Annotated in this window: 209 protein-coding genes, 1 tRNA gene, 1 other RNA gene, 1 pseudogene and 1 riboswitch (1 of these 213 cut by a window edge); of the genes and pseudogenes, 109 read left to right on the top strand and 103 right to left on the bottom strand. The window is 34.3% G+C overall.

Annotation, left to right across the window (positions count from 1 at the left end; all coding sequences use genetic code 11):
- Positions 1-237 carry the 3' portion of a DinB family protein gene (locus PI23P_RS11590; protein WP_004571060.1) on the top strand. It extends 273 nt beyond the left edge of the window, so 237 of the gene's 510 nt are visible here — the last part of the coding sequence; its start codon lies off the left edge, out of view; it ends in the stop codon at positions 235-237.
- Positions 238-305: 68 nt separating this feature from the next.
- On the opposite strand, the gene PI23P_RS11585 is transcribed toward PI23P_RS11590, so the two are convergent.
- Both PI23P_RS11585 and fumC read right to left on the bottom strand, forming a co-directional pair.
- Complete coding sequence (locus tag PI23P_RS11585; protein ID WP_004571059.1) at positions 306-779, bottom strand: nucleoside deaminase; 474 nt, start codon at positions 777-779, stop codon at positions 306-308.
- A 71-nt stretch (positions 780-850) separates the two neighbouring features.
- Positions 851-2,248 carry a class II fumarate hydratase gene (fumC, locus tag PI23P_RS11580; RefSeq protein ID WP_004571058.1) on the bottom strand — a complete coding sequence of 466 codons (1,398 nt, stop codon included), beginning with the start codon at positions 2,246-2,248 and terminating at the stop codon, positions 851-853.
- Between the two features lie 243 nt (positions 2,249-2,491).
- On the opposite strand from fumC, the gene PI23P_RS12700 reads away from it, so the two are divergent.
- On the top strand, positions 2,492-2,665 hold the full coding sequence (locus PI23P_RS12700) for a hypothetical protein (protein ID WP_004571057.1): 174 nt from the start codon (positions 2,492-2,494) through the stop codon (positions 2,663-2,665).
- Between the two features lie 181 nt (positions 2,666-2,846).
- Here PI23P_RS12700 and PI23P_RS11570 read toward each other — a convergent pair whose 3' ends face one another.
- The 3 genes from PI23P_RS11570 to prfB all read right to left on the bottom strand — a co-directional run bounded on the left by PI23P_RS11570 (position 2,847) and on the right by prfB (position 6,882).
- Positions 2,847-5,309: a TonB-dependent receptor gene (locus PI23P_RS11570; protein WP_238300028.1), complete on the bottom strand. Its 2,463-nt coding sequence runs from the start codon at positions 5,307-5,309 to the stop codon at positions 2,847-2,849.
- Positions 5,310-5,400: 91 nt separating this feature from the next.
- Positions 5,401-5,742, bottom strand: coding sequence for an arsenate reductase (glutaredoxin) (gene arsC / locus PI23P_RS11565; RefSeq protein WP_004571055.1), 342 nt, complete (start codon positions 5,740-5,742; stop codon positions 5,401-5,403).
- A 42-nt stretch (positions 5,743-5,784) separates the two neighbouring features.
- Positions 5,785-6,882, bottom strand: a complete 1,098-nt coding sequence (prfB, locus tag PI23P_RS11560) for a peptide chain release factor 2 (RefSeq protein ID WP_004571052.1) — start codon at positions 6,880-6,882, stop codon at positions 5,785-5,787.
- Positions 6,883-6,968: 86 nt separating this feature from the next.
- On the opposite strand from prfB, the gene PI23P_RS11555 reads away from it, so the two are divergent.
- The gene (locus PI23P_RS11555) at positions 6,969-9,404 is read left to right on the top strand and encodes a zinc-dependent metalloprotease (RefSeq protein ID WP_004571051.1); all 2,436 of its coding nucleotides are present in this window, start codon (positions 6,969-6,971) and stop codon (positions 9,402-9,404) included.
- A gap of 85 nt (positions 9,405-9,489) precedes the next feature.
- Positions 9,490-10,515, top strand: coding sequence for a threonine aldolase family protein (locus PI23P_RS11550; protein ID WP_004571050.1), 1,026 nt, complete (start codon positions 9,490-9,492; stop codon positions 10,513-10,515).
- Between the two features lie 114 nt (positions 10,516-10,629).
- On the opposite strand, the gene PI23P_RS11545 is transcribed toward PI23P_RS11550, so the two are convergent.
- Together PI23P_RS11545 and PI23P_RS11540 are read right to left on the bottom strand one after the other, a co-directional pair.
- The gene (locus tag PI23P_RS11545; protein WP_004571049.1) at positions 10,630-11,244 is read right to left on the bottom strand and encodes a DUF8845 family protein; all 615 of its coding nucleotides are present in this window, start codon (positions 11,242-11,244) and stop codon (positions 10,630-10,632) included.
- 1 nt (position 11,245) lies between these two features.
- Complete coding sequence (locus PI23P_RS11540; RefSeq protein WP_004571048.1) at positions 11,246-11,740, bottom strand: RNA polymerase sigma factor; 495 nt, start codon at positions 11,738-11,740, stop codon at positions 11,246-11,248.
- A 118-nt stretch (positions 11,741-11,858) separates the two neighbouring features.
- Between PI23P_RS11540 and PI23P_RS11535 the strand changes: the two genes are divergently transcribed.
- The 3 genes from PI23P_RS11535 to PI23P_RS11525 all read left to right on the top strand — a co-directional run bounded on the left by PI23P_RS11535 (position 11,859) and on the right by PI23P_RS11525 (position 15,126).
- Positions 11,859-12,752 carry a MerR family transcriptional regulator gene (locus PI23P_RS11535; protein ID WP_238300027.1) on the top strand — a complete coding sequence of 298 codons (894 nt, stop codon included), beginning with the start codon at positions 11,859-11,861 and terminating at the stop codon, positions 12,750-12,752.
- A gap of 62 nt (positions 12,753-12,814) precedes the next feature.
- Complete coding sequence (gene crtID, locus PI23P_RS11530) at positions 12,815-14,281, top strand: bifunctional phytoene desaturase/3,4-desaturase (RefSeq protein WP_004571046.1); 1,467 nt, start codon at positions 12,815-12,817, stop codon at positions 14,279-14,281.
- A gap of 2 nt (positions 14,282-14,283) precedes the next feature.
- Positions 14,284-15,126, top strand: a complete 843-nt coding sequence (locus PI23P_RS11525; RefSeq protein WP_004571045.1) for a phytoene/squalene synthase family protein — start codon at positions 14,284-14,286, stop codon at positions 15,124-15,126.
- A gap of 40 nt (positions 15,127-15,166) precedes the next feature.
- Here the strand turns inward: PI23P_RS11525 and argH are convergent, their stop codons facing one another.
- From argH to PI23P_RS11475, 10 genes are all read right to left on the bottom strand, one after another.
- Positions 15,167-16,441: an argininosuccinate lyase gene (gene argH / locus PI23P_RS11520; RefSeq protein ID WP_004571044.1), complete on the bottom strand. Its 1,275-nt coding sequence runs from the start codon at positions 16,439-16,441 to the stop codon at positions 15,167-15,169.
- Positions 16,442-16,535: 94 nt separating this feature from the next.
- On the bottom strand, positions 16,536-17,609 hold the full coding sequence (locus PI23P_RS11515; protein ID WP_004571043.1) for a M20 family metallo-hydrolase: 1,074 nt from the start codon (positions 17,607-17,609) through the stop codon (positions 16,536-16,538).
- 1 nt (position 17,610) lies between these two features.
- Positions 17,611-18,387 carry an acetylglutamate kinase gene (argB, locus tag PI23P_RS11510; protein WP_004571042.1) on the bottom strand — a complete coding sequence of 259 codons (777 nt, stop codon included), beginning with the start codon at positions 18,385-18,387 and terminating at the stop codon, positions 17,611-17,613.
- Between the two features lie 83 nt (positions 18,388-18,470).
- Positions 18,471-19,409 carry a Rossmann-fold NAD(P)-binding domain-containing protein gene (locus PI23P_RS11505; RefSeq protein ID WP_004571041.1) on the bottom strand — a complete coding sequence of 313 codons (939 nt, stop codon included), beginning with the start codon at positions 19,407-19,409 and terminating at the stop codon, positions 18,471-18,473.
- Between the two features lie 6 nt (positions 19,410-19,415).
- A complete protein-coding gene (gene proB / locus PI23P_RS12695; protein ID WP_026288488.1) occupies positions 19,416-20,180 on the bottom strand; it encodes a glutamate 5-kinase in 765 nt (254 codons plus the stop codon).
- 551 nt (positions 20,181-20,731) lie between these two features.
- On the bottom strand, positions 20,732-21,862 hold the full coding sequence (locus tag PI23P_RS11495; protein WP_004571039.1) for an aspartate aminotransferase family protein: 1,131 nt from the start codon (positions 21,860-21,862) through the stop codon (positions 20,732-20,734).
- A 3-nt stretch (positions 21,863-21,865) separates the two neighbouring features.
- Positions 21,866-22,657, bottom strand: coding sequence for a pyrroline-5-carboxylate reductase (proC, locus tag PI23P_RS11490; RefSeq protein ID WP_004571038.1), 792 nt, complete (start codon positions 22,655-22,657; stop codon positions 21,866-21,868).
- A gap of 14 nt (positions 22,658-22,671) precedes the next feature.
- Positions 22,672-23,649, bottom strand: a complete 978-nt coding sequence (gene argC / locus PI23P_RS11485) for an N-acetyl-gamma-glutamyl-phosphate reductase (RefSeq protein WP_004571037.1) — start codon at positions 23,647-23,649, stop codon at positions 22,672-22,674.
- A complete protein-coding gene (locus tag PI23P_RS11480; protein WP_004571036.1) occupies positions 23,646-24,827 on the bottom strand; it encodes an argininosuccinate synthase in 1,182 nt (393 codons plus the stop codon). Before PI23P_RS11480 ends, argC begins: the two co-directional genes overlap by 4 nt.
- Positions 24,824-25,441, bottom strand: a complete 618-nt coding sequence (locus PI23P_RS11475; protein WP_004571035.1) for a GNAT family N-acetyltransferase — start codon at positions 25,439-25,441, stop codon at positions 24,824-24,826. The genes PI23P_RS11480 and PI23P_RS11475 overlap by 4 nt, the downstream gene beginning before the upstream one ends.
- 588 nt (positions 25,442-26,029) lie before the next feature.
- Here PI23P_RS11475 and PI23P_RS11470 point away from each other — a divergent pair.
- The 9 genes from PI23P_RS11470 (at position 26,030) to PI23P_RS11430 (ending at position 31,667) form a co-directional block, all read left to right on the top strand.
- Positions 26,030-26,443 carry a hypothetical protein gene (locus PI23P_RS11470; RefSeq protein ID WP_238300026.1) on the top strand — a complete coding sequence of 138 codons (414 nt, stop codon included), beginning with the start codon at positions 26,030-26,032 and terminating at the stop codon, positions 26,441-26,443.
- Positions 26,444-26,461: 18 nt separating this feature from the next.
- Positions 26,462-27,814 (top strand): 2TM domain-containing protein, encoded by a 1,353-nt coding sequence (locus tag PI23P_RS11465; RefSeq protein WP_004571032.1) that lies wholly within the window; start codon positions 26,462-26,464, stop codon positions 27,812-27,814.
- A 1-nt stretch (position 27,815) separates the two neighbouring features.
- Positions 27,816-28,106 carry a 2TM domain-containing protein gene (locus tag PI23P_RS11460; RefSeq protein WP_004571030.1) on the top strand — a complete coding sequence of 97 codons (291 nt, stop codon included), beginning with the start codon at positions 27,816-27,818 and terminating at the stop codon, positions 28,104-28,106.
- A gap of 7 nt (positions 28,107-28,113) precedes the next feature.
- A complete protein-coding gene (locus PI23P_RS11455; protein ID WP_004571028.1) occupies positions 28,114-28,440 on the top strand; it encodes a 2TM domain-containing protein in 327 nt (108 codons plus the stop codon).
- A gap of 15 nt (positions 28,441-28,455) precedes the next feature.
- Positions 28,456-28,755, top strand: coding sequence for a 2TM domain-containing protein (locus PI23P_RS12460; RefSeq protein ID WP_155811772.1), 300 nt, complete (start codon positions 28,456-28,458; stop codon positions 28,753-28,755).
- 11 nt (positions 28,756-28,766) lie between these two features.
- Positions 28,767-29,090, top strand: a complete 324-nt coding sequence (locus PI23P_RS11445) for a 2TM domain-containing protein (protein ID WP_081439194.1) — start codon at positions 28,767-28,769, stop codon at positions 29,088-29,090.
- Positions 29,091-29,406: 316 nt separating this feature from the next.
- Entirely contained in the window at positions 29,407-30,162 is a 756-nt protein-coding gene (locus tag PI23P_RS11440) for a LytR/AlgR family response regulator transcription factor (RefSeq protein ID WP_004571025.1), read from the top strand.
- Between the two features lie 485 nt (positions 30,163-30,647).
- Positions 30,648-31,214, top strand: a complete 567-nt coding sequence (locus PI23P_RS11435; protein WP_004571024.1) for a hypothetical protein — start codon at positions 30,648-30,650, stop codon at positions 31,212-31,214.
- A gap of 87 nt (positions 31,215-31,301) precedes the next feature.
- Entirely contained in the window at positions 31,302-31,667 is a 366-nt protein-coding gene (locus PI23P_RS11430; protein ID WP_004571023.1) for a cupin domain-containing protein, read from the top strand.
- Here PI23P_RS11430 and PI23P_RS11425 read toward each other — a convergent pair.
- The 4 genes from PI23P_RS11425 to msrB all read right to left on the bottom strand — a co-directional run bounded on the left by PI23P_RS11425 (position 31,664) and on the right by msrB (position 36,202).
- Positions 31,664-32,365: a YwaF family protein gene (locus PI23P_RS11425; protein ID WP_004571022.1), complete on the bottom strand. Its 702-nt coding sequence runs from the start codon at positions 32,363-32,365 to the stop codon at positions 31,664-31,666. The two genes, PI23P_RS11430 and PI23P_RS11425, sit on opposite strands and share 4 nt — an antisense overlap.
- Before the next feature lie 131 nt (positions 32,366-32,496).
- Positions 32,497-33,372 carry a bifunctional 5,10-methylenetetrahydrofolate dehydrogenase/5,10-methenyltetrahydrofolate cyclohydrolase gene (locus PI23P_RS11420; RefSeq protein ID WP_004571021.1) on the bottom strand — a complete coding sequence of 292 codons (876 nt, stop codon included), beginning with the start codon at positions 33,370-33,372 and terminating at the stop codon, positions 32,497-32,499.
- 73 nt (positions 33,373-33,445) lie between these two features.
- Complete coding sequence (gene ffh, locus PI23P_RS11415) at positions 33,446-34,774, bottom strand: signal recognition particle protein (protein ID WP_004571020.1); 1,329 nt, start codon at positions 34,772-34,774, stop codon at positions 33,446-33,448.
- A gap of 948 nt (positions 34,775-35,722) precedes the next feature.
- A complete protein-coding gene (msrB, locus tag PI23P_RS11405; protein ID WP_004571018.1) occupies positions 35,723-36,202 on the bottom strand; it encodes a peptide-methionine (R)-S-oxide reductase MsrB in 480 nt (159 codons plus the stop codon).
- A gap of 197 nt (positions 36,203-36,399) precedes the next feature.
- Here msrB and PI23P_RS11400 point away from each other — a divergent pair, with 197 nt between their 5' ends.
- The 4 genes from PI23P_RS11400 (at position 36,400) to PI23P_RS11390 (ending at position 40,265) form a co-directional block, all read left to right on the top strand.
- Positions 36,400-37,206 carry a M48 family metallopeptidase gene (locus tag PI23P_RS11400; RefSeq protein WP_004571017.1) on the top strand — a complete coding sequence of 269 codons (807 nt, stop codon included), beginning with the start codon at positions 36,400-36,402 and terminating at the stop codon, positions 37,204-37,206.
- A 417-nt stretch (positions 37,207-37,623) separates the two neighbouring features.
- A complete protein-coding gene (locus tag PI23P_RS12920; protein WP_081439193.1) occupies positions 37,624-37,863 on the top strand; it encodes a leucine-rich repeat protein in 240 nt (79 codons plus the stop codon).
- A gap of 132 nt (positions 37,864-37,995) precedes the next feature.
- Positions 37,996-38,304 carry a T9SS type A sorting domain-containing protein gene (locus tag PI23P_RS11395; RefSeq protein ID WP_004571015.1) on the top strand — a complete coding sequence of 103 codons (309 nt, stop codon included), beginning with the start codon at positions 37,996-37,998 and terminating at the stop codon, positions 38,302-38,304.
- A gap of 584 nt (positions 38,305-38,888) precedes the next feature.
- Positions 38,889-40,265 carry an MFS transporter gene (locus PI23P_RS11390; RefSeq protein ID WP_004571014.1) on the top strand — a complete coding sequence of 459 codons (1,377 nt, stop codon included), beginning with the start codon at positions 38,889-38,891 and terminating at the stop codon, positions 40,263-40,265.
- On the opposite strand, the gene PI23P_RS11385 is transcribed toward PI23P_RS11390, so the two are convergent.
- From PI23P_RS11385 to purB, 6 genes are all read right to left on the bottom strand, one after another.
- Positions 40,262-41,026, bottom strand: a complete 765-nt coding sequence (locus PI23P_RS11385) for a CDP-alcohol phosphatidyltransferase family protein (protein ID WP_004571013.1) — start codon at positions 41,024-41,026, stop codon at positions 40,262-40,264. The genes PI23P_RS11390 and PI23P_RS11385 overlap by 4 nt on opposite strands.
- 271 nt (positions 41,027-41,297) lie before the next feature.
- On the bottom strand, positions 41,298-41,861 hold the full coding sequence (locus PI23P_RS11380; RefSeq protein WP_004571011.1) for a hypothetical protein: 564 nt from the start codon (positions 41,859-41,861) through the stop codon (positions 41,298-41,300).
- Between the two features lie 17 nt (positions 41,862-41,878).
- On the bottom strand, positions 41,879-44,281 hold the full coding sequence (locus PI23P_RS11375) for a TonB-dependent receptor (RefSeq protein WP_004571010.1): 2,403 nt from the start codon (positions 44,279-44,281) through the stop codon (positions 41,879-41,881).
- Between the two features lie 35 nt (positions 44,282-44,316).
- Positions 44,317-44,562, bottom strand: a complete 246-nt coding sequence (locus PI23P_RS12565; RefSeq protein WP_155811771.1) for a hypothetical protein — start codon at positions 44,560-44,562, stop codon at positions 44,317-44,319.
- Positions 44,563-44,913: 351 nt separating this feature from the next.
- A complete protein-coding gene (locus tag PI23P_RS11370; RefSeq protein WP_238300025.1) occupies positions 44,914-45,369 on the bottom strand; it encodes a hypothetical protein in 456 nt (151 codons plus the stop codon).
- Positions 45,370-45,394: 25 nt separating this feature from the next.
- Complete coding sequence (gene purB / locus PI23P_RS11365) at positions 45,395-46,738, bottom strand: adenylosuccinate lyase (RefSeq protein ID WP_004571008.1); 1,344 nt, start codon at positions 46,736-46,738, stop codon at positions 45,395-45,397.
- A gap of 175 nt (positions 46,739-46,913) precedes the next feature.
- Here purB and PI23P_RS11360 point away from each other — a divergent pair, with 175 nt between their 5' ends.
- The 5 genes and pseudogenes from PI23P_RS11360 (at position 46,914) to PI23P_RS11340 (ending at position 52,467) form a co-directional block, all read left to right on the top strand.
- Positions 46,914-47,624, top strand: a complete 711-nt coding sequence (locus tag PI23P_RS11360; RefSeq protein WP_004571007.1) for a toxin-antitoxin system YwqK family antitoxin — start codon at positions 46,914-46,916, stop codon at positions 47,622-47,624.
- Positions 47,625-48,338: 714 nt separating this feature from the next.
- Positions 48,339-49,525 (top strand): annotated as a pseudogene (gene mnmA, locus PI23P_RS11355) (tRNA 2-thiouridine(34) synthase MnmA).
- 69 nt (positions 49,526-49,594) lie between these two features.
- Positions 49,595-51,217 (top strand): S8 family serine peptidase, encoded by a 1,623-nt coding sequence (locus PI23P_RS11350; protein ID WP_004571004.1) that lies wholly within the window; start codon positions 49,595-49,597, stop codon positions 51,215-51,217.
- Positions 51,218-52,159, top strand: coding sequence for an NAD(P)H-dependent flavin oxidoreductase (locus tag PI23P_RS11345; RefSeq protein ID WP_004571003.1), 942 nt, complete (start codon positions 51,218-51,220; stop codon positions 52,157-52,159).
- A gap of 116 nt (positions 52,160-52,275) precedes the next feature.
- Positions 52,276-52,467, top strand: a complete 192-nt coding sequence (locus PI23P_RS11340; protein WP_004571002.1) for a cold-shock protein — start codon at positions 52,276-52,278, stop codon at positions 52,465-52,467.
- A gap of 254 nt (positions 52,468-52,721) precedes the next feature.
- Here the strand turns inward: PI23P_RS11340 and PI23P_RS11335 are convergent, their stop codons facing one another.
- The 9 genes from PI23P_RS11335 to PI23P_RS11295 form a co-directional block, all read right to left on the bottom strand.
- Positions 52,722-53,624 (bottom strand): lytic transglycosylase domain-containing protein, encoded by a 903-nt coding sequence (locus tag PI23P_RS11335; RefSeq protein ID WP_004571001.1) that lies wholly within the window; start codon positions 53,622-53,624, stop codon positions 52,722-52,724.
- A 40-nt stretch (positions 53,625-53,664) separates the two neighbouring features.
- Positions 53,665-54,324, bottom strand: a complete 660-nt coding sequence (locus tag PI23P_RS11330) for a lipase family protein (protein WP_004571000.1) — start codon at positions 54,322-54,324, stop codon at positions 53,665-53,667.
- A gap of 59 nt (positions 54,325-54,383) precedes the next feature.
- Positions 54,384-55,394, bottom strand: a complete 1,011-nt coding sequence (locus PI23P_RS11325) for an endonuclease/exonuclease/phosphatase family protein (protein WP_004570999.1) — start codon at positions 55,392-55,394, stop codon at positions 54,384-54,386.
- On the bottom strand, positions 55,395-56,249 hold the full coding sequence (locus tag PI23P_RS11320) for a rhomboid family intramembrane serine protease (protein WP_004570998.1): 855 nt from the start codon (positions 56,247-56,249) through the stop codon (positions 55,395-55,397). It lies immediately after the preceding gene.
- On the bottom strand, positions 56,246-56,980 hold the full coding sequence (locus tag PI23P_RS11315; RefSeq protein WP_004570997.1) for a rhomboid family intramembrane serine protease: 735 nt from the start codon (positions 56,978-56,980) through the stop codon (positions 56,246-56,248). The genes PI23P_RS11320 and PI23P_RS11315 overlap by 4 nt, the downstream gene beginning before the upstream one ends.
- A 2-nt stretch (positions 56,981-56,982) precedes the next feature.
- Complete coding sequence (gene mutL, locus PI23P_RS11310; RefSeq protein WP_004570996.1) at positions 56,983-58,797, bottom strand: DNA mismatch repair endonuclease MutL; 1,815 nt, start codon at positions 58,795-58,797, stop codon at positions 56,983-56,985.
- The gene (locus tag PI23P_RS11305; protein ID WP_004570995.1) at positions 58,797-59,072 is read right to left on the bottom strand and encodes a hypothetical protein; all 276 of its coding nucleotides are present in this window, start codon (positions 59,070-59,072) and stop codon (positions 58,797-58,799) included. The genes mutL and PI23P_RS11305 overlap by 1 nt, the downstream gene beginning before the upstream one ends.
- Positions 59,073-59,282: 210 nt before the next feature.
- On the bottom strand, positions 59,283-59,789 hold the full coding sequence (ribH, locus tag PI23P_RS11300) for a 6,7-dimethyl-8-ribityllumazine synthase (RefSeq protein WP_004570994.1): 507 nt from the start codon (positions 59,787-59,789) through the stop codon (positions 59,283-59,285).
- A gap of 72 nt (positions 59,790-59,861) precedes the next feature.
- Positions 59,862-60,629, bottom strand: a complete 768-nt coding sequence (locus PI23P_RS11295; RefSeq protein ID WP_004570993.1) for a tetratricopeptide repeat protein — start codon at positions 60,627-60,629, stop codon at positions 59,862-59,864.
- 113 nt (positions 60,630-60,742) lie between these two features.
- Between PI23P_RS11295 and recF the strand changes: the two genes are divergently transcribed.
- Positions 60,743-61,822 carry a DNA replication/repair protein RecF gene (gene recF / locus PI23P_RS11290; protein ID WP_004570992.1) on the top strand — a complete coding sequence of 360 codons (1,080 nt, stop codon included), beginning with the start codon at positions 60,743-60,745 and terminating at the stop codon, positions 61,820-61,822.
- Positions 61,823-61,856: 34 nt separating this feature from the next.
- Complete coding sequence (locus PI23P_RS11285; RefSeq protein ID WP_004570991.1) at positions 61,857-62,153, top strand: DciA family protein; 297 nt, start codon at positions 61,857-61,859, stop codon at positions 62,151-62,153.
- A 309-nt stretch (positions 62,154-62,462) separates the two neighbouring features.
- On the opposite strand, the gene PI23P_RS11280 is transcribed toward PI23P_RS11285, so the two are convergent.
- The 3 genes from PI23P_RS11280 to PI23P_RS11265 all read right to left on the bottom strand — a co-directional run bounded on the left by PI23P_RS11280 (position 62,463) and on the right by PI23P_RS11265 (position 63,960).
- Positions 62,463-62,882, bottom strand: a complete 420-nt coding sequence (locus tag PI23P_RS11280; RefSeq protein ID WP_004570990.1) for a nucleoside-diphosphate kinase — start codon at positions 62,880-62,882, stop codon at positions 62,463-62,465.
- Between the two features lie 305 nt (positions 62,883-63,187).
- Positions 63,188-63,643, bottom strand: coding sequence for a metallophosphoesterase family protein (locus PI23P_RS11270; RefSeq protein ID WP_004570988.1), 456 nt, complete (start codon positions 63,641-63,643; stop codon positions 63,188-63,190).
- Positions 63,644-63,672: 29 nt separating this feature from the next.
- On the bottom strand, positions 63,673-63,960 hold the full coding sequence (locus tag PI23P_RS11265) for a hypothetical protein (protein WP_004570987.1): 288 nt from the start codon (positions 63,958-63,960) through the stop codon (positions 63,673-63,675).
- Between the two features lie 80 nt (positions 63,961-64,040).
- Between PI23P_RS11265 and PI23P_RS11260 the strand changes: the two genes are divergently transcribed.
- The 7 genes from PI23P_RS11260 (at position 64,041) to PI23P_RS11230 (ending at position 71,884) form a co-directional block, all read left to right on the top strand.
- Entirely contained in the window at positions 64,041-65,069 is a 1,029-nt protein-coding gene (locus PI23P_RS11260; protein WP_004570986.1) for a DHH family phosphoesterase, read from the top strand.
- Complete coding sequence (gldI, locus tag PI23P_RS11255; RefSeq protein ID WP_004570985.1) at positions 65,059-65,595, top strand: gliding motility-associated peptidyl-prolyl isomerase GldI; 537 nt, start codon at positions 65,059-65,061, stop codon at positions 65,593-65,595. The genes PI23P_RS11260 and gldI overlap by 11 nt, the downstream gene beginning before the upstream one ends.
- A 10-nt stretch (positions 65,596-65,605) precedes the next feature.
- Positions 65,606-66,334 (top strand): BamJ family beta-barrel-assembly machinery protein, encoded by a 729-nt coding sequence (gene bamJ / locus PI23P_RS11250; RefSeq protein ID WP_004570984.1) that lies wholly within the window; start codon positions 65,606-65,608, stop codon positions 66,332-66,334.
- 3 nt (positions 66,335-66,337) lie between these two features.
- Entirely contained in the window at positions 66,338-67,504 is a 1,167-nt protein-coding gene (locus PI23P_RS11245; RefSeq protein ID WP_004570983.1) for a peptidylprolyl isomerase, read from the top strand.
- A gap of 1 nt (position 67,505) precedes the next feature.
- Positions 67,506-68,063 carry a phosphatase PAP2 family protein gene (locus PI23P_RS11240; protein WP_004570982.1) on the top strand — a complete coding sequence of 186 codons (558 nt, stop codon included), beginning with the start codon at positions 67,506-67,508 and terminating at the stop codon, positions 68,061-68,063.
- Between the two features lie 296 nt (positions 68,064-68,359).
- A complete protein-coding gene (gene pheT / locus PI23P_RS11235) occupies positions 68,360-70,786 on the top strand; it encodes a phenylalanine--tRNA ligase subunit beta (RefSeq protein WP_004570981.1) in 2,427 nt (808 codons plus the stop codon).
- 66 nt (positions 70,787-70,852) lie between these two features.
- On the top strand, positions 70,853-71,884 hold the full coding sequence (locus PI23P_RS11230; RefSeq protein WP_004570980.1) for a quinone-dependent dihydroorotate dehydrogenase: 1,032 nt from the start codon (positions 70,853-70,855) through the stop codon (positions 71,882-71,884).
- A 70-nt stretch (positions 71,885-71,954) separates the two neighbouring features.
- On the opposite strand, the gene PI23P_RS11225 is transcribed toward PI23P_RS11230, so the two are convergent.
- The 3 genes from PI23P_RS11225 to PI23P_RS11215 form a co-directional block, all read right to left on the bottom strand.
- A complete protein-coding gene (locus tag PI23P_RS11225; protein ID WP_004570979.1) occupies positions 71,955-72,596 on the bottom strand; it encodes a carotenoid biosynthesis protein in 642 nt (213 codons plus the stop codon).
- The gene (gene crtD / locus PI23P_RS11220; RefSeq protein ID WP_004570978.1) at positions 72,593-74,053 is read right to left on the bottom strand and encodes a 1-hydroxycarotenoid 3,4-desaturase CrtD; all 1,461 of its coding nucleotides are present in this window, start codon (positions 74,051-74,053) and stop codon (positions 72,593-72,595) included. The genes PI23P_RS11225 and crtD overlap by 4 nt, the downstream gene beginning before the upstream one ends.
- A 155-nt stretch (positions 74,054-74,208) precedes the next feature.
- Positions 74,209-74,664, bottom strand: a complete 456-nt coding sequence (locus PI23P_RS11215; RefSeq protein WP_004570977.1) for a sterol desaturase family protein — start codon at positions 74,662-74,664, stop codon at positions 74,209-74,211.
- Between the two features lie 398 nt (positions 74,665-75,062).
- On the opposite strand from PI23P_RS11215, the gene PI23P_RS11210 reads away from it, so the two are divergent.
- Positions 75,063-75,677, top strand: coding sequence for a LysE family translocator (locus PI23P_RS11210; RefSeq protein ID WP_004570976.1), 615 nt, complete (start codon positions 75,063-75,065; stop codon positions 75,675-75,677).
- 83 nt (positions 75,678-75,760) lie between these two features.
- Here PI23P_RS11210 and PI23P_RS11205 read toward each other — a convergent pair whose 3' ends face one another.
- Both PI23P_RS11205 and PI23P_RS11200 read right to left on the bottom strand, forming a co-directional pair.
- The gene (locus tag PI23P_RS11205; RefSeq protein WP_004570975.1) at positions 75,761-77,590 is read right to left on the bottom strand and encodes a DEAD/DEAH box helicase; all 1,830 of its coding nucleotides are present in this window, start codon (positions 77,588-77,590) and stop codon (positions 75,761-75,763) included.
- A gap of 139 nt (positions 77,591-77,729) precedes the next feature.
- Complete coding sequence (locus tag PI23P_RS11200; RefSeq protein ID WP_004570974.1) at positions 77,730-79,127, bottom strand: hypothetical protein; 1,398 nt, start codon at positions 79,125-79,127, stop codon at positions 77,730-77,732.
- Positions 79,128-79,322: 195 nt separating this feature from the next.
- On the opposite strand from PI23P_RS11200, the gene PI23P_RS11195 reads away from it, so the two are divergent.
- Positions 79,323-80,942 (top strand): ABC-F family ATP-binding cassette domain-containing protein, encoded by a 1,620-nt coding sequence (locus tag PI23P_RS11195; protein WP_004570973.1) that lies wholly within the window; start codon positions 79,323-79,325, stop codon positions 80,940-80,942.
- Between the two features lie 103 nt (positions 80,943-81,045).
- On the opposite strand, the gene PI23P_RS11190 is transcribed toward PI23P_RS11195, so the two are convergent.
- Positions 81,046-81,984, bottom strand: coding sequence for a hydrogen peroxide-inducible genes activator (locus PI23P_RS11190; RefSeq protein WP_026288490.1), 939 nt, complete (start codon positions 81,982-81,984; stop codon positions 81,046-81,048).
- 100 nt (positions 81,985-82,084) lie between these two features.
- On the opposite strand from PI23P_RS11190, the gene PI23P_RS11185 reads away from it, so the two are divergent.
- A complete protein-coding gene (locus tag PI23P_RS11185; RefSeq protein WP_004570971.1) occupies positions 82,085-82,558 on the top strand; it encodes a Dps family protein in 474 nt (157 codons plus the stop codon).
- 73 nt (positions 82,559-82,631) lie between these two features.
- On the opposite strand, the gene PI23P_RS11180 is transcribed toward PI23P_RS11185, so the two are convergent.
- The 4 genes from PI23P_RS11180 to PI23P_RS11165 all read right to left on the bottom strand — a co-directional run bounded on the left by PI23P_RS11180 (position 82,632) and on the right by PI23P_RS11165 (position 85,341).
- Entirely contained in the window at positions 82,632-82,868 is a 237-nt protein-coding gene (locus tag PI23P_RS11180; RefSeq protein WP_004570970.1) for an acyloxyacyl hydrolase, read from the bottom strand.
- A gap of 77 nt (positions 82,869-82,945) precedes the next feature.
- Positions 82,946-83,203 carry a hypothetical protein gene (locus PI23P_RS11175; protein WP_004570969.1) on the bottom strand — a complete coding sequence of 86 codons (258 nt, stop codon included), beginning with the start codon at positions 83,201-83,203 and terminating at the stop codon, positions 82,946-82,948.
- A gap of 86 nt (positions 83,204-83,289) precedes the next feature.
- Positions 83,290-84,177 (bottom strand): 3-hydroxybutyryl-CoA dehydrogenase, encoded by an 888-nt coding sequence (locus tag PI23P_RS11170; protein WP_004570968.1) that lies wholly within the window; start codon positions 84,175-84,177, stop codon positions 83,290-83,292.
- Between the two features lie 204 nt (positions 84,178-84,381).
- A complete protein-coding gene (locus tag PI23P_RS11165; RefSeq protein WP_004570967.1) occupies positions 84,382-85,341 on the bottom strand; it encodes a Gfo/Idh/MocA family protein in 960 nt (319 codons plus the stop codon).
- Positions 85,342-85,577: 236 nt separating this feature from the next.
- On the opposite strand from PI23P_RS11165, the gene PI23P_RS11160 reads away from it, so the two are divergent.
- Entirely contained in the window at positions 85,578-86,219 is a 642-nt protein-coding gene (locus PI23P_RS11160) for a protein-L-isoaspartate(D-aspartate) O-methyltransferase (RefSeq protein WP_004570966.1), read from the top strand.
- 368 nt (positions 86,220-86,587) lie between these two features.
- On the opposite strand, the gene PI23P_RS11155 is transcribed toward PI23P_RS11160, so the two are convergent.
- Together PI23P_RS11155 and PI23P_RS11150 are read right to left on the bottom strand one after the other, a co-directional pair.
- Entirely contained in the window at positions 86,588-87,112 is a 525-nt protein-coding gene (locus PI23P_RS11155; RefSeq protein ID WP_004570964.1) for a KdsC family phosphatase, read from the bottom strand.
- Between the two features lie 41 nt (positions 87,113-87,153).
- Positions 87,154-87,852 (bottom strand): Rossmann-like and DUF2520 domain-containing protein, encoded by a 699-nt coding sequence (locus tag PI23P_RS11150; RefSeq protein WP_004570963.1) that lies wholly within the window; start codon positions 87,850-87,852, stop codon positions 87,154-87,156.
- A gap of 21 nt (positions 87,853-87,873) precedes the next feature.
- On the opposite strand from PI23P_RS11150, the gene PI23P_RS11145 reads away from it, so the two are divergent.
- The 3 genes from PI23P_RS11145 (at position 87,874) to PI23P_RS11135 (ending at position 90,003) form a co-directional block, all read left to right on the top strand.
- A complete protein-coding gene (locus PI23P_RS11145) occupies positions 87,874-89,082 on the top strand; it encodes a trans-sulfuration enzyme family protein (protein ID WP_004570962.1) in 1,209 nt (402 codons plus the stop codon).
- Positions 89,083-89,156: 74 nt separating this feature from the next.
- A complete protein-coding gene (gene bshB1 / locus PI23P_RS11140; protein WP_018942509.1) occupies positions 89,157-89,873 on the top strand; it encodes a bacillithiol biosynthesis deacetylase BshB1 in 717 nt (238 codons plus the stop codon).
- A gap of 54 nt (positions 89,874-89,927) precedes the next feature.
- Positions 89,928-90,003, top strand: a tRNA-His gene (locus PI23P_RS11135).
- 89 nt (positions 90,004-90,092) lie between these two features.
- Here the strand turns inward: PI23P_RS11135 and uvrA are convergent.
- Complete coding sequence (uvrA, locus tag PI23P_RS11130) at positions 90,093-92,882, bottom strand: excinuclease ABC subunit UvrA (RefSeq protein ID WP_004570960.1); 2,790 nt, start codon at positions 92,880-92,882, stop codon at positions 90,093-90,095.
- Between the two features lie 212 nt (positions 92,883-93,094).
- Between uvrA and PI23P_RS11125 the strand changes: the two genes are divergently transcribed.
- Positions 93,095-93,682 carry an RNA polymerase sigma factor gene (locus PI23P_RS11125; protein ID WP_004570959.1) on the top strand — a complete coding sequence of 196 codons (588 nt, stop codon included), beginning with the start codon at positions 93,095-93,097 and terminating at the stop codon, positions 93,680-93,682.
- 288 nt (positions 93,683-93,970) lie between these two features.
- Here PI23P_RS11125 and PI23P_RS11120 read toward each other — a convergent pair whose 3' ends face one another.
- On the bottom strand, positions 93,971-94,624 hold the full coding sequence (locus PI23P_RS11120; RefSeq protein ID WP_004570958.1) for an endonuclease III domain-containing protein: 654 nt from the start codon (positions 94,622-94,624) through the stop codon (positions 93,971-93,973).
- 103 nt (positions 94,625-94,727) lie between these two features.
- On the opposite strand from PI23P_RS11120, the gene bcp reads away from it, so the two are divergent.
- Positions 94,728-95,180 (top strand): thioredoxin-dependent thiol peroxidase, encoded by a 453-nt coding sequence (gene bcp, locus PI23P_RS11115; RefSeq protein ID WP_004570957.1) that lies wholly within the window; start codon positions 94,728-94,730, stop codon positions 95,178-95,180.
- Between the two features lie 74 nt (positions 95,181-95,254).
- On the opposite strand, the gene PI23P_RS11110 is transcribed toward bcp, so the two are convergent.
- The gene (locus tag PI23P_RS11110; RefSeq protein WP_004570956.1) at positions 95,255-97,702 is read right to left on the bottom strand and encodes a TonB-dependent receptor; all 2,448 of its coding nucleotides are present in this window, start codon (positions 97,700-97,702) and stop codon (positions 95,255-95,257) included.
- A 65-nt stretch (positions 97,703-97,767) separates the two neighbouring features.
- The gene (locus PI23P_RS11105; RefSeq protein WP_004570955.1) at positions 97,768-99,462 is read right to left on the bottom strand and encodes a M23 family metallopeptidase; all 1,695 of its coding nucleotides are present in this window, start codon (positions 99,460-99,462) and stop codon (positions 97,768-97,770) included.
- A gap of 145 nt (positions 99,463-99,607) precedes the next feature.
- Between PI23P_RS11105 and PI23P_RS11100 the strand changes: the two genes are divergently transcribed.
- The 4 genes from PI23P_RS11100 to rny all read left to right on the top strand — a co-directional run bounded on the left by PI23P_RS11100 (position 99,608) and on the right by rny (position 101,990).
- On the top strand, positions 99,608-99,892 hold the full coding sequence (locus PI23P_RS11100) for a coiled-coil domain-containing protein (RefSeq protein WP_004570954.1): 285 nt from the start codon (positions 99,608-99,610) through the stop codon (positions 99,890-99,892).
- A gap of 13 nt (positions 99,893-99,905) precedes the next feature.
- Positions 99,906-100,196 carry a cell division protein ZapA gene (locus PI23P_RS11095; RefSeq protein ID WP_004570953.1) on the top strand — a complete coding sequence of 97 codons (291 nt, stop codon included), beginning with the start codon at positions 99,906-99,908 and terminating at the stop codon, positions 100,194-100,196.
- 54 nt (positions 100,197-100,250) lie between these two features.
- A non-coding RNA gene (gene ssrS / locus PI23P_RS12450) (6S RNA) lies at positions 100,251-100,377 on the top strand.
- A 47-nt stretch (positions 100,378-100,424) separates the two neighbouring features.
- Positions 100,425-101,990, top strand: a complete 1,566-nt coding sequence (gene rny / locus PI23P_RS11090; protein WP_004570952.1) for a ribonuclease Y — start codon at positions 100,425-100,427, stop codon at positions 101,988-101,990.
- Positions 101,991-102,070: 80 nt separating this feature from the next.
- Here rny and xerD read toward each other — a convergent pair whose 3' ends face one another.
- Positions 102,071-102,967, bottom strand: a complete 897-nt coding sequence (xerD, locus tag PI23P_RS11085) for a site-specific tyrosine recombinase XerD (RefSeq protein WP_004570951.1) — start codon at positions 102,965-102,967, stop codon at positions 102,071-102,073.
- 567 nt (positions 102,968-103,534) lie between these two features.
- Between xerD and aroQ the strand changes: the two genes are divergently transcribed.
- A complete protein-coding gene (gene aroQ / locus PI23P_RS11080; RefSeq protein ID WP_004570950.1) occupies positions 103,535-103,954 on the top strand; it encodes a type II 3-dehydroquinate dehydratase in 420 nt (139 codons plus the stop codon).
- Between the two features lie 21 nt (positions 103,955-103,975).
- Here aroQ and PI23P_RS11075 read toward each other — a convergent pair whose 3' ends face one another.
- From PI23P_RS11075 to PI23P_RS11060, 4 genes are all read right to left on the bottom strand, one after another.
- Positions 103,976-104,434 carry a GNAT family N-acetyltransferase gene (locus PI23P_RS11075; protein WP_004570949.1) on the bottom strand — a complete coding sequence of 153 codons (459 nt, stop codon included), beginning with the start codon at positions 104,432-104,434 and terminating at the stop codon, positions 103,976-103,978.
- 20 nt (positions 104,435-104,454) lie between these two features.
- Positions 104,455-105,675 (bottom strand): lipoprotein N-acyltransferase Lnb domain-containing protein, encoded by a 1,221-nt coding sequence (locus tag PI23P_RS11070; protein WP_004570948.1) that lies wholly within the window; start codon positions 105,673-105,675, stop codon positions 104,455-104,457.
- A 5-nt stretch (positions 105,676-105,680) separates the two neighbouring features.
- Positions 105,681-106,751 carry a putative type IX sorting system protein PorV2 gene (locus tag PI23P_RS11065; RefSeq protein WP_496559455.1) on the bottom strand — a complete coding sequence of 357 codons (1,071 nt, stop codon included), beginning with the start codon at positions 106,749-106,751 and terminating at the stop codon, positions 105,681-105,683.
- Between the two features lie 79 nt (positions 106,752-106,830).
- Positions 106,831-107,805, bottom strand: coding sequence for a YheT family hydrolase (locus PI23P_RS11060; protein ID WP_004570946.1), 975 nt, complete (start codon positions 107,803-107,805; stop codon positions 106,831-106,833).
- A gap of 106 nt (positions 107,806-107,911) precedes the next feature.
- Here PI23P_RS11060 and PI23P_RS11055 point away from each other — a divergent pair, with 106 nt between their 5' ends.
- Both PI23P_RS11055 and PI23P_RS11050 read left to right on the top strand, forming a co-directional pair.
- Positions 107,912-108,637 carry a CDP-alcohol phosphatidyltransferase family protein gene (locus PI23P_RS11055; protein WP_004570945.1) on the top strand — a complete coding sequence of 242 codons (726 nt, stop codon included), beginning with the start codon at positions 107,912-107,914 and terminating at the stop codon, positions 108,635-108,637.
- 5 nt (positions 108,638-108,642) lie between these two features.
- Positions 108,643-109,842 (top strand): GAF domain-containing sensor histidine kinase, encoded by a 1,200-nt coding sequence (locus PI23P_RS11050; RefSeq protein ID WP_004570944.1) that lies wholly within the window; start codon positions 108,643-108,645, stop codon positions 109,840-109,842.
- On the opposite strand, the gene lptB is transcribed toward PI23P_RS11050, so the two are convergent.
- The 4 genes from lptB to PI23P_RS11030 all read right to left on the bottom strand — a co-directional run bounded on the left by lptB (position 109,839) and on the right by PI23P_RS11030 (position 112,817).
- On the bottom strand, positions 109,839-110,576 hold the full coding sequence (lptB, locus tag PI23P_RS11045) for an LPS export ABC transporter ATP-binding protein (protein ID WP_004570943.1): 738 nt from the start codon (positions 110,574-110,576) through the stop codon (positions 109,839-109,841). The genes PI23P_RS11050 and lptB overlap by 4 nt on opposite strands.
- A gap of 120 nt (positions 110,577-110,696) precedes the next feature.
- Positions 110,697-111,047, bottom strand: a complete 351-nt coding sequence (locus PI23P_RS11040) for a carboxymuconolactone decarboxylase family protein (RefSeq protein ID WP_004570942.1) — start codon at positions 111,045-111,047, stop codon at positions 110,697-110,699.
- A complete protein-coding gene (gene tatC / locus PI23P_RS11035) occupies positions 111,022-111,849 on the bottom strand; it encodes a twin-arginine translocase subunit TatC (protein ID WP_004570941.1) in 828 nt (275 codons plus the stop codon). Before tatC ends, PI23P_RS11040 begins: the two co-directional genes overlap by 26 nt.
- A complete protein-coding gene (locus tag PI23P_RS11030; protein ID WP_004570940.1) occupies positions 111,849-112,817 on the bottom strand; it encodes a KpsF/GutQ family sugar-phosphate isomerase in 969 nt (322 codons plus the stop codon). The genes tatC and PI23P_RS11030 overlap by 1 nt, the downstream gene beginning before the upstream one ends.
- Positions 112,818-112,954: 137 nt before the next feature.
- Here PI23P_RS11030 and PI23P_RS11025 point away from each other — a divergent pair, with 137 nt between their 5' ends.
- The gene (locus PI23P_RS11025) at positions 112,955-115,138 is read left to right on the top strand and encodes an ATP-dependent DNA helicase RecQ (RefSeq protein ID WP_004570939.1); all 2,184 of its coding nucleotides are present in this window, start codon (positions 112,955-112,957) and stop codon (positions 115,136-115,138) included.
- A 181-nt stretch (positions 115,139-115,319) separates the two neighbouring features.
- Here the strand turns inward: PI23P_RS11025 and PI23P_RS11020 are convergent, their stop codons facing one another.
- Both PI23P_RS11020 and PI23P_RS11015 read right to left on the bottom strand, forming a co-directional pair.
- Entirely contained in the window at positions 115,320-115,997 is a 678-nt protein-coding gene (locus PI23P_RS11020; protein ID WP_004570938.1) for a ZIP family metal transporter, read from the bottom strand.
- Entirely contained in the window at positions 115,994-116,719 is a 726-nt protein-coding gene (locus PI23P_RS11015) for a class I SAM-dependent DNA methyltransferase (RefSeq protein WP_004570937.1), read from the bottom strand. The genes PI23P_RS11020 and PI23P_RS11015 overlap by 4 nt, the downstream gene beginning before the upstream one ends.
- A 223-nt stretch (positions 116,720-116,942) precedes the next feature.
- On the opposite strand from PI23P_RS11015, the gene PI23P_RS11010 reads away from it, so the two are divergent.
- The 16 genes from PI23P_RS11010 to PI23P_RS10935 all read left to right on the top strand — a co-directional run bounded on the left by PI23P_RS11010 (position 116,943) and on the right by PI23P_RS10935 (position 138,619).
- Complete coding sequence (locus tag PI23P_RS11010) at positions 116,943-118,160, top strand: THUMP domain-containing class I SAM-dependent RNA methyltransferase (protein ID WP_004570936.1); 1,218 nt, start codon at positions 116,943-116,945, stop codon at positions 118,158-118,160.
- Between the two features lie 376 nt (positions 118,161-118,536).
- Entirely contained in the window at positions 118,537-120,981 is a 2,445-nt protein-coding gene (gene priA, locus PI23P_RS11005; RefSeq protein WP_026288493.1) for a replication restart helicase PriA, read from the top strand.
- A 122-nt stretch (positions 120,982-121,103) separates the two neighbouring features.
- Positions 121,104-121,661 (top strand): RNA polymerase sigma factor, encoded by a 558-nt coding sequence (locus PI23P_RS11000; RefSeq protein ID WP_004570934.1) that lies wholly within the window; start codon positions 121,104-121,106, stop codon positions 121,659-121,661.
- On the top strand, positions 121,648-122,487 hold the full coding sequence (locus PI23P_RS10995; protein WP_004570933.1) for a hypothetical protein: 840 nt from the start codon (positions 121,648-121,650) through the stop codon (positions 122,485-122,487). Before PI23P_RS11000 ends, PI23P_RS10995 begins: the two co-directional genes overlap by 14 nt.
- 31 nt (positions 122,488-122,518) lie before the next feature.
- Positions 122,519-123,634 carry a hypothetical protein gene (locus PI23P_RS10990; RefSeq protein WP_004570932.1) on the top strand — a complete coding sequence of 372 codons (1,116 nt, stop codon included), beginning with the start codon at positions 122,519-122,521 and terminating at the stop codon, positions 123,632-123,634.
- 588 nt (positions 123,635-124,222) lie between these two features.
- A complete protein-coding gene (gene ald / locus PI23P_RS10985; protein ID WP_004570931.1) occupies positions 124,223-125,308 on the top strand; it encodes an alanine dehydrogenase in 1,086 nt (361 codons plus the stop codon).
- A 107-nt stretch (positions 125,309-125,415) separates the two neighbouring features.
- Positions 125,416-125,757: a 30S ribosomal protein S6 gene (gene rpsF, locus PI23P_RS10980; RefSeq protein WP_004570930.1), complete on the top strand. Its 342-nt coding sequence runs from the start codon at positions 125,416-125,418 to the stop codon at positions 125,755-125,757.
- Between the two features lie 3 nt (positions 125,758-125,760).
- A complete protein-coding gene (gene rpsR / locus PI23P_RS10975) occupies positions 125,761-126,057 on the top strand; it encodes a 30S ribosomal protein S18 (RefSeq protein WP_004570929.1) in 297 nt (98 codons plus the stop codon).
- A gap of 13 nt (positions 126,058-126,070) precedes the next feature.
- A complete protein-coding gene (rplI, locus tag PI23P_RS10970) occupies positions 126,071-126,517 on the top strand; it encodes a 50S ribosomal protein L9 (protein WP_004570928.1) in 447 nt (148 codons plus the stop codon).
- Positions 126,518-126,629: 112 nt separating this feature from the next.
- On the top strand, positions 126,630-129,746 hold the full coding sequence (locus tag PI23P_RS10965; RefSeq protein ID WP_004570927.1) for a TonB-dependent receptor: 3,117 nt from the start codon (positions 126,630-126,632) through the stop codon (positions 129,744-129,746).
- 61 nt (positions 129,747-129,807) lie between these two features.
- Positions 129,808-130,275 carry a DUF6495 family protein gene (locus PI23P_RS10960; RefSeq protein ID WP_004570926.1) on the top strand — a complete coding sequence of 156 codons (468 nt, stop codon included), beginning with the start codon at positions 129,808-129,810 and terminating at the stop codon, positions 130,273-130,275.
- Between the two features lie 133 nt (positions 130,276-130,408).
- The gene (locus tag PI23P_RS10955) at positions 130,409-130,819 is read left to right on the top strand and encodes a response regulator (RefSeq protein ID WP_004570925.1); all 411 of its coding nucleotides are present in this window, start codon (positions 130,409-130,411) and stop codon (positions 130,817-130,819) included.
- Positions 130,820-131,140: 321 nt separating this feature from the next.
- A complete protein-coding gene (locus PI23P_RS10950) occupies positions 131,141-134,047 on the top strand; it encodes a PAS domain S-box protein (RefSeq protein WP_004570924.1) in 2,907 nt (968 codons plus the stop codon).
- 111 nt (positions 134,048-134,158) lie between these two features.
- Positions 134,159-134,476, top strand: a complete 318-nt coding sequence (locus tag PI23P_RS10945) for a hypothetical protein (protein ID WP_004570923.1) — start codon at positions 134,159-134,161, stop codon at positions 134,474-134,476.
- Between the two features lie 5 nt (positions 134,477-134,481).
- On the top strand, positions 134,482-135,189 hold the full coding sequence (locus PI23P_RS10940) for a LytR/AlgR family response regulator transcription factor (RefSeq protein WP_004570922.1): 708 nt from the start codon (positions 134,482-134,484) through the stop codon (positions 135,187-135,189).
- Between the two features lie 109 nt (positions 135,190-135,298).
- The gene (locus tag PI23P_RS10935) at positions 135,299-138,619 is read left to right on the top strand and encodes an ice-binding family protein (RefSeq protein WP_004570921.1); all 3,321 of its coding nucleotides are present in this window, start codon (positions 135,299-135,301) and stop codon (positions 138,617-138,619) included.
- A 4-nt stretch (positions 138,620-138,623) separates the two neighbouring features.
- On the opposite strand, the gene PI23P_RS10930 is transcribed toward PI23P_RS10935, so the two are convergent.
- Positions 138,624-140,687, bottom strand: coding sequence for a tetratricopeptide repeat protein (locus PI23P_RS10930; RefSeq protein WP_004570920.1), 2,064 nt, complete (start codon positions 140,685-140,687; stop codon positions 138,624-138,626).
- Between the two features lie 154 nt (positions 140,688-140,841).
- Between PI23P_RS10930 and PI23P_RS10925 the strand changes: the two genes are divergently transcribed.
- From PI23P_RS10925 to PI23P_RS10915, 3 genes are all read left to right on the top strand, one after another.
- Positions 140,842-141,120, top strand: coding sequence for an STAS domain-containing protein (locus PI23P_RS10925; RefSeq protein WP_004570919.1), 279 nt, complete (start codon positions 140,842-140,844; stop codon positions 141,118-141,120).
- 186 nt (positions 141,121-141,306) lie between these two features.
- Positions 141,307-142,551 carry an oligosaccharide flippase family protein gene (locus tag PI23P_RS10920; RefSeq protein ID WP_004570918.1) on the top strand — a complete coding sequence of 415 codons (1,245 nt, stop codon included), beginning with the start codon at positions 141,307-141,309 and terminating at the stop codon, positions 142,549-142,551.
- A 155-nt stretch (positions 142,552-142,706) separates the two neighbouring features.
- Entirely contained in the window at positions 142,707-143,918 is a 1,212-nt protein-coding gene (locus tag PI23P_RS10915; RefSeq protein ID WP_004570917.1) for a glycosyltransferase, read from the top strand.
- On the opposite strand, the gene PI23P_RS10910 is transcribed toward PI23P_RS10915, so the two are convergent.
- From PI23P_RS10910 to PI23P_RS10900, 3 genes are all read right to left on the bottom strand, one after another.
- Entirely contained in the window at positions 143,915-145,432 is a 1,518-nt protein-coding gene (locus PI23P_RS10910; RefSeq protein WP_004570916.1) for a cellulase family glycosylhydrolase, read from the bottom strand. The genes PI23P_RS10915 and PI23P_RS10910 overlap by 4 nt on opposite strands.
- Positions 145,426-146,571: a hypothetical protein gene (locus PI23P_RS10905; RefSeq protein WP_238300024.1), complete on the bottom strand. Its 1,146-nt coding sequence runs from the start codon at positions 146,569-146,571 to the stop codon at positions 145,426-145,428. The genes PI23P_RS10910 and PI23P_RS10905 overlap by 7 nt, the downstream gene beginning before the upstream one ends.
- Before the next feature lie 71 nt (positions 146,572-146,642).
- Positions 146,643-149,732: a putative glycosyltransferase family protein gene (locus tag PI23P_RS10900; RefSeq protein WP_004570914.1), complete on the bottom strand. Its 3,090-nt coding sequence runs from the start codon at positions 149,730-149,732 to the stop codon at positions 146,643-146,645.
- A 180-nt stretch (positions 149,733-149,912) separates the two neighbouring features.
- Here PI23P_RS10900 and PI23P_RS10895 point away from each other — a divergent pair, with 180 nt between their 5' ends.
- Together PI23P_RS10895 and PI23P_RS10890 are read left to right on the top strand one after the other, a co-directional pair.
- Entirely contained in the window at positions 149,913-151,139 is a 1,227-nt protein-coding gene (locus tag PI23P_RS10895; protein ID WP_004570913.1) for a response regulator, read from the top strand.
- Positions 151,136-151,564 carry a glycosyltransferase gene (locus tag PI23P_RS10890; RefSeq protein WP_004570912.1) on the top strand — a complete coding sequence of 143 codons (429 nt, stop codon included), beginning with the start codon at positions 151,136-151,138 and terminating at the stop codon, positions 151,562-151,564. The genes PI23P_RS10895 and PI23P_RS10890 overlap by 4 nt, the downstream gene beginning before the upstream one ends.
- Here the strand turns inward: PI23P_RS10890 and PI23P_RS10885 are convergent.
- On the bottom strand, positions 151,549-152,232 hold the full coding sequence (locus tag PI23P_RS10885; protein ID WP_004570911.1) for an SIR2 family NAD-dependent protein deacylase: 684 nt from the start codon (positions 152,230-152,232) through the stop codon (positions 151,549-151,551). The genes PI23P_RS10890 and PI23P_RS10885 overlap by 16 nt on opposite strands.
- A 69-nt stretch (positions 152,233-152,301) precedes the next feature.
- Between PI23P_RS10885 and PI23P_RS10880 the strand changes: the two genes are divergently transcribed.
- On the top strand, positions 152,302-152,979 hold the full coding sequence (locus tag PI23P_RS10880; protein ID WP_004570910.1) for a TrmH family RNA methyltransferase: 678 nt from the start codon (positions 152,302-152,304) through the stop codon (positions 152,977-152,979).
- Positions 152,980-153,034: 55 nt separating this feature from the next.
- Here the strand turns inward: PI23P_RS10880 and PI23P_RS10875 are convergent, their stop codons facing one another.
- From PI23P_RS10875 to porX, 4 genes are all read right to left on the bottom strand, one after another.
- Positions 153,035-153,403, bottom strand: coding sequence for a DUF4258 domain-containing protein (locus PI23P_RS10875; protein WP_004570909.1), 369 nt, complete (start codon positions 153,401-153,403; stop codon positions 153,035-153,037).
- A gap of 103 nt (positions 153,404-153,506) precedes the next feature.
- Positions 153,507-154,703 (bottom strand): alanine dehydrogenase, encoded by a 1,197-nt coding sequence (locus tag PI23P_RS10870; protein WP_004570908.1) that lies wholly within the window; start codon positions 154,701-154,703, stop codon positions 153,507-153,509.
- Positions 154,704-154,711: 8 nt separating this feature from the next.
- Positions 154,712-155,119, bottom strand: coding sequence for a tRNA (adenosine(37)-N6)-threonylcarbamoyltransferase complex ATPase subunit type 1 TsaE (gene tsaE, locus PI23P_RS10865; RefSeq protein ID WP_004570907.1), 408 nt, complete (start codon positions 155,117-155,119; stop codon positions 154,712-154,714).
- Between the two features lie 113 nt (positions 155,120-155,232).
- A complete protein-coding gene (porX, locus tag PI23P_RS10860) occupies positions 155,233-156,777 on the bottom strand; it encodes a T9SS response regulator signal transducer PorX (protein ID WP_004570906.1) in 1,545 nt (514 codons plus the stop codon).
- Positions 156,778-156,960: 183 nt separating this feature from the next.
- On the opposite strand from porX, the gene PI23P_RS10855 reads away from it, so the two are divergent.
- The 10 genes from PI23P_RS10855 (at position 156,961) to PI23P_RS10810 (ending at position 168,706) form a co-directional block, all read left to right on the top strand.
- Complete coding sequence (locus PI23P_RS10855) at positions 156,961-158,184, top strand: HD domain-containing protein (protein ID WP_026288494.1); 1,224 nt, start codon at positions 156,961-156,963, stop codon at positions 158,182-158,184.
- 45 nt (positions 158,185-158,229) lie between these two features.
- On the top strand, positions 158,230-159,270 hold the full coding sequence (gene lpxD, locus PI23P_RS10850; protein ID WP_004570903.1) for a UDP-3-O-(3-hydroxymyristoyl)glucosamine N-acyltransferase: 1,041 nt from the start codon (positions 158,230-158,232) through the stop codon (positions 159,268-159,270).
- The gene (locus PI23P_RS10845; protein ID WP_004570902.1) at positions 159,263-160,654 is read left to right on the top strand and encodes a bifunctional UDP-3-O-[3-hydroxymyristoyl] N-acetylglucosamine deacetylase/3-hydroxyacyl-ACP dehydratase; all 1,392 of its coding nucleotides are present in this window, start codon (positions 159,263-159,265) and stop codon (positions 160,652-160,654) included. The genes lpxD and PI23P_RS10845 overlap by 8 nt, the downstream gene beginning before the upstream one ends.
- A 3-nt stretch (positions 160,655-160,657) precedes the next feature.
- Positions 160,658-161,443 carry an acyl-ACP--UDP-N-acetylglucosamine O-acyltransferase gene (lpxA, locus tag PI23P_RS10840; RefSeq protein WP_004570901.1) on the top strand — a complete coding sequence of 262 codons (786 nt, stop codon included), beginning with the start codon at positions 160,658-160,660 and terminating at the stop codon, positions 161,441-161,443.
- A gap of 64 nt (positions 161,444-161,507) precedes the next feature.
- The gene (gene efp / locus PI23P_RS10835; RefSeq protein WP_004570900.1) at positions 161,508-162,074 is read left to right on the top strand and encodes an elongation factor P; all 567 of its coding nucleotides are present in this window, start codon (positions 161,508-161,510) and stop codon (positions 162,072-162,074) included.
- 60 nt (positions 162,075-162,134) lie between these two features.
- Positions 162,135-163,061 carry a UDP-3-O-(3-hydroxymyristoyl)glucosamine N-acyltransferase gene (locus PI23P_RS10830; RefSeq protein WP_004570899.1) on the top strand — a complete coding sequence of 309 codons (927 nt, stop codon included), beginning with the start codon at positions 162,135-162,137 and terminating at the stop codon, positions 163,059-163,061.
- A gap of 61 nt (positions 163,062-163,122) precedes the next feature.
- Entirely contained in the window at positions 163,123-164,001 is an 879-nt protein-coding gene (sucD, locus tag PI23P_RS10825) for a succinate--CoA ligase subunit alpha (protein WP_004570898.1), read from the top strand.
- A 137-nt stretch (positions 164,002-164,138) separates the two neighbouring features.
- Positions 164,139-164,885: a 3-oxoacyl-[acyl-carrier-protein] reductase gene (gene fabG / locus PI23P_RS10820; RefSeq protein ID WP_004570897.1), complete on the top strand. Its 747-nt coding sequence runs from the start codon at positions 164,139-164,141 to the stop codon at positions 164,883-164,885.
- Between the two features lie 257 nt (positions 164,886-165,142).
- On the top strand, positions 165,143-167,035 hold the full coding sequence (locus PI23P_RS10815; protein WP_004570896.1) for a hypothetical protein: 1,893 nt from the start codon (positions 165,143-165,145) through the stop codon (positions 167,033-167,035).
- A gap of 837 nt (positions 167,036-167,872) precedes the next feature.
- Positions 167,873-168,706, top strand: a complete 834-nt coding sequence (locus PI23P_RS10810) for a prohibitin family protein (protein WP_026288495.1) — start codon at positions 167,873-167,875, stop codon at positions 168,704-168,706.
- Positions 168,707-168,998: 292 nt separating this feature from the next.
- Here the strand turns inward: PI23P_RS10810 and PI23P_RS10805 are convergent, their stop codons facing one another.
- Positions 168,999-169,802: a carboxypeptidase-like regulatory domain-containing protein gene (locus PI23P_RS10805; protein WP_004570894.1), complete on the bottom strand. Its 804-nt coding sequence runs from the start codon at positions 169,800-169,802 to the stop codon at positions 168,999-169,001.
- A gap of 242 nt (positions 169,803-170,044) precedes the next feature.
- On the bottom strand, positions 170,045-171,589 hold the full coding sequence (locus PI23P_RS10800) for a sodium/proline symporter (RefSeq protein WP_004570893.1): 1,545 nt from the start codon (positions 171,587-171,589) through the stop codon (positions 170,045-170,047).
- A 253-nt stretch (positions 171,590-171,842) separates the two neighbouring features.
- Between PI23P_RS10800 and PI23P_RS10795 the strand changes: the two genes are divergently transcribed.
- The 3 genes from PI23P_RS10795 (at position 171,843) to PI23P_RS10785 (ending at position 174,284) form a co-directional block, all read left to right on the top strand.
- A complete protein-coding gene (locus PI23P_RS10795) occupies positions 171,843-172,376 on the top strand; it encodes a cysteine dioxygenase (protein WP_004570892.1) in 534 nt (177 codons plus the stop codon).
- A gap of 32 nt (positions 172,377-172,408) precedes the next feature.
- Positions 172,409-173,806, top strand: a complete 1,398-nt coding sequence (locus tag PI23P_RS10790; RefSeq protein ID WP_004570891.1) for a pyridoxal phosphate-dependent decarboxylase family protein — start codon at positions 172,409-172,411, stop codon at positions 173,804-173,806.
- Between the two features lie 100 nt (positions 173,807-173,906).
- Positions 173,907-174,284 carry a hypothetical protein gene (locus PI23P_RS10785; RefSeq protein WP_004570890.1) on the top strand — a complete coding sequence of 126 codons (378 nt, stop codon included), beginning with the start codon at positions 173,907-173,909 and terminating at the stop codon, positions 174,282-174,284.
- Between the two features lie 260 nt (positions 174,285-174,544).
- Here the strand turns inward: PI23P_RS10785 and PI23P_RS10780 are convergent, their stop codons facing one another.
- Positions 174,545-175,201 (bottom strand): HAD family hydrolase, encoded by a 657-nt coding sequence (locus tag PI23P_RS10780; protein WP_004570889.1) that lies wholly within the window; start codon positions 175,199-175,201, stop codon positions 174,545-174,547.
- Positions 175,202-175,618, bottom strand: a complete 417-nt coding sequence (locus PI23P_RS10775) for a thiol-disulfide oxidoreductase DCC family protein (RefSeq protein ID WP_004570888.1) — start codon at positions 175,616-175,618, stop codon at positions 175,202-175,204.
- A 181-nt stretch (positions 175,619-175,799) separates the two neighbouring features.
- Here PI23P_RS10775 and PI23P_RS10770 point away from each other — a divergent pair, with 181 nt between their 5' ends.
- Genes PI23P_RS10770 through PI23P_RS10755 form a run of 4 tightly spaced genes read left to right on the top strand, consistent with a single transcriptional unit; the run spans position 175,800 to position 180,103 of the window.
- Positions 175,800-176,492 (top strand): ABC transporter ATP-binding protein, encoded by a 693-nt coding sequence (locus tag PI23P_RS10770; protein ID WP_018942513.1) that lies wholly within the window; start codon positions 175,800-175,802, stop codon positions 176,490-176,492.
- Between the two features lie 2 nt (positions 176,493-176,494).
- Positions 176,495-177,727, top strand: a complete 1,233-nt coding sequence (locus PI23P_RS10765) for an ABC transporter permease (RefSeq protein WP_004570886.1) — start codon at positions 176,495-176,497, stop codon at positions 177,725-177,727.
- Positions 177,728-177,729: 2 nt separating this feature from the next.
- Complete coding sequence (locus PI23P_RS10760) at positions 177,730-178,974, top strand: ABC transporter permease (RefSeq protein WP_004570885.1); 1,245 nt, start codon at positions 177,730-177,732, stop codon at positions 178,972-178,974.
- 19 nt (positions 178,975-178,993) lie between these two features.
- Positions 178,994-180,103, top strand: coding sequence for an efflux RND transporter periplasmic adaptor subunit (locus tag PI23P_RS10755; RefSeq protein ID WP_004570884.1), 1,110 nt, complete (start codon positions 178,994-178,996; stop codon positions 180,101-180,103).
- A gap of 78 nt (positions 180,104-180,181) precedes the next feature.
- On the opposite strand, the gene PI23P_RS10750 is transcribed toward PI23P_RS10755, so the two are convergent.
- Entirely contained in the window at positions 180,182-180,997 is an 816-nt protein-coding gene (locus tag PI23P_RS10750) for a DUF1853 family protein (protein WP_004570883.1), read from the bottom strand.
- Positions 180,998-181,120: 123 nt separating this feature from the next.
- On the opposite strand from PI23P_RS10750, the gene PI23P_RS10745 reads away from it, so the two are divergent.
- Positions 181,121-181,795 carry a DUF2461 domain-containing protein gene (locus tag PI23P_RS10745; protein WP_004570882.1) on the top strand — a complete coding sequence of 225 codons (675 nt, stop codon included), beginning with the start codon at positions 181,121-181,123 and terminating at the stop codon, positions 181,793-181,795.
- Positions 181,796-181,853: 58 nt separating this feature from the next.
- Here the strand turns inward: PI23P_RS10745 and PI23P_RS10740 are convergent, their stop codons facing one another.
- A complete protein-coding gene (locus PI23P_RS10740; protein WP_004570881.1) occupies positions 181,854-183,191 on the bottom strand; it encodes an MATE family efflux transporter in 1,338 nt (445 codons plus the stop codon).
- 105 nt (positions 183,192-183,296) lie between these two features.
- Here PI23P_RS10740 and PI23P_RS10735 point away from each other — a divergent pair, with 105 nt between their 5' ends.
- From PI23P_RS10735 to PI23P_RS10725, 3 genes are read left to right on the top strand one after another with little or no spacing between them, the layout of a single operon-like run.
- Entirely contained in the window at positions 183,297-183,692 is a 396-nt protein-coding gene (locus PI23P_RS10735; RefSeq protein ID WP_004570880.1) for an acyl-CoA thioesterase, read from the top strand.
- A 30-nt stretch (positions 183,693-183,722) separates the two neighbouring features.
- Complete coding sequence (locus tag PI23P_RS10730; RefSeq protein ID WP_004570879.1) at positions 183,723-184,844, top strand: DEAD/DEAH box helicase; 1,122 nt, start codon at positions 183,723-183,725, stop codon at positions 184,842-184,844.
- 1 nt (position 184,845) lies between these two features.
- Positions 184,846-185,472 (top strand): trimeric intracellular cation channel family protein, encoded by a 627-nt coding sequence (locus tag PI23P_RS10725; protein ID WP_004570878.1) that lies wholly within the window; start codon positions 184,846-184,848, stop codon positions 185,470-185,472.
- A 52-nt stretch (positions 185,473-185,524) separates the two neighbouring features.
- Here PI23P_RS10725 and PI23P_RS10720 read toward each other — a convergent pair whose 3' ends face one another.
- Positions 185,525-188,767 (bottom strand): S41 family peptidase, encoded by a 3,243-nt coding sequence (locus tag PI23P_RS10720; RefSeq protein WP_004570877.1) that lies wholly within the window; start codon positions 188,765-188,767, stop codon positions 185,525-185,527.
- A gap of 65 nt (positions 188,768-188,832) precedes the next feature.
- On the opposite strand from PI23P_RS10720, the gene PI23P_RS10715 reads away from it, so the two are divergent.
- Positions 188,833-189,084: a MaoC/PaaZ C-terminal domain-containing protein gene (locus PI23P_RS10715; protein ID WP_004570876.1), complete on the top strand. Its 252-nt coding sequence runs from the start codon at positions 188,833-188,835 to the stop codon at positions 189,082-189,084.
- Positions 189,085-189,093: 9 nt separating this feature from the next.
- Complete coding sequence (locus tag PI23P_RS10710) at positions 189,094-189,297, top strand: hotdog family protein (RefSeq protein WP_004570875.1); 204 nt, start codon at positions 189,094-189,096, stop codon at positions 189,295-189,297.
- Positions 189,298-189,640: 343 nt separating this feature from the next.
- On the opposite strand, the gene PI23P_RS10705 is transcribed toward PI23P_RS10710, so the two are convergent.
- The 5 genes from PI23P_RS10705 to PI23P_RS10685 form a co-directional block, all read right to left on the bottom strand.
- Positions 189,641-193,048 carry an amidohydrolase family protein gene (locus PI23P_RS10705; RefSeq protein ID WP_004570874.1) on the bottom strand — a complete coding sequence of 1,136 codons (3,408 nt, stop codon included), beginning with the start codon at positions 193,046-193,048 and terminating at the stop codon, positions 189,641-189,643.
- A 575-nt stretch (positions 193,049-193,623) separates the two neighbouring features.
- A complete protein-coding gene (locus PI23P_RS10700; protein WP_004570872.1) occupies positions 193,624-194,958 on the bottom strand; it encodes a TolC family protein in 1,335 nt (444 codons plus the stop codon).
- Between the two features lie 59 nt (positions 194,959-195,017).
- A complete protein-coding gene (locus PI23P_RS10695) occupies positions 195,018-196,385 on the bottom strand; it encodes an HlyD family secretion protein (RefSeq protein WP_004570871.1) in 1,368 nt (455 codons plus the stop codon).
- Between the two features lie 2 nt (positions 196,386-196,387).
- Positions 196,388-198,055: a peptidase domain-containing ABC transporter gene (locus tag PI23P_RS10690; RefSeq protein ID WP_004570870.1), complete on the bottom strand. Its 1,668-nt coding sequence runs from the start codon at positions 198,053-198,055 to the stop codon at positions 196,388-196,390.
- Positions 198,056-198,057: 2 nt separating this feature from the next.
- On the bottom strand, positions 198,058-198,729 hold the full coding sequence (locus tag PI23P_RS10685; RefSeq protein ID WP_018942515.1) for a TetR/AcrR family transcriptional regulator: 672 nt from the start codon (positions 198,727-198,729) through the stop codon (positions 198,058-198,060).
- A 250-nt stretch (positions 198,730-198,979) separates the two neighbouring features.
- Between PI23P_RS10685 and PI23P_RS10680 the strand changes: the two genes are divergently transcribed.
- Positions 198,980-199,432, top strand: coding sequence for a cold-shock protein (locus tag PI23P_RS10680; RefSeq protein WP_004570868.1), 453 nt, complete (start codon positions 198,980-198,982; stop codon positions 199,430-199,432).
- A gap of 149 nt (positions 199,433-199,581) precedes the next feature.
- Positions 199,582-202,104: a TonB-dependent receptor gene (locus PI23P_RS10675; RefSeq protein ID WP_004570867.1), complete on the top strand. Its 2,523-nt coding sequence runs from the start codon at positions 199,582-199,584 to the stop codon at positions 202,102-202,104.
- 131 nt (positions 202,105-202,235) lie between these two features.
- Here PI23P_RS10675 and aroB read toward each other — a convergent pair whose 3' ends face one another.
- On the bottom strand, positions 202,236-203,294 hold the full coding sequence (gene aroB / locus PI23P_RS10670; RefSeq protein ID WP_004570866.1) for a 3-dehydroquinate synthase: 1,059 nt from the start codon (positions 203,292-203,294) through the stop codon (positions 202,236-202,238).
- A gap of 89 nt (positions 203,295-203,383) precedes the next feature.
- Between aroB and PI23P_RS10665 the strand changes: the two genes are divergently transcribed.
- From PI23P_RS10665 to typA, 11 genes are all read left to right on the top strand, one after another.
- A complete protein-coding gene (locus PI23P_RS10665; protein ID WP_004570865.1) occupies positions 203,384-204,544 on the top strand; it encodes a proline dehydrogenase family protein in 1,161 nt (386 codons plus the stop codon).
- Positions 204,544-204,828, top strand: coding sequence for an LETM1 domain-containing protein (locus PI23P_RS10660; RefSeq protein ID WP_004570864.1), 285 nt, complete (start codon positions 204,544-204,546; stop codon positions 204,826-204,828). Before PI23P_RS10665 ends, PI23P_RS10660 begins: the two co-directional genes overlap by 1 nt.
- A 47-nt stretch (positions 204,829-204,875) precedes the next feature.
- A riboswitch (TPP riboswitch) is annotated at positions 204,876-204,970 on the top strand.
- 49 nt (positions 204,971-205,019) lie between these two features.
- Positions 205,020-205,223: a sulfur carrier protein ThiS gene (gene thiS / locus PI23P_RS10655; RefSeq protein ID WP_004570863.1), complete on the top strand. Its 204-nt coding sequence runs from the start codon at positions 205,020-205,022 to the stop codon at positions 205,221-205,223.
- 49 nt (positions 205,224-205,272) lie between these two features.
- Positions 205,273-207,132 (top strand): phosphomethylpyrimidine synthase ThiC, encoded by a 1,860-nt coding sequence (gene thiC / locus PI23P_RS10650; RefSeq protein ID WP_004570862.1) that lies wholly within the window; start codon positions 205,273-205,275, stop codon positions 207,130-207,132.
- A gap of 150 nt (positions 207,133-207,282) precedes the next feature.
- Entirely contained in the window at positions 207,283-207,924 is a 642-nt protein-coding gene (locus tag PI23P_RS10645; RefSeq protein ID WP_004570861.1) for a thiamine phosphate synthase, read from the top strand.
- 12 nt (positions 207,925-207,936) lie between these two features.
- Entirely contained in the window at positions 207,937-208,686 is a 750-nt protein-coding gene (locus PI23P_RS10640) for a hydroxymethylpyrimidine/phosphomethylpyrimidine kinase (RefSeq protein ID WP_004570860.1), read from the top strand.
- 7 nt (positions 208,687-208,693) lie between these two features.
- Positions 208,694-209,347: a thiamine phosphate synthase gene (gene thiE, locus PI23P_RS10635; protein ID WP_004570859.1), complete on the top strand. Its 654-nt coding sequence runs from the start codon at positions 208,694-208,696 to the stop codon at positions 209,345-209,347.
- A 9-nt stretch (positions 209,348-209,356) separates the two neighbouring features.
- Positions 209,357-210,127, top strand: coding sequence for a thiazole synthase (locus tag PI23P_RS10630; protein WP_004570858.1), 771 nt, complete (start codon positions 209,357-209,359; stop codon positions 210,125-210,127).
- Positions 210,128-210,130: 3 nt separating this feature from the next.
- Positions 210,131-211,255, top strand: coding sequence for a 2-iminoacetate synthase ThiH (gene thiH, locus PI23P_RS10625; RefSeq protein ID WP_004570857.1), 1,125 nt, complete (start codon positions 210,131-210,133; stop codon positions 211,253-211,255).
- On the top strand, positions 211,252-212,307 hold the full coding sequence (gene moeB, locus PI23P_RS10620; protein ID WP_004570856.1) for a molybdopterin-synthase adenylyltransferase MoeB: 1,056 nt from the start codon (positions 211,252-211,254) through the stop codon (positions 212,305-212,307). Before thiH ends, moeB begins: the two co-directional genes overlap by 4 nt.
- Positions 212,308-212,505: 198 nt before the next feature.
- Entirely contained in the window at positions 212,506-214,278 is a 1,773-nt protein-coding gene (typA, locus tag PI23P_RS10615) for a translational GTPase TypA (RefSeq protein ID WP_004570855.1), read from the top strand.
- A 798-nt stretch (positions 214,279-215,076) separates the two neighbouring features.
- Here typA and PI23P_RS10610 read toward each other — a convergent pair.
- The 15 genes from PI23P_RS10610 to PI23P_RS10550 form a co-directional block, all read right to left on the bottom strand.
- Complete coding sequence (locus tag PI23P_RS10610; protein ID WP_004570854.1) at positions 215,077-216,240, bottom strand: GmrSD restriction endonuclease domain-containing protein; 1,164 nt, start codon at positions 216,238-216,240, stop codon at positions 215,077-215,079.
- Positions 216,237-217,298 carry an adenine-specific methyltransferase EcoRI family protein gene (locus PI23P_RS10605; protein WP_004570853.1) on the bottom strand — a complete coding sequence of 354 codons (1,062 nt, stop codon included), beginning with the start codon at positions 217,296-217,298 and terminating at the stop codon, positions 216,237-216,239. The genes PI23P_RS10610 and PI23P_RS10605 overlap by 4 nt, the downstream gene beginning before the upstream one ends.
- Positions 217,299-217,614: 316 nt before the next feature.
- Positions 217,615-218,208 (bottom strand): hypothetical protein, encoded by a 594-nt coding sequence (locus PI23P_RS10600; RefSeq protein WP_004570852.1) that lies wholly within the window; start codon positions 218,206-218,208, stop codon positions 217,615-217,617.
- Positions 218,209-218,366: 158 nt separating this feature from the next.
- Entirely contained in the window at positions 218,367-218,933 is a 567-nt protein-coding gene (locus PI23P_RS10595; protein WP_004570851.1) for a hypothetical protein, read from the bottom strand.
- A 536-nt stretch (positions 218,934-219,469) separates the two neighbouring features.
- A complete protein-coding gene (locus PI23P_RS12555; protein ID WP_155811769.1) occupies positions 219,470-219,658 on the bottom strand; it encodes a hypothetical protein in 189 nt (62 codons plus the stop codon).
- A 242-nt stretch (positions 219,659-219,900) separates the two neighbouring features.
- The gene (locus PI23P_RS10590) at positions 219,901-220,125 is read right to left on the bottom strand and encodes a helix-turn-helix transcriptional regulator (protein WP_004570849.1); all 225 of its coding nucleotides are present in this window, start codon (positions 220,123-220,125) and stop codon (positions 219,901-219,903) included.
- Positions 220,122-220,571, bottom strand: a complete 450-nt coding sequence (locus PI23P_RS10585) for a hypothetical protein (protein WP_004570848.1) — start codon at positions 220,569-220,571, stop codon at positions 220,122-220,124. The genes PI23P_RS10590 and PI23P_RS10585 overlap by 4 nt, the downstream gene beginning before the upstream one ends.
- Before the next feature lie 320 nt (positions 220,572-220,891).
- Positions 220,892-221,926, bottom strand: coding sequence for a GIY-YIG nuclease family protein (locus PI23P_RS10580; protein WP_004570847.1), 1,035 nt, complete (start codon positions 221,924-221,926; stop codon positions 220,892-220,894).
- 177 nt (positions 221,927-222,103) lie between these two features.
- Positions 222,104-222,799, bottom strand: coding sequence for a hypothetical protein (locus PI23P_RS10575; RefSeq protein ID WP_004570846.1), 696 nt, complete (start codon positions 222,797-222,799; stop codon positions 222,104-222,106).
- A gap of 907 nt (positions 222,800-223,706) precedes the next feature.
- Entirely contained in the window at positions 223,707-224,294 is a 588-nt protein-coding gene (locus tag PI23P_RS10565) for a hypothetical protein (protein WP_238300023.1), read from the bottom strand.
- Between the two features lie 715 nt (positions 224,295-225,009).
- Positions 225,010-225,222: a hypothetical protein gene (locus PI23P_RS12550; protein WP_155811768.1), complete on the bottom strand. Its 213-nt coding sequence runs from the start codon at positions 225,220-225,222 to the stop codon at positions 225,010-225,012.
- Between the two features lie 1,070 nt (positions 225,223-226,292).
- Positions 226,293-226,445 (bottom strand): hypothetical protein, encoded by a 153-nt coding sequence (locus PI23P_RS12545; RefSeq protein WP_004570842.1) that lies wholly within the window; start codon positions 226,443-226,445, stop codon positions 226,293-226,295.
- 701 nt (positions 226,446-227,146) lie between these two features.
- Entirely contained in the window at positions 227,147-228,649 is a 1,503-nt protein-coding gene (locus tag PI23P_RS10560) for an aldehyde dehydrogenase family protein (protein ID WP_004570841.1), read from the bottom strand.
- Between the two features lie 211 nt (positions 228,650-228,860).
- Positions 228,861-229,694, bottom strand: coding sequence for a helix-turn-helix domain-containing protein (locus tag PI23P_RS10555; RefSeq protein WP_004570840.1), 834 nt, complete (start codon positions 229,692-229,694; stop codon positions 228,861-228,863).
- A 197-nt stretch (positions 229,695-229,891) separates the two neighbouring features.
- On the bottom strand, positions 229,892-230,563 hold the full coding sequence (locus PI23P_RS10550) for a haloacid dehalogenase type II (RefSeq protein WP_004570839.1): 672 nt from the start codon (positions 230,561-230,563) through the stop codon (positions 229,892-229,894).
- Between the last annotated feature and the right edge of the window lie 123 nt (positions 230,564-230,686).

Below are 230,686 nucleotides of genomic sequence, written 5' to 3'. Positions count from 1 at the left end.
GATCAAGATCTTTTTGTGGAGAACGATACTGCCAACGATCGCGATTATTATGAATTATTAGAGGAGATGACGATACTTCGAAAATCTACAATTCAACTGTATCGAAGTTTTTCTGAAGCGGCATTGTTAAGAGCAGGAATGGCATCCAACAATGCTATTTCTGTGCGGGCTTTGGGGTACTTGTTTTCAGGGCATCAATTACACCATTTAAATATTATAACAGCACGTTATTTATGAACAGTAAGGAATATTCTTGAATTTTAAAAGGTAAAAAACCGGAGTGACAACTTCGGTTTTTTACCTTTTTAGTAGGCCGTTTTATCTTGTTTTTCGGTCCATTTTTGAAAGGGCTCTAGTGCAATTTCTCTCCCTACCTGTTCAAAAGGAATACTCCTTTTTTCGTAAGGTAAAGGAATCTCTTTGTAAATAAAAGCATCGTCAAAACCAATATTGGCAGCGTCTTGCTGATTACTTCCGTAATAGACTTTGTCGGGTCTTGCCCAATAAATAGCACCTAAACACATTGGACAGGGTTCACAGGAAGTATAAATAATACAGCCATCCAATTGAAAAGAACCAATATTTTTGCAGGCATCTCTAATCGCAGTGACTTCTGCATGCGCGGTAGGGTCATTGGTTGATGTTACTTTGTTATTTCCACTACCAATTATAGCTCCATCTTTTACAATGATGCATCCAAATGGGCCTCCTTCATTATTATTCATTCCCTTTAAAGCTGCTTTCACAGCTGCACTCATAAACTCTTCGTGTTGCTTCATATTCACGTTATTTTAGTGAAAAAAGAACTGCAAAAGCATGCCGTTCTTTAAAAGTTGTATTTACTATAATTTTATTTTAATCCGCCAATCATTTCTTCTGGCTTTACCCATTCGTCGTATTGCGCTTCAGTAACATATCCTAAACGAACCGCTTCTACTTTTAGTGTTGTACCGTTTTCATGCGCTGTGTTTGCAATTTCAGCAGCTTTATAGTAGCCTATTTTAGTATTCAAAGCCGTTACAAGCATAAGTGAATTATTTAATAATTCGGTAATTCTTTTATGATTCGGTTCAATACCAGCAACACAGTTTACATCGAAAGAAACACAGGCATCTCCGATCAACTGCGCAGATTGTAACACATTCGCGGCCATCATTGGTTTAAAAACATTCAATTCATAATGCCCTTGGGTTCCTCCTACGGTAACGGCAACGTCATTCCCCATAACTTGTGCACAAACCATGGTAATTGCTTCTGCTTGTGTAGGGTTTACTTTTCCTGGCATAATCGAAGAACCTGGTTCATTGGCAGGGATCATGATTTCACCGATTCCAGATCTTGGTCCAGAAGCCATCATTCTGATATCATTTGCTATTTTATTTAAAGAAACCGCTACTTGCTTTAAAGCACCGTGGGTTTCTACAAAAGCGTCATGTGCGGCCAAAGCTTCAAACTTGTTTTCCGCTGTAATAAAGGGCAGCCCTGTAAAATCAGCAATATATTTAGCTACTAATACATCATATCCTGCAGGCGTATTTAATCCAGTGCCGACAGCAGTACCTCCTAAAGCTAACTGAGCTAGGTGTTCTAAGGTATTGTTTAATGCTTTTAGACCAAAGTTTAATTGCGCTACATATCCAGAAAACTCTTGCCCGAGGGTGAGTGGTGTTGCATCCATTAAATGTGTGCGTCCAATTTTTACAATAGTTGCAAAGGCGATTGATTTTGCTTTTAACGTATCTCTTAGCTGTGTAATTCCAGGAATGGTGTTTTCAACAATCTTTTTATAGGCGGCAATATGCATACCAGTTGGAAAGGTGTCATTTGAGGATTGTGATTTGTTGACATCGTCATTAGGTTGAATTGTTTTCTCTCCTTCTCCAATAACTTTTCCCGCAATTTCGTGCGCTCTGTTGGCAATTACTTCGTTCACATTCATGTTTGATTGTGTGCCTGAGCCCGTTTGCCAAATAACCAACGGAAATTGATCGTCTAATCTACCTTCTAAAATTTCATCGCAAACTTGCGCTATTAAATCTCTTTTTTCTAGTGATAAAACTCCTAATTCTGCATTCGTAAAGGCAGCAGCTTTTTTCAAGTAAGCAAATCCATAAACAATTTCTAAAGGCATAGAACCTGCAGCTCCAATTTTAAAGTTGTTGCGCGAGCGTTCCGTTTGTGCACCCCAATACTTATCTGCAGGGACTTCTACATTCCCCATCGTGTCTTTCTCAATTCTATACTTCATGTGGTTCTTTTTTTAAACGGTCTCTTTTAATTTTGTATCCAAATTTCTTTAAGGGATAAAAATCTAAAAACGTCCTTTTGATATAAAAATAATATGCTCACTAACAAGGCAAATTTACAAAAAAAACTAAGTAAAAAGAGTTTGAACAAAACCGATTAAATTCTTTCGGAAAATTTTGAATTAAGCAAGTAAAATTTGAAAATATGTCTTATTTTTGTTCCAATAATTATTAAAATATTTATTATGTTAGATTTTTCTCAATTTTCAGGATTGGTTTTATTCATGTTTGTATTTACTGCAGGTTTTTGGTTGTTGATTTTTCTATTAACATTTGTAGTTCCTTATTGGATTGGCGGTACTGTTTGGGAGAGCTTAAAATTAAAGAAGGAAGCAAAAAACGCTGCTGAAGAAAAGTAGTTTTTTTAAAAATATACTCAAAAAAACCGTTCAATAATTTGAACGGTTTTTTTTGTTATAATGATGAAAGATTACAGTATGCAAATATCCATTGCAAAGATAGGCTCGCTTCTAAATAAAAACTCTCTTGTTTTTTGCTCTGCAAATTTCAAAAGTGTTTTCGTACATTATTTCAATTTAGTTAAAGGCCTTCACCGTCGCCGTTGGCAGATGCGCTACTTATGTTTGTCTTCTTTTTTTGATTGAAACGGTATACCAAACTTAAATTAATTTGAGGTTCTCTCCATTGAAATTCAAAGGACTGATCTAAGAATCCAGGAAGCAAAGTGGATCTTCGGCTAATACTGCTATTAAAAAGATCACTCATATTTAAACTTAAGGAGGCTCTTTCGTTAAAAAGATCTTTACTAGCGGCGATACTCATGCGAAAAACACTTCTACTTTTGGTTTGTGCATTTTGACTCGGTCCTCTGTAGTTCATGTTTATTTGCAAATCTGTTTTTCCTGGCAACGTAATTTTTTGGTTTAATCGTATGAAGAAGGCGGTATTGTTAAAATCAAAATTTTGGTTAACATTTGTTGCATTACTTGTATAGTCTCCGGTGCTAGTTATATTAAAAATATTAAAGTCACTATTAATGTTCCAGCTTCTAAAAGGTTTGTAATTCAGTGTGAACTCAAAACCAAACCTTTCCTCTGTAGAGAGGTTGATAGGAAATTTTTTGGTGATCGGATCTCCGTTGTCTGTTAACATTCCTGTATTTTCTTGAATCCATTCCCAGTTGTTGTTGCTAATATTATAATACAACGAGGTGCTTAATGTAAATTTATTCCAACGTTTTAGGTATCCAATATCTAAAGCATCCGTAATTACTGGGTTTAATGATACGTTACCACTGTACAAATTAGATTCACTTGAGCGGCTAGGAAATGGGTTTAAACTGCGTCCTCGAGGTCTTCTAATTCGTCTATTATATCCCAAAGTAATATTTTCTCCATCTTTAAATTCATAGCCAAGATTAGCAGTAGGAAAGAAGTTGCCGTACTTTCTTTTATCTTCCGTTGTTGCGGTTTGCTGTGCAATCTCAATGGAAGTAAATTCATACCGTATTCCTGCCAAAAGAGATATTTTATTAAATTTTTGGCCGTATTGAAAGTAGGCAGCATTTACAAATTCGTTGTAATTAAAAGAATTATTAAGACCTGTGTCTGGAATTAAGGGACCCTCATTTTCAAAATCCTTGCGTTCAGCAAGATAAAAACTATTGAAAATATCTCTGTAATTTCCTCTGAATCCTGCTTCATATTGAATGCTTTCTCCAACGGGATGTACATAATCTATTTGAAGTAATGCCTGGGTTTCGTCTTGATCATTCTTTACTTGTTCTAAGTCATTCAATATTTTTGAAGGCGTATCAATTTCTGTAATTGTATTTAAAGCGCGCTCTATTTCTGCAGAATATTGGGTGTTTATAGATAGTTTTCTTCCAGTTCCATCAAAATTATTTAGATAATCTAAGGTATATTGAACGCGTTGTTCATCTTCACTTTTTGCTTCCGTTCTTTTTGTTCGCTCATTTGTGTTTCCCAGTGCATCAAATCTTTGTATCTTATTTGTGTTTAAGTCATTGTCTTTTCCACCATTTAAAACAATGTTTCCTACAATACTTGTATTTGCTGTAAGGAAATATGTGGCGCCAAAACTTGTAAATAAAGACCGTCCTTGTCTTCCAAATCTCCGCTCTTCAAGCACTCTTGCATTTTGGGCGTTTGTAGACAGATACTTAGAGTCACTATACGCATTTCCAGGGTTTGTGTTGTAGCGAAAACCAGTATTGGTAAACAAGTTCAATTTTTCAGTGCGCCAATTTGCATTAAAAGCTGTTCCTGTTTTTAATGGATTTCCAAGATCTAATTGTAAAGAGCCGTTAAAACCAACTAATTTATTTTTTCTTAAAATAATATTTAAAATACCAGCAGTGCCCTCGGCATCATATCTTGCCGATGGAGAAGTAATGACTTCTACTTTTTCAATCGCTTCTGCCGGAATTTGTCGAAGTGCTTCTGCACCATTCATTCCTACGAGTGCGCTGGGTCTTCCGTCTATTAATATGGTTACATTTTCATTTCCCCTAAGACTCACGGTTCCTTCAACATCAACTTGCACAGAGGGCACATTTCCAAGAACATCACTTGCATTTCCACCTCTAATTGATAAGTCTTTCCCGATATTAAATATTTTTTTATCCAAGCGAATATTTACGGTTGTTTTTTCTGCAACAATAACAATTTCATTTAAACTGTTTGAATCCTCATAGAGCGAAATCGTTCCAAAATCCTTACTTGAATTGACACTCTCAGCAGGGAATACTATAGATTTAAATGAAATATATTTAATACTTATTTCATATGTAGCATTCGGTGTTGCTATTTTAAAATTCCCGCGCAGATCTGTAAGACCTCCTGACAGTGCTTCGGTTTCGGTATTCTTTAATACAACAGTAGCAAATTCTAGTGGTTGTTTTGTTTTTCCATCAATCACCGTTCCGTTGATGAAAACTTCGTTTTCATTCGTTTTTTGTTGCGAAAAAAGGATGGATATCGAAAAGATGCAAAGAAGTAGAAAACTTTTTTTTAGGAACAAATTATGCTTTTAATGGTTCGGCAGCAAAGTTGACGCTTCATATTAGCACTTTCAGTTAAAAAAAAGTTAAACAAATGAAAGTAAGGTGGTTTTAAATAATACTGTTGATTTTTTCTGGAGGTCTGCCAATTACTGCATGTTGATGATTGATCACAATTGGGCGTTCAATTAATTTAGGGTATGCAATCATTGTTTTGATAACTTCTGTATCTGACATGTCTTTACCTTTAAATTCCTCTTTCCAGATTTTTTCTGTTTTTCGCACCAATTGTATGGGTTTGATATTCAATAGCGCAATGATTTCAGTGAGTGTTTCTTCTGAAGGAGCGGTTTCTAAATATTTTATAATTTCGAATTTTTTTTCTGAATTTTCTAAAATAGCCAAACCTTCTCTAGATTTTTTGCAACGAGAGTTGTGGTATATTTTAATCATTTTTTTAAAAGTTTAAAAGCTTTGTTTTTTTGTTTCAAATTATCAGGAATCTTTTTTTTGTCCATTCTTCATTAAATAGGATTTTAAAAAAGGATTGATGTTTCCATCCATCACGGCATCAACATTTCCTGTTTCGTAGGCAGTTCTTACATCTTTTACTAATTTATAAGGATGCATTACATAGTTTCGAATTTGACTTCCCCATTCGTTTTTAAGTTTTCCTGCCTCGATGTCAGCGCGTGTTGCCTGTTGTTTCTTTAGCTCAATTTCATATAATTGCGACTTTAGCATTTTCATGGCAGTGGCTCTATTGTCATGCTGAGATCGAGAATTAGAACATTGGATTTGTATTCCTGTGGGTTTGTGTGTCAATTGTACTTTGGTCTCCACCTTATTTACATTTTGACCTCCAGCGCCGCTAGATCTCGCAGTGACAATTTCTATGTCTGCTGGATTTACTGCAATTTCTATAGAGTCGTCGGCTACAGGGAAGACGTAAACAGATCCAAATGTAGTGTGTCGCTTTCCGTTAGAATCAAAGGGCGAAATTCGTACCAATCGGTGCACTCCATTTTCTCCTTTTAGCCATCCAAAGGCGAAATCACCTTCAATTTCTATAGTAATGGTTTTTATTCCGGCAACATCTCCTGCTTGGTAGTTCAGGGTTTTTAATTTAAAACCTTGTTTTTCTGCCCACATACTGTACATACGAGATAACATTTCTACCCAATCGCAACTTTCTGTTCCGCCAGCACCAGCTGTTATTTGTATTGTGGCAGCCAGAGAATCTCCTTCTTCAGAGAGCATATTTCTAAACTCAATATCTTCTAAAAATGAACTTACTTTTTCAAACTGTTCGTCCATTTCTGTTTCTGCAACGTCTCCTTCTTTATAGAATTCGTACAACACAATTACATCGTCATTTAAAGTGATAGCGTGCTGATAGTCGGTTACCCATTTCTTTTTGAAACGCAATTCTTTTATCGCAACTTCTGCCTCTTTAGGGTGGTCCCAAAAGCCAGGGTTGGTTGTTTTTTCTTCCTCATTAGCGATTTCTATGAGTTTTTTATCGATCTCTAAATAAGATTTCAATTTCTCAATTCTATCCGCAATATCTTTAAGTTGGTCTAGTGTAATCATAGGTTGAACAAAACTAAATGAATTTTTAAGATTTCTTGTTTTAAAACTGCTGCTTATTTTATAGATTTATAAAAATTAAATGACAGATGAAAAAACTACTTTTATTTCTATTTATTATTTCCATTACTTCTAGCGGATTTTCTCAATTTTTTAAAGAAAAACAGGGAAATAAATTACAAAAAGGCATTACAAAATACGAAGGATATTTTACTTTTTATTATGATGAAGGTACTGATAAAATATTTCTTCAGGTAGCTGATCTAGAAACTGAATTTCTATACACGCATGCGCTGTCAGAAGGAATCGGTTCGAATGATATCGGATTGGATAGAGGGCAGTTAGGGGGTGGAGTTGTTGTTTATTTTAAAAAAGCGGGGAATAAATTATTGCTGCTACAGCCCAATCAAAAGTATAGAGCAATTACAGACAATACAGCAGAAAAAAAATCAGTAAAAGAGGCGTTTTCAAAATCTGTTTTGCATGGTTTTGTAATAAAAGAAGAGAAAAATGGTCTTTTTTTAATAGATGCTAGCGATTTCTTTCTGCGAGATGCGCACGGAGTTGCAAAAGCTTTGGCGGATAACAAACAAGGAAATTATAGCTTAGACATCAGTAAATCAGCTTTTAATTTAGAAAGAACAAAAGCATTTCCTAAAAATGTAGCCTTTGATGTGCTGCTCACTTTTAAAGGAACTCCAAAAGGATACCAAATCAGAAGTGTTACACCAGATGCGAGTTTGGTAAGTGTCTACCAGCAACACGCTTTTGTAGAGTTGCCAGATAATAATTACAAGCCAAGAACTTTTGATCCTCGGGCTGGAGGCTATCCAATGACGTATTTAAATTACGCATCTCCTGTAAACGAGTCTATTACAAAACGTTTTATTTATAGACATCGCTTGGAAAAGAAGGACCCCAAAGCGTTAATTTCTGAGGCAATCACTCCAATTATTTATTATGTAGACCCTGGTACACCAGAACCGATCCGTTCCGCTTTATTAGAAGGCGGAAGTTGGTGGAATCAGGCTTTTGAGGCAATTGGTTACAAGGATGCTTTTCAAATGAAGATGTTACCTGTAGGGGCAGATCCTTTAGATATTCGATATAATATGGTGCAATGGGTGCACAGATCTACAAGAGGTTGGAGCTATGGGGGGAGTATTTCTGATCCAAGAACAGGTGAAATAATTAAAGGACATGTAAGTTTAGGAAGTTTAAGGATTCGACAAGATTTTTTAATTGTGCAAGCCTTACAAGCTGCTTATAAGGAGCATACTGCAGACGATGCTGCAGCCTTGCAAGTGGCAATTGCTAGAATTAGACAATTATCGGCACATGAAATTGGCCATACCTTAGGTTTTGCGCATAATTTTGCAGCCAGTACAAATGGGAATGCTTCTGTGATGGATTATCCACATATGAAATTGCGGCTAAAAGAAGGAGTTCTCGATTTCTCTGAAGCATACGAAACTAAGATAGGTGCTTGGGACAAAGTAGCAGTCGCTTATTTTTATCAAGACTTTGAAGGTGATACTAAAAATCAGTTGCGAATAATTTTAGAGAATGCTTTTGAAAGTGGATTGAAGTATTTGTCAGATAAAGACGCAAGAGGACCTGGAAGTGCAAGTGCTTCTGCGCATTTGTGGGATAATGGAGGCAATATTCATGATGAGTTGTACAACGTTTTAAAAATAAGAAAAACAGCCATAGAAAAATTTTCTAGCGATAATATTAAAACAGATCAGCCGTATAGTGTGCTGGAAGATGTGTTTGTTCCTTTGTATTTTTTCCATAGATTTCAAACAGAAGCAACAGTAAAGTTAATTGGGGGCTTAGTATACGGTTATGCTGTAAAAGGGGGCAATCAAACGATTGTGAAAAGAGTTTCTGGCGTTTCGGAAAGAATTGCTTTACAAGCAGTTTTAAAAACCATTGCTGTTGATGAAATTGCAATTCCGAAAGAAAAATTGAATTTATTTCCGCCAAGAGCAATAGGCTACGGAAGAACTAGAGAGTCTTTTAAAAGCAATTTAGGAGTTGAGTTTGACGCTTTTGGAGCAGTAGAAACAGCCAGTGAGATGACCTTAAATTTGTTGTTAAATCCTGAAAGGGCTTCTCGACTAATTGCACATAAGAGCATTGACAAAAGTCAACTAGGTTTGGAAGAGTTAATTGATGAACTGGTTTCTAAAACGTTTCAAAAAATATATGAAGATACATACTATCAAGAATTACAAGGTGTTGTAAATAGAAATATTTTAGTGCAATTGTTTTATTTGGCAGCCGCTAAAAATCAATACAAACAGGTAAATGCTATCGTTTTTTATAAGTTAGATGAGATCAAAACAATCTTACAAAATAAAAAGCTTGAGGGAGTTCAGAAAATATATAATTTAGCGATGGTAAAAATGATTGATGCTTTTTTGAAAGAGCCAAAGTCATTTGAGAAACCAGCCACGTTAAAAATTCCAGATGGTTCTCCAATTGGAAGTGAATCTTTCTTTAATTTTAGTGAAAATTAAATACATATTTGCAAATTTCTTAAGGGTTTTTCTTAGTTAGACAGTCAAAAAAGAAGAATCAAACCCATATTAATAAAATAAACAGATGATTATAGATTTAATATCAGATACAGTAACAAGGCCATCAAAAGGAATGCTAGCTGCAATGATGCAAGCTAAAGTGGGTGACGATGTTTTTAAAATGGATCCTACAGTAAACGAGTTGCAAGAAAAAGCGGCCACTATGTTTGGAATGGAAGCGGCATTATTTTTTCCTTCTGGAACGATGGCAAATCAAACAGCGATAAAATTACATACACAACCGGGAGACAAGTTAATTTGTGATAAGTACGCACATGTTTACAATTATGAGGGAGGAGGAGCCGCGTTTAATTCTGGGGTGACTTGTAAGCTAATTGACGGCAATAGAGGGATGTTTACAGCGAAACAATTGGAGGAAGCCGTGGCAGGAAGAGCAGATATTCATGTTCCTTATTCAAGTTTAGTTTGTGTGGAGAATACAACAAACAAAGGTGGAGGTGCTTGCTGGGACTTCACAGAGTTAGAAAAGTTACAAAAAATAGCTCAAAATAATAATTTAGCTTTTCATTTAGATGGCGCTCGTTTATTCAATGCGTTGGTTGCTAAAAACGAGACTCCACAGCAATACGGTCAGTTATTCGACACGATTTCAATTTGTCTTTCTAAAGGTTTAGGAGCACCTATTGGATCGATATTATTAGGAACTGAGGAGCATATAGCAAAAGCGCTAAGAGTTCGCAAGTTACTCGGGGGAGCAATGAGACAAGGAGGGTTTTTAGCTGCTGCAGGGATATATGCACTAAACAATCATGTTGTAAGGCTTTCTGAAGACCATAAAAGAGCACAAGAGATTGGTAAGGTTTTGGCTTCGGTCTCTTACGTTACAAAGCTAGAAGTCATAGAAACAAATATTGTTATTTTTTACGTGGATGAAAAGATTGGAGCCACAAACTTTATTGAAAAAATGAAATGCAAGAACATACTTTTAACACCTATGGGAGAAGGTCGGATTAGAATTGTTACCCATTTGGATTATACCAGCGAAATGCACGAGATTTTGTTGCAGGAATTAATGAATTTTAAGCACTAACACTTGTGAATTTCTTTTTTAGAGCACAAGATAGAAAGGCTTAAAATGTAATTATATCCATAACACTCCTTGTATGCTCAGAGAATATTAAAAGCGTTTTATTTTAAATAAAACTTAAGACTCTTTTTCTAATTTAGCGAGTGCTTTGTAATTGTAATTTAATTTTCTAAGTAGTATTCCATATAATAGCTGATAGAATAGCCATAATACTCCTAAAATTATAAGGGTGAGCACAAAGATTAAAAGTAAAATTAGTACAATTTGTTTCGCTTCCAAATCGTTAAAGTGAGTCTTTAAATACGCTGCAGTTACCAAAACGATGACGAATGCCATGTAACTAAAATTAAACAAAACGTAATTGCGAACTGTTTTTCGTGTTTTAATTATTTTTTTCATCAATTGTCTTGAGGAATCTGTGGTTGAGATTCTTTTGTAATTGAGGTAGAACAGCACTAAAAAGTAAAATAAAACTCCATATGCCACAATTGTGGAATATAAAATTGTCTTTTCTAAGCCCATTTCTTTGTAAACGTCGTAGGAAGTTTCTGTATCGATAAAAAAGGATAATGAGTTTAAAACAACGAACTCCAAAATTCCAATAATAAAAATCCACTTTACAATGGAGCTTGATTTTGAATGCGCTAATTTATAGATCTCCAAAGCTGAAAATTGATAGGTTTCCTCTGGTTGGTTTCCCCACGCTTTTTTATAATTGTCTAACGAATACATATTATGGGTTTAAAATATTTTTTAATTTTTCTTTAGCTCTGGTCATTTTTACTCTCGCATTTACATTAGAAATACCAAGTGTTTCTGATATTTCGGTGTATGGTTTGTCTTCCAAGTATAAAAAAATGAGCGCCTTGTCAATATCGTTCAATTGGTGTACTGCCTTATAGAGCGCTTTTAATTGCACTTCTTCTGTGTCATCGTATTCAACCGTTTTGATTTTGTAAGCAACATCGTCGAAATCTTGCGTCTTTAATTGACGCGTAGATTTCCGATATAAGGAAATTGCAGTGTTTAAAGCAACGCGGTACATCCAAGTGCTAAATTTAGAGTCTCCCCTGAATTTCGGGTAGTTTTTCCAAACTTGTATGGTTATTTCCTGAAACAAATCGTTGTGGGCATCTCTATTCGAAGTGTAAATTCTACAAATTTTATGCGCTATGTTTTGATTTGTTTCGAAGTCTACTAAAAATTTATCTTCTAAATCTTTTTGCAATTTGGTGGTTCTAAGATTACCTATAAGTCAAGCAAATGTATGAAATGTTACAATTTTTATAAAAAAATTTTTATTGAACTAAAAACATTTATCTTTGATTAACTTAAAACTTATAGGTTTGAACAATATTAAGCAAGACTTTACGATCAAAGACCTTGAAAATATATCGGGAATTAAATCTCATACAATTCGCATTTGGGAGAAGAGATACAACCTCTTAGAGCCAAAGAGGACAGAAACAAATATTAGATATTATTCGCATCAAAATTTACAGAAACTGTTAAATGTTGTTTTGTTAAGTAATAACAATTACAAAATATCTAAAATCGCTAAAATGTCTGACGAAGATATTTTGATACATTCTAGAGAAGTTGCCAATTTAACTGCAATTAACGACGAGGCAATTATTGCTTTAAAATTAGCAATGTTGCAATTCGATAAAACAATTTTTAATGCTACCTATCATAAATTACTAATTAAAAAAACCTTTCGAGAAGTTTTTAAAGAAGTTTTTATTCCCTTTCTAAATCACGTCGGTCTTTTGTGGCAAACAGGTACGCTTTTACCAGTTCACGAACACTTTGTCTCAAATTTAATCGCGCAGAAAATTCATATTAATACAGAGAGTCTTCAGTACGGAATAAAAAAATCTAAAAAAGTATACGTATTATTTTTGCCAGAAAATGAAATTCATGAATTGGGTTTGCTATATTTAAATTACGAACTTATTTTAAGAGGGAATCAGACCATTTATTTAGGTCAAAATTTACCATTAGACAATCTAGATCATTTTTTTAAAAGCGAGAAAAAAATATGTTTTGTAACTTCTTTGACTATTCAACCTTACGACGATAAGATAGAAGCATATTTTAAGCAATTTGAAAATGGTTTAAAAAACACGAATCACCAATTGATTGCTGTTGGTAGAAAAACAGAACTCATGAAAGACAAAGATCTCAATTTTGACGTTTCATTTTATGCCTCAATGCTCGATGTTTTAAAAGTCTTATAATTTTGTAACTGCAGAGTTAAATGTTTAATTTTGCGGTATCTTTGTTAAACAAAAAATAAATAATGAAAAAAGAAATTCATATAATTGGATCAGGGTTTTCGGCATTGTCTTCGGCTTGCTATATGGCAAAAGAAGGGTACAATGTTACTGTTTTCGAGAAAAATGATACTTTAGGAGGAAGAGCAAGACAATATAAGAAGGATGGATTTACTTTTGACTTAGGTCCCTCCTGGTATTGGATGCCTGATGTTTTTGAACGTTTTTTTGCTGACTTTGGTAAAAAACCTTCAGACTATTATATTTTAGACAAATTGAGTCCGGGATATGAGGTTTATTTTGGAGAAAATTCTTCCTTAAAAGTTTCTGACAATCTGGAAGACATTTATGCGATGTTTGAGAAAGAAGAAAAAGGCAGTGCGAAGCATTTGAAAACTTTTCTAGACTCAGCGAAAGCAAATTATGAAACTGCGATTTTAGACTTGGTATACAAACCGGGTATTTCGCCATTAGAGCTGGTTACAACAACCACTGTTGCGAGAGTGACCCAGTTTTTTTCTACAGTTAGAAAACAGGTGAGAAAAAATATTAAAAGTCCAAAATTAATCAAAATTTTAGAATTTCCAGTTTTGTTTTTGGGTGCGAAACCAGACAACACTCCAGCTTTTTATAATTTTATAAATTATGCAGATTTTGGATTGGGTACTTGGCATCCAAGAGGAGGTATGTACAAAGTTATTGAAGGTATGGTTTCTTTAGCTACTTCTCTAGGGGTCCGTTTTGAAGTAAACGCCAATGTAGAAAAGATTATAACCGACGCTCAAAACAAAGTTTCTGGTCTATTGGTGAATGGTAAAACCATTGAAACAAGTCTTGTTTTAAGTGGTGCGGATTATCATCACACAGAAACCTTATTAGAAGAGGGTTTAAGACAATATTCAGAAAAATATTGGGATAAGAAAACATTTGCGCCATCTTCTTTGCTGTTTTATGTTGGTTTTGATAAGAAAATTAAAAATGCAAGCCATCACACCTTATTTTTTGATACAGACTTTGACTTGCACGCAGCAGAAATTTATGACGATCCTAAATGGCCAACGGATCCACTGTTTTATGCCAATTTTACCTCAATGACCGATGTAACCTCGGCTCCTGAAGGGAAAGAAGCAGGTTTCTTTTTAATGCCTTTAGCACCAGGGATAGAAGATACAGAAGAGCTAAGAGAGTCATATTTTAATAAAATAATGGATCGATTTGAACAGTTAACAGGTCAAGAAGTGAAAAATAATGTTATCTTTAAAAGATCTTTTTGTGTGAAAGATTTTAAAGAAGAATACAATTCTTACAAAGGCAATGCTTACGGTATGGCAAACATATTGCTGCAAACTGCTTTTTTAAGACCAAAAATAAAAAGTGGCAAAGTGCATAATTTATATTTTACAGGTCAATTAACGGTTCCTGGTCCAGGAGTTCCACCAGCTTTAATTTCCGGTAAAATTGCATCAGAATTAATAAAAAAAAATAGTCTCTAAGTATGAAAGAATTGTTTGATACTGTTTCTAACGACTGTAGTAAATTGGTAACTGAAAAATACAGTACCTCTTTTTCAATGGCCGTAAATACCTTGTCGCCGAAAATCAGGACAGACATTTATAATATTTATGGCTTTGTTCGCTTTGCAGACGAAATTGTAGACACCTTTCACGAGTATGATAAGGAGCTTTTAATGACACATTTTGAGCGTGATTATTACATGGGAAAAGAAATGGGTATAAGTTTAAATCCGATTTTAAATTCCTTTCAGCAGACAGTAAATAAGTACAATATTCCTGACGAAATGGTGCAAGCTTTCTTAAAAAGTATGAAAGCAGATTTACATAAAACCGTTTATGAAACAAAGGAAGAATACGATGCTTATATTTATGGCTCTGCAGATGTTGTTGGATTGATGTGTTTGAAGGTTTTTGTAAATGGTGATGATGTGCAATTTGACTTATTAAAAGATGCTGCTATGCGCTTAGGGTCTGCTTTTCAAAAAGTAAACTTTCTTAGAGATTTAAAGGACGATTACGAAGTTTTAAACCGTTCTTATTTTCCCAACATTGATCTTGGTAAATTAAACACTGCTTCCAAACAATTGATTATTGATGAAATTAAAGCGGATTTTGATTTTGCTTTTACCAATGGTATTTTAAAGTTACCAGCAGAGGCAAAGTTTGGAGTGTATATGGCATATCGATATTACAGAAGGTTGTTGATGAAATTGGACAGTGTTCCTTCAGAGAAAATTATGGATACTCGCATACGGATTTCGGATCCAATGAAGTTAAATTTATTAGCTAGGAGTTACGTCAAGTACAAATTAAAAATGATATGAAAAAAAGCAGTTATTAAACAATAGCTGCTTTTTTTTTACACTACCTAGGATATTTTTCTCTTATTTTATCTAGAGATAAATTATGAATACTTCCTATATGTGTGTGTTGTTTTCCCAAATCAGGAGTGTATTTTCCAGCTTGCACTTGAGCGCCAATTTTTTGATATGCTTCTCGAAATGACATCCCATTTGTAACTAAATTATTAATACTATCTACAGTAAATAAATACTGATATTTTTCGTCATTTAAATCAATGTCTTTTACAATAACTTGTTGAATGGCATAATTAAAGATGTCTAAAATTTCTTTCACATCTTCAAAAGCGTTGATGATATTTTCTTTTAACAATTGAAAATCTCTGTGATAACCTGTCGGTAAATTATTGGTAATGAGTAGCATTTCTGTTTGTAATGCTTGAATTTTATTGCATTTTCCACGAATCAATTCAAAGACATCCGGATTTTTTTTGTGCGGCATAATACTACTCCCTGTTGTCAGTTCGTCAGGAAAAGAAATGAAATTAAAGTTCTGACTCATATATAAGCAAACATCCATAGCAAAGCGTGCCATTGTGTTGCACAACCCACCTAATGCAGCAGCAATAGAGCGTTCACTTTTACCTCTGCTTAATTGCGCTGCAACTACATTGTATTTTAGGGTAGCAAAGTTCAATTCTTTGGTTGTTAATTCCCTGTCAATAGGAAAGGAACTTCCATATCCAGCCGCAGAGCCAAGAGGGTTTTGATCTACAACTTTAGAAACTGCACGCAGCATATACACATCATCTATCAGCAATTCTGCATAGGCAGAAAACCACAGTCCAAAAGAAGATGGCATGGCTACTTGTAAATGCGTATATCCAGGTAATAAGCTTTTTTTATGCGTTTCTGCAAGATCTAAAAGTGTTTCAAATAGCGTGTGTATTTTAGTATCTATTGTGCTTAGATTTTCTTTGTAGTATAAATGGAGTGCTACCAAAACTTGGTCGTTTCTTGAACGTGCTGTGTGGATTTTCTTTCCTACTTCTCCTAATTTGTTGGTCAGTTCCCATTCAATTTTTGAATGTACATCTTCAAAGGAGGCTTCAATAATAAAAGTGCTATGTTCAATATCGTCTGCCAATTCACGAAGTCCTTTCTGCAATTTTTTTAACTCATTATTTGTAATAATTCCAATGGATTCAAGCATGATTGCGTGTGCTATAGATGCCTGCACGTCGTATTTTGCGATGTGCATATCAATTTCTCTGTCGTTGCCAACGGTAAAGTTTTCTATTTGCTTGTCTATTGAAAATCCTTTGTCCCAAAGTTTCATATGTGTACCTTTTTATTTTTGAAATTTATAGTCTATATCTGCTACTTTTTTAAAAGCAGTTCTAAAGTGCCAATACTTTTAAACAATTCCTTGTTTATTTCTGAGTAATTACGCGGTTTAATAAAGCGATGTAAAGTCGAATGCCTTCTTCAATCTCTTGAAGATAAATAAACTCGTTAGCAGAATGAGAGCGCGTGCTATCTCCAGGTCCTAGTTTCAAGGATTGACAACTTAAGACTGCTTGGTCCGAGAGGGTTGGAGAACCATAGGTGTCTCTTCCAATTGCAATACCTGCTTTTACCAATTCATGATCGATAGCGATGGCAGAAGAGTTTAAACGCAAGCTTCTTGGCGTAATCTTTGAGCAGGGGGATTCTTTTTGTAAAATCGCTGTAATTTCTTCATTTGAGTAGGCGTCATTTACGCGAACATCTATTACTAAATCAACATGTGCAGGAACAACATTGTGCTGAGATCCTGCAGAGATTTGCGTTACTGTCATTTTCACCGCACCTAAAGCATCTGATTTTTTTTCGAATTTAAAATCTTTAAACCATTGTAAAACTTCAATACTGTTGTAAATAGCATTGTGTTCATTTGTGTGTGCAGCATGACTTGGAGTTCCAGCAACAACAGCATCAAAGACAACCAAGCCTTTTTCTGCAACTGCCAACTGCATTAAAGTCGGTTCTCCTACGATCGCTACATCTATGTGTGGAAGTATTGGAAGCATGCTATTCAATCCATTTTTACCACTATTTTCTTCTTCAGCAGAGGCCACGATTACAAGGTTATAGCAAAGGTTTTCTGCAGGGTAAAAATTTGTAAAAGCGGCAAGTAGTGAGACTAAACATCCACCAGCATCATTGCTTCCTAAACCATATAATTTTCCGTCTTCAACACTAGCTTTAAAAGGATTTTTGGTGTAGGCAGAATTTGGTTTTACAGTATCGTGATGAGAGTTTAACAGCAGTGTTGGCTTGCTTTCGTCAAAATATTTATTCACTGCCCAAATGTTATTCTTTGTGCTTTTGAAGGGAATATCATGTTGTAGAAACCACTCGGAAATAAGTAAGGCTGTATTTTCTTCTTCTTGTGAAAATGAAGGCGTTTCAATTAATTTTGTTAAAAGAGAAATTGCGTTTTCTGTGAGCTTTTCGACATTCATATTATAAGGTAATTGTTGTGAAATTATCGTTTTCTTTTGTGAGCATTTCTGTATTTCCTATGTGTACTTTGGCAACGCCATTTTTCAAGGCATCAAAACAGTTTTCTAATTTTGGTAGCATTCCGTCAGCAATAATACCGGCTTTTAATAATCCTTGATAGCGGGTGGTATTGAGGTGCTGTATTACGGATGTTTTGTCATTGAAATTTCTTAAAACACCATTCAATTCAAAACAATAATAAAGTACTGTTGCGTAACTTTTGCTCATCGAAATGGAAATCTGACTGGCAATTGTATCTGCATTTGTATTTAAAAGTTGCCCATTTCCGTCATGCGTGATGGCGCAGAAAACTGGTGTAAAACTGGCTTGAATTAACGCATCAATTGCGTTGGAACTAACTTCTTTTACATCTCCCACAAAGCCGAAATCGATTGGGGTTATCGGTCTTTTTTTAGCGCGTATACTGTTTGCATCTGCACCCGATAATCCGATAGCATTAATTTTTAAAGCTTGCAGTTTTGCAACGATATTCTTATTAACCAGTCCTCCGTATACCATGGTGATAACCTCTAAGCTTTGAGCATCTGTGAGACGTCTACCAGAAATTATTTTGGGTGCTAAGCCTAATTTTACTGCAAATTCTGTAGCGCGTTTTCCGCCTCCGTGTACTAAGATTTTTTTTCCTTCTATCGAAGAAAATAATTGAAGAAAAGTATGCAAAGCAATTTCATTTTCAATTATATTTCCTCCAATTTTTACGATTGATAATTTTTCCATTTAATGTGTATTTAGTTCTGCAAGGAAGAATATTAAAGAATTTTTTTCAGGAATATGAAAAGTATTTCTCCTCTAGCGCTACCCTATAAATTCTCTAAAATCTTTTTTAAAACCAATTGAGCAGCGTACGTTCTATTATTGGCTTGTTCGATAACCAGCGAAGCGTTGCTATCTAATACAGCATCCTCTGCCACTAAATTTCTTCTTACAGGAAGGCAGTGCATGAATTTAGCATTTCCTAATTTTTCTTTCGTGAGCATCCAAGCAGTATCTGTATTTAATATTTTTCCATAATCCTCATAAGAACTCCAGTTTTTGGCATAAACAAAATCTGCATTTTTTAAAGCAACTATTTGATCGTGTTCAATGGTTGTCTCTTTTGTAATCGCACTATTTAAATTGTATCCCTTAGGATTGGTAATTATAAATTCAACATCCATCTTCTGCATGGCTTGTACAAAACTATTGGCAACGGCATGGGGCAATGCGTTCACATGTGGTGCCCAACTTAATACAACTTTTGGTCTTTTTTTCTTTGTATTTTCAGAAATAGTAATGGCATCTGTGAAGCCTTGTAAAGGGTGCTCTGTCGCGCTTTCCATACTTATTACGGGTACTGAAGCATATTTCATGAAAGCTTTTAAAACGTGCTCTGCTTCGTCTTGCTCTTTGTCTTTTAAAGACGGAAAAGCTCTTACGGCGATCATATCGCAATACTGAGAAACCACGGCTGCAGCTTCCTTAATATGCTCTGCTGTGCTTCCATTCATTATTGAACCATCTTCAAATTCAATTCCCCAGGCATCACCAGAAACATTCATAACAATAGGATCCATTCCCAAGTTTAAAGCTGCTTTTTGCGTGCTTAAGCGCGTGCGCAAACTGGTGTTAAAAAATAACAGTCCCAAAGTTTTTTTTGTACCTAAGGCACAATGTTTTAAAGGATTTTCTTTGAGCTCTTTAGCTTCTTCAATCCATGAGGTCAAATTGTCAATGTCGTTTATAGAAGTATACTTTTTCATTGTTATCTATTTTATTTTTGTAAACGAAACTTTGTTTCCAAAGGCATTCGTAATAAAATTATCTTCCAATCCGTTTACAATCCGTGTTTCTATCTGTGCCTTTTGGCTTAAAGTAGCCGCTTCAATTTTAGAGTGCATTCCACCACTTCCATGAGAAGATTTAGAATTTACAACCTCATTTTTCAAAGTGTCCAAATTAATCACTCCAAAAATAGTTTTAGGATGTTTATTTTGCAGGGATTCTTTGGTGTAAATTCCATAGGTATTGGTGGCTATTATTAAGAGATCTACCTCTAATAAAACAGCGGTGAATGCAGCTAGTTTTTCATTATCTCCAAATTGAATCTCATCGGTAGCAACCGTCTCATTTTTATTGATAATTGGAATGTATTTGTCGTGCACCAATACATTAATGGTATTTACAATATTTGTTTTACTTTGGAGTTTTTCAAAATCTGAATAGGAGAGCAAACACTGCGTACTTAACAGGCCATATTCTCTAAATATTTCTTGATAAATTCGGATCAAGTGTGGTTGTCCAATAGAGGCTAAGGCTGGCCTCACAAAAACTCTTGATTGCTTACTTTCTAATTTTACAAATTGTTTTGCCACTGCGATCGCGCCGGAACTTACAATAATAAATTCACAGGTATCTTTGAGTTTTGCGATTTGATTGGCCATATCTTCAATTTTTCCTCGAGAGATATTATCGGTTTCCTTTGTCAATGTATGAGAACCTATCTTTATTAAAATGCGTTTCTTTTCCTGCATATTATCGCATTTGACCATTTCCGTGAAGATACAGGGTAAATAAGTTACCCAATTTAAGGCAGCATCGTTTTGTTTTAAAGCGGTATGCCACAAGTCAACAATTTTAAGATTTGATTTTAAAGATTCTTTTCCTCCTTTTAAAAGGATTTTATTTCTAGATTTAAAAGCAATTCCTGCGGCTTCTTGCGTTATATCAGATCGCGATTCGTAAATGATTAAAACGCTTCCAAAAGAAGCGGTTTTCTTGTCTACTTGAAGACCATTGTCATGCTTAAAACTAAAACATTCCACGCAAATAAGATCCTCTTGAGCAGCTAAATGTTTTGCAGCGAAGATCATCTCGTCTACTTTATAATGAGCTACTTTGAGACGCTCCAACATCGAAATGTCTGCTCCCGTATAGCGCGCCATATCCTCTTTGTTACTTTTAATAATGGCAGCTCTTTCTTTGTTAAGAGGATCCGCCATGCTTCGCAAAACATTATTTCTAGTTGATATGGATAACAAGGTATTCATGATTTTTTCTCTAATGAGTTGTTGATTGTAACTGTTTAGTTGTCAAGGGCAGCAACCAATGCGTCAAAAAACTGATGGATGTGTTCTTTGTCAATATTTAATGGTGGTAAAATTCGCAGGACTTTTTTATTCGAAGCACCTCCTGTAAAAATATGGTGCTCGTAAATTAATTTTTTTCTTAAGTTGGCAACTTCAAAGTCAAATTCCAAACCAAGCATCAGTCCTCGGCCTTTTGTCTTTTTTATTTGTGGGATTGTGTTTGCAATTTTGATAAAGTATGCAGACATCTCATTCACATTTTCTATAAGATGGTCGTCTTCGATTACAGTTAACACGGACAACCCTGCAACACAAGCGAGGTGGTTTCCACCAAAAGTAGTTCCTAGCATTCCGAACTTCGCCTCAATTGAGGGATGGATTAATATTCCACCAATTGGAAATCCATTTCCCATTCCTTTTGCAATTGAGATAATGTCTGGAGTGAGTTTGTAATATTGAAAGGCAAAGAATTTTCCTGACCGTCCGTAACCAGATTGTACTTCATCTGCAATAAACAAGGTGTTGTTGGCTTTGCAAAGAAGATCCAATTGTTCAAAAAAGGCAGCATTTGCTTGGTCCAATCCGCCGACACCTTGAATAAACTCTACAATGACAGCACAGACATCTCCTTTTTCAAGTTCTCGTTGTACACTTTTAATGTCATTTAATTCTAAAATAGTTACTTCTTGTTGTGCGTTGATAGGAGCAATTATGGCCGCATTATCAGTCACTGCTACTGCAGCAGAAGTTCTGCCATGAAATCCGTTTTTGAATGCGATTACTCTCGATTTATTCGTTTTGAAAGAGGCAAGTTTTAATGCATTTTCATTTGCTTCGGCGCCAGAATTGCACAAAAAGAGCGCATAGTCTTTACAGCCAGAAAGGGACTCAATTTTAGCAGCCAACTCCTCCTGTAAGGGATTTTGAACTGCATTAGAATAGAATCCTAATTTTGCAACTTGATTGGTAATTGCTTCCACGTATTTGGGGTGTGAGTGTCCGATAGAAATTACGGCATGACCTCCATACAAATCTAAATATTCGGTGTTATTTTTGTCATACACATAGATTCCTTTTGCGGAAACAGGGGTGACTTCGTACAGGGGATAAACGTTAAATACAGACATGGTTTAGTTTTTTATTTGGTTAATTTTATCAAAAGATTTTTTAATTCCCTTGATTAGTGAGGAACTTAAACCTTGGTGTTCCATTTCATTCAGACCTTCAATTGTGCAACCTCCAGGTGTGGTAACACGGTCTATTTCTACTTCAGGATGGTTTCCAGATTCTTTTAAAAGACTGGCAGCACCAAAACAAGTTTGCATAGCTAATTCGTGCGCTTCGTGTGCTTCAAAGCCCAATTGAATCGCTCCTTGTGTGGTTGCTCTAATCAAACGCATCCAAAAAGCAATTCCACTCGCACAAATAACGGTGGCTGCTTGTAATTGTTCTTCAGGAATTTCTAAGGTGTTTCCCAAACTATTAAATATAGTTTTTGCCAATGTAACCTTTTCTTTTCCACTTGTATTTGCAGAGATGCAGGTCATCGATTGTCCAACGGCCGACGCAGTATTTGGCATTGCTCGAATAATAGTGATATTAGGTCCAACAATAGCTTCTATTTTAGCAATAGAAAAACCGGTAATTACAGAGATTAAAATATGCCTATCAAATAGCAGTGGTTGTATGTTGGTTAAGATATGCTCTAAGTGTTTTGGCTGCACAGCAAAAATTAAAATATCAGCATTTTTAACGGCTTCTTGATTATTTGAAGTCAAAATAACTTCTTTGAAATTGGTAAAACTTTGAAGTGTGTTTGTATTTCTTTTTGTCAAATACAAAGTCTGAACCACTTCATTTTTTAATAGTCCTTTCGCGATAGATTGTCCTAAACTTCCCGCTCCAATAATTGCTATTTTCATATGAGTTGTTGGTTTTAAAAATAATTGGCTTTTAAATTTAATCCTAAACACTCCTCAAGTCCGTACATTAAATTCATATTTTGAAGTGCCTGTCCAGAAGCTCCTTTTAAAAGATTATCGAGGGTACTTGTAATTAGTAATTTATTGCCGTGTTTCGCCAAGTGGAGTATGCATTTATTAGTGTTTACTACCTGTTTCATATGTATATCATTTGTTGAAACAAAGGTAAAAGCAGCGTCTTTGTAGTATTCTTGGTATATCTTGATCGCTGCTTCAAGACTATCCTCAAACTTTGTGTAGCTCGTAGCAAAGATGCCTCGAGAAAAATTTCCTCTGTTTGGCAAAAAGTTTATTTCTGCATTAAAATTAGGTTGCAACTGCTGCACTGTTTGATGTATTTCACCTAAATGTTGATGGTCAAAAGCTTTGTAGTGTGTATAGTTATTATCTCTCCATGTAAAATGTGTAGTAGTAGAGAAGGAGGTTCCGGCTCCAGTTGCTCCAGTCACCGCATTTATATGCACGTCACTATGCAAAAGTCCGTTTGCAGCTAAAGGTAAAATTGCCAACTGTAAGGCCGTTGCAAAACAACCAGGGTTTGCAATGTAATTGGCTTCTTTTATCTTTTCTTTTTGCAATTCAGGCAAACCATATACAAACGCTTTCTCTCCGAAATTTTTATCGGTAGCCAATCTAAAATCATTGCTTAAATCAATAATTTTTGTACTGTCAGAAAAGGAATGCTTCTGAAGAAAAGCGGTTGAATTTCCGTGACCTAAGCATAAAAAGAGGACATCGACATCTGCATTAATTTCTTGAGTAAAATTCATTTCAGTGCTACCAATTAAATCTTGATGTATTTGGTATATTTTATTACCAGCATTCGAGGTGCTGTATACAAAATTTATGCTTGTTTCTGGATGATGTAGCAACAACCGTATCAATTCTCCTGCGGTATATCCAGCGCCGCCAATAATGCCTACTGTGATCATATTTTTGAGTTTACTTGTTGATATATTTTGTTCTGATTTCCTAGGATTTTTATAAAACCTTTGGCATCGGTTGCGGTCCATGCTCTGTTTTCCTCTCCATAGGTGCTAAAACTGCTAGACATTAAGTCATGTTCAGAAATAATTCCATCCAAAGAAAAGTGATATGGCTTTAAGCGCACCACAACATTTCCGGAGACCATCTTTTGTGAGCTTTGCAGGAACACCTCTGTGTCTCTCATTACAGGGTCTAAATACTGGCCCTCGTGTAAATGCATTCCATAGAAACTTGATAAATATTCTTTGTGTTGCAATTGCCATTTTGTCAAAGTATGTTTCTCTAGTAAATGGTGTGCTTTTATAGTGATTAGTGCTGCAGCAGCCTCAAAACCAACTCTCCCCTTTGTTCCAACAATAGTGTCGCCAACATGGATGTCTCTTCCAATTGCATAGCCTGCAGCAATCTCATTTAATTTTTCAATATTAAGTTCAGGCAAATTTTCTATGCCGTTGAAAGCAACAAATTCTCCATTTTTAAAAGTAAGTGTTACTTTTTCTTCTCCCTCTTTTTTTAATTGAGAAGGGTAGGCCTCGTTTGGCAAAGGTTTTTCTGATTTTAAAGTTTCCACCCCGCCAACACTTGTTCCCCAAAGTCCTTTATTTACCGAATATTTGGATTTTTCCCAAGACATATTAATACCTTCCGATTTTAAATAGTCAATTTCCTCTTTTCTGGTTAATTGCTGGTCTCTAATAGGAGTAATAATTGTAATGTTTGGAGCTAAGGTTTGAAAAATCATATCAAATCGTACCTGATCATTTCCTGCACCTGTGCTGCCATGTGCAATATATGCTGCCCCAATACTTTTGGCATATTCTACAATTTCGATAGCTTGTATGATTCTTTCAGCACTGACAGAAAGCGGATAGCTATTGTTTTTTAATACATTTCCAAAAATTAAATACTTCACCACTTTTTGATAGAAGGTAGCTACGGCGTCAATATTCTTATAATTAGTAACGCCCATTTTGTAAGCGTTACTTTCAATATGTTTGATCTCATCCTCAGAAAAACCACCAGTGTTTACACTTACTGCATGGACTTCATATTCTTTTGATAAACTTACGGCACAGTAAGAGGTATCTAAACCTCCGCTGTATGCAATTACTAATTTTTTCATATTTTACTCTTTTTAAGAAATAAGTTTTCTTTGATGTTTTTTAGTTTCCGAAAGACGCTTTCTTTGACTTCTTTAGAAGCGGACTTGTTATTGTTTTTTGGATCAAATAGCATTCCCGTACACATGCACATTTTTCTTTCCGTCCTGGTTAAAATATCATAGTTTTTGCATGTTTGACAGCCATCCCAAAAACTTGGGTCATTTGTAAGTTCAGAGAATGTAACGGGTTTGTATCCTAAATTACTATTCAATTTCATAACTGCTAAACCGGTTGTGATACTGAAAATTTTAGCATCGGGAAACTTTGTTCTCGAGTGCTTAAAGATGACTTCTTTGATTTTTTTTGCAAGTCCGATGTTTCTGTAATCAGGGCGTACAATCAATCCTGAATTGGCAACAAATTTTCCATGTCCCCAAGCCTCTATATAACAGAATCCAGCGAATTCATCTCCGTCTAGTGCAATGACTGCATTTCCGTTTTCTAGCTTGGTTAAAATATATTCGGGTTTCCGTTTTGCAATTCCGGTTCCTCGAATTTGTGCAGCCTCTTCTATTGTTTTACAGATAATATCTGCATAAACATTGTGTGATTTATTTGCAATTACAATTTCCATTGCATTGAATTTTTTGATAATACTAATTATTGTTTGGTTTTTTTGAAGGTAGAATTGGACACACCTGAATTCTGTTATAGCTAAGACCTCAAAGGGCGCATATTAAAACGGAGGCCGTTTAAGCTATTTTGTGAAGTAGTTTGACGATGGAAGTATGATTTGTTTGAAAGTATCATGTTGAAAAAATAAAGAATTGAATACAATAATAGGCTTGAATGGTTGCTAATCGAATTGTTAGCTACGGCGATTGCGCAAGCGCAAACTGGGCTTATTAATTGTGTTCAAAATATTTATTCTTGAGGTAAACATGTGGCTAAAATATATCTTTTTTAAAAAGTAGCACTAAAAGTGTGCTGCTTTTTTTTTAGTTTTATCAAATTTCAATAAAATGGTACTTTAAGTTATAAATTAATGAAAATAAAGGCTTTGTATTCTTTTTTTGATAAATTTTCGCAGGTTTTTTAAAAGCGATTATTATTGATTTTGAAAACGATTCATCTCTAGAAAACGCCAGTCCAGTATTTTTTATTTTTAAACTCAAAAGCTTCAATGCATCTTTACAAGGTAACAGTACAACTGAAAAAGTATATGAAAATTTTACTAGTATTTTTGACAGTAGTAACCTTAGGTCTCTTAAATTCAGTGACAAATCAAAATTTTTCAATTACTGCAGCCATGGAGCGGATAGTTTCCGATTTAGGGGAAGTAGAATTTAGAATTTCTTTGCCAAATTATGACAGCCCTGCAAGTTTGCATATAATAGAAGCTCAAAGAACTGGAAGAGAATGTATGGTCTCTTTTAAAGACATAAAAGCTGTTGCTTATAACGGTGCGGGTTGCAGTGAACAAAAAAACCTTGGTAAAACTATTGTTGGTGAAAAGAATATACTTGCGAGTGTTTTCTTAAGCGCACCTAAAAATAAGTTTTTCGCACGATTAAATTACAGGAATGCAAATTTTGTGGTTGTTGACAAAAATGTATCTTTAAAAATTAAATTGTAAAAAAGAAAAAGAATACACATGAATTTACAGAAGGACATACCAGAAAAAACCTTTTTGAATGGCGTTATAATTAGTCTTAAGATTACCTTCATCGTTGCTTTGTTTTTTATTTTAATCAACCAGAAATTTACATTGGTAAGAATTGGTAATACGATCCTTATCTCCGCTATGTATTCTTTTGGATTAGGTTTTGCACAAGCACTTCTCAATGATTATTTAAGTAAAAGATGGGACTGGATTACACATACAAATAAAAGAATATGGGTGGGTATAATAGGAACTGTTATGTATACAGTGCCTGCTGTTTTATTTATAAATTACATAAATTTTGTCCTAATTTCAGGGACGAATCCAGATCGATTTTTACGTGGAAACTATATATGGGTGCACGTATTTTATGTTATTCTTTCTTTTGGAGTTTCTGCTTTTTTACATGCAAGGAGTTTTATGTTGCAGTGGAAAAATTCTGTAAAACAAGAATCTACCAAACAAGAGATTGTGGCAAAAACAGAAACAGCTAGATTTGAATCTTTAAAAAATCAATTAGATCCACATTTTTTATTCAATAGTTTAAATGTATTAACTAGTTTAATTGGAGAAAATCCCCATCAGGCAGAAAAGTTTACGACAAAACTATCTAAAGTATATCGCTATGTATTAGAGCAAAGAAATAAAGACTTAGTGCCTATTGCAGAAGAATTGAATTTTGCAAAAGTGTACATGCAATTATTAGAAATGCGGTTTGAAGATGCTGTAAAGTTTAATATTCCAGATATTATAAGCGATATGGAATTAAAAATCGTGCCACTTTCCCTGCAGCTTTTGCTTGAAAATGCAGTAAAACACAATGTAGTTTCTTCATACAGACCTTTAACGATTAGTATTTATGAAGAACATCATTATTTAATTATAGAAAATAACGTCAATTTTAAAGAGGCTATCGGAAAAAGCACTAAAGTTGGTTTGCAAAATATAGCAGATAGATATGGGTTAATAACAGAGAAAGAGGTTAAAATAGAAAATAATAATAAAACTTTTAAAGTGTGTTTGCCACTTTTGCATAAAATGAGTAATGCGATGTATTCAGAGGATTTAGAAAATAGTAACTACATAAAAGCATTAGAAAGAGTAGAGAAATTAAAAGAGTTTTATCAAAACTTAGCGTCTTATTGTATTGTAATTCCGTTTTTAATTTTCATAAATTTAAGATTCTCTCCAGGATTTTATTGGTTTTGGTTTGTAATATTTGGATGGGGAATGGGGGTCGCTTTTCACTTCTTATCAGTAAATAATTACAATATTTTTTTAGGAAAAAATTGGGAAGATAGAAAGATAAAGGAGCTGATGAAAGAGGAAAATAAACAAAAATAAAATGGAAATAGTATTGACAGAAGAGCAAAGGTATATTCAGGCAAAAAAACGCATGGAAAGAATAAAGGGATTTTACAAACACTTAACGGTATATTGCTTTGTGGTCTCAATACTTATTTTTATAAATCTTAAATTTGAACCTCATTTTCATTGGTTTTGGTTTTCTCCAATTGGTTGGGGAATCGGACTATTTATTCATTGGTTAAACATTTTTAGTTTTAATTATTTGTCTATCGGTAAAAATTGGGAAGACAGAAAAATTAAAGAAATAATGAACGCAAATAAAAATTAGAAATAAAATGGAAAGAGAATTCAGAGAAAATCAAAAGTACATCCAAGCAAAAAAGCAAGTGGATAAAATAAAAGGATTTTATATACACTTTGCGGTGTATGCTGCAGTAAATGTTTTTCTTTCTGGAATTATTATTTTTGGATTGACAAATAATAGCGATAATGAATATAATTTTGTTCAAGCAATGAGTCATTTTGGAGTCTACTCTACTTGGTTGTTTTGGGGAATAGGATTGTTTTTCCATTGGCTGGGAGTTTTTGGTTCTAATGTCTTCTTTGGTAAAAATTGGGAGAAAAAGCAGATAGAGAAATACATGAATAGTACAAAACGGTAAGCATGAAACTGGACAATCATTTGCAGGAACAAAAATACATTCGAGCAAAAAAAAAGAGTAGAAGATGTAAAGGAATATTATTGGCATTTAGCAATATATATCTTGGTAAATCTATTTTTAAGTGGCGCTCAATTCGTGGATGGAATTACTGAAAACAAATCATTTATTGATATATTTTCTGATTTTGGTATGTATGCAGTTTGGATCATTTGGGGAATCGGTTTGGTATTTCACACATGGAGTGTTTTTGGATTTATTTTTCTTTTTGAAAAAGACTGGGAAGCGCGTAAAATACGTAAATACATGAACGATTAAAGAGAACCTTTATGGAGGTTAAAAGTAAAAATAGGGAGCTCAAACAAGCAAGAAAAATAGTGAGAAGAATGCGAGGTTTTTTCAATCATCTTCAAATATTTATAATAATAATGCTTTTTGTTTTATTGTTTTCTAATACTTTTATTGATTTTTTTGAAAGTTATATTGAAAATGAAAATTCCTTAGAAAAGGTAAAAGCAAATATTTGGATAAATGTACTGTTGTGGTTGATCGCATTAGTGATGCATGGCCTTTTTGTTTTTAAGTTTAAAATGAATGTTATAGACGATTGGGAAGAAAATAAAGTAGCTGAATTTATGAATGGAAAGGAGTAAAATGATGGTACTGTGCGTGGAATTAGTAAAGTGCTTAATAGCAAAGAAAGGTCTGTATAAAATCAAAAAGGGTTATTAATTTTTGTAGACTTATTTTAAGGTTAATTTTTTGTGAATTGCGAATAAAATGCAATGATATTTAAGTAGTAAATATATGTTAAGACGCCTCGAAAAGTGTGATCGGTATTATTTTTTTGTGTTGTTGCTTGTTTTTAACCTGTCCTGTATAACATCAGTTGTTACGATAAACGTAATTCATAAAAGTAGAGAAAAGACAAAGATTTAAGATTTAATGAATAAAAAGAATTAAACCCATATGATTGTACTTATCATAGAAGACGAAAAACCGGCAGCAAGAAGGCTTAGCAGAATGTTGTTAGCATTAGGATTAGAGGCTAAGACAATGCTACATTCCGTAGAAGAATCTTTGAATTGGTTGCAAAATAATGAGCATCCTGATTTAATATTTTTAGACATTCAGCTTTCGGACGGTTTGTCTTTTGAGATTTTTGAAGAAATTGAAGTAAAATCAGCTATTATTTTTACCACGGCTTATGACGAATATGCCTTGAAAGCTTTCAAATTAAATAGTATCGACTATCTATTAAAACCCTTAGATGAAGATGAATTGAAGTTTGCGGTGACTACCTTTCAAGAAAGACAGCAAAAACAAGTCAATGGGCAAATAGATTTAGACACAATTCGTAATTTATTAATAAACCCTATTGATAGAAAGTTTAAGAAAAGACTTACCGTTAAAGTGGGACAGCACATAAAAATTATAAACACAGATGAAGTAGCTTGTTTTTACAGCGAAAATAAAGCCACGTATATACAGACCTCGGCAAACAGAAATTATACATTAGACAATTCTTTAGAGTATTGGCAAGAAGAACTAGATCCTGAAAAATTTTTTAGAGTAAACCGCACTTTTATTATTCATTTGAATGCTATTAAAGATATTATATGCTACGCCAATTCTCGGTTCAAATTAATTTTGCATTCGAGTGTAGAAACTGAAATTATTGTAAGCAGAGAGCGTGTAAAAGATTTTAAAAACTGGATTGCTTAAAAGGTAAATTTTTTTGGGTCTTTTATTCATAAATAGAGTTGTTAAGATTGTTTCAATCGCTATTTAAAACACGAATAAAAATGAAATTCGCAATTGCATAAAATTAAGCTGCTTAAAATTACAGCGTACCTGTCTTTTGAACCGCATGTGTAAAAAAGGGGGAAGTGTATGCTTCCTTGAAGGTTAATAATAAACTGCGCATGCATTGCTTTTAAATGGGCGCTGCTTAAGATGTCTTGTTTTATAGCAATAGCGAATATTTTGTGAAATGTGAAAAGCGGAATGCTCTAGTGTATTGTATGAAATTTGCTGGTTAGTTGTATTTATTAAAATAATAAATTCTTGAGAATTACGCACGTTTGAATATTATTTTGAACAAAATCTATAAAGTAGTTCTGAACTCCTAAAGTTTGAGTATTTTTATCAAAATTTGCTAGAGTAAAGGATTCAAATAAACACATTGTAACAACATTAAAAAGTTAGAAATGATCAAAAAAAAGACGCTTTCCGTTTTAATATTAGCCACTGTACTCTTAATGTCAAGTTGTGGAGATGGAGGCAAGTTCAATATTAAAAAAGGCAGAGTTGGCCATTTAACAACAACAACAACCATTCAAGAATTGGCTACAATTTTTGAAAAAGATTCTATTGTTAAAAATTTAAGTGAGGGTGCATTAGGAGATAACTACTTTCAAGACGACGACGAATATCTTATCTATGAAAAAGGAGGAAAGCACATTTTAACGATCATACCAAGAGAACAATTGGACTCTACTTCTACAATTAAGAGTATAGAGGTACACGATATTAGATATGCTACAGAAACAGGGATCAATAAGAATTCTAGCTTTTCTGAGGTGAATGCTAATAATAATATCAATAGAGTTGAATCTACATTCTTCACAGCAACCTTGTTTATAGATGATTTAAATGCGACAATTGCCATTGATAAAGAAGAGCTTGGTTTAAAAGACTTTACGACTCAGAAAGTAACATTGGAGCAAATTCCAGATTTAGCAAAGATGAAAGCTTTTATCGTTTGGTTCAATTAAAAGGGTTTGATCTTTTGTTTTAGGAAGCTAATAAATTGTTTGGATACCTGCAAAGTGTATTATGAATCTCAGACATAAATACAAAAAATGAAAAAATATACCATTCAGAAAACCCCTTTTGTGGTACCTACATCAGATGGTAAAATAATTGAAGAGCATTTTGGTAAAGTTACAGATGATGGAGCAAAAATTAGTATTGCACATATGGTGGCGCCACCAAAATGGAGTGAACCTTTTCAGACCCCAGAGTTTGAGGAATACACGTATGTTATAAAAGGAAAGAAACAGTTTATTATTGCAGGAGAGATCGTAGTTTTAAAAGCAGGAGAATCTATTAAGATTGAAAAAAACACAAGGGTTCAATATTCAAATCCTTTCGACGAGCCTTGTGATTATATTTCAATATGCACGCCTGCATTTTCTTTCGAATTGGTGCACAGAGAAGCGCATTAATTCTTTTCCTTACAAAGGTAAAAAGGTAGATAAATCAGCAAGAAATAAGGGATTACAAGAATTTCTACAGCAATAACATACTGTGGCCAATCTCCAAAAAAGTCTAATGCAGTTGCCGAACTTGGTTTTCTATTGGTATAAAAGTAGTTAGAACCAAGACAGTAGTTAAGAATAAACATTAGAATCATATAGATTTGCATTCCAATAAATGCCTTCCCAACACTTTTAAGGGCAGGTCTCATTTCATAGATAAAGGTGGCAAACAGCATAAAAATCACAAGACCAGCGTGCACAAACCAATATCTGAAAAAAGCGAAATTTAAATAATTATATTCGTCAGGTGTAATTAATGATTGTAATGTTCCTGCAATTATTAAGAAAAAAAAGACTTCATAGAATACAAACTTTTTAGTGACAGATAAAATAGGAATTACAAGTGCAAGAAAGCTACACAGGTGCAAAGGCAGGTCTTCTTTAAAATTAAAGTTTTCTTTGTATATGTTTAAAGTGGTTCCCAAAAGAACGGTTAAAGTAATGGAGAATGCTAAAATATTTCCAATGATATCTTGTCTGCGCTTATTTTGATTCTTGGAGAACAAAATAAGCAGAATGCCAAAGCATACACAGCAGATAACAACCCACAAGTGTTGCATTGAAAAAGGACTAAAGTCACTGTTTTCTTTTAAGAAAAAATCCATGAACATATGCATATAGATTAGAAAGAGTACAAAGCACGCAGAGATTCTTTCAAGCGTTTGTTCCTATTTCAGTTCGCACAATATATTCAATTTATTGGTAATAGTTCTCAGAGCTTACTTGTTTCTAAGAATTAATTTTTTCTTTTGCAAGCGAGTAAAGTGTTTTTTAATAACATGGCAATAGTCATGGGACCAACACCGCCGGGAACAGGTGTGATAAATTCAGCCTTTTTAGCAACTTCTGCGAAGGCGACATCACCCACCAATCTAAAGCCACTTTTTTTAGAGGAATCTGCTAAGCGGGTAATTCCAACATCAATGACAGTAACATTGTCTTTGACCATGTCTGCTTTTAAAAACTCAGGAATTCCAATAGCTGCTATAATAATATCTGCTTGTAACGTGAGCTCTTTTAGGTTTTTTGTTCTACTGTGACACATGGTCACCGTTGCATTTCCTACCTTCCTTTTTTGCGAGAGTAAGATACTCATGGGACTACCAACAATGTGACTTCTGCCGAGCACCACCACATGTTTTCCTGAAGTTTCCACTTTATACCTTTCCAATAATTCTAAAATTCCAAACGGTGTCGCAGAAATAAAAGTAGGGAGGTTTAACGCCATTTTGCCAACGTTGGTAGGATGAAATCCATCTACATCTTTATTTGGATCGACTGCCATTAATACCTTTTGTTTATCAATATGACTTGGTAATGGAAGTTGCACAATAAATCCGTCAATAGCGTGGTCGACATTTAAAATTGCAATTTCGTTGAGGAGTTCGCATTCTGAAATATCTTCTGGTAAACGGATCAATGTGGATTCAAAACCAACCCGCTCACATGCCTTTACCTTTGCATTTACATAGGTAATACTCGCGCCGTTACTTCCTACTATAACAGCCGCTAAGTGTGGTGTTTTTCCACCCTTATCTTTTAATTGTTTAACCTCTAAAGCAATTTCTTCTTTAATGTCTGCTGCTGTTCTTTTTCCGTCTAGTAAAATCATAATTTTTTTAGTATTGCGCGTGTTTTTGACTGTTTGGTGAAAAAAGAATTAGTGCGCTCTTTTCTTTGAAAATTTATTTCATTCCTTGCATCATCTGCATCATTTTTTTTCCACCACCGCCTTGCATCATTTTCATCATTTTACTCATTTGATTGAACTGCTTCATCAATTGATTTATTTCCTGAATTGAAGTTCCAGATCCCTGTGCAATTCTTTTTTTTCTACTCGCATTGATGCTTGTGGGTGTGCTTCTTTCAGAAGGAGTCATCGAGTGAATTATTGCCTCGATTCCTTTAAAAGCGTCATCGTCAATGTCTACATCTTTCATTGCTTTGCCAGCTCCAGGAATCATGCCCATAAGGTCTTTCATACTTCCCATTTTTTTAATTTGCTGAATCTGCGTTAAAAAGTCATCAAAACCAAATTGATTTTTCGCGATTTTCTTTTGTAATTTTCGCGCCTCTTCTTCATCGTATTGATCTTGTGCTCTCTCTACAAGAGAAATAACATCCCCCATTCCTAGAATTCGGTCCGCCATTCGATCTGGGTGGAAGACATCAAGTGCATCCATTTTTTCACCAGTACCAATAAATTTAATAGGTTTATTGACAACTGATTTAATAGATAAAGCAGCGCCACCTCGCGTATCTCCGTCTAATTTTGTCAGTACAACACCATCAAAATTCAAAATATCATTAAAGGCTTTAGCGGTGTTCACGGCATCTTGCCCGGTCATTGCATCTACCACAAATAAAGTTTCTTGTGGCTGTATTGTTTTATGAATTTCAGAAATTTCTTTCATCATTTCTTCATCCACGGCCAAACGACCTGCAGTATCTATAATCACTACATTTTTACCGTTAGCTTTTGCGTATTTAACGGCGTTTTTTGAAATCTCTACAGGATTATTATTATCAACTTCCGCGTATACTTCTACGCCAATTTGCGCACCAACAACTTGTAATTGGTTAATCGCTGCCGGTCTGTAAACATCACAACCAACGAGCAAAACTTCTTTTGATTTTTTAGTTTTTAAAAAGTTGGCTAATTTTCCAGAAAATGTAGTTTTTCCAGATCCTTGTAGGCCAGACATTAAGATAATAGTAGGCGAACCAGCTAGATTAACGCCCACAGTTTCACCCCCCATTAACACCGTAAGTTCGTCTTTAACTAACTTAATCATTAATTGGCCTGGATTTAATGTGGTTAATACATCTTGTCCTAAGGCTTGAGTTTGAACTTTTTTAGTAAATTCTTTAGCGATTTTAAAGTTAACATCCGCGTCTAGTAGTGCTCTCCTAACTTCTTTTAAAGTTTCGGCTACGTTTACTTCTGTAATTTTACCGTGCCCTTTTAGGGTGTGTAAGGCTTTATCTAATTTATCGCTTAAATTATTGAACATAATTTGTTTCTTTTTTTGGAATCACAAATATAAGAATTAGAGCCGATTGGTTTCATGAATACGCATAGTTTTTTCTATGGGTAATTGGTATTCTTTTTTGTCAAAATGATTCGACCTGCTTCTGGGATCCCATAAAATAAAAAGTTGTGATTGTTGGAGTACGGTTGCAAGTTTAACTGCTAAAATTAATAGTAGCTGTAAAAACACCTGAGGAAAGATAAACGTGTTTTTGGATATAAATTATTGATTATTCAAAAGTGTGTTCATTTAAAACTTTCTTTATCAGCAGTAAAGAATATGATTAAATTTTCATTAAAAATGTCCTCATTTGAATTAGATCCAAATAAAGCACCACCTAGTAAGCCAGAATTGGGAGCAGTTCCTTCAATAAAACTGATATTAAGACGAAAACCGAAACTATCCAGATTTGTGTCAAAAGAGGTGAGTGTAGCATTAATAATGCCTAAGTTTTCTCCATTTTTGCTCGTATATCTATTTTCAACTACTGCGTATCATCTCAAATTTTATGGTTACTTAGAGTTTTATCCTAGCTAGCCAAACATCTTTTTCTAGAGCAATAGTGATTGGAATTGTAGATATTAAAGATCTTAACAATATTTAAAAACCCTTGTTGGACAGTTATTCTTTTAATATTTTGTGTGCCAATGCTACTCGATTGTCCAATACTTTATTGAATTTATAGGTTTTTACCTAAAATGTCTATATGAGCAGTTGCACTGCCTAAAGAAGTGATTGTAGCTTTTGATAATTTTTGAGAATGGATTTGCGTGAAAGCAAAGAGTCAGAGTAAATTAAATAATGTCTTTCCCAAATCTTTCATTTTTTTTGTTATGCCTTTTTTTGTTTCAAAAGTTACCTATTTTTTACCTTGCGGTAAAAAATGAAAAAAGTTGGGAATGTAAATGTATTCTTTTTTTTTAGTTGCAATTATTTCTTTGCAATGAACTTTAGAGCTACTCCATTAATGCAATGGCGTTTACCTGTAGTATTTTTTGGACCATCATCAAAAGAGTGTCCTAAGTGACTACCACAAGTGTTGCATTTTAATTCTGTTCTCGCATATCCTATTTTATAATCCGTATCCAAAAGAACGTTCTCTTTAATAGAGCGATCAAAAGAAGGCCACCCCGTTCCAGAATCAAATTTATCTTTAGAAGCATATAAGGGGGTTTTACAGGCGGCACAAACAAAGGTGCCAACTTTTTTGTTTTTATCCAATGGACTGGAAAAAGGTCTTTCTGTACCCGCTTCACGTAGCACCGAATATTGCGCAGGGGTAAGTTCTTTTTTCCATTGTGACGCTGTTTTTGTAATTTTATAGTTTTTATTGTCTTCAGAACTATCTTGTGCTTTGCCCGCACAGCTTGCTAAAAAAACGAGAATTAAAAAAGAAACTATTTTGTTCATTGGTATGATAGATTTGGAGCGTAATTTTAAATCAAGAATTTAAATTAATTAATACTCAAAGATAACCATCATTTATTAAAAAGAAAACGGAATCCTAAAATTTAATACTTTTTATCATTAAATCGAAATATCGGTATTACTTTGGATACTATTTAAAGAGATTTAGTTTAAATTTGAATCAGTAAATAAAAATAAAAATGAAAAATATAGGGATCCTAGTTGTCGGTTTTTATCTGTTGTTAAGTTGTAGTAAAGTTCCAATAACCGGAAGAACACGTATAAATTTAGTGCCTGACTCTCAAGTATTACCAGCAAGTTTCGCGCAATACAAAGGGTTTTTAGTTGAAAATAAAGTATCCAACGACAGTGCAATGACAAAGCAAATTAAAACGATCGGAGCAAATATTTCAAAAGCTGTTGACCGATTTATGCGCGCAAATAAAATGGTGTCAGAAGCAAATTCATATCAATGGGAGTTTAATTTAATTGAAGATGAAACGTTGAATGCTTGGTGCATGCCTGGGGGTAAAGTTGTTTTTTATACGGGTATTATGCCAATTTGTGCCAACGAAAACGGTATTGCTGCAGTGATGGGGCACGAGGTTGCACATGCATTTGCAAAACATGGGCAAGAACGAATGACGACTTCTTATGGACAGCAAGCTGGACAACTGCTGGTGGTGCTTGGAACATCAAATGAAAGTGTCGAAGCACAAAAAATATGGAATACAGCATATGGCGTGAGCGCTGGCTTGGGGGGTTTAAAATTTAGTAGAGTTCACGAGCAAGAAGCAGACCGGTTAGGATTGATTTTTATGATTATGGCAGGATATGACGGTATTGAGGCTGCAGCTGTTTGGGTTCGAATGAGTGAAAAATCAAAAGGGAACTCTCAACCAGAAATATTAAGCACACATCCTTCAAATGCATCTAGAATTGAAGATTTAAGAAGCTATTTGTCAATAGCAAACCAATTTGCGGCAAAATTCAACCAAGCACAGTAAGCTCTCTTAGAAAAGTAACGAGAATATTTTTTGATTTTGTATGTTTTTTTAAATTATTTTTTTTATTGAGGAATGTTGTAGTTTTTAGCATTTTTCAAGGTGTTGATAAAAGATAAAAGGGGTGAAGGAATTGAGAACAAAAAGAAACATATTTTGCACTAAAATCATTAGAAGTGAAGCCTGTTTTTTTGACTAGCTGAATGGTAATCTTAGGAAGTTGATACACGCTATCTTTCCAATTAATAATATAATTGTGAAAAAACTTTTTTTTGGTATTTATCTTTTTTTTATTCAAGCATACAAGCCTAAGGTTAAATCTAAAATTTTACTTTTAATAGCACCTATGTTAATGTTACGAATGAAACAAATTGGTATGTAGAAGTTGGTACTAATAATTCTTTTGCTGGTGTTGCAAATATTCCGAATGCAGTTACTTATAATTCTATAGCATATTCGGTAAGTTCTATTGGTGAGAGGGCATTTACTGATTGTACCAGTCTAATCAGTGTTACAATTCTAGATACGGTAACTTCTATTGGTGTGATGGCATTTCGTGATTGTTCAGGTTTAACGAACGTTATAATTGGAAATTCGGCAACCACTATTGGTAAGGGTGCAGTTGTTTATTGTACAAGTTCATTTGTGTTACATTTTTAGATTCGGTAAATTTTATTGGTGAGAGTGCTTTTTATTATTGCACGTTTAACAAGTGTAACTTCATTAAATCCTGCATCTCTAGCAGGGGATAATTAAAATGCTTTTGCTGCTAGATATATTGGCACTTTATATGTGTCTGAAGGCAGTGAAGAAGCTTATGGTGCTGCGGATGTTTGGAAGGGTTTTAATGTTGCAGTATTAGATATTGAGCAATTACAAGAAGATGCAGAGCTGGTATATCCCAATCCTGTTGAAGCTATTTTGCACATTCAATTACAACCAAATGATGTGCTTTCCTCTGTAATTTTACACAATATATTAGGGAAGAAAATTCGAGAGAGCACTTCAAACACACGAGATCGGTCTATTTTGTCAGACGGTGTATATTTTGCAAGGATACTTTCAAAGATTGGGCACTTAACTAAAAAAATAATAAAGTAATAAAAATATTTTTTAATTCTATTATTAAAACAACTACAATTTTGTAGTGGTTTTTTTAGATTAAATTTTGCTGTTATCGTTCTAGTACAACTAATTTAAAGCCATGTGCAATTGGTTGTTATTGGGGTACTTATGGAGACTTAAAAACAGATAAAAAATGTAAAATAGCATTGTTTTAAAAATTGTTATTGCATTACTTAATACAAATAAGTTATGGAATTGTAATTTGAGTTGTCATCCTTCATTTTGCATTATACATCCACTTTTGCCGGGCTATCTTGCTATTGGTAATTGTTTAGAAGATAGCGATACCCCTTGAAATGCTTTTAGAATTGAAAATCTAAGAAGTTATTTGCCAAAAGCAAACCAACTTGCCCCATCATTTAATTTAGCACAGCAGGTCTTCTTAAAAAAAGTAATAAAAACTTTTACTATATTGTGTGCCGATCAAAGTATTTATTTAAGGTTTGGTTTGAAATATATTAAATAATAAGTTTAATATTATAGGTTTATGCGTCCTTACTGTATCATTAGAATATGAAACAAAAAGTTGAAAATTAGTCTTAAAGGTTAAAAAAAGTTGGATGTTAAAAATCGGAGATAAAAAGTTAATAGGCGCTTGGGCATTTTATGATTGGGCAAATTCAGTCTACTCTTTAGTTATTAGTACAGCAGTTTTCCCACTATTTTATAGTGCGATTACTAAAGGTGAGACGGTTTATTTTTTGGGTATGAAATGGGAATATGCCGATACTTTATATAGTTATGCGTTGTCGTTTTCTTTTTTAATTGTCGCTTTCATCTCGCCAATATTATCTGCAATTGCAGATTATACGGGGAATAAACTAAAATTTATGAAGTTTTTCTGCTGGTTGGGAGGACTTTCTGTAATGACCATGTATTTTTTTGAAGACTTACATACGGTTTGGATCGGAATTATTTGCACCATTCTGGCCAGTATTGGATTTTGGGCCAGTATTGTTTTCTACAATTCTTATCTACCCGAAGTTGCGCGTCCAGAAGAACAAGACGCTACCAGTGCAAAAGGTTTTATATATGGCTATATAGGGTCTATTATTCTGTTGTTATGTTGTTTAGCTATGATTTTAGTTCCAGGGATATTTGGTTTTGATTTGCATATTTCTAAAACAATTCTTGCGAATGGGAGTGAAGCTGCAATTGAAACAGCATTGGAAAGCGCTAAAAATGAAGCCTCTTTAAAAGCGATGCGCGTTTCTTTTATATTGGTGGGCTTATGGTGGATTGGCTTTGCACAAGTTACTTTTAAGAAATTACCGAATAAAATGCACAATCGAAAACCTGCAAAAGACTTTATTTGGAAAGGATTCAAAGAGTTGCAAAAAGTATGGTTTGAATTAAAACAATACCCTACATTAAAAAACTTTTTACTTGCGTTCTTTTTGTTAAGTGTTGGTGTACAAACGATTATTTTACTGGCGACTATTTTTGGATCTTCTGAATTGGGTTTAGGAACTATTAATTTAATTATCACGGTATTATTAATTCAATTTGTAGCCATTTTAGGAGCTTATGTTTTTTCTAAAATATCAAAAAAATACGGGAATTTCAAAGCTTTGAAAATTACTTTGGTTATTTGGATTCTTGTTTGTTTGGCCGCTTTTATGTTAGAAAAAGAAATGACATATGTAGAAAACTATTTCTATGCTTTAGGAGCTCTTTTAGGATTGGTTTTAGGAGCAATACAATCTTTGACGCGCTCTACCTATTCTAAATTACTACCCAAGACAGAAGACAATACAACCTACTTTAGTTTTTATGATGTTACCGAGAAAATTGCAATTGTTTTAGGGACTTTTGTTTTTGGATTTCTAATTTATTTAACAGATTCTATGCAGTGGAGTGTACTTTCTTTAGGATTGTTCTTTGTGGCTGCTTTGTGCGTGCTAAATAAATTAAAAAGCACCAAACATGTACATTAATAAAATGCTCTTCGAATAAAAATAAACACAAAAATAAAGGCAGAGTACCCAATAAAAAAAGGAATGATTAATTCTTTTAAGTTTAGCACTAAGAACACACTTATGATAAGAAGCTGAAAACCCAAACCAAAAGTAGAAATTAGGGTCATTAGCCAATTTGGAAAGGGGTTTCCTTCTGGTGCTTTTTTGTCTAAGGCATAAATTATTTCGTCAAAAATACCATACAAAGATTTATATATAAAGAATAAGAGAGTCACATGTTTTTGTTTCTCTCCAGGCAAGGCAGTAGGTGTTTTGTCTTCGAAAACTCTGCTTGTAGTGTCTCCTGCAAAGCGGTTTCTAAGAATTACATAATAATAATTGTACAAAGTTCCTTGCAATTGAATTCCGAAAAAGGCTAAAAAAGTGAAAACAAAGTTGGTATTTGTTAAGTGGCCTATGGTGCATATGATTATGAAGTTTAAAATAATATCTGAAACCGAGTCTAGAAACCTCCCAGTATAAGAAGGTGTTTCTTTTACCCTTGCCAGTTCTCCATCTGCGGCATCTAAAATTGACTTTAAAATTAAAAAGAAAGCGGCGGCGTAGTAATAACCTTTAAAAATACAATACACTCCAATTAATCCTGAGATTACAAATGATATGGTAACATCTATTGGGGTGTACTTTGTTGTTTTTAATATGTTGGCAATGCCCCTTGCGATGGGCCTGCCATAATCGGATAAGTCGATAAATTGATGTTTCTTTGGTAATTTAGACATGTATGCTTTGAGTGATGAGCATTTTATTGCTTCTGAGAAGAGATAAAATAGCATAATTTAACTGGTGTTAAAAGTAAAAAAAGCATTGGAATAAAGAAATGCTTTTTTTAATTATTTTCTCTATTCTACGCGTAGATATTCATTTTTAAGTGCTAAAAAAAGGTAAAAAAAAACAGCAAAAGTCTTTTTTGTTAAAGGGTCTTTTGCTGTAATTTTTTAAAAAAATAAACACATAGCTTGAGCGGTACAATGCGTTACAAATAGCCTTTATTTAATCAATTGTAAGGTTAAAAGTTACTTGTACATCTGTTGCGCCATCGGCATTTGTGATATCACCAGCCTTTACATTTTCGCCGCCTTTGTTCGGTTCATGTTTTAATGTAATGGTGAAATTACCCGTTGCAGCTGCTCCTGTTAACAAGTCAAATTGAACGCCAATAGGGTTTCCGTTGGCATCTTGATCTTTATATGTAGCGGTTGCAATATTATTGGTAAAGGAGTAAAAGAATTGGTGATCTTCGTCTTCCTCTAAAATTTCTAAGGTAATGTCCTCTGCAGGAGCTTCCGTTTCATTTAAAATTTCTAAGGTTGCAGAATAGTTTGTGTTTGAGTCTAAAGAGCCAGACACGCTCAAATTCGCTTTATTAGGACCATCACCATCTAAGTCTACACTTTTTAAAATAATGGTATTTCCACCATTTTGAGGAATTAAGGTAGCACGAACGGTGGTAATTAGTTCCTCTTCGTTGATTACAACGGGATCGTCGTCATTAGAACATGCTAAAAAAATTGACGATATACTTGCTAAAATTACTATAGTTTTATTGAATTTCATTTTTTGTTTTTTTATTATTAGTATTTAAATTTTAATTGTAAAACATAATTTCTTCCAAGATCATCTGCGAAATATCTTAGCCTATTGAGGTAGTCCCTATACTTGCTGTTTAGAATGTTTGTAATTGTGAAACCCACGGTGATCTCTGAATTTTCTGATAATTTAAAACTGGTATCAGTATTAAATTTTAAGAGATGATAGGAATTTGGTGTACTGCTTACATCGACTAAAACAGTATTGTTAGTGGTCGGAATAAAAACATCAAAATTATTATTTGGAAATAAATTTTGTGCAAAAACAAAATTACTTTCTAATGTAGCATTAAAGTGATGCCATTTTTTATTTTGATACCGAATACTATTGACGGTGTTCGCAGCAGGAATGTCAATTAAGTGGCGATCATTCACAAGGTCTCTTCCTCTAATAAAGGATGTTTTATTATTAAAATCAATTTTATTTGTGAGCTGTTGTTGCCAATTAATATCTACTCCAAACAAACTTGCGTTCGTCTTTTTATACCCCCAAACAGGAAATGCTCCGCGAATTGTTTGCTCTGTTCCTTCGGGCTCGATATACATAAAGTTATGAATCAGATTATAAAAGAGGTCTATAAGTACAGACGTCTTTTCATTTTCAAAATAATAACTACTGGATATTCGATGAGACAATTCTTGTTGCATTCTTAAATCACCTAATTCAATTCTGGCTGCAGAATGATGCAGTCCGTCACTAAATAATTCAGAAGGATTTGGAGCTCGAGAAGACAACGCATAGTTGAAAAGCACCGAATTTTTTTCATTTAATTGATGTGAAATGCCTGCTGAGGCAGAAAAATTATGGTATTTAAAGGTAGGATTTACCAACCACTGTGTTTTAAAATCACCAATAATTAAATGATTAAAATCGATGTCGTAATTCCGTTCATTCCAGCGACTCTTAAAGTAGAATTTTTTTGCATTGATATAATTAAAATCATATCGCAAGCCAAGATCTAAATTGGTCTTGTCATTTAATACAAAGTTACCAATGGTGAAAAGTCCTAAATCATACGCATAGTAGTCTGGAATAAGTCTTCTTACGCCCGTATTCGGATTTGCAAAATTATCTTGATACGCTGCTTTCAGACCTACCTTGTAGGTCTGGTTTGATTTTGAATCAAATTCAAAGCTTGTTTTTAGAGTATGTGAGTTTAAATTTAAATCAATGGATGGTTTTTCTTTATCAGCACCCACGCGAATATCATACTCGTATCTTTGATTGTTTTGAAAATCGTATTGCAGCACTAATTTTCCAGTGTTCCGGTATCGTTTGTAAAAATCAATCTTTACTAATTGATGTGTTACTTCTTGTTTTGGAGCATCAATATCATAAGAAAAAGGCGCAACAATTAAAGGCTCGTTTGAATTTATAGCATGGACCAAATCTTCAACATTTCCGATATGAGAAGACTTTAAAATGCCGATATTATTTTTAACGTAGGTATAATATACATTAAAACCAGTTTCAAACTTTTTCAATCCACTTCTTAAAGAGAATGCTTGCGAATTTAACCCTGTATTTGACAAAACGTATGCCGGACTTTCAAAGTCCCCATATTTTTTAAAAGTTGTTTTGGCATTTACGTACCAACCTGCTTTGGTCGCTTTAGAGAGTGCCGTATGAAAACTAAAACCGCTGCCATTGGTTTGTCCTGTTAAAATACTTTTACCATAAAGTGTGTCTTTTACGAGCACTCTGTCTGGGGACACAACAATGACACCTCCGATCGCATCGCCTCCATATTCTAAGGCGTTTGCGCCTTTTATAACTGATATTTTCTCTGCTGTATTAATGTCAATATTGGGCGCGTGCTCAATACCCCATTCTTGGTCTTGTAAACGCACGCCGTTGGTCATCAAAATAATTCTACTACTATGCAAACCGTTAATCATCGGTTTTACAATAGTATTTCCTGTATTTATTGCAGAAACTCCTGCAATATTTTTCAATATATCTCCCAAAGATGAATTGCTATACGCATCGATAAGCTCCTTTTTTAAGACCGAAGACTGTAAGGTTTTTGTCTTTAATTTGGAGGTCGCGACAATGCGTACTTCTTTGAGTTCTTCCGTATGATGCTCTAAATAAAATTCTTGAAAAAAGCTGTTGTCTAGAGTGATAAAAACCTCTTTAGTTTCGCAAGAAATATGAGAGATTCGTACTTCAATTTTTCCAGGACATAAATCGGATATTTCAAAGTGTCCTCGAGCGTCAGACGTGGCATATTTATTTAAACTCTTAATAAATATGCTAGCTCCAAATATGGGAGTTCCGTCGTGATAATCAGTGACAATACCTTTAAAATTATAAGTGCACTGTTGTGCGGAACTAATAAAAGTTGCCGAACAAAAGAAGACACATAAAAAGATTTTTTGAATCATTTTAATGCTTTAATATTAATATTAATAAAAATTAATTATAAATACATAGCAGGTGGACCCCGAAGTAGGTAAGATAAAGGGTGTTCTTTTAAGAAAAAATTATAAGGAGTATCAATATGTACCGTTTTCTGATTGGGTACTGCTGACTGATAGGTATTGCTAAAAGTATAAGGAGGATTTACTTTGTAAAAGTGAAAATCACACTCCGTATGTTTTTCATGTAAATGCGTGATGTTCTCAGCGTAACATACGGGATGTTCATGGCTTTCGAGAGCGTGCATAATTTGCACAGTCGCTGGTGCGAAAAATGCAATTAGAAAAAGAAATGCGATATGTTTTTTAAATAGTGTAATGTTTTCTCTTTTTTTTTAAAACGCCTTCTAAGTTTTGAGCAATTTACAATTATCCTTGGAAATACAATAGATATTCTTGATTACATGTTAAAGTAAGAAGAGATGAGTTTATTTACATTTTAGAAATGCCTATATCGCGTTCATTTTCAGAAACATGTAGCACTTTATTTAATACAAAAAGTATAAAATAATACTGTTAGAAACATTTCTTCTGATGTGCGTGCCTTTTGATAAGACAAACATTTAGCAGGATGGGCGATCTGTATGGATTTTTCTACCCTATTCTACTTTTGTAAGTGTGCCTTCTGTCAAATATTTGCTAAAACCAATTTTTACTGAAAAGTCATAAGAATCATCTGTTATTTTTGTGATCTGAACATATAAAATATCTTCGTCTAATTTCTTTTTAGGAGACTTCATTTTTAAAGAATAAAAGAAGTTATTATCCCAATGGATGTATAAGGTGTCGATATGTTTAATTCTTTTTTCTCCCATGACACTGTCATTAGAAATGCTAATAATTTTATCATATTCTTCAATCTGTAAACTATCAATTCGAGTAATTATTGTTTTACTGTAACCGTTGCCTGCAGGAATTTCAAAGACCCCTTTTCTAAAGCGCTCAGGATTTCCTTTTTCTGATGAACAAGAGGTGAAATTGAATAAAGAGCAACATAACATCAGTGTTATCAAGATCACTTCACTTTTTTTTGAGATAAATTTAATAAAAATCATTCGGATACTTTTTTTTTCTGTCATGTTATATTCCTGTGTAATTTGCTGGCGTAATCGCCTTTAACTCTTGCTTAATGTCTTCTGATATTTCTAAAGTATCAATAAAGTCTGCAATAGAATTTTTGTTTATTTTCGCATTGGTTCTTGTCAGTCCTTTTAAGGCTTCATAAGGATTTGGATAGGCTTCTCTTCGCAAAATAGTTTGTATTGCTTCTGCAACAACTGCCCAGTTATTCTCTAAATCTTCTGCGAACTTCTCTTTGTTTAGCAGTAATTTATTTAACCCTTTTATAGTGGATGTAAAAGCGATAATGGTATGTCCAAAAGGAACTCCTATATTTCGTAAGACCGTACTGTCAGTTAAATCGCGTTGCAGTCGAGAGATCGGAAGTTTTGCGGATAGGTGTTCGAAAATTGCGTTTGCAATTCCTAAGTTTCCTTCAGAATTTTCAAAATCGATCGGATTCACTTTGTGCGGCATTGCTGAAGAGCCTACTTCTCCTGCTTTAATCTTTTGTTTAAAGTACTCCATAGATACATACGTCCAGAAGTCTCTATTTAAATCTATAATGATATTATTGATTCTTTTCAGATTGTCAAACAAGGCGGCCATGTGGTCATAATGCTCTATTTGCGTTGTTGGAAAAGAGTGGTGTAGGCCTAATTTTTCTGTAACAAAATTTCCTCCAAAAGTCTTCCAATCTATGGTGGGATACGCTACTTTATGTGCATTGAAATTGCCCGTTGCACCTCCAAACTTCGCTGCATTTGGGATGTCTTCTAAAAGTACAAACTGTGCTTTTAAACGCACTACGAAAACGTTAATTTCTTTACCTAATCGGGTAGGAGAAGCAGGCTGACCGTGCGTTCTGGCCAACATTGGAATCGCCTCCCATTCTGTAGCTAAATCTTGTAACTTCGTTAGAAGCTCTAGATAATGGGGAATATATACGGCATCTATTGCTTCTTTTATTGAAAGTGGAATGGCCGTATTGTTAATGTCTTGAGATGTCAATCCAAAATGAATAAATTCTTTATACTTTTGAAGCCCGAGTCTATCAAATTGTTCTTTGATAAAATACTCAACTGCTTTTACATCGTGGTTTGTAATGCTTTCAATATCCTTTATTTTTTGGGCATCCTCAGTCGAGAAATTAAGGTAGATATTTCGCAGTTCTAGAAACAAGTTCGCATCAAAATCTGCAAGTTGAACTAAGGGTAATTCGCACAATCCAATGAAATACTCAATTTCAATTCGTACTCGGTATTTTATGAGTGCTTCTTCGGAAAAATAATTTGTTAATTTTTCAATTTTTCCTCGGTACCTTCCATCAATAGGAGAGATTGCATTTAATTTTGTTAAGTTCATTTTAGTGGTCTAGTGAACAGCAAAAATAAGAATTAAAAGACATTTATTAAGGTCTTTATCCATCTTTTTATGGTTTGTTTTATTGGATAATTCATTATTTCCTTAACGGTTTAGAGGTGTATGAAATTGTACTTAAGAGTTGAGATCGTATCTATTTGTTTACATTTACAGCCATATGATCAAATTTAAAAAAGCCTTTTTTGTCATTATTTTTTTATTTTGTGTCTGCCGAACTCAAACAGTTGTTGGACAAAAAATAAATAGGTTTAATAAGAATCACGAGCGAACTGGAATTTGGAAAAAATACTATCCCAATAAACGAATACGGTATCTGGGGCAATTTAAAAAGGGAAAAGAAATAGGAGTGTTTAAGTTTTATGATGCAAGCTCCTCCGAGGTTCCTGTTATTATCAAAACTTATTACAACAATTCAGATGCTGTCTTTGCTCAATTCTTTACAGTGGAAGGTACCATTAAAACAGAAGGGTTTCTGGAAGATAAAAACAGAGTTGGTGTGTGGAAATATTTCAATCGCAATGGTAAAATAATGTCTACAGAAAACTATGAAAATGGCGTGCTTCACGGTGATCAGTTTGTCTACTATCCAAATGGACAGACTACAGCAGTTTCAAAATATAAAAACGGTCGTTTAGAGGGCGTTTCTAGTAAATATTCTAGCAAGGGTATCTTGATCGAAGAGATCACTTATGCACATGACATTCCGAATGGTGAGGCAAAATATTACGAGCTTAATGGGAACTTAAAAGAAACAGGGTCTTATAAAGATGGAAAAAGAATTGGTACATGGTATTTCTATTTAGATGGAAAATTAGCGCCAGAGCAAAATAAAAACAAACGCACAAATCAGGGGTTTAAAAATAACTAAATTTAGTATTCAAAATATGCGGTTGCTTTGAATTGTTGTGATCGCTTGCATGTTCTTTATGCAATTTTTAGCATGGGTTCATCATTTTCTTTCTTTGGCATTCGTTGCAATATTTAGAGCGCGTTAGAGGAACCTATATTAGCACTATTATTGCAGGGTAATAATACAATTGGTTGGTAAGTTTCCCATAGAATATTTACATGTTAGTTCATTAGTTGTTTCAGACTGTAAACAAATTGAGATAACACAATCTTTGAAGGAGCATTCGCAGAAGTGAAATTTTCCACGCATACAGCAGAAAAAAAAGCAACATTTTATGGCGATTTTAGCATTTGCTGCTTTACACGCATTTTGTAATGCTTGCTGTACGTGTTGGTTTCATAGGGTTTTCTTTAAAAAAAAACTGAACTATTTGTTGGTATTTGCAGTCGATATTATTCTATTTTAAAAGTCCTTGTTGGTCTGTTTTCAACTTTTTTAGCGTTCAAATATGCTAATAATACAAGTCGCTGGTTGCTTGTTCTTTTTAGTATGCGGTAAGATTTAGTTTTTATGCTTTTTTAAACAACGTTCCTTATTTTACTGAAGATTAAATTTTTAACAAGTTAAAAGAAAAGTTGGGTATTTCTTCCTTCGCATTTAATCTGTTTTAAAAGCAGGTAGCAACGCAAACAAAAATCTAATTTGTATCTTTGTAGCCTATAAAAAAGACATATGAAACGAGTGATTGTTGGTCTATCGGGTGGTGTAGATTCTAGTGTTACGGCATACTTATTAAAAAAACAAGGATATGAAGTTATTGGGCTTTTCATGAAAAATTGGCATGATGATTCTGTAACCATTTCGAATGATTGTCCTTGGTTAGAGGATAGTAATGATGCAATGTTAGTGGCAGAGAAACTGGGAATTCCTTTTCAAGTGGTGGATTTGAGTAAAGATTACAAAGAACGTATTGTGGACTATATGTTTTCTGAATACCGAAAAGGAAGAACGCCCAACCCTGATGTGCTTTGTAATAGAGAAATAAAGTTTGATGTTTTTATGGACATTGCTTTAAAATTAGGCGCAGACTATGTAGCCACAGGGCACTACTGCAGAAAGGAAGAAGAAGTTATTGAGGGTGCTTCCGTTTACAAGCTGCTAGCAGGGAAAGATGTAAACAAAGATCAGTCTTATTTTTTATGCCAGCTTTCTCAAGATCAATTAGCAAAGCGCTGTTTCCAATCGGAGAATTAACAAAGCCAGAAGTTAGAGCTATCGCGAAGCAAGCTGATTTAATTACAGCAGAAAAGAAAGATTCCCAAGGTTTGTGTTTTATCGGCAAGGTGCGTCTTCCAGAGTTCTTGCAACAAAAATTACAGCCGAAAGAAGGCGAAATCATTAAGATTCCTTCTGATTTTTCACAATATAAGAGACACGTTCCAGAGTTTGAGAACAAAGAATGTGAACTTGAGTACTTTGCAACAAAGTTTGCATATGCTGCGGAAGATGGGAAGGTAGTTGGCAAGCACCAAGGGGCTCATTATTTTACAAAAGGACAGCGAAAAGGCTTAGATGTAGGTGGTACAAAAGAGGCTTTGTACGTGATAGAAACAGATGTCAACACAAATATTATTTATACGGGTGAAGGTAAAAATCACCAAGGCTTGTATCGAAATGTGTTATTTGTTTCAAACAAAGAAATACACTGGATTCGCAAAGATTTAATTTTAGCCATTGGTGAAAATTTGCGTGTTGAGGCTAGAATTAGATACCGCCAAACTCTAGAAAAAGCAGTATTGTATAAAGTTGAAAAAGGCATGTATGTCGAATTTGAAAATAAACAGTCTGCAATCCAAGAGGGACAGTTTGTCGCTTGGTATCAAAATGAGGAACTGCTAGGTTCTGGGGTTATTTCGTAAAAAAAAAGTGCTGTTTAAAAAAGTAGTAGCTTCGTCATGCGTATTTCATTTAATATAAAATGAACCCCCATGAAAAATTTATTACTCGCAGTCGCTTTTTTAATCTCGTTACAAATTTTTAGACAAGAAGACGCTTGGGTCTACCTTAGAAACAAACCCAATTCTAAAACGTATTTAGCAGCCCCTTTAAGCATGCTCTCAAGACGTGCTTTAGAAAGAAGGACACGTCAGAATATTTTGTTAGATTTGAAGGATGTTCCTTTAGACGCTGCTTACTACAATCAGATAAATGCTGCAACTGGAATTACAGTTTTGTCAAAATCAAAATGGTTGAATGCAATACATGTGCAAGGAACGCAAGGAGATATTAATAATTTAAAATCAAACTTTTTATTTGTAAGCCAAGTGGAATTTGCAAACACTCTTTTAAATCTAAAGGGCAAAAAATCTGAGCGTTCTTTTCAAAAAAAAAAGAATAAGTTTACAGCAATGAAGTCGAACTATCTTTATGGTACTTCTCAGACCCAAGTAACAATGTTAAATGCTGATTTTTTACATCGAAAAGGATTTACAGGAGCCGGAATGCTTATTGCAGTGATAGACGGTGGTTTTCCAAATGTAGACAAACTATTGGCGCTTCAAAGACTACGTGACAATAATCAAATTTTAGGAGGCTATGATTTCGTAAATAAGAGTGTTGATTTTTATACTGGAAGTAATCACGGGACAAATGTGTTATCAGACATTGCTGGTTTTGTAGAGGGTGTTTTTGTAGGCACTGCTCCTGATGCGTCTTTTTATTTATTTATATCAGAAGATGTGAACAATGAAGCTCCTTTAGAGGAAAGTTTATGGGTAGAAGCAGCAGAACGTGCAGATAGTTTAGGAGTGGATATAATTAATACTTCTTTGGGGTATACCACTTTTGACAATGACAATTACAGCCATTCGTATGCAGATATGGATGGTAGTACAACTTTTATTTCCCGGGGTGCAGAAATAGGAGCTTCTCGTGGCATGCTACTTGTAAATGCTGCTGGAAATTCAGGAAGTACTTCCTGGAAATATATGGGGGCCCCTGCGGATGCCGCTGGTGTTTTTACTGTGGGTGCTGTAAACGCTGTAGAAAATATCGCCTCTTTTAGTTCTTTTGGCCCCACTGCAGATAATCGCACAAAGCCAGATGTGTTAGCCCACGGTGAAAATATTTTTGTAATTGATCATTTAACAGGGCTGCCGAAGCCTTCGAATGGCACTTCTTTTTCGTCTCCAGTTATGAGTGGGGTAGTAGCTTGCTTTTGGCAAGCGTTCCCCAACTTAACAAATACGGAGGTGAGACAGCGAATTCGAGAAGCTGCAGATAGATATAACAGCCCAGACGAACAATATGGTTATGGAGTTCCAGATTTTAAGAAGGCATATGAAACTGTTTTAAATCTTGATAAAGAAAATTTAATACAAACAATAACAATATTTCCCAATCCAGTAACTCGTTTATTTACAATTAAATATAGCAGTACAAACATGCTTGAATTGAATCTCAAAATCTATAATTTATCTGGAAGTAAGGTTTTTGAGAAAAAAAATTTAAAAAGGAGCACAGTGGATATTTCAGGGCTAGATGCTGGAGTGTATATGCTTAAAGTGTCCCATGGATGTTCACAGAAAATTATTAAAATCGTTAAAAATTAAATGCAACAGAACATTACGAAATTATTCAATATTCAATATCCTGTTATTCAAGGTGGAATGATTTGGGTTTCAGGTTATAAGTTGGCTGCGGCAGTTTCAAATGCGGGTGGCTTAGGTTTGATTGGTGCAGGTTCTATGTATCCAGAAGTCTTAAGAAGCCATATTCAAAAATGCAAAAAGACTACAGAAAAGCCTTTTGGTGTTAACGTGCCACTATTGTATCCAGACATCGAAAAAATTATGGAAATCATTATCGAAGAGGGAGTAAAAGTTGTTTTTACTTCTGCGGGAAATCCAAAAACTTGGACTTCACTTCTTAAGAAAAATGGAATCACTGTTGTGCATGTTGTGAGCTCTGTGAAATTTGCGCTAAAAGCAGAACTCGCAGGAGTAGATGCTGTTGTTTGTGAAGGTTTTGAGGCAGGAGGTCACAATGGGAGAGAAGAAACAACGACTTTTACGCTAATACCCATGGTAAAGGAGCAAGTTAAAATTCCTGTGATTGCTGCGGGTGGTATTGCTACAGGCAGAGGTATGCTTGCGGCGATGGTTTTAGGAGCAGATGGAGTTCAAATAGGAAGTAGGTTTGCAGCAACAGAGGAGTCTTCGGCCCATCAACATTTTAAAAATAGTATTGTCGAAGTTAAAGATGGTGATACACACCTTACTTTAAAGGAATTAGCGCCAGTGCGCTTGATTAAGAATAAGTTTTATAACGAGTTACAAGCGTTATATCACTTAAAACCCTCAAAAGAGGAGTTGCGGGAATTTTTAGGAAGAGCGAGAGCAAAAAGAGGCATGTTTGAAGGAGATTTAGAGGGCGGTGAGCTAGAAATTGGTCAAATTGCTGGTTTAATTCATGAGATTAAGCCTGCTAAAATCGTTTTAAAGGAGATTTTAGAAGAGTTTAACCTTGTTAAGTCTCTCATTTACAAGTATTAATTTTTTTTTTAGAGATATCAATATATATTTTAGGAATATTACTCTTTTGGAAGTACCTTTGCACCTCAATAAATGTTCTCTGTAATTAAACAGAAAATATATTTAATTTTATTATAATGAATAAAGGTACCGTAAAATTTTTCAATGAATCTAAAGGATTCGGATTTATCACTGAAGAAGGAAACAATGAAGAGCATTTTGTGCACGTGTCAGGATTAGTAGACGAAATTCGTGAAAACGATGAGGTTGAATTTGACTTACAAGATGGAAGAAAAGGATTAAACGCAGTAAACGTAAGAGTTATATAATTATATATTATTACTATTTAATTTTTTATCTAAAAGCCTATCAATTATTTGATAGGCTTTTTTAGTGCCCTAAACGTAATTTTATGGGTAGATGTGTGCGTTTTTAACTGTGTTTTTCTCGTCGTGTAATAATATTAGAAAAAGGCAAGTGTTCAATGACAAGCGAGATAAGAGTATAAATGTTCTCTACTACTAGAGTGTTTTTTAGAAAAAGAGTGCTGCAGTATACGTAGCTGAGAATAATTGAATGTCGCTTATTTAAGAGGTATTTTAATTTCGTATAATTTCCTGCTAGCATTGTTTAATTTATTTTCGCGCAACCAAGGATTGTGAATTTTAAATACTTTGTAGTTAATTCCAAATTTCTCTGCAAATAAGGTGATGTTAGAAATTACGGTATCTACTGCCACAGTTCTTGTTTCTTCAATACTGTACAAATCGTTCTTATCAAATACAAAACCGTATTTTCTAGGATTTGATAGAATTTCTTTTAACGCCAATATTCTAAAAACATACCGTTCTGTTTCATTTGGCAATTTTGCATCATAATAGTTATCTACGTGCTGTGCTTCTAACCTACGTGCGATTCCGTAATTCCCAGCATTATATGCCGCAGCAGCTAATGTCCAGGACCCTAAGCGTTCCTTTGATTTTTTTAAATAGGCTGCAGCGACCGCTGTAGATTTTTCAATGTTGTAACGTTCGTCTACATTGTCGTTTATTTCAAGGCCATATTCTTTTCCTGTAGTTTCCATGAAATGCCACATACCAGCGGCTCCTGCGGAAGAGGTTTCGTCTGTAAACCCGCTTTCTGCTAAGGCAAGAAATTTAAAGTCATCTGGTAAATCGTGTTTTTTTAATAATGGTTCTAAAAGAGGAAAATATTTATGTGCTCTTTTTAGAAGCAAGATTCCGTTAGATTGCCAATAAGTATTTACTAAAAGCTCTCTTTCCATTCTTTCTTTAACATCATTAATTTCGACAGGAACTCGTTCGCCAGCTAAATTTAGATTGTCAGGAAGCTTTATTGATTTTATTTTATACGAGGGATGTGTCTGTATTTCAGGTTCTAAGTCTGATTTGTGAATGGCATTATAAAAGAGTATTGGTATGATACCAATACAGCTAAAAAAAAGAATGGATTTTAAATACTTCATAGCAAAATTTATAGTACTAAAGTATGAAAATAGCGGAGGATTAACAAGTTAAAATAGTATCAATAATTTCAGATATTATTTTTGCTTTTGTTAAAATTATAGCGTGTGTTCCTCCTTTAATTTCGATTGAATTCGGAATATTTTGAATCGGGAAAATGGGATCTTTAGTTCCGTGGATATGGACAATATTTTCAATTTGTTGTAATTGTTCCCAATGGAGCATTACAAATAAAGACCACTTTAAGTATTCCTTGTTTCTTACCGAAAGGTATTTTTGATAGAGCTGTGCTTTTTTACTTAAAGTTTCTCCCACAAAATATTTGGCATAATCTTCAAAGTTTTCTATTATTTTTAATGGAAATATTTTGTAGATTTTGGTGTGTTTTGCAACTCTATATTTAAGTGGCAATTCTGCATGACTTTTGATGCTAGAAATAATTATGATTTTTCTTGGGTGCACGAACTTTGCGATTTCTTGCACCAAAACGCCTCCAAAAGAGACACCAATTAGAACAGGTTTTTTTGCTTTTATGAAAGCACTCAAACGAAAGGCATAGTCTGAAATGTGTTCCTGAGGATGCAAAGGTTGAATCCAACGCAAGTAATGCAAAGTATATTTTTCCGGAGCCAATTTTAGATTCTCAAATATTTCTGGACCTGCAGCTAATCCAGGCATAAAATAGATCGGTATTTTTTCCATTTTTTTAAAACTATTTTAAAAAATAAAATTCATTTTTGGTTTTTGGGATTGAACATAGTTTACCAATTTATGTTTGCGCGTATTGGGAAATGGTCAGAATATATTTCAGTGAAGGTTTTAAATTGATTTATAATTGCAGCTTCATCGGTTAGAATAAAATCAATTCTTAATGGAAACCAATAATTGTAGGATTTTCCAAATCCTTCTCCAGCGACAATAAATGCATCTTTTTTGTTTTTAGAAATTTCATGATACATCCAGGAATAGGCCGTGTTATTAAAGTCGCCACAAATAATTTTTTTCCCCTTCCATTGTTTTTCGTGATTTAAAAAAAGTGCTGTTTGGCTTGCCTGTCTCTTAAAAGCCTGCGCAACTCTGCCTATTAACTTTTCTGAATTTTCTTCCCCAAAATTTTCTTCATTTGGTTTAATTTTCAAGGATTCAAAATGCGCATTATAAATTCGAATCGTATCTTTTTCTTTTAGGATATCCGCAAATATAATATTGTTACCAGTACTTTTTAAATCCAAAGAACCGGAATTTATAATTTTATATTTAGAGTAAATTGCCATGCCATATTTACTGCGCTTTGACCTTAATTTTATATAGCGATAGGGATAGGGAAGTTTATTTTTTTTTAATTGATAATATTCTTGAAGCACCAATATATCGAGCGCTTGGTCAGCAATGAATTCAAAGCCATTTTTGGTATTCTCTACTTTTTTTTTGTTGTTGAAGAAGTCAAATGTTTTGACGTTAAAACTCATTACTTTTAAATCCGAGTTTAAAGCCGATGCGTTCTCAGAGATTTTATACAATGGACTTGCAAAGAACCATCCAAAGATTAAAACAAGAAAAGACAGAAGAAACTGTTTCTTTAGCTTGATTATCCAATAGATTGTAAAAGCAACATTGACAAATAGCAAGGCGGGTACAAAAAGACTTAATATGGTAAATTCAGGGATGCTTTGCGGTGAGACATAAGGCAATAGAAAAGACAAGAGTAGCATGGTAGCAATGAGAGAATTGACCAAAAAGAACACGCGGTCTAAAAACTTTAAATTCTTCATCTATTTTTTACCTTGTTTAAATAAAAACTCTTTTTCGTTTTTTGTAAGCGTATCGTAGCCTGATTTACTTATTTTATCTAAGATCATGTCCACTTTTTCTTGGTGTAGCCCTTTTGATTTTGGGGTCTTTTCTTTTTTATTTGTCGCTTTGTGTACTGTTTTTAGCGTATTTTTTTTGGAATTAAAAAATGCCGAAAATACGTCGAAGAGCTTTATTTTTTTTGCACTCACCTGATTTACATATAGAAATCCAAATAAGCTTCCTCCTAAATGAGAAAAACTACCTCCAGCGTTTGGACCTACAAGGCCAATAATATCTAAAGCCAACCAAATTAACGCCAAGTGCCAAAGCTTTACAAAACCTAAAAATCTAATTTTCAACTCATAATTTGGCATGTAGGTTGATATGCCTATGAAAATGGCAGAAATCCCTGCAGAGGCTCCAACTAAAGTGCTATTTCTTCCTTCGAATAAAGGAAAGTAGCTTTGACTTAAAATAAATAAAACACCTCCAAATAAAGTACCAAAAAGGTAAAAATTTAAGGTTTGCTTTTGAGTGAAATATTGAGTGAAAAGATTGCCAACAAAATACAAGGTTATCATGTTGAAAATTAAATGAATAAAGTTTGCATGTAAGAAGCCATAAGAAAGTATAGACCACGGTTTTCCTACAAATTCATTGAAATTATCATCTAATGCAAACCATTGAACTAAAAAGTTTTGTTCCTGCTGATACAGGCTTTGGTACAAAGTAACTAGCAATGTACATGCAAAAATAGCCACGTTGATATAAATCAATTTTTCTATGATGCTTCCTGTTTTATACTTGTATTTTATTTTTTGGATAAAAGTCATTCGTAGCTTTTAAATTCATTTTTTTTCCAGTAATAGGCAATTATAAATCCAATTAGAGCACCACCGATATGGGCAAAGTGTGCAATATTCCCTACCGAGTATTTAGTAACACCAAAGAACAAGTCACCTAAAATCATGATCGGAATAAAGTATTTTGCCGCGATTGGGATCGGTAGAAAAATCAATGCTAGTTTTGCATCCTTATAGAACAGACCAAAGGCAGCCAAGACGCCATATACGGCTCCTGAGGCACCCACAGCAGGAGTGTGGTAAAGCATATAGATTTTGTCAAAGTCCGCTTGGGTTATCGCATCTTTTAAGTTATACCCGGCAGAGCTTCCTTTTTCTAGTATGGCAATGATTTCCGAATTGTTTAAACCGGCATTGATAAAAAGATCGTAAATTCCAGTGAATTGATAATAGTTTACCAGCGTATAAATTAAGCCTGCGCCAAGACCTGCAGAGAAATAAAAGAACAAGAATTTTTTCTTTCCCCACATTTGTTCTAAAGGTGAGCCAAATGCCCAAAGACCATACATGTTAAAAAGAATATGAGAGAAACTCCCGTGCATGAACATGTGTGTAATGTATTGCCAGATTCCGAAATTACCATTTTTTGGAAAATGCAAAGCTAAAATATTGGTAACATCCAATTGTAAAAGTTGTGGTGCTATGAATAGCAGCACATTAATTATGATAAGATGTTTTATACCATCAGTAATTTTGTTCATATTTAACTGTTGAATAGATGATCGATTTGTTGCAGTGTGAGTGTCTTAAAGCTTGCCTTTCCAAAGGGAGAAATAGTAGGTTCCTTGCATGAAAACAAGTCGTTTACCAAGCTTTCCTGTTCTTTTTCAGACAATCTAGTACCTGTTTTGATCGCCAATGTTTTTGCAAACGATTTTGCCATTACATCAAAATGTGAAAAACTTGTATCTGGTACCTCTAGATCCATGTCATTTAACAATTCTTCTAAAATAATAGAAATTTTACTTTCTGTTACTGAAATAGGAATGCCTTTTATAGTAACACTGTCTTTTGTAAACTCATCAAAAGAGAACCCAGCATTTTCTAATTCTGTTTTTATAGTGTATATCATTTCTATCTCTGCGGATGAAAATGATATTTGTACTGGAAATAGTAGTTGTTGACTGTTGGCTTCTTTTATTGTAATACTTTCTAAAAATTGTTCATATAAGATTCTCTGGTGCGCTAAGGATTGATTGATTAACACCACTCCAGATTTTATCAAACTCATGACATATTTGCGTTGAATTTGAAATGTTTTTTGTGTTTTTTCTTCTTCTAAGTGTTCAAATAAACTTGCGTTTTGTCCAGCATCAGAGGCGTCTACAGCGGTGTATAGCGATTCCCAACTTTGGGTTTCTTTCTCTCTTTTAAAGGGGAAGTTTATTTCTTTTTGGAATTCTTCTTTGAACGGATTAAAATCGGGGTCTACAAAAACTTTAGGAAGCGCTGTTCCTTTAGAGTTGGGTTGGAAGTTGTAGGGTGTATCCAATCCCGCATCTCTATTAAAGTCTAAAACGGGTGCCACGTTATATTGCCCTAAGCTGTGTTTTACAGTGGCTCTTAAAATAGCATACAATACTTTTTCGTTGTCAAATTTAATTTCCGTTTTTGTAGGGTGTATGTTGATGTCTATTGAATTCGCTGGCACGGTTAGATATAAGAAGTAAGAAGGATGCGCTCCGGATTCTAACAAACCGTCAAATGCACTCACCACTGCGTGGTTTAGGTAGGAACTCTTAATAAACCGATTGTTTACGAAAAAAAATTGTTCTCCTCTTTTTCTTTTTGAAAATTCTGGTTTCGCAATAAATCCTTGGATTGCTACAAGGTCTGTTTTTTCATTTATTGGAACTAATTTTTCATTCATTTTAATACCAAATACGGCAACAATGCGCTGTCGTAAGTTGCCTTCTTTGAGGTGGTATATTTCATTGTTGTTGTGGTGCAATAAAAATGAAATATCAGGATGCGCCAGTGCAACCCGTTGAAATTCGTCAATGATATGTCGGGTTTCTACCGTGTCTGATTTTAAAAAGTTTCTTCTTGCTGGAATGTTATAGAACAAGTTTTTTACCGCAAAGCTTGTACCTTTGCCGGTAGAAATAAAATCCTGAGAAATTACCTTACTTCCTTCAATTTTAATACCTGTTCCCAGTTCGTCATCTGATCGTTTTGTTTTTAATTCAACATGGGAAATGGCTGCTATAGATGCCAGAGCCTCCCCGCGAAAACCTTTCGTATTTAAATTAAATAGATCTTCTGCTTTTTGAATTTTTGAGGTCGCGTGTCGCTCAAAACTCATGCGTGCGTCTGTGGCACTCATACCCTTGCCATCATCAATTACCTGAATGAGGGTTTTACCAGCGTCTTTAAGCAGTAATTTTATATTTGTAGCCCCAGCATCAATGGCGTTTTCTATTAATTCTTTTACAACAGATGCAGGACGTTGTACCACTTCTCCTGCAGCAATTTGGTTTGCTACATGATCCGGTAAAAGTTGAATGATATCAGACATTACTTATTTATAAAAATGGATAGATCGAAATCTATGATGTAAAGACAGATGAATACTAAAATACTTATGATAATCAAAAGTGATTTGTTTGTTTTTTTATCTGAATCTTTAAGGTCTTTTAAGGCATCTCCAAACTTTCCTTTAATTCCTTTGTTTTTTCCGGCTGTAGTTCTAAACTGGTCTAACTTGTGTTCTATTTTAAAGGGACTTCCTTCACCTTTGTAAAAACGGGGTTGGTAATCAAATTTTTTGTTTGTACGTTTTAAAAATCCCATAAATAATGGATTAAAAATTAAGAGTAAATCTATTTTTATCTGCTTGATAAAAACGAAACAAATTTAAAGTATTTAAAGGAATTTTACTAAAAATGATGTTTAAAGTATTCCCAAAGTACAAAAGACTTAAAAATTACGATTTTATCAGTAACGGCTATACCTTATGGGGTGCGTGCAAAATATTAAATAGTGAGGATGTAAAATGTTGTTTTAAAAACCAATACTTTCACTTTTGCGCGCTATATTTTTCAATGCTGCCATTTTTACTGCCGCAACGGCACACTCAATTCCTTTGTTGCCCAAAGTTCCTCCGGATCGGTCTAATGATTGCTGTTTGGTGTTATCTGTTAAAACACAAAATATAACCGGAACATCATGTTTCACATTCAAGTCGATAATACCCTGAGTTACCCCTTCACAAACAAAATCGAAATGCTTTGTTTCTCCCTGAATAACATTTCCAATAGCAATAATGGCATCTACTTTTTGTGATTGAATCATTCTTTTACATCCGTAAACGAGTTCGAAACTTCCAGGAACATCCCAAGAAATAATATTTTCCTTTAGCGCTCCGCAAGCGATTAAAGTTTCTATTGCTCCTTTTTCAAGGTTTCTAGTAACGTCTGGATTCCATTCAGAAACAACAATCCCAAATCGAAAAGTTTTCGCATTTGGGATTGTTTTCTTATCGTAATAGGATAAATTTGTTGTTGCCATTTAATTTAGTATTGGTTTTTAATTTTCAATACATAGTGCGCGATTGCAAACTATATTTGTTTTTATTGAAACTTATTTTTTAGCGTATAAAGCGGCATTTATGAATTTCTCAACATCTTTGGCTTCCGTTGATGTTGGATAGTTTTCTTTAATTTTAGTAAATAAAGTAGCGGCTTTGTCAAATTCCTCTAACTGCATAGCAGTCATTCCGGCTTTGTATAAAAACAAAGGAGCTGTAAAGTCATTATTTTTCTTCTTTGCTGCTTTTTCATAATATTCTAGCGCTTGCTCTGCCTGATTGATATCAGCAAAGGCATCACCAACAGCACCTAAAGCTACAGGACCGAGCATTTCGTCTTCAGAATCAAAATTTTCTAAATATTCAATAGCCTTGTCATATTGCTTCATTTCTAAATAAGAAACACCGGCATAGTAGTTTGCTAGATTTCCTGCACTTGTTCCACTATAGCTTGCTGCGATGTCTAGAAAACCATAATTCCCGTCTGCACCCTCAAGACCTAGCATCAATAAAGAGTCTATTCCGACACCTGCTTTTGAGGCTTGATCATAAAACTTTCTAGGGAAAGCGAGTTCATTTGCAGCTTCTAATTCATTCGGTTGTGATACGTATTTAGTATATCCTAAAAAACATAAAAAGAGTACAACAATTCCTACTAAGGCAGAAAATAAAGGTTTGCTATTTGTTTCAATCCATTTCTCAGATTTTGTAGCAGTTTCCTCTAAAGTGTTTAAAACACCAGCAGTTTCGAATTGAGATTCGTCAACTTCTTGTTGTTCTTTTTTACCTTCCGCTTTGTATTTTTTCTTGTATGTTGCCATGTTTTCTTAAAATTTGTGGAAACAAAAATAGTTTTTTTTATTGGATTTGAAAAGGAGATAATTTGCAAAATTTTCAATAATTTGCAATTCGTTTTAAACACTACTAGTCAAATATGTATTTAAAGAAAATATCTTTATTAAATTTCAAGAATTTAGAAGCACAATCATTTGATTTTCAGCAAAAAATAAATTGTTTTGTTGGGAATAATGGTGTGGGAAAAACTAATATTTTAGACGCAATTTATTATCTTTCTTTTGCTAAAAGCTATTTTAATTCTGTTGCAATTCAAAATATTAGACACGGTGCGTCTTTTTTTATGGTAGAAGGTGACTATGTTATTGATCACAGAAATGAAAAAATTGTTTGCAGTTTAAAAAAAGGTCAAAAGAAAGTTTTGAAGCGAAATGGTAAGAGCTATGAAAAGTTTTCAGAGCACATAGGTCAATTGCCGTTGGTGATAATATCACCTGCCGATAGAGATTTAGTTACTGAAGGTAGTGATACGCGCAGGAAATTTATAGATGGTGTGATTTCGCAACAAAATAAAAACTATTTATTAGATTTATTGGCTTACAATAAGGTGTTAACGCAGCGAAATGCGCTTTTAAAGTACTTTGCAGCAAATAGAACTTTTGATGCTCTAAATCTAAGCGTGTATGATGCGCAGCTTTCTGAGTATGGCACCAGAATTTATGAGGTAAGAAAGGCATTTCTTGAAAAGTTTATTCCTATATTTAATGAAAAGTATCAGGTAATATCTAACGATAAAGAGCGTGTTGATCTCGTTTATAAAAGCCAGTTAAATGATTTTTCAATGAACAGTTTATTGCAAAAATCGCTAGAGAAGGATAAAATTTTACAGTACACAACAGCAGGCACACATAAAGACGATTTAAGTTTTGAAATAGGAGACTACCCCATTAAAAAGTTTGGTTCTCAAGGACAACAGAAATCATACTTAATCGCGTTAAAGTTCGCTCAATTTGAGTTTATCAAACAACAGTCGAATGTAGTACCAATTTTATTGCTTGATGATATTTTTGATAAGTTGGATGAAAGTCGTGTTTTACAAATTATTAACTTAGTCAATAATGACGAATTTGGGCAAATTTTCATCACTGATACGCATTCAGAGAGAACAGAAAATATTGTAAAACAAAGCAATAAGCCGTACAAGATTTTTAAGTTATAAGCAGTATTTTTAAGAAAAAGACAAAATAGAAAACATGTCAAAAAGAGAAAACGATTCCATTTCTATAGAAGATTTAATGCAACTTTTTATCAAAGAAAATAATTTGACAAAAGGCATGCAGAAAATTAAGATTGAAGAAACTTGGAGCAAAATGATGGGGCCGGGTGTTGCAACGCACACAAGCGCAGTTAAACTCCAAAATAAGACGCTGCTTATTCATTTAACTTCCTCTGTTTTGCGAGAGGAACTTAGTTATGGTAAAGAGAAAATTATTAAAATGATGAATGAGGAAATAGGAGAGGAAATTATAACGAAACTGATGTTGGTTTAACGAATAGTAAGAGTTCGTGTTATTTAGAAATCAATTTAGATTATTTTCTTAGGTTTTTTTATTGCATTTGAAATAGCACCATCCTGAGAGTTTCAGCGTCAAAATAAAAGGCTACATATTTTGATAACACACACGCATACACACACGACAACAGCGCAAGTTTTTTGTGTCTATTCCTATTGGAGATTTTTTTTGTTTACAACGGAAGTATTTTTTGTGGCTGTTGATACCTGATCTTGTAGGGTGCGCAAAAAAAAATTCGCAACATGTGTGTTGCGAATTTATAGCGTTTTAAAATAATTTTAACTCTTAAAATTGTTCTCTACCTGAGAAGTGAAAGTTTCCTTCAATTTGAGCATTTTCATCAGAATCAGAACCGTGTACTGCATTTTCTCCCATTGAGGTTGCATATAATTTTCTGATAGTTCCTTCGGCAGCATCTGCTGGATTTGTGGCACCTATTAGCGTTCTAAAATCGTCTACTGCATTGTCTTTTTCTAAGATGGCAGCAACTACTGGTCCCCGTGTCATAAATTCAACCAATTCACCAAAAAATGGTCGCTCATTGTGCACAGCATAAAAAGCTTCTGCATTTGCTTTCGTCATTTGGGTTTTTTTAAGGGCTACAATTCTAAATCCTGCAGCGTTAATTTTGTCTAAAATTGCACCCGTATGACCGTTTTCCACAGCGTCTGGTTTTAGCATTGTAAATGTTCTATTTGTTGCCATTTTATTTTTAATTTTTTGCAAAAGTACGCTTTTAAATATAAATATGGTGCTAGAGGGTAAACTTGAAATAATTCTTGCAATAACTTATTCTCTTTTCCCCGCATTTGCATGGAAATTTTATGTGCTTTAAAATTAAATTTTAAAAGTCTAAAACCAATTTCTGAAATTACATTTTGTACACGCAACTTGTTTTTTTTTGAAGTAAAATCGGTGTAGGCATGTGTAAGTCCATTCGAGGTAAAATCAATTAATGGAAAAGAGAGGTCGGTTATTTTTATCTTTGAAAATTCAGAAATATGACGTTCCTAGAGAGTAAGACCACACCTTTGGCTTTGCTTTTTAATGATTGCTTTAAGCTTGTCTATTTCATGGGGGAAATTGCCCCAAGTTTCAAATCCGTGTTCTGCTGATAAAACTTGGATACTACTCACAATAATATTAAAATCGGCATCCGTATTATTCAGCTCGTTGGTCAATCCTTTCCACTGTGCCTCTGCTAAAATTGCACCTTTTCCATATCTGTTTGGTGTATGTTTTTTATTCAATTTTGTGCTTTTTGTGAGTGCTGTTTTAAAATAGCGCGTGTCTAATACAGGTACTTTAACACGTCCTTTTTTTGTTTTAAAAATTTCAGAATGATAGACTCCTTTGTGGGATCTTCTTGAGTGGTCTTCTGGGGCTTCAAAAAAATCTAAAAAAATTTTTTGTGCCTCTGTTTTTTTTACAAAAATTTGCACCAGCATCGTTGATTCCATAGTCATGGTCATCCCATGTAGCTATTACAGGTATGCTATTTGTTAACTCTAAATTTCCCTTTTGTTTTTAAAGTTTCATAATCCATTCTTAATTTGTCCATTTCATCGGTATTGGAGTATGCATTGTCTCCTCCCCAAATCCAAAAGTCTGGCTTGTTCTTTTTGATTTCTTTCCAAAGAATGTTTTCCATGTTTTGACGATTGCAAGAACCAAAAGCAATGGTGAAATCTAGTGGTTTTTTCGTGTGTTTGGCTTTTGGTGCAGCGCAGGAAATAAAAAGGATAAGCACGAGGCTGTAGCTTATTTTTAAGAGCATTTTCATTGCTAAATTATTTGTGTTTTATCCAAATGTAAAGCAGATTATATTTTGAACAATATTAATAAATTGTATATTTACCACTTATGATTTTAAAAGGAATTGAAGAATTAAAGGGCTTTCTTGGGACTGCAAGAAAGATCGTTATTGTTGGGCATAGGAATCCAGACGGAGATGCCATGGGGGCAACTTTAGGTCTCAAACATTATTTAGATAAGAAAGGACATCAGGCAACGGTAGTGGTTCCAAATGAATATCCAGATTTCTTGCACTGGCTTCCCGGCTCAGAAACCACGCAGCGTTTTGATTGGCAAAATGCACAGTCTCATAAAGCGATTGATGCCTCGGATATTATTTTTTTATTAGACTTTAATGCACTGCACAGAGTAGGTCCAGACATGCAAAAGAATTTGGAGAAATATCCGAATGATTTCGTGATGATAGACCATCACCAGCAGCCAGATGACGTAAAATATATGTATTCAGATATTTCTATCTGTTCTACTTGTCAAATGGTATATCAGTTTATTGAGATAAATCACGATTTAAATTTAATAGATGCTGCAATCGCGACTTGTCTTTACACAGGAATCATGACAGACACAGGCTCTTTTAGATTTAGATCCACTACAAGCACCACACATAGAATAATTGCAGACCTAATAGATAAAGGTGCACAGAATGACATCATTCATAACAAGGTGTACGACGCAAATTCTTATGGAAGACTTTTGCTGTTAGGACAAGCATTGAGTAATCTGGAAATATTACCTGAGCATAAAACAGCTTTTATTACGTTGACAGAGGCAGAGAAAAATAAGTTTGATTTTCAAAAAGGAGATACAGAAGGAGTGGTGAATTATGCACTTTCATTAAAAGGAATTATTTTCGCTGCCATTTTTATTGAAGATGCAGAGCAAAAAATAATCAAAATATCTTTCAGGTCAAAAGGAAGTTTTTCTGTAAATCAATTCTCTAGAAATCATTTTGGAGGTGGTGGTCATGACAATGCAGCAGGAGGGAAGTTCGATGGGGTTATGGAAGCTACTATAAAATACTTCATGAGTCTTTTGCCGAGGTATACACATGAGTTAAATACCTCTTATGATGCATAAGATTGTTGTCTTTTTGTTGCTTTTCATCTTACTAAGCTGTGCAAATTCTCAGCCTCGAAGACCTATAAACCCAAAACCGTCTACAACGAGTTTTCAAAAGAGTGTTGAAGCGTCCAAGCGGTTGATAGAATTTGAGGAAAGTGAAATTCTTCGTTTCATTTCTCGCGATACAATCTTAAATTATAAAACATCGGCAAATGGATTTTGGTATGCATACAATACGAAAATAGACGGACAAACAACAACGCCAAAAACAGGAGATCTTGTTGAATTTTATTACGATATTAGAAATTTAAAGAATTCTGTGATTTATGCGAAAGAAGAATTAGGTATTCGAACATACAAAATAGATCAAGAAGATTTTATTTCTGGAATTCAGAAAGGAATTAAATTGATGAAAGTCGGAGAAACAATTACATTTGTAATTCCGTCTTACAACGCCTTTGGTGTTTTTGGAGATGGAAATAAAATTGAAATGAACACAACCATTATAAGTACCGTAACATTATTAAATAATAAAAATTAAATTAAGCCAAATGAAGATCGTAAAAAATTTAGCAGTATTAGCAGTGTCAGTAACCTTGTTTTCTTGTGGAAATCAAGTGAAAGAAGTAAAATCGTTAAAAACGGAATTAGATTCTGTAAGTTATGCTGTTGGATTGAGCATGTCCAGTCAGTTAAAATCTAATTTCAGTGAAGTAAATAAATCACTTTTAAATCAGGGAATTAGAAATGGACTGGATTCTACTAATTTATTAATTGAAACAAAAGACATTCAAAATGTTTTGAGTGCATACTTTCAAAAGAAGCAACAAGCTCAAATGAAAGAGCAGCAAGCCAAAGCAGCTGAATTAGCGGAAACAAATTTTGCAGAGAACAAAAAGATTGGCGAAGATTTTTTAATAGAAAACAAAACGAGAGCTGGAGTGCAAACTACGGCTAGTGGCTTACAATACTTAGTAATGAAAGAAGGCTCAGGTGAAAAGCCATCAGGACCGACTACGCGCGTGAAGGTGCATTACCATGGAACCAATATAGAGGGAAAAGTTTTTGACAGTTCTGTAGATAGAAAAACGCCTGCTGATTTTGGATTAAGCCAAGTAATTAAAGGTTGGACAGAAGGTGTTCAATTGATGAATCAAGGATCAAAATATAAATTCTTTATACCACAAGAATTAGCATACGGGGCGCAACAAAAAGGACAAGATATAAAACCTTTTTCTACTTTAGTATTTGAAGTTGAATTACTAGAAGTTTTAAATTAAAGGATGAAACAAGTACGATCTCTCTTTTTATTTTGTGTTCTATTTATCGGATGTATCCCTGCAAAGTATAAAGAACTAAAGGAGGGAATGTATGCAGAAATAGAAACTAATAAAGGAACTATTTTATTAGAATTATATGCTGAAAAGGTACCCAAAACTGTGGCTAATTTTGTGGCTCTAGTGGAGGGTACTAACAGGCAACTTCCAGATTCTCTAAAAGGTAAAAATTTTTATCAAGGTATTATTTTTCATAGAGTTGTTCCTAATTTTGTAATTCAAGGCGGTGGTTTTACCGCAGCGGGGAAAAAAAGTGTTGGTTATGTGTTTACAGACGAATTTCCGAAAGATCCCCGTGGAAATTTATTTTATAAACACGATGACCAAGGAGTATTTTCGATGGCCAATGGCGGCATCGCTACAAATAACACTCAGTTTTTTATTACACACAGAGCAATTCCCCATTTGAATGGAAAGCACAGTGTCTTTGGCAAAACGATTATAAATTCAATAGAGCGCAAAGAACTGGAAAAGAATTTTTTAGATTCTTTGCAATTAAAAAATGAAATACGGTCGGCACGAATGTCTGTTGTGAATAAAATTGAACGAAATGATACAATTAACACCATTGAAATTATAAGAATTGGTGCTGCTGCAAAGAATTTTAATGCTGCCGAAGTTTTTGAAAGGGAAGAGTCGAAGTTCAAGGTTGCTGAAGGCAACAAAGTTAAAGAAGCAAAAGCTAAAAATGAAGTTGCAGAAGAAAAAAGATATGCCATTTATTTAGAAAAGAAAGCCATTTTTTTAAAAGAAAAAAAGGAATCAAAAGCTCAGAAAACAGGAACGGGATTAAGGATTTTAATGCTAAGAGAAACTTCTGGAAAGCGCATTTTAATGCCTCAAAAAGTGAGTGTAAATTATATTGTATTTACTGCGGACGGAAAAAGAGTAAAATCTTCTAAAGACATTGGGAAACCCACTGTTTTCGATTTGAACGATACTGCAAGACCGATGATTAGCGGTCTAAAAGAAGGGCTACTTTCTTTAAGAGAAGGTGAAAAAGCACGTTTATTTATTCCTTACATGATTGGTTTTGGGACTAAGAAATTCGGACCATTTCCAGCGAAATCAGATTTAGTTTTTGAAGTAGAAATTTTAAAAATAAATTATTAGTTTGCTAGACATTATTCAACAAGACAAAATTTTATTAACTTACCTTAATAATTTAGGTAGTGAGAAGTGGGACTTTTTGTGGTTATCAATCACCAACCAGTTAAGTTGGTCACCGTTATTTGTTCTTATTATTTACTTAGTTTTTAAAACTTTCGGATGGAAACGTGGTGGCTTTGCATTACTTTTCATGATTTTACTCGTTGCGTTTTCAGATCAGTTTACAAACCTAATAAAAAACTCATTTGAACGACTAAGGCCTAATAATGATCCTGAAATAAAATACTTACTGCGAACGCTTATCAGTCCACAGAGCTATAGTTTTATGTCGGGTCATGCAACTACCTCTACTTTTTTCTCGGTCTTTGTAATTCTTTTATTAAGGGAGCAGTACAAGTATGTGTATGCCCTCCTTATTTTTCCATTAATTTTTGCCTATAGTAGATTGTATTTAGGTATTCATTTCCCAATAGATATTTTTGTGGGAATTTTGATTGGAATAATTTTTGGAAACCTCTATTTTTTGCTTTTTAAAAAGATAGAGAGACGTTTTTTTCTTTAATCTTTTCAGAGAATAAATACTGGTTTAGTTTGTTAGCTGGTCAAGTGAGTTTGCCTTGTTTAAATGCGGTATAAATAATTCTTTTAAGAAAGTAAAAATCATTTTTAAACAGTTTTGCGAGTTAAGAGGTCCAATCTATGGACAGGCAATGACAATAAATAGACTTTTAAAAAAGTGTATTTAGAATCTTTCACAAACGTATGTATTTAGGGAATACAGGTCTATTATCATCGCTTTTACGAACGTAATCCGCAAAAATTGGTTAAATTTGCTTTTGAAAATCTACAAAACAGATTATGAAGATATCATACAATTGGCTGAAGCAGTTTTTACAAATAGATTGGGATGCCATAAAGACCGGTGAATTATTGACAGACTTAGGTTTAGAGGTCGAAGGTATTGAAACAAAAGAGGCAATTAAAGGAGGTTTAAAAGGCATTGTTGTCGGTGAAATTTTAACTTGTATACAGCATCCAAATGCAGATCGTTTAAAAGTAACCACGGTAGATTTAGGATTGGGAATACCCGTCCAAATTGTTTGTGGAGCAGCCAATGTAACCGTTGGTCAGAAAGTGCCCGTAGCGACCATTGGAACTACTTTATATGACGACAAGGGCGTTGGATTTAAAATAAAAAAAGGCAAAATTAGAGGGGAAGAAAGTCATGGAATGATTTGTGCGGAGGACGAATTAGGACTTGGAACAGGTCATGACGGGATTATGGTGTTGGAGGCTACTTTAAAACCAGGCGTTGCAGTTGCAGAGGTTTTCAAAATTGAAATAGACGAAATTTTTGAAATTGGCTTAACACCCAATAGATCAGATGCGATGAGTCATTTTGGAGTTGCTAGAGATTTGCGTGCAGGTCTGATGCAACAGGATATTAATTTAGAATTAATATCTCCTTCTGTAAGTGATTTTCATGTAGATGAAAGAACACTCCGTTTTGACGTAGAGATAGAGAAAAGAGAGCACGCTCCGCGGTATTGTGGAATATCAATTACCGATGTAACGATCAAAGACTCACCAGAATGGATTCAAAATAAGTTAAAGGCAATTGGGATTACTCCAAAAAATAATATTGTAGATATTACAAATTATGTTCTACACGAATTAGGGCAACCCTTGCACGCTTTTGATGCTCAAAAGATAAAAGGGAATAAGATTCTTGTGAAAACACTGCAGGAAGGAACAAAGTTTACAACACTAGATGGTGTGGAAAGAACCCTTTCTTCTGAAGATATTATGATTTGTGATTCGGATGCCACACCACTGTGTATCGCTGGTGTATTTGGAGGCAGTATTTCTAGTGTTTCAGAGCATACGACATCAATTTTTTTAGAAAGTGCATATTTTAATCCTGTATTTATTAGAAAAACAGCAAAAAGGCACGCATTAAACACAGATGCTTCTTTTCGTTTTGAAAGAGGCATAGATATTAATTTAACTAAATATGCTTTAAAAAGAGCAGCTCTTTTAATTAAGGAGTATTCTGGTGGGAAAATGGGGTCTGATATTTCTGATTTTTATCCTGAAAAAATTGAGGATTATCAAGTTTTTCTTTCCTACGAAAATGCGTATCGTTTGATAGGACAGGAAATACCGAAAGAAACTATAAAAAAGATATTAGCATCTTTAGAAATTAAAATAAACAGTGAAACAGAAGGAGGATTGGGTTTAACAATTCCATCTTACAGAACGGACGTTCAGAGAGAAGCAGATATTATTGAGGAGATTTTAAGGGTGTATGGCTATAATAATATTGAGTTTTCACACAAATTAAATACTTCGGTTTCTTTTGACTTCAATAAGTATACAAAAATTGAAAACGTAACATCAAATCACTTGACTTCTTTAGGTTTTAATGAGACGATGGCAAATTCTTTGACAAAACCAGCTTACGCGGAGTTGTCGGAAAACATACAGGAAGAGGCGAGTGTCGCAATTGTAAACCCTTTAAGTAATGACTTAAAAGTATTGCGTCAATCGATGTTATTTAGCGGCTTAGAGTCTGTCTCTTATAATATAAATAGAAAAAATAACGCATTGAAATTTTATGAATATGGGAAAACCTATCATAAGTTTAATGAAAAGTATCAAGAAAATAAGCATCTTACTTTGTTCCTTTCAGGCAACAGAGCTGCTGAAAGTTGGAGCAAAGAGAACAAAGTCGTTGATTTTTTCTATTTGAAAGGAATTGTGAATAGTTTGTTTGAACGTTTGGGAATTGATCAGTTAAAAACCACACCAACGAAACAAGATATTTTTTCAGAGGGAATTACCTTGAGTCTCGGTAAAATGAAGTTGGTAGATCTCGGCGTGATAAAAGAGGGGCTTCTAAAAGAGTTTGGAATCAAACAAGATGTTTTATTTGCTGACTTTAATTGGGATCTTATTTTAAAGTTGACCGGGAATAAGAATATAAAAGTAGTTGATTTGCCTAAATTCCCTTCAGTAAAGCGAGATTTAGCTTTGTTATTAGATGCCAAAGTTGAATTCAGAGAGATCTATAATTTGGCTTTTCAGTCTGAAAAGATTTTATTAAAAGAGGTAGATTTATTTGATGTGTATGAAGGAGATAAATTGCCAACAGGTAAAAAGTCCTATGCGGTTAGTTTTTTAATTCAAGATGAAACAAAAACATTAACAGACAAACAAATTGACAAAGTAATGCAGAAACTACAGCAAACATTTGAAAAAAATGTGCAAGCTGTGTTGAGATAAAATGAGGGGCATCCTGCACTCATAGTCTTGTTTTTGCTAAGTAATGTAAGAAAAACCATATAGCTAGTGTATAAATTAACAATCCGACCGTTTTTATTTTTATTTGATCCAGAAAAAGTACATTATTTTACGTTTTCTCTAATCAGAGTTTTATGTAAAATTCCATTAGTACCTGGATTGTTTAGAAAATTATATCAAATTAATGATAAAAAATTAGAGCGCAATTTATTTGGATTGCACTTTAGAAATCCAGTTGGTTTGGCTGCTGGTTTTGACAAGAACGCAGTACTTTACAACGAGTTGGCAAATTTTGGTTTTGGTTTTATAGAAATTGGCACCATCACGCCAAAAGAACAAACCGGGAATCCAAAGAAAAGACTGTTCAGATTGCAAGAAGACAATGGAATTATCAATCGTATGGGCTTCAATAATGATGGAGTGGCAAACGTAATTAAGAACTTAAAAAAAAACAAGCACAAAGTAATCATCGGTGGTAATGTTGGTAAAAATACAGATACCAGCCCCCTAGGATATACTTCAGATTATTTAGATGTGTTTCGAGAACTGCATCCTTTTGTGGATTACTTCGCGTTGAATGTGAGTTGTCCGAATGTAGCAAGTGATGTGAAGTTGAATGATAAAGATTATTTAATTGAGTTAATTTCAGAATGTCAAAAAGAAAACCAGCGATTTAAAATAAAGAAACCCATTCTATTGAAAATTTCACCGGATTTAAATACCGTACAATTGGATGAAATTATAGATTTGGTGGCAGAGACAAAAATTGATGGTGTGATTGCTTCCAATACATCGATCACCAGGGATCATTTAAAAGCTTCTGAAGAGCGTTTGAAGGAAATAGGTAATGGAGGGATAAGTGGCCAACCAATAAAGAATAAAAGTACCCAAGTAATTAAATACTTGTCAGAGAAATCAAACAAATCTTTTCCAATTATTGGGGTGGGTGGTATTCACTCAGCCGAAGATGCACTTGAGAAAATCAACGCTGGTGCAGATTTAGTACAAATTTATACGGGTTTTATATATGAAGGGCCAGGTTTGATTAAAAAGATAAACAAAGCAATATTGAAAAATTAGTATATATCTAGAGGAGATTCGTAGCCTATAATTTATGGCGCTACTTTGGTCTTCCTTGTAGTATACCAATTTATGCTATCAGTAGACTCAATATACCGAAGAACAAGAGTTGTACACTCACAATAACAAAGCTAATTTTCGAGTTTATTTTTGGACGAAAGAGATAGGTCATCGCGTGAATGGCAACACTCGTAAGAAACCACATACCATAATTTTGCAATGGAATGATATCGTTTTCCCAATGCCAAAAACCAAGATGTACTGCTACGGGCTCTACTAAAAAATCTAACGCTGTCATTAACAAAGCTGGGAGTAAAATTAGCCAAAGTGCTTTTTTTGTGAAATATTGCACAACACCATAAGTGCTAAGCGCTAAAAATAGCCAGTTAACTCCAATAAGGAGTGGTGTTTCAAAAATTTTAAATCCGAAAACACTGCCATATGTATAGGATCCAAACAAAATGCCTGTGGCCACTCCAATAGCCTCTACTGAAAATCCAATTAAAAAAATAAGTGTGGAAAGAATAAAAAACTTTAGACTGTAGTCTTTGTTTAATTTATAAAAAACGAATAATGTAAGTATTAAATTAAGTGGGGTAAGCGGTAAAAATAAGTCTTTATAAGTTTCAAAAGACATTCCAAGCAATCCAAAAAAGTAGAATAAAAGCAAAAGTCCTATCCACTGCTTTTCTTTTGAGATTTTTTTTATCATCTAATTAATTTGTCAATAATTTTTGCTGAGGATAGCGCTAAAGGAATGCCTCCACCGGGGTGCACACTTCCTCCACAAAAATAAAGATTTTTAAACTGAGAAGAAAAGTTTTTATGACGAAAAAATGCAGCAAATCTATTATTGCTTGAAGTTCCGTATAAGGAGCCTTTATAGGAATAGGTTTTGTCTTGAATTAGTTGAGGTGTTAGTTGCTCTTCGAACTCGATAAGGTCTTCAATATCTACTCCTAAATTTTTAGAAATTTTTTGCAATATGTTTTTTCTTGCGGTGGCTATCATTTCATCCCAATTTTGTCCATACACAGAGGGAACATTTATCATAACAAACCAGTTTTCTTTGCCTTTTGGAGCATCTTCTTTAATGCGTTTACTAGTGATGTTTATGTATACAGTAGGATCTTCGTAGATTGTTTTAGAGTTGAAAATATGCTCAAATTCTTTTTTATAATCCTCCGTAAATAAAATGTTGTGCACGTCTAATTCAGGAAACTCTTTATCAATACCCCAGTAAAAAATAAGAGCAGAGCTTGATCGTTCTTGTTTATCTACTTTTTTTAATTTTTTAGCAGAAGGTATTAGTTTTTCATAAACATTGTGAATGTCTGCATTGCATATAACCACATCTGTAGCGAACTTGTGAGACGCTGTAACTACGCTTGTAGCAATATTTTTAGTTGTTGTTATGCTATTTACTTCTTGGTTAAAATGAAACTCAACACCTATTTCTTTTGCTAAACGCACCAAGCTATTAGTAATTTCGTGCATGCCACCTTTCGGTAAATAGGCACCCAATCCAAACTCTAAATGTGGAATAATATTTAAAATACCTGGGGCTTTGTAAGGGGTGGATCCGTTGTAAGTAGCATATCTATTAAATAAGCGAATGGTTTTGGAATCTTTAAATGCTTTTTCATTCACCTCATTCATCGAATTAAAGATATTCAAGAATGGAAACTTTATGAGCGCTCGCAATGTAGAAAAGGATAAGAAAGAACTGATTTTGTGCAGTGATTTGCTTAAAAACTGTTCTTCTGTTGCATTGTATATGTATTTGCTCTTTGCAAGATGTTGTTTTACTTTGGATGCAGAGTCGCTTGTATTTTGTTCAATTTCTGCAGCAAACAGATCGATATCAGCGTGTGCAGTGATGCGCGTTCCATCTTCATAAAAGTAATTGCACAACACGTCGAGCTGTTCATAGTTAAAGTAATCAGTAGGATTTTTGTTACAAATTTCAAAAAGTTCAGCAACCATGTTTGGCATGGTAAAAAGAGAAGGTCCGGCATCAAACCGAAAGTTATTTCCATGAATTTGTGTCAGTTTCCCTCCAGGGTACGCGTTTTTTTCCAAAACTTGAACCTGATATCCTTTATTTTTTAAACGGATGGCTGAAGCAATTCCTGCAATTCCAGCGCCGATAATTATTGCCTTTTTCAAACGGTAATGTTTATTATAATTCTATTTCGTTTTAATTTTCTTCTAGGGAAACAGTCTTTATTTGTAAGCATCGATATAAAATGCATAAGATGAATTGAATGATACTGGTAAAGAGTCAGTGGTAATTTGTAGAATCTCTGTTTGTATTAAAATTATTACTTCGCCTGTTTCAATTCTTGTTTTAAGTATTTTAAGGGTACTACTAACATACCAAAACAAGCACCTTTTTCTTTTCCTAGATGTTTGTGGTGTATTTTGTGTGCTCTACGTATGGCTCTTAAATAGCTATTATTACTATTTTTAAACCATTTGAGTCTTTGATGAATAAATATTTCGTGGACTAAAAAATAAGCAATGCCATATGCAAGTATTCCAAATCCTATGTTCATTACAATCCAAGCAGAAAACATAGAGCCTAACATAATACACAACCATGAAGGCACTGCGTATATCAAGAAAAACGCGTCATTCTTCTCAAAAAATGAATCTTTGTTATGGGTATGGTGGTCCTCGTGTACTGACCATAAAAATCCGTGCATTACATATTTGTGTGTAAACCACGCCATAAACTCCATCCCCCAAAAAGTAATAAAAATGATTAAAAATGCCATTTATTTCTATTTAAATTTGTGCTACCCATCCTTATTTGTAAAGTAACGCTATCTCAATTGTCCTTCCAGCTTTTAAGTATTTTGTTTTCATAAAATAGTTAGATCTAAATAGATTTTTAAACTTTATAATCTTCAAAAATTCTTAAACTTACGCTGTAAGTTTTTTCAATATTAGAGTATAAAGATAAGGGTTTTTGAAGTAATTTTTTATTGTTTTGTTTCAGTATTCTTTATTTTTATCAAACAAAATATTCTGTGTTGTTTTTTTCGATTTTAAAAGTGATTAAGTAATCAATAAGCTTTAAATTTTATTAAGAATGCAGGGACAAAGAAAGTATAACTTTTGGTAAAAAATTTATATGTTTGTTTGCTTTTAAAGCTTTGCTTAAATTAACACAATGATTGAAACTCTTGTATCTTTTGCATTCGCAACTTCAATTTTAGCGCTATCTCCAGGACCGGATAATATTTTTGTTCTAACACAAAGTATTGTGCACGGTAAGAAGTATGGTTTGGTTACTGTTTTTGGATTGATTTCAGGGTGTTTAGTTCATACTACATTGTTGGCTTTTGGTGTTTCCGCAATGATAAAGGAGTCTGAAAATATATTTATGGGGATCAAAGTTTTTGGTGCTCTTTATCTTTTATATTTAGCGTATAAAGTATATAAATCTGACGCGACTATTGTTCTTTGTGAAGAATATACTGTTAACAAGACAACAAAGCAGCTGTTTAAGGAAGGGTTTATAATGAATGTATTAAATCCTAAAGTATCTATTTTTTTTCTAGCCTTTTTCCCTGGATTTTTATTTACCAAGCATTTAAACACCGTGTTTCAATTTTATATTTTAGGCGCTATTTTTATGCTCATTTCATTGGTAATCTTTTCACTTATAGCAATACTAGCAAGTGTTATTTCAGAAAAAATTAAAAAAAATAAACAAATTGGTTATTATTTAAAATGGATACAAGTTGTTGTATTTGTATCTATAGCTGTCTTCGTACTGTGGTAATTACACAGGATCTATTACGTCTTTCATAAAAAAACCTCACAAGCGAGTTGCTTGTGAGGTTTTGACTTTTATAGTTATTGGTATTAACTTTCTTTTCGTTTTCTTCCAAATCCACCAGAGGACTTTCGATCTCCTCCTCCAGAGTTTCTATCTGGTCGGTCTGAAGAACGTCTGCTGCTTCCAGTATCACTATTTCTGCGAGAAGAAGAACCTTCGGTGTCTCTGCGTCTTCCAAAACCACCTTCTTTTTTTCCGCCGAATGGTTTTCTACCACCACCGCCTCTTCTTCCACCACCGGAAGCACGTTCTTTTTTCGTTATTTCAATGTTTACGGAGCGTCCGTCAAAATCGGGTTGATTCGAAGAGAAAGCTTCTAAGGTTTTATCTTCGAAGTTTTTATCAATTTCAAAGAAAGAAAAAGTATCTAGGATATCAATAGACCCTATTTCTACTTTGTCTCCAATATTTTGTTCATTAATTAATCCAATTAATTTCCCTGGATTTAAATTGTCTTTTCTGCCAATATTAATGAAAAAACGTGTCATATTTTCGTTTTCCGTACGTGCTCTAGAATTGTCTTTGGAAGATAAATCATTTAAATCCTTAGCATTTTCGTAGTACGCTAACATAGTGTTAAACTCTAAAGAAACAAATTTTTGTATTAATTGTTCTCTGTCTAAACCTTCTAGCTTTTCGTAAATACTTGGTAAAAAGTCATTTATTTGCGTTTCATTTACTTCAATATTTACAACCTTATCAATTAGACTCATTAATTGATTTTGACAAATATCTTTTCCTGAAGGAACCTTTGCCTCGGTAAACTTTTTTTGAATGATTTTTTCGATTGGACGTAATTTGCCTTTTTCTTTTCCGTTTACTAAGACAATAGAAATACCTGTATTTCCAGCTCTACCCGTTCTACCACTTCTGTGTGTGTAGTTTTCGATTTGGTCTGGTAATTTATGGTTGATAACATGTGTCAATTCGGTAACATCCAATCCACGCGCTGCCACATCTGTAGCAACTAAAATTTGGATTGTTTTTTTTCTGAATTTTCCCATTACAGAATCTCTTTGACCCTGAGACAAATCACCGTGCAAAGCATCTGCACTATAACCATCTTTTATTAAATTATCTGCAACTTCTTGTGTCTCTCTTCGCGTTCTACAAAATATAATTGCATAAATATCGGGATTTAAATCCGCTATTCTTTTTAGGGCTGGGTAGCGTGTTCTTTCTGTCACTGAATAATATTCATGACTTACACTGTCTGCTCCTTGATTTTTTTGACCAGACGTAATTTCTACTGGCTTGGTCATATAGTTTTTAGCAATAGACTCTACTTCTTTTGGAAAAGTCGCCGAAAACAGTAAGGTTTGTTTGGTGTCTGGAGTCGCTTCTAAAACTTTATCTAATTCGTCTTTGAAACCCATGTTTAACATTTCATCTGCCTCGTCTAAAACGAGCCATTTTACATTGCCTAACTTGAGCGCTCTTCTTTTTATTAGGTCCACTGTTCTACCTGGTGTTCCAACAACAATTTGAGATCCTCTTTTTAAAGAGCGTATTTGATCTTCCATGCTAGATCCACCGTATACTGTGGTCACCTTTACATCTGGTAAATACTTACAAAAGTCTTTTATGTTGTTTCCAATTTGAACCGCGAGTTCTCTTGTTGGTGATAAAATAATTGCTTGAACATTTCCACTGTTAGAATCTAGAAGTTCTAATATTGGCAAACTAAAGGCAGCAGTTTTACCGGTACCTGTTTGTGCAAATGCTTTTAAATCGCTTCTTGATGAAATAATTTGTGGAATTGCTTTTTCTTGAATAACAGTAGGTTGTTCGTATCCTAAATCTGTTAATGCTTTGTTGATAGGTTCTTTTAAACCTAATTCTAAAAATGTTGACATTACTGTGTTTTTGTAGATTCACAGAACGCCCACCTGCAAATCAAATTATAAATTTGGACTTGATTTTCGATTGAGTTCTCTCAAAATTAAAATCGTGCAAAGGTACATGAAATTTGCTGTAAAACAATCTTTGATTGGTTTAATTTATTTCACTCAATTTCTGGAGTTGTTCGTAGATGTTTATAGAAGATATAGCTGCATATCCGTTCTCAACAATCCCTTTTTTATTGACGAGAATTGTCCGGTGCATGTCACTGGTTAAGAAGTTTTTCTCAAGCGTTTTGGAGTTGATATAATATTGGTTCTTAATATCAATATTAGGAATCCTATTGTCGCTGTTGCCGTCAATTTCGATGACCGCAAAATTTAAAGAAGGATATTTTTTTTGTAGAAAAGGAATCCGCGCATCTATAAACGATTTTGAAATGTTGGCTCTACGCCAAAAGAATAAGACGGTGTTTTTTCCGTTTGTAAAATCTTTAATTGAAATAGAGTGGTCTGTAAAGTCTGAAATTGCAAAACCTTCCAATTTTTGTCCTTTGTGTAGCGTCTTGTTGTCCTCTAATAAATTTTTTACTAATTTTTTATCTACCGCGTTTGTGGACAATTTAAAAAAGGTATTGAATGCCTTTTTATTTATGTTGCAGCTTGATTTTCTTAAGAAATGATCCAATACAGTTCTTTTTAAAAATGCATTTTTTGAATCACTTAAATTTATTTTAGTATCTATGGTTTGTAATAAGTCTACTGTAAAATCAGAAGAAAATTCAGTCATCATTGGTTTGTGACCCAGTGCGTAGGTTGCATTGTATAAATAATTAGTTATGTATCTTGCATAGGGAGTATAATACATGAGTGTGCTGTCATTAAAATCTATATTCTTTCGATACTCGTAAAAAGAAGAATCAAGTTTAGGGAAATTTAATTTTTTTGAGACAAACACATGACTTATCGGATATCTCTCAATTCGTGCGTAAATGGGATAAATGAGTGCTGTTTTGAGCACTTTTAGATAGGCCAATGTTTCTTTTGGATGGTTGTTTTTATAGTCATCAAATGTTATTAATCGATCGGTAATGCGTGTGTTTATTTTTCTTTGGTATGCTTTTGGTTTGAGATTGCTAAATTGATAAAAAAGTTTTTTTTCATTTTCATCTTCTAAAAAAATATCAACCAAAATATTATTTCTTTCGGCACCCTTACCTGCAAAGACTAAAGATTCATCAAAATTCCATGTATTTAGACGCAGCATTAAACTATCCTTAGGCTCTAGATATACATACTGGTTCTCAGTACCGTGTTCAAAATAATACAAGCCCTCTTTTAAGTGATTGTAAGAACCTAAGAATTTATTTCTGTCGTTTAGTTCCAATGTATCAATGACCACATTATTTGAATAGAGAACAACAAATTTAGTTTTTGGATTTATAATTTTACCACCAAAATAAACAGTGTCGCTTTTTTCGATACCCGTGCAACTTACGAAAGTAATTAGTAGGTAAAAGATGACGATATAAGGATGCGTATATTTTGACATAAATAGAAATACTGAAATGCGAATAGATGCTAACAAATGTAGAACATACAAATAGGTAAACTTGTTAATTCACTGTTAAAAAAGGTAAGAACTAATAGGTTGCCTCTCTTGTAAATACCTGAGAAAAGTATTGAATTAATCTCTTGAAAAGAAAATGGAATTTGTACTTTTGCCCAAATTTAAAAAAGTTTATTTATGTTATCAGTTTCTAACCTTTCGGTTCAATTTGGAAAACGAATTTTGTTCGATGAAGTCAATACAAAGTTTCTGCATGGGAATTGTTATGGTATCATTGGGGCAAATGGGGCAGGGAAATCTACTTTCTTAAAAATTATTTCAGGCGTACAAGATCCTACTTCGGGCCAGGTACACCTTGAAAAAGGGAAGCGTATGTCCGTTTTAACTCAGGATCATTATGAGTTTGATGAATATCCTGTTTTAGAGACCGTGGTCATGGGGAACAAAGATTTGTTTACAATCAAAAAACAAATTGATGCTTTGTATGCAGATTATACTGATGAAAATGCAGAAAAAATAGGAGAACTTCAAATTACTTTTGAAGAAATGGATGGTTGGAATGCAGATTCCAATGCCGCTGCGATGCTGTCGAATTTAGGAATAGCAGAGGACATTCATTATACATCAATGAAAGATTTGGACGGTAAACAAAAAGTACGTGTGTTAATTGCACAAGCGCTTTTTGGAAATCCAGATGTTTTAATCATGGATGAGCCTACTAATGATTTAGATTTTGAAACGATTACATGGTTGGAAAATTTTCTTGCAAATTTTGAAAATACAGTTATTGTGGTTTCTCACGACAGACATTTTTTAGATTCTGTTTGTACACATATTTCTGATATTGACTTTAGTAAAATAAATCATTATTCAGGAAATTATACTTTTTGGTATGAATCTAGTCAATTAGCAGCTAAGCAGCGGGCACAACAAAACAAGAAGTCAGAGGATAAAAAGAAAGAGTTAGAAGATTTTATCAGACGTTTTTCTGCCAATGTTGCAAAGTCAAAACAAGCAACTTCCAGAAAAAAAATGATTGAAAAACTCAATGTTGAAGATATTAAACCTTCAAGCAGACGCTATCCCGCTATTATATTTGACAGAGACCGAGAAGCTGGAGATCAAATTTTGAATGTGGAAGGACTGTCGAAGGATTTTGAAAAAGAAAAACTTTTTCAAGACGTACATATCAATTTAAATAAAGGGGATAAAATTGCTGTTATTTCTAAAAATTCAAGAGCAATCAGTGCTTTTTATGACGTTATTACCGGAAATGAGAAAGCAGATGAAGGCAAGTTTTCATGGGGAGTTACTACAACACAATCCTATTTACCTTTAGATAACTCAACGTTTTTCCAAGATGGCCAGCTCAATTTAGTGGACTGGTTAAGACAATATGCTCAAACGGAAGAGGAGCGAGAAGAAGTTTTTATTCGCGGGTTTTTAGGGAAAATGATTTTTTCAGGAGAAGAAGCTTTAAAAAAGAGTAATGTACTCTCTGGTGGAGAAAAAGTGCGGTGTATGCTGTCTAGAATGATGATGAAAAGAGGGAATGTTTTAATATTAGACGAACCAACAAACCACTTAGATCTAGAATCTATTCAGTCTTTAAACAATGCCTTAATTAATTTTAAAGGAACCGTTTTATTATCTACACATGATCATAAGTTTGCGCAGACGGTTGCAAATAGAATTATAGAGTTGACACCAAAAGGAGCTATAGACAGATATACAACTTTTGAAGAATATTTATCAGATCCAAAAATAAAAGAGTTGCGCGAAAAAATGTATGCTTAGGGTTACATCGCTTAAAATTTCACTACAAGATAATGCTTAGTAGAACTGTTGTTCTTTCTGAAATTAAAAGCGATATTTTTCCTTAGTTTTTCAACTCCTTATTTTATTTTAAAATTGGACTTATAATTTTTACATCAGAAAAAGAAATTGCACCTCTAACGACTCCATCAATCGTCTTTTTTAATGCTTCTATTAGCTGCATTTTAAGTTGAGATTTGTGGTATATTAAACTGACTTCTCGAGCAGGAGGAGGAGTTTGAAATTCACGCAGATGTGTTTTGTCGGCATCATTTAAATCTAAAGTGTGCAGATACGGCAGCAAAGTCATTCCTAGACCTTCTTTTGAAAGTTTAATTAATGTGTCAAAACTTCCACTCTCTAACGAAAAACCTTTTTTGTTGTCAATTTTATGGTTTCTACATAAATTAAGAATACTGTCTTTAAAGCAATGACCGTCTTCTAAAAGCAGTATATCTTCAACCTCTAAATCATCTTCTTTAATCTGTTTATTATTAAAAAGTCTGTGGTTTTGCGGAATTAATGCGACAAAAGGTTCGTAATATAGTGGTTTTTCTTTGATCGCCTCGTTTTCTAAAGGTGTTGCTGCAATTGCGGCGTCTATATGTCCATCCGTTAATTTGCGAACAATCTCTTCGGTAGTTAATTCCTCAATGATTAATTTAACTTTAGGGTATTTTTTAGTAAAATTTTGTAGGAACATCGGTAGTAAAGTGGGCATTACTGTCGGTATAATTCCAAGCTTAAATTGGCCACCAATATAGCCTTTTTGTTGATGTACAATATCTAAGATTCGATTGCTCTCATCTACAATTACTTTTGCTTGTTCTACTATTTTCTTTCCAACTTCAGTAAGTTCAATTGGTTTTTTAGAGCGGTTAAAAACTTTCACACCCAATTCATCTTCTAATTTTTGAATTTGCATACTAAGCGTAGGTTGGGTGACAAAACTGTGTTCAGCTGCTACGGTAAAGTTTTGGTATTCTGCAACCGACAAAACATACTTTAATTGCGTAATCGTCATTGAATAAGATTTTTTTATAAAGATATTAAAAGTATCAATAATGATTATCGCTTTATGTAAGAAATTTCTGTTAAATTTGTAGTAAATCAAATACAAAAATATGAGTAAATCAATTTTAGGATTAGACAAAAAAGATAGCGCAGATTTAGTTGACAATTTAAACGGACTGTTAGCAAATTTTCAAATATATTACCAAAGCTTGCGTGGTCTGCATTGGAATATAAAAGGAAAAAATTTCTTTGAGTTACACGAAAAATATGAAGAGTTTTACACAGATTCACTTGTAAAAATTGATGATATTGCGGAACGTATTTTAACCTTACAAGGGAAACCATTGCACACTTTTACAGATTATATAAATCGCGCAACAGTTCCAGTGGGAAAAGAAATTGCGAATGATGTAGAGGGCGTAAACTTAGTGGTTGTTTCTCTGTCAGAATTATTAACCATTGAAAGAGTAATTTTAAATATTTCTGAAGAGGTGGAAGATGAGGGTACGAATTCTATGATGAGTGATATCATCGCAGAACAAGAAAAAACAATTTGGATGTTGAACTCTTGGTTGGGAAAATAATAGCTATAATTTTTATCTCTTTGTAAATAAAAGTAATTAAAAAAAGGAACTCAATTTGGGTTCCTTTTTTTATTTATAATACGTAGGAGAATCCGGCTTCAAAGCCCACAAGCGAGAAACCGGCATTTGGTGTTTTAAAGTCAAGATTTGAAACATGACCAATATTACTTCCCAAGTAAAGAAATGTATTTTTATTTATGCTGTAAGAAAGCCCTAGAGATCCATTTTCAATAAATGTAAAACCATCTGCTAATCGTTCAGACCTTTTATCAATAGCGGCTAAACCCAATTCAAAAGCATATAAATGCATCGTTTTCGGAGCTGTAAATTCTGTTCTTTTTTCCTGATAACTTTCTTCATAAGGCGCACAAATTGTTCATTTATTAATTAATGTTGTATCACATGATACTGCGGTTGTGCAATCAATTCAAAATCGAGAGATTTCCAGCTACCTAAATTATAAAATGCTCGTAATTTATAAGTATCTGCAACATACGTGAAGTCTTTATCGTTAAAAATAAAATTATCACTTTGTGTCTTATTATAAAGAAAACCTATTTTTTTAATATTTAAAATGCCCTTTTTAGTCCTTTCTGCAAAAGAAATTTGAGAAGAAAAGAAAAGGATAATTAAGAGGTATTTCATAGCTCACATTATTCAAACCTACTTTTCCTATTCTTGTAATTTGAGAAACTAAAAAAGCGCAATTTGAAAGGATAAAATTAAGTTGATTAATCAAACATTTTAGCAATCACTTCTGCTTTTCTACTTTTTGAATAATCATAAAAACCTTCACCAGACTTTATGCCTAATTTACCTGCCATCACCATATTTACCAATAATGGACAAGGTGCATACTTTGGATTTTTAAAACCATCATACAGCACATTTAAAATAGATAAACAAATATCCAATCCAATAAAATCTGCCAATTGTAAAGGCCCCATGGGATGCGCCATTCCTAATTTCATCACCGTATCAATTTCAGCAACACCAGCAACCCCGTTGAAAAGTGTTTCAATAGACTCATTGATCATTGGCATTAATATGCGGTTTGCAACAAAACCAGGATAGTCGTTAACTTCCACCGGAGTTTTATCGATTGCTTTAGACAGTGCTATAATTGATTGCATTACGGCGTCAGAGGTGTTATAACCTCGAATCAGTTCCACCAACTTCATAATTGGCACTGGGTTCATAAAGTGCATCCCAATTACTTTGTCTGGTCTATTGGTAGCAGCAGCAATTTGGGTGATGGAAATAGAAGAAGTATTGCTTGCAAGAATTGTGTTTTCTGAACATACAGCATCCAATTCCTTAAAAATTTTAGTTTTTAAATCTGTGTTTTCGGTAGCGGCTTCTATCACTAAGTCAACATTTTTAACTCCTTCCGCAAGAGTGGTGAACGTTGTAATATTTGACAAGGTATTTGTTTTGTCGGCTTCTGATATTTTTTCTTTAAATACCATGCGATCTAAATTCTTAGAAATAGTGGCAATTCCTTTATCTAAAGAAGTTTGAGAGATATCAATTAAGTGTACTTGATAATTAAATTGAGCAAATGTGTGGGCAATGCCATTTCCCATAGTTCCGGCACCAATTACAGCTATATTTTTCATCAATCTTTATTTAAATATTTTTGGGGTTTAATAAAATTCTAAAATTTATTTTTTTTAAATTTTTATAAATACAGAACTTTTGAATCATTTTTTTCAAAAAAAAACCGAACAAATTGGGCGATTTATAATACCGCGTTGGTAATCTTCAGAAATCTAAAAAAAAAACTGTTTTTTATTTTTGATTCTGATACGGTTTTAGCTTGGTTAAAAGCAGTCTATAATCATTTGTGCAACTCTGAGTGCTTCTGCGCCTTGTCGCAACGAAACCACAGGTTTTGTACCATTTTCAATAGCATCTGCAAAAGATTCTAGCTCGTCTAGTATTGCATTGTTATTTTCAATTTCAGGGTTGTCAAAGTAAATTTGTTTTTTAACACCTTCAGCATTTTGTAAAATCATAGCAAATTCGTCAGGATTGTTAGGAACATCTTTCATGCGAACAATTTCTGATTTTTTTTCTAAAAAATTGACAGAAATATAAGCATCTTTTTGAAAAAAACGTGTTTTTCGCATATTTTTCATAGAGATTCTACTCGCTGTTAGGTTCGCAACACATCCATTTTCAAATTCAATTCTTGCATTGGCAATATCTGGAGTTTCAGAGATAACAGAGATACCACTTGCATGCACGGTTTTTACTTTAGAATCAACAACTGAAAGAATAATATCAATGTCATGAATCATTAAATCTAAAACAACAGGAACATCAGTTCCTCTGGGATTAAATTCTGCCAGACGATGCGTTTCAATAAACATAGGAGCATCTATTTTATCTTTTACCGCAGTAAAGGCTGGATTAAAGCGCTCTACGTGCCCAACCTGACCCTGCACGTGAAACTGACTCGCTAATGTTTTAATAGCCTCTGCTTCCACAACAGTTTTAGTTATTGGCTTTTCTATAAAAATATGACGTCCCTTTTCAATAGCCATCTTTGCACATTCAAAATGCGACAGGGTAGGGGTTACAATATCTACAACTTCTACGGCTGCTATTAACTCTTCAATAGAAGCAAATAAACGATATCCAAATTCTTTGGCTACTTTTTCTGCATCTTCAGTAAATGGGTCATAGAATCCAACCAATTCGTATTTTTCTGATTGCTCTAATAATCGTAAATGAATTTTTCCAAGATGACCTGCACCTAAAACTCCTGCTTTTAACATATATGTATCTTTTTGTCTTTATTCTTCCTATGGAACTTAGGAAATGAAAACTTTTATTGAATTCATTTCTAAATTATTATCTATTGATATCAGATAAATGCTTAGGAATGACGTTATTTTATTTGTTGTGAATCTTCTAAAGAAATGTCAGAAATTTTCAACGAAAACAAAGATACAATTTTATAAGAATGTATTTAGAATTATTCCTATTTTTAGACTTTAGAAAATTATTATAATTGAAAGACACTTCAAAACACCAAGGACTTAGAAATCAACTTGCTACTGTGCTTACAGCAAAAGGAATTGTAGACGCAAATGTATTGAATGCAATACGTAAAATTCCAAGACACTTGTTTATAGATTCTAGTTTTGAAAATCATGCATATCAAGATAAGGCATTTCCGATTGCTGCTGAGCAAACAATTTCTCAGCCTTATACGGTAGCTTTTCAATCGCAAACTTTAGAAATAAAAGGAGGTGATAAGGTCTTGGAAATTGGTACGGGATCCGGGTATCAAACAGCAGTCTTATTAGAATTAAAGGCAGAGGTCTATTCTATAGAAAGACAGCAGGAATTATTTAAAAGAACCTCTTTGTTTTTGCCTAAGATTGGCTACAAGCCAAAAAAATTTATTTTTGGAGACGGTTATAAAGGTTTGAAAGATCAAGCCCCTTTTGATAAAATCATCGTGACTGCGGGCGCACCTTTTGTTCCCAACCCTTTACTCTCCCAATTAAAAATAGGAGGGAAGTTATTAATTCCAGTGGGTGATAAAACCCAAATAATGACCCTTTTTATTCGGAAGTCTGCAAAAGAATTTGAAAAGCACGAATTGGGTGACTTTTCTTTTGTACCGATGTTGGAGGAAAAGAACTGACACCTTATTTTCGGAATAAGAGGAAAAGTTTTATTGTTTTTGCATGTAAATTTTTTCTAAGCAAGGGCAAAGCAAGACAGTCACAAATAGCTAATTATTGTATGCAATCAAATTGAATATGGTATTTGAGACTTTGTATTTTCATAGATTCAAAATGCTTGTTCTAAACCTTGCTTTTCCTCTCTATGTAAATCAATATGGCTCTCTAATATGAGCCTAGATTTTTTTGCAGACATTTTCAGCACTATTATATGCTAAAAATTATTTGAGAATGGATCGGTACCCACACTATCGGTAAGTAAATTGCGAACAATAATTTTTAAAAATATTAGCTATTATTCGCAATTTACAGTAAAAAATTTAGAAGCTTATAAGCTTGCATCAAAATTCTCTTCCCAATTTTGCTGCACACGCATCACTTGTTCGATAACATCTCGCACACAACCTTCGCCTCCTTTTTTATTAGAAATATATTTTGAAATGCCCTGAATTTCCTGAACTGCATCATTTGGGCAGGCTGCTAAACCTACGACCTTCATCACAGGGTAGTCCGGAACATCGTCACCCATATACAAAACATTTTCAGGAACTAAATTGTATTTTTTCACAAGGTCTTGATATTGTTTTATTTTGTTGTGAGCGCCGAGATAAATATCTTCAATTCCCAATGCTGTTAATCGAGTTCTAACAGCCTCATTGGTTCCGCCAGATATAATACAGACACGATATCCTTTATTTAATGCGTTTTTCATAGCATATCCATCTTTTACATTCATATGCCTCACCAGTTCGCCATCGGGCATAATGGTGAGTATGCCGTTGGTTAAAACACCGTCGACATCAAAAATAAAAGTATTGATCTTTGGTAATAATTGCTTGTAACTAATTTCCATATTTGTTGTTTATTAACGCTTTCATTGAACTCATTTTTAGCCTATCGTGTTGCATCTGTAATTGACCGGGTGAGTATTTTATATATTTCTTGCTGCTCTTGGTTCAACAATTCTAAATGATTTTTGATAGTTTCCGTATCGTTTCTTTTTGCTGGGCCAGTTTGTGCCAATTGTGGAGAAAGTGTTTTTATTTTTTGTGCTGTTTCATCAATTAAAGGAAATAAAATATCAAAAGGAACTTGGTGCTTTTCGCAAATATCATTTCCAATTTTATACATGTGGTTTGTAAAATTATTGACAAAAACAGCAGCAATATGTAATGCTTTTCTTTGTGCTGAGTTTATCGGATATACTTTATTTCCAAAAGATTTCGCTAATTTTTCAAGCAAGAGATATCCTGTTTGGGAGCTTGCTTCCAAACAAAAAGGAACCTGAGAAAAATCAACCTCTTTTTCTTTTGTAAATGTTTGGAGCATGTAAAAAACGCCTTTACTTTCTTTATTTTGTAATGCTTCCATAGAAAAACTACCGGAGGTATGCACTACAAAAGAATTGGTAATTTTTAAAGACACACTGGCAATAGCATTGTCAGAAACGGCAAGAATCGTTACGTCTGCTTTTGGAATATCATTTAAACTTCTAGAATTAATTCTTGAGACGTGAATACCACTAGCCTTTAAAAATGTTTTTTCGAGGTGATGTGCTACATTTCCATTTCCAATAATTACAACTGATATCATTATAGCGAAGATATCAATTTAATGTCTAAATTTAGAGTTGAAATTGGTATTTTAGCAGTAAAATTTAATGAAATGAAAGATTCTAAAGAGTTCGGTATTAATACAATTTGTGTGCATACGGGAGAGGTAAAAGACACGCAGTTTAAAGGAGCTGTATCGCCCATGTTTGTTTCTACATCGTATGCTTTTGAAGGGGTAGACGTAAAGCGATACCCACGTTATTTTAATACACCAAATCAAGAAATGTTGTGTAAAAAAATAGCGGCATTAGAGCACACAGAAGATGGCTTAATTTTTGGATCAGGTATGGCTGCTATATCTTCGGCAATGTTTGCGTTTTTAAAGACTGGAGATCATGTAATTCTTCAACAGGTTATTTATGGAGGTACTTTTAATTTAGTAGTTTCAGAATTTGAGAAATATGGAATTGAATATTCTTTTACAGAATCAGATAAGGTTGCCGATTTTAAAGCATTGATTAAAAAGAATACGAAGATTTTATATATTGAAACCCCTTCAAATCCATTATTAGGGATTACAGATTTAAATGCAATTTCGAGCTTAGCGAGCGAACATAAGATCATAACGATGATAGACAACACGTTTGCATCGCCCATCAACCAAAATCCGGCAGATTTCGGAATTGATATTATTTTACATTCTGCTACAAAATACATGGGTGGTCATTCAGACATTTCAGCAGGAGCTATCGCTGCATCCAAAGAACACATTGCTCAAATTTGGAAAACAGCTATAAATTTTGGTGGAAATTTAAGCGATTATACCGTTTGGCTATTAGAGCGAAGTTTAAAAACTTTAAATATTCGAGTGAAGGAGCAAACGAAGAATGCCCACGAAATGGCAGTATATTTAGAGAACAATGCGCAAATAGATCGCGTGTATTATCCAGGGTTAAAAAGCCATCCGCAATATGCACTTGCAAAAAAGCAAATGAAAGGTTTTGGAGCAATGTTGTCTTTTGAGTTGAGAGAAGGTATCGATGCCATGGATTTTCAGAATGCATTAAAGTTAATAAAGCCTTCTATGAGTTTGGCGGGCTTGGAAAGCACAACGGTGAGTCCTGCTCAAACAACGCATGCACTTTTAAGCGAAGAGGAGCGTTTAGAAAGGGGCATAAGAGACGGTTTAATTCGATTTTCCGTAGGCATTGAAGAATCACAAGATCTAATCGAAGATATTGAGCAAGCGTTATTAGCTTGTGCTAAATAAACAAGTAGAAAGAGGCAAAAGGTTTTCGCCTAGCGATTATTTTAGTTACGCAATACAGATAATAAAGTAAAATGATGAAGTTAGATATATTAGTTTTTGGAGCACATCCTGATGATGTTGAATTGGGGTGCGGAGGGACAATTTTGAAAGAGGTTTCTTTGGGTAAAAAAGTAGGAATTATAGATTTAACGCAAGGTGAATTGGGAACACGTGGTTCTGGAGAGCTGCGTATAATTGAAGCGAACAACGCTGCTAAAATTATGGGGGTTGCCGTGCGTGAAAATTTAGGTTTCGCTGACGGTTTTTTTACAAATGATAAGGAACACCAGTTAGCGGTTATAAAAACAATTCGAAAGTACCAGCCAGATATTGTCTTGTGCAATGCTGAAGATGATCGGCACATAGATCATGGAAAAGGGAGTCAACTGGTCTCTGACGCTTGTTTTTTAAGTGGTTTAGTGAAAATTAAAACTTCATTAGGGGACGAAGAACAAGAAAAATGGCGCCCACAGCAGGTATATCATTACATACAATGGAAAAATAGCACGCCTCATTTTGTGGTGGATGTAACGGGCTTTATTCCTGCAAAAACAGCAGCAGTATTGGCGTATTCCTCTCAGTTTTATGATCCTAAGAGTACCGAGCCAGAAACTCCGATTACAAGTAAAAATTTTATTGACAGTATAAAGTACAGAGCGAAGGATTTAGGAAGATTAATTGGTGTTGAACATGCAGAAGGTTTTACTTCAGAGCGTTACGTTGCTGTAGAAAATTTAAGTAAATTAATTTAATTTTTTAGCTCCTTAGAATAGAAAAAATAATTATATTTGCACCCGCAATTATATGGTGGTTGTAGCTCAGTTGGTTAGAGTATCGGTTTGTGGTACCGAGTGTCGCGGGTTCGAGTCCCGTCTTCCACCCAAAAATTAAGCCTCTTAGAAATAAGAGGCTTTTTTTGTGTCTATAAATTTTCTGTAATTTTTAAAGTACTATTTGCCGACAACAGTTTGCTAGACTAGTTTTTCTGCTAAATATTTTGCGGTATAGGATTTTTTATTTTTTGCCAGCGCTTCTGGAGTTCCTTGAAAAAGAAGGACACCACCATTTTTTCCACCTTCTGGACCTAAATCAATTATATAATCAGCACATTTAATCAACTCTATGTTGTGTTCAATTACAACGATAGAGTGTCCTTTTTCAATCAATGCGTTGAAAGAAGCTAACAATTTTTTTATGTCGTGAAAATGGAGCCCTGTGGTAGGTTCATCAAAAATAAACAAGGCTTTGTCTTTTGTGTGTCCTTTTACTAAAAAAGAAGCTAATTTTATGCGCTGTGCTTCACCACCAGAAAGGGTGGAAGAAGATTGTCCCAATTGAACATATCCCAAGCCAACATCTTGCAAAGGTTTTAATTTTTGTGCAATTTTTGTCACTAAGTTTTCAGCGAAAAATGCTACGGCGTCGTCGATGGTTAGGTTTAAAACATCATCAATAGATTTCCCATCATATTTTACTTCTAAAACTTCCTTTTTGAAACGTTTTCCGTTGCACACGTCACATTCCAAATGCACATCCGCCATAAATTGCATTTCGATAGTTACTTCACCTTCTCCCTTGCAAACTTCACAACGTCCTCCTTCTACATTGAAAGAAAAATGTTTGGGTTTGTAGTTGCGTATCGTTGATAATTTTTGATTTGAAAATAAGGCTCTGATATCGTCATAAGCTTTGATATAAGTCACTGGATTTGAGCGTGAAGAACGTCCAATAGGATTTTGGTCTATGAATTCTACATGTTTTAGAGTCTCATAATTTCCTTTAATAGCCGTGTATTGGCCAATTTTATTTCCGTGACCAATGAGTTTTTTTTGAAGTATAGGGTATAAAATATTCTTTACTAGCGTGCTTTTTCCAGATCCAGAAACGCCGGTAATAACGGTCAAACAATTCAGAGGGAAAGTAACATCTATATTTTTTAAATTATTTTCTCGCGCACCAATAATTTCAATTTGATTTAACGTATTTCTGCGCTTTTTAGGAATTTCAATTTTCAACTCTTCATTCAGATATTTAGCTGTTAAAGAGCTGCTTTTTAAAATCGCTTTAAAATCGCCTTCAGCAACCACATGACCACCAAAGGTACCCGCTTCAGGACCTATATCTATAATATAGTCAGCCTCTTTCATAATATCTTCGTCATGCTCCACAACAATAACCGTATTCCCGAGGTCGCGTAAATCTTTTAGCACGCTTATAAGACGCTCTGTATCCTTTGGGTGTAAACCAATGCTGGGTTCATCTAAAATATACATAGAACCCACCAAAGAACTTCCTAAAGAAGTTGCCAAGTTGATTCGCTGACTTTCACCTCCAGAAAGGGTGTTCGAAGTTCTATTGATGGTTAAATAATTTAAACCCACATCGGTTAAAAATTGCAATCGATTATTTATTTCTGTCAATAAGCGTTTTCCTATTTTTTCTTGATGCTTGTCTAATATTAAGGTTTTAAAGAATCCAGCCAATTCGTCCAAGGGCAGTGCTACTAGATCAGATATATTTTTCTCATTTATTTTCACATAGTTCGTTTCATCTCTCAAGCGTTTTCCATTGCAAGTGGTGCATTTTGTTTTTCCGCGATATCGAGAAAGCATTACTCTATTTTGGATTTTATAACTCTTTTCCTCCAAAACAGAAAAGAAATGATGAATTCCATGAAAAGAACTGTTTCCATCCCAAATTAATTTTTTTTGTTTTTCTGACAGTTCGAACCAAGGCTTGTGAATAGGAAGGTCATATTGATAGGCCACATCAATCAGCTGCTCTTTATAATGAAGAAAAGAAGGAGTTTTAAAAGGAAATATTGCATCGTCAAAAATGGATAAACCCGTATTGGGAACAACTAAATCCTCATCAATACCGATTACATTTCCGTATCCCTCGCAAGTGGGGCACGCGCCGTACGGGTTATTAAAACTAAATAAATGCGTGTTTGGTTCTAAAAAAGTAAGTCCGTCTAAGGCAAATTTGTTGCTGAATTCAGTTACTTTTTGATCGGATACATTTTCAATGAAACAAGTACCTTTCCCTTCGAAAAATGCGGTTTGAATGGCATCTGCCAAACGATTGTAAAAATCTTCATCTTCTTTGGTTACTACTCTATCTACCACCAGGTATAATGGTTCTCCGTTAAATTTTTGCTGTGGAAAATCTCCAATTTTATGAATGGTAGCATTCCATTTTAAACGCGCATATCCCTGCTGTTCTAAGACTTGCAAAACGGTTTTTAAATCTCTATTTATATCTATAGAGACCGGAGATAGTAAGAGTAGTTTTGTACTGTTATCAAATTGCTTGATAAAATTCACAACATCAGAAACGGTATCTTTTTTAACTTCGTCTCCTGAGATTGGAGAAAAGGTTTTCCCAATTCTGGCAAACAACAACTTTATATAATCGTAAATTTCTGTGGAAGTCCCTACAGTAGATCGTGGATTTGTAGAGTTTACTTTTTGCTCAATAGCAATTGCAGGCGCAATTCCTTTGATATAGTCTACTTTTGGTTTGTGTAATTTCCCTAAAAACTGCCGTGCATAGGAACTCAAACTTTCTACATACCTTCTTTGTCCTTCTGCATACAAAGTGTCAAAAGCTAATGACGATTTTCCAGAGCCGGAGAGCCCTGTGATTACAACTAATTTATTTCTAGGAATTACAACATCAATATTTTTTAGATTGTGGAGTTTTGCTCCTTTTATAATGATGTTTTCTTTGGGGTTTACTGCGGAAATATCTGTCTTCATGGATCAATAATATAAATGTTAAATTTACCAAAAAATAACCTTACTTGTAGCTGCTATAATATTTTTTACAAAAAACTTGTTCAATGCATAAATAATATACATATTTGTAATCGTTAATCTACACTAAATTAGACGACTATAGTTACAAAACTACTTTAAGTATTATTAATATTTAATAATAAAGAAAAGCCCTTTCGCTTTTCAAGGTAGCTATGGTGCACAAAAATTCAATATCAGACAGTATATTAGTCAGTGATTATATAAACGGAAGAGAGGCTTCTTTGTCTCTTTTAATAAATAAACATCAACAACGTTTATTCAGTTTTATTTATTCTAAAATAAAAGATAAAGACCTTACAGAGGATATTTTTCAGGATACTTTTATAAAAGTAATTAGAACTTTAAAAAAAGGAAAATATAATGAGGAAGGTAAGTTTCTACCATGGGTAATGCGCATTGCTCATAATCTAGTGATCGACCATTTTAGAAAAAATAAAAGAATGCCCTCCTTTAAAAATACAAACGAGTTCAATATCTTTTCGGTTTTGCACGATGGCACACTGAATGCAGAAAGTCAACTCATTCAAGAGCAAATATATGAAGATATAAGAGGTCTTATAAATGAACTTCCTGAAGAACAGAAGGAAGTTTTAATGATGCGTATGTACAAAGACATGAGTTTTAAAGAAATAAGTGAAAACACTGGTGTAAGTATTAACACAGCTTTGGGTAGAATGCGATATGCACTCATCAATATGCGAAAATTAATAGAAAAACACAACATTATTTTAGTGCATTAGCAATAAAGCTGAAACTGTGTCGTTAAGAATTTATAACCAGTTAATTAATTCTTTATATGATGCAACTTTACTTAAAAGAGTCTTCTGTCTTGCGGAAGCAACCTTCGAAAGAAACAGTTCAGTTTTTGATTAATTTTTCCAAATCGTTAAGAGTTGTAAGAACGAAATCAAACAATTTAATTGAGCTAAGTTTGAATTAAGAGTGGAAAAAGCTTCAACGTATGTTGAAGCTTTTTCTTTTTAAATATCCCAACATAAAAAAACAAAAAGAGTCTTTCATGCTTCTTTTTATTTCTTTTTATAATAGCTTTCTATAACGGTTTTTCTCCCGACAGTTTTAGTAATAATATCATTTTCCAAATCCCAACCTCTTGCGGGTGAAAATTCTCTACCGTACCAAATAATTTGTAGGTGTAAATCATTCCATAATTCTTCAGGGAACAATCGCTTGGCATCTTTTTCAGTTTGTTTAACACTCTTTCCATTGGTCAAGTTCCAACGCCAAAGTAATCTGTGAATGTGTGTATCTACTGGAAAAGCAGGGACACCAAATGCTTGGCTCATGACAACACCAGCTGTCTTATGCCCAACTGCAGGCAATTCCTCTAAGCCTTCAAAACTTTGTGGAACCGCTCCATTGTATTTTTCGATTAAAATTTTTGAGAGACCGTGAATTCCTTTACTTTTCATTGGAGACAAACCACAAGGCCTTATGATTGCTTTAATTTCGGCTACAGACATTTTGACCATATCAAATGGATTGTTTGCTTTTGCAAAAAGTATGGGCGTGATCTTGTTAACCCGCACATCAGTACACTGTGCAGATAATAATACGGCGATTAACAACGTAAAAGGATCTTTGTGGTCTAAAGGAATTGGAATTTCAGGATACTTTTCCTCTAGCGTATCAATCACAAACTGCACTTTTTCTTTTTTGTTCATTTTTAAATATTGATGACTGCAAGTTACAACGTTCTCGTTTAAATCTTATTTATTTTGGCTTTTTAATAGCAGAAGTACGTTGTATATTTGTTTTAAAAAAAAGATGACAGCATTAAAAATAGGAGATAAAGCACCACAATTTGAGGCTAAAGACAATGCGGGGAACACAATTAAATTAGTAGATTATGCAGGTAAAAAATTAGTCTTATTTTTTTATCCAAAAGCAAGTACGCCTGGATGTACAAACGAAGCCTGTGATTTGCGTGATAATTATCAAGCTTTTTTAGCCAAAGGCTATGATGTACTTGGTGTAAGTGCTGATACTGCTAAAAAACAGCAAAATTGGATTGATAAACATGCACTTCCTTTTCCATTGTTGGCAGATGAAGATAAAACGGTAATCGAAGCTTTTAATGTTTGGGGACCGAAGAAGTTCATGGGAAAAGAGTATGATGGAATTCATAGAACCACTTTTGTTATTTCTGAAAAAGGTTTGATTGAAGACATTATTTTAAAAGTAAAAACCAAAGCGCATACCGCTCAAATATTAGGATAGCACTCTAATTTTTGTGGTTTTCAAAAAGTGGTTAAATATTAATTTAATCACTTTTTGAAATTTAAAGAGACCACTTAAAGTTTGATCCCAAGTTTAAAGTTTAAAACGCGTCCTGTCATAAAATTTGGGATTCCATATTGATTTTTAGAAGATACATCTCTAACCCATGTATTGGTAATTGAATTCTGAATGTCAAACATGTTGAAAAGCTCTAAACCCATCGTTAATTCTTTAAATTTAGAAAGCCAACCATCTTCATATTGTTTGTTTGCATCTGAAAAAACATAGGAAATTCCTAAGTCTGCGCGTTTGTAATCTCTTAAACGTCTTTGAAACTGATACACATCCGCATATGCAGGGGCACCTCCGGGAACACCAGTGTTGTAAACTAAATTTAAGTATGCTTTTAAATTAGGTAGATTTGGCACATAATCTTGAAATAAGATTGCGAATTTTAAGCGTTGATCTGATGGTCTTGAAATGGCGCCCTTATTATCGATATTCTCTTCTGTTTTTAAATATCCTAAACTTACCCAACTCTCACTTCCCGGCACAAACTCTCCATTTAATCGCAGATCAAAACCTTGCGCATATCCAGTAGTTACATTGTCCGCTCGGTATCTAATTCGTACATTGTCTATCGAATATGCGTTTATATCACTCAAGTCTTTGTAATATATTTCCGTGGTTAATTTAAAAGGTCTTTCCCAAGCGCTAAAACTATAATCCATACCAGCAACAAAATGAATGGACTTTTGAGCTTTTACAGCATTGTTTATTTTACCATTGAAGTTTTTTAACTCTCTATAGGATGGGGGCTGTGAATACCAGCCTCCAGAGAAACGAAACAGCATGTCTTTTTTCCAATTTGGTTTGAAAGCAATTTGTGCCCGAGGACTTAAAATTGTTTGACTTTTAGACATGATATTTTTTGAGGAAACGGACCAGTTTTGCGCTCGAATTCCAAAGTGATACCAAATTTCAGTAGTTTTCCAAAATAGGCGCTCATTTAACTGTATGAAGCCAGAAATACGATTGATGCGCACTTGGTTGTCTTCTCTAATATTTTGATAAGGGGTAATAGGCACTTCAAAAGGCACGTATGGCTGGTTATTTACTTCTATATTTGGAGGGCGTACTGAAAAACCCAGAGAGTCAATTGTCTCCCATTCTCGAATGCGCTCTTGAATATTCTCGTGTTGGTATTTGATACCAAAATTCCACTGCTGCTTTTTTCTTTTGTAAGTTCCTTTGATTTGAGCATTGTTAATTACTGCGTCTAAATTATTCCGTGAATGATTTAGCTGTGAACCCATACCTTGAGAAAAGCTTACTTCTCCAAAACTTTCGGAGCCAATATTAGCATCTACCTCACCCAAATTATAGGAGGCTGCGATATCATAATGTTCTTCTTCTTGTGTATTATAACTAGAAACGGTCCCTCGAAAAGATAATTTCTCATTGATTTTAAGGTCTCCGGAAACAGCATTAAATAATGTGAGGTACCTGTTTTCTTCTCTTCCGTTGAAAAAGACAATGAGTTCTATAGGATTTGTAATAGTACCAAAACGCGTCCGCCTAGAAATTGGAGTATAATTGTAATTATTTATGGAAAAATTACTCAGATAATTTAAAGAGAATTTTTCTGAAAATTGATAGGTTACAAAAGACTGTAAATCTGTGAATTTTGGTCTAAAATTAGTTTCTATTTGTTTACTATTAACAAATAAACTATTATCCCGATAACGTAAACTTGTTATAACGGTAAGTTTATTATCTAAAAATGGACTCTCAAAAGTGATGCTACCACCCAATAAACTAAAATTTATATTCGTAGCTATTTCCTTTGGTTTTCGATAGGAAATATCTAAAACAGAGGACAATTTATCTCCATATTTAGCTTGAAATCCTCCCGCAGAAAAATTAATGTTTTGTACCATATTTGGGTTGATAAAACTGAAACCCTCTTGTTGTCCTGAACGAATTAGAAAAGGTTTATACACTTCAATTCCGTTCACATATACTAGGTTTTCATCAAAATTCCCACCCCTTACATTGTATTGGGTGCTCAGTTCATTGTTGTTGTTTACTCCGGGTAAGGTCATTAAAATATTCTCTACGCCTGCATTCTCACCGAGGATAGAATTTGCTTTTAAAGGATCTATTTTTATAATTCCTTGTGTTTCTTTTCTTCTGTCGATAACAATTATTTCACCAAGTTTTTCTGTTTCTAAAAGTAGGGTTGGAGAAAAACGTATTATATATCTATTTTTTGCAGTAATGGAATGATATAATGTATGGTAAGAAAGGTGACTGAATTTTAAAACAATCTCTTTTTTAATCGGTATTCTCAGCACATAATTACCATTTTCATCTGTAATAGTTCCCGTTTGGTCAAAAGCGACAAAAACATTTTCAATTGGACTTTTATTTTTGTCTTTTACAGTTCCTTTTAGAATCGTTGTCTTTTGTCCCATTAGAATTGCGGGTAATATTAAAAGAAATAAGGTAACTTTTTTCATTCGTAGTACTTGAATTTATCTTTAAATATTTCTTTTAAAAAGCTTGTTATTTTTTAGAATCTATTTTATATTTTTCTAAAGAATGTAAGGGCATGCTCTGAGGTATTGCCCACGTTATCTGAAACTATAATTTTAAAGAGATGTTTACTACCAAACAATTTTTTATCATTAAAATTATACGTGAGTACCCTTTTTTTATGATTGTATTGCATTAAGATCCATTTTCCATCGATGGTTGCTCTCCAACTATTGATGCCAGAATCCGCGTCAGAAATTTTCACCTTTAATGTTTTAGATTTACTCACCCATTGTTTATCGTTGATAAATAACATTTTTATTTCTGGACTTAAACTATCTTTTTTTAAAGTATAGGTGCCTAGTGTTTTTGTGGTTGTATAGAAAGTACTGTCTTTTTTTCGAGTGTATACGTATCTCGGATATTTTTGATATTCTAAGTTAGCAATGTACAGCTGTTCTTTTTCTAAAGCAGAATATTTAGAAACATCAAAGGTTAATGTATAGCTTTTGTCTAAAGGAATAGTCGGCTCGTGTACTTTTGCAACTCCATCTTCTACTAAAAAGTCAAGAAAAGTATCTTTATAAAAAGTGTTTTTGGGAAAGGCTACGGTTACATTTTTTTCTTTAAATTTTTGAAAGTTTTCCGCAATTATTTTGAAGTTTGTCGTGTCTTTTTCCTTTTTAAGGAGGGTGTTATTGGATTGACCGATAACAGCAATTTGAATGCTGCTTTGGTTTCCTTTAAAGTCTTTCACAATAATTTCGATTGCATAACTTAAGCCTTCCTGAATATCAATTTTACCATTGTCAACTAAGCTTTGATAAATTGAAAGTCGATTTTTTTCTTCCTTGAACAATTTTTGAATTTTACTGCTGTATTTTTTATAATGTGCATAGTCGATAAGTAAGTTTAGAAATTTACTTTCGGAAAAAGAAAAGGTTTCAACATCGTGGTAATAGTGCCTTTTTCCATTTACTAACATTTCAAGGCTGTAAATTCCGTTTTTGTTAGTGGCGCCGTTCAATTGGTCGTAGGCGCTAATACCAAAACCAATGAGGCCATATGCGAAGATTCTACCCGTAGTATACTGTCCTTTTCCTATTTTTTTTAAAGGAATTTTTGTGGTGTTATTTTGTTGATAGATGCGAGCGTCGTTTGCTAAGGGGTATGCTTGTAAGGCATTTACTGTAGGTGCTAAATCATCGGCCACTTGGAGCCCAAAAAAAAGGGGGTTGATAATTTTTTCTGTGCTAGTATCTCTAATTTCGAAATGTAAATGAGGGCCTCCAGATCCTCCGGTATCTCCAGAAAATGCAATTACTTCGCCTTTTTTTATGGGAAATTCATCTTTTTTTAGATATATGTTTCCTGTTTCGTAGCTCTCTTTTTTGTATTGTATTTTTTGAATATAGGACTCTATTTCGTCTTTAAATGCGCTTAAATGACCACATACAGAAGTGTATCCATTCGGGTGTGTTATGTAGATCGCTTTTCCATAACCAAATTGCTGGACTTTTATTCTAGAGACATATCCTTCTGCAACTGCATATACTTTTAAGCCCTCTTTGCCCTCTGTTTTAATATCTACTCCGGCATGAAAGTGGTTGCTTCTTAATTCACCAAAAGTTCCTGCAAGTAGAATCGGGATATCTACCGGACTTTGAAAATATTCTGTTGGATATTTCTTTTGAGAAAAAGTTGCAAAGGAGTATAAGACTAAAGTAAAAAGGAGTTGTTTCAAAAAGAACGATTTTTATGTAAAAGTAGTAAAAAACAGCTGTTTTACAATCTTCTCAATTTCAGTGTTTTATTAAAACAGCAATTAAATGTTGCATATTTAAAACAGATTGTTAACTTTGTAATTGTAGTTTTATTCAATTATTGAGATGAGTAACACCTTAGAAGCAATTCACTCGTTGGAAGTTAAGTTAAAAACTCTACTGTTCAATTATGAGTTTTTAAAAAAAGAAAATGAAATTTTGCTTCAAAGTTCGACAGGGTTGCAACACAAAATATTGGAACAACAGCAACTATTAGCAGATCAAAAAGTAGCATACGATTCGCTTAAAATTGCAAAAACTATAGATGGCAGTAGTACAAAAGATACGAAACTGAAAATAAATACATTAATTCGAGAAATTGATAAATGTATTATTCAATTACAAGAATAAAGTTCTTTAGATTGTGGAGAAATTAAAAATTAACTTGGTAATAGCAGGAAGAACATATCCATTAAGTGTCAAAAACACGAATGAGGAAGAAGGGATGCGGAAAGCAGCAAGCGCTATCAACAAATTAATTGGTATGTATGAGCAAAATTATGCAGTAAGCGATAAACAAGATGTTTTAGCAATGTGTGCATTACAATTTGCTTCTAAATCAGAGATTTCATCACTAGAAAAAGGATTTGAAAACACAGAAATAACAAATAAACTAGAAGAGTTAACTAATTTACTCTCAACGCATTTAAAATAAGTTCTTTAAAATACATTAACAACACACTGCCTACGTTAGTAATTTGTTTGATAAACTCAACGAGTATCTATTATAAAGGATAAGTCTCAGTTGCTAAAGCAAGCCATAGAATTCGAATTTATTCTTTTTCAGGTGGATCCTTGATCAGCTAGTTAGTCCTAAACCTGTAATAATGGAGTTTATAAAAACCACACTTTCGTAGGCTTTTTTTTATATAAAATTTAAATTATGGACGGAATTTTACTTCCCATTATTGTGGGAATTATAGGGATTGCAATTGGTTTTATTATTGCAAAAGGAATTGAGAAATCTAAAGGGAAAAAATTATTAAACACAACCCGGAAAGAAGCTTCTGCGATTTTGAAAGAGGCAAAGATTGATGCAGATGCAATTAAAAAGGATAAGATTCTACAAGCAAAAGAAAAATTTATAGAATTAAAGTCTGAGCATGAAAAAGTAATCTTAAGCAGGGAAAAGAAAATTTCTGATGTTGAGAAGCGAATTAGAGATAGGGAGTCGCAAGTAGCTTCAGAAGTAGATAAAAACAAAAAACTGAACAAGTCTGTTGAGCAAAAAGAAAAAGATTTTAGCACAAAGCTAGATTTTCTTGACAAGAAAGAAGAGGAATTAGAAATAATGCACAAGCGCCATGTAGACATGTTAGAACAAATTTCTGGCTTGTCTGCGGAAGAGGCAAAAAAAGAGCTAGTTACTTCGCTAAAAGAAGAGGCGAAATCTGACGCGATGGCCTTTGTTCAAACATCGGTAGAGGAAGCAAAATTAACAGCAGAACAGGAGGCAAGAAAAATTGTTTTAGGAACCATTCAAAGGGTAGGTGTAGAGCAAGCGGTAGAAAATTGTGTTTCTGTTTTTAATTTAGAATCAGATGACGTCAAAGGAAGAATTATTGGTAGAGAAGGACGTAATATTAGAGCAATTGAGGCGGCGACAGGGGTTGAGATTATAGTAGACGATACACCAGATGCAATTATACTCTCTTGTTTTGATCCTATTCGAAGAGAGATTGCACGCTTGTCCCTTCACAAATTAGTTACTGACGGTAGGATACATCCTGCTAGAATTGAAGAAGTAGTCAGTAAGACAGAAAAACAAATTACACAAGAAATTATAGAAGTTGGTAAGAGAACTGTAGTCGATTTGGGCATTCATGGATTGCATCCTGAATTGATAAAGGCAGTTGGAAGAATGAAATATAGATCTTCTTACGGTCAGAATTTATTACAGCACTCCAGAGAGGTTGCAAACTTGTGCGGAATTATGGCCGCAGAAATGGGGTTAAATTCGAAGGTGGCAAAACGTGCCGGGCTTCTGCATGATATTGGTAAAGTACCAGATGCAGAAAGTGAACTTCCACATGCGTTACTGGGAATGCAATGGGCAGAGAAATATGGTGAAAAGCCAGATGTTTGCAACGCCATAGGTGCACACCATGACGAAATTGAAATGAAGAGTTTAATTTCACCAATTGTGCAGGTTTGTGATGCTATTTCTGGAGCGAGACCAGGTGCAAGAAGACAGGTATTAGATTCCTATATCCAGCGTTTAAAAGATTTAGAAGAAATTGCTTTTGGTTTTACAGGAGTTCAAAAAGCTTATGCGATTCAAGCGGGGCGTGAATTGCGTGTGATGGTAGAAAGTTCAAAAGTAAATGATTCTAAAGCTGCTGAATTATCATTCAGTATTTCTCAGAAAATACAAAACGACATGACATATCCTGGTCAAGTGAAAGTAACGGTAATTAGAGAAACTAGAGCAGTAAACGTAGCGAAGTAATATAAAAAATCTTAAGAATTCAGAATCAATAAAAAACCTACTTTAAAGTAGGTTTTTTATTGACGGCCAAATAGTTTATTTTATTTCCGCGGATGAAAGGTTTCTACCACCTCTTTTAAATAGGTTTTGTCTACATGGACATATATTTCTGTGGTAGTGATGCTTTCATGTCCTAATATTTGCTGAATAACCCTTAGGTCTGCTCCATTTTGTAACAGATGCGTTGCAAAAGAATGTCTTAACGTATGCGGGCTAATTTTCTTTTTTAAATCGATTTTAAAGGCCAAATCTTTTAAAATTATAAAGATCATTTGACGGGTCAAGCCTTTCCCTCTTCTATTTAAAAACAGCGTATCTTCAAATCCTTTTTTCGGTTCTATGTGCGTCCTAATGGTGCGCTTATAAATGGAAATATAGCTTTCGGCGTCTTTGTGAATTGGAACATACCTTTCTTTATTGCCTTTCCCTAAAACTCTAATAAAACCTTCTTCGAAAAATAAATCAGAGACCTTTAATGTAATTAACTCGCTAACGCGCAAACCACAACTGTACATTGTCTCTAAAAGGGTGCGGTTTCTTTCTCCCTGGGGATGGCTTAAATCGATGGCACTAAATAAAGCGTCTATATCATCTTGACTCAGCGTGTCAGGTAGCTTTTTTCCAATTTTAGGGGTTTCTAACAAGTCCGTAGGATTGAGAACTCTATATTCTTCAAAGATTAAATAATCGAAAAAACTGCGCAAGCCTGAAATAATTCTAGCCTGGCTTCTCGGATTTATCTGTTTGGCAATGTCATAAATAAATTGCTTAATAAGATCACTATTGATGTTGATTGGGGAAATAGTAATTTTATTCTTGCAGAAAAATAAACAGAGCTTTTCAATGTCTTTGGTATAACTATCAACTGTGTTTTTAGAAAGACCACGCTCTATCTTTAAATACATTTGATACTCTTTAATTGCGTGCTTCCATTCCATAAAGTAAATTTACGAAATAAAAAAAATACTTGGAAAGGATGGTTTGTAATTTATATAATTAGTTATTGACTCTCTTTAATCTAAAGGAGCTGCGTTGGAAAGATCTTTACGGTTAAATCCATTGAAGTGAATTTGTACAAAAGTGATGAAGTTTGGTGTTTTTAAAAAGTATATTCGTGTCTATAGCTGCTGTTCTAAAATTGAATGCAGATATATATTGAAGCAATCTTTCTCTAAATAGTATTTCAAATGTGTTTTTTATCACACTTTTTTAGAATTCTATTTGCAATATAGAATCAATTTTCTAAATCCGCTTCAACTGCTTGAATTTGGAATATATTAAAATACGTTTTAAAGATTATCACTAGTTTAGAATGCGCAGTTAGCATTTGCTCTTATAAATTCCTCCTCTAGAGGATTTGTTTTTATAATTATTAGAGCATGCTCCAATTTAAAAGTCAGTAAGAGCAGTATACTACTAGGATTTTTTTAGAATACTTAAATTTAAGTAGGAATTAGAAGCAAATAAAAAAAAATAGAGGATCTTTACTTTTTAAAATTAAAAAGATGAAAATTATTATCATAAATGGACCAAACTTAAATTTACTAGGTAAAAGAGAACCGGAAATTTATGGTTCTAAAACTTTTGAATCTTATTTTGAAGAATTGCAATTGAAATTTGAAAAGGTGCAAATGTTTTATTTTCAATCTAATATTGAAGGTGAAATCATAGACAAACTGCATGAAGTTGGTTTTAGTTACGATGGCATTGTCTTAAATGCTGCGGCCTATACGCATACGTCAGTTGGTATTGGAGATGCTGTAAAAGGAATTGAAACAAAGGTCATAGAAGTGCACATCTCTAATGTTCATGCACGTGAAGAGTTTCGACAGCAGAGTTATATTTCGCCAAATGCAGGTGGAGTGCTCTTTGGTTTCGGCCTAAAAGGATATGACTTAGCGATTGAAAGTTTTCTTTTATCTTAACTCCCTTAATCGGTTTTAAAACTACAACTCTAAAATCATTTTGATATTAGCACGTTCATAATGAACTTCTTTTTCTAACGGAAGCTCTATAAATCCTACTTTTCGATACATATTAATTGCGGGAACTAAAGATCTGTTGCTATATAAGACGACGTTTTTCCAATTTCTTTCTTTGGCAAAATTGATGCAATACTCGATTAGTTGTTGTCCAATTTTTAATCCTTGATATTCTGGAAGCACTGCCATTTTACTCAATTCGAAAATTTTTTTTTGACGAATAAAAGCGGCTGTGCCAATAATTTTATTTTCAGCCTTAACGAAAAACACGTATCCTCCTCCATCAATAATATACTTTTTAGGATTGCTTAAAACTTTTTTATCATAAGGCTCTACATAGAAATGTTTTTCTAACCATTCAACGTTTAAATTATAGAAGTCCTGAACATATTGACTGTGAAATGGAATTATTTCTATTTTCATTAGGTTTTAAATGCGATTAATTATTGTGGATTGTTCGTGATATGTGCGCTATGAATTGCCTTTTTTAAGGAGTACAAATATTTATATAAAAATAAATACCGAATAAAAAGTAAAAGGAAAATTGGGATTGCAGCACAAGGAAATGCTTGAATTTTAAAAAACCAAAGAAAAGGAAGGATGCCTAAAGTAAACAAAAGCAGCAAAATGTATTTTTTTACACCAACCTTAACATTTTTTTTTCGCAGGCTAAAGGCCATCCATAAATTGGGTAAAAAGGCCCACAAAATATTAAAGTTGTTAGGAGCTGTGGTGTGCGAAGAAAATAGCCATAGGTAGGTGAGTAATAAACCGACGATACCTATAATAAAGAATATTATAAAATCTAAATACCTGCTTCTTTTATTATTTTTTAGATCTTTAAAAGTAATGAATAGCACTATTATTAGAAATATTGAAAAGACAGTTACAGGACTTGTTATTTTTAAAGGTGTAGCTTGCTCAGTAAAGTTTAATAATACCTGTTCTTTCTCTACCAGTGGAATAAACACGTTTTCTCTTTTTATTCTAGCGTATTTAAATGTGTTATACAATTGATCGGGTAGATAGGTGTAAGATAGTTGGCTTCTTTTTTTATCTAGAATGGTTCCTGCAATTATGTTAATGCCAAAATTACCCCAGGTATTCCAATATATCTCTTGGTCCATCAGCGCTCTCAAGGTTTGATTATTTGAAATATTGGTAGAATTTAGAGCGATGTTATTACCGAATGTTATTTGTAAAATATCCCTGAGTTTAGTAGCACAATTGTCAAAAAAAGGATCATACAAATAGGTTGCATTTTCTTTTCGCACATTATTTTCTAGATAGTCAAAGACTCTTTGTTTTTCGGATAGATCTAAATTTAAAATTTGCTGCTTAAGCCATCGTTTGTCTTGCTTATAGCTGGCTAAAAAATATTTAAAATCATATTTAGCGACTAAGTAATACATTTTGCCTTTTGCAAAATTCGAATAAAAGTTAGGGGCGTTAAAATCAAAGATGCCGTAGTTGTAAATAAGATCAATGTTCAAAGTTGTATCTACAACTCGCAACGCGCTGTGGCCAAACTTCTCATAGAGTTCTTCTCCTGGTCCTGCAGTGATAAGAGAGATTTCTGAGTTGATACTTAGATTTACCTGTGCTTCAATTTTGTTAATAAATAGCAAGCAAAGGAATACAAGAAATATTGTTTTTTTCTTCATATATATTAAGTTCTAAGAAAAGTATAATCGAAAGTAATTGAAAAAACATTAGAGAACAGAGCGTTTCCTACACCACCAATATTGGTTAATGCATCATCTATTTGAATGCCTTTGTAGTTAAAACCTAAACCAAAGTTGGGTTGCAACGTGAGTGTTGTAGTAGTATCGAATTGAGATGTATTTTGAAAGTTCCCCAGCTCAGCTCTTAAGTATACAAGATCGTAATAGCCCGACCGGAGACCAATTGCAGGGTCTATACTTCCGTACTCAGAAGAAAGAATATCATTTGTTTCCGTAAAATGGATATTCAAATCAATTTCTGTTAGCAAACTAAAAAGTGGATTTACTTTAAAGGAGCGTGCAATGCCTATTTGCAATTTTGGTTTGGTGATTTCTGTAGTTTCTGGCAATTCTTGGTTTTGACCTGGAATTGCATTTTTAATTTTATCAAATTCGATGGTATTTATTGCCCAATTGTTAAATGTAGTGGTAATGTCTCTTGCCATTAAACCGAATTTCCAGTTATTTTTTTCAAATTGAATACCGAGGTCGAATCCAAAACCCAAAGAAGAAGCAAAATCACCGATAGTTCTTCGGACAATTTTAGCATTTACTCCAAACTTAATGTTTTTAAGAATGATATTTCGAGCATAGGCGATGTTAAATGCATAATCGGCAGCTGAAAAGAGGCTAATTTTATTAAAATCGATGTTTCCTTCGCGATCAATGAGCTCGGTGGTATTTAGAATATCGTCAACTCCAAAACGAATGATAGAAATACTAAGTGCACATTCTTTATCTATGGGCATTGCGAACGCAGCATGATTGTAGTTCGCAATTCCTGCAAAATAATCTGCATGCATTAAAGAACCTTGATAATCTTTAATTCCTACCAACCCTGCAGGATTCCAGTAGATTGAGTTTACATTATTGGTAGAAGCTACTACAGCTTTGCTCATTCCTAAGGCTGCCGCATCTACACCTATGTTTAAAAACTCATTGGAGCAATTTCTAAAAGATTGTGCTTTTAAAAACGAAAAAAAAAGTAAGATAAAAAGTAAGATTTTACGTTTCAAAAGCATAAAAATTTCTGTGGCAAATATCATAATTACTATTAAAATAACCTCGGTTTTGGGGTATTATTGTACATCGTATCTAAATTAGAATATGTTCTTTTATGAACTGCGTAATTCTTTTTTCCAACCAACTGTTTTCGTGGTTTTTAAATGAAGTTATGAAGCCAACATGACCTCCGTATTCAGGTGTTTCTAGGTAAAAAGAAGCAGATTGCATGGCCTCTTTTATGGGGTAGCATTCCGGTGACAGAAAAGTATCATCTTTGGCATTTATTAATAAGGTAGGTCGGTCAATTTTTGAGAGATACGGTTTTGAACTTGCTTTTTTCCAATAATCTTCAGGACTTTTAAATCCAAAAACAGGAACGGTATATAACAGTTCTAAATGTTTAAATTTAGTAGCTCTAAATAATTTTTCTTTATCTAAACGATATTCGGGGAATTTAAATGCTTTTTCTAAAATTTTATTTTTCAATGTTTTAAAAAAAACTTCCACATATACTTTATTTTTTAATTTATCCATTTCTTTTTCTGCAGTGGTAATATCAATAGGAACAGATACAGCAACGGCTCCTTTAATTTTTGGAGATAACTTTTCACGATATTCACCCAAGTATTTCAAGGTTAAATTTCCTCCCAAACTAAAGCCAACAATAACAATATTTTCATACGAGTAATTTTCTAAGAGATGCTGTATGACAAAGTCAACATCTTCTGTTTTCCCGCTGTGATACGTGGATAGTTGTAGATTGTCTTCTCCACTACAACTTCTTAAATTCAAGCAGACAGTGTCGAGACCATTTTGATTTAAATGATTAGAGGTAGCTGTCATGTATTTGGACGCAGCGCTCCCCTCTAGTCCATGAATTAACAGTGCTAAAGTTTTTGCCCCTACAATAGAAAAGTCTAAATCAATAAAGTCTTGATCCCAAGTTGTAATTCTTTTTCTTTTGTATGCACATTCGTCTTTCATAAAAAAAGGACGGTACATCGTATTAAAATAAGTATTTTTAAAAGGCAAAGTAGGTGTAAAGTCAGAATCTATAAGTGGCATTAAATCAGCTTTAATTTATACTTTTTAAAAATACATAAAAAATACAGATTTTTAGAAAATTACCAAAATAGGATTTGTTATTTTAGCCTATTAATTAAAAAAAGTTATGAAAAAACACATTCCTAATTTATTAACGCTTGGCAATCTTTTTTGTGGAACTGTTGCAGCAATGTATGCCGTTCAGGGTAATTTTGAAATTGCGGGGATTTTGGTAATTATTGGAATTGTATTTGATTTTTTTGATGGCTTTGCAGCGCGGCTTCTAGGGGTCTCTGGTGAATTGGGAAAACAGTTAGATTCTTTGGCAGATATGGTTACAAGTGGTGTTGTTCCGGGCGTTATTATGTTTTATCTGTTATCGCAAAATGAACTAGGAGTTGAGATTCTTGTTCAGCCTTTGGCAATGGCAAATTTCATACCTTTTTTAGGTTTATTATTAACGTTAGGAGCTGGCTATAGGCTTGCTAAATTCAACATAGATACGCGACAAACCAATTCTTTTATTGGTTTACCCACACCTGCAATGAGTTTATTTGTAATTTCATTGCCTTTAATCATAGAATATTCTGAGATTGAATTTGTAAACAATATAATAAATAATGTGTATTTCTTAATAGGTGTTACGGTGGCTTTAACCTATTTTATGAATGCACAATTGCCGCTATTTTCGCTCAAGTTTAAGGGGTATGCACTAAAAACGAATAGCGTACAATACGTGTTTATTTTAATTTCTTTGTTTTTAATTCTTAGTTTAAATGTTATTTCTATCCCAATAATCATTATATTATACGTTCTAACATCTATAATTCAAAACTATTATAAACCCAAATAGATTTCATGATCCCAGCAGATCTCCCTTTAAATGAAGCGGAAAGGTTGAAAGTTCTAAATACGTACGATGTATTGGATTCTTTGCCTGAGGAGGATTATGACGGTATTACAGCGATTGCAGCTAGTATTTGTGGAACGCCCATTGCACTGGTTTCAATTATAGGTAAAAATAAACAATGGTTTAAGTCTCATCACGGACTTGCGGCGAAAGAGACTCCAAGAGAATTCTCTTTCTGTGCGCACAGTATTCTAAATACAGATGAATTATTCATTATTAATGATGCAACAAAAGATGATCGATTTGCAAACAACCCACTAACAATTGGCGCACCAAATGTTGTTTTTTATGCAGGCGCCCCATTGAATAGTTCAGAAGGTTTTCCTTTAGGTACTTTGTGTGTAATAGACAACAAACCAAATGCGTTAAACAAAAGACAGCAACAAAGCCTAAAGCTTTTGGCAAAACAAGTGGTCAATCTTTTAGAGTTAAGAAAAAAAAATAAAGAATTATTAAAATCAAGTGAAGAAGTGCATCGATTAAATTCGCAATTGAATGAATTTTCTTATCGGCTATCACATGATATTAAAACACCCATAAGCGGAATAAAATATCTTTCTGAAGTCATCCAAATGGATTACGCAAACAAATTGGATGAAGAAGGAAGGGTGCTGCTCAATCTCATTTCTTCGCGCAGTTCTTATTTGTTCTCATTAGTTGAAGGAATGCTAAATTTCACAAAAGTAACAAACGCTAAAATAATTTTCGAATCTTTTAATTTTGAAGAATTGTTGGAAAGAATTAAAGTGTCTTGTCGCTGGGAAGATACTTGCGAAACTAATTATGTTGGATGCAATGTGCTTGTAAAGCAATCGCAAGTGGCTTTTATCCAAGTGTTTCAGAATTTATTTTCAAATAGCATTAAATTTGTAGGTTCAGCGAAAGCAATTATATCTATCTCTTTGGAGATTGATTCAGTTTCTTATAAAATTATTTATAAAGACAATGGTTTTGGAATCGATAAAAAATACCACAAAAAAGTATTTGATCTTTTTGAAACATTGGGGAGCAAGAACGGCACAGGAATAGGTCTGCCTACAGTCTCAGCGATATTGAAAAGGCTGGGTGGAAGTATTCAATTTCAAGAAACAAAAGAGAATGGAACAGGAGTATTATTTAGTTTGACAATTCCGATAATTAAGAATTAAAACATTTTTTTCTTTTTCAATTCAAAATCATTTCCAAGATATACTTTTCGAACCATTTCGTCAGCAGCCAACTCTTCAGGTGTTCCTTCTTTTAGAATACTACCGTTGTACATTAGATATGTCTTGTCTGTAATGGCCAGGGTTGCCTGTACATCGTGGTCAGTAATCAAAATCCCAATATTCCTGTTCTTTAATTGTGCTACAATGCTTTGAATATCTTCTACTGCGATGGGATCTACTCCGGCAAAAGGTTCATCTAATAGAATAAAATTAGGATCTGAAGCTAAACAACGTGCAATTTCTGTTCTTCGTCTTTCACCACCAGAGAGGAGGTCTCCTCTGTTCTTGCGAACATGACCAATATTAAATTCTTCTATTAAAGATTCTAATTTTATTTTCTGTTCCTTTTTAGAACGTCCTGTAAATTGTAAAACGGACATAATATTATCTTCTACAGATAACTTTCGAAAAACGGATGCTTCCTGCGCTAAATAACCAATTCCTTTTTGTGCACGTTTGTACATGGCATCTTGTGTTATTTCTTCTTCATTTAAGAAAATTTGGCCAGCATTTGGTTTAATCATTCCCACAATCATATAAAAAGAGGTTGTTTTTCCAGCGCCATTTGGCCCAAGTAGGCCAATAATTTCGCCTTGTTGAACTTCCAAGGAAATGCCTTTCACGACCTTTCTACTGCCGTAAATTTTCTGAATATTTTCTGCTTTTAAAATCATATTTTTTAAATATAATACCAAAAATTTTAAAACTAATGGCCTTTTTCAAAAATAGTAAACTCTCATGTTAAGAGTCTTAAACCTTTCTTAAAGAATTAAACTAGACAATAAGTTACATGTTTATTGTGTATTTTCATCCAGCGCTTCCCAGTACTCTAGCGCTTTTCTCAAATGAGGAATGACAATGGTACCACCAATGAGGTTGGCAATAGACATGGTTTCCATCATTTCTTCGGTAGTCACGCCATTTTCCTTAGCTGCCTCTAAATGATATTGGACACAATCGTCACATCTGAGAACGGCAGAAGCAACTAAGCCTAGCAATTCTTTTGTTTTTACAGGTAGATGTCCCTCTTTAAAAGCATTGGTATCTAAATTAAATATTCTTTTAATAACTTTATTATCAGAGGCTAATATTTTCTCGTTCATTTTAGAACGGTAGTCATTAAACTCTTGGACTTTTTTGTGCATTTTTTTGTTGTTTTTTGATCACTATTTTTGAAACTTTAATACTAATCTCATACAAGATTAGTATTGGTATTGCGACAATAACTTGACTTGCAATGTCTGGAGGTGTAATAATTGCTGCTAAAATTAATACAACTACAAGTGCATGTTTTCTGTATTTCCTTAAAAACTCAGGAGTTACCAGTCCAATTTTCGTTAAAAAATAAATGAGTACCGGCAATTCAAAAAGTATAGAGACTCCAAGAAGCATATTCGTTACCAAACTTATATGAGAATCTAGAGTGAAATTATTTTGTATTAATTCAGAAATTTGATAATTGTATAAGAAATGAATGGATATGGGTGCAATTACGTAAAAACTAAAAGCGATTCCACAGAAAAATAAAAAAGAGGCAATAAAAATAAATCCTTTTGAGTGTCTTACTTCATTTTTTGTTAAACCTGGAGAAATAAAACGCCAAAGTTCCCATAACAAGTATGGAAATGATAAAATAATTCCCAGTATGAAGGAAGACCATAGGGCATTCATTAATTGTTGTGTAGGCTTTAAACTAATTAAATTATTAGTAAAAGAGACATTACAAAAGGTACTATCGAAGCTGAAAAAACTAAAAAATTCACAAAATATTTCATACGTGATAAAGTCTGATTTTCGATGTGCTAACAAAAAATGCTCGTAGACTTCTTTTTGAAATATAAAAAGTACAATTCCGATAATAAAAATCGCAGAGGCACTTCGCACCAAATGCCATCTTAATTCTTCTAAATGCCCTAAAAAGGACATGTCTTTTTCTTTTTTTGCCATTAAAAAATACCTTCTTTGATTAAGTCATGCAAATGAACAACACCAATGTATGTATGATTTGCATCTACTACTAAAATTTGAGTAATACTGTCACTTTCTAATTTCTCTAGCGCTTCTATGGCCATTGCGTTTTGGGATATTGTCTTTGGGTTTGTACCCATAATATCTTGCGCTGTAATGTTTTTAATCTCTGAAGTTTTACTGAGCATACGTCGAATATCACCATCGGTAATAATGCCTACTAATTCAGTGTTTTTTAACACCGCTGTAACTCCTAATCTTTTTTCCGAAATTTCTACAATTACTTCAGCGATAGAGCTTTCTAATTGAACCTGAGGAACTTGGTTGTTTTTTGTTAAGTCAGAAACTCTCAAATACAATTTCTTACCCAAAGCACCTCCAGGATGGTATTTTGCAAAGTCTTTACTAGAAAAACCTCTTAAATCTTGCAGGCAAACTGCTAAGGCGTCTCCCATTACAAGTTGCGCGGTAGTGCTCGATGTAGGAGCTAAATTATTTGAGCATGCTTCTTTCTCTACAAAAGTGTTTAGTGGGAAATCTGCATTTTTTCCAAGGAAAGAGTGGATGTTTCCTGTGATTGCAATTATTTTATTGCCATAATTTTTTATCAGAGGAACCAAGACTTTAATTTCTGGAGTATTGCCACTTTTTGACAAACAAATGACAACATCGTTTTCCTGCACATTTCCCAAATCTCCATGAATGGCATCTGCGGCGTGCATAAAAATAGCAGGTGTTCCGGTCGAATTAAAGGTTGCAACTATTTTGGTGGCAATATTTGCGCTTTTTCCAATACCCGTAACAATTACTCTTCCATTGGAATTTAAAATAAAGTTCACCGCATTTTCAAAGTTTTCATCTAATAAGCTTGCTAAGTGTGCAATAGCAACGCTTTCTAATAAAATAGTTTCCTTTGCAGTTTGTAAAATGGAGCTTGATTCTTTCAATGGTTAAGTGTTTATCAGAATAAAAAAAAGTTATATCTTTATGTTGGGAAATAAGCAAATTTACTACAAAAAATAGTTTCAACAAACTATATAGTAGGTTTGTCAATAGATTTTAATGTTAAACGAATAATGTAGAAATGGATTTACACAGTCCTCTAAAAAAGTTCTTTGGATTTAATGAATTCAAAGGATTACAGGAGCAAGTAATCAAGAGCATCGTAAACAGAAATAATACTTTTGTTATCATGCCAACCGGAGGGGGTAAATCTCTTTGTTATCAATTACCAGCATTAATGCAAGAGGGTACAGCCATCGTGGTTTCGCCATTAATTGCCTTGATGAAAAACCAGGTGGACGCCATTCGAGGTATTTCTGAACACAACGGGGTAGCACATGTTTTAAATTCTTCTTTAAATAAAACGGAAATTGCTCAAGTTAAAGAAGATATCGCGTCTGGCATTACAAAGCTTTTATACGTTGCACCAGAATCTTTAATTAAAGAAGAATATGTGGCTTTCTTGAGAACACAAAAAATTTCTTTTGTAGCGATCGATGAGGCACACTGCATCTCTGAATGGGGTCATGATTTTAGACCAGAATATAGAAACTTAAAGCATATTATTAAGGCTATAGACGATGTTCCCGTTATTTGTTTGACAGCCACTGCCACGGAAAAAGTACAAGAAGATATCTTAAAAACGTTAGGAATTACCGATGCAAATAGATTTAAGGCTTCTTTTAATAGGGCCAATTTGTTTTATGAGATACGGCCTAAAACCAAAGAAGTAGAAAAAGATATCATTCGTTTTGTAAAACAGCGGGTAGGCAAATCAGGCATTATTTATTGTTTGAGCAGAAAGAAAGTAGAAGAAGTTGCTCAGATTTTGCAAGTAAATGGATTGAATGCAGTTCCTTACCATGCGGGTTTAGATGCGAAAACTAGGGTGAGACATCAAGATATGTTTCTGATGGAAGACTGTGACATTGTGGTTGCAACGATTGCATTTGGGATGGGGATAGACAAACCTGACGTTCGTTTTGTGATTCATCACGACATTCCTAAAAGTTTAGAAAGCTATTACCAAGAAACAGGAAGGGCGGGACGAGACGACGGCGAAGGTTATTGTTTGGCTTTTTATGCATATAAAGATATTGAGAAGCTCGAAAAGTTTATGTCTAGCAAGCCCGTTGCAGAACAGGAGATTGGACATGCATTACTGCAGGAAGTCGTTGGCTATGCAGAAACTTCTATGAATAGGCGTAAATACTTATTGCACTATTTTGGCGAAGATTTTGATGAAGTGAACGGAGCTGGTGCGAACATGGATGACAATTCAAGAAATCCAAAGAAAAAGCATGAAGCAAAAGACGATGTTGTGAAATTGCTGTCGATTGTAAAACAAACATTGCAAAAATACAAGTCTAAAGAAGTTGTCAACACCTTAATAGGTAAAGAAAATGCTTTATTAACTTCTCACAGAACGCATTTGCAACCTTTTTTCGGGAGTGGTAAAGATCGATCTGCGGCTTATTGGATGGCGTTAATTCGACAGGTTTTAGTTGTTCATTTTATCAAAAAAGAGATTGAACAATACGGAGTTGTTAAATTAACAGCGTTAGGAAATGGGTATATGGAAAATCCAACCTCTTTTCTGATGACGGAAGATCATTCCTATTCAGAGGAAAATGACAATGCAATTATTATCAACGCAAAGTCTTCGGGAGCGGTCTTAGATGTTAAATTAGTTCAGTTATTAAAAAATCTTCGGAAAAAAGTAGCTTTGAAACAAGGAGTACCTCCTTTTGCTGTTTTTCAGGATCCATCGTTGAATGACATGGCGTTGAAATTTCCAATAAATCTAGAAGAATTGTCAACAGTTCACGGGGTTGGAGAGGGAAAAGCTCGCAAATTTGGAAAAGATTTTGTGAAGGTGATTAATGATTACGTGCAAGATAACGAGGTTTTAAGACCTGACGACTTAATTGTTAAGAGTACAGGAACAAATTCAGGATTGAAATTATACATCATTCAAAATACAGATAGAAAATTATCACTAGAAGATATTGCCAAGTCTAAAGGTCTGGAGATAAAAGATCTTATTAAGGAAATGGAAGCGATTATATTTTCAGGAACAAAATTAGATATTAATTATGCTTTAGATGATCTTTTAGATGAAGAACAGCAGGAGGAAATCCATGAATACTTTATGGAAGCTGAATCAGATAAAATTCAAGACGCCTTAGACGAATTTGATGGAGATTATGACGAGGATGAACTGCGTTTAATGCGCATTAAGTTTATAAACGAAGTAGCGAATTAAAATATTTTTGTGGGAATTTTATTAATCTAAATTAAATTATTTTCATTCTTTTGAGTTTTATTTAAGCACAATCCAGTATAATTATTCTTTACGATCATACTTTCTTTTTTGGGACAAATCGTTGCAATCATACAGCTTTTTTTGAAACCTCTTTTAATTGTTTTTTACGGATCTTAATACATTATAAGGTGAAAATAGTGAGCAGTATCCCTAAAAGAATAGCGGTAAATTTCTGGAGATTAAACTTGTGGTTTTCTGAACTTTCAAAAAGAATAATGGTAGAAATGTGCAAGAATACACCAATAATAAGCGCTGTGATTTCTGAATAATAATTCGTGAAAAAAGCAACTTTATTTCCAACCAAAACTCCGAGTGGACTCATGAGTCCAAAGAAAATTAAAAAACTGTAAATTATTTTTTTAGAATATTTTGTTTGTATTAAAAATGTAGTTAACACAATGGCTATCGGAACTTTATGAACTAAAATCGCCCATAATAAATTGGTTTTTCCATTGTGAATTGGGAGTCCTTCCGAAAAAGCATGCAAACATAAACTTACAAAAAGTAAGGTTGGGAATTTTGTTCCGTCGGCATGAATGTGAATGTGACCGTGTTCTGCTCCTTTAGAAAAAGATTCGAGTACAGACTGCAAAATAATTCCAATTAAAATAAAAATACCCACTTTTTTATAATCTGAAGATGTGGTATATACTTCTGGTAACAGATGTAAAATGGTTACAGAAAGAAGATATGCTCCACTAAAGGCTAGCAATAGCCGTACTTTTTTATTACTTGGCTTTATAATATAAACTAGTAATGCACCAAAAAGCACCGAGGCTATTAGTAAGATGTAATTCATTTTGCAACGAGTATTAACCGATTAGAATGTTCAGGGTTAAAAGAATTTAATTGATAATCTCCAAAAGTGTGTATAATCGTGAAGCCTACTTTGTTGAGATAATATGTCATTTTTTCTATGTCTAAATATTTCACACGCTCTGTGTATGTATGTTCTTTGCCTTCTGCAAAAAATGAAATATTTTTAATAATAAAGCCATTGATAATTTCTCTTGTGATGTGAAAAGTTATGCCCTCTACATTTTTTATTTCTTTTGAAACTAAATTGGCTTTTACTACAATTGCATTTAAAAAATCAAAAACGAAAAAGCCGTTGGGCTTCAAGCCTTTTTTAATGTGTTCTAAAATTAAAAGATCTTCTCTATCCTCTTCAAAGTATCCAAAGCTTGTAAAAAGGTTAAAAATAGCATCGTACTTCCTCTTTAGAGGCTTTCGCATGTCATGCACCTCAAAATTTAAAGTATCATTTTCAAACGGTTTTGCTGCTTTAATACTATTTTTTGACAGATCTTTTCCGGTAACACGGTACCCTAAGGAGTTTAAAAACACAGCATGTCGGCCTTTGCCGCAGGGTAAATCTAAAACATGGTTTGCTTTACTGAGACAGAGAAGTTCAGTTACGTTTTTCATAAATACCTGTGCTTCAGAATCATTTCGTTCTTTGTAAAGAATATGATAATAGGAAGTATCAAACCAATCTGTAAACCAATCTTTTGTTTTCATAAGCCTTTTGAGTCGGCAAAAGTAACGAAATCTTCTCTTTTGTAAAGTGAAATTTTGAGAAAGTATAAACATTTTGGGCATGGCTTAAACCAAGTAGCAGTTGCAGTTCTGACAACCGGTTAAATAAGCACCCAATTGACGTATTATTTTTTAGGCAAAACTTTGGGATGCTAGCGAGATCATTCAAACAATAAAACGTATTTTTGCGGATAATTTTACAAGTATGGACAAAGATTTTAAAATGACGGCAACCACTCTTTTTGGTTTAGAAGGGGTCTTGGCAGAAGAGTTGAAAAATTTAGGAGCACAGGATGTAAAAGAGGCCGTCAGAAGCGTTTCTTTTAGGGGTGATAAAGGTTTCATGTACAAAGCAAATATTGCCTTAAGGACTGCTGTACGCATTTTAAAGCCTATAAAAGTCTGTAAAATTTACGATGAAGAGGATTTATATGATGCCATTCAGAAAATTAAGTGGGAAAATTATTTAGAGATAGAGGGGACTTTTGCCATTGGTGCAGTTGTAAACTCAAAGAATTTCACCACAAATTCGCATTATATTTCCTTAAAATCCAAAGATGCGATTGCGGATTATTTTCGTCACAAGTACAGCAAAAGACCAAATGTAGATTTAAAGTATCCAGACGTGAAGATTCACATTCACATTCAAAAGGATTGGTTGACAGTTTCTTTAGACTCTTCTGGGGATTCTCTTCATAAAAGAGGATATAGAACCGCTACAAATATTGCACCTATAAATGAGGTGTTAGCTGCCGGTATGGTTCTTTTGTCTGGATATACTGGTGAGGAAAATTTTATTGATCCTATGTGTGGCTCTGGTACTATTTTAATTGAAGCCGCTATGATTGCGAATAATATTCCAGCCAATATCAATAGAAAGTTGTTTGCTTTTGAACAATGGAAAGATTACGATGAAGAATTGTACTTTATCATTCAAGAGTCTTTATTGAAAAAAATTCGCTCTTCTCATTTTAAGATTATGGGATTTGACAAAGCACCTTCGGCAGTTCAAAAAGCAATTGCAAATGTAGAAAACGCAAACTTAGATGAGTTTATTGGCGTACACCACATCAATTTTTTTAATTCTAAAAAAGAAGTCTTTGGAAATACTACGATTTTGTTTAACCCGCCTTATGGTGAGCGTTTAAATATTGATACAGAAGAGTTTTACAAGAAAATAGGAGATACCTTAAAAAACAACTATCCAGGTTCTACAGCGTGGTTAATTACTTCGGATACCGACGCTTTAAAGGCTGTTGGTTTGAGAACTTCTAGACGAATCGCATTGAAAAACGCAGATTTAGACTGTAAGTTTGTACGATATGATTTGTATGAAGGTACGCGTAAGTTTAAAGAATCGAAAGAAGATGCAGACACGAATCAGGTTTCTGATACAAATAGTGATTTAGAATTAGACGCATAATTTTAAGAAAAAGTTTTGGACAGTGACTAAAGTGGTCTTGTTCATTTTTGTTTATGGTTCTCTGCAATCTTTCTTAAAATTATTATTAGATTACTAGTGCTGATTGCAATTAAAAATAGCGGTCTTCAATCGCAATTTGAAAAAGAAAAACATTACAGTTTTAATTGTGCATTTCTTTCGTGTTGAAAAAAAAATCGCTTTTTGATCATGCGAAGCCCTTGAGACAGTCTCTTCGAAAAATAGCTTCATATTGATTTTAAATTTATGTAATTTTGGTTTTTATAGTGTACGGAACGAAGTATACATAAAGTACTTAAATATTTAAAAAGTGCCTTAATGCTACTTTGAGAATCATCCCTAATTAAAAGTCACTTATTTGTCACATTTTATAGACCTCATATTGCCCATTCCAATTCAGCATACTTTTACGTATGCTGTATCTGAAGAAGAAGCTAATTTCCTACAAAAAGGAATGCGTGTGGCAGTTTCTTTTGGAAAGTCTAAAATGTACACAGGTTTGGTTCTTAATATTCACACCAATGCGCCTACTTTATATGAAGCTAAGGAAATTCATCAAATTTTAGATGAAAAGCCATTGGTAACTGCACGTCAATTAGAGCACTGGCAATGGATTTCGAACTATTATATGTGTGCATTAGGAGAGGTGTATAGGGCTTCATTACCTTCTGCATTTCTACTTGAAAGTGAAACCGTTATCTTCAAAAATGACGCTTTTTTAGATTCTGCTGTTCTAACAGACGATGAATTTCTTGTTTTTGAAGCCTTACAGCAGCAATCCCAGCTAACCATTCATCAAGTGGTTTCAATTTTGGGAAAGAAGAAAGTAATGCCCATTGTAAATGGTCTGATAAAAAAGTCTGCCATCGTTATTAAAGAAGAGATTTACGAGCAGTACAAGCCAAAACTGATAAAATATATTCGCCTTCATAAAAATTATACATCTGATGATTCCTTAGGAAATTTACTAGCAGAATTATCGAATGCAAAAAAACAACGAGAAGCAGTTTTAGGTTTTTTTCAATTGTTGACAACAAAGAAACCAATAAAAGCAAAAGATTTAGAAGAGAGAACGGGTGTTTCCGCCACTATTTTAAAATCGCTAGTTACCAAAGATATTTTTGAATTCTACCACATTCAAACGGATAGAGTACAATTTAAAGGAGAGACCAACGATTTAAAAGTTTTAAATGAATTTCAAGAGCAAGCACTTGCAGACATAAAAGAAACGTTTAAAGAAAAAGAAGTAACACTTTTGCATGGAATTACCAGTTCAGGGAAAACAGAGGTGTATACAAAATTAATTCAAGAGGTATTAGATCAAGGCAAGCAAGTATTGTTTTTATTGCCTGAGATTGCATTGACCACGCAAATTATTGTGCGTTTGCAATTTTATTTTGGAGAACAAATTTCTGTTTTTCACTCGAAATATTCAATTAATGAACGGGTAGAGGTCTGGAACAATGTTTTAGAGAACAAACCAAAAGCACGTATTATTTTAGGAGCAAGGTCTGCTGTTTTCTTGCCTTTTTCTAACTTGGGCTTAATTGTAGTAGACGAAGAGCACGAAACATCTTACAAACAATTTGACCCTGCCCCTCGTTACAACGCCCGAGATGCGGCAATTGTTTTGGCAAAAATACACGGTGCAAAAATCCTTTTGGGTTCTGCAACACCCTCATTAGAGACTTATTTTAATGCGCAGCAAAATAAATATGGTTTTGTGGAATTGAATAGACGCCACGGAAACGTACAACTGCCAAAAATTGAGTTGATTAATGTAAAGGAGAAGTTTAAGAAAAAGGAAATGAAGGGCCATTTTTCAGACAGACTTTTGGCTTTAATTCAAGAAGCTTTAGATTTGAAAGAACAGGTGATTTTATTTCAGAACAGACGTGGGTATTCTCCTGTGGTAGAATGTAAAACATGTGGAGTCTCTCCAGAATGTCCAAATTGTGATGTTACTTTGACTTTTCATAAGTTTAAAAACGAGTTGCGTTGTCACTATTGCAACTATCAGCGCGCAATGCCCAATAGTTGTGGTGCTTGTGGTAGCAATACATTAGATACCAAAGGGTTTGGAACGGAGCAGATAGAGTTGGAGTTGAAAGCACTTTTTCCATACTTTAAAATTGGTAGAATGGATTTGGATACTACCCGAGGAAAGCACGGTTATCAAAAAATAATTGGTGCTTTTGAAGCAAAAGAAATAGATGTTTTAGTGGGCACCCAAATGTTGTCTAAAGGTTTAGACTTTGAAAATGTTTCTTTGGTTGGCATTTTAAATGCAGATACCATGCTTAATTTTCCCGATTTCAGAGCTCACGAACGCGGCTACGACATGATGGTGCAAGTTTCTGGAAGGGCAGGAAGAAGTAAAAAGCAAGGACATGTTGCCATTCAAACGTACAATCCATTTCATCAAATATTACAGCAGGTGGCTACTACAAATTACACAGAAATGTATAAAGAACAGCTACAAGATCGTTGGCAATATAAATATCCACCCTATTATCGACTTATAAAGATTACTTTAAAACACAAGGACTATATCAAAGTCGATAGTGGGGTAAATTGGTTGTTTAAAGCTTTGTATTCCTCCTTTGGAGAGCATGTTTTAGGTCCTACTGCGCCTGTAGTATCTCGAATTCGAAATCAATACATTAAGAATATTGTCATTAAAATTCCTCCAAAACAAAGTTTAGCAAATACGAAAAGGCAGATTACTAAAATTAAAAATACGTTTGACGCTGTGGCAGATTTTAGACCGATACGGTTTATTATTGATGTAGACGCCTACTAATTTATAGACGTTTTCTTTTTTAATAAAATTTAAAGCTAAAAATTCTTTTTTTTCAAGCAACCTTTTTGCAAGTGTTGTAGTCTTTATATTTGTAAGGCATTTAAAAAAAGAAGTGAAGAGGATTGAAAATCATCAAATTACATAACGAAAAATTGCTTATCGAAAAAGCGATACAAAACAACAGGGATGCGCAACAGCAATTATTTGTGAAGCATTCTCCCAAAATGTTGGGAGTATGCAGGCAATATGTAAAAGATTTGCAACATGCGGAAGACTTGCTGTTGTCAGGTTTTTTAAAAGTATTTACTAAATTATCCACATTCAAACACGAGGGTAGTTTTGAAGGATGGATTAGAAGAATTATGGTAAATACCTGCATTTCATACCTGCGTATAAAGAGTTTTATCGAGGTATGTAACGAAGAATATTTTTTTAAGGATGCAGCTACAGAAAGTTTAGAAAACACTTCCGAAGAAGATATTCAGAGACTGATAGATAGATTGCCAAACGGTTATAAGATGGTCTTTAATTTATTTGCAATAGAAGGATATAAGCATTCAGAAATAGCACTGCAATTAGGCGTTTCTGAAAGTACTTCAAAATCGCAATTATGTAAAGCTCGGAAATTATTGCAAGAGAATTATATTAAAATGAATACACTCGCACATGAAAATAAATAAAACAGACAAAAACATAAGAGCGAAGTTTGAGCAAAGAGAGATTGTACCTTCCGTTTTTGCTTGGGAACGTTTGTCTGCACAATTAGACGCGCAACAAAGTTCGAAAACAGGCAATTGGCTTTATTATGCGCGGTATACAGCTACTATTTTAGTACTAATTTCTATTGGCATGTATTTGTTTTCTAACGATTTAAGAAGAGCGGTTCCGATGGATAAAGTTTTGGTACATCAGGCATTTGATACGGTGCAAATTTTACGCACTATTGGAAACGGTTTTAACAAGCCTCCTATTGAAAAGGTATCGGTAAAAACAATCATTAGTAAGAAGGTGCATTTGGAGGCAATTATTCAAGATAAGGGTCTTGCAAATCAGTTGACAGCAATAAAAGAAAAACAGAAAAACCGCAATAAGAAAACAGCGCTACGCAGTGTAATTACTGAGAATAAAGCAAATCAAAATATTGCTAATGTCCAAGAAAATAAAGTGGTTGTAAGCTTGATAACAGCGGAGACAATGGATAAAACTCCAATGCGGCAAAATACAAATAACAGCATAAAAGTAAATTTAGAAGACCTGTTGTACGCGGTTTCAAATGAACCGATGGGCAAAAGTGCATCAGTTAAAAAGAAGAGTGAGCGCGAAGTAAATTTTTTGGTAATTCTCCAAAAAGAACTAAAGAAAACAAGTTTGAAAGTAGACCCTCAAATTATTTTAGCGGAAGTAGAACAGACCATCAATGACGACTTTTTTGACAATAATTTTTTAAAAGCCTTAAAAAATAGAATTACTAATATTGCTGCGGCTGTAGCAAGTAGAAATAATTAAAAAGAACAACACCAACTTTAAAACTCAAAAAATGACAAAATTAATACTCTCTATTTTATTGTATTTGTTCGCTACAAATGCATTTATTGCACAAGAAAAAAGAATTTTTGAAAAAGAAGTTTTTGAAATTTCTAAAGAAATTGATGAAATCACAAAAAATCAGAAAGATTCTTTAAAAGTAAAGATAATTGCGATCGATATCCAGTTAAACAAGGGTGAAATTACAAAGGCCACATCAGAGATATTAAAGCGTGAAGTTGCGGCTTTTCACGCAAGAAAAATCGAAAATTTAGTAGGGGAGCAAGAACGGTTATTGCAACTATTGGTGCAAGATAAAACAAATGGTAAAATCGCTAGTTCGCATGCCTTTTTTGAGGACAAGGCAAGTAAGAATACATTTACTATTGGGAACAAGGTGCTACAGCTTTCATTTAAAGACAATGATGATAAAAATGAAGCGTTTAAAGCTAGTTCTAAAGAAGAGAAAAATCAGAAGGCAAGTAAGAGAACAAAAACACAATTTGTTTTTGCTGCGGGTTTAAATAATGTTCTTAATCATAATAAATTATCTTCTCTAAACAATTCTGAATATGAGTTTTGGCAATCGCATTTTTATGAATTGGGTTGGACGTGGAAAACGCGTTTAACGGAAGATCCTTCTCAGGTTTATTTTAAATATGGCGTTTCTTTTCTTTGGAATAATCTGCGATTAAAAGAGAATCGAGTTCATGTTAAAAATGAAGAGACGACAGAAGTTCAAATGTACGGAAATCAATTATCAGAGAGCAGATTAAGACATGTGCAGTTGAATTTCCCCATGCATTTCGAATGGGACTTGTCGAAAAACAAAATCTTTGATGACGGAGAAATTAAAGACAGAACAAATAAAGCAATGCGATTAGGTTTTGGTGGTTTCGTAGGCTTTAAATTGGGAACTAGGCAATATTTAGAATACTCGGATGCAAATGGTGTGGATATCGAAGAAGTACAATTGGATCATTTTAATATGAATACGATTAATTATGGATTGAGTGCCTATTTGGGATATACGTCTAAAAGTATATATGTAAAGTACGACTTGAATCCACTTTTTAAAGGGACAAGTATTCGAAATATTTCTATAGGAGTTCGGTTCGATTTTAATTAATGTTATCGCTAGAATTTTATTAAAAGTGTGGCTACAACCAATAAATATAAGATAGATATTTCCACATCATTGCGATTGTAGTTTTAGAGCATGCAGTTCTAAACTCAAAAATAAGTACTTCAGTTCACAGTAGAAAATCAAGTGTATACTCATTATGAAAATGAAGCTAGAACAGCGCTTCTTAAATGGAATAAATTTCGTGTTAAATGCAAACGAGGTTGAATTGGGGATTTCGTAATGATTGATTATTCGCGAATGATAGAAAATATATTGGTAAAATGAATGAAAAGATGACAGAATATTAAGATTTATTAGCAATTAAATCTAAAACAAAACGTACGTGCAATTGATGTAATGGTCGGTGTTTTTTTAATATGGATCTTAAATTAGCATCAAGGTTCATAAAATTTTAGAGAATAGATAGAACTGTTATGGATGCCCTAAAATTCGCGAATGATATTCTTGATTCCTCTTTTTTTTTATGTAGATTTTAATACAATCACAATAATTTGGAAATTAATTTTTTATTTATTTTTGTGAAACAAATCACAGTAAATTTACGTGCGTTTAACCCGTAAATTGTGAAAAATGAAAATTGGAATTCCCAAAGAAATTAAAAATAACGAGAGTAGAGTAGGCATGATACCCGCTGGTGTCTTTGAACTTACAAAGAAAAATCATGGCGTTTTTGTGCAGACAACAGCAGGAGAAGGAAGTGGCTTTTTCGACAAAGACTATATCGATGTGGGAGCAGTTATACTGCCAACGATCGCAGAGGTATATGCAAAAAGTGACATGATTATCAAAGTCAAAGAACCCATTGCATTGGAGTATCCATTGGTTAGAGAAAATCAGATTATCTTCACGTATTTCCATTTTGCTTCGAGCGAATCTTTAACAAAAGCAATGATTGCAAGTAAATCTATTTGTATTGCCTATGAAATGGTAGAAGATGAAGAAGGAACGCTTCCTCTGTTAACACCAATGTCTGAGGTTGCAGGAAGAATGGCGATACAACAAGGAGCAAAGTATTTAGAGAAACCAATAAAGGGAAGAGGTATTTTATTAGGAGGTGTACCTGGAGTTGCACCCGGGAAAGTATTGGTTTTAGGAGCTGGAGTTGTGGGTGTTCAGGCAGCTAAAATGGCTGCAGGATTAGGAGCACACGTTACAATAATGGATATTAGTATGAAGCGTTTGCGGTATGTAAATGATGTGCTGCCCAATCACGTAGTAACCGCTTTCTCTAATGAGTATGCAATAAGACAGCATATTAAAACACATGATTTAATAATTGGAGGGGTTTTGGTAAAAGGAGGAAAAGCACCAAAGTTAATTACTAGAGACATGCTTAATGAGATGAGACCAGGAACTGTTTTAGTTGATGTGGCAGTAGATCAAGGCGGTTGTTTTGAAACTACAAGACCAACCACACACGAAGATCCGACCTATATTATAGACGATATTGTACATTATTGTGTAGCGAATATGCCTGGAGCAGTGCCACATACTTCTACTTTAGCGTTAACCAATGTTACGCTCCCCTTTATCTTAAAGCTTGCTAATAATGGCTGGGAGAAAGCTTGTGAAATAGATCTATGTTTGTCTAAAGGATTAAGTATTGTTAAAGGTAAAGTGTGTTATGAAGAGATTAACGAAGCGTTCAATCTATAAATGAGGCAGCAATCTTTAAGCATACAAACATTTTGGATATTGTAGTAGTTATAACTAAAAAGTGCCTATATTTGCATCCTTAAAAATAAACAATTAAAATTTAATTTATGAATCATTACGAAACTGTTTTCATTTTGAATCCCGTTTTATCTGATACTCAGATAAAGGAGACAGTACAAAAGTTTAATGACTATTTGGTTTCTAGAGGTGCCGAAATGATTTCTAAAGAAGATTGGGGCTTAAAAAAATTAGCGTATCCAATTCAAAAAAAGAAAAGTGGTTTTTATCACTTGTTAGAGTACAAAGTTGCTGGAGAAGAGATTTCTGCATTTGAGTTAGAGTTTAGAAGAGATGATAGCGTAATGCGTTATCTTTCTATTAGATTAGACAAACATGCTGCTGCTTGGGCAAAAATTAGAACTGAACGTGTTAAATCTACTAAAAAATAAGAAATGGCAACGATAGAACAACAATCAAAAGGTGGAAAATCTGCTGACGTTAGATATTTAACGCCATTAGATATAGACACTAAGAAAGAAGCAAAATACTGTAGATTTAAAAAGAAAGGTATCAAGTATATCGACTATAAAGATGCAGACTTCTTAATGTATTTAGTAAACGAACAGGGTAAAATTTTACCAAGACGTTTAACAGGAACTTCATTAAAATATCAACGTAAAGTTGCGCAAGCAATCAAAAGAGCGCGTCATTTAGCGTTAATGCCTTACGTTGGAGATTTGTTAAAATAATAAAGCGTAGAACATGGAATTGATTTTAAGACAAGACGTAGAAAATTTAGGATTTAAAGATGATCTCGTAGCCGTGAAAAATGGATATGGAAGAAATTTTTTAATCCCGTCAGGACAAGCAGTTTTAGCAACTTCATCTGCGAAGAAAGTTTTAGCAGAGAATTTGAAACAACGTGCTTATAAAGAAGCTAAATTAATTGCAGATGCGAATGTAATCGCAGATGCAATTAAAGGATACGAAATTAAGATTGCATCTAAAGTGGGCTCAGGAGACAAATTATTTGGTTCTGTAAACAATATTGATGTAGCTGCTGCACTTGCAAAAGCAGGGACAAACTTAGATAAGAAATTTATTAAGGTTGTTGGTGGTTCTGTAAAGAGATTAGGTAAATACGAAGCATCTGTAAGATTACACAGATCTGTAGTTGCTGATATTACTTTTGAAGTGGTTTCAGAGTAGTTAACAAAATGTTAAATACTTGTTAAAAAAAAAAGTCTACTATTTATAGTAGACTTTTTTTTTGGTATATATTTACAGATATCTCAAATTAACAACCAAAAAAGTATAAAAAATGAAACAAAAGTTACTTATTTTATGTTCTCTAATTTTAATTTTTAGTTTTTCTGTGCAGGCACAAACAACAACTTCAAAAATTAGTGGAACGATTACAGAGGGTTCAGGAGCGGCATTATTTGGTGCCAATATTGTTGTTGTGCACACGCCTACAGGAACTGTGTCAGGGACAATAGCGCAGGATAATGGACGTTATCTGATTTCTAACTTAAGAATTGGAGGTCCTTATAACATCACGATTAGTTATGTGGGGTTTGAGAGTCAAAAAATTACAAATGTATTTTTGACGCTAGGGAAAACAACAAATATCAATGCAGTATTGTCAGATGACGCTAATATGTTGGATGAAATTGTGATCAGTTCTGGCAAAAACACTGTTTTTAACAATGGAAGAACAGGAGCGCAAACAAGTATTAAATCTAAAGATTTAAGAACGCTGCCAACGATTTCTCGATCTGCTGCAGATTTTACACGTTTAGATCCTGCTGCTTCCGGTGGCTCATTCGGAGGTAGAAATGATCAATTTAACAATTTCACCTTAGATGGGTCTATTTTCAACAACCCTTTTGGTCTTGACGCAGCAACTCCAGGAGGGCAAACAGCAGCTCAGCCCGTATCTTTAGATGCAATAGAACAAATTTCGGTTTCTTTAGCACCTTACGATGTCACTTTGTCTGGTTTTACAGGTGCTTCTGTAAATGCAGTAACAAAAAGTGGAACAAACGCAGTAGTTGGAACGGTTTATGGTTTCTTCAGGAATCAGGATTTTACAGGGGGAGCAATTAAAGGAGAAAATATATTTGTTCCTAAATTAAATCAATCTCAAGTAGGGGTTAGTGTTGGAGCTCCAATAATTAAGGATAAATTATTTGTTTTTGTAAATTTTGAAAAAGATGATAGATCTGATTTAGGGCAATCTTGGTTACCCAACACAGGCTCTAATGCGATTAATGAGTCAAGAGTTTTAAAAGCTGATTTAGAAGAAGTACAAAGTGCCCTCGCAGGAATTGGTTATGATACTGGTACTTATGAAGGATTTACACACAATTCTAACAGTACCAAAGGATTGTTTAAGTTAGATTGGAATATTAATAAAGACCACCGATTGTCTTTTGTCTATAATTTTTTAAATGCTTCAAGAGATTTGCCAGCACATCCAACGGCATTGGGTTTTAGAGGACCAAGTTCTCAAATGCTACAGTTTGAAAATACAGGATATCAGATAAACAACAATTTAAATTCTTTCTTAGTTGAATTAAATTCTTCAATTTCTAATAATATTACAAACAAACTGCAGGCAGGGTATACGCATTTTGATGATTTCAGAACTCCTAAGTCATCACCGATGCCAGCATTTAGAATTCAAGATGGTAACGGAGGAAATTATATTATTGCAGGGCATGAGCCATTTTCTATCAATAATAAATTAGATCAAAAAGTATTTCAAATTACAAATAATTTAAATATTACGAGCGGTGACCATAACTTTACAGTTGGTTTTTCTTTTGAAAAATTTGAATTTGATAATTCGTTTAATTTAGGAGCCTATGGTCTTGGAGATAGCAGAGGCTATGTTGGTGCTTTTGGTGGTGATTTTGCGAGTATGGATGCTTTTAGAGAAGGTATTTCTAATGGACTTTTAGCAGACGCTTCTGCCGGAGCTCTTAATACTTTTAATACCAATAATGCTAATGATTCTTGGGCATTAGCAGAAACAAATGTGGGTCAGTTTGCTTTTTACATGCAAGACGATTGGAATGTTAATGATGATTTTAAATTGTCTTATGGGGTTCGTTTTGACAAGCCTTTGTTTTTTGATTCGGCAGAAAAGGCACAAGAAGTAATTGACAAAAGCTTGTATTTACCAGAGACTCCATATACGAATCCGGCTACAGGAGAAACCGCTTTATTTGATTCTACACAAATGCCTAATAATAACTTTTTAATTTCACCAAGAATTGGTTTCAATTGGGATGTCAATGGGGATAGTACACTGCAATTACGCGGTGGTTCAGGATTGTTTACAGGTCGTTTTCCTTTTGTTTGGTTAGGGAATCAGATAGGAAATCCAAATGTATACTATTATCAGGTTGTAGACCCAAATTTTAAATTCCCACAAGTATGGAGAACAAGTTTTGGCGCAGATTTAAAGTTAAAAGATGGTACGATTCTAACAACAGACCTATCTTATACAAAAGATATTAATGGTTCTCATGTTCAAAATTGGGGGCTGAAAAACCCAACCGGTACGTTAGGTGGCGTTGATAATAGATCTATTTACAATGGTTCTGACAAAGGAAATAGTGCCTACGTATTTACAAATTCAGACAAAGGAAGAACATTAAATTTAACCTTTAAGGCGCAAAAAACTTTTGAGAATGGTTTGTATTTAATGGCGGCTTATAATTACTTAGATTCAAAAGATGTCAATTCAATAGAAGCAGAGATTACGGGTGATGCCTTTGATTTTAATCCTACTCTAGCGAATGTCAATAGTGCAACGTTAGCAAATTCGAAGTATGGTGATAAACATCGTTTTATTGGTGTGGCTTCTAAATCATGGAATTATGGTGCAAATAATAAATGGACTACCAGCGTTTCATCATTCTATGAGTTAGCACAAGGAGGTCGTTTTAATTATACATACGCGGGAGATATCAATAATGACGGTTCCAATTTAAATGATTTAATCTACATTCCTACGACTTCAGAAATTAGTGAAATGCAGTTTGCGAACGAAAATGACGGTGTCAATTTAGACAACTTTATAAAACAGGATGTTTATTTAAAAGGGAGACGAGGACTGTATGCAGAGCGGTATGCTGCATTAGCACCTTGGAGAGGAAAAATGGATGTAAAGTTCATTCAGAATCTAAAATTTAAAAATAATAACTCTTTGGAGTTTAGCATCGATATTTTGAATTTTGGTAACTTGTTAAATTCAGATTGGGGCTTAGTACAACAGCCAAATGCTGTGCAGCCAATTGGCGTTTCGGTAGATGCTGGTGGAACTCCTACATATAGTTTTAATTCGGATTTAAAAGAAACATTTGTATACAACTCTACTTTAATTTCGAGATGGCAAATGCAATTTGGATTGAGATATTCATTCTAATTTACTAAAAAAGTTAGATATTTGAACCGCCCATACAGGGCGGTTTTTTTTTTGACATTATATGAAATATAGACAGCTTACTACAGAACAATTTAAAGGGTTACACGAAGAATTTTCACTATTCCTAGCATCACAAAGTATTGATGCGAAAGAATGGAAGCAAATTAAGGAGAAAAAACCAGTGGTGGCAACAGAAGAAATGAATGTTTTTTCTGATGTTGTTTGGGATGACGTACTTACAAAGACTGCGTATGTTGAACATTTTTCAGAAAAATCAGTAAATTTATTTAAATGTGAAAACGAAGAGATCCATAGAATTGCTATAAAAATTAGTAAAGATATTAACTTATTGGAACAAAAAGGATTTGAATGGTTGATGCAAAATCCTTTGGACAACGCTGTTGAAATTTTTAAAGGTTCAAAACCTTACAAAGGGGAACGAAATATAGAAGTATTTGACTTGATAGAAAAAGGAAGTGTGATCTCTAAAGGAGAAATATTTGAGTATTTTAATGAATTGATTTCTTAAAAACCATTAAAACCTGCTTTTTTACCGCTCATCTTTACTTTTATGCCTCTTGTCTATATTTTAATTCGTTTCGTCAACGTTATAATTTATTGGGTTCGTAAACACCTATTTTCGCTAATAAGAAATTTTTTTTATGGAAAATATACTCAGCGTGTTGCTTATCGAGGACAACTTGATAGAAATCATGAAAATGGAAAGAACTATCTTATCGTTAGGATTAGAACACACAGTTAATGTGGCCAACAACGGTGAGGAAGCGCTGGAAATTTTAGAGGATGCGCTAAGATGGCCAGATTTAATTTTATTAGATCTAAATATGCCTAGAATAAGTGGATTAGAGTTTCTGTCAATCTTAAAAAATAACGAGCAGCTCAAGCACATTCCTACGGTTATTTTAACAACTTCTGACAATCAAAAAGACATTGAGGAATGCTACAGAATAGGCGTATCTGGATACATCGTAAAGCCCCTAAAATACAACGACTATATCGATAAAATTCAAAATGTATTGTCTTATTGGAGTATCAACGAAATAAAAAGTTAAAAAATATAATTACTACCTATTTTAGAGGTTATAGAAAATTCAGTCAAAACGTGTGGATGCAAGTGCTGTGCATTTCAAAACAAAATCTTGTGTATATTGAATTGCCTTAATAAATATAGAATTTTGCGAGGTATCTATTAAAATTTTGCAGACATTCTTTAACCGCAACACGTATTATGTAACTCGTTAAAAAAGTCTAAATTTATTAGTAAATTAGAAGTGGCGTTTGGATTTCAGAAAGAGATCAACCGGCCTATTGCCAACGTTTATAAAAGGAAATATAAAGACTGGAGATAAAAACTGATCATTAACAAAAAGGCAATGGACTCAGAAAAGAAAGGCAAAACCGAAAAATCGATTAAGAGAGTTGAAGCGGCCAGAAATGTTGCAGAAAAAAAATTAGAGGAGAAAATACAGGAGGTACTTCTTTTAAAAGGTGAATTAAAAAAGATTAATACGAAGTTAAAGCATATCATTACTCAAAAAAATCTTGCGTTAGAAGGTGCTTTCGAAAACATTAATGACGGCTACATTCGGACAGACCTTTCGGGGTATGTTGTTAAAATGAATGGCGTTGCTCTTGACTTTTTTGGATATGATAAAAATACACAAAGACTTTCTGCTACCGACTTAATCCATCCGGATGATTTGGCGTATGGAATCAAATTCTTTAGCACTTTATTTAAAGAAGCTGTATTTGCGAATTACAGAACTAGAGCGTTAACAAAAGAGAAACAAGTAAAGTGGATTCAGGTTAACGGGAATGTGGTGAAGGATCTCAACAATGAGCCAATTGGAGTGCAAGGAATTATTAGAGATATTACTGCTGAAAAAAAAGAGGAGGATTTACTTAAAGAGTCAGAGAATAGGTTAGCATTCCTTATTTTAAATTTAGATTACGGTGTGTTGTTAGAAGATGAAAAGGGTAAAATAATTTTAACGAACACTAAATTTTGTAAGCTCTTTCAAATTTCCCAATCACCAAGTTTTTTGATAGGAGTAGATTGTTTTGCCACCTTGGGAAATGTGAATCACCTATTCAAAGAATCAGAAGTTTTTAATGCCAGAGTGCGCAGTATTTTAGAGAAAAAACGACCGGTGATAGGAGACGAAATAACGATGGTTGACGGAACCATTTTAGAGCGGGATTTTATCCCAGTTTTACAAGGAGAGCGATACAAGGGGCACCTATGGACCTACAAAGACATCACCTTAAGAAAGAAGTATCGTAAAAGTTTGGAGGCTCAAAAATTGAAGTACAGCAGCATTATTGCGAATATGAATCTCGGTTTGATAGAAGTGAATACCGCGGATGAAATTGTAATGGTAAACCAAAGTTTTATGGATATGTGCGGTGCTTCTCAAAAGGAACTTTTGGGGAAAAAAGGGAAAGAGACATTTGAGCTCGTGAATGACATCGATCGTGTGAAAATAGAAAGTGATAAGCGCCATAATGGAGAATCTTCTTCCTACGAGATTAAAATAAGAAACAAAGGAGGAAGTTTTAGAAATTTATTAGTAAGTGGTGCGCCTAACTATGATCTCAATGGCGCAATCATAGGTGCTATTGGCATTCACCTAGATATTACAAAAGCGAAACAAAATGAGGAGTTACTCGCACAAAAAAAATATGAGTTGGATACAATTGTGCACAACACTTTTATGGGCATTGTTTTAACCAATCGTGGACGCATAATCAAAACCAACGCGACGATTCAAAATATGCTTGGATATACGGAGTTAGAATTAAGTAATTCTTCTATCAGTGACCTATCTTTTCCTGAAGATTCTGCATCTTTTAAGGCTTATATAAGACAGGTTAATTTGCGTAACACTGATAATTTTGTATTTACAAAGAGATACAAAAAGAAAGATGGCTCAGGTATTTGGACAAAAACAAATGTGAATATAGTTAGAGATAAAAATAGAAATATTAAACATCAAGTGGTGTTCATTGAAGATATTACTTCAGAAATAGAGAAAACATTGATCATTGATTTAATAAATAATTTAACCAAATCAATTTTAGATAAAACTGATATTACAGAGATTGCCTGGGAAATTGTAAACAATATTGCGGGTTATTTAGATTCAGATGATTGCGTTATTTATTTGGTAGATACTGAAAAAGAGATTATTGAACAGATTGCAGTCTTTGGAGATAAGTTAGCCGGTAAAAACAAAATTATAAATAAACTAGTACTCGCAAAAGGAAAAGGTATCGTGGGAAGTGTCGCAAATTCAGGAATATCCGAATGTATTAAAGATACTTCTAAAGACCCGCGGTATGTTATGGATCAAGAAAGGCGATTTTCAGAAATAACGGTGCCTATTATGAGTAATGGAAAAGCTATTGGCATTATTGATTCTGAACACAAACAAAAGAATCATTATACTGCCGAGCACATTAAGACATTGGAGAGTATTGCCAGTTTAGTTTCCATAAAGTTAACAACAGCGATCAGTATAAAAGAGCGTAAAAAAGTAGAAATAAAAAACGATCAACTTCTTAAAAAATTAGAAAAGAGTAATGATGAATTGGATGAATATGCACATACCGTTTCTCATGACTTAAAAACTCCTTTGCAAAGTATAGAGGCATTAGTTTCCTGGATTAAATCTGACAATAAAAAAAATTTAGATGAAAGTACACTAAAGAATATCTCTCTTATTGAAGACACATTAGAGACCATGAATCAGTTAATTACCAATATTTTAAAATACTCTATTGCAGGGACCGTATTGCACAAAGAAGAAAGTGTTGATTTAAATGAACTTCTTGAGGAGATAAAAAACACGCTAGTTATTCCAGAAAAATTCACCATTTATACCTCCTCAAATTTACCTATAGTAAAGGGAGATAAAACAAAGTTTCAACAATTATTCCAAAACTTAATAGTCAATGCTATTAAATTTAATAAAAAAGAAAAAGGTATTGTAGCAATAAATTGTATTGAAAAAGATTCATTTTATCAATTCTCGGTGAAAGATAATGGAATTGGGATTGAGAAAAAATATCATCATAAAATTTTTAAAATTTTCCATTCATTAAATAAAAATAAAGAATCTACTGGCATCGGTTTATCCATTGTAAAAAAAATAGTAAAATTATATGGAGGTGATATTTGGTTGGATAGTGAATTAAATAAAGGGTCCACTTTTTATTTTACTTTGAAAAAAAAAAGTGAAAAGAATGCATGGAAAAAAAGCACAAGAACACTGGAGTAAATTTTAATAGTTGCAAAGTATTCAACGATTTAATTAAAGTAATGTATTCTTGGAAACAATAACTAGTGTTAAATAGAAAGAAGAATAAGCTCTAAATTAAAATTAAAAAGTATGGAATCTCCAAATTTAAAGTATATCAATCAATTGGCAGCAGGAGATGCTGCTGTTAAAGAAGAACTAATACACATTATAAAAACAGAGTTTCCAGAGGAAAAAAAGGAGTATTGTAAGAGTATTGAATCAGGTGATTTTTCTAGAATAGCGGAAATTATCCATAGAGTTAAACATAAAATTAGTATTTTAGGTTTAATTGAAGGGTATGAAATTGCAAACGTATTTGAATACAATCTTAGAAACTCAGATTTAAAGGGAAAAGCAGCGTTTGAAAAAGTATTAATGGCAATAACAGCATATATTAAAACGATTTAAACTTTATGAAATGTATTATTATTGATGACGAAAAGATTGCTAGGGTTATTCTACAAACGCGTTGTGATGAAATTGATTCATTAGAAGTTTTGGAGGACTTTCCCAATGCTATAGAAGCGATAAAGTATTTAAATAGAAATCGAGTAGATCTTATTTTTTTAGACATTCACATGCCAAAATTTAATGGATTGGATTTTATCAGAAGCTTGAAAAATCCGCCAAAAATTATATTAATTACTTCAAACCCTAATTTTGCAATTGAGGCTTTTGAATATGATTTTATAGTTGATTATTTACTAAAACCAGTTCAATCTGATCGTTTTAAGAAGGCAATCGAGAAAGCAAAGCGTAAAAATTTAACCTTTATCTCAAGTGAACCTAATTCCAGCGTAAAAGAAATTGAAAATGATTTCTATGTAAGTATCGATAGACGGTTAATAAAAATAGATCTTCCAAGTATTTATTTGATAGAGGCTAAAGGAGATTATATTAAAATAAAAACTGAAAATAAAGACTACATTGTACACTCGACACTAAAAAAAATAGAAGAAAAGTTACCTGATTCTTTGTTCTTAAAAATTCATCGGTCTTTTATAATCAATATTAAAAAAATTATTGATATTGAAGACAACAGTGTGCTTATAAAAAAAGATGTTATTCCTGTGAGCCGTTCTAAAAGACCGGAATTAATGAAGCGTTTAGACTTACTTTAGCAGTTCGTCCTTGAAAATCTTACCCGTTGTCTATCGTTAAACGAGTAAAGACGAATATTAATAATCTCAATTATTTTAGAGTTTACTTTTATGGTATAAATTATATATCATGAAAAATCTCACCTTTATCGTTGTCTTAACGTTAATTGTATCGACAAATGCCCAAATTTACCATCCTTTTGAAACGGTGTATGCGAACGATATAGAAAGTTTTTTAGGCACCACTGCATTAGGGAGTCAAGAAATATTTGTGAACACCCCCTCAATTGTTGCTTTTACCAAAATAAATAAAAATAAAGGGAACCTGGCTAGAGACCTGTTAAACATAAATGTTGGGAGTGATTTAAAGAGCGTTCAGGATCAAGAAAATAAAACGCAAAAAAGTAATTTATTACCTGCCCTTGGTAAATTAGCTTCGGTAACATACGATTTTGGCACTGCCGCAAATTTTATAATTTTTTCTGGGGCAGGAGCCGTTGCAAATACAGGAGTTTCAACATTTACAGGAAATGTTGGTTCTCATGCTGGTGCAATAGCCGGTTTTGGAGCCCCTACTATTTTAGATGGAACCATAGAAAATGCAAATCCCGAAACGCTGCAAGCCGCTATAGATTTAGCTGCGGCATGTATTCAACTTCAAAATACAGCCACAACGGTAGCAAATCATATTGTCAACTATGGCAATGGAGAAACTTTAGTTCCAGGCGTATATTCCGCAGGTGCTGCCGCAACGCTTACGGGTGCATTAACATTAGATGCAGAAGGGGATTCGGACGCAGTTTTTATTTTTAAAATTGGAGGAGCATTTGCTGCTGCTGCCGGATCGTCAATTATTCTTACCAATGGTGCTTCCTCTGAGAATGTTTATTGGATTGCAATTGGTGCGGTCGCTTTGGGTGCAGGTGCTTCAATGTTTGGTACTTTTATAGGGTATCCAGGTGCAGTTTCTGCTGTTGGAGGCGTTGCTCTAGAAGGCAGATTGTACGCGACTGCTGGTGCCATAGCTGTGGATAATATGGCAGCTGCGCTTCCAGTTGCTGCACTATCATACAATTATCTTGGAACGTATTCTTCAAATGGAACACCGTTCTATTTAGAAGATCCTAGCGATCTTGTGTCGGCAGCTACGCAAGAAGCGATAGACAATTCACTACCGAATGATTATCCTGTGCCTGATTATAATCCTCAATATATTACCTCTAGTTATGATACTAGTCTTAAAATTGAAGGAGACACCGATGTTTGGGTAACGTTTGTAAGTGAAGGAGTAGATGCTAAAAATGTGTTAGGTTTTTATACTTACGACTTAAACAATCCGTCGGCCACAGCGCCAACAAAAGACGAAATTACAATCATTTTTCCAAATATTTCTGCACTTGCTAGTGGGGGGGGATTGCAGATTGGGGATAAAGTAAATATTGGAACTTTTGGAGCAGGAACAGGAATCGGATGGGTGTTACTTGCAGATGCTTGGAATTCAACAGATGGATCAATAGGAGACAGTGCGTGGGAATTGTATTCAAATTCGGATTATAATCCAGAAAGTTTGGCATCCCTAAGATTTCACAATGTATTGCTAGAGGATGCGGTTAATGAAAGGATTGTTTTGGGTTTCGAAGATGCTAAAAGAGATGATATTTCTTGTGACAACGATTTTAATGATGCTATTTTTTATATAACCGCAAGCGCGTATCAAGAAATAAACACCAATAATTTTGCAGATATAAACAGTGCTTATGACGTTTCTTCAGGCAATGATGGCGGATTAGAAAGTAACGGCTCTTTAGCATCTTTAATCGCAAAAAGGAATTTTATTAGAAAAAAAGAAGGGCAATCCTTGAAATATTTAGAAAATCAAAAAGAGTTCGTTAAAAGTAATTTTAGTGAAAAACAACGAGGTAGATCTCTAATACAATATTTACCAACAACAGGGATGTATCGCACCGAAACGGCTTTCATTTCCAGCCCTGATGATTTGTTAGGATTCACCAATGCAGATGAAGTTCTTTCGGTAGACTATTATAAAAATGCGATGCGCGTATCTGCGGTCTTTGCCACTTCAACGTCGGGGAAAATCTACAACCATTCTAAAGTAATTTGCGATAGATTGAATAATGGAAGTTTGGAAGACGTAAGAACGGTAGTAACGCGTGGACATCAAATTATTAGCTCAACAATTAAACGCGCAACAGGTGAAATTGAATATACTTTAAGTTTTTCTATAAAATTAAATTCTCTAGAAAACGAATTGTTCAGTTTTTGGAATATCGATCAATATCCAATTGGAAATTACCAAAATTTTCAAATTTGGGGAAGTTCATTTTCACAAGTGTTTTCAATTGCCAATTATATTATTGACCAGCATACAAAACAACATGGATTAGTAAGTACGGCCATAGAAAATGTAACACCGAATATTTTTGTGAGATCAGGAGCGTATTTGAATGGATTTATCAACTTAAATATTATCAATAAAACAAAGGAACGTGCTGTTTATTTTTACGGAAGTTTTGCAGAAACCGAAGTTTCTAATCGCTCTGTTATGAATAATAGCTTTGCATTGACTGGGAATTATAACGATATATTGTCTATAGAAACGGGTATTATCTTTGATATTGGTTTTGCTTTACAAAAAGACAGTAATGCTCAAAAAGATGCTTTGTATTTGGCCGACGGGCCCTGGGGATTGGATTATTTAGAGGATTATGCCACTGTTCGTGATTTTGAGATCACTACTTCGGACATAGAGTATAATGATGCTTTGTATGCAGTGGATAGAAATGTTTTCGTTTCTGGCAATGTTAAAGGCAATATTAACTTATTTAGGCATTTGCTGCCAGGTGATCAAAATTTAAAAATGACAGCTTATAATTCCATTAATTTTTCAATGACCAATAATGAGTCTGTAGAATTGATAATCATGCAAGAGGAGGACAGAGCTTGGGAGCACAGAATCCGCTATGTAATACCCCCAAACAGTACAGAGCAATTTTTTTCTATTCCGTTTTCAGACTTTACTGATAATACAGGAAATTCAGTTCAAATAAAGAACATTAAAACAGTTGTGTATTCAATAATTGGAGACTATCTAAACAGTATTCCTTTTGAGATGTCTGTAAAAAAATTATCGTTTGGCAGTCAAGATATGCTTAGTGCACAAGATGTAAATATTGAAAAAAACAGGCAATTACTAAATTATCCAAATCCATTCAAATACAGCACTACCATTCGTTTAAAATCGCCCTCTCCACACGTATTTATTCAAGTATTTGACGTTTTAGGAAGGACTGTAGATTTTCAAAAAATACCTACAGGTCATGATTTTCAAAGTGTTTATTACAGCATTCCTAAGCTTGCATCAGGAATTTATAAATACCGATTGAAGGATGTTCGTAATAAAATAGCGGTGGGTACTTTCTTAATAAATTAGGGAATTAAAGATTTTTAAAAAGTGGTTTTTTTGAGACAAGCCACTTGAAACGCAAACCTATTTCTGTGAAAGTAAATCCCGCTGCAGTAGCAGAAGCGATATTACTTCGAGATCCGTAAAAGTTAAGAAGACTTCTTTCAGAAAATTTGTAGCCCAATTTAGCTTGTATTCTGTAAGTGCTTTGCTTTGCAGTATTTTCAATAAATTGAAATCCTGCAGCAGCAGTTATTTCGTAGAACCATTCTTTTTTATTTGCGATGGTTTCATCCTTTATAAGATTAAAAAACAGCTCGTATGCATTAAACTTTTTTGGGCTAAAATAAATTGTAGGTTCTTGGTTTTTAAATGAAATATTTTGATAGTTAACACCAGCTTTGAAAGAAGGCCTTTCTAAGATTTGGTAATACAGAGAAGTAAATAATAGATTTCTTGAATTATCGTCATTTTGGGTTGTGTAATAGTATTGAGTAAACCAGCCCAACTTAAAAGTAGTATTCAAATTATAATTTAATAAATAGCTGTTTTGAACAATTTCTCGATCTAACAGTGCTGCATTAAAATTTTGCATCTCTCTTTTATAACCCAATACCAAATTTTGAAGTTTAAAAGGTTTAATCTGAGCAGAGATATCGGCTAACAATTGATTGAAACTATTAGTAGCCGTTTTTGAGGAGGCAATTCCAACAAGACTTTTTAATATTATATGATTGCGCACTTGATAGGAAATACCCGTTAACACATTGTTTGAGGTAGCGCTGAGGCCACTTAATGAATTACTTGTAATTCTATGATTATAACTTGCTACTATTTTAAATTTAGTAGAAAGAGGGAATTCTGAAGCCATTTTATAAGCATGCGCTTTATTATTCCCGTTATCAAAAGAGTAGGTAGCTTTTGTACTTGCGAAAGGAGTGAAAATTTTATTCAAATTTTGAATAAAAGAGACTGCATCTTTTTGATTCTTATAAAATTTTAAGGTATTTCTTGCGCTTTTATAAGCTTGTAGATAAGCACCCGAAGCCTTTAGAGCATTGGCCTTTCCAAGATTCCCATCAAAAGAGGTACTGTCATTCTTTAGAATGCGGTCGAAATCGCGAATGCTTTTGTTATAATTACTTTGATAGCTATTCAAAGTTGCCTGTAAAATTAGTACCCAGTTTTTATTGGGATATTTTTTGTTTAACTTTTCAATTTGGTTTTTTGCTTTGCGGTACTTTTTGTTCCATATGAGCGAATGAATATACCGTGCATTTGTTCGTTGCTGTGCTGCTTCACTCGTTTTTTTTGTTAGGGTGTTCATTGCGACAGTGCTTGTTTGTAAGGCTTTTTTGTTTTTTCCTTTTAAATGAAAAACCAAGGCCATGCTATTGAGAGTACTTCGCTTATTTTTTGGGTTTTTTCCGAGTGCTTTGTAGGTCTCTTCTGCCTTTATAAAGTTTTTAGAAATAAGATATACGTTTGCTATATTTTGAAGTGTTTCTGTATCTTCTTTAAAAAAAACTAAGTTTTCGAATAATATTTTTAAGGACGTATTGTACTCTCTTTTTTGAAGATACTGATTCGCAAAACCTAAATTAATATATTTTTTAGAAGTCATTGCATTGATATTAGTAGGGGCAATGAACAATGCTTTATTTACGTATTTTAGAGCCTTGTCGAATACTTTTAAATTTGAGAGACTATTGGCATAGCCCAGTAATGCTGGAAAGCTTTGAGGTTCTTCTGCTACTAAATCTTCATAATAGGGCGCTGCTTTTAGATAGCTTTTATTCCATAATAAAGATTCTGCATAGTTCAGTTTAATTTCAAAGTCTTTTGGATATTTTTTTAATAAATTGAAAAAAATAAGAGTGGCAACTTCCGGTTCTCCATTCAAACCTAGCGCCCTTCCATAGCAAATTTCAGCAGTTTTATTTTCTGGATACTTCGCTATTATTTTACTAAAAAAGGTTGCGGCTTTTTTATATTTTCCAGTTTCTAAATATGCGAAACCTTCTTTCATATTTTGAGACAGGCAGATTGCAGAATAAAGTGCACAACAAAGAAATAATTTTGCGCTTAATTTCATGTACTTGGTTTACTGCAATTTAAGAAATCATATTCAAACATACCTAATAGCTCATCTACAGTAATTGTTATTTCATCGAAATTTGTTCTTTTTATATCAGGTATTAAAAGATATTTATACAAGCATTAAATTCTAATCCTAAAATCTATAGATCATGGCTTTACAAATTTTAGAAAATAAAGGAAGTTTTAGTATACTTGGAAATATTACCTGTGAAAATGTGTTTTCTGTGAAACATTATATCGAATCAATTTTAGCCAAACGAAAATACATAACTATAGATATTACGCAAGTAACACGAATAGATATTCACGGTGTTTTAACACTCACTAAAATCTACCAAGACGCATTAATAGCGAAAAAAATATTTACGATTATAGGGGTTGGAAGTAAAGATTTATATGATCATTTTAACAGCCAAAAGTTAGCTTAACACATGGCTTTAAGAATGTGAGTGCGCCGTAATTGGTAAAACTTTAAAAAACGTCGTGTACTTTTTCTATGGTCACAGGACACCTTTTATTTTATTACTTTTAAAAAGTTCAAAACGCAACGGTTGTTTTAAAAAAAATCACCTTCTTAAGAAAATATTAGAAGCATTTCATGCCCTATTTTAGCAATGAGCATCACTATCATAAAAAGAAAAGTATCCTCAGAACAAATCTTCATGATTACAGTCTTCGTTGTGAATGGAGGTAATTATTTGTACAACCTTGTTTTGGCAAGAATATTAGGACCATCGAAATTCGCAGATGTAGTAGTTTTAATCACTTTTTTATTGACATTGTCTTTTATAGCGATGACATTTCAATTGGTAACCGCTAAATTTTCCATCCTTTTTAGTTCAAAAGCATTTCAGATTTTTGTATCCATAATGTATAGAAGTGCAATGATTTTGGGCATTTTTATAGGAATATTAATCATGCTATTTTCAAATGAATTGCAAGAGCTATTAATCACATCATCTGCATCGATGTTTGTTATTTTCGGAATCGGTGTTCCTTTGTATTTTGTTATGAGCATCAATAGAGGGATTTTTCAAGGTAAAAAGCAGTTTCAATATTTGTCTATTACCTATTTGACAGAGATGCTTAGTCGACTGCTCATTACATTTGGTCTTGTCTTTATTTTTGACATGAAATCTGCCGCCATAATAGCATTTGGAATTGTAATTTCATTCGGCTTTGGGATGCTTCCTTTTAAGTATAAGGCTTTTAATATTGCAATAAAATTGAGATTACAAAGAGTGAAAAGAAGTCAAATAAAACATTTTTTTTTATTGACTGCATTTTATGAACTCACACAAATTATAATCAACAATAGTGATGTGCTATTGGTAAAACATTATTTTGAACCCTACAATGCTGGATTATATGCCTCTTTAGCTTTAATTGGAAGAGTGGTTTATTTTGTTGCTTGGATGTTTGTGATGCTCTTATTACCGCAAGTAATCGAGTTAAAAAAAGAAGGTAAAAGTACGCATGTGGTATTGTTCAAGTACATTGGTTACATTACTTTTTTATCGTGCTGTATTGTATTGAGCTGCTTCTGCTATCCTGAAACAATCGTTTACTTATTATTTGGTGATAATTACCTTGAAATTTCTCCATTATTATGGAAGTACGCTTTGGCGACGTCCTTATTTGCAGTGTCTAATATTTTTGCATATTACTACCTCTCTTTAGATAAGTATATTCCAGTAGTGATTTCTGGGGTTTTTGGTATGCTGCAATTCTTTTTAATTATATGGTTTCATGAAAGTTTAAATCAAGTTGTCCAAATGCAGATTTTTTCTATGTTCGTATTGCTAATAGTTCAAATATTATGGTATTTGAAAATAATGAAATTCGATGGTAAATTTTAAGATGTAGATAAAAAACACTCCTCTTTTAAAAGGTGACACTCATCGATATATTATTGCGCTTTAACTAAAATATCAGGAGTGTTTGCTTTATTTATTAGTATTTGGTAGCAAGCATTCTGCTATTTTTATTCAATACTAACTTTTAAAATCATCTTATGAAGCTAGCAATTTTAACGGCTTATCCGCCAAGTAAAGTAACATTGAATGAATATGCATATCATTTGGTAAAAGAGTTTAGGCAAAAATCAGAAATTACAGAACTTATTTTATTAACGGATATTACTAAAAAACCAAAGACGATGGATTTTTTAGAGGAAGGATGCAAGATAACAATTAAGGAGTGTTGGTCTTTTAATTCATATCGAAATATTTTAACTGTTGTCAGAGCAATAAAAGAGACACAACCAGACAGTATCTTTTTTAATTTGCAGTTTATGAAATTTGGTGATCGAAAAATACCTGCCGCATTAGGACTTTTATTACCCTTCATTTGTACCCTTAAACGCATTCCTACAGTTGTTTTGTTGCATAATATTTTAGAAGAGGTAGACTTAAAAAAGGCAGGAATTACATCGAATAAACTATTACAGACAGCATACCATTTTATAGGTAGTTTGTTGATGCGTATGTTGTTAAAAGCAGATGTGGTAGCAGTAACAATGAAAAAGTATGTCGGTGTGCTGGAAAAAAAATACAATGTAAAAAATGTAATAGCAGTCCCTCATGGAACTTTTGAAGTACCCACAAAGCCTAAATTTAAATTGCCCAAAGGGGCATTGAAAATAATGACGTTTGGTAAATTTGGCACTTATAAAAAAGTGGAATTATTAATTGAAGCGGTTCAAATTGTGAGAGGCTTGACAGGTATGGATCTAGAGATTGTAATTGCTGGTGCAAATCACCCAAGTGCACCTTTGTATCTTGAAAATGTCAAGCAAAAGTTTGCAGATGTTTCGAAGTTAACTTTTATGGGTTATGTAGAAGAGGATAAAATACCAATCTTATTTAACGAGAGTGCTGTTGTGGTTTTCCCGTATTCTTCAACTACCGGCAGTTCTGGAGTGTTGCACCAGGCAGGGAGTTATGGAAAAGCTGTAATCATGCCGAATTTAGGAGATTTGGCGCTTTTAGTAAAAGAGGAGGGATATCGAGCTGAATTTTTTGAACCTAATAATGCCATTAGCCTTGCAGAATCAATACAGGCAATTGTAACAAATGACGCATATAGAATGGCTTTAGGTATTGTGAATTATGAGGCCGCATCTGCATATCCAATGGCCATGATTGCCAGTATTTACTTAGATACATTCTATGATATTTCAAACGTATCCGCAGTAAAAAATAATTGTAGTTATCAAGTAAATTAATTTTTAAAAATATATTCAAAGGATTTTTTCTTTTCCCCATTTTTATTAATAAATCCATAATGCTCTTGAGCATTTCTTCTCCAGGGGAGTTCCCCAACAACTTCTTTGGGGATTTTATCAAAATCATACAACGTCCACGATAAAAAGGGAATTTTATTTTTCGCAAATACCGCTTGCATTTCTTTATAATACATTGCCTGCTTTTCCTCTGAACTTCCAAAAGGTTTCCAAAACCCGCGATAGGAAGTAACTCCAAACTCACCTAAAACAAGCGGTTTGTCTTTTACTATTTTTTTTAACGCGATATATCTTTCCTCAAAAATATCTTTGTCCTCATAATAGTGAAACGAAACAAAATCTAATTGATCCTTTAAGATACTTGCACTGCTAATATTAGACCATCCGATGGTTACTGCATGGTTTTTATCAATAGATTTAATTAGAACAATAATTTGTTCTAACCAAGAAATTACATCCATTTTCCCTCTAGAATCAAAGTCTAAATTGGGTTCATTCTTAACATCCCAAGCAAGTAGCGCGTTGTGGTTTTTAAAAGCAGAAACAATAGTTTCCGCATGTCTGCGATTTAAAGTCCAATCTATAACCGCGTAGTTTCCATAAAAATCAAACAATGTTACAATCACTTTTAAATCGTTTTTTTCTGCTGCGTCTAAAACCTGGCGAAGTTTATGTAGTTTGCTTTCCTTGACTTTTGCTCTGCCAAAATCTTGATACGGAATAAAAATTCTAATGGTATTTAGATTTGTGTTTTTTATAAGATTAAAATCTTCACGTATTATATTGATGTCAAATTCGCTTCCAAACATATTCCAGGGAGTGGCCTGCGGATAATAGTTGATTCCTTTAATACTTGTTGAAATAGGTAGAGCAACATTTGTTTTTTTATCAAAATCTGAGACACTTTCCTTGACCAAGTGTCGAATCCGCCAAAATCCATCTTCCAATAAAAGAATTACTTTGTAATTTGCGATCTCTGTAATTTCTAAAATGAACTTATTGTCTTTAAAAACTCTTTTGTATTCGACAACGTTTTTATCTTCTAAAACCACCAATTGACCATCTTCACTGAAAAGAAAAATATCAGGGTTGTGGCTTAAAGTGGTGCGTTCAATGGTTATTTTTAGCTTTTTATTGGCCCCAATAATATTAAAAATATTTTTTCTTGCGCTTTCTGTATAATACGCGTCAATACCTATTTTTGAATTGGTTTGAAATGCACTATTTTTAACGAACCACGCATCTAAATAGTTACTTTCAATTTCCGATAAAGTTTGCGCATTCATTTTTCGGCCCAGGTTTCCATCTTCTAACCATGTAACTTTAGGGAGGTATTGATCTATTTTTTTTATTTTTGTATGTAGTATTTTACTTCTATCTGCTCCTGTGTTTAAATAACCATATAAAGAACTGATAAGAAATAGCACGACGGCAATTATTAGGAGATAGGATAAAAGTAAGATGCTTTTAAAAATAATTTTATTTAGAGTTACCATAGTGTAATGGATTGAAATGTTTTGTGAACTTTTGCGGTCGATATTTTGAAATCGTACTCTCCGTTTTTATAAATACTTTGATTTAAGTTAAAAGAAACGAAGCCTTCTCTAGAACTTTTTATAATTTCATTTAAGATCTTTTTGTCTTTGTAAATGGATATTTTCACCTGTATTCCGTCAGGAATTAATTGGCCCATAAAACTTTTGATAGGTCCTACAGTAACTTTTCTATTATTTTTAATAAAAGCAACTTCAAAATTGGCAATCACTTTTTTATATTTTATCTTCAGAGTATTGCTTTCAGCCATGCCTAAAATGTAGGCTTTTATATTCCAGTTTTCTTCATAATCAGGATGTATTATTTTTGCGGTTGCCACTCCGGCAATGGTCGTTCCAGAAGTTTTTAAAAGATCCCCTATTTTGTTTGTTATGAAAAAATAAACAAAATTACCATCACTAATTGTATTGTTGTTTTTATCTTTTATTATTGAAGTAGTGAAGGTAGTAATCTGATTTCCGTCGGCATAGGTATGGTTTCTATTTGAATAGATATTGAAATTTGTTGCAATTGCAGGCATTACATTGATATCATATTCTTTAGAATTTAATCCAAGTACTTCAGAAGAGAGAAGCATTCTACCCGTTTTTAAAGGGGAAAAGATGTGTTTAAAAGCAATTAGGTTTTTAGTAAAAATGAGCTTATTTTTTTCTGAAGCTAAAAATTGTTGTTGTATCGATACCGGGGTATCTTGTCTCAAAGGATTGTCTAAATTGTCTGTAGGTATAACAACTAACATGCTGTAATCTGAACCTCCAGCCTCAATACTTGGCGGCCCTACATAAGTTTCTAAAGCACTTGGACTTTCTTTTGGTACAATTTTAAAGGAACCAAAAAGCGGTTGCTTTAATCCAACAATACGCCAATTTAAAACCCCGGTTTTAGTACTTAAATACGCTGGTATTTTAAAAAATATGCGGGCGCCTTGAAGTTGAGGTTTGACTAAAGTACTGCCATAGCTATTAGCGCAATACATTTCACACGAAATGGCACTATTTCCTTTGAACTCCAAAGTGATAGTGCTTCCAGCAACAAAGTGTGTGCCTTTACTTATTAGAACGAAGTCCCGTTTTTTTTTCATTATTTCTTGACCTGTAACACTGCATGTCACAAATAAACTAAATAAAAAAAAAAGTTGATTTCTAAAATTCATTAGTTTGGATTTCCGATGTAACTGTTCATTTCAATTTTTACATAAGCATAATTGGGATGTATTATTTTTTGCAATGCGATTGTGCTGTGTTTTTTAATTCTATTCGGTACAATTTTACTCGAAATATTTTTGTTTGGAAGGCCATTTACGAAACAATTGCTCATATCGTTATTTATAATTGCAATGCTGTCATTCTTCAAGAGAGCGTATTCAAAATATTTTTTGCGTTGCTGTTTTATTCCTCTTTTTAAAAATAAATGATCTACCCAAACAATATTTTTATTTTTGTCATAATAGGATATTAAGAGCTGGGGAACCGTAATTTCTTGCAAACCACTATTAAATAGGGTTCCTTTTATAGTTGTTGAATTTATTTTAAGGTCACTTAAAGCAAGATCTTTATACAGATCTGAATTTGATACATTTCCGGCAACTTGTAGATTGAAATTTGTGGGTTGCTCTTCAAACGCTATCGGCGTAAATTCATCTGGATTGAATGTTTCGGGAATCGCGTCTGCGGTCTTGGTCCAAGCGATACCCTCAAAATTGATTCGAAAGGAACTAATTTCTTTTGGCATTAACTTATGTTTTACGTGATATTTAGCGTTGTAAATAGCCAACTCTTTACTTTCATCATTGTATAAAGTACCTTTTAAAACGATGTCTGCAGGAACATTATCGATATTCTGAATTTCGCCAATAAGCGCGAAGTGGTTTTTAAATTTTACCAACTTGGCAGAGATAATTTCTAGTACGGGTTGTTTTAGTACATCTTCGTGGTATGTCTGTTCCGTAGATATTTTTTTTCTTCCTTGATTGAAGTATTTCGTTATATTGTTTGAATACAATTGATCTGGAGGTGAATCTGAATCTAATTGGTTTGGCACTATGTACCATTTCTTACCTCTCTTAACAACTGTTTTGTAGTTTACTTTGCTTACTTTTTCAAGTGGAGTAATCCAGTTAGTAGCGATCTTTAAAGTGACCAAACTATCGGTTTTTTTTAGAATCAGAATCTCCAACGCATCTAACTTTGCATATGAATTTAACAATCCATCTGTAACCGCTATTTCGAGCATGTATTGGGAGATTGATACGTTGCTAAAAGGATCTATATAGTAAAAGCTTTTTTCGAGCTCTTTTAAATCCAGTGCATCATAATAAGACGTGATCACATTTTCAGGAGTTCTTTGAGAATTATTTTTTAAGTACAAATCATACAAACTATACATGATCGTTATTAAAAGCAGACCTGTCCAAATATGCATCGTTTTTAATAAACCCTTCGAAAAGGAAAGGCTGTGATTGTGATACTGACGGTAATTAGCCTTAGGTCGAAATTTTGTATTGAAAATAGTTACAAAAAGAGACGGTAGGTTAAAGATAAAAGCGAGTATTAAAGCAAGAAGTGGTACCATCCCCCAGAGTATTTTTTGCCAAGTAGCAACCTCTTCTTTTGTTAAAAAGGAGGTGAGGGGAGGAACATTTAATTTTTCCCATATTAAGATGCCATTTTCTAGTTGTGGCAAGCGCTGCCAGCCGCAGAAGTACAGTATTGGATCATAAAATTTATCATTAGAAAAGATATATTTTAAATTATATTTTTCAGGTGTTGTTAAAAATTGTTGCAACGAGCCAATTCCAGCAATTCCTGTAAACTTTGAATTTTCGAGACGTTCCACGGGTCTTGTGGTTAGTTCAGGTAGACGCCTAGCAGAATGGTAATTTCCGTCGACGGTCATTGCTTTTGTTTGGGCAGAGAGCCAAGCCATTTGATCTCCAAAACCTAAGGTCAAATATCTCCACTGATCGTGTTGATCTTGATTTAAAAAGTTCAGTATTGGCAACATTTTAATTTTCTTGGGCTGCGAGGGTCTGAAATACCCTAAACTCATTGTGAAAATAGTCATGAATAAGAATAAACCAACGAAAAAGCAACCGAGCAACCGATAGTATAGCTTCCCAAACCTTCGTTGTGTGAACTTTTTTAAATCACCGACCATAAATCGATGTGTAAATTCACCAAACAAAGGCAAAGACATAATAGAGGCCCAGAATGTAAACCGATCTAATGTTAAAATATTAAATGCATTTTCCCCTAATAGTATTTTTGGTATTGGCGTGGTTGCTCCCGTCCCTAAAATAACTAATAGTGAAAAAGAAAGTCCGAAAAATAAATAGCGTTTGCTAAAAAACCTATAAAAAAAGTAAGGCCAAAGAAAGAGTAAAACACCCCAAGGAATTAAAAAGAAGATCAATCCAGAAGAGGTGATTTCAAGAAAATTATCGCGAGATCCGTGTGGAATTGGAATTTGTGTTATGGGGTTGTTTTTAGAGTTCAACCAATAGGGTAAAATACAACCGATAATTAAAAGTATTGAGAGTGTGCTAAAACTTGCAATTCTTTTAAATTGTTTTTTGAAGTTTTTAATAAATAGGGTAAAATTCACCTCTTTAAAGGAACCTACTTGATCTTTAGAAAGATCCAATACAGCCATTCCTATAATTGGGAAAATGAAAAATACCATCCCAAAAATAGGAGTAACATGGTGAGATGTAGCGGTAACCGCAATTAATGAAAGTGAGCTGCACAAATAACGATAGCGCCCTGTTTTAAGCCATAAATAAATTTCTGGGAGTGCATGCAGTAAAACAGCAATGCCAATAATACTGGGTATCTGCCCAAAAATATGTAATGTTTCCACAAATGAGGAAGAGAAAACAGCTAAAAAAGCAGCATAACTGGCAATCGTTCTATCGCTAGTTATTAGCAATGAATATTTATAAACACCAGTAATAAATAATATAATACTAAGAAAAGCAACGGTGAAAAGACCAAACTTCAAGCCTCCAATTATAGATAAAAGAGCAATCGATTGGTGCACTAAGGGAGGATAACTCATTACCGTAAATCCTGTATACCATTTCGTGTTCCAAGGTTCAAACCAGTTGTCTACATAGTGCTCAGCAAAAAAAAGGTGCGTAAGGGCATCATAAGAACTCTCCAAGGTAAAAAAGAGTGCACTTCCATGAAAAGCAATACCTACAAGTATCACAGTAATTACATATCGATTGTATGTTTTTTTCATAGCAAGGAGGATTCCCAAACAAGATACTAAATATAAACCCTTTCAATGAGGTCTTAAATTATATCTAACCACAGGAACTTGTCATTCAACTATACAAAAGAGTCTTTAGAGCATTACATGGATTTTTTTTCACAAACAAAACTACTTTTGAAGTATACCTAATTACTAAAAACTTAAATTATGAGAGTATTAGCAATAGATGATCAAAAATTAGTTTTAATCCCCTTATCGCTTAGGTTGGAAGAACTAGGATATCTAGTGCTTACAGAAACAAGTGCAAAAAAAGGAATAGAAGTGTATGATTCTTTCAAACCGGATTTAGTAATTGTAGATCTTATGATGCCTCAAGTTTCAGGAATGGAAGTGGTGAAGTATATTAGAAATGTAAAAAAAGAAACCACTCCGATTATGGTTTTGTCGGGAAATACGGATGCAAGCACTATTGTGAGAGGGTTTGATCTTGGGATCAATGATTATATGAAAAAACCATTAAGCTTAGTGGAAGTTTGCGCCAGAGTTAAACTGTTAATTGGCGCTCCTGTTAAAAGGAATCAACAGATAATAAACAAAGGAATCATCATTCAAAAAAGATGTGTTGGTGTTGTAATACCTTGTTATAATGAAGCAAAAAGATTGTTAAGTAAGGAGTTTATTTCTTTTATTACAAAGAATTCTGGGTATCGCTTGTGTTTTGTAAACGATGGGAGTTTAGACAATACGGCGGAAATCTTAATTAATTTAAGAAAGGGAAGAGAGGATTATATTACAGTATATACTTGCAAAAAAAATGTTGGTAAAGCGGAGGCGGTAAGGAAAGGGATGTTGCATATGGCCAAACAATTAGACCTTGATTATATTGGTTTTTTAGATGCAGATTTATCTACAGGTTTAAATGATTTTGATCATTTAGTTTCTGTAATAGAGAACTCTAAATACAAAGTGGTAAGCGGATCTAGAATACGTAGAATGGGCGCTAATATTAAAAAAGAATCTTCGAGAAGATTTATTAGTTGGTCTATTAATTTTATCATCCGAAAAATTCTTTCGTTGGATTTCAAAGACACACAATGTGGTGCTAAAATATTTCATAAAGATGTGCTTGAAGTATCCTTTAAAGATAAATTTATAACAAAATGGATATTTGATGTTGAAGTTTTTAGAAGGATCACCCTTTATTACGGACTTAACAAGGCAAAAAAAATATTTTATGAGCAACCCTTAAAGAGGTGGGTACATGCAGAAGGCTCTAAGCTGTCTACAAAAGATTCTATAAAAATTATAGGTCAATTAATTCAAGTTGCCTGGTATTATAGAAAAAGAAAGGTGAAAAGAGCGGAAAGGAGTTCTTTTGAAAAGAGAGGTGAAAATTATTTTGTATTACCTAGGCTTAAAAATGCAAAAGTATGAAAAAAGGCATAGTCATCGTATTCTCTGAGGACGAAGATCGAATTCACAAAGATGAAATTATAAATCTGTCCAATCAAAAAGACGTCAAACTTTGTTTAGTCAACAACGGAAGCAAAGACAGTACTTTACAGGTTTTAAAATCTGTGAAAGATGATTTAGAATCAAACTGCATTTTTATTGTAGATATTAAAAAAAATACAGGAATAAATACAGCCGCGAAAGCGGGGGCAAGATTCCTTTTCAGTGTTGAAGATTTGAAATACATTGTGTATTTAAGTTCCAATGTTTTAAATTCTTTTAAAAACAAACAATTTGAGGTTTTAAAAAAAATAGAAAAGGAATTTGTTGGCACCTTTAAGCAAAAAAATAAAAGAAGAAATATTAAAAAATTTTATTCCCCTAAAGATTTTTATGCGTTCAAATAGTGCAACAATGCATCGGTTCCTGAGCTCGCAACATCTTTAATAATACATAAATTGGGATCGTTATTTCTTGAAACTTTGGGATTTGGATCAATGAAGTAAATGGGCGTATTCAAACTTGCAAAATCAATCAAGCTTGCCGCTGGATATACTTGCATTGAGGTTCCAATGATTACTACTAAATCTGCTTCTTGCACCTTTTTAGCAGCTTTCTCCAGCATGGGTACGAATTCTCCAAACCAAACAATATGTGGTCTTAATTGGCTGTTTTTGGTACACAAATCTCCAAGTAGTAGCTCCTTTTTCCAATCTAAAATAATGCGATCATCAGCACTACTGCGCACTTTTAGAAGCTCTCCATGCAGGTGGGTAACTTTGGTACTCCCAGCGCGTTCGTGCAAATCATCTACATTTTGCGTAATAATGTCTACATGATATTTGTTTTCTAGTTTCACTAAATTAAAATGTGCTTTATTAGGCAGTACTTCCAATAGTTGTTTTCGTCGTTCATTGTAGAAATTTAAAACCAATTCAGGGTTTTTTGCATATCCTTCAGGAGAAGCAACTTCCATAACAGGGTGTCCTTCCCACAGTCCATCAGCATCTCTAAACGTTTGAATGCCACTTTCTGCAGACATACCAGCACCTGTTAAAATCACCATTTTTTTCATTAGAGAAGGTTTTACGTATTTTAGAAAAATATTTATTGAAGGTAAAAATAATAATTTAGATTTGTATTTATGATTGATGAAGCATTATTAAAGTACTTTGAGAGCTTTTTAACAGAAAATAGGAAAAAGCTATTTCAAAAGGTTTTAGAGAACAGAACACGCCATTTTACAGTGGTCTTGGAAGATATTTTTCAACCACACAACGCGAGCGCAGTGGTTAGAACATGTGATATTTTTGGAATACAAGACGTGCATGCGATTGAAAATAAATACAACACTAAAGTTTCTAGACATGTTGCTAAGGGATCTCAAAAATGGTTAAATCAATATCGATACCGCAGCGATGGGGACAATACCAAGGAGTGTTTAGACGGATTAAAAGAAAAAGGATATCAGATAATAGCAACTTCGCCGCATAACAATTCTTGTGTATTACAAGATTTTGATTTTACCAAAAAGACAGCTTTTGTTTTTGGTGTGGAAGCCGAGGGAGTTTCTGACTGTGTTATTGAAAATGCTGATGGATTCTTAAAAATACCCATGGTTGGCTTTACAGAAAGTTTAAATATATCTGTGGCTGCCGCTATTATATTACAAGAGGTAACTGCAAAACTTAGAAATTCAAATGTAGCTTGGAAATTATCCAAAGAAGAAAAAAGGCTGCTGTATTTTGATTGGGTAAAAAAAACAATTAAAAATGTGTCCAATATTGAAGCACATTATCATCAAAACTTGAAAAATAAATAAAGCTTCTGCGTAAAATAATTATGGAGGTGTGCATAATTATTTAAAGCATTTGAAATTATTTAATAATTATTTTCTCAATAGTTGCCGAAGAATCACAGCGTTTCACTAACAAACTTATGTTTTCTAATTTATTATTTCCCGTGATATAGTATTCTGCACAGGGTGTTTGTCTTGGGTTGCCTTTTCCAAAATCCACATCTCCAGTATTTAGAATCTCAGATATTTTTAGCGTATCGATGTCAAATTTTTGCATTGCAGTTTTTGCATCTTCAGAAAATAGGCGTTTCTTAATTCGTATCGTTTTTAGCGTTCTCGCGTCCATTCCGTAATCAAAAGTTGCATTTTTCTTTTGCCAAAAAAAATAAACACCAATGGATCCTAAAGTTACCCCGATCAAATAATAAAAAATTCTCTTGACTAGCATGTTGAAATTTTAAAACACAAATTTAGTTTTTTTGAGGTTATTTTTTAGAGATCCCTACTTTTATTTCTAAGGATTAAAAAAAAATAGCATAGGTTGCTGCAGCTTATAAAATTAATAGGTTAATATCTCTAAAAGGGAGATCAAACCAATCTGCCACCGTCTTATTTGTTAAAATACCGTGATAGAAATACATTCCGTTGCGCAAACCTTTGTCAAATCTTGCCGTATTTTCAAAACCTCCTTCTTCTGCAATATTTAATAAATACGGGGTGAAAATATTACTGATAGAAACGGAAGCCGTCCTCGCATAACGCGCAGGGATGTTTGGCACGCAATAATGAATGATACCGTGCTTCACAAATGTTGGAGCGGTATGTGTGGTGACATTAGAAGTTTCAAAACAGCCACCTCTATCGATGCTTACATCAACAATTATAGCGCCTTCTTTCATTTTTTCAACCATTTCTTCCGTGGCACAAATAGGAGATCTGTTTTTACCTCTAATTGCGCCAATGGCAACATCACAGCGCATCAGTGCTTTTAAAATTGTTTTTGGTTGTAAGGTAGAAGTGTAAATAGGGGTGTGCAAGCAGTCTTGTAGTTTTCTTAATTTACTAATAGAATTGTCAAAAACTTTTACTCTTGCCCCCAAGCCAATAGCTGTCCTAGCGGCATATTCTCCAACAGTTCCGGCTCCAAAAATAACTACACTGGTCGGCGGAACACCTCCAATATTTCCAAACAAAAGGCCATTTCCTTTGTTTACGCCACTCATCAATTCCCCTGCGATTAAAATAGAGGCAGTGCCTGCAATTTCGCTCAACGATTTTACAATTGGAAAAGAACCAATTTCATCTTTTATATAATCAAATGCAATGGCAGTTATCTTTTTCTTAGCGAGGCATTCGAAATATTTTTTGTTTTGAGTTTTGAGCTGTAATGAGGATATTAATATCGTTTTAGGAGAAATGTATGAAATCTCTTCTTCCGATGGAGGAGCTACTTTTAGAATAATATTGCACTTAAAGGCTTCTTCAACGTTGTATGAAATTTTTGCTCCGGCATCCGAATATTCTTTGTCGGTGTAATTTGCCCCGTCTCCAGCGCCTGTTTCGATTACAATTCGATGCCCGTTTGCAGTCAAGGCGCCAACAGCGTCTGGAGTTAAGCAAACTCGTTTTTCACTTAAATAGGTTTCTTTTGGCAAGCCAATAAACAAGTCCCCTTTTTGCTTTTGAATTTCTAGCATTTCTTCTTGGGGAAGCAATTCTTCTTTACTGAAGGGCGAAAATGAACTCATATTTTTATTTATTTTATTTGGATGTTCCGCTGGCCACTCTCTAAAAGCGTTAAGTGAATTTTAACCGCCGTTATCGGTAGTAAATTTTCAATATTTTGAGGCCATTCGATCAAACACCAGTGGTTGTTGTCTAAATAATCTTCAATGCCCATATCTAAGGCTTCAATTTCATTGGTAATTCTATAAAAGTCAAAATGAAAAACGGTTTCCCCTTTTGAGGTTTGATACTCATTTACCAAGGAGTAGGTTGGAGAAGAGATGGCATCTGTTACTTTTAGCTGTTTGCAGATTTCCTTGATCAATGTGGTTTTACCTACCCCCATTTCACCGTAAAACAAAAGTGTTTTATCTTTTGCTGTAGCAAGTGTTGCAGTGGCAATTTCCATTAAGTCTTCAAAAGAATAATTTTTATTCATCGCGGCTATAAAAATGTAAAAATAAGAAACGGTATAGATTACCACAATTTGTACCGTTTAAATTTTAAAGATTTTTTTTACAACTATTTTTATGATTATTTGCCTCTCATTTTTTATTTAGGACTGTACACTGCGCAAGGAATAATCATCTCTTCTAAAGAAATACCTCCGTGCTGGTAGGTGTTTTTAAAGTATTTTACAAAATGATTGAAATTATTGGGATAGGCGAAAAACAAATCTTCTTTGGCAAATATAAAAGAGCTGTTCATCGCTTCTGTAGGTAGAAATATATCTTTAGGATTCCTTACGGGATATACATCTTTTTCTGTGTAGGAAAGACTTCTACCTGTCTTATACCGCAAATTAGAACTGATGTTTTTATCTCCAATTACTTTTGAAGGATGTTTACAGTTGATGGTCCCGTGGTCTGTGGTAAGGATCAGTTTTTGTCCCAATACCTGTGCTTTCTGAATAATTTCAAACAGTGCGGAATTCTTAAACCAACTCAAGGTTAAACTCCGATATGCTTTGTCATCTCCGGCCAATTCTTTAATTACTCCCATTTCTGTTTTAGAATGAGATAGCATGTCAACAAAGTTATATACCACAACAGTTAAATCATTTTGTCTGGTACCATTGTAGTTGTCAGCCAACTCTTTTCCGCTTTTTAAAGAAGTAATTTTATAATACTCATGTGTTATATCTAAGCCCAGGCGTTTAATTTGTGCAGATAAAAATTCATTTTCAAATAAATTCATTCCTCCTTCGTCCGTGTCATTTTTCCAATATTGCGGGTATTTTTTTTCCATTTCAGAGGGCATGAGACCTGAAAACATCGCATTTCTGGCATATTGTGTTGCCGTGGGTAGGATTGAGAAATAACTGTATTCTTCTTCTTTCTTATAATGGTTGTTAATTAGGGGTTCTAAAATTCGATATTGATCATATCTTAAATTATCAATGACAACCCACAAAACAGGGGCTTTCTTTTTTAATTCAGGAACTACGTACTCTTTAAATAGTGTATGGGAAAATGTAGGTTTGTCCTTCGCAGTTAAGTACGCTTCATAATTTTTTTTGATGAACTTAAAATACTGGGAATTTGCTTCTTGTTTTTGACTTTCTAAAATTCCTAGCATATTGGGATCGCTAATGTTTTCCAATTCTAACTCCCAATGAATTAATTTTTTATAGAGTTCTATCCATTCTTCATAGGAATTAACCATTGCCAGATCCATTGAAATTTTTCTGAACTCTTGCTGGTAGTTTGCTGTTGTTTTTTCGGTAATTAAACGGGAATGGTCTAAATTTTTTTTTAAGCTCAATAGGATTTGATTTGGATTTACAGGCTTAATTAAATAGTCTGCAATTTTAGAGCCAATTGCTTCCTCCATAATCGACTCCTCTTCACTTTTTGTAATCATAACCACCGGTAAATTGATGTGTTTCTGCTTGATTTCAGCCAATGTTTCAAGGCCTGTTAAACCTGGCATGTTCTCATCCAAGAAAACAATATCAAAATTTATTTCATCAACTAAAAGAATAGCATCTGCACCGTTTGTGCAGGTAGTAACTGCATACTCTTTTCGCTCTAAAAAAAGAATATGTGGTTTCAATAATTCAATTTCGTCGTCTACCCATAAAATTTGTATGCTCATAAATTATTTTTCTTTGAATAACGTTAAACGCTGGTCTTTGCTGTCTTTTTTTGGTTGCTTAAAATGATAAAATACTGCCAATTTTTTAAGAATTTTAGCCATAAATAGGATCCTGCATAAATATATGAATTTGTGACTAGAAATATCGTAATTTGCAATGATAGATTGAAACATAAAAAACTTTTGAAAAAAAACATACCCAATAAACTTAAGATTCTAAACGACCCAATTTATGGGTTCATACAGATCCCAAATTCTTTAATATTTGATATTATAGAGCATCCCTATTTTCAGCGTTTAAGAAGGATTGCGCAAATGGGGTTTTCTAACTTAGTATATCCAGGGGCAAATCATACCCGTTTTCATCATGCAATTGGTTGCATGCATTTAATGCAAAAGGCCGTTCGTGTTTTGCGTTTTAAGCAAGTTGAAATTTCTCAGGAAGAAGAGAATGCGTTGTGCATTGCTATTTTATTACATGACATAGGGCACGGCGCATTTTCGCACGCCTTAGAGCACAGTATCGTAAATGGTATTAGTCATGAGGAGATTTCCTTAAAATTCATGAAGAAATTAAATGAGGTGTTTCAAGGGCAACTTACACTAGCCATTGAAATATTTGAAGGAAAAAATCCACGAAAATTTTTGGGGCAGCTTATTTCGAGCCAACTTGACATTGATCGTTTAGATTATTTGAAAAGAGATAGTTTTTATACTGGTGTGACGGAGGGAAATATTTCTTCAGACCGATTAATTGCGATGATCAATGTAAAAGATGACGAATTGGTGATCGAACAGAAGGGGATTTATTCTGTTGAGAAATTTTTAATTGCAAGACGACTCATGTACTGGCAAGTATATTTGCATAAAACAGGCCTAGTAGCAGAAAACATTTTAGTCAATGTGTTAAGACGCGCAAAAGAGTTGGCGGGAGAAGGAGTGCATTTATTTGCAAGTTCGGCACTTACATATTTTTTAAAGCATCCAATTTCTAAAACGAATTTTACGGAGGAGACCTTAGAAATGTTTTCTAAGCTTGATGATTATGATGTTTTATCAGCGATTAAAGAATGGGTGCATCATGAAGATAAAGTTTTAGCATTATTGTCGGCGATGATTGTAGATCGGAAATTACTGAGAATAGAAATACGGCATGAGCCATTTAAGGAAATTTACATTGCTAAGAAAAGAGAGAAGGCAATGCGTAAATTACATGTCTCTGAAAAAGATGTGCATTATTTTGTCTTTCATCAGAAAATTAGCAACCAAGCATACACTTTAGAAATACCAATTTATATCCTAAATAAAAGTGGGAATTTAAAAGATATAGCCAAGGCATCAGATCAATTAAACTTGCAGGCGCTTACAATCCCCGTGGTAAAATATTTTATTTGTTATCCAAAGTAAGAAGAGATTAGAGAAAACGGTATAATTTTTATATTTTTGCCTTTGATGAAATTTAAAGCACAACAAATAGCGGACATTCTAGAAGGAGAGGTTGTTGGAAACCCTGATGAAGAGGTTTCTGAACTCTCTAAGATTGAAGAAGGTAAAAAAGGATCTTTAACTTTTTTGTCAAATCCTAAATATACTGCATACTTATACAGTACTCACGCGTCAATAGCCATCGTAAACAAGAGCTTTACTCCTGAAAAAGAAGTGAGTGCCACTTTGATTAAAGTGGATGACGCATATGCCTCTTTTTCTAAATTACTAGAATTTTACAACGAGGTGAAAAACAATAAGTTAGGAAGAGAAGAGCCGAATTTTATTTCGGAATCAGCACAAATAGGAGTGAATGAATACATTGGAGCATTCTCTTATATTGGAGAAAATGTTCGTATTGGTGAAAATGTAAAAATTTACCCCAATTCTTATATCGGTGATCACTGTATAATTGGAGACAATACTATTATTTTTGCAGGGGTAAAAATTTATGCAGAAACGCAAGTGGGTAAAAATTGTAAAATTCACGCCGGTGCTATTATTGGTGCTGACGGTTTTGGTTTTGCTCCGGATAAAAATGGGGAGTATCAGGCGATCCCTCAAATAGGAAATGTTATTATTGAAGATAATGTAGATATTGGCGCAGCGACGACTATTGACAGAGCAACTTTGGGAGCTACTATTATTAGAGCTGGAGTAAAGCTTGACAATCAAATCCAAATTGCACATAATGTGGAAGTTGGAAAAAACACAGTGATTGCTTCGCAAACAGGTATTTCTGGATCTACTAAAATTGGTCAAAATTGCATGATTGGTGGACAAGTGGGGATTTCAGGGCATTTAAAAATTGGAAATAACGTGAAGATTTTAGCTCAAACTGGCGTTACAAAGAATATCAAAGAAAGTGAAATTATTTATGGAACACCGGCTTTTAAGTCAAGTAGCTTCAATAGAAGTTATGTGCATTTTAAAAACTTACCAAAGATAGTGTCAAAAATTAATCAATTAGAAAAAGAGTTGAAGACTCAAATGAGAAAGAATGAGTAAGAAACAAAAAACAATACAAAATGAAATCAGTTTATCAGGTGTAGGTTTACATACTGGGAATGCTGTAAAAATGACATTAAAGCCTGCTCCTATAAATCACGGTTTTGCATTTTGTAGATTAGATTTAGAGGGTGCTCCTGTAATTGAAGCAAGAGCGGAGTATGTAGTAAATACGCAGAGAGGTACCAACATAGAAAAAGATGGCGTGCAAATTCAGACATCAGAGCATGTATTGGCAGCTGCTGTTGGTCTCGATATCGATAATTTATTAATTGAGATAGATGCTTCAGAGCCTCCCATTATGGACGGTTCTTCAAAGTTTTTTGTAGAAGCTTTAGAGAAAGCGGGTATTCAAGAACAAGAGGCATTTATTGAAGAATATATTGTCAAAGAGATCATTTCATATAAAGATGAAGCTACGGGGAGTGAAATAATGCTCATGCCTTCTAGTGAATATCAGATAACAGCAATGGTAGATTTTGGTACGAAAGTTTTAGGTACACAGAATGCAACATTGGAAAGAGTATCTGATTTTAAAGTAGAAATTGCAGGAGCCAGAACTTTTAGTTTTTTGCACGAGATAGAAATGCTTTTAGAGCATGATTTAATTAAAGGAGGAGATTTAAACAATGCGATCGTATATGTAGACAAAGAGCTGTCTGAGAGCACGATGGAGAAGTTGAAGAAGGCTTTTAATAAAAAAGACATTGCAGTAAAGTCAAACGGAATTTTAGATAATTTAACGCTTCATTGGGCAAATGAAGCTGCGAGGCATAAATTGTTAGATGTTATGGGCGATTTAGCTCTGGTAGGAACGCGGATTAGAGGAAAAGTGATTGCGAATAAACCAGGTCATTTAATAAATACCTTATTTGCAAAAAAGCTTGCGAAGATTATCAAACAAGAGAAAAGAAATAATGTTCCCTTCTACGATTTAAACTTACCGCCATTATTAGACATTCATCAAATTATGGAAATTCTTCCACATCGACCTCCATTTTTGTTGGTTGATCGGATTCTAGAACTTTCTAGCAAACATGTAGTTGGTATGAAAAATGTGACGATGAATGAGCCTTTTTTTGTGGGTCATTTTCCTGGTGCGCCTGTAATGCCAGGAGTATTGCAAGTTGAAGCAATGGCACAGTGCGGTGGTGTTTTGGTTCTAAATACGGTACCAGACCCGGAGAACTACTTGACTTATTTTATGAAGATGGATAAAGTAAAGTTCAAACAAAAAGTGTTGCCTGGAGATACTGTTATTTTTAAATGTGAATTAATTACCCCTATAAGAAGGGGGATTTGTCATATGCAAGCATATGCATATGCCAATGGAAGAGTAGTTGCGGAAGCTGAATTAATGGCGCAAATTGCTAGAAAAAATTAAAATATGAATCAACCATTAGCGTATGTGCATCCCCAAGCAAAAATAGCAAGAAATGTAGTTATAGAGCCTTTTTCAACCATACATAACAATGTAATAATTGGTTCAGGTACTTGGATTGGTTCAAATGTAACCATTATGGAAGGGGCTAGAATTGGTAAAAATTGTAGAATTTTTCCAGGAGCAGTAATTTCAGCAATTCCTCAGGACTTAAAATTTGACGACGAAGAAACTACCGTAGAAATTGGAGACAATGTAACCATAAGAGAATGTGTTACGATCAATAGAGGGACTTCAGACAGAATGAAAACTAAAATTGGTAACAATTGTTTAATTATGGCGTATTGTCATATTGCACACGATTCTTTTGTAGGAGACAATTGTGTTTTTTCTAACAATTCTACGTTGGCAGGCCACGTGACAATTGGAGACAATGTAGTCTTGGCAGGAATGGTTGCAGTACATCAGTTTGCATCTGTAGGAAAACATGCTTTTGTAACGGGTGGTTCTCTAGTAAGAAAAGATGTACCTCCTTATGTAAAGGCTGCAAGAGAGCCATTATCGTATGTTGGTATAAATTCAGTGGGCTTGAGAAGACGTGGGTTTACGACAGAAAAAATTACAGAAATTCAGAATATATACCGAATTTTATTTCAGAAAAATTATAATTACACGCAGGCAATTGAAATTATTGAAGCAGAATTAGAGGCGACTACGGAAAGAGACGAGATCATTCAGTTTATCAAAGATTCACATCGGGGAATTATGAAAGGCTACTACAACGCAAACTAACAGCGCCAAAAAAAGATTTAAAAAAGTACCTTATAAAATTAGTATAATTAAAGCAATATTAGAAATGGCAACAACATCAGATATTAGAAACGGATTGTGTATTAGATATAACAATGATATTTATAAAGTTATTGAGTTTTTACACGTAAAACCAGGAAAAGGACCGGCTTTTGTTAGAACAAAATTAAAAAGTGTTACCAATGGTAAGGTGGTTGACAACACCTTTCCTGCAGGAAGAAAAATAGAGGATATTCGTGTAGAGACACATAAATTTCAATACCTGTATAATGAAGGAGAAACGTTTCATTTTATGAATGAAAAAGATTATTCTCAAATTCAATTGCAAAAAAATGTTTTAGACGCACCAGAATTGATGAAAGAAGGTGAAGTTGTAACTATTATAATCAATGCTGAAGACGAAATGCCACTTTCTGTGGACATGCCCGCAAGCGTTGTTTTAGAAGTTACACACACAGAACCTGGTGTAAAAGGAAATACAGCAACAAATGCAACAAAGCCAGCTACTGTAGAAAGTGGAGCAACGGTAAATGTGCCTTTATTTATTAATGAAGGTGATAAAATTAAAGTAGAAACTACAAAAGGAACTTATCAAGAAAGAATAAAAGAGTAACTATTTTTAGTGCTGTGCGATGAATTTTGCCTGCATTTAAAAATAATTACAAAAGGATACATGAAATTTAAAACATCACAAACGCTTCAACAGATCGCAACGCTTATAAATGCACCTTTTGTAGGGGAGGCAACTTTTGAAATTTTAGGAATCAATGAGATACATGTAGTAGAAAAAGGAGATATTGTTTTTGTAGACCACCCTAAATATTACGAGAAAGCTTTGACCTCTGCAGCGACAACAATTATAATCAATAAGGAGGTAGCCTGTCCAGAAGGAAAGTCTTTGCTGATTTCTGAAGATCCTTTTCGAGATTTTAATAAAATATCAAACTACTTTAATCCCTTTATAGCTTCTGAAAAAGCGGTTTCAGATACTGCTAAAATAGGAAATGGAACCGTTATCCAACCCAATGTTTTTGTTGGAAACAACGTGGTTATTGGAGAAAACTGTAGGATCCATCCTAATGTAACTATTTACGATGCTACTGTTGTTGGAAATAATGTAACGATCCACGCAAATACGGTTTTAGGTGCAGATGCTTTTTATTATAAAAATAGAGCAGAAGGGTTTGATAAACTACTTTCTGTAGGAAGAGTAGTGATACAAGATCATGTAGATATTGGTGCTTCCTGCACGATTGATCGCGGCGTGACTGGAGACACTACAATTGGCGCAGGCACAAAAATTGACAACCAAGTGCATGTTGGCCATGATACGGTGATTGGAAAAAAATGTTTGATTGCCTCACAGACTGGAATTGCAGGTTGTGTAATCATTGAAGACGAAGTTACTCTTTGGGGTCAAGTAGGTACTACAAGCGGAATTACAATTGGAAAAGGAGCCATTATTTTGGGACAAACAGGGGTGACGAAATCGGTAGCAGGAGGAAAAAGTTATTTTGGAACTCCCATTTCAGAATCAAGAGAAAAATTAAAAGAAATGGCAGAAATTAAACGTTTTTTTAAAGGTAGAAAGAATACATAAAATACTTTTTTAGAAACTTGCAATAAACTATTTTTGTCCGACATCATAAAATAATAAACGAATGAGTGTTTTAGTAAATAAAAATTCAAAAATTATAGTTCAGGGTTTTACAGGTAGTGAAGGTACTTTTCACGCTGGTCAAATGATTGACTATGGAACGAATGTTGTTGGGGGAGTAACTCCAGGAAAAGGAGGCCAAGAACACTTAGGAAAACCTGTTTTTAATACGGTATTAGAATCTGTAGAAGAGGTAGGAGCAGATACATCTATAATTTTTGTGCCTCCGGCATTTGCCGCTGACGCAATTATGGAAGCTGCAGATGCAGGAATCAAAGTAATCATTTGTATTACAGAAGGAATTCCTACAGCAGATATGGTAAAAGTAAAAGCATATATAGATACAAGAGATTGCAGATTAATTGGCCCCAATTGTCCTGGCGTAATCACTCCAGACGAGGCAAAAGTTGGTATTATGCCAGGGTTTATCTTCAAAAAAGGAAATGTAGGTATCGTTTCTAAATCGGGTACTTTGACGTATGAAGCTGCAGATCAAGTTGTAAAACAAGGATACGGAATTACCACTGCTATTGGTATTGGTGGAGATCCGATTATTGGAACAACAACGAAAGAAGCTGTCGAATTGCTAATGAATGACGACGAAACAGAGGCGATTGTAATGATTGGTGAGATTGGTGGAAATTTAGAGGCAGAAGCAGCACAATGGATCAAAGCAGACGGAAATAGAAAGCCAGTAGTTGGTTTTATTGCAGGTCAAACAGCACCAGCCGGAAGAACGATGGGACATGCTGGCGCAATTGTTGGAGGAGCAGATGATACTGCACAAGCGAAAATGAAAATTTTGGCAGAGTGTGGCGTACACGTTGTAAGCTCACCCGCTAAGATTGGAGAAATGGTCGCAAAAGTTTTGGGTAAAAAATAAAACATCGCATATATAAACGCCATATAATGCAGCTGTAAAGCTGATTTATTTGGTGATTTAGTAACGATAATCATAAATAATTCCCGTGAAAACGGGAATTTCTCTTTTATATTTGAACAGCAACTAAATAGTACACTATGAAATTATTAGAAAATAAATCGGCAATAATTACAGGGGCAACCAGAGGAATTGGGCGCAGTATCGCTGTTGAATTTGCAAAACAGGGTGCTAATGTCGCTTTTACTTACAGTGCTTCTGTGGATGCAGCAAATGCCTTGGAAGAAGAATTGAAAGCATATGGAGTTTCTGCAAAGGGCTACCAGTCGAATGCAGCAAATTTTGATGCGGCTCAGGAATTGGCAAAAGAAGTGCATAAAGAGTTTGGAGCAATTGATATTTTAGTAAATAATGCGGGAATCACAAAAGATAATTTGTTGCTGCGTATTTCTGAAGATGATTTTGACAAAGTAATTGAGGTAAATCTAAAATCTGTTTTTAACTTAACAAAAGCAGTAATTAGACCGATGATGAAGCAGCGGTCAGGCTCTATTATCAACATGAGTTCTGTTGTTGGATTGAAAGGAAATGCAGGCCAATCTAATTATGCGGCATCGAAAGCAGGTATTGTAGGTTTTTCGAAGTCTGTAGCTTTAGAATTAGGTTCTAGAAATATTAGAAGTAATGTAATTGCACCCGGTTTTATTGAAACGGAAATGACGGCGAAATTAGACGAGGCAACCGTCCAATCATGGCGTGACGGTATTCCATTAAAAAGAGGAGGACAACCTATTGATATTGCAAATGCTTGTGTGTTTTTAGCATCCGATATGAGCACGTATATCACAGGACAGACGTTATCTGTAGATGGAGGAATGTTGACTTAATATCAAATTCGCTTTGACTTAAACGGAGTCTCTAATAAATATTAAAAACCTGAAACAATTAAACGTTACAGGTTTTCTTTTTTTAGATTGTTATTGATACCTTTCCGTGAAATAAAGACTACTTGCAAACACTACCTATTTTATATCTTCTCTTCGCATTTGTGTGTAGTATTGCAATCGGGTATTTTCAATATTTTTATAAGGTAAAAAGAAAGTTTAGGGGGCGATTACTGCTTTGCGTCTTAAAAACAACTGCATTGTTTTTAGTTTTCGTTTTATTAATTAGTCCGAAGATAGAAAGAACTACACTTCAAATTATAAAACCGAAACTTTCGATTTTAGTAGACAATTCAAAATCAATTTCTCATTTTAAAGAAGCAGAAAACATTCAAAATTTTATTTACAAATTAAAGAATGACGTGTCTTTGTCTGAGAAGTTTGAAATTGAAAATTTCACTTTTAGTGCAGACTTAAAGATTTCAGACACTCTTGATTTTTTAGGGAGTGAAACAAATATTTACAAAGCAATTTCAGGGATACATAAATTGAATGGCGAACAAAAAGTGCCTATTTTATTGCTCACAGACGGCAATCAGACGGTCGGAAACGCCTACGAATTCCTAAAGTCCAAACAACCTATATATCCTGTCGTATTTGGAGATACCACAAAGTATGCAGATGTGAAAGTCAGTCAAATCAATGTAAATACCTACAGTTATCTCAAGAATAAGTTTCCGGTAGAGGTTTTTTTAAATTATCAGGGAATAGGCACTGTTAAATCAATTTTTTCTATTTATAATGGGGAAAAAACGGTTTTTTCAAAAGAAATACAATTTTCTCGAAAGGAACCTTCACAAATTCTTACGGTCGATTTAGAAGCATCAAAAATAGGAGTGAATTATTTCACAGCTTCGCTTGAGAAAATAAGAAATGAAAAGAATATAACAAATAATACTAGAAATTTTTCAGTTGAAGTTATTGATGAGCAAGCAAAAGTGTTGCTTCTTTCAGCGGTATTACATCCAGACATCGGTTTGTTGAAAAAAGCGATAGAAAGCAATGTACAACGATCCGTAAAGGTTTCAAAAGTTACAGAATTTAAGGGTAATCTGTCTGAATTTCAATTGGTCATCTTATACCAGCCAAATGTGCTATTTACAGATGTATTTACAAAAATAAAGAAAGCCCAGTGTAATTTATTTATTGTCACAGGCACAAACACCGATTGGGCACTGCTAAACAAACAACAATTTGGTTTTACTAAAAACTTCTTACGCGAGACAGAATATTATGGTGTGAGCTATCAATCTTCGTTCTCTACTTTTTTGCAAAAAGATATTGGTTTCGGTGATTTTCCACCTTTGAAGGATGCTTTCGGAGCTCTGGACTTTTCAACAGAACACCAAGATTTATTGGTACAAGAAATTAAAGGACTGGTTACATTGCAACCTGTGCTCTCGGTTTTAGAAAAAGAAAAACAGAAAATAGCTGTTATTTTTGGTGCAGGAATTTGGAGGTGGAGAGCAATAAGTTTTTTAAGGAGCGGTACTTTTCAAGATTTTGATCAATTTATTGGAAACATAGTACAGTATTTAGGTACAAAGAAACCCAGAGCGCAACTGGAAGTAAACACAGAGCGCTTGTATGCTTCAAATGCCGTGCTTAATATTGTTGCTTTTTTTACAGATACCAACTATAAGTTTGATGACCGTGCATCTTTGGAAATAACAGTGACCAATATTAAAACCAAGGAAACTACAACACGTCCTTTTTCTGTAAAAAACAATTCATATCAAAGCGCCATAGAAGGACTACTTCCTGGAGAATACCGTTTTAAGGTAGCCGTTTTAGGACAAAAAAACACTGCATATGGTAATTTTAAAATAGTTGATGATCAAATAGAAGAACAATTTACACACGCAAATGTAACCAAGTTAACACAATTGGCTTTAGGAGCGGGAGGAGCGTTGTATTATAAAAATGAAATAGACCTATTAATTAAAAGTTTAATGGAAAATAATGAGTTCGATACGATTCAAAAGCCAATAGTTAAAACACAAGAGTTAATAGACTGGCAATGGGTTTTATTAGTTTTGATCTCTTTGTTTACCACAGAATGGTTTTTGCGAAAATATTTTGGTCAGATTTAACTTTTTTTAGTTCAGTAGTATTGTTTGCTAGCAACCTATTTTAGGAATAATAGGTTAAAATTGGTGGTTTTAAAAATGTCTTGAGTATACTTATTATGCTATTGATACTGATGCCGCCAGTGCACGTGTACTGATGTTGCTGCTCCTATTGATTTGGTAGGAGGTCATTTAGAAACAGATTGGAATGTGCATGAAAAAAGTTGGTATCAGAATTATTTAGAGGATGATAAGGACTTACAACACCGTCACCAGTGTCCTATATATTGCTTCACACTATTTTTATACCCTCAGAAAATTAATTGCTTGTTGTAGATTTTTCTTTAATAAAAAACAAAAGATGCATCAGCACTCAAATTATATTTTTTGCAGATCGAAATTTTTTAGGCCTCCAAGCTGTTTTTTACTGATATTGAAACGCATTTTTTTGGAACATGGTTTTTATTGTCATAAAAACCATTGATACAATACACTTATACGTTAATTTTTAGAATTTTATAGGTACAAAGCAACAGCATTGTCAAGCTGTGATAAAAGCCTTGTATAAAACTTTTCATTTTTAAATATTTGGGCACGGACAGACGCATTTGTTTTAAATTTAGGATTTTTTATTAAAAGTATAATTTTTTGAAAAGCAATACTTGTTTGTTCGCAGTCATTTATTGCTTTATTTTTTAAAATATACTCAGAGTTTGTTTTGGTTTATATCTTGATTCGTGCGCTCTATGAAATCCAATAACTTGTAATTATATTCTAAAAGTCTGCTAAAGATTATAACCATATACATTGTGTTTCCTTAAATTTATATCGTAAATTTGTATGAATTTAAAATTAAAGAAAATGGCAAACAATCAATTAGACATAAAATTTCCAAAAGGAGGAATTTTAATTATAGTATTAGCAGTCGTTGCAATCATTTTATTCTCAAAATCTACAGTGACCATAAATTCTGGTCAAGCAGGGGTTTTGTACAAAACGTTTGGTGGTGGTGTTGTAACTGATGAACCGCCTTTAGGAGAAGGTTTTCAAGTCGTTGCACCCTGGAATAAAATTTTTATTTATGAAGTAAGACAGCAGGAAATTTACGAGAAAATGCAAGTATTGTCCTCTAATGGTTTAGAGATTCAATTAGAAGCTTCTGTTTGGTTTCAGCCGCAATCTGATAAAATAGGATCTTTGCATCAAGAAAAAGGTGAAAATTATATTTCTAGAGTGATACAACCGACAGTGAGATCTGCAGCAAGAAGTGTTGTAGGACGATATACACCGGAGCAATTGTATTCTAGTAAGAGAGATGTGATACAAACAGAAATTTTTGAAGAAACAAAAAAAATATTAGACAGACAGTACATTCAATTAAATGACATTTTGGTAAGAGATGTTACTTTACCAACAACCATTAAAACGGCGATTGAGCGTAAATTGAAGCAAGAGCAGGAATCTTTAGAATATGAATTCAGATTGGTTACCGCTAAAAAAGAAGCTGAAAAACAAATTATTGAAGCGCAAGGTAAAGCAGATGCGAACAGAATTTTAAGTGCATCTTTAACTGAGAAAATTTTACAAGATAAAGGAATTGAAGCAACAATAGAGTTGTCAAAATCTTCAAATAGTAAGGTGGTTGTGATTGGTTCTGGTAAGACAGGAATGCCTATTATTTTAGGAAATCAATAAATACAGTCTACTACAACAGTAAAAAAAATCCAGCTATTGCTGGATTTTTTTTGTTTTAAAGTTTTATGCTATGTATAAGGGGCTGTTAACAATTCTATAAATAGATACTGCAGAATTCTTAGTGGTGCTAGCATTTCGTTTAACTGGCGTACAACTTGTTTACCACATACAAATTATTTTTAAAAGGATTGCCGGTAAAAAAGAACTGCATTCTTTTTGAACATTAGGTACAACCAACACGCAATCAGCATTTCCTTTGCGTATTGAAATGGTATGGAAGCCTACTAGCGATCTAATTTTTAACAGGAATCTTATTTCGCTCTATTTTACCCATTTTTAAAGCTTTGTAATTTTCATAACAATCCAAAACAGCTTCAATCATTTGAAGATCTGATGCTTTTTTTATAAAGTAATCAGAGTAACTGCAGTCAATTAATAATTCTGAAAGCTCTTGACGGTCCATCTCTAAATATTCCATCATAACTTCTCTATCAAATTTTCCAGCAAGCATTTTACGCAGATTGTCTTCTTTTTTTAACTTCTGTAATTTTTTCAATTGTTTTGGTTTTTTTCCAAAAAGATTATATAAGAAATCAACAGGTTGAAACAAAGCAGCAATAGGAGTAGAGAAGCTTTTGGTCTTTGCTCTTCCAACTTCGTATGTTTGTGGTAATCCATTGATGTGAATTCTTGTAAATCGGTCTTGAGGAACTTGTTTCACATCAATTTCAAGAACTCCGATTAAATTTGTAGATCTAATGACTACTTCTCGAATGTCTTCTGGTTTTTCATATAGGGCGATTTCTAACTCATTCCCTTTCAATAAGTCGTTCGTGATTTTTAATTTAATACTAGAGTAACCGAGGTAAGAAACCAATATGGTGTCATTTACTCTTGCAGGTAACTCAAAATAACCGGTATCATTCGTAATGCTTCCTTGCACCGTATTCAAGTTTAATACATGGGCAGCGCTTAAGACCTTATCATTTTCAGCGTGAATAATTTGTCCTTTTAAAACTTTTACTTTTAAAGAATCTGCCTGTGAAAAAACATTTACCGCGAACAGTAAACACAATAATAGTAATATTTTTTGCATCTAGTAAAAATAATAATATTCTGTTGTAATATGGTTAAATTTTTGTGAATTAAGAAAAAATAAAGCCTCAGAAGAGCCATACAAAAATAGGGAGTGATGGCACATGCACTTCTTTTATTTAGAGCGCTATTTGCGCAATAATTAAAAGAAACGTTGTTTTTATTCTTTTCTAAACGGTCGCATCTAGCGCAAATGTATTTTAAAATATGGCTCCTTATTCTTATGAATTCGTTGCTTGATATTTATTCTTTTTCAGGAGCAGCGTCAATTTCTTCGATCATTTGCACAGCTTTAGTTCTAGGGGGATATTTTTTTGAAACTAAAAATCCAACAAGCATGGCAACCGCAAAGGAAGGCGTTAATACATCCAAGGCAATAAAATATGCGCCTACACTAGCCATTTCCTTGAAGAAAAAATTAAATACAATCACAGACATAAATCCGGAGATCATCGAAGCAATAGCGCCTTTTTCAGAATACCCTTTCCAAAATAGTGAAAGGATAATAACGGGACAAAAAGTGGCAGCGATTCCTGACCACCCAAAAAGTATGACCCAGAAAACTTGCCTGTCCGGAGAAACATAATTGATAATCATTGCAATGATTAGCGCTGTAAACGCCATTATAACGGTAGAAATTCTTGATATTTTTGTCAAACTTTCATCTTTGATCTCAGGTCTAAATATTTTTTGGTAGAAATCGCGCGTAATGGCACTTGAAGCTAATATTAACAGAGAATCTATGGTAGACATGATGGCAGATAAAACAATCGCAACAAAAATAGCCACTAAGATGGTTGGTAAAAATTCTTCTGTAACCATGCTCAATACGTTCTCACCACTATTTCCAAGAATAGTTTCTGGATCTTGTCCTTCTTTTGTGAAATAAATTCTGGCAAGGATTCCAATAGTTACGGCAGCAGCGTCGGTGAGTAATGTAAACGCTGTGGCTACCCATTTTCCTTTGTCTATCTCTTTGGAGTTTTTGATGGACATAAAACGGACATAAACTTGAGGTGAACCCAAAAAGCCAAGGCCAATCATAGAAAACCCTAAAATTGTAAAGAGGTTCATCCACCCATCTGAGCTTCTTCCCATTATTTGAGTGAGCGTGGGGTCTATAGCATTTAAGCCTTCGGTAACACCCGCACCGTGGTCCATAGAAAACCAAATGACAATTGGAAGCAATACCAAACCTAAAAACATAAGTAAGCCTTGAAATAAATCTGACCAAACTGCTGCAATAAAGCCTCCTATAAAGATGTAGGCGAGTACAATTACAAAACCTATAATTGCACCAATTTTATAATCAATACCAAGCATTGATTTAAAAGCGATGCCAGTAACGTCTATTTGTGAGGCGACATAGATCACAATAAAAATAACGAGCACTGCCGCTGATATGATGCGTAGGGTATGTGTAGATGATTGGAAATGGCTTTGCAGATAATCTGGAATTGTGATGGCTCCGTATGCATCTGATCTTTTTTTGAAGCGCTTTGCCATATACTGCCAAGATATAAAGACACCAAGAAGTTCTCCAGCTACGACCCAATATCCGGAGTATCCTGCAATCGCACCCATGCCGGTAAGTCCAATAAGTAACCACCCAGATTCACCAGTAGCTCTCGCTGAAAATGCTACTGCCCAAAAGCCCATTTTTTTTCCTCCAACATAATAGTCACTCATGCTTTTTACCCGCCGAGAGGCCATAATACCGATGAAAAATAAAATTCCAACATAGAATGCTAACACGGCAATTTTTATTATAAAATTTGGGTCTTCCATACTCTTAATTTTATTTTTTTAATGTTTTTAAGATTTTAAAATACACAGAATTTAACTTTTTGAACTTTTCGAAATTAGTGAAAAAAACAAGAAATTATGTGAATTTGAATTAAATTCACACTAAAATGAACAAAACATATGTGAAAAGGGTCAAATTCACTATCTTTGAGTTTATAGGAAGTTTTAATTTTTATCCAAAAGTTTACGCACAAGCAAACGCTCCGTTTGTCTGTAACAAAAAAAGAAGCATATTTTGAAGACGAAGAAAGAGCATGCTGCCATACCTCAAGACTTGGAAAGTTTAATAAGCGCACTTTCAGAAGGAGAGAGGACGACTTACAATCATTTAATGCACGCTATAAAATTTACTCCAACTATTTTAGAGAAGTACGCTTCATGGTCAGATACTTGTTATACTAGAAACTGCATTGTAGACACAGAAAAGTATGAGCTTATTTTAATTTGTTGGTGTGCTGGTCAGGCTACTCCAATTCATGACCATGACGGCGAAGAATGTTGGGTAAAGGTAATTTCAGGAGCTTTTAAGGAAACGATTTACAAGGCAGATGACATAGGGATTCTACAGTTTGAAAGGATGGGTATTTCAAATGTCAATGAAGTTACTTATATGAAAGACTTTATGGGGTTTCATACTTTGGAAAATATATCAGGTGAAAAGTGCATGTCATTGCATTTGTATGCAAAACCAATTCGTAAATGCAGAGTTTTTGATGTGGAATCAGAAACATTTGCAGACAAACAATTGGGGTACGATACACGTGCCTAAGAAAATACTAAAATTTTAAAGAAAAAAATACTATGTCTAACATAACGAAAGACCTTGCAATGTTTAACGAACTTGTGGAGGTTTTAATTACAGAAGAGGGGATACACCCTGTAGCTGAAAGAATCGAAGCTAATAAATTGTATGACGTTCTTGACCTTTCCCTAAATGCGGAAGAAATGGTCGATGCTGAATTCAAAGAGGTTTTGCGCGACGTGTTGGTTTCTACTCCAAAAACAGCAACAAATTTATTTTTCAACCAACTTTTTGGAGGACGACAAAGCAAAGCTGTTTTAGGAGATTTACTAGCAGTATTGCTAAATAATAGCATGTATACCTACAAAGTAGCAGGTCCACAAGTAGGAATCGAACAAGAAATTATTCGCCAATCGTGTCATTTAATTGGTTACGGTGCAGCGAGTAATGGAACATTTCCAACAGGAGGCTCTATGAGTAATTATATGGCTTTGGTGATGGGACGGGATGCAAAAGATCCAGAGTGCCGTTTGGATGGAATGACGAAACCTTTGATTGTTTATACCTCTAAAGAGGCACACTATTCAAACGACAAAAATGTAAGTTTTGCAGGTATTGGGCGTAATAATATGCGCTATATTGCAACAGATGCAGAAGGAAGAATGCTTCCACGTTTGCTAGAAGCACAAATTATCGAAGACATGAAGAACGGTGGCATTCCAACCTACGTAAATGCTACTGCAGGAACCACTGTCCTCGGTGCTTTTGATCCGATTGATGCCATTGCAGATATTACAGAAAAGTATGAAATGTGGCTGCATGTTGATGGCGCCTATTGTGGAAGTGTGATATTTAGTGACCAGTATAAGCATTTGGTTTCAGGAGTCTCTCGATCGAACTCTTTTAGTTACAATGCGCATAAAATGTTAGGAACTCCTCTGACTTGTTCTATTCTTTTAGTGAATGATAAAAAACACCTGCATGATTCCTTTAGTAATGACGCAGACTACCTGTATCAGACAGATGGAGATGATTTCAATTTAGGAAAAACCTCTTTTCAATGTGGTAGAAGAAATGATGCTCTAAAATTTTGGACTTTGTGGAAATCTATAGGGACCAGTGGGTTGAAGAATATTGTAGACCAACAATTTAGTTTAGCAGACATCGCTTTAGATTATATTAGATCCCATTCAGAGTATACCTTGTATAGTTTTAATGATTCCATTTCTGTTTGTTTTAATTACAAAGACATTGAACCTATGGCGCTTTGCACGGCCTTATACGAGCAGCAGATTACAGTAGTTGGCTTTGGTTCTTTTGAAGAAGATACTTTTGTTCGCTTGGTAACTATCAACGCTAATAATGAAAAAGTAGACATTTTAAATTTCTTCCACGTTTTGGAGGCATTTGTTGTAAAAACACCCAATTTGCCAAAGGTACTAGCACTTCAGGCTTAGAAAGTGAAATGGACTTCAAAAAGAAGAATAAATTATAATGTAAGCAAAAGACATCCTTTAAAAGTGATGTCTTTTGCTCGAAAGATTTTACCTTTGTCATATGGATTCAATGATGCACTTATTTAATGTATTTAAACAAAGCTTACTAGACGACGCCTTTGTGAAGTTAACAATAAGTAAGCCATTGCGAAAAAAGGAGGGCGTGCAGAATGTATATGTTCGTTTGTTTTTTGTCGATGGCAAAGAGGTTTTTCAATTTAAATACCGAGAAGAAACGGACAATCAATTCCAGCAGCTTTCTCTTGAGCTGGCTATTGTAGAAATAGAGCGACTGTTAATGCAGTCCTTCAGAGCAGCGACCTTGTTTACATTGCACGAAGACTTGCTTGTTCTTATTTCAAAAAAGAAATTAATTTCTTATCGAGAGAACGCACCCAGTTTTAAGAATAAATTACCTGAGGTGCCTCAAGAATCCTAAAACAGCGGCTGTGAAGCTCGTTAAGACACAACAGATCTTACGAATCTATTCGTTTTTAACAGCCGTAGCATTGTATTAAATTTATGCTGTTGAAGTTCTTTGTACGTTTGAAATCAAAAATTGAACTTTTAAATTCTTGTTTTATACTTTAATAGCAAGGTTTCCATTTTTTTGTAGTCCTCTAGAAATTAAAACAGCAACTATCAAGTGTATTTTTTTATCTTTAATTGATCGGTAAACCTGTTGCGATGTTTTTTATTTTAGACAAATTCTTTTAACGCATTAAAATTATCAATCACAAGGTTTGCATTTTCTAAAGTTTGTCCTTCAGATAATTTATTGGCATAACCAAAGACAAATATTTGGGCGTCATTTGCAGCTTTAATTCCGTTATCGGAATCTTCAATAACGATGCAATTTTCTTTCTTAAAGTTGCTCAAAATCACTGCTTTATTAAATATTTCTGGATGCGGTTTCGATGCTATTAAATCGGCTCCACTAATTTTTGCGGTAAAGTATTGCTGTAGATGAAAGCGATTAAAAACACGGTCGATATTTACCATTGCAGAAGAGGAGGCTAAAACTAACGTAATTCCTTTTGCATGCAAATATTGTATGATTTCTTTGGCACCATAAACTAATTGTAAATTCGGGTCATTTTCAAAAAAACCGAGATACCGTTCTCTTTTGTCAAGGACTAACTTTTCTGGATCTTCATCTAAATTAAAATGTGCGATTAATCTTTGAAAAGCATTGCTTGTAGAGGAACCTGTGAATGATTTATACAAGGTGTCGGAAACGATTACATTTAAAGAATTAAAAGTTTCGTAGTACGCTTTTTTATGAATTTCTTCAGAGTTGATAATAACACCATCCATATCAAAAATAACACATTTTACGGGGCTAGGAATTTTCATTTAATCTAAAAATTTGGCTTTCAAGGCTGCTGTTGGAACCATACAATGGTCTTTTTTTCCAAACCACTGGTAGCGGTTTTTTGCGATATAGTCGTATATGATATCTCTAAAAAATTCAGGAAAAATCCATAATAATTTGCTGGCTTTCCAGATGCCACCAAAATCAGCCATGACTTTTAAAGCAGCCGTAGATTTAATGTCGAAGGAAATTCCGGGCGCATACAAAATAACAGCATCTGTTTTTTTAGTATCGATTTTTAAAGAAGCAATAATTTTTTTGCCGCTTTCCGATTGAATGGCAGCAAACAAGAAAGTATTTTTCTTATCGTATTTTATTGCGGTGGTTACTGCAGTACTGCATAAATTGCAAACACCGTCAAATAAAATGACTTTCTTATTTTTTGGAATATCAAGCATTTAACAAGTATGAATTATGTGAGTTGCAAAGATACTTCATCTTTTCTGAACTTTCTTGTAACATAAGTTCTTTTGCTGCGTCTTATGGTTGTAGCTGTATTGTTGTTTTCAAGTGCTTTTAACATAAAATTAGTAGCAGAACTCAGAGGCAATGAATACTTTTATATTAAACAATTATTGCATGATCAAGATAGAAGATTTACACAAATCGTACCCCATAGGAAAAGACTCTTTACACGTGTTAAAAGGCATTGATTTGCATATTAAAGAGGGGGAATTTGTATCCATTATGGGTTCCTCAGGATCTGGGAAGTCTACTTTATTAAATATCGTAGGGTTGTTAGACATTCATGACCGTGGTAATTACTATTTAAACGGACAATTAATTAAAAACTTGAATGAAAAGAAGGCCGCAATTCTTAGAAATAAATTCTTAGGTTTTGTGTTTCAGTCATTCAATCTAATCGCCTACAAGACTGCTTTAGAAAATGTAGCATTGCCTTTATATTACAAGGGAATGGCAAGAAAAGAGCGCTTAAAGATAGCGTTGGATTATTTAGAGAAAGTAGGTTTAAAAGAATGGGCAAATCATTTGCCTAGCGAACTCTCTGGAGGACAAAAGCAGCGTGTAGCCATCGCAAGAGCATTGGTGACAAACCCAAAAGTTGTTCTAGCAGATGAGCCAACAGGAGCGCTTGATTCAACAACAACAGACTCGGTAATGGATCTATTAAAAGCGATTAATGACGAAGGAATGACTGTTTTCGTAATTACCCATGAAGAAGAAGTCGCAGCGCAAACAAAAAGAATTGTGCGCCTGAAAGATGGAGTTATTATTAGTGATGCACTTACCAAAGTAGCTAAAGCCGTATAAATATGTTTGATTTAGATCGTTGGAGAGAAATTTTTCAAAGCATTAACAAAAACAGGTTGCGTTCTGTGATGTCTGGGTTTACGGTTGCATTTGCCATTCTGTTATTTACCTTATTGTTTGGTGTTGCAAATGGTCTTGGAAATTTTTTCAAAGGAGCTTTTGTAGACACCGCAGAGAACTCAATTACTGTGCGTGTTCGTCAAACTTCTAAGCCATATAAAGGGTTGCAAACGGGTAGGAAAATTCAGCTTAAAAATAAGGATTATGAATATGTTAGTAAAACGTATAAGAATAAAATTGAATATCAATCGGCCATAATTTATAAGAATTTTTCCATAAAATATAAAAATGAGGCAAGTACGTATCGAGTATCTGCTGTAAACCCCGATTACCAGTTTTTAGAAAAAACCATCATTACAGACGGTCGTTTTTTAAACAATAGAGATGTTCAGGAAAAATCAAAGTCAATTGTTATTGGAAGGTTGATTAAAGAAGATTTATTTGGGGGGCGTCCCGCAGTAGGCAAAAGGGTCAATGTAAATGGCAGTTCTTATTTAGTGATTGGCATCTTCTCTGATGAAGGGGGTGATAATGAAGAACGAAAGGCTTACATACCCGTCTCTACCGCTCAAATGATATATGGCAATAATGACTACATCAGCCAGATAAATGTAGGATATGATCGAAATTTAAATACAGATGCTGCCATTGCTTTTGGAAGTCAAATTGAGCGCGAAATGCGTGCAAAATTAAACATTCATCCAGATGATCAGACAGCGCTTTCAGTGAGGAATATGGCAGAGTCAAATAAATTTATTAGTACCGTAATGTTCGCACTGCTATTAATCATCACTTTTATCGGTTCGGGAACGCTAATTGCGGGAATTATTGGAATCTCAAATATTATGATTTTCGTTATTAAAGAACGCACAAGAGAATTCGGTATCCGAAAAGCTTTGGGAGCGCAGCCTTCATCAATCGTAGGAATGGTTGTGCAAGAGTCTGTGCTAATTACAACCATTGCAGGGTATGTAGGGCTCTCTTTAGGAACCTATGTGTTGAGTTTAATTGGAAATAGCTTAGAAGAAGATTATTTTATTGTAAATCCAAGTGTTAGCCCCGAAATTGTTATCGGCGCAACGATTGTATTAGTATTATCAGGGCTCATTGCGGGATATGTACCGGCAAAAAGAGCTGCGAACATTAAACCTATTGAAGCATTAAGAGGAGATTAATTATGAAATTTTTATTTGATTCAGATACTTGGCAAGAAATTTACGGAAGCATCCGTAAAAATAAAGTGCGGACTTCCATTACGATCATTGGAGTCTTGTGGGGAATTTTCTTATTGGTTGTTTTATTAGGATCCGCTAGGGGGTTAGAAAATAGTTTCAATAAGTTATTTGGAAATTTCGCAACCAACAGCGTTTTTGTTTGGACACAGTCCACAGATACGCCTTTCAAAGGTTTTCAAGAGGGCAGAAGGTTTACTTTAAACATGAATGATATTGCTGCTTTAAAGTCGGAATACGCTGATGAGATTAGGTTGTTAGCTCCGAGAAATCAAACAAATAATCTGATTATAAAAGATTTTAAATCGGGAAGTTTTAAGGTGAGTGGTGATTACCCAATCCTAGATCAGATTCAGAAAAAACAGTTATTATATGGCCGTTTTTTAAATCAAAACGACATTAATACCAATGCAAAAGTAACTGTTATATCAGAAGATATGTACAAACAGTTGTTTGAGATAGATGCTTTTCCAATTGGACAATATTTAAAGATAAATAGCATCAGTTATAAAGTAATTGGTGTTTACAAGCCCTCGAGCACTATCGATTTTGACGGAGATTGTGCATACATTCCCTTTACTACATACAGAAAAGTATACAATACTGCCGACAATGTAGATTGGATGATGATTACCGCAAATGAAGGTACAGATATTGAGCAAATGGAGCGCGATGTATTGCTTACTTTGAAAGGATTACATAAAGTGCACCCAGAGGATGAAAGAGCTTTTGGTAGCGTCAATTTGGGGAAAGAAATTGGAAAGGTGACCGGTTTTATTACAGGCATGCAGTTTTTAACTTGGTTTGTAGGAATTGCTACATTAGTCGCTGGAGTTTTTGCGATTGGAAACATTCTATTAATTACGGTTAAAGAGCGAACAAAAGAAATCGGCATACGGAGGGCTATTGGTGCAACGCCAAAAAGTATCCGACAACAGATTGTTTTAGAATCTGTTTTTTTAACAACAGTTGCCGGAATGTTGGGCGTTGTTTTAGGTAGTTTTGTTTTGTTTGTGATCGACATGGCATTTGGTCAAGGAGAAGACGCCACACTCATAAACCCTACTGTAAATATTCCCATTATATTAATCGCATTTGTCACTTTAGTTGTGTTAGGAACTTTAATCGGATTGATTCCTGCACACATGGCAACCGTAGTAAAACCGATAGAAGCATTAAGAGAAGAATAATTTCATTTAACAAAAAATCATGAGTAAAAGAGCAAAGATTATTTTAATAGGTATTGTGTTACTTTTCATTGGGGCCCTTGTTTGGTTCGGCAAGAAGAATGCAAAGGGTATTGTAGCATTCGAAACAGAAACTCCATTTAGAGTGACAATCATTAAAAAAACAGTGGCTACTGGTAAAGTAATCCCCTTAGAGGAAATTGAAATCAAACCTCAAATAACAGGGATTATCGACAAAGTTGTATTGTTAGAAGGTTCTAAAGTAAATAAAGGAGATTTAATTGCTGTAGTGCGTGTAGTTCCTAATGAACAGTCTTTAATTAGTGCAAAAGGAAGAGTTGACAACGCAAAACTTCGTGTAAACAATGCAGCAGTTTCTTACAAGAGATCAAAAAGTTTATTTGACAAGGGCGTAATTGCAAGTGCAGAATACGAAGGTGTGGAATTGGCTTACGCACAGTCAAAACAAGATTTAGAAAATGCTGAAAATGATTATTTAATAATAAAAATTGGATCCGCAGGTTCGGGAGGCGCAGCAAATACCAATATTATTGCGCAAATGTCTGGGACTATTTTAGAAATTCCTGTCAAAGAGGGAGATCAGGTAATCCAATCTAATAACTTTAATGCAGGAACTACCATTGCATCTATCGCAGACATGAGTAAAATGATTTTCGAGGGGAAAGTAGATGAGTCTGAGGTTGGTAAATTAGTAAAAGGTACCGATATAGAAGTTTCTATTGGTGCTATAGAAGGGAAGAAGTTTCTTGCCAAATTAAATTTTATTGCACCGAAAGGAACGGAAGAAGGAGGCGCTGTTCAATTTAAGATTAAAGCGGATGTTTCCCTGGAAGATAAGTTTTTTATAAGAGCGGGTTACAGTGCCAATGCAGATATTATACTAGTGAAAAAAGACAGTGTTTTAGCACTTAAAGAAGGTTTGTTGCGCTTTGACAAAGAGACAGAAGAGCCCTATGTAGAGGTGGAAACAAGTGAAGGTGTTTTTGAAAAAAGAATTGTTAAATTGGGAACTTCAGACGGAGTGAACGTAGAAGTTCTCGAGGGTGTTGTTGCAAAAGATAAAATTAAGATTTGGAACAAAGCTTCAAAAGATGATGAAAAGAAAGATTAATTGTTTTAGTTAGTTGTTGGGAAGAGGAATCTATGAAAGTAGGTTCCTCTTTTTTTCTGACTAAAAATGGATTTATTTTCAGTCCCACCAAACCAGGAAAAATTTCTCAATTTCTCCATTCGGTTTTTTCAACCAGCAGAGGGGAGAAAATTGATTTGCTAAGGATTCTTTTGTCGCAGATATAAATTGATCAATGGATTGCCAATTGACGTTTTTATTTGGTGATAGCAGCCAATCTTTTTTAACAGGAATAAAAAACTTGCTTTTAGAGAGCTGCTCTAAATCTTTTACATTTGCATAAAATCCAGCAATACAGTCTTGGTTTATTTCTTTTAATCGTAGATTTTTATTTGAAAAAGGAACAAACAACTGTGCTTTAAAACAAACGTATTGTTTCATTTCTTTAGATGTCAATGCAAGACTCTTTAAATAGCGTGTGCAGGATTCCGAATAGAGCAGCGGTAATTGTTTTTGTTGCAATTTTGTAAGCTTTTCAAACAAAGAGTCCTTACGGTTGGGACCAATAAAGTGCGCAATCTCGTTATTTCCAGCACGTTCATCATAGAGGTAAAACTTATAGCAAATTTCTAAATGTATGGGCTGACCATGCTGCGTTAGCAGGCAGTCTAATTCGCCGAGTGTGATTTTTTCCTTTTGAATTTGGACGTTTTCTGAAATAATTTTGAATTCTGGAGATTGTGACAGCTGAAAAGAGACAAAGCGTTCTATGTATCTCCCAAGACGCAACTTTTCATCAATAACAATTGCCAATTTTACAAGCTTTGTAGGAATTTCAAACTGAGACATTTCAAAAAGCGTATGGTCTTTCCACAAGGCCGGCGTTTGTAAAAAGCCTTCATATCTTTTCTGAATATTCTTTGTTTTTTGATGCATCTATAGTTTACTAATTTCACTATATTTTAGGAATAAAGAGGTGTTATTTGCTATAAATTTTTGAAGTGGTGTCTTTTCTTTTATAGAATTCTTTGTAAATTGGTACTTTGAAATAAGACGCACATGCAATTCGAGAAAGAGACACTTCAGTATTTAGGTAATTTATATCAAAATAATAATAGAGATTGGTTTGCCGATCAGAAAGAGACCTACCAGAAAGTGCAGCAAAACGCAAAAGATGTCTTTGCAGCAATACATCAAGAACTTCAAAAGCACGATGAAATAGAGAAATCTAAAATGATGCGCATTTATAGGGATGTGCGGTTTTCGAAAGATAAAACGCCCTACAAGACGCATTTTGCAAATTCATTCTCAAGATTGGGAACTACATTGAGAGGTGGGTATTTTTTAAAAATTAGTCCAGGCGCTTCTTTTTTAGCAGGTGGATTTTGGGAACCTAGTAAAGAGGATCTTTTTAGAATTCGAAAAGAGATCGAATTGGATGCCTCCGAAATTAAAGCAATTCTTAAAGATCCATCTTATCTCAAACATTTTGGTGGAACATTTGAAAGTTTTTCTGAGCTAAAGACTGCTCCTAGAGGCTTTGATAAAGAACATCCTGAAGTTGCATTGTTGCGAAAGAAAGGATTTATTGCCAGTAGAAGGTTTACAGATGCAGAAGTGATGTCTTTAAACTTTGTCGAAGAAGTGAATACAAGTTTTAAAGCTTTGCGCCCCTTTTTCAATCTTTTTAGTGATATTCTAAGTACAAATTTAAATGGAGAACCCATTGTTTAAGTATATTTAATACGAACAACGTTTTTAAATTTACGAAAGCCATCGCTGCGAAAAAAATTTATTTTAAATTTTTATGCACTTCGCGTTTTAATACCAATATTGTAATGAGGGTTGCCAGCGTATCTGCAATTGGAAAGGACCACCACACCCCATTAACACCGTAATAAATAGGTAAAATATACGCCAACGGAATTAAGAAAATTCCTTGTTTCAAAAGTGTTAAAAATAAGGCTGGCAATGCTTTACCAGCAGCTTGGAAATAAGCAGATCCAATCAATTGCATCGTGACAATTGGCGTCATTAAAAAAGCAATTAACATGGCATCTGGCGTCTGCGCTAGAAGAGTTGCGTCATTGGTGAAAATCCAAATAATTTCTTCTTTAAAAATAACAATTACAATAAAAATGAGAGTTCCGAGAATAGATCCAAAATAAATGGATTTTTTTATAGTTTCTTTTACGCGTTCGTTTTTATGTGCGCCAATATTAAATCCAGCAACGGGTAAGAATCCCTGGGTAACTCCTAAGACGGGTGATAACGCAAACATCATAACTCGATTGATTATGCCATAGACTGCAATTGAGATTTCTCCACCATAGGTGTACAAGGAGTAATTTAAGACAATCATTAACACACTAACAGCACCTTGTCTTACAACAGTCACTCCTCCAAGTTTTCCAATTTTTTTTAGAATTGGAATGTCTAATTTAAAGTTTTTAGGGATAATCTGTAATTCACTTTTAGAAGATAGAAAGAAATATAGAATATACAGACCACAGCTTGCATAGGAAATAGAGGTTGCTAATCCAGCTCCCCACATTCCCCAATCAAAGACTTTGATAAAAACAATGTCCATCAATACATTTAAAACGGCAGGAACCATCATTGCATACATGGCATATTTTGGTTTTCCTTCAGCTCTAATGGTGGGATTTCCCATCATGGCAAAAGCAAGGAAGGGAACCCCGTAAATAATGACATTATAATATTCTGCTGCAATCGGTAAAATAGCTCCTTTAGCTCCAAATAAATTCAGAATTGGTGCGCTATAAATACTGCCAAGAAGTACAAATAAAATTGCTAAAATTACGGTCAGGCTTATTTGATTTCCAAAGGTTAAGAACGCTTTTTTAGAATCATTGGCACCCAGCGCACGCGAGATAATGGAGCTTCCACCAATTCCAATTCCCATTCCTATAGAAGAAATAAGAAATGCAATGGGCAATACGACTGTAACTGCGGCAATTGCTAAAACTCCAATCCATTGTCCTACAAAAATTGTATCTACAATCATATTTAACGACATGACAAGAATACCTATGGTTGCCGGAACTGCCTGTTTGATAAGTAATTTACTTATTTTTTGAGTTCCTAAATCGTTTGCTAGTTGGTTCATAGAAGTGGCACAAAGATCGGAAATAATAGTTGTTTTATTGAAAATGCAACCGCAATAATTATTATGGTACTGTTAAAATTTATAAGTTTGTAAAAATGGGAATCTATGAAGGATATTTTTGAATTAAAGATAAAAGTAACAGCGGAGCACATAGACAAATTAAATCATGTAAATAATGTGGTGTATGTCAAATGGATGGATTGGGTTGCCGTGGAGCATTGGGAATTTTTGACAAAGAACAATCCTTTGCCAGAACATATTTGGGTGGTGTTGAAACATGAAATTGATTATTTAAAACAAGCAATTTTAGGCGATGATATCACGGTAAAGACGTGGGTAGGAGAAACCAGAGGTTTTAAATCTGAGCGTTTGATGGCTTTTTATAAGGGATCTGAATTGCTGGTAAAGGCAAAAACTGTTTGGGGCATGTTGAATGCAAAAAATTTCAAACCTACAAGAATTAGAGAAAATGTTTTAAATGTATTACAACCTGCTAAATAAAAGTATATTTGCACAAAATTTAGAAACAAAATGGCTACATTTTCAGCACTAGGAATCACTCCGGCATATATCAAATCGATTCAAGAATTAGGGATTTCTACTCCTACAGAAATTCAGGAACAGACCATTCCTATTTTACTAAAATCGAAAACAGATTTTATTGGATTGGCACAAACGGGAACTGGAAAAACTGCTGCTTTTGGATTGCCAATTTTGCACCATATTGACACGAGTTCAGAACACATTCAAACCTTGGTACTGTCGCCAACACGAGAATTAGTGCAGCAGATTAAAAAGCAACTTTTTAAATTTACAAAGTACAACGAAGAAAAGATATTTATTGAAGCCGTCTTTGGGGGAGAGAAAATCGATCGTCAAATAGGGAACTTAAAAAGAACTACGCACGTTGTTGTTGCCACTCCAGGGAGATTAATTGATCTTATTGAACGTGGAGATATTGACATAAGTCATGTGAAAACAGTAGTTTTAGATGAGGCCGATGAAATGCTAAGCATGGGTTTTAAACAAGATTTAAACCGCATTTTAAAATTTTCTTCTCAAAGTGATCGAAATACGTGGTTGTTTTCTGCAACCATGCCAGAAGAAATAAAACGCATTATTAAAACCTACATGGATTCGAATGCGCCAAGAGTTGAGGTGAATAAAAACGCGCTGGTAAATGCAAATATTAGGCATCAGTTTGTAAAAACAACCCTCAAAACGAAGGCAAATGATATCATTACGTTTTTAGAAAAAAGAGGTACTCAGCGTGGAATTATTTTTTGTAGAACGAAGGCTGGAGCTCAAAATTTAGCAAATCTTCTGATTGAAGAGGGTTTTTCTACCGCAGCTTTAGAAGGAGATATGCAACAAAAGGAACGCGATAAAGTGATGCGTGCTTTCAAAAAGGAAAATTTACAGTATTTAGTTTCTACAGATGTTTCAGCAAGGGGAATCGATGTAAGTGGCCTAGAGTTCGTGATACATCACCAATTGCCAGAGCAATTAGAATATTATACGCACAGAAGTGGAAGAACCGCAAGAGCAGGAAAGACTGGAACTTCACTGGCGTTTATCTTACCAAATGAATTGGAGAAAGTGCATGATATTCAGAAAGCGCTCCAAATAAAATTCACAGAAGTGACCGTGTAATATGGATGTTATTTATGTGTTGGATATTTTAGGAACTTTCGCTTTTGCGATTAGTGGGACTTTAGTGGCTTCAGATAAAAAACTAGATCTATTTGGTGTGATTATTATTGCATTCGTTACTGCCGTTGGCGGTGGGATGTTGCGCGATGTCTTAATCAATGCACATCCTATCAATTGGATTGGAGACTTAAATTATTTATACACTATTTTTTCGGCAGTGCTTTTTACCTTTTTGGTAAAAAGTAAAATTGGATATCTAAGTACAACCATGTTTTTGTTTGACACCATTGGTTTGAGTGTCTTTACTTTGCTGGGATTGCAAAAGGGGTTGGCGTATGATTTACATCCTTTAGTAGCCCTCATCATGGGTATGATTTCCGCTGTTTTTGGTGGTGTGTTGCGCGATGTATTGACCAATAAAGTACCGTTGATCTTTGAAAAAGAAATTTATGCTTCTGCGTGTTTGGTTGGAGGGTTGATGTATTTAATATTGTCACATTTTAAAGTAGCGGAAAATATCAATTTTATAATTTCAGCTTCCGTCGTGGTGAGTATTCGCATTATTGCCGTAAAGTTTCATTTGGAGCTCCCTAGAATAAAGCGCGACTTGTTTTCAAAGTACCACTAAAAAAAAAGCGAAGCATCTTTGCTCCGCTTTTGAATACTTCAATTTCTAAAAATTAGTTTACATCTTTCATCAGTTCTTTTATAGAACGCAATAATTGTTGGTCCACTCCTTGATCTACTTTGCCGGGCATATTTTTAACTTTAATCATGGGTTCTGTTTGGTTATTTTCCATCCATTCCCCTGCTTTGTTTTTAGCACTTACGGGGACAACCCCCCAATAAGAGCCATTTGGTAAACTTTCCCATCCTGCAAAACTACAAGTTCCGGGAACCGGCATTCCTACTGTTTTTCCAATCTTTAGATCGGTATAACCAGAAGCATAACAATGGCCATCAGAGTACATGCTTTCATTAAAGATAGACAAGGTCGGTTTTGTCCAGCGGGAGGTAGGCTCTCCACCAACTATTTTAGCTTCTGTAGCATAGGTAATGAATGGAACTCCTGTAAAAAACATTGCTAAATCCGCTACTAAATCTCCACCACCATTAAATCGAGTGTCTATAATAACGCCTTTAGTATCAAAATATTTACCCATGATATCTTGATAGATACTTCGGTAAGGGGCATCACTCATTCCAGGAATATGCACATATCCTAAAGTTCCATTGCTCAACGCTGCTACTTCTTTCTCATTTATTTTCACCCATCTTTTATAGAGTAAACTATTTTCCATCGCCAAAGAAATAGGTTTTACAGTGATTGTTTGCGTCTTTTTTGTGGAGGGGTCTAAAATATCCAGCAGCATAAATTTACCTGATTTTCTGTTCAAATATTTTGCTACGTCCTGGTCTTTTTCAATTAGAATGCCGTCAATTTTTTCAATAATCATCCCGGCTGCAATCTTAAATTTTGCTTTATCTAAAGGCCCCCCTTTTATGATTTCTTCAATAAGAATTCCTTTCTTAAGATGTTTGTAATCCATGAATATACCTAAAGATGCGGTGATGTCTTTCGTATCGATTTCACTGCCATTATAACGAGCACCAGAGTGAGAAACATTTAATTCCCCTAACATTTCGGATAACATTTCTGAAAATTCATGACCATTGCTAATATGAGGCAGGTATTTCTGATATTCAGTTTTCATTTGCTCCCAATCGATCCCATGAAAGTCAGGGCGGTAAAAAACGGCATTTGTGCGAATCCATACATGATTAAACATCGCAGTTCTCTCTGCATACTGGTCTACTTCAATTTCTCCTTTGATCTTAATTTCTTTATTTTTTGAAGTTTTTGGATCTAATTTTGTTATTTTTCCAGCGCTTAAAAGATATAGATTTTTCATGTCTGTGTCCCATTGCAAGCTTCCTTGCGCAACATCCAATTTCAATAACATTTTAGTTTCTTTCGTTCTTAAATTAGTAGACCAAAGATTTGATTTTCCTTCAAAACTTGCTAAATAATACAGTGCATCACCTTTAGAAGAGATGACAGCATCTCCCAATGTGGAAGAGTGGATGGTCAATCTCTTTGTTCGGTCTTTCATATACTCCCAGTCGAATTTTAAAGGTTTTATAGTGTCTTTTTTCTTTGAATCTTTCTTTTCTTTTGCACCTTTTTTGTTGTCCTTTTCTTCCGCTTTTTCTTTTTTCTTTTTTTCTACCTCCTTAACTGCCTGCATTAATTTGTAATCGTCATCACTTAAATTAAATTCGTCCCAAGCTTCTTGAGTAAAAAACATACTGTATATATCATTTTGAGAACTTCCACTAGTAGCGTATGATTTCAATCCATTTCGGTTGCTTGTCCAAATCATTTGTTTTCCTTTATTGATCCATTTCGGACTGGAATCGTAGTAACCACTTTCATTTAAGTTCACTCTTTTAGAACCATCTGCAGCCATTAATAAAACTTCACTGTTGCTCAATGTTTTGCTCCAATCGATTAATAACCATTTGCTATCGGGACTCCATGTAAAGTATTTATCGCCATCCCTCATGTGAAAGAAATCTTCAGAGTTCAAAAGTGTTATTTCTTTTTTAGTTTTGAGGTCTTTAATTTTCAATGTTCTTCGGTTTTCAATAAAAGCAATTTTTTTACCATCAGGAGAATATTGAGCTAAATAATTGTCGTGGGTATTGGCAATTAAAGCATCTTCTTTTAGGAGTGTAGCAGCATAGAAGAAAGGTTCTTCTTTTCTTATTTTTGTAGTCTTATAAACACTCCATTTTCCATCTCTCTCACTGCTGTAAATCACAGATTTCCCTTCTGGGCCCCAAGAGATAAAGCTTTCTTTTTGCGGTGTATCTGTTAATCTCTTAGTAAAAGATTTGTCTACAGCAGTCACAAAAACTTCACCTCTTGCAATAAAAGCAATTTCTTTTCCATTAGGCGAAACAGCCATTTCATCAATATCACCGTCTATAGAAACAAATTCAGCCGTATTTTCTTTGTCTTGTGTTGTAATGCGAACGGTTATTTTTTGAGGCGTTGCCCCTTCTTGCATTGTATAGAGTTCACCGTCATATCCAAAGGATAAAACACCATTTCCCGCGCTCAAAAAACGAATTGGATGCAGTTTAAAAGAGGTCAACTGTTCGTCTTGATTTGGGTTTTCTAATGAAAGTTTATGAACATTAAAAGTGCCACTTCGTTCACTTAAAAAATAAAGATCTTTCTCATCTTCACTGAAAACAGGCTGCCTATCTTCTGCAATATTTGAAGTAAGCATGGTGTGTTTATTTGTAATTGTATTGTACATCCAAAGATCTCTAGCAATAGCAGATGTGTGGTGTTTTCTCCATTCATTTTCTCCTCCTTTTTTATCTTGATAGAGCATGATTTCTCCACTTTTAGACAATTGAACAGCTTCTGCAGGAATGGTTAATAATTGACTCACTTTTCCCATGGTTACGGGTACGCTATACAGCTCTGACTGTGATCCGTGTGGATATTGTCTGTGCTCAGCAGTATCTTGTCTCAAGGCTCCAAAAAGAACCTCTTGATCATTTGCAGAAAAAGTATAAGGATATTCATCGTTTGAATGATAGGTTAACCGGGTTGCTTGTCCGCCACCTGCATTCATTACATAGATGTCAAAATTGCCATATCTGTTAGAGGCAAAAGCAATTTTAGTTCCCTCTTTGTTCCAAACAGCTTTATAATCGTGTGCACTGTGAAAGGTAAGTTGCTGTGCATTCCCACCTTTGGAATTTACTTTATACAAATCTCCTTTATAGGTAAATGCAATTTGTGTTCCGTCTGGAGAAATGGCGGAGTGCCGCATCCATTTTGGATTTTGTTGACTAAAAATGGAAGTGGAAATAAGGGCAAAAAGAAGTAAAAATGGTTTCATATCTATTTTTTTTGACTAATTTATGCTATTCAAAATTAAAAAAATAGTTTCTCAAAATAAATAACATGAAACCCATGATTTTTAAGAATTTTTCAGCTTTTAAAGCAGCAATAGGCAAAGATTTGCCTTCTGGAAATTGGTATTCCATTACCCAAGAAATGATTAGTGATTTTGCCAATGCTACCGCAGACAGGCAATGGATTCATGTAGATGCTAAAAGAGCTGCCATAGAATCTCCATTTAAAACTACTATTGCACACGGATTTATGTCTGTATCTATGATCTCTAAATTGTTAGAAGAAGTTTTTAGCATTTAAAGTTTAAAAATGGGTTTGAATTACGGTTTAAACAAAGTGCGTTTTCCAAATGCAGTCCCTGTAAACAGTCAATTGCGAATTCATTCGAAACTGCTATCTGTTGTCGCGTTGCCGAACAACGGCATAAAAGCAACCTTTTCTTGTGTTATAGAAATCAAAGGACAAGAAAAACCAGCATGTGTTGCTGAATTTTTAGCCGCTTTTTATGAGTAACGCCCTCTTTTTAGGTAATATTATAGATAAAGTTAGGACCTTCAACAAAGACTTTAAAAGAAATTTTTTTAAACGTTTTGCGAAGGTATAAACGAATTATTTGCTCGATTCTTTGAGGGCGTTTGAAGTACAAACTTCTTTGTATAGTTCGCGTGTTAGCGAGAAGATGTGCTAAGAGATCTTGAATTATAGTGCTGTTTGCGCGATTGCAGAGCTCCATTTGTTTGTAATTACACAAGCGGCATTCTTAAGAGCACAACAGACAGCCCTTAATTTAAAATATAAATTAAGGGCTGTTTGTTGCACACTTTTTATTTGGGGACTTAATAGCCACCTTAAAATTTTATTTTTCAACTCCTGGCAATCCCTGTGGTTTTTCTTGATGCCACCAAAATCCAGTCGCTTTCTTTTTTCTAGGATACACTTCGTCTAAGGTATTCCCATCATATAGGCGCCCATTTTTCATCACTTGAAGAATGGTATTGGTATTTCTAATATCGTCAAGCGGATTTTTTTTCAACAATATAAAATCTGCAAGTTTTCCAACTTCAAGAGACCCAATATCTCCGTCTAAACCCAGGGATTTTGCTCCTAGAATAGTGGCAACTTTTAATGCATTCATGTTAGTCGTTCCAGATGCCATCGCCCACAGCTCCCAATGATATCCTAAGCCTTGCAATTGTCCGTGACTTCCAATGCCTGCCAATCCGCCAGCGTTTACTAAATCTTCAACAAATTCTGCATGTTTTGTAAACACGTGTTCTTCGTCCATAAACCAGCCTGGTCGTCGTCTTGATTTACTTGCTAAATCGGTATAAGGGGTAAAGTATTGTAATTTTTTATTGTGATACGGGTTTTCTCTTGAGTAGAAATAATTTTCTGCCCACGGTCCTCCATAAGATACTAAAAGAGTGGGGGTGTAGGCGATTTCAGATTGTGCTGCGGATTGGATAATATCCTTGTAAAGAGGTGTAATAGGATACGAATGTTCGTGTCCTGGGTAGCCATCTAAAATTTCTGAAATGTTTAATTTAAAATTTAAAGCTCCTTCTGTTGTTGGCATTAAATGCTGTTCTTTTGCAGCTTTTATAACCCACTGTCTTTGCTGTCTGTTGCCAACAATATACATTTTAATCGTATTGGTGTTGTAATATTCGCTGTATTTTTTAAGAGCTCGTTGGGTTTGCTCAAAACTTTTTAAATTGTACGCCCAATAGCCGAGTCCAGGTCCAGTGGAATAGGCTCTTGGTCCTAACATTTCTCCCGTTTTCACCAAATCAAAATAGGTAAGAACATCCGTAGTTCCTGTTTGTGGGTCTCTCGCTGCAGTGACACCGTAAGCTAAATTTGCTGCATAAGAAAATACTTGCTTTTTGTGAATGCCTACAAAGGTTCTTAAATGTGAATGCGTGTCTACAAAACCGGGAAGAATTGTTTTTCCTTTTGCAAGAATAATAGTTGCTGTCTCAGGAATTTCTAAGCTTCCAGATTTTCCGAGCGCTTTAATTCTATTATCAACAACTAAAAGATCTCCATTTTCAATGATTTCATCGCCATTCATAGTAATGATTCTTGCTCCTTGAATAAGCACAGCACCTTTAGGAATGTCTCTTTTGATTGCTACTTTTACTTTAATTTCAGAAGGTTTGTAGTTTTTGGAACCTTTGTTCTTTTTAGCAGCTTCCTTGTCTTTTTTTTCTTCTTTTTTTCGTTTTTCTTCCGAGAACTTAGCAAGTTCGTCTTTCCGTGCTTTTTCTTTGTCTTTTCGTTGTTTATCTACTTTTTCAGCTTCTTTTAAATCGTACCTAAAAAAAGCACTTCCTAAAGACCAATAGACCATTTTACCGTTGGCAGCCCAGGCAGGAAATTCACCACCAAAAGTGGTTAATTTCCAAGAAGGGAATTGGGAAGCTTGGGTGTCAGATACAGAAATAGTAGGCGTTTGGCCATACGTAGGGATTGTAACCACATAAATATCTGTATGAATTAAAGCCATTGCTTTGTTGCCTTCTGGAGCCATATATACTGCTACGGGTTTAGAAGCTTTTTTATTATCTTCTGGAGTGCCCTCCTCTAAATTACTAAAACTCAAAGCATCTTTGTGCGAGTCTCCAAAAGTAACGATACCCGTAATTTTGACAACTATTTTTTCATCCGTTCCATCCCAACGAATGGAACTCAATCCTTTACTATTGCTCAAATAAATTCGAGCATCACTTTTTACAAAATGCGGGTTTTCCCTTCCATTAGCTTTGGCAATAAAGGTGTTGTTTCCACCTTCACTTGAAATCCAAGCAAGATCTTCTCCACCAGAAAAAGCAGCTCTTGTATAGGCATTTTTAAAACTTTGTGCACTTCCTTTGGTAAAGACAATTCTATTGGTTTTAGCATCCCAAACAGGTGTATTGTAGATTGCAGAAACTGTAGTTAACCTTTGCGGTTTTCCTCCTTTTGAGTTCACTTTATACAAATGTCCACCGTCAATATCTGACCAGGTGGCATACACAATTTCTTTTCCGTTCGGAGACCAGTTGGGTTGTGTTTCAATAAGATCCATTTTGGTGAGCCGTTCTGGCTTGCCATTCGGAAGTTTCATTACATACAATTTGTTCAACGCATTGAATACAATTTGTGTTCCGTCTGGGGATGGTTTTGCATTTCTAATTTGATTTGCGAGTAGTTCCGTGTCGTCGGAAATAGGATATTTGAATTCTAATTTTGGTCCAATTGCCAGGGCTACATCTACTTCAAAAGGAATTTCAATAGCAGCATCTCCAGAAACCGGAATTCGGTATATTTTACCTCCATAAGAAGCTAAGACCTCTTTGTTATTTAGTGTAAAAGTCATGGCAGGTAAAACACCTAATGAGGCCACAGACTCTTGGTCGTCTCGCTGTATTGGATAGGCAAGCCAATTTTCGTCACCTGAAATTAAATTTCTTAGCACCAGTCCTGTTTTTTCTTCATATCGAGAACCATAGACCATATATTTCCCATCATTAGAAAGAGTAGGCGTGAAGGCAGAGCCGTATCTAGAAGTTATTTTTGACGATTTTCCCGTTGCTAAATCATATCTGTAAATTTGATACTGTGGCAACTGCGCGTTGTAATTCCAGCCACCAGTTCTTGCTGAATAATAGATGTACTTGTTGTCTGGACTAAATACCGGTTCAACAGTTTTTAAATCTTTTGGTTCTTTAATTAATTGTGTACCACTTCCTGCATCTTTATGGTATAAGTGCAATTTTAAGTTTCTTTTTCCTTTGGCTGCAACAATATATTCACCATCGGGAGACCAAGCTACAGATTCAACTAGCCCTCTTTTGTCTTTGGTTACCTGTCTTGTTTCTTTAGAGGCAAGGTCCATAATCCATACATTATCATTTCCATCTCTATCAGAAGTAAATGCAATGCGCTTTCCGTCGGGACTGTAACTAGGTTGCGCATCCAGTGCCAAACCGTCTGTTATTCTAATAGCTTTCCCCCCTTTAAAAGGAATTGTGTACAAGTCACCGAGCATGCTAAACAGAATTGTCTTTCCATCAGGACTCATATCTAGTGATAGCCAAGTTCCCTCATTGGTATTGAAACGGATCATTCTGCCACTTTCTAGCGGCAAGCCTTTAAATTTTTCTTGCCCTGAGAGGGAGTCTTTTTTTTGAGAAAATGTTTGTTGCGACAAAATCCCTAAGCAGATGGCAACAATAAGGGAATAGTTCTTGAATACGTGAAAGGTTTTAGTGAGGAGCATAATTATTGAATTATTTGATTAATGAGAATCAAATATAACTTTTTATAAGACAGAGCGGTATTCCCTTCGGGAATTAAAGAGCTTTTAACAGTATTGCCTTTAAATAAAAAGCGGGAATTTACAACTTCTTAAATCTATTTGTATTTATTATGGACGCCGGAAGCGCATGTGAATTCTTTACTATGTGCGTAGTACAGACTTACAATTTAAGCGTATTTGTATGGCGCTATTTTAAAAGAAATAGGTTTTTTATTTTCGTTTCCGAAAGGCACGTAGAAGGTTCCCCGCTGTGCACTTTTCATTCTTTTGTATTTGTTTGACAGTTTTTCAGTGCACATTTTTTGGCTTGCTCAAGATCTTGACTGAACGCTCAAGATGTATTCTTGAAGATTGCTAAAAAGCATCTTTTAATTCCGTTTTAAGAAGCAGCCTTTTTATCTTTGAAGGTGCTATCAATTCTAGCGCTGTATAAAAAAGCAACGATGCGTGATGCGTTTGCCGTAGTCACTTTAGCGCTATTTATGTCTGCATCCTACGGCGAGATTAAGATGAGTTTGCTACAAATTGAATCCCGGTTAATTGATCGAAATTACAGCCTCTTTGAATAAGCGTGCCTTTGCTCTAAACAAGTCGTTTTCTAAACGAATTGCCTTCAGTTTAGAGTCGATGTATTTTTGTTCTCGAAAATTCACTAGAAATAGCGAACTTTCTCCCAAGAAGAATTTTCGTTCTTCCGCTGATAATAGTACGGCATAATCCCGTACAATCTGAAAGGTAAAATTATTTTGTAAAATATAGGAAGTCAATTCTTGTTGAATGGCACTTATTTTATTTTTGATAACTACTTTTTCCAATTGATTTTCAAGTTGCTTGTCTCGTACTTTTAATTTTGCTACTTTCAAATCACCTCTTTCTTTTCTTATGAATATAGGCATACTAAAAGAAATGCCCGCTTTGTAATTTTCGGGGTTAAACGAATTTTGTGGTGTTGCGTTTTGAGATAAGAAATTATACTGTAGGTCTATTTTAGGTAATAAATTATTTATTTTTAATCGTTCTTCTGCTGCTAAACTTTCGATATTAAACCCCAAAGATCTAATTTTAGGATGTTGCTCAATATCAAAGCGCTCTGCATTAAAAAGCGGAATGTTAAAGGCATTGTCAACAGTATTCATTGTTTCTATGTCTGGAAGTATGTTTTCTTTGAGGTCTATGGGAGTATTTTCATTCAGCCACAAGTAGGTAGACAATTCTAAGGAAGACTTGATCAATTTAATATTCGCTTTCTCTAATTTTAACTTTCTTGAATTTAAAGTAATTCCAGCTTCCAGCGTATCGATTGCTGGTTTTTCTCCTTCTTGAAAGGCTCTTTTTGTACTTTCAAATCGGATGCCTGCATTGTTTAAAAAAGCAATGTACACTTGTTTCTCGTTGTAGGATTGTAGCCAATTAAAATAAGACAAGGAAGCTTCGTAAAGAATGCTATTTACCAACAATTGTTGGTCTTCTTTTGCTTGGTTTAAAAAAAGTTTTGCTTGTTTTAAAGCCGTCATTCTCTTGTTGGTAAACATCCCTTTGGCCAAAGAGACCGCAACACCTGCACTGTACAATCCGTCTGTGGGTACTTTATCTATTGGATTTAGAAAAAGCCCTTCATTTTGCTCAAAGTTCGCTTTAAAAGCAACACCATACCAAGTTGGTATTTTAAAAGTTGCATTTAATTTGTGATAGTATTCTTGAGCTTTGAATTGTTTTTCATCAAAATCTACTTTAATTTCAGGATCAAATGCCCCTCTTGCTTTCAGCAACTTCGCTTCGCTTGTGTTGAGCACAAGGTTTGCTTGCTTTACAATGGGATGGTAACTTTTTACATATCCTAGATACTCTGACAAAGTCATCGTACTTGGCATATTTTCTTGCGCATGTTGTTGCCCAATAATTAGGAAGCAGCAGGCAATTATATATTTCCTCATTCTTTTATTTTTGTGCTTCCGTTTTTTTCTTTTTCACTGCTTGATGGCTGGTAATAATTTGGAGGGAAACTATTCAATTGCCTCCACAATTCGAACCAAATAGGCACGTCTTCTAACAACGCAATGGTTTTGGCTCCAGAACCTACACGGATTGCAGTAGGCCAAGTGTGGTCTGATTCGTCTGGTGCTAAAAGCACGCGGTATTTGCCATTGTCACTAATAAAGCGCTCAATCGCAATTACCCTGGCACCATAGGTTCCGTAGGAAACATTTGGCCATCCCGAAAAGATAATGGCTGGCCACCCGTCAAATTGTACGCGCACTTTTTCATCGAGATGCAATAGAGGCAAGTCAATAGGTCTCACAAAAGTTTCTACAGCCAGGTCATATTTTTCAGGCATGATGCCTACAAGCGATTCACCTTCTTTAAAAGCACCTCCAATCCCCCCTTTGATCGCTTTGTTGATAAAGCCATTTTGTGGCGCCGTGATGTATAAAAGACTGCTTCTTACTTTGTAATTACTATTGCTGTTTTCCAGTTTTGAAACTTGTACTTTGGCGTCATAGCCACTCGATTTCGCAGTGTACATATCGCTCTGTGCTTTCGATATTTTATCTGCAAAGCTTGCGGCAATTCGAGAGAGTTCTAATTGCGCATTCAACACTTCATTTTTAGCTGCAAGTACACTGTTCTCTTTGGTAATTAAGTTTGCTTGTGTTTCCTGTAATTTTAATCGCTTTTCTTCGACATCTTTGACGGCAAAAATACCTTCTTTTTGTAAAGTTTCTGTCCGTAGATATTGTCGTTCTGCGATTTTAATATTTGTTTTTGCAGCTTCAAAACCGATGCTATCGCTTTGTACTTTTAATTTTGCTTGTAAGAGCTTATTTTTAGTTTGCGCAGTTTTCAAAGCTCGTTCTTCCGTTAAAGCAATGGTCTGTCTCTGCAGTGCTGCTACTTTTTCGTCGTAGGCATCCACCGCAGATTTTTTTGCATTTATTTGATCGTTTGTTCTTTCAATCAAGCGGTCGTCAAAATAATCGCTTTTTACTTCAGAGATCCGTAAAATGGTGTCTCCTTTTTCTACAAAATCTCCTTCGCGAACAAACCATTGTTCAATTCTGCCTGGAATTTGAGACTGAATGTCTTGTGGTCTTTGCTCTAACGTAAGTGTGGTCACGATGCCATTGCCAGAAATATTTTGTGTCCAAGGTAAAAAAAGTACAATGAGCAACATGGCTGCAAAAGCGAATAAAAATTTATTTAAGAATTTATAATATTGCTTGTTAAAAATATTTTTTCCCGATTTGAATGCTGTCAAATCCACCTTTTTATGCAGTTGATTGTTCGAAATATTTAACATGGCTATTCGTTTATCGATTTTATGGCTCCTTTTTCAAGGGTAATAATTTTATTGCATTGCGCACTCCAGCTTTTTTTACTGCTAACTACAAGTAATGCCCAGGGTCTTTCAGGGTGGGTTAGGTAGGCAATTATTTGTTCTGTTTCACTTAAATTAAATTGATCTAAAGGGTCTTCTAAAATCATCACCTTCGGTTGTTTTATGATGGCGCGCGCTAAAATTATCTTTTTTCCTATGGTGTATGAGATCTGCTTTCCTTCGGGATACAAAATAGTATCTAGTCCTGCAGATTGCTCCTTTAAAAATTGATTCAAGCCTACAATGTTGAGCGCTTCATAGATGATGGCATCTTCAATTTTTTTGTTGCCAAAAACTAAATTATCTCGAATGCTGCCTTCAAAAGGAGTTTCGTCCGAAAGAGAGAGCCCTAATTGAGAGCGGTAATGGTTGAGATGTAAACTACTCAACGAAAGATTATTTACATAGATATTTCCTTCTGTAGGTTCGACAACACCAGCTAATAGGCGCAATAAACTTGATTTACCAGCACCACTTTCGCCATAAATTAAAATTCTACTATTTGGTTTTACAGTAAAGGATACATCGCTAATAATCAACTTTTTTCTACTTTCTACACGGTACGAGACATTTTCGAGTTCTACGGTGAGGCCGTCTTTAAAAATAGGTCTTTTTCCTTCTTGAGATTCTAGTTCTTTGTCTACTACCTGACCTATTTTTTCGATAGAGGTGAGTACATCGTAAAAAGATTCCAATCCGGTAATGAGTTTTTCTACTGATTGAATGACTAATAATATAATGATTTCTGCAGCAACAAACTGTCCGATATTCATCTCTTGATTTAAAACCAAAGCGCCACCAATTAGCAATAAGCTGGCAGTAACTACCACTTTAAAGCCTACCATTTGGGTGAATTGTAAAATTAAAATCTTAAAATGATTTTCTCTCGCTTTTAAATATTGGCTTACAAGGGCATCATTTTTTTCTAGTGCGAGATTGGTATTTCCAGACAGTTTAAAACTAACCACGGTCCTTGCCACCTCTTGAATCCAATGTGCAACTTTGTATTTTATTTTAGATTCTGTCAAACTTGTTTCCAAGCCTTTTTTTGCAGTAAATTTAAAAACTACATAAATTAAAAGCAGTAAAAGAATTCCGAATACGATAAAGAAGGAATGGTAAAAAGACAATAGTATTAAAGCAAATACAATCTGTAATAAGGCTGTAGGCACATCGATTAGAATTTTTGACAAGCCTTTTTGAATGGTTAGGGTATCAAAAAAACGGTTTGCGAGTTCTGGAGGATAGTAATCCCGCAGTTCGTTCATTTTTATTTTTGGAAAGCGGTAACTCAATTCAAAAGATGCACGCAGAAAAATTCGCTGTTGCAGCGTTTCTATAATTCGCAGTTGCATTATTTGTAGTGCACCAGAAAACGCAACGCCCATGGTAACCAATACCACGAGAACAACCCAAGAAGTAGATACTTGTGCGCCTTGAATTAGATTGATAATGGCTTGAATGCCTAAGGGAAGCGACAGGGAGACAACACCGCCAAAAACTGCATAATAAAAAATTTGAAAAATATCTTTTCGCTCTAACTTTAAGAGGCCTACAAAGCGCTCCCAAGGTGATAATTTAGTGGTTTCCATATTTATTTTAGTGCATTTTCAACAAGGTGAAGAAAAAAGCTTGTGGGTGTTTTGTCTTCTTCACAGTTGGTAATCGAGGGAAAGTGCTCTGTTAAGAAGTGCTGGTGTAGTCCCCCTTCTAGAATTGTGCTTGCCAAACTTAGGGAATACGGATAGGTTGGTTTGATATCGAGAATTATGGTCGACAAACGCGCAACGAGTCGTTTGTAGATTTCAAAATATCCTTCATTATTTTCTGAGTCTACCTCTTTTGTTAAAAAGGATTTAAAGCTTTCGTTCACAATTATTTTATACAAAACAACTTCATTAATATGTGAAAAATTTCGATCGAGCTTTACCGTATTTGTTAAAATTGCAATTGCTTTGTTTAATTTTACTTTTGGATCGATAAGACTGAAAGTTTCAACAACCAATTGGTACTCTAACCATGCCCAATACCAAGAAGTAAGGTACAGTAATAATTTGTGTTTACTTTCAAAATATCGATAAATAGAGCTTTCATTAGAACCTATTTTAAGGCCTAGTTTTTTAAAGGTAAAAGCGTCAAATCCGAGTTCATCGATTAATAAGATGCTATTTTCTATAATTCTTTTGCCTAAATCTGAGGTTTCTGGGTCTTTGATAAAAACGAGTTCAGAGACCGTGATTTTCATAACGGATAGTAAATTCTTCATGCTGTTTAATTCAATTCTGCGCAAATATAATAGTATTACTTTTGTAAAAGAATATTTTACTATTTATTTTTCTTTATTTTAACACATACACGCTTTTCTCTTGGAATAATTGCTTAATATGTAGTATCTTTGCACAAGAAGAAAGAATACAGTTCACATTTTCTACAAGTTAACATTCGTTTGTTTTTGAAGTTATTCGTCACGTATTTTATCTTTAAAAAAGCAACAACTTAAAACCAGTAGTATTTTAATGGCAAAATCGCAGCAGACCTTTAGTAAGAGTGAAAAAGAGAAGAAGCGTTTGAAAAAACGTCAGGACAAACAGAAGAAAATGGACGCTAGAAAAGCGGACAGAGATGAGCATGGACCATCGGGAATTCAGTTTGCATATGTAGATCACAATGGAAATTTAACAGATACTCCACCAGATCCAGAGTTGAAAGTAGAATATGAATTGGAAGATATTCAAATTTCTGTAAGTAAAAAAGAAGACCTTCCCGAAGAAGATCCCGTTAGAAAAGGAAAAGTTTCCTTTTTTGATAGTTCTAAAGGATTTGGTTTTATCATTGACATGGAAAATAATGAAAAATATTTTACACACGTAAGTGGTTTGATTGACGATATTGTAGAGAATGATAAAGTGTCTTTTGAATTAGAAAGAGGAATGCGTGGAATGAATGCAGTTAAAGTTACCAAAATATAATTTAGTTAGTTTTTAAAAAAAAAAGCCCTCTCAAAATATTGAGAGGGCTTTTTTTATACGAATAGCTTTTCGTTAGTATGCTAAAAATGTAAAAGTAAATGCTAAATTTTCACTTTCTTTGAGTGTTATTTAGTAAGAAAATTAAAAATATGAAAACTTTTATAGTCCCTTTTATTTGTCTTTCCTTTTTTTTCGCAAGCACGCAAAGTGCAAGCGCGCAACTAACGGGAATTGTAGTAGATGCGCAGGACCAATATCCTTTAGAATATGCCAGTGTTGCAATCTATGGGCAGGCCAGTAAAAAATTAATAGCGGGAGTTGTCACGGATAAAGAGGGTTTTTTTTCCATTTCAAATCTCAAATCGGGAAATTATTATTTAGAGGCCTCTTTTTTAGGATACCAAAAATACAGTGTTCCTTCTATTGTAATAGTGCGCAATGGGAATCCCCAAGATTTTGGTGTTTTACCGTTGCAATTAGGTGGTGAAAGTCAATTAAGCGAGGTGACAATTACGGCAGAGAGACCTGCAGTTTCGCATAAAATTGATCGCCAAGTTTTTGATGCCAAAGCATACCAAAGTACGGTAGGGGGAAATGCTATGGATGTTGTCAAGAATCTGCCATCTGTGAGCATGGATGGTTCGGGAACGCTTCGGGTTCGTGGAAGTCAAGGTTTTGCCGTTTTAATCAACGGAAAACCAACGCAAGGAACAGCCAGCACTATTTTAGCTCAGTTGCCAGCAAATGCTTTAGAGCGTGTAGAATTGATTACTGCACCTTCAGCAAAATACGATCCCGAAGGAAAAGGGGGTATTTTGAATATTATTACTAAAAAAGGGGCTATTAACGGCACTTTTGCGCAGGTAAATGTTCGTGGAGGAATGCCATCCATCGAGAGCTATGACACCAAAGTAGCTTCGCAAAGATACGGTATCGATGCTACGGTAAACAAAAGAACAGCGCAGTGGAATCTTTCTGCAGGCGTAAGTTACCAAAGAAATGACAAAGCGGGGAGAAGAGAAGGGGACCTTTTTATTATCAATGCACCTGAAAATAAAACAACATTTTTACCTTCTGATGGAGAGCGAAGCTTTGATGAAGTAACCTATAATGGGCGTTTTACAGCCGCATATACCCCAAATAAAGCAAACGCATTTTCGATGGGGTTTTTCGCTGGAAAACGCAGCAAAGAGCGCTTGGCAGATATTGTTTATTACGACAACCACGCCGTTCCCATCACAGGTTCGGCCGAGCGGCAATATACCTTCGCCTATTACAATCACAATTTAAGAATTCGAAAAGGAGATTTTGCTTTGGGAAGTTTCGATTATGCGCATACCTTTAATAATACTTCAAAAATTACGACTGCCATACTTTACGAATACACCTTTTTAGGAGGTCCTACTGAGAATGATAACTTAGGATTTCCCAACAATGCCATAGTATACCAAAAAGAATTCAACACCAATGACAATCCGTTGTATGGCACGCGTTTTACGATTGATTACCAATGGAAACCTTTTTCTTTTGGTCTTTTAGAAACGGGCTATCAATACCGAGACTTAGACCATACTGGTACTTTTATCTATGAAAGAGATGGAGTGCAAGTTCCTGAATTTTCGAGTGCTGTGCGTTTGAAAAGAAAAATTCATTCGGGATATGTACAATTGACTGGAGCTAAAAAGAAGTGGAATTATGCTGCAGGAGTGCGATTAGAGTCCATGAACAGGGACTACACAGAAGCCCTAAAGAGTGAAACTGTGGAAAACATTTACTATTATGACTTTTTAAAGTTGTTTCCATCCGCTTCGCTACAATACCAGCTCAGTGAAAACACAAATATCAAAACAGCGTATAGTAAAAGAGTGGTCCGCACCACGACTTTAAAAATGAATAGTTTTGCAGAACGCGAGCATTCTGAAGTTTTTGAGCAAGGAGACAATACCTTACGTCCTGAATTTATTGACTTGATAGAACTGGGCGTAACTAAAAATTTAAAAGGTGGCAACGCCATCTATGCAACGGCTTATTTTAGGCATGTAAAAAATGCAATCAACCGAGTAAATACTTTGGCTTATGAAAGTAATGGAGCTATTATTGATACGATTTTAAACCGGGTGTATTCAAATGTAGGGCGCAGCAATACCGTTGGTATTGAGTTGGGGGCAACCGTAAAACCTTCTAAAAACTGGACGCATATCATCGGAATGAATTTGTACAATTACGGAATTGAAGGGACGCTGAACTTCAAACATCGAGATGGGGTTGCAAGAACCTATGCCATTGCTTCTAATGCCACGGTATATTCTATAAACTTGAATACCACTGTAGATTTATGGGAGAACGCTTCTTTGCAGGGTACTTTTAATTATGTGTCTGCTGCCAATACTGCCATGGGGGAAGACTCTCGTTTTTACTCGCCAAATCTTACGTTTCGCAAAAAGTTTATGGATGACAGGCTCACAGCAACATTGCAATGGCAAAATATAGACATGGGTCTGTTAAAGTCGAATGAGCAGCGGATTTCAACCGCAAGAGCGCAGCAGTTTTTTACAACGACAAACTATGTATATGAAGTGGATGTGGTTTCTTTAAACCTTTCCTACAATTTTAATGCTCGGAAAAATGCTTCGAAGTTTATCGACAGTGAATTTGGAAAGAAAGAATTTTAAATGGTGCGATCCACTCAGCGCGTATTGAGTGGACACTTTACGGTTTTAGACAAACAGCAAAAATTATTGTGAACTTTAGTCTATTAAATGGACGTGCCAGCAGATGGGCTTTAGCGTAACAGAAGCATGCCTTACTCGTTGTAATATTCCATGCTTGCAATGATCAACGCATCAGAAACGATGCAGTCTAGCTTGCAGTCTTCATAGGCATTGAGTAGTACAAAATTCACCTGTCCGTTGGTATTCTTTTTGTCGTGTTTTAGCAGCGCCATAATACTGGGAAAGTCTGCTTTTTGCAGCTTTATTCTTGGATACATGTCTGAGATTATATTTTTAATTTCTGTAACATTGGCAGATGGAAATCCAAGTATTTCTGCCGATATGAAACTCTCACAGACCATTCCTATGGCAATAGCTTCTCCATGCGTAAGGTTTTCTTTGTCTGCAGATTCTAAATAAAAAGACTCAATAGCATGTCCTAGCGTATGTCCAAAATTTAATATTTTTCGAATATTTTTTTCTTTGGGATCTTGCAGGACTACTTCATTTTTTATGGCAATAGACCTTGTGATTAAATGGTGTAGGTTTAGGTATTTATAATCTCTTATTTCGTGCAGTAACGCAAGATCATAAGTGATGCCGTATTTGATAATTTCTGCCATTCCAGATTTCATTTCCCGTTCGGGAACGGTAGCGAGATATTCTGGGTCTACCACAACCATTTCTGGATTTGCAAATACGCCAATTTGGTTTTTTAATACTCCCAAATCTACACCTGTCTTTCCGCCAACAGACGCATCTACCATCGAAAGTAAGGTCGTGGGAATGTTTACAAAATCAATTCCACGTTTGAAACAAGAAGCTACAAATCCGCCGAGATCCGTGATCACTCCACCACCGAGTGTAATGAGTAAACTTTTGCGATCGCCTCCCAACTCTGTGATGACATTCCAAACACCAATACAAGTTTCTAAATTTTTGTTGATTTCTCCAGATTCGATTTCTATGACCTCAATTTGCTTGTCGGTTTTTAAATTTGGAATAAATTTCGGATAACAGTCTTCCAGAGTATGCTCATCGACTAGAATAAAGAGCATGGAATAGTTATTTTCAGAAATGAGATTGGACAATTCTACATATGCTTTGTCTTGAAAATGAACAGGATAGCTAGCGGCTTGTATGGAATTCATAAGGTGTTTCTTAGTGATGCAAATTAAAAATAATTTATCGAATTATTTATAATTCTAAGGTATATTTGTAATATAAATTTTACCGTTGAATGAAGCTTTTTGACAATACCGAAGTCGCTTTTTCTCTCAAATCGAATGCTGAGTTATTAAGAGCTAATTTTTTATATAGAATGATCCAAAACCAAGCACTGGTAAGAATTGGATCTGCCATTACGAATTTTGCCTTGAAAGCAAATTTACCTGTAGAAGGAATCATTCGTGCCACTGTATTTAATCATTTTTGTGGTGGGGTGACAGAAGAAGACTGCGTTCCCAGCATCGATAAAATGTACTCCAAAGGTGTTTCCTCTGTTTTAGACTATTCTGTAGAAGGAAAAGAGGCGGAAAGTGAGTTTGATGAAACTTTGGCAAAGGTGTTGAAAGTGATTGATTTCGGAAAAGTAAACAAAGCCATTCCTTTTGCTGTATTTAAGCCCACGGGACTGGGACGTTTTGCGCTGTTTCAGAAAATTACAGAAAAAGAAGTTTTAACAGCGGCAGAAGAAGTAGAATGGCAGCGTGTAGTAGCGCGTTTTGATACCATTGGAAAAGCGGCTTATGAAAAAGGGTTCCCGCTGTTGATTGATGGTGAAGAAAGCTGGATGCAAGACGCTGCAGATGATGTAATTGAGGATCTAATGGAGCGGTACAATCAAGAGCGACCGCTTGTTTTCAATACGTTACAAATGTACCGACACGACCGACTAGACTATTTAAAAGCGCTGAATGAAAGGGCCTTGAAAAAAGGTTTTTTTATTGGGATGAAAGTAGTGCGGGGTGCGTATATGGAAAAAGAGCGTGCACGTGCAGAAGAAAAAGGCTACGAATCTCCAATTTGTATCGACAAGCGCGCAACAGATGAAAATTTTGACGCCGCATCGCTGTATATGATGGACCGTCCGAACATGGCCTTGTTTGCAGGAACGCACAATGAGCACAGTACCTATCTAATTATGGATTGGGCAAAAAAATATGGAATTGAGAAGAAAGATAAAAACTTGTGGTTTGGGCAATTGTTTGGCATGAGCGACAATATCAGTTTCAATCTTTCCAATGCAGGGTACAATGTGGCAAAATACCTTCCTTTTGGACCGGTAAAAGACGTGATGCCCTATTTAATCCGAAGAGCAGAAGAAAATACTTCTGTTGCAGGACAGACCAGTAGAGAGTTGGATTTAATCAGTGAAGAACGCACCCGCAGAAAACAGTAATGCAAACCATCGAGGAAATTAAATTGTTGCTTCATAAAAATAAGCTGCGATTGTATCAAGAGTTGTCTGAAAGTAAGGAAGCACTCTTTTTATTGCGAAAGTCTACGCACACCCCATTAAACGAAGAGGAAAAGGTAAAAGTAAAGATGCAGCTGTTGGACATCTGCAAAGCCATTCCTGCGTTGGCAGTATTCATGCTTCCCGGGGGTGCCTTGTTGTTGCCATTACTAATCAAATTACTTCCCGATATCTTACCTTCTTCTTTTAGAGACGACCTAAAATAATTCTTTTTATTCTTCTTGTTTCACTAAATTATCGCGTACATTTACAAAGTAAACTTTAGGAGTAGCTATTAATTTAGTTTGAGAAAAATCCTTAGAACCTGATTTGGTTAAGACCAACGTAGGAAAAAGTTGCTTAGATCTAGTATTTTAAAAAACTACATCTCTCCGGTTTACAGTAATATTTTATAAATATGATTACTATAAAAGTAAACCAAGAAATCCATCAATTTTCAGAAACTTTAACGGTAGCAGCACTCGTGCGTTTTATTAATATAAACACGAATGGCATCGCCATTGCTGTCAATAGCAGCGTTGTAAAGAAAGCAGATTGGTCTTTTAGAGTACTTCAAAATAGTGATGAACTGCTAATTATTACATCCACACAAGGAGGCTAAATAATTAGACATTTAAAGTAGTTAACTATTTAATTGATCTGAGATAATTATGAAAAAAAAGGACACTGCACCTCGCAAAGAGGGAATTACAAGAAAACCATTTCCAAACTCAAAAAAAGTATATGTAGCGGGAAAAATTCATCCACAAATTAGTGTGGCCATGCGTGAAATCTTACTGTCAGATACTACGGACTCTAGGACAAAAAAGAAAACACCAAATCAGCCTATTACCGTGTATGACACTTCGGGACCGTATACAGATCCCAGTAAGAAAATAGATGTGCACGCGGGTATTGAAAGAATTCGTGAACAATGGATTTTAGATAGAAATGATGTGGAGCAATTAGATGGGTTTACCTCTGAATATTGCAACGAGCGCTTGAATAATAAAAAATTGGATCACATGCGTTTCTCACTTTTGAAAAACCCATTGCGCGCAAAAAAAGGAGCAAATGTAACGCAGTTGCACTATGCTAAGAAAGGAATGATTACCCCAGAAATGGAATACATTTCGATTCGTGAAAACCAGCGTATAGACGAAATGACAGAAATTCGCAAGCAACACAAAGGAGAACATTTTGGTGCTTCCATTCCAGAGCGCATCACCCCCGAATTTGTGCGGTCAGAAGTGGCTAGAGGACGTGCTGTAATTCCGTCAAATATCAACCATCCAGAAGCAGAGCCTATGATTTTAGGTCGGAATTTCTTGGTGAAGATCAATGCCAATATTGGTAATTCTGCAGTGACTTCTTCTATTGAAGAAGAGGTAGAAAAAGCTGTTTGGGCGTGTCGTTGGGGAGCAGACAATATCATGGACTTGTCTACAGGTGAAAATATTCATGAGACCAGAGAGTGGATTGTGCGGAACTCACCAGTGCCCGTTGGTACCGTTCCAATTTACCAGGCGCTAGAAAAAGTAAATGGGGTTGCAGAAGATTTAACATGGGAAGTTTTTAGAGATACGCTGATAGAGCAAGCAGAGCAGGGTGTTGATTATTTTACAATCCATGCAGGCGTTTTATTGCGGTATGTACCGATGACTGCCAACCGTGTAACTGGTATTGTTTCTCGTGGTGGCTCGATCATGGCCAAATGGTGTTTGGCGCATCACAAGGAGAGCTTTCTATACACGCATTTCGAAGACATTTGCGAGATTTTAAAAACCTATGATGTTGCCCTTTCTTTGGGAGACGGTTTGCGTCCAGGATCTATTGCAGATGCAAATGATGAAGCGCAATTCTCAGAATTAGAAACTTTAGGAGAGCTGACAAAAATATCAAGAAAGCACGAAGTACAATGTTTTATTGAAGGTCCCGGGCATGTGCCAATGCACATGATTAAAGAAAACATGGAAAAGCAAATAGAACTCTGTGACGAGGCGCCTTTTTATACCTTAGGACCTTTGACTACAGACATTGCTCCAGGATATGATCACATTACTTCGGGTATTGGAGCCGCGATGATTGGTTGGTTTGGTTGCGCAATGTTGTGTTATGTGACCCCAAAAGAACATTTAGGTTTGCCAAATAAAGAAGACGTTCGCGTAGGTGTGATCACGTATAAAATTGCGGCACATGCTGCTGATTTGGCAAAAGGACATCCTGGCGCGCAGCACAGAGATAACGCCTTGAGTATGGCGCGTTTTGAGTTCCGTTGGGAAGATCAGTTTAATTTAGGTTTAGATCCCGAACGTGCGTTGGAATACCACGATGAAACTTTGCCTGCAGACGGCGCAAAGGTTGCCCATTTCTGTTCTATGTGTGGTCCTAAGTTTTGTTCTATGAAAATTTCTCAGGAAGTACGTGACTTTGCTGCAGAAAACGAAATTGTAGACAATGAGGTAATCGCCAAGGGCATGGAAGCCAAGTCAAAAGAGTTTAAAGACAAAGGATCTGAAGTGTATTTGTAAAATTTTTAGGAAGTTCCCACGCTTTGAAAAAAAAGCGTGGGCGGGCTTTCCTTTCTATCTTTTGCTAAAAACGCAAAAGGATGTCCATACAATCCCTAACTCATAGTAAACGCGATCCGATCTACTTTAACCGAATAAAATTGAATAAGAATGCTCATTTTATTAGCACCTGAAAAAGATATTGTTGGTGAAATTGAAATCCTCACACAGTTATTTAAAGAAGGATTGTCTTGTTATCACTTGAGAAAACCAGCAAAAAACCAACAAGAGCACTGCGCCTTTTTAGACAAAATACCGCCAGAATATCACCATAGAATTCTCTTGCACCACTGTCACGAGTTGCTGCAAGATTACAATTTAAAAGGATTGCATTTTACAGCGAAAAAAAGAGCTGATGTACTTACTAAGGGACCGCAACTTTTTCTTGATTTGCAAAAGAAAGGCAAAACGATCAGCAGTTCTTTTCACGAAATTAAAGAAGTCTTAGATTGCACCGTTGCCTTTGACTATCATTTTCTAAGTCCCGTTTTTTCTTCCATTTCTAAAAAAGGATACCTAGGGCGTTCTTTTAAGGTGCATGAGATAGACAAACGCATGATTGGTATGGGAGGCATTACTGCAAATAATCTTGAAGAAACCATCGCACTTGGCTTTCATGGCGTCGGTGTTTTAGGAGGCGTGTGGTACGCTGAAAATCCAGTTGAAAGTTTCAAGAGCATACAACAACAATACGAGCAATGTGTACAAAACTACACACAGCTCTCTGAAAACAGACATACCCGTATTAATTAAATTCATGAATAATTGAAATCAGCACCCTACATTTTAACAATTGCAGGTTTAGATCCTTCTAGTGGCGCGGGAATTACCTCAGACATCAAAACATTTGAAGCACATGGCGTATACGGTTTGTCAGCATGCACAGCAGTGACGGTGCAAAACGACATTGCGTTTAAAGAATGCATTTGGATGGAGAAGCACAGCATTTTAAACCAAATAGAAACACTTTTTGACCGTTTTTCAGTTGCTGTTGTAAAAATAGGAATTGTTCAATCTTGGGAAGTTTTACACTCCATATTAGAGACCGTTAAAAAGAGAAACCCAAGGGCAAAAATTGTGCTAGATCCCGTTTTAAAAGCAAGTGCAGGTTTTGTTTTTCACGCTGCACAAGATCTTGTTGTTTTTGAAAAAGTATTGCTACTCTGCGATTTTATAACACCCAATTACGAAGAAATAAAAGAATTATTTCCTGAGAAAACAATGGAAGAAACTATTGAATTTATTTCACAAAGAACAAATGTGTATTTAAAAGGGGGGCACAATCTCGCCAAAAAAGGATGGGACGAAGTGTATCACAGTAAAACAGCGAAATTTAATATTCCACCAATAGGATTCACTGTTTTTGACAAACACGGTAGTGGTTGCGTGTTGTCTGCAGCATTAGCGTCAAATTTGGCCCTGGGAAACTCTTTAAAAAAATCGTGTTTGAAGGCGAAGAGTTACACCGAACAATTTTTAAATTCAAATAGCTCTTTGTTAGGAACGCATAATTAGAAATAGCATGATCGGTAAATTACAGTACATATCGCAGGGAGAAACGCCAGAAGAACATTTAGAGAACATTGAGCAGGCCTGTATCTCTGGAGCTGTTTGGGTGCAACTTCGTTTAAAGAATTTAGATGCCAACAGTATTTTAGAGACTGCTAAAAAGGCAAGAAGGATTACTCAGCATTATAAAGCGAAACTCATCGTTAATGACCATTACAAAATTGCAAAAGAGGTGCAGGCAGATGGTGTGCATCTGGGAAAAAAGGATTGTTGCCCCCAAGAAGTTCGGGGGTATTTAGGTTCTGAATTTATCATTGGAGGAACCGCCAACACTTTGGAAGATTGTGAAAATTTACTGGCTAAAAAAGTCGATTACATCGGTTTGGGTCCGTATCAATTTACCAAGACAAAAAAGCAATTGAGTCCTATTTTGGGAGTGGATGGATACAAGCGCATACTCGCTGCATTGCACACAAAAACGCCAATAATAGCTATTGGAGGCATTGAGTTCAGCGCAGTTCCTGAGATTGTGAACACGGGTGTGTATGGGATTGCATTTTCTGGAGCCCTCACCAAAGATTTTAAAAGCATTCCAATTGTTACGAAATTGATTTCAGTTTCAAGCAAGGAAGCGCAAGCAAACAAAACAGCGAACACACAATTTTAAAAGAAGAAAATGAACAGCAAATTAAAAATAGCAGACAAAGAATTTACCTCTCGGTTATTTGTGGGAACTGGAAAATTTAGTTCCTCAGTGCAAATGCAGGAAGCCCTGCTTGCTTCTGAAAGTGAACTGGTGACCATGGCTTTGAAAAGAATCGATCTACACAATACAGAAGACGATATTTTAACACATTTAAAGCATCCACGCATCAATTTATTACCCAACACCTCTGGCGTAAGAACAGCAAAAGAAGCGGTGTTTGCAGCGACTTTAGCACGGGAAGCGTTGGGAACAAATTGGGTGAAATTAGAAATACATCCAGATCCTCGGTATTTATTGCCAGATCCGATAGAAACCTTGAAAGCGGCCGCCGAACTTGTGAAGTTGGGTTTTGTGGTACTTCCTTACATTCATGCAGATCCTGTTTTGTGCAAGCGTTTAGAAGATGTAGGAACCCAATGCGTAATGCCTTTAGGAGCGCCAATTGGAAGTAACAAAGGCTTGCGGACGCTGGAGTTTTTAGAAATTATTATCGAGCAATCCAATGTTCCTGTAATTATAGATGCTGGTATTGGTGCCCCTTCACATGCTGCTTATGCAATGGAAATAGGAGCAGATGCTGTGCTGGTAAATACGGCAATTGCGGTTTCTCAAAATCCTGTAGCCATGGCAATCGCTTTTAAAATGGCAGTAGAAGCTGGTAGAATGGCTTATGAAGCAAAACTAGCGCCCATAAAAAATCAGGCAGAAGCAAGCAGTCCATTAACCTCATTTTTACAATAAAACATGGCTATTTTTAAAACACTTTTTGACACGTACAATTGGGACGATACCCTGAAAAGTATTTTCAATAAAACAACGGCAGAGGTAAGGCAGGCCTTGGCGAAAGAGAAACTCGACCTCGAAGATTTTAAGGCCTTGATTTCTCCAGCAGCAAAACCTTTTTTAGAGCAGATGGCGCAAAAAAGCAGCCTGCTCACTAAAAAAAGATTTGGGAATACTATCCAAATGTATGCCCCCATGTATTTGAGCAACGAATGCCAGAATATTTGCACCTATTGCGGATTTAGCATGACGAATAAAATACCGAGACGGACACTTACAGATCCCGAAATTTTAAAAGAGGTCGCTTTTTTAAAAAAGAAAGGCTACGATCATATTCTGCTCGTAACAGGAGAAGCAAATCAAAAAGTTGGGGTGGCATATCTTAAAAATGCCATTCAACTGATCCGTTCTCAATTTTCAAATATTACGATTGAAGTACAACCTTTAGACCAAGAGGAATATGAACTGTTGATAGAAAACGGATTGTATGCGGTACTGGTATATCAGGAAACCTACCACCGAGATGAGTATAAGAAACACCATCCGAAGGGAAAAAAATCTAATTTTGATTACCGCTTAGAGACGCCCGACCGGTTGGGAAAAGCCGGCATTCACAAAATTGGTTTGGGCGCTTTGTTTGGCTTGGAAGATTGGCGCGCAGACAGTCTTTTTACTGCATTGCATTTAAGGTACCTTCAAAAAACCTATTGGAAAACAAAGTATTCCATTTCGTTTCCAAGATTGCGACCGCATTCTGGGGGTTTGGAACCAAAAGTAGCGATGACAGACACCGATTTGGTGCAGTTAATTTGTGCCTTTCGGTTGTTTGATGAAGATATTGAACTTTCGATGTCTACGCGGGAGAGCGAAATTTTTAGAAATCATATTGTGCATTTAGGCACCACATCGATTAGCGCAGAATCAAAAACCAGCCCCGGTGGCTATACCCTAGAAAAGGAATCTTTAGAGCAGTTTGAAATTTCTGACGAGCGCAGTACCGAAGAGGTGGTTGCCATGTTGAAAAGTCAAGGTTTAGAAGTGGTTTGGAAAGACTGGGCACAATTTGAATCCGTGCATCCCTCATGATCCTCACAAACGAAGAAAAAAAACAATACGATCGCCATCTTATATTAGACGAAATAGGAGTGGAGGGACAACTAAAACTCAAGCAGGCGAAAGTCTTGGTTGTGGGAGCAGGAGGATTGGGATGTCCGGTTCTGCAATACTTGACCGCTGCGGGAGTGGGAACACTGGGAATTATAGACGACGATGTGGTTGCACAGAGCAATCTACAGCGTCAAATCTTATATACTCTGGATGACGTAGGTCTTTCGAAAGCCGAAACGGCCGCGAAACGCCTGTCAAGACTAAATCCGTTCATTGCTTTTAACGTGTACAATGAAAAGTTGACACGCGAAAATGCAATTTTGCTATTTAAAGCCTATGATATTATTGTCGATGGGAGTGATAATTTTTCCACCCGTTATTTAACCAACGATGCCGCGGTGCTCGCAAAAAAACCGCTGGTATATGGCGCCATCTTTAAGTTTGAAGGCCAGGTAAGTGTGTTTAATTATCAAGAAAGTGCTACCTATCGTTGCCTGTATCCAAATCCTCCAAAGCCCGAAGATGCACCCAACTGCTCACAAATAGGCGTTTTGGGCGTTTTACCGGGAATTATTGGGAGTTTACAAGCCAATGAAGTGATTAAAATTATTTGCGGAATCGGTATGGTGCTGTCCAATAAGCTATTGCTGTACAATGTTTTGACAATGCAACAACTGCTGGTGAGTTTTGAAAAAGAGCTTAAAAATACCGTGGTGGCGCTCGCAGCGGATTATGATTTTTTCTGTGGTGTGGAAGTGCAGGAAGAAATTTCTTTTGAAGCATTTTTAAAACACAAAGAAGAGTATCGCTTATTAGACGTTCGCGAAACTTGGGAACGCGTTGAGCATCATATTGGTGGACAACACATTCCATTGCCAACGCTCTCTTCTTGTATTGATGAAATCCCTACCGATAAACCGCTGGTGGTCTATTGCAAAACGGGAATTCGCAGCAAACAGGCAATTGCCATTTTAAAGGAGGCCAATTTTGCGCGTGCATTGTTCAATTTAAAAGGAGGCTATCCAGCATAGTTTTATGATAACAAATCAAAAGGAATTGGGCCTTTAAAGAACTACAGATTTTGCATTCCGCGCAGCAATGGCGGATTAAATGTGCTTTTGAACGAAAAATAATGCAATCGCACGCATCAAAAATCAAAAATAAACAGCAAGAAATCGTTTAATGAACGCGGAATCACCTACTTTTGCACGAAATTTAAGAAATCACGAATGCATCAAATTAGAAACATCGCTATTATAGCCCATGTCGATCACGGAAAAACAACGTTAGTTGACAAGATTATTGATCAAGCAAAAATCTTAGACGATCGTAAAGAACGGAAAGATTTATTATTAGATAATAATGATTTAGAACGTGAAAGAGGGATTACCATTCTTTCTAAAAACGTTTCTGTCATGTACAAAGGAACAAAAATCAATGTCATTGATACTCCTGGTCACGCCGATTTTGGTGGTGAAGTAGAGCGTGTATTGAAAATGGCCGATGGTGTTTTGTTATTGGTAGATGCATTTGAAGGACCGATGCCACAAACACGTTTTGTACTGGGAAAGGCCTTAGATTTAGGATTGACTCCGATTGTAGTAGTCAACAAAGTAGACAAAGAAAACTGTACTCCTGACATCGTTCACGAGAAAGTTTTTGACTTGATGTTTGCCTTAGAAGCTACAGAAGAGCAGTTGGATTTTGCAACCATCTATGGTTCTGCAAAAAACAACTGGATGAGTACAGATTGGAAGAATGTAACTGACAACATCATTCCGTTATTGGATGCTGTTTTAGAGTCGATTCCTGCAACCAAGTACAATGAAGGAACACCGCAGATGCAAATTACTTCTTTAGACTTTTCTGCTTTTACAGGTAGAATTGCAATTGGACGTGTATTTCGTGGAGATTTAGAAGTAGGAAAAGATTACATGTTGTGTAAAGCAGATGGATCTACGAAAAAAGTAAGAATCAAGGAATTGCACGTATTCGAAGGAATGGGAAAAGTGCAGGTAGAAAAAGTTCCTTGTGGAGATATTTGTGCAATCACAGGAATTGACGGATTTGAAATTGGAGATACCATTGCAGATCTAGAAAACCCAGAAGCATTGCCAAGAACAGAAATCGATCAGCCTACCATGAGTATGTTGTTTACCATTAACAATTCTCCTTTCTTTGGTAAAGAAGGAAAATTTGTTACTTCGCGTCACATTCGTGACCGTCTGTTCAAAGAACTAGAAAAAAACTTAGCATTAAAAGTAGAGACGACAGATAGTGAAGACAAGTTCAACGTTTACGGACGTGGAGTACTGCACTTATCGGTATTGATTGAAACCATGCGTAGAGAAGGATATGAATTGCAGGTGGGACGTCCACAGGTAATTTTAAAAGAAATTGACGGTAAGAAGCACGAGCCAATGGAAACATTGTCTATCGATGTTCCCGAGGAGATGGCTTCAAAAGCAATTAACTTGGTATCGTTAAGAAAAGGAGACATGTTGATCATGGAGCCTAAAGGAGATCTACAGCACTTAGAATTTTCAATTCCTTCAAGAGGATTGATTGGTTTGAGAAATAGAATCCTTACGGCTACCGCTGGAACAGCAATTATCAACCACAGATTTAGCGAATACGGATTGTACAAAGGAGACTTTACCGAAGAAGTAAAAGGAGCAATTGTTTCTTCTGCAGCTGGAAAAGCAACTGCTTATGCATTGAACCGTTTGCAAGATAGAGGACGTTTCTTTATTGATGTGAATCAAGAAATTTACATCGGTCAGGTAATTGGAGAGAACAGCAAGTCTGATGAAATGGCAGTAAACTTGATCAAAGGAAAGCAATTGACAAACATGCGTAAGTCGGGTACCGATGAAGCGATGAAGATTGCACCGAAAGTAGATTTCTCTTTGGAGGAAAATATGGAATACATCAAGGAAGATGAATATCTAGAGGTAACTCCAGAAAATTTAAGAATGCGTAAAATTGTCTTTAAAGGATAATTTACCAAAACGATAGTTATAAAAAGGGCAAGATTTATCTTGTCCTTTTTTTGTGTGCCTAATTTTTAGTAAAGCATTCGATGTTGTGGACCTATTTTGAGCGTTCTTAAGCAACTTGAGTTTCTACAGATTTCTATGTTGTGTTTTGTTTGTAAATAGGTTCGGAGTGGGGATTGGGTGGTTTATGCGTATGCGTTGTGGGTTGTGGGTTGTTTGTATTTCGATGGATGATGACGGTTACAGTTCTTGCCAAACGTGTTTTTTGATTCTCTGTGCGCTTGGGAATACGTGTTTTAGGAGAAAGCACGGGTTGTAGTTTAGTCGTTTTTGAGCACGTTGTAAGAATAAAGACCGTGATTACTTTCCTAAAGATAGCTTGCAAATAACTATAAAAAAGTGAATTAACTAATTAGTTTTTAAATGCAACCTTTTAATCTTATTCCAACAAGGAATAGGCGGATAAAAGGTGTTGTTCTCTTGTAGACTTTAACCCCAAAGCTAAGGTTAGGTTCTTTTTTGCTTTAAGGAATGGTTGGGAAAGGGTAACGTTTAGAATCAGAAATGGAGGGCACTAAATAAGCATTGTCGTTTCGGTTTATTATTTAGTTTATACTCACAGACATCTCGGTTTAGCACAAACGCCCTATGTTTTTTATACATTTATCCACTGGCTTTATTCCGCAAACTTGCTAGCGTAGGCAAGACATACTCTTTTGCAATTTTTGGCTTTTAGCGTTGGCTGGTAAGAATTGCAAATGTGTATGGCTTTTTAGCGTTGGCATAATTCAGTTCATATTTCTACTTATTTCCTTTTGCTCTATTATGAGTTTTACATAACATTTCGCAATTATCCTTTAAAGTTGCACCACCTTTGCTCCAAGCTGTTACGTGGTCAGCATCCATTTCATTAATTGTCCAAATCTTTTTTTTGTTAGAATTATTACTGACTGCACATAGTGGGCAATTAGATTTGTCTTTGCTTTTTGCTATTTTTGTTTGTTGAGCATAAGTTGATTTTTTAGTTGATTCATCGAAAACTCTCACTTGTAACAATTTTGTTTCATTTGAACCTCCTAAAATATATTCAAAAACACCTTTCCCGTTTTTTATAAATGGGTCTCCATAAAGTTCTCTTACTTGTTTAGAAACTTTATTTGGATTATAGGCAGTTTTATGGTGATTTTCATATAATCTTCCCCATTCCAAACCACACATTTCTCTTTCAACATCAATAAAGACTGTTGATACCCAATCAATAACACTATTAAAATAGGTCTTCAATTCCTTAATGTTGCTTTCCTTTCTATTGCTACTCATATAGTTGTCAATTTTACCTTGACTAACCCAGTCTAAACCACATTCAAGAATTTCTTGTCTATCAACACTACCTCTTATATAAGCACTCCACTTCTGGATATTTGTATTCAGGCTATTGCTAAATTCTTCTTTACAAAGTGTAACAAATTCTCCAGAATAAATGGCATTTCGAAGTTCTTGAGCATTAAGTGGAACTCCAGCTATATTAATTGTTTTAAACCATTCTTTAATCTCACTTTCTTCTCCTTCACATTCAAATATTAAAAGTTTTGCTTGTTCAATTTTTTGTTGCTTATCACTTGGTAGGCTATCAAAATATTGTTCCATTCCATTTCCATCTTTAATTGGAAATTTGAAAGTGAGAAACCTTCCAATACTTGTAATTCTTTGTTGACCATCTAAAACTTCAAAATGACCGTTTTTCAATGTATTAAAGTAAATTAGACCTAAAGGATAACCTTTTAAGATACTTTCTATAACCGCGACATCTCTTTTACCATCTGCATAAATATAATTTCTCTGATATTCTGGTTGAATTGTTAGAGTTCCAGAAAGACCGAAAAGACCTTTTCCTTCTGCTTCATTATACACGAAACCGTCACAGATTTCTTTAACGGTTATTTCGCTCCTTAATGTTGTTTTCATTTCTTTTTGATTAAAATTCGAGCATATTTTTTTTTACCATTTACAAATGGATATCCAAAATTGTATTCACTTATTTTGGTTGTTGCCATAATACCAATTATATCGAACTGATTTGGATTGTATTTATCAAGAAATGTTATTGGAACTCCCATTGTTCCATCAAAATCTGAAGGAATTGCATCTGTGAAAGGCACTTCAATAGCATCATAATTATCATATTTTTCGTATGCAGTTCTTTTTTTTAGTTTTTTATTAAACTTATTATTGTCAGCTAACGTCATTAATTTTAATGGTTGATATCTTTTACCGTGTTCAATATTTGTCAACCATAGGCAATTATTTGTTGCTACAATCCGATTACCATCATCATCAATTCTTGCTTCCGTTCCATATAATTCATAAGTGTCAGGAACAATAAATCCAGAAATCCATCTTCCCATTCCAGTACCTAACCAAATTTTATTTTGTGCAATTAAAGCAAAAACCTCTTGGTAGGCTATTGCATTTATATTCCCAATAATTGCAAATTGCTTATCAGCTTCAATTATCCATTGCAAGAAATCTCGAAATAATGAAAATGGTGGGTTGGTTATAATAATATCTGCTTCATCTCTTAACTTTATTACTTCTTCACTTCTAAAGTCTCCATCTCCTTTGAGATAATTCCATTCTAAATCGTCAACGTCAATTCTACCGTCTTCTGTAATGTCTCTCTCTAAAGTATATATTTTTCCTTGACTTTCAGTTTTGTTGCTGTCGTATTGTGGTGCACTTTCTTCAAATATAGATACTTGATATCCGATTTGATAAGGTTTGCTATTTGGTGCGTAACTTGTACTTATCAGTTTTTTTATTCCGAAACGTTCAAAATTCTGTGCGAAAAATTTCGTAAAATTACTCCATTCAGGGTCATCACAAGGAAGTAGAACAGTTTTACCTTTAAAAACATTTGGATTGTAGTCAAGATATGCTTGTATTTCTTTTTGTATGTCAGAGTATAACGTGTAAAATTCGTCATTCTTGGCTTTTTTAGCTGCAGCTAAATTGTTTATTGCCATATTAAATTATCTTTATCTTTAATTTCTAAAGTTAGTACTATTTGGTGCGTTGGCAAAGAACAGTTCTTTTATTTTTTTGAGCGTTGGCATTTAGTGTTGGAAAAAAAATAAATGTGCTGTTTGCGCGTTGGCTTTTTTAGTTCAAATGTAAATATTTACAACGATTTTCCGCATTATGCACAAAGTGTTTGTATAAAGTTAGTCGCGTAGTTTAATCTATCAATTTAGTAAATGAAACACTGACGACGAAAGTCCGTTTGGGCTTTCGTAAGTAATCGATTTGTCAGCAATTAATTTTATACGTTGTTGCCCATAGTTATTTTTTCATTCGGCTTTGTCTATTTCTGTCTGTTTCAAACATTGTTATTTCAATTGCTCTTGTTGGATAAATATCATATTCAAAATTTCGAGAAATTAAATCGTGTATTTTTCCGTAGTCTTTATTTTCCGAAATGTTCTTTATTCCTTTCAAATAGTCAAGATAAAGTTGTGGTCTGTCAATTCCATAACTACTTTTCTTTTCTGTTAAATACCTAAAGATTCGACTGTCCCAAATCGCATAATCTTTCGGATTAATAAAATGCAAAAGTTTAGAAAGTCCTACTAAAGAGTTATTTATTGATTTTTTTAGAATTTCAAGTTCGTTGACTTTTAAAATGTGTCCATTTTTCACAGCATTTAATAAAAATAAAACTTTGTCTTTCTGTTCCAATTTCAAATGAATAATTGTCGGCATCCATCCATAAACAAAATGACTTGCAATTACCAAATTATGTTCGTTTATTTTTCCAGCGTTTATTTGTTCAAAGTATTTTATAAATTCGGTATAAGTTTGAATGTAAGAATCGTTTTCAGTCCGTAAGAATTTTTGCGCATCTTCTAGTATTGTTTCAAAGTTCAGGTTTTTCAATTCAGTTAGGATTTTTTTTAATTGTAGCCAACGTTTGGTATAATGTTAGTTGCGTATTTTAAGGCATTAATTTAGTAAATTAAACAATAACCAAGAAAGTTCGTTTGGACTTTCGTAAGTTGGCTAAAACCAGCAATTAATTTTATACGGTGTTGTGGCTAGTTATTTCTGTAATCTTTCGGTTTTTTGTTTAAGAACTTATTCTTTTTTTCAGATTCGTTAAAGTCAAATAAAGTATAAAATCTCCGTTTTTTAGAATTTTCATAGCCAAGTAATAATTCTAATTCGCTAAACTCGTTTGGTGGTGCTTTTCCAACATCTGTTCTGTTTTTCCCTTCAACTTCCTCATATTTATTAAATTCCCCAAGTAGTTCCAAAGATTCGGAAGGTTTGATTGGTTTAAGTCGGTTGATTTTGTCAATTCTAAATTTTGAACCAGTTGGATTAAATTCAAGTTCAGGATAAAAAGCGGTCAAGTCTGAATTATTCGTAATTGTCACTTTAAATCTCCAAGTTAATTCAAATATTCGGATTGCATTATTTCCGTCAATATTTCCTTCTGAGTTTAAAACATTCTTACTGCTCAAACCTCTTGGTGCACTTAAACCTCCTTTTGAAGTTATTTCAATAGTCAATTCAGGTCTTAAAATATATTTACTTCTGTAATATGGATAAATTCCAACTATAATTCCAATTACACCGATAATTATTCCAATTACTTCCATTAATGTTCGTTCATTTTACGTTTCGTTTTAATTAGCCACAACTTGTTTATAGTCTTACCTTTTATCCGTATTCGTTTCTATATTGGGGGGATATTCGGAACTTTATACGTTTTTGTGTTTTTCGTTTCAGCGTCAAATTATTGAAAAAAAAGACTTCTAGATCTCAAAGTTTTACAAAACGAGCTGCTCCTTTTATCTATTGGATAATGATTTAAAAGCAAACTGTTTCAATAATCGCTTTTAAAACAAAACTACATTAAAATAGCATTCGTATCAATCCCTGAAAATGGTATGATTTGGATATCCCTGTAAATAGGGTGCACCTTTGCAGTTACTTTAAAGTGGCGTGTTTTTTTTAGAAGGGGCTTTTTGGGGAGTAACGGTATTATCCTTAAAAAAATAGCCGATTAAAAACCCTTTTACTTTCGGATTGTAAATAAAAATAGCAGTTCAGCATGCGCTTTTAGCTTGCATTTCACTGCTGTTCTTTTATATGTGGTGTTGTGCCAAGTTCTGTTTATAGGCACTCTATCAAATTAACTCTTCCTATTTTCTTTCTTAATTTTGTCTACATAAGAAACTAAAAAGTTGATAGTTAGCAAGCAAAAAATTAAGGGTAATAATATTTCCTTAAAGCCATTTTCTGTTGCTTTTACAATACTCCATTCAACATCTGCTAAAGAGATTCCGGTCATAATGGAAGTAAAAAGTAAAAAATAGAACAATGTTCTCTTTTAAATGTTTTATCATTTTTTTAATTTTTAATTAACAGGTATCTACAACAGCATAACTGGCTCCTGCTAGACATACAACAGCGAATGTACAACCTACGATTATTCCCTGCAGTGGTGCTCAAAGCTAACTTTAGGTCCTTTTCTTAAACTGTTTAGAATATAGTTTTTATTCTACCGCCTGTCAACCCCTGAATTCAGTATAATTTTGGGATCCCTGAAAATAGGGTGTAGTGTTATGCTTTTATTAAAGTGTTGGCTTTCTCATTTTCGTCTAACTCAAAGAAGTCATTAACTGGTTTTTTAAATAAGTTGGAAAGTCTTAATGAAAGAACTGTTGAAGGTACATATCTGTTTTTTTCAATTGAACTTATCGTTTGACGCGATACTCCAATTTTATTAGCAAGTTCTTCTTGTGTTAAGTCTAATATTGCTCTTTCAATCTTTAGTCGATTTTTCATTTGTTCATTCGCTTTAAGAATTCAAAATAAAAAACTTGAATGCTCAACAAAATCCATAAAATTTCCCAATCTCCAACACCTTCAAAACTTCCTTCCTGTTTTTCAGAAATTAAATTTGCTATATAGTTAAATATTGGATTTGTTAATAGAGTAATTATAACACCTGCAATAAATGCAAAAGTATAAGATTGCATTCTCAAAGATTTTATTAGTTCATCTTCTATTTTTTCTTTTGAAATTGAAACGAGTAATAATCCAATTAATATTCCATATTTGGATGTTAGTTTTAAGTCTATATTTTCAATGGATAATTTATTCACGATAAATGCTATTACCGATATTATAATTATTCCTATTCCAATTTTCTTGAATTTGTTGGATAACTGATACCTTTTCATCTTTTCAAGGCTTTTTCTCTCACATTCCATAAATGATTTTACATTCATAATTTTAATTTTAGATTATTAATAAACAATAAGTATATTTTCCATAATGACAAATATACTTTACATTTTGGAGTAAAAAAAATATTTATCCAACTTTTTTTATTTCAATCAATCTATTTTGGAAGATAATTTTGAATTCAGGGGTGACTTTTTTGATTATGCATAACGTGTTTGTATATGGTTTGGTGCGTGGTTTAAAGAACTAATTTACTAAATAAAACAAGAACTACGAAAGTCCGTTTGGACTTTCGTAAATACGCTAAAAGCCAGCAATTAATTTTATACGGTGTTGTGTTTAGTGTTTTCTCTAACTTGTTTAATTATCCTTCTCCTCCTTGTGTCATATTTCCAAGTGGGTTGTGTATAGCAATATATTCTTTTTCAAATAATTTGCAGTTTTTTCTAATTCCTTCGTAAACTATATTTTGTTTTAGTTCGTTATTATACTTTTGTATAAACTTTGACTTAAAGAGATGAGATTCATTGCTAAAAGCACCTCTTATGTGTTGTTCAAACCTTTCTTTAGGGTTAGATGCAATGCCAACATAAAAGACAAATAATTCACATTCTAAAGTATAGACATAACAATACTGTTTGTCATTTCCATTTTCTAACTCTACCATTAGGGAAATTTCCAATTCACGTTCGTACAATGACATTTCAACAGCGTTATTTTTGTATTCTTCTGTAATAATCGTGTTGTGCTTTTCAATTAATTCTAAACCACTTGCCATTAATGCAAAAGCTTTTTCTGACTGTTTTTTAAGTTCATCTTTTTTCCGTTCAAGCATATTAGGGTATTTGATGTATGTTTCCCAACTTGTTCGGTCATAGCCAGTGTCATTAAAAAAATCCTCTTTTGTATAATATATTTCATTCCATAAATTGCTAATTTCAATTCCCCAATCTAAAAATTCGTCTTGGAAACTGCTTGCTATTTCTTTTGATATGCAGTAGTTATAATACCTATATCTTGAATTAGTAAGACCTTTGGTTAGTTTCTTGTATGTACTTGAAGTTTTAAATGAAATTGTTTTTTTAAAAACTTCTAAAGCTTGATTTAATAATGATTCAGGAAGCGATTTTTCCCCAAATTCAACTAAAATTTCAGATTTTAAGTATAAATCCATTATTCGGAAAATTTCTCCGAAATCAGGATATTTTTCACACCAACTTAGTTTAGATTCATTAAAAATATTTAATTTTTCTAATCTTTTAAATAGACTTTCTAATTCGCTTGGAAGTTCACTTTTTTCACTTTTCAATTTTTTTAAAAATCCAAACGTATCATTTACAGAGTTTATATATTTTAGTCTATCTAAAGTAGGTAATGATAAAATTTCTTCTGTATTCATAAATTATAATGATATGCGGGTTTTTTTTTACATTAAGCACAACGTGTTTGTATAAGTTTAGTTGCGGCGTTAAGGAGTGAAGTTAATAAATAATTCACAGATAGAAAGTCCGTGAGGACTTTCGTAAGTAGGCTAGAAGTAAGCAATTAAATTTACACGGTGTTGGCAGCTGGCTGTTTATTCATTCAATGAAATGAACTCGATAAAATTTCGTCCATTTTTTGAAACGTTATCTCCTAATAAATTCCATCCGCTGCTTGACGTCAGTGTGCTGAATATTCCGCTATCTGTATTCGTAAATCCATAATTGTGTAAGTCTTTGAAAGCAAGTTTAATAATTTCAATATTTGCTTCGGGAATTACTTTTGGAAAAAAAGAACTAAAACTACCAGATATAATGGATTCATCAAGTCCATTTATTTCAAGATACTTTTTTGGAAAAGCTAAAAAACTCAATATTTTGATGTGCAATAACGAAAGATTGTCAACGAGATTCAAATAATATTCTTTTTCCGTTTGAGTAATTTTAAACTCTATTAATGAGTTAATTAATATGGCTCTGAAAGCAATTATTTTTTCCTTTTGATAATTTTCTACAGCCCCTTTAAAGCATTTTTCAAAAATAAAAGCGTATTCATCTGACTTCAGATAGTTTTTATTTATTTCATTTTCTAATTCAGATAAATCTCTTGCTATATTTTCTGTAAACTCCATAAGTCTCAATTCGCGTTGAGAAGGAATGTAATCAGACATTAATGAGGCAATTCCACTTCCAACAGGAAAATTTGCTAAAATGGCTTTAATTCCATTGATTATATGTTGGGAATTATTAGATTCCTTTAGGTGATTTTCTATTTTCTCAATTTTCCTCATTTTTTGTTTTCCTGCTTGTTGCCAACTTGTTTATAGTCTTACCTTTTATCCGTATTAGTTTCTATATTGGGGGGATAGGCGGAACTTTATACGTTTTTGTGTTTTTCTTTTCAGCGTCAAATTATTGAAAAAAAAGACTTCTAGCTTTCAAAGTTGTACAAAACGAACGGCTCCTTTTATCTATCGGATAAGGATTTAAAAGCAAACTTTTTCAATAGTAACTTCTGAAACAAAACTACATTAAAATAGCATTCGTATCAATCCCCGAAAATGGTATGATTTAGGTATCCCTGTAAATAGGGTATACCTTTGCAGTTACTTTAAAGTGGCGTGTTTTTTTTAGAAGGGGATTTTTGGAGTGTACCGGTATTATTCGCATAAAATAGCCGATTAAAAATCCTTTTACTTTCGCATTGTAAACAAAAATAGCAGTCCAGAACGGGCTTTTAGCTGGCATTTCACTGCTGTTTTTAGAGATCTGGTTTCGTTATATTTTTTTCTTTTTTCATATTGTAGTAGTGTTGATAAATGATGAATATAAAAGAAAAAAAACCAAAAACAATTGATGAAATTTGATCGTATAAAATAATTTCATTTTTAAATCCGGTTAAAATTAATTTATTAATAAGTAAGGCTAAAAAAGAAAATGTAAACAGGCATAAGCAGAATGTGGTTAAGGGTCTATTTAAAAAAGAACTTTGATGATTTTTCAAAAAACTAATTATGAGTAAACTCACAATAAATATAGATAAGAAAAAAGTTTTTATATTTTTATAAAATTCATTTGAGTTGTTGTAATTATAAAGTACTGCAACTGAGAGGAAAAAAATTAAAAAAAGAATTGTTATTATAGAAAATTTGTGCAATTTTTTCGAAAGTTTCATAATTCTTTATTTTTATTAATACTTTATTGCTCTGGGGTATTTGGGACACATTCTAATATAACCTCAACTGTTGCTGCTATTAGTGCGAAGCCTGCGAACCCACAAAGAACCCAAGTTGCACAGGCTGGGACAAAACTTATTACTGCTGCAATCCACACGATGATAGCAACAATACAAGCTAAAATTCCAATTTTAGACAAGTTTGTTCCTTTTTTATTTAATTTAAATTGTTGATTGTTGTTGTTAAAAAGTTGAGGGTTTTCTATGTTCACAACTTTAAGGCTAATCGCTAAATTATTATATTTTTTAAAAGAGGCTATATCCAAATTGGAAGCGATTACTTTATCTTCTAAAATTTTTAATGCACTGTCTAGACCTTTGTAACCAATATTTAAAGATAATTCATCTATTAATTTAATTTCTTCTTTACTTATCAAGCTTTCTGAGAGGCTAAAAGATTTCATTTCATCTATGTTTATATCTGAAATATAGAGAACTTTTTTAGGGATTTTTAAATTTGTGTGATACTGGTCATTCACTAAGTTTAAAATTTGTTCATTTATTTCAGATTTTGAAAAGCCTTTTTTTAATTTAGATTTTAATATTTCCACTTTTTGCATATCCACTGGATTGTCTTTATATGCTTGATACATTGCATAGTCAAAAACTCTTTTATTATTTAACTCATATTGAGAACAGGAGAAAAACAAAAAACTTAAACTAAATAAAATAATGATTCTTTTGTTTCTTAAAATTTTAAATACGTTCATAACTTATTAAATTTATGAAAAAATCTTTTCGCTTTTTTTAGACTCTCTCGCTATTAAAAAAATTATACTTTTTTGATTTTGGTTATTTAATCTACTTTTTTCTTTTGTCAGTTTCAATCTTAGCATTCTTGCTGTTTGATGTTTATCCGTTTTTTACCATTTTATTGATTCTTCATGTTGTATAAAATAGTACTCACCGACAGCAGTTGCCCTTTTTAGAATATGGGTCCGAAAACGAACTTTAGGTTTCTTTTTTTATGCTTTATAAACATAGCGTATTATTTAATGCGTGTCAATCCCTGAAAACAGTATAATTCTATTATCCCTCTAAATGGGTATAGTACTGCCGTTTTATTTTAGTTATGCGTTCTTTTTTTAGAAGGGGCTTTTAGGGGAGTACTGGTATTATCCGTATAACATAGCGGATTAAAAAACCCTTTTATTTTCAGATTGTAAATCAAAACAGCAGTTAAGCAAACGCTTTTAGCTTGCATTTCACTGCTGTTCTTTTATATGTGGTGTTATGCCAAGTTCTGTTTATAGGCACTCTATCAAATTAACTCTTCCTATTTTCTTTCTTAATTTTGTCTACATAAGAAACTAAAAAGTTGATAGTTAGCAAGCAAAAAATTAAGGGTAATAATATTTCCTTAAAGCCATTTTCTGTTGCTTTTACAATACTCCATTTAACATCTGCTAAAGAGATTCCAGTCATAATGGAAGTAAAAAGTAAAAAATAGAACACTGTTTTCTTTGAATGTTTTATCATTTTTTTAATTTTTAATTAACAAGTATCTGCGACAGCATAACTGGCTCCTACTAGACATACAACAGCGAAAATACAACCTACGATTATTCCCAGCAGTGGTGCTCAAAGCCAACTTTAGGTTCTTTTCTTAAACTGTTTAAAATATAGTTTTTATTCTACCGCCTGTCAACCCCTGAATTCAGTATAATTTGCGGATCCCTGAAAATAGGGTGCAGTATTATGCTTGCATTAAAGTGTTGGGTTGCTTTCCTCTTTTTAGTGAGGGTTGGGGGGAAAGCAACGTATTTGTATACGTGTGTTGCGTGGATAAAGACGGTAGTTTGCTAAATACAACAAAACAAGGAAATCCGTCTGAACGTGCATAGAGCCATGCTTTGAATAACTGCACATAAATCATCGCAGTATATTGGGTATTATTTGAATCTGTGCGCCCATTTTCTTACTTTATAAAACGACAGCGTTTTATTATTTTTTGAAAAGCTATTGTTTTTATTTTTGCCTGTCTTACTCTTTTTTACTCTTTAGATGAAAAAGAAGTTTACAACACATTTCTATTTTTCGAAGCTCTGTGTTCTTAGTAACTACTATATACTTTTTTCAGACGCTAGGATTCAATTTAAATTTTTAGATTGGGAGAAAGATTTAAGATTGTTTGGGATTGTGTCTTTAACATTGACTCTTCTATTAGATTGGTGAAATATTTTCTAATAATTATTTTAGAGTTCGTATTTAAAATTTAGCTGCGGCAAAAAATAGGATGAAAGATTTTTCTTAGCAAATTAGACGGGGCGTTTTAGGGCAGTCAATTTTTTATAATTTCGTTTTGAAAGTGGTCCTTAAAAATTAAACACGTAGTATATGGCAGTGTATTTCAAACTCCGAAAAAAATAGGTATGCTGCGATATGCTTTGATTCGTTTGTAGATACTTCCAGCAATGTAGGCTTTTCTGTCTGTTGCACAAGTATCCCTAGAATACCCTGCGAATGCTCTTATCGCATTGTATACTTTTGTGGTTTTGGAAAGCTAAAATAGGCCTTTTCAGAGATGTGTAGTTTTTTTGCTGTGCTTATTATAACTCATCCTGCTCTGGTTGGCTGTGTCTGGAATAATAACCATATTTTTCTTCTTTACTTTCCTTCACCCGATATCCTATATTCCACACAAGACCGATGATATAGGTGATTGAGATTACGGTTCCGACTGCAAACATTACTAAATTCATGAGAATGTTTTAATATGAGTTACTAAGATAATTAATTCAAATTTGAAAATGCCATCATAGACAAAATATCTAAACCGTTGAAATAGCCTTACTAGTGTAAGCAATCGATTTTGCTCCTGTTAGAAAGCAATTTTCTTATTTTGTTTACAACGTGTATGTATCAAAAACCCAAACGTCTTCAAAAAAGCCAAAATTTGCTTTTATCTAATAGTGCTTCTGATCTCGGTAAAATTAAATTTATCGCATTTGCCCTGTTTCCACGTTTATAAATTATTGCGGATCGGTGTTTGTTTCTATTAAGTTGCGTTAAGCAAGTGATTAATGAATACATCCCGAGCCAAGAAAGTCTGTTTATACTTTTGTAGACAAGTGCGTTGCCGGCAATTCATTTCACATGCTGTTAACAGGCCAATTTTTATTCTTTTTGGATTTGCATTAGCAACGGCGATACAATATTTTATGTGATACAATCTATTTTAAGAAGTTTTTAATTTTACAGACTGCGTTGCTTTAAGGATCGTTTTAACAGCAGGGATGCGTTGTGCGTATCCTAAAATATTTCTCAATTTTATACACACGTGCCGAATTAATATTTTTTTAAATATTAAAAAGCAGAATTCTGGTGCGTCTTTCAGGAAAGGAGCGAACCAATAAAACCCCAGAGTTACCTGGGGTTTTGCTTGAAAATGAATGCCTTTTAATTAAAAGAATCCAAGAGGTTTCTTGTCATAAGAGACCAACATGTTTTTTACAACACGGTAATGATCCAAAGCCATTTTATGGTTTTCACGACCAAATCCCGATGCTTTCACACCTCCAAAAGGAGCGTGAGCAGGATATGTGTTGTATTGGTTTACCCAAACTCTACCCGCTTTAATAGCACGTGGTACTTGAAATAATTCGTGCGCATCGCGAGACCAAACACCAGCTCCTAAGCCGTATGGTGTATCGTTAGCGATAGCTATTGCTTCTTCTGTAGAACTAAAAGTAGTCAATGCTACAACTGGCCCAAAAATTTCTTCTTGAAACACACGCATGTCATTTGTTCCTTTTAATACTGTTGGTTGCACATAGTATCCGCCAGCAAGATCGCCTTCTTGTTTGCCTGCTTCTCCACCAGCCAGTACAATAGCGCCTTCCTCTTTACCAATATTGATGTAGTCAAGAATCTTTTCACATTGTGCTTTAGAAACTTGAGAACCAATCATTGTTTCTGGATCCAAAGGATTGCCCGCTTTCACTAACTTTAAGCGTTCTTGCATTCTTTCGATAAAAAGATCAGCAATGTCCTCATGCACTAGGATACGAGACGGTGTTGTACAGATTTCTCCTTGGTTCAGTGCAAACATCAATGCGCCTTCAATACATTTGCTAAAGAATTCGTCGTCTTGCGCTGCTACCGATGGAAAGAAAACATTAGGAGATTTCCCTCCTAGTTCCATAGTTACCGGTATGATATTGTCTGCTGCATTGTGGTACACTTTACGCCCTGTTTCCGTAGAACCCGTAAATGAAAGTTTTGCAATACGTTTAGATGTTGCTAAAGCTTGTCCAGCTTCTGCGCCAAAACCAGTTACGATGTTAAGTACACCAGCAGGTAAAATATCTCCAATGAGCTCCATTAACGCAATAACACTCGTAGGAGTTTGCTCTGCTGGTTTTACAACTGCTGTACAACCTGCTGCTAAAGCCGGAGCAATTTTCCAAGCCAACATTAACATAGGGAAGTTCCAAGGGATGATTTCACCAACAACACCAATAGGTTCGTTTAATACAATACTTAATGTGTCTTTGTCGTGCTCAGAGATGCTTCCTTCGTCTGCACGGATAACACCTGCGAAATACCGAAAGTGATCAACACAATACGGGATGTCTGCTGCACGTGCTTCACGAATTGGTTTCCCATTATCGATGGTCTCTAAAGTTGCTAAGTATTCAAGGTTGTCCTCCATTACTTGTGCAATTTTTAATAACATATTACTTCGTTCGGTTGCAGAAGTTACACTCCAAGAAGGAAACGCTTCATGCGCTGCATCTAAAGCAAGATCGATATCTTCTTGCGTAGAACGTGCCGCTTGGGTAAATACTTTACCATCTACAGGAGACACATTATCGAAATACTGACCTTTTACAGGCGCTACGAATTTACCTCCTATAAAGTTCTCGTACCTTTCTTTGAATTTTGGTTTTAATACATTTGCCATAATTATAATTTTAAATTATTAAATAATGCTTGCAAAAACAAGCGTGTTTTAATTACAAGGCAAATGTATGGAGTGTGCTTACTTGTGGCGTTATTGATACAGGTCAATAACTTATGAAAAAAGTTCAGTATTGTTTTTTATTACATAAAAAAAATAATACGCATATTTTAAATCACTTTGAATCAATAATTTACATTTAATTTTGTTAATTTTAAATGTCTGATGGACTAATTCCGAACTTCTTTTTGAAGGCTATACTGAAGTTAGACAGGTTGTTATACCCAATATCGAAGTAAATATCCGATGCTTTTAGAGCACCTACTTGCAGCAGTTCTTTTGCTTTTCGAAGGCGCTTGTCTTGAAGCCATTTTCCTGGAGGTTCCTTATATTCAGCAGTAAAATGACGTTTAAAAGTAGAGAGACTCATGTTACAGAGAAAAGCAATTTCTTCTAGTTTTAGGTTGGAGTTGACATTGCTTTCTACGATGTTTTTAAATGGCGAAATCTTTTTTGAGATTAACGAGTGCAAGTAGTATTCAAAAGTAGCACCGTATTTGTTTAATAAATACAGCATAATTTCTTCAAATTTTAAAACTAACAAAGCGTCACTATAACTGTGATTTGTAAAAGTGTGAGACGACAAAGAGTTAATAAAAGTAGCAATATAATCGTCATTTTCAATCACAAAATAAGGCACATCTTCTTTATACGGCTTTACGTCGTTTGTATATTTACTTAAAAAGTCAGTCAGTTTTTTTTCAGAAAAGAAGAAAAGTTTGCAGTAATAAACGGTTTCAGTACCTAATAATTCAGTCCAAAGCCAATTTCCCTTCTTAAGTAATAAGGATTGTGCTTTATTTACGGCAACCGATGCGCCAGCAAAATGTACTTGCTTTTTACCAACTTGTAGAAAGCTAAACATATTCATACTTAAATTTACTTTACTTTTTACCACATCGTTCGACATCTTAAAATCATAAACAAAGATGTCTTGAGAACTCTTATTATTTTGAAAATAAATTTCAGGTATGTTTTCTATGGGCATTTTTTTCTTCTTTTAAATTCGTATTTGAGTGCAGCTGCAGCAGCGACAACCTTGTTTATTTTATCAAATCTAGAAACAGCACAAAATTCAAATTCGCAATGATTCAAGTGCTTGTTATTCTGCATTTCTAAAAGGGTACTAGCGATACTTGATCGGTTTTGTAAAATAGGGTTGTATCAAAATTAATCTTTTACTTTTCAATACTTGACCTGAATTATTTGCTGAATTAAATCGCGTAAATTGGACGCATTAAAATCTGGCTGCAAGTAATAAGGATTGTATATTTCTCGCTTCCGTTTGATGTAAGCAGTAGTAAGTCCAATTTTTTTTGCTCCAAATAAATCCCAATCATGGGTTGCAACCATGACTATGTTTTCAAGTTGTAATTCTTCTCGTTGCGCTGTTGCACGATAAATATCTTCAAAAGGCTTGTAATTCTCAACGTTGTCTGCAGAGTAATAAGAATCAAAAAGGTCTATAATTCCTGCATTTGTCAGTTGTTCTTTCATCATTTCTAAAGACGAGTTCGAAACAGCAATAACGAGAATGTGATGCTCTTTTAAAACTGTAAGAGCCGGTCTTACATCCTCATAAGCGGGTAATTTTCTAAATGCGCCAAGTATTTCAGCTTTTACAGCACCGCTTAAAGATTTGTTATTTTCGAAAAACAAATTTTCTAAAGCAACAGCGGCCAATTCTCCAAAATTTTTATACACGCCCATAATTCCCATGATCGTCGAGCTGTGCAATAATTTTGTGAACCAATATTTTAGAATATACGGATCGTCAAAGTGTTTCTTAAAATGTTCCTTAAGTAAACTTAGGTCTAATAAGGTTTCGTTCATGTCGAAAAATACTGCTTTTTTCATGCTATTTTATTGCTGTGTTGTGAACCAATATTGCTGCCGATCTATCTTAAGAATTGCTGTATTATTTTTTTATTAAGTTTTAGTTTCTTGCTTTTTTTACGAAATACTGGCGAACGCTCTTAG

The organism is Polaribacter irgensii 23-P (assembly GCF_000153225.1).
Taxonomy (GTDB): Bacteria; Bacteroidota; Bacteroidia; order Flavobacteriales; family Flavobacteriaceae; genus Polaribacter; species Polaribacter irgensii.
The sequence above is the reverse complement of the archived record's forward strand: the minus strand, read 5'-3'. Positions and strand labels throughout refer to the sequence as shown.

Coding starts and splice junctions, on each gene's coding strand:
- PI23P_RS11495 (WP_004571039.1), bottom strand. CDS start 21,862: ATGTCTGTATTTAACGTTTATCCCCTGTACGAAGTCACCCCTGTTTCC.
- fabG (WP_004570897.1), top strand. CDS start 164,139: ATGAAATTATTAGAAAATAAATCGGCAATAATTACAGGGGCAACCAGA.
- PI23P_RS10745 (WP_004570882.1), top strand. CDS start 181,121: ATGCAATTCGAGAAAGAGACACTTCAGTATTTAGGTAATTTATATCAA.
- PI23P_RS10695 (WP_004570871.1), bottom strand. CDS start 196,385: ATGTTAAATATTTCGAACAATCAACTGCATAAAAAGGTGGATTTGACA.
- PI23P_RS11285 (WP_004570991.1), top strand. CDS start 61,857: ATGTCAAAAAGAGAAAACGATTCCATTTCTATAGAAGATTTAATGCAA.
- PI23P_RS11175 (WP_004570969.1), bottom strand. CDS start 83,203: ATGAAATACCTCTTAATTATCCTTTTCTTTTCTTCTCAAATTTCTTTT.
- PI23P_RS11375 (WP_004571010.1), bottom strand. CDS start 44,281: ATGATTCAAAAAATCTTTTTATGTGTCTTCTTTTGTTCGGCAACTTTT.
- tsaE (WP_004570907.1), bottom strand. CDS start 155,119: ATGAATAAAAATTATTCTTTTGAAGACTTAATGGAAATTGCCACTGCA.
- PI23P_RS10880 (WP_004570910.1), top strand. CDS start 152,302: ATGATTGATGAAGCATTATTAAAGTACTTTGAGAGCTTTTTAACAGAA.
- PI23P_RS11425 (WP_004571022.1), bottom strand. CDS start 32,365: ATGGATTTTTTCTTAAAAGAAAACAGTGACTTTAGTCCTTTTTCAATG.
- proC (WP_004571038.1), bottom strand. CDS start 22,657: ATGAAAATAGCAATTATTGGAGCGGGAAGTTTAGGACAATCTATCGCG.
- PI23P_RS10780 (WP_004570889.1), bottom strand. CDS start 175,201: ATGAAAATTCCTAGCCCCGTAAAATGTGTTATTTTTGATATGGATGGT.
- PI23P_RS11020 (WP_004570938.1), bottom strand. CDS start 115,997: ATGAATTACATCTTACTAATAGCCTCGGTGCTTTTTGGTGCATTACTA.
- PI23P_RS11265 (WP_004570987.1), bottom strand. CDS start 63,960: ATGAAAATGCTCTTAAAAATAAGCTACAGCCTCGTGCTTATCCTTTTT.
- PI23P_RS10645 (WP_004570861.1), top strand. CDS start 207,283: ATGCTCATTTTATTAGCACCTGAAAAAGATATTGTTGGTGAAATTGAA.
- PI23P_RS11245 (WP_004570983.1), top strand. CDS start 66,338: ATGAAACAAGTACGATCTCTCTTTTTATTTTGTGTTCTATTTATCGGA.
- PI23P_RS11050 (WP_004570944.1), top strand. CDS start 108,643: ATGATCCCAGCAGATCTCCCTTTAAATGAAGCGGAAAGGTTGAAAGTT.
- PI23P_RS10765 (WP_004570886.1), top strand. CDS start 176,495: ATGTTTGATTTAGATCGTTGGAGAGAAATTTTTCAAAGCATTAACAAA.
- PI23P_RS11190 (WP_026288490.1), bottom strand. CDS start 81,984: ATGACGATTACGCAATTAAAGTATGTTTTGTCGGTTGCAGAATACCAA.
- PI23P_RS10845 (WP_004570902.1), top strand. CDS start 159,263: ATGAGTAAGAAACAAAAAACAATACAAAATGAAATCAGTTTATCAGGT.
- PI23P_RS11550 (WP_004571050.1), top strand. CDS start 9,490: ATGATTATAGATTTAATATCAGATACAGTAACAAGGCCATCAAAAGGA.
- recF (WP_004570992.1), top strand. CDS start 60,743: ATGTATTTAAAGAAAATATCTTTATTAAATTTCAAGAATTTAGAAGCA.
- aroB (WP_004570866.1), bottom strand. CDS start 203,294: ATGAATTCCATACAAGCCGCTAGCTATCCTGTTCATTTTCAAGACAAA.
- PI23P_RS10595 (WP_004570851.1), bottom strand. CDS start 218,933: ATGGAAGTAATTGGAATAATTATCGGTGTAATTGGAATTATAGTTGGA.
- PI23P_RS10710 (WP_004570875.1), top strand. CDS start 189,094: ATGGGTTTGAATTACGGTTTAAACAAAGTGCGTTTTCCAAATGCAGTC.
- PI23P_RS10895 (WP_004570913.1), top strand. CDS start 149,913: ATGAGAGTATTAGCAATAGATGATCAAAAATTAGTTTTAATCCCCTTA.
- thiC (WP_004570862.1), top strand. CDS start 205,273: ATGAAAAAAAAGGACACTGCACCTCGCAAAGAGGGAATTACAAGAAAA.
- thiS (WP_004570863.1), top strand. CDS start 205,020: ATGATTACTATAAAAGTAAACCAAGAAATCCATCAATTTTCAGAAACT.
- PI23P_RS11420 (WP_004571021.1), bottom strand. CDS start 33,372: ATGATTTTACTAGACGGAAAAAGAACAGCAGCAGACATTAAAGAAGAA.
- PI23P_RS11295 (WP_004570993.1), bottom strand. CDS start 60,629: ATGGCAACATACAAGAAAAAATACAAAGCGGAAGGTAAAAAAGAACAA.
- PI23P_RS10610 (WP_004570854.1), bottom strand. CDS start 216,240: ATGAAAACAACATTAAGGAGCGAAATAACCGTTAAAGAAATCTGTGAC.
- rpsF (WP_004570930.1), top strand. CDS start 125,416: ATGAATCATTACGAAACTGTTTTCATTTTGAATCCCGTTTTATCTGAT.
- PI23P_RS11430 (WP_004571023.1), top strand. CDS start 31,302: ATGAAAAAATATACCATTCAGAAAACCCCTTTTGTGGTACCTACATCA.
- PI23P_RS11435 (WP_004571024.1), top strand. CDS start 30,648: ATGATCAAAAAAAAGACGCTTTCCGTTTTAATATTAGCCACTGTACTC.
- gldI (WP_004570985.1), top strand. CDS start 65,059: ATGATGCATAAGATTGTTGTCTTTTTGTTGCTTTTCATCTTACTAAGC.
- bamJ (WP_004570984.1), top strand. CDS start 65,606: ATGAAGATCGTAAAAAATTTAGCAGTATTAGCAGTGTCAGTAACCTTG.
- PI23P_RS11170 (WP_004570968.1), bottom strand. CDS start 84,177: ATGAAAAATATAGCTGTAATTGGTGCCGGAACTATGGGAAATGGCATT.
- rplI (WP_004570928.1), top strand. CDS start 126,071: ATGGAATTGATTTTAAGACAAGACGTAGAAAATTTAGGATTTAAAGAT.
- PI23P_RS10945 (WP_004570923.1), top strand. CDS start 134,159: ATGGAATCTCCAAATTTAAAGTATATCAATCAATTGGCAGCAGGAGAT.
- PI23P_RS11040 (WP_004570942.1), bottom strand. CDS start 111,047: ATGCACAAAAAAGTCCAAGAGTTTAATGACTACCGTTCTAAAATGAAC.
- PI23P_RS11280 (WP_004570990.1), bottom strand. CDS start 62,882: ATGGCAACAAATAGAACATTTACAATGCTAAAACCAGACGCTGTGGAA.
- PI23P_RS11260 (WP_004570986.1), top strand. CDS start 64,041: ATGATTTTAAAAGGAATTGAAGAATTAAAGGGCTTTCTTGGGACTGCA.
- PI23P_RS10885 (WP_004570911.1), bottom strand. CDS start 152,232: ATGAAAAAAATGGTGATTTTAACAGGTGCTGGTATGTCTGCAGAAAGT.
- PI23P_RS11515 (WP_004571043.1), bottom strand. CDS start 17,609: ATGAATGTCGAAAAGCTCACAGAAAACGCAATTTCTCTTTTAACAAAA.
- PI23P_RS11315 (WP_004570997.1), bottom strand. CDS start 56,980: ATGAACAAAATTACTGATGGTATAAAACATCTTATCATAATTAATGTG.
- PI23P_RS11010 (WP_004570936.1), top strand. CDS start 116,943: ATGGACAAAGATTTTAAAATGACGGCAACCACTCTTTTTGGTTTAGAA.
- PI23P_RS11185 (WP_004570971.1), top strand. CDS start 82,085: ATGAGTAAATCAATTTTAGGATTAGACAAAAAAGATAGCGCAGATTTA.
- porX (WP_004570906.1), bottom strand. CDS start 156,777: ATGAGCATACAAATTTTATGGGTAGACGACGAAATTGAATTATTGAAA.
- PI23P_RS10905 (WP_238300024.1), bottom strand. CDS start 146,571: ATGAAAAAAAAACGGGACTTCGTTCTAATAAGTAAAGGCACACACTTT.
- lpxD (WP_004570903.1), top strand. CDS start 158,230: ATGAAATTTAAAGCACAACAAATAGCGGACATTCTAGAAGGAGAGGTT.
- PI23P_RS11120 (WP_004570958.1), bottom strand. CDS start 94,624: ATGAACAAAAAAGAAAAAGTGCAGTTTGTGATTGATACGCTAGAGGAA.
- rpsR (WP_004570929.1), top strand. CDS start 125,761: ATGGCAACGATAGAACAACAATCAAAAGGTGGAAAATCTGCTGACGTT.
- PI23P_RS10965 (WP_004570927.1), top strand. CDS start 126,630: ATGAAACAAAAGTTACTTATTTTATGTTCTCTAATTTTAATTTTTAGT.
- prfB (WP_004571052.1), bottom strand. CDS start 6,882: ATGATTACACTAGACCAACTTAAAGATATTGCGGATAGAATTGAGAAA.
- PI23P_RS11270 (WP_004570988.1), bottom strand. CDS start 63,643: ATGACTATGGAATCAACGATGCTGGTGCAAATTTTTGTAAAAAAAACA.
- PI23P_RS11455 (WP_004571028.1), top strand. CDS start 28,114: ATGGAAAGAGAATTCAGAGAAAATCAAAAGTACATCCAAGCAAAAAAG.
- PI23P_RS11480 (WP_004571036.1), bottom strand. CDS start 24,827: ATGAAAAAATTAGTAATTGCATACAGCGGAGGTTTAGATACCTCTTAC.
- PI23P_RS10725 (WP_004570878.1), top strand. CDS start 184,846: ATGGATGTTATTTATGTGTTGGATATTTTAGGAACTTTCGCTTTTGCG.
- PI23P_RS10870 (WP_004570908.1), bottom strand. CDS start 154,703: ATGAGTTCATTTTCGCCCTTCAGTAAAGAAGAATTGCTTCCCCAAGAA.
- PI23P_RS11180 (WP_004570970.1), bottom strand. CDS start 82,868: ATGCATTTATATGCTTTTGAATTGGGTTTAGCCGCTATTGATAAAAGG.
- pheT (WP_004570981.1), top strand. CDS start 68,360: ATGAAGATATCATACAATTGGCTGAAGCAGTTTTTACAAATAGATTGG.
- PI23P_RS10875 (WP_004570909.1), bottom strand. CDS start 153,403: ATGCTAGTCAAGAGAATTTTTTATTATTTGATCGGGGTAACTTTAGGA.
- PI23P_RS11390 (WP_004571014.1), top strand. CDS start 38,889: ATGTTAAAAATCGGAGATAAAAAGTTAATAGGCGCTTGGGCATTTTAT.
- PI23P_RS10720 (WP_004570877.1), bottom strand. CDS start 188,767: ATGAAACCATTTTTACTTCTTTTTGCCCTTATTTCCACTTCCATTTTT.
- PI23P_RS11015 (WP_004570937.1), bottom strand. CDS start 116,719: ATGAAAACAAAAGATTGGTTTACAGATTGGTTTGATACTTCCTATTAT.
- PI23P_RS11070 (WP_004570948.1), bottom strand. CDS start 105,675: ATGAAGAAAAAAACAATATTTCTTGTATTCCTTTGCTTGCTATTTATT.
- aroQ (WP_004570950.1), top strand. CDS start 103,535: ATGAAAATTATTATCATAAATGGACCAAACTTAAATTTACTAGGTAAA.
- PI23P_RS10925 (WP_004570919.1), top strand. CDS start 140,842: ATGGCTTTACAAATTTTAGAAAATAAAGGAAGTTTTAGTATACTTGGA.
- PI23P_RS10560 (WP_004570841.1), bottom strand. CDS start 228,649: ATGGCAAATGTATTAAAACCAAAATTCAAAGAAAGGTACGAGAACTTT.
- sucD (WP_004570898.1), top strand. CDS start 163,123: ATGAGTGTTTTAGTAAATAAAAATTCAAAAATTATAGTTCAGGGTTTT.
- PI23P_RS11555 (WP_004571051.1), top strand. CDS start 6,969: ATGAAAAAACTACTTTTATTTCTATTTATTATTTCCATTACTTCTAGC.
- typA (WP_004570855.1), top strand. CDS start 212,506: ATGCATCAAATTAGAAACATCGCTATTATAGCCCATGTCGATCACGGA.
- PI23P_RS10890 (WP_004570912.1), top strand. CDS start 151,136: ATGAAAAAAGGCATAGTCATCGTATTCTCTGAGGACGAAGATCGAATT.
- lptB (WP_004570943.1), bottom strand. CDS start 110,576: ATGATTTTAAAAGCAGAAAATATTCAGAAAATTTACGGCAGTAGAAAG.
- PI23P_RS11525 (WP_004571045.1), top strand. CDS start 14,284: ATGAAAGAATTGTTTGATACTGTTTCTAACGACTGTAGTAAATTGGTA.
- PI23P_RS10810 (WP_026288495.1), top strand. CDS start 167,873: ATGGCAAACAATCAATTAGACATAAAATTTCCAAAAGGAGGAATTTTA.
- PI23P_RS11165 (WP_004570967.1), bottom strand. CDS start 85,341: ATGTTAAAAGCAGGAGTTTTAGGTGCAGGTCATCTTGGAAAAATTCAT.
- proB (WP_026288488.1), bottom strand. CDS start 20,180: ATGCAGGAAAAGAAACGCATTTTAATAAAGATAGGTTCTCATACATTG.
- PI23P_RS11350 (WP_004571004.1), top strand. CDS start 49,595: ATGAAAAATTTATTACTCGCAGTCGCTTTTTTAATCTCGTTACAAATT.
- bcp (WP_004570957.1), top strand. CDS start 94,728: ATGACAGCATTAAAAATAGGAGATAAAGCACCACAATTTGAGGCTAAA.
- PI23P_RS10730 (WP_004570879.1), top strand. CDS start 183,723: ATGGCTACATTTTCAGCACTAGGAATCACTCCGGCATATATCAAATCG.
- PI23P_RS11470 (WP_238300026.1), top strand. CDS start 26,030: ATGAAAATTTTACTAGTATTTTTGACAGTAGTAACCTTAGGTCTCTTA.
- argH (WP_004571044.1), bottom strand. CDS start 16,441: ATGAAACTTTGGGACAAAGGATTTTCAATAGACAAGCAAATAGAAAAC.
- PI23P_RS10660 (WP_004570864.1), top strand. CDS start 204,544: ATGCAAACCATCGAGGAAATTAAATTGTTGCTTCATAAAAATAAGCTG.
- PI23P_RS10715 (WP_004570876.1), top strand. CDS start 188,833: ATGAAACCCATGATTTTTAAGAATTTTTCAGCTTTTAAAGCAGCAATA.
- crtID (WP_004571046.1), top strand. CDS start 12,815: ATGAAAAAAGAAATTCATATAATTGGATCAGGGTTTTCGGCATTGTCT.
- moeB (WP_004570856.1), top strand. CDS start 211,252: ATGATCCTCACAAACGAAGAAAAAAAACAATACGATCGCCATCTTATA.
- PI23P_RS11060 (WP_004570946.1), bottom strand. CDS start 107,805: ATGCCACTTATAGATTCTGACTTTACACCTACTTTGCCTTTTAAAAAT.
- PI23P_RS11200 (WP_004570974.1), bottom strand. CDS start 79,127: ATGTCAAAATATACGCATCCTTATATCGTCATCTTTTACCTACTAATT.
- PI23P_RS10990 (WP_004570932.1), top strand. CDS start 122,519: ATGACAAAATTAATACTCTCTATTTTATTGTATTTGTTCGCTACAAAT.
- efp (WP_004570900.1), top strand. CDS start 161,508: ATGGCAACAACATCAGATATTAGAAACGGATTGTGTATTAGATATAAC.
- PI23P_RS11100 (WP_004570954.1), top strand. CDS start 99,608: ATGAGTAACACCTTAGAAGCAATTCACTCGTTGGAAGTTAAGTTAAAA.
- PI23P_RS11025 (WP_004570939.1), top strand. CDS start 112,955: ATGGATTTACACAGTCCTCTAAAAAAGTTCTTTGGATTTAATGAATTC.
- PI23P_RS10690 (WP_004570870.1), bottom strand. CDS start 198,055: ATGGAAACCACTAAATTATCACCTTGGGAGCGCTTTGTAGGCCTCTTA.
- bshB1 (WP_018942509.1), top strand. CDS start 89,157: ATGAAGTTAGATATATTAGTTTTTGGAGCACATCCTGATGATGTTGAA.
- PI23P_RS10790 (WP_004570891.1), top strand. CDS start 172,409: ATGTCTAACATAACGAAAGACCTTGCAATGTTTAACGAACTTGTGGAG.
- PI23P_RS11345 (WP_004571003.1), top strand. CDS start 51,218: ATGCAACAGAACATTACGAAATTATTCAATATTCAATATCCTGTTATT.
- ffh (WP_004571020.1), bottom strand. CDS start 34,774: ATGTTCAATAATTTAAGCGATAAATTAGATAAAGCCTTACACACCCTA.
- PI23P_RS11340 (WP_004571002.1), top strand. CDS start 52,276: ATGAATAAAGGTACCGTAAAATTTTTCAATGAATCTAAAGGATTCGGA.
- PI23P_RS10830 (WP_004570899.1), top strand. CDS start 162,135: ATGAAATTTAAAACATCACAAACGCTTCAACAGATCGCAACGCTTATA.
- PI23P_RS10580 (WP_004570847.1), bottom strand. CDS start 221,926: ATGAATACAGAAGAAATTTTATCATTACCTACTTTAGATAGACTAAAA.
- PI23P_RS10760 (WP_004570885.1), top strand. CDS start 177,730: ATGAAATTTTTATTTGATTCAGATACTTGGCAAGAAATTTACGGAAGC.
- PI23P_RS10680 (WP_004570868.1), top strand. CDS start 198,980: ATGGCAAAATCGCAGCAGACCTTTAGTAAGAGTGAAAAAGAGAAGAAG.
- PI23P_RS10575 (WP_004570846.1), bottom strand. CDS start 222,799: ATGAGGAAAATTGAGAAAATAGAAAATCACCTAAAGGAATCTAATAAT.
- PI23P_RS11150 (WP_004570963.1), bottom strand. CDS start 87,852: ATGATATCAGTTGTAATTATTGGAAATGGAAATGTAGCACATCACCTC.
- PI23P_RS10900 (WP_004570914.1), bottom strand. CDS start 149,732: ATGAAAAAAACATACAATCGATATGTAATTACTGTGATACTTGTAGGT.
- PI23P_RS12565 (WP_155811771.1), bottom strand. CDS start 44,562: ATGCACGCTCTCGAAAGCCATGAACATCCCGTATGTTACGCTGAGAAC.
- PI23P_RS11505 (WP_004571041.1), bottom strand. CDS start 19,409: ATGAAAAAGTATACTTCTATAAACGACATTGACAATTTGACCTCATGG.
- PI23P_RS11325 (WP_004570999.1), bottom strand. CDS start 55,394: ATGAAGAATTTAAAGTTTTTAGACCGCGTGTTCTTTTTGGTCAATTCT.
- PI23P_RS10920 (WP_004570918.1), top strand. CDS start 141,307: ATGAGCATCACTATCATAAAAAGAAAAGTATCCTCAGAACAAATCTTC.
- ribH (WP_004570994.1), bottom strand. CDS start 59,789: ATGGCAACAACAAATTTATCCTATTACGATAAGAAAACAATCCCAAAT.
- PI23P_RS11400 (WP_004571017.1), top strand. CDS start 36,400: ATGAAAAATATAGGGATCCTAGTTGTCGGTTTTTATCTGTTGTTAAGT.
- PI23P_RS11195 (WP_004570973.1), top strand. CDS start 79,323: ATGTTATCAGTTTCTAACCTTTCGGTTCAATTTGGAAAACGAATTTTG.
- PI23P_RS11440 (WP_004571025.1), top strand. CDS start 29,407: ATGATTGTACTTATCATAGAAGACGAAAAACCGGCAGCAAGAAGGCTT.
- PI23P_RS10750 (WP_004570883.1), bottom strand. CDS start 180,997: ATGCATCAAAAAACAAAGAATATTCAGAAAAGATATGAAGGCTTTTTA.
- PI23P_RS10805 (WP_004570894.1), bottom strand. CDS start 169,802: ATGCAAAAAATATTACTATTATTGTGTTTACTGTTCGCGGTAAATGTT.
- PI23P_RS10935 (WP_004570921.1), top strand. CDS start 135,299: ATGAAAAATCTCACCTTTATCGTTGTCTTAACGTTAATTGTATCGACA.
- ald (WP_004570931.1), top strand. CDS start 124,223: ATGAAAATTGGAATTCCCAAAGAAATTAAAAATAACGAGAGTAGAGTA.
- argB (WP_004571042.1), bottom strand. CDS start 18,387: ATGGAAAAATTATCAATCGTAAAAATTGGAGGAAATATAATTGAAAAT.
- arsC (WP_004571055.1), bottom strand. CDS start 5,742: ATGATTAAAATATACCACAACTCTCGTTGCAAAAAATCTAGAGAAGGT.
- PI23P_RS10700 (WP_004570872.1), bottom strand. CDS start 194,958: ATGCCAAGTACGATGACTTTGTCAGAGTATCTAGGATATGTAAAAAGT.
- PI23P_RS11225 (WP_004570979.1), bottom strand. CDS start 72,596: ATGATAAAAAAAATCTCAAAAGAAAAGCAGTGGATAGGACTTTTGCTT.
- PI23P_RS10705 (WP_004570874.1), bottom strand. CDS start 193,048: ATGCTCCTCACTAAAACCTTTCACGTATTCAAGAACTATTCCCTTATT.
- PI23P_RS10800 (WP_004570893.1), bottom strand. CDS start 171,589: ATGGAAGACCCAAATTTTATAATAAAAATTGCCGTGTTAGCATTCTAT.
- PI23P_RS11460 (WP_004571030.1), top strand. CDS start 27,816: ATGGAAATAGTATTGACAGAAGAGCAAAGGTATATTCAGGCAAAAAAA.
- PI23P_RS11335 (WP_004571001.1), bottom strand. CDS start 53,624: ATGAAGTATTTAAAATCCATTCTTTTTTTTAGCTGTATTGGTATCATA.
- thiH (WP_004570857.1), top strand. CDS start 210,131: ATGGCTATTTTTAAAACACTTTTTGACACGTACAATTGGGACGATACC.
- PI23P_RS10675 (WP_004570867.1), top strand. CDS start 199,582: ATGAAAACTTTTATAGTCCCTTTTATTTGTCTTTCCTTTTTTTTCGCA.
- argC (WP_004571037.1), bottom strand. CDS start 23,649: ATGATCACAGTAGGCATTATTGGCGGCGCTGGATATACCGCAGGAGAA.
- PI23P_RS10590 (WP_004570849.1), bottom strand. CDS start 220,125: ATGAAAAATCGACTAAAGATTGAAAGAGCAATATTAGACTTAACACAA.
- PI23P_RS10955 (WP_004570925.1), top strand. CDS start 130,409: ATGGAAAATATACTCAGCGTGTTGCTTATCGAGGACAACTTGATAGAA.
- PI23P_RS11125 (WP_004570959.1), top strand. CDS start 93,095: ATGGTGCACAAAAATTCAATATCAGACAGTATATTAGTCAGTGATTAT.
- mutL (WP_004570996.1), bottom strand. CDS start 58,797: ATGTCTGATATCATTCAACTTTTACCGGATCATGTAGCAAACCAAATT.
- PI23P_RS12550 (WP_155811768.1), bottom strand. CDS start 225,222: ATGATAAAACATTCAAAGAAAACAGTGTTCTATTTTTTACTTTTTACT.
- PI23P_RS11110 (WP_004570956.1), bottom strand. CDS start 97,702: ATGAAAAAAGTTACCTTATTTCTTTTAATATTACCCGCAATTCTAATG.
- PI23P_RS11305 (WP_004570995.1), bottom strand. CDS start 59,072: ATGGGATTTTTAAAACGTACAAACAAAAAATTTGATTACCAACCCCGT.
- PI23P_RS10555 (WP_004570840.1), bottom strand. CDS start 229,694: ATGCCCATAGAAAACATACCTGAAATTTATTTTCAAAATAATAAGAGT.
- PI23P_RS11205 (WP_004570975.1), bottom strand. CDS start 77,590: ATGTCAACATTTTTAGAATTAGGTTTAAAAGAACCTATCAACAAAGCA.
- rny (WP_004570952.1), top strand. CDS start 100,425: ATGGACGGAATTTTACTTCCCATTATTGTGGGAATTATAGGGATTGCA.
- PI23P_RS11585 (WP_004571059.1), bottom strand. CDS start 779: ATGAAGCAACACGAAGAGTTTATGAGTGCAGCTGTGAAAGCAGCTTTA.
- PI23P_RS12545 (WP_004570842.1), bottom strand. CDS start 226,445: ATGAATTTAGTAATGTTTGCAGTCGGAACCGTAATCTCAATCACCTAT.
- PI23P_RS11145 (WP_004570962.1), top strand. CDS start 87,874: ATGTCTAAATTTAGAGTTGAAATTGGTATTTTAGCAGTAAAATTTAAT.
- PI23P_RS11370 (WP_238300025.1), bottom strand. CDS start 45,369: ATGATTTTTATTAAATTTATCTCAAAAAAAAGTGAAGTGATCTTGATA.
- PI23P_RS10785 (WP_004570890.1), top strand. CDS start 173,907: ATGGATTCAATGATGCACTTATTTAATGTATTTAAACAAAGCTTACTA.
- PI23P_RS11215 (WP_004570977.1), bottom strand. CDS start 74,664: ATGGCATTTTTAATCATTTTTATTACTTTTTGGGGGATGGAGTTTATG.
- PI23P_RS11465 (WP_004571032.1), top strand. CDS start 26,462: ATGAATTTACAGAAGGACATACCAGAAAAAACCTTTTTGAATGGCGTT.
- PI23P_RS10550 (WP_004570839.1), bottom strand. CDS start 230,563: ATGAAAAAAGCAGTATTTTTCGACATGAACGAAACCTTATTAGACCTA.
- thiE (WP_004570859.1), top strand. CDS start 208,694: ATGATCGGTAAATTACAGTACATATCGCAGGGAGAAACGCCAGAAGAA.
- tatC (WP_004570941.1), bottom strand. CDS start 111,849: ATGGCAAAAAAAGAAAAAGACATGTCCTTTTTAGGGCATTTAGAAGAA.
- PI23P_RS10665 (WP_004570865.1), top strand. CDS start 203,384: ATGAAGCTTTTTGACAATACCGAAGTCGCTTTTTCTCTCAAATCGAAT.
- lpxA (WP_004570901.1), top strand. CDS start 160,658: ATGAATCAACCATTAGCGTATGTGCATCCCCAAGCAAAAATAGCAAGA.
- msrB (WP_004571018.1), bottom strand. CDS start 36,202: ATGAACAAAATAGTTTCTTTTTTAATTCTCGTTTTTTTAGCAAGCTGT.
- PI23P_RS10755 (WP_004570884.1), top strand. CDS start 178,994: ATGAGTAAAAGAGCAAAGATTATTTTAATAGGTATTGTGTTACTTTTC.
- PI23P_RS10685 (WP_018942515.1), bottom strand. CDS start 198,729: ATGAAGAATTTACTATCCGTTATGAAAATCACGGTCTCTGAACTCGTT.
- PI23P_RS10585 (WP_004570848.1), bottom strand. CDS start 220,571: ATGAATGTAAAATCATTTATGGAATGTGAGAGAAAAAGCCTTGAAAAG.
- PI23P_RS11320 (WP_004570998.1), bottom strand. CDS start 56,249: ATGACTTTTATCCAAAAAATAAAATACAAGTATAAAACAGGAAGCATC.
- PI23P_RS11380 (WP_004571011.1), bottom strand. CDS start 41,861: ATGAAATTCAATAAAACTATAGTAATTTTAGCAAGTATATCGTCAATT.
- PI23P_RS10915 (WP_004570917.1), top strand. CDS start 142,707: ATGAAGCTAGCAATTTTAACGGCTTATCCGCCAAGTAAAGTAACATTG.
- PI23P_RS10940 (WP_004570922.1), top strand. CDS start 134,482: ATGAAATGTATTATTATTGATGACGAAAAGATTGCTAGGGTTATTCTA.
- PI23P_RS11360 (WP_004571007.1), top strand. CDS start 46,914: ATGATCAAATTTAAAAAAGCCTTTTTTGTCATTATTTTTTTATTTTGT.
- PI23P_RS10995 (WP_004570933.1), top strand. CDS start 121,648: ATGAAAATAAATAAAACAGACAAAAACATAAGAGCGAAGTTTGAGCAA.
- uvrA (WP_004570960.1), bottom strand. CDS start 92,882: ATGAAGACAGATATTTCCGCAGTAAACCCCAAAGAAAACATCATTATA.
- PI23P_RS11330 (WP_004571000.1), bottom strand. CDS start 54,324: ATGGAAAAAATACCGATCTATTTTATGCCTGGATTAGCTGCAGGTCCA.
- purB (WP_004571008.1), bottom strand. CDS start 46,738: ATGAACTTAACAAAATTAAATGCAATCTCTCCTATTGATGGAAGGTAC.
- PI23P_RS10930 (WP_004570920.1), bottom strand. CDS start 140,687: ATGAAATTAAGCGCAAAATTATTTCTTTGTTGTGCACTTTATTCTGCA.
- PI23P_RS10960 (WP_004570926.1), top strand. CDS start 129,808: ATGAAATATAGACAGCTTACTACAGAACAATTTAAAGGGTTACACGAA.
- PI23P_RS11075 (WP_004570949.1), bottom strand. CDS start 104,434: ATGAAAATAGAAATAATTCCATTTCACAGTCAATATGTTCAGGACTTC.
- xerD (WP_004570951.1), bottom strand. CDS start 102,967: ATGGAATGGAAGCACGCAATTAAAGAGTATCAAATGTATTTAAAGATA.
- PI23P_RS11055 (WP_004570945.1), top strand. CDS start 107,912: ATGAAAAAACACATTCCTAATTTATTAACGCTTGGCAATCTTTTTTGT.
- PI23P_RS10605 (WP_004570853.1), bottom strand. CDS start 217,298: ATGGCAATAAACAATTTAGCTGCAGCTAAAAAAGCCAAGAATGACGAA.
- PI23P_RS11210 (WP_004570976.1), top strand. CDS start 75,063: ATGATTGAAACTCTTGTATCTTTTGCATTCGCAACTTCAATTTTAGCG.
- PI23P_RS10770 (WP_018942513.1), top strand. CDS start 175,800: ATGATCAAGATAGAAGATTTACACAAATCGTACCCCATAGGAAAAGAC.
- PI23P_RS10910 (WP_004570916.1), bottom strand. CDS start 145,432: ATGGTAACTCTAAATAAAATTATTTTTAAAAGCATCTTACTTTTATCC.
- PI23P_RS10950 (WP_004570924.1), top strand. CDS start 131,141: ATGGACTCAGAAAAGAAAGGCAAAACCGAAAAATCGATTAAGAGAGTT.
- PI23P_RS10740 (WP_004570881.1), bottom strand. CDS start 183,191: ATGAACCAACTAGCAAACGATTTAGGAACTCAAAAAATAAGTAAATTA.
- fumC (WP_004571058.1), bottom strand. CDS start 2,248: ATGAAGTATAGAATTGAGAAAGACACGATGGGGAATGTAGAAGTCCCT.
- PI23P_RS12700 (WP_004571057.1), top strand. CDS start 2,492: ATGTTAGATTTTTCTCAATTTTCAGGATTGGTTTTATTCATGTTTGTA.
- PI23P_RS11445 (WP_081439194.1), top strand. CDS start 28,767: ATGGAGGTTAAAAGTAAAAATAGGGAGCTCAAACAAGCAAGAAAAATA.
- PI23P_RS10630 (WP_004570858.1), top strand. CDS start 209,357: ATGAACAGCAAATTAAAAATAGCAGACAAAGAATTTACCTCTCGGTTA.
- PI23P_RS11475 (WP_004571035.1), bottom strand. CDS start 25,441: ATGGAAATTGTAATTGCAAATAAATCACACAATGTTTATGCAGATATT.
- PI23P_RS10775 (WP_004570888.1), bottom strand. CDS start 175,618: ATGCTTGATATTCCAAAAAATAAGAAAGTCATTTTATTTGACGGTGTT.
- PI23P_RS11385 (WP_004571013.1), bottom strand. CDS start 41,026: ATGTCTAAATTACCAAAGAAACATCAATTTATCGACTTATCCGATTAT.
- PI23P_RS11155 (WP_004570964.1), bottom strand. CDS start 87,112: ATGGAAATTAGTTACAAGCAATTATTACCAAAGATCAATACTTTTATT.
- PI23P_RS11545 (WP_004571049.1), bottom strand. CDS start 11,244: ATGTATTCGTTAGACAATTATAAAAAAGCGTGGGGAAACCAACCAGAG.
- PI23P_RS10735 (WP_004570880.1), top strand. CDS start 183,297: ATGAAGGATATTTTTGAATTAAAGATAAAAGTAACAGCGGAGCACATA.